The sequence below is a fragment of the Mannheimia varigena genome, assembly GCF_013377235.1.
In the GTDB taxonomy this organism is placed as follows: Bacteria; Pseudomonadota; Gammaproteobacteria; order Enterobacterales; family Pasteurellaceae; genus Mannheimia; species Mannheimia varigena.
Genome location: NZ_CP016226.1, coordinates 57,672 through 288,357, shown reverse-complemented (window position 1 = coordinate 288,357; position 230,686 = coordinate 57,672). Strand labels below are relative to the sequence as shown.

Annotated in this window: 193 protein-coding genes, 3 tRNA genes and 1 other RNA gene (2 of these 197 only partly in view); 75 read left to right on the top strand and 122 right to left on the bottom strand. The window is 39.9% G+C overall.

Annotated elements, in window-relative coordinates:
• A protein-coding gene (locus A6B40_RS01255; RefSeq protein WP_025247682.1) for a thymidine kinase crosses the window boundary here: on the top strand, positions 1-81 show its 3' end. It extends 501 nt beyond the left edge of the window; 81 of the gene's 582 nt are visible here — the last part of the coding sequence; the start codon falls outside the window, past its left edge; it ends in the stop codon at positions 79-81.
• A gap of 108 nt (positions 82-189) precedes the next feature.
• Here the strand turns inward: A6B40_RS01255 and tsaB are convergent, their stop codons facing one another.
• The 6 genes from tsaB to rnd all read right to left on the bottom strand — a co-directional run bounded on the left by tsaB (position 190) and on the right by rnd (position 7,500).
• Positions 190-882, bottom strand: a complete 693-nt coding sequence (gene tsaB, locus A6B40_RS01250; protein WP_176672299.1) for a tRNA (adenosine(37)-N6)-threonylcarbamoyltransferase complex dimerization subunit type 1 TsaB — start codon at positions 880-882, stop codon at positions 190-192.
• 69 nt (positions 883-951) lie between these two features.
• Entirely contained in the window at positions 952-2,040 is a 1,089-nt protein-coding gene (aroG, locus tag A6B40_RS01245; RefSeq protein WP_176671317.1) for a 3-deoxy-7-phosphoheptulonate synthase AroG, read from the bottom strand.
• A gap of 86 nt (positions 2,041-2,126) precedes the next feature.
• Positions 2,127-2,966: a KPN_02809 family neutral zinc metallopeptidase gene (ypfJ, locus tag A6B40_RS01240; RefSeq protein WP_112110935.1), complete on the bottom strand. Its 840-nt coding sequence runs from the start codon at positions 2,964-2,966 to the stop codon at positions 2,127-2,129.
• A 175-nt stretch (positions 2,967-3,141) separates the two neighbouring features.
• The gene (locus tag A6B40_RS01235; protein WP_176671316.1) at positions 3,142-5,832 is read right to left on the bottom strand and encodes a DNA translocase FtsK; all 2,691 of its coding nucleotides are present in this window, start codon (positions 5,830-5,832) and stop codon (positions 3,142-3,144) included.
• A gap of 10 nt (positions 5,833-5,842) precedes the next feature.
• Positions 5,843-6,325, bottom strand: a complete 483-nt coding sequence (gene lrp / locus A6B40_RS01230) for a leucine-responsive transcriptional regulator Lrp (RefSeq protein WP_025217271.1) — start codon at positions 6,323-6,325, stop codon at positions 5,843-5,845.
• Between the two features lie 50 nt (positions 6,326-6,375).
• Positions 6,376-7,500 carry a ribonuclease D gene (gene rnd / locus A6B40_RS01225; RefSeq protein ID WP_176671315.1) on the bottom strand — a complete coding sequence of 375 codons (1,125 nt, stop codon included), beginning with the start codon at positions 7,498-7,500 and terminating at the stop codon, positions 6,376-6,378.
• Positions 7,501-7,634: 134 nt separating this feature from the next.
• Here rnd and A6B40_RS01220 point away from each other — a divergent pair, with 134 nt between their 5' ends.
• Positions 7,635-8,822 carry an ROK family protein gene (locus tag A6B40_RS01220; RefSeq protein WP_025217269.1) on the top strand — a complete coding sequence of 396 codons (1,188 nt, stop codon included), beginning with the start codon at positions 7,635-7,637 and terminating at the stop codon, positions 8,820-8,822.
• Between the two features lie 60 nt (positions 8,823-8,882).
• Entirely contained in the window at positions 8,883-9,602 is a 720-nt protein-coding gene (bioD, locus tag A6B40_RS01215) for a dethiobiotin synthase (RefSeq protein WP_025247675.1), read from the top strand.
• 28 nt (positions 9,603-9,630) lie between these two features.
• Here the strand turns inward: bioD and arfA are convergent, their stop codons facing one another.
• On the bottom strand, positions 9,631-9,828 hold the full coding sequence (gene arfA, locus A6B40_RS01210) for an alternative ribosome rescue factor ArfA (RefSeq protein ID WP_176671314.1): 198 nt from the start codon (positions 9,826-9,828) through the stop codon (positions 9,631-9,633).
• 137 nt (positions 9,829-9,965) lie between these two features.
• On the opposite strand from arfA, the gene A6B40_RS01205 reads away from it, so the two are divergent.
• Genes A6B40_RS01205 through A6B40_RS01195 form a run of 3 tightly spaced genes read left to right on the top strand, consistent with a single transcriptional unit; the run spans position 9,966 to position 12,784 of the window.
• Positions 9,966-10,721 (top strand): class I SAM-dependent methyltransferase, encoded by a 756-nt coding sequence (locus A6B40_RS01205; protein WP_176672298.1) that lies wholly within the window; start codon positions 9,966-9,968, stop codon positions 10,719-10,721.
• 34 nt (positions 10,722-10,755) lie between these two features.
• Positions 10,756-11,832, top strand: coding sequence for an AI-2E family transporter (locus tag A6B40_RS01200; RefSeq protein ID WP_025217265.1), 1,077 nt, complete (start codon positions 10,756-10,758; stop codon positions 11,830-11,832).
• A 19-nt stretch (positions 11,833-11,851) separates the two neighbouring features.
• Complete coding sequence (locus A6B40_RS01195) at positions 11,852-12,784, top strand: gluconeogenesis factor YvcK family protein (protein ID WP_176671313.1); 933 nt, start codon at positions 11,852-11,854, stop codon at positions 12,782-12,784.
• A 94-nt stretch (positions 12,785-12,878) separates the two neighbouring features.
• Here A6B40_RS01195 and topA read toward each other — a convergent pair whose 3' ends face one another.
• Positions 12,879-15,485 (bottom strand): type I DNA topoisomerase, encoded by a 2,607-nt coding sequence (gene topA, locus A6B40_RS01190; protein ID WP_176671312.1) that lies wholly within the window; start codon positions 15,483-15,485, stop codon positions 12,879-12,881.
• Positions 15,486-15,614: 129 nt separating this feature from the next.
• Here topA and A6B40_RS01185 point away from each other — a divergent pair, with 129 nt between their 5' ends.
• Positions 15,615-16,505: a LysR family transcriptional regulator gene (locus tag A6B40_RS01185; protein ID WP_138316907.1), complete on the top strand. Its 891-nt coding sequence runs from the start codon at positions 15,615-15,617 to the stop codon at positions 16,503-16,505.
• A 48-nt stretch (positions 16,506-16,553) separates the two neighbouring features.
• Here the strand turns inward: A6B40_RS01185 and A6B40_RS01180 are convergent, their stop codons facing one another.
• From A6B40_RS01180 to A6B40_RS01165, 4 genes are all read right to left on the bottom strand, one after another.
• Positions 16,554-16,814, bottom strand: a complete 261-nt coding sequence (locus A6B40_RS01180) for a GlsB/YeaQ/YmgE family stress response membrane protein (RefSeq protein WP_025217261.1) — start codon at positions 16,812-16,814, stop codon at positions 16,554-16,556.
• Positions 16,815-16,935: 121 nt separating this feature from the next.
• The gene (locus A6B40_RS01175) at positions 16,936-17,895 is read right to left on the bottom strand and encodes an ABC transporter substrate-binding protein (RefSeq protein ID WP_176671311.1); all 960 of its coding nucleotides are present in this window, start codon (positions 17,893-17,895) and stop codon (positions 16,936-16,938) included.
• A gap of 189 nt (positions 17,896-18,084) precedes the next feature.
• A complete protein-coding gene (locus tag A6B40_RS01170; RefSeq protein ID WP_025217259.1) occupies positions 18,085-18,489 on the bottom strand; it encodes a ClpXP protease specificity-enhancing factor in 405 nt (134 codons plus the stop codon).
• Complete coding sequence (locus tag A6B40_RS01165) at positions 18,489-19,133, bottom strand: glutathione S-transferase N-terminal domain-containing protein (RefSeq protein ID WP_025217258.1); 645 nt, start codon at positions 19,131-19,133, stop codon at positions 18,489-18,491. Before A6B40_RS01165 ends, A6B40_RS01170 begins: the two co-directional genes overlap by 1 nt.
• A gap of 174 nt (positions 19,134-19,307) precedes the next feature.
• On the opposite strand from A6B40_RS01165, the gene purE reads away from it, so the two are divergent.
• The 6 genes from purE to hcr all read left to right on the top strand — a co-directional run bounded on the left by purE (position 19,308) and on the right by hcr (position 26,090).
• Positions 19,308-19,805 carry a 5-(carboxyamino)imidazole ribonucleotide mutase gene (purE, locus tag A6B40_RS01160; protein WP_025217257.1) on the top strand — a complete coding sequence of 166 codons (498 nt, stop codon included), beginning with the start codon at positions 19,308-19,310 and terminating at the stop codon, positions 19,803-19,805.
• 13 nt (positions 19,806-19,818) lie between these two features.
• A complete protein-coding gene (locus A6B40_RS01155) occupies positions 19,819-20,784 on the top strand; it encodes an asparaginase (protein WP_176671310.1) in 966 nt (321 codons plus the stop codon).
• Between the two features lie 15 nt (positions 20,785-20,799).
• Positions 20,800-21,888, top strand: a complete 1,089-nt coding sequence (purK, locus tag A6B40_RS01150) for a 5-(carboxyamino)imidazole ribonucleotide synthase (protein WP_176671309.1) — start codon at positions 20,800-20,802, stop codon at positions 21,886-21,888.
• A 112-nt stretch (positions 21,889-22,000) separates the two neighbouring features.
• On the top strand, positions 22,001-23,086 hold the full coding sequence (gene queA, locus A6B40_RS01145; RefSeq protein WP_176671308.1) for a tRNA preQ1(34) S-adenosylmethionine ribosyltransferase-isomerase QueA: 1,086 nt from the start codon (positions 22,001-22,003) through the stop codon (positions 23,084-23,086).
• Positions 23,087-23,343: 257 nt separating this feature from the next.
• A complete protein-coding gene (hcp, locus tag A6B40_RS01140; RefSeq protein ID WP_025217253.1) occupies positions 23,344-24,999 on the top strand; it encodes a hydroxylamine reductase in 1,656 nt (551 codons plus the stop codon).
• A gap of 71 nt (positions 25,000-25,070) precedes the next feature.
• Positions 25,071-26,090, top strand: coding sequence for an NADH oxidoreductase (hcr, locus tag A6B40_RS01135; protein WP_176671307.1), 1,020 nt, complete (start codon positions 25,071-25,073; stop codon positions 26,088-26,090).
• A 28-nt stretch (positions 26,091-26,118) separates the two neighbouring features.
• Here hcr and A6B40_RS01130 read toward each other — a convergent pair whose 3' ends face one another.
• Entirely contained in the window at positions 26,119-28,404 is a 2,286-nt protein-coding gene (locus tag A6B40_RS01130; RefSeq protein WP_176671306.1) for a DNA internalization-related competence protein ComEC/Rec2, read from the bottom strand.
• A 132-nt stretch (positions 28,405-28,536) separates the two neighbouring features.
• Positions 28,537-29,745: a serine/threonine transporter SstT gene (gene sstT / locus A6B40_RS01125; protein ID WP_025247662.1), complete on the bottom strand. Its 1,209-nt coding sequence runs from the start codon at positions 29,743-29,745 to the stop codon at positions 28,537-28,539.
• Positions 29,746-29,999: 254 nt separating this feature from the next.
• On the opposite strand from sstT, the gene A6B40_RS01120 reads away from it, so the two are divergent.
• Both A6B40_RS01120 and ushA read left to right on the top strand, forming a co-directional pair.
• Positions 30,000-30,362 (top strand): diacylglycerol kinase, encoded by a 363-nt coding sequence (locus tag A6B40_RS01120; protein ID WP_025217249.1) that lies wholly within the window; start codon positions 30,000-30,002, stop codon positions 30,360-30,362.
• A 38-nt stretch (positions 30,363-30,400) separates the two neighbouring features.
• Positions 30,401-32,044, top strand: a complete 1,644-nt coding sequence (ushA, locus tag A6B40_RS01115; protein ID WP_176671305.1) for a bifunctional UDP-sugar hydrolase/5'-nucleotidase UshA — start codon at positions 30,401-30,403, stop codon at positions 32,042-32,044.
• A 40-nt stretch (positions 32,045-32,084) separates the two neighbouring features.
• On the opposite strand, the gene yciH is transcribed toward ushA, so the two are convergent.
• The 12 genes from yciH to pheS all read right to left on the bottom strand — a co-directional run bounded on the left by yciH (position 32,085) and on the right by pheS (position 42,942).
• Positions 32,085-32,396 (bottom strand): stress response translation initiation inhibitor YciH, encoded by a 312-nt coding sequence (yciH, locus tag A6B40_RS01110; RefSeq protein WP_138316895.1) that lies wholly within the window; start codon positions 32,394-32,396, stop codon positions 32,085-32,087.
• 67 nt (positions 32,397-32,463) lie between these two features.
• Positions 32,464-33,159 carry an orotidine-5'-phosphate decarboxylase gene (gene pyrF / locus A6B40_RS01105; RefSeq protein WP_025217246.1) on the bottom strand — a complete coding sequence of 232 codons (696 nt, stop codon included), beginning with the start codon at positions 33,157-33,159 and terminating at the stop codon, positions 32,464-32,466.
• A 20-nt stretch (positions 33,160-33,179) separates the two neighbouring features.
• Positions 33,180-34,373 carry a lipopolysaccharide assembly protein LapB gene (lapB, locus tag A6B40_RS01100; RefSeq protein ID WP_025217245.1) on the bottom strand — a complete coding sequence of 398 codons (1,194 nt, stop codon included), beginning with the start codon at positions 34,371-34,373 and terminating at the stop codon, positions 33,180-33,182.
• Between the two features lie 3 nt (positions 34,374-34,376).
• A complete protein-coding gene (locus A6B40_RS01095) occupies positions 34,377-34,664 on the bottom strand; it encodes a LapA family protein (protein WP_025247657.1) in 288 nt (95 codons plus the stop codon).
• 22 nt (positions 34,665-34,686) lie between these two features.
• On the bottom strand, positions 34,687-34,968 hold the full coding sequence (locus tag A6B40_RS01090; protein WP_025217243.1) for an integration host factor subunit beta: 282 nt from the start codon (positions 34,966-34,968) through the stop codon (positions 34,687-34,689).
• 125 nt (positions 34,969-35,093) lie between these two features.
• Positions 35,094-36,761, bottom strand: a complete 1,668-nt coding sequence (rpsA, locus tag A6B40_RS01085; protein WP_025217242.1) for a 30S ribosomal protein S1 — start codon at positions 36,759-36,761, stop codon at positions 35,094-35,096.
• A gap of 93 nt (positions 36,762-36,854) precedes the next feature.
• Positions 36,855-37,529 carry a (d)CMP kinase gene (gene cmk, locus A6B40_RS01080; RefSeq protein WP_025217241.1) on the bottom strand — a complete coding sequence of 225 codons (675 nt, stop codon included), beginning with the start codon at positions 37,527-37,529 and terminating at the stop codon, positions 36,855-36,857.
• A 9-nt stretch (positions 37,530-37,538) separates the two neighbouring features.
• A complete protein-coding gene (gene degS / locus A6B40_RS01075) occupies positions 37,539-38,582 on the bottom strand; it encodes an outer membrane-stress sensor serine endopeptidase DegS (protein ID WP_138316893.1) in 1,044 nt (347 codons plus the stop codon).
• A 14-nt stretch (positions 38,583-38,596) separates the two neighbouring features.
• Positions 38,597-39,121: an NlpC/P60 family protein gene (locus tag A6B40_RS01070; RefSeq protein ID WP_025247653.1), complete on the bottom strand. Its 525-nt coding sequence runs from the start codon at positions 39,119-39,121 to the stop codon at positions 38,597-38,599.
• 26 nt (positions 39,122-39,147) lie between these two features.
• Positions 39,148-39,453, bottom strand: coding sequence for an integration host factor subunit alpha (locus tag A6B40_RS01065; RefSeq protein WP_025217238.1), 306 nt, complete (start codon positions 39,451-39,453; stop codon positions 39,148-39,150).
• Between the two features lie 58 nt (positions 39,454-39,511).
• The gene (gene pheT / locus A6B40_RS01060) at positions 39,512-41,899 is read right to left on the bottom strand and encodes a phenylalanine--tRNA ligase subunit beta (protein ID WP_176671304.1); all 2,388 of its coding nucleotides are present in this window, start codon (positions 41,897-41,899) and stop codon (positions 39,512-39,514) included.
• Between the two features lie 59 nt (positions 41,900-41,958).
• Positions 41,959-42,942 (bottom strand): phenylalanine--tRNA ligase subunit alpha, encoded by a 984-nt coding sequence (gene pheS / locus A6B40_RS01055; protein ID WP_025217236.1) that lies wholly within the window; start codon positions 42,940-42,942, stop codon positions 41,959-41,961.
• Between the two features lie 225 nt (positions 42,943-43,167).
• On the opposite strand from pheS, the gene A6B40_RS01050 reads away from it, so the two are divergent.
• Positions 43,168-43,830 (top strand): NAD(P)H-dependent oxidoreductase, encoded by a 663-nt coding sequence (locus A6B40_RS01050; protein WP_025217235.1) that lies wholly within the window; start codon positions 43,168-43,170, stop codon positions 43,828-43,830.
• Positions 43,831-43,883: 53 nt separating this feature from the next.
• Here the strand turns inward: A6B40_RS01050 and A6B40_RS01045 are convergent, their stop codons facing one another.
• The 7 genes from A6B40_RS01045 to rplM form a co-directional block, all read right to left on the bottom strand.
• The gene (locus A6B40_RS01045) at positions 43,884-45,209 is read right to left on the bottom strand and encodes an L-cystine transporter (protein ID WP_176671303.1); all 1,326 of its coding nucleotides are present in this window, start codon (positions 45,207-45,209) and stop codon (positions 43,884-43,886) included.
• A gap of 102 nt (positions 45,210-45,311) precedes the next feature.
• Entirely contained in the window at positions 45,312-46,067 is a 756-nt protein-coding gene (locus tag A6B40_RS01040) for a Zn-ribbon-containing protein (protein ID WP_112110908.1), read from the bottom strand.
• On the bottom strand, positions 46,067-46,972 hold the full coding sequence (locus A6B40_RS01035; protein ID WP_025217232.1) for a cation diffusion facilitator family transporter: 906 nt from the start codon (positions 46,970-46,972) through the stop codon (positions 46,067-46,069). The genes A6B40_RS01040 and A6B40_RS01035 overlap by 1 nt, the downstream gene beginning before the upstream one ends.
• Complete coding sequence (locus tag A6B40_RS01030) at positions 46,969-47,547, bottom strand: hypothetical protein (RefSeq protein ID WP_025247648.1); 579 nt, start codon at positions 47,545-47,547, stop codon at positions 46,969-46,971. The genes A6B40_RS01035 and A6B40_RS01030 overlap by 4 nt, the downstream gene beginning before the upstream one ends.
• Positions 47,540-48,319, bottom strand: coding sequence for a peroxide stress protein YaaA (gene yaaA / locus A6B40_RS01025; RefSeq protein ID WP_176671302.1), 780 nt, complete (start codon positions 48,317-48,319; stop codon positions 47,540-47,542). The genes A6B40_RS01030 and yaaA overlap by 8 nt, the downstream gene beginning before the upstream one ends.
• 99 nt (positions 48,320-48,418) lie before the next feature.
• On the bottom strand, positions 48,419-48,814 hold the full coding sequence (gene rpsI / locus A6B40_RS01020) for a 30S ribosomal protein S9 (protein ID WP_025217229.1): 396 nt from the start codon (positions 48,812-48,814) through the stop codon (positions 48,419-48,421).
• A gap of 15 nt (positions 48,815-48,829) precedes the next feature.
• Positions 48,830-49,258, bottom strand: a complete 429-nt coding sequence (gene rplM, locus A6B40_RS01015) for a 50S ribosomal protein L13 (RefSeq protein WP_025217228.1) — start codon at positions 49,256-49,258, stop codon at positions 48,830-48,832.
• Between the two features lie 288 nt (positions 49,259-49,546).
• Between rplM and A6B40_RS01010 the strand changes: the two genes are divergently transcribed.
• Complete coding sequence (locus tag A6B40_RS01010; RefSeq protein ID WP_025217227.1) at positions 49,547-49,942, top strand: Z-ring associated ZapG family protein; 396 nt, start codon at positions 49,547-49,549, stop codon at positions 49,940-49,942.
• A 68-nt stretch (positions 49,943-50,010) separates the two neighbouring features.
• On the opposite strand, the gene glnD is transcribed toward A6B40_RS01010, so the two are convergent.
• Positions 50,011-52,578 (bottom strand): bifunctional uridylyltransferase/uridylyl-removing protein GlnD, encoded by a 2,568-nt coding sequence (gene glnD, locus A6B40_RS01005; protein ID WP_176671301.1) that lies wholly within the window; start codon positions 52,576-52,578, stop codon positions 50,011-50,013.
• A gap of 111 nt (positions 52,579-52,689) precedes the next feature.
• Between glnD and A6B40_RS01000 the strand changes: the two genes are divergently transcribed.
• Positions 52,690-53,667, top strand: coding sequence for a calcium/sodium antiporter (locus A6B40_RS01000; RefSeq protein ID WP_025342661.1), 978 nt, complete (start codon positions 52,690-52,692; stop codon positions 53,665-53,667).
• 43 nt (positions 53,668-53,710) lie between these two features.
• Here the strand turns inward: A6B40_RS01000 and serC are convergent, their stop codons facing one another.
• A complete protein-coding gene (gene serC / locus A6B40_RS00995; RefSeq protein WP_176671300.1) occupies positions 53,711-54,793 on the bottom strand; it encodes a 3-phosphoserine/phosphohydroxythreonine transaminase in 1,083 nt (360 codons plus the stop codon).
• Positions 54,794-55,090: 297 nt separating this feature from the next.
• Between serC and A6B40_RS00990 the strand changes: the two genes are divergently transcribed.
• The 3 genes from A6B40_RS00990 (at position 55,091) to A6B40_RS00980 (ending at position 57,717) form a co-directional block, all read left to right on the top strand.
• Complete coding sequence (locus A6B40_RS00990) at positions 55,091-55,771, top strand: TIGR00153 family protein (protein WP_025217223.1); 681 nt, start codon at positions 55,091-55,093, stop codon at positions 55,769-55,771.
• An 8-nt stretch (positions 55,772-55,779) separates the two neighbouring features.
• On the top strand, positions 55,780-57,045 hold the full coding sequence (locus tag A6B40_RS00985) for an inorganic phosphate transporter (RefSeq protein ID WP_025217222.1): 1,266 nt from the start codon (positions 55,780-55,782) through the stop codon (positions 57,043-57,045).
• 63 nt (positions 57,046-57,108) lie between these two features.
• Positions 57,109-57,717 carry a TIGR04211 family SH3 domain-containing protein gene (locus tag A6B40_RS00980; RefSeq protein ID WP_025217221.1) on the top strand — a complete coding sequence of 203 codons (609 nt, stop codon included), beginning with the start codon at positions 57,109-57,111 and terminating at the stop codon, positions 57,715-57,717.
• 56 nt (positions 57,718-57,773) lie between these two features.
• On the opposite strand, the gene aroA is transcribed toward A6B40_RS00980, so the two are convergent.
• From aroA to A6B40_RS00955, 5 genes are all read right to left on the bottom strand, one after another.
• Complete coding sequence (gene aroA / locus A6B40_RS00975; RefSeq protein ID WP_176671299.1) at positions 57,774-59,072, bottom strand: 3-phosphoshikimate 1-carboxyvinyltransferase; 1,299 nt, start codon at positions 59,070-59,072, stop codon at positions 57,774-57,776.
• 43 nt (positions 59,073-59,115) lie between these two features.
• On the bottom strand, positions 59,116-60,210 hold the full coding sequence (gene hisC / locus A6B40_RS00970) for a histidinol-phosphate transaminase (RefSeq protein WP_176671298.1): 1,095 nt from the start codon (positions 60,208-60,210) through the stop codon (positions 59,116-59,118).
• Between the two features lie 199 nt (positions 60,211-60,409).
• Complete coding sequence (gene ftsH, locus A6B40_RS00965) at positions 60,410-62,353, bottom strand: ATP-dependent zinc metalloprotease FtsH (protein ID WP_038643404.1); 1,944 nt, start codon at positions 62,351-62,353, stop codon at positions 60,410-60,412.
• Positions 62,354-62,471: 118 nt separating this feature from the next.
• Positions 62,472-63,098 carry a 23S rRNA (uridine(2552)-2'-O)-methyltransferase RlmE gene (rlmE, locus tag A6B40_RS00960; protein ID WP_025217217.1) on the bottom strand — a complete coding sequence of 209 codons (627 nt, stop codon included), beginning with the start codon at positions 63,096-63,098 and terminating at the stop codon, positions 62,472-62,474.
• A 114-nt stretch (positions 63,099-63,212) separates the two neighbouring features.
• Positions 63,213-64,298: a calcium:cation antiporter gene (locus A6B40_RS00955; RefSeq protein WP_025217216.1), complete on the bottom strand. Its 1,086-nt coding sequence runs from the start codon at positions 64,296-64,298 to the stop codon at positions 63,213-63,215.
• A 215-nt stretch (positions 64,299-64,513) separates the two neighbouring features.
• Here A6B40_RS00955 and glmU point away from each other — a divergent pair, with 215 nt between their 5' ends.
• Positions 64,514-65,878: a bifunctional UDP-N-acetylglucosamine diphosphorylase/glucosamine-1-phosphate N-acetyltransferase GlmU gene (gene glmU / locus A6B40_RS00950; RefSeq protein WP_176671297.1), complete on the top strand. Its 1,365-nt coding sequence runs from the start codon at positions 64,514-64,516 to the stop codon at positions 65,876-65,878.
• A 151-nt stretch (positions 65,879-66,029) separates the two neighbouring features.
• Here glmU and guaA read toward each other — a convergent pair whose 3' ends face one another.
• The 7 genes from guaA to A6B40_RS00915 all read right to left on the bottom strand — a co-directional run bounded on the left by guaA (position 66,030) and on the right by A6B40_RS00915 (position 75,673).
• A complete protein-coding gene (gene guaA, locus A6B40_RS00945) occupies positions 66,030-67,601 on the bottom strand; it encodes a glutamine-hydrolyzing GMP synthase (protein ID WP_176671296.1) in 1,572 nt (523 codons plus the stop codon).
• 15 nt (positions 67,602-67,616) lie between these two features.
• Positions 67,617-67,931, bottom strand: coding sequence for a hypothetical protein (locus A6B40_RS00940; RefSeq protein ID WP_025247638.1), 315 nt, complete (start codon positions 67,929-67,931; stop codon positions 67,617-67,619).
• 263 nt (positions 67,932-68,194) lie between these two features.
• On the bottom strand, positions 68,195-68,869 hold the full coding sequence (locus A6B40_RS00935) for an HAD family hydrolase (protein ID WP_176671295.1): 675 nt from the start codon (positions 68,867-68,869) through the stop codon (positions 68,195-68,197).
• A gap of 96 nt (positions 68,870-68,965) precedes the next feature.
• Entirely contained in the window at positions 68,966-70,429 is a 1,464-nt protein-coding gene (gene guaB, locus A6B40_RS00930) for an IMP dehydrogenase (protein WP_176671294.1), read from the bottom strand.
• 253 nt (positions 70,430-70,682) lie between these two features.
• Positions 70,683-73,853: an efflux RND transporter permease subunit gene (locus A6B40_RS00925; RefSeq protein ID WP_176671293.1), complete on the bottom strand. Its 3,171-nt coding sequence runs from the start codon at positions 73,851-73,853 to the stop codon at positions 70,683-70,685.
• A gap of 11 nt (positions 73,854-73,864) precedes the next feature.
• Entirely contained in the window at positions 73,865-75,070 is a 1,206-nt protein-coding gene (locus A6B40_RS00920) for an efflux RND transporter periplasmic adaptor subunit (RefSeq protein WP_112110896.1), read from the bottom strand.
• A gap of 30 nt (positions 75,071-75,100) precedes the next feature.
• The gene (locus A6B40_RS00915; RefSeq protein WP_025217208.1) at positions 75,101-75,673 is read right to left on the bottom strand and encodes a TetR/AcrR family transcriptional regulator; all 573 of its coding nucleotides are present in this window, start codon (positions 75,671-75,673) and stop codon (positions 75,101-75,103) included.
• A 239-nt stretch (positions 75,674-75,912) separates the two neighbouring features.
• On the opposite strand from A6B40_RS00915, the gene A6B40_RS00910 reads away from it, so the two are divergent.
• Positions 75,913-76,134, top strand: a complete 222-nt coding sequence (locus A6B40_RS00910; protein WP_025217207.1) for a YejL family protein — start codon at positions 75,913-75,915, stop codon at positions 76,132-76,134.
• Between the two features lie 7 nt (positions 76,135-76,141).
• Complete coding sequence (locus tag A6B40_RS00905) at positions 76,142-77,878, top strand: DUF3413 domain-containing protein (RefSeq protein WP_176671292.1); 1,737 nt, start codon at positions 76,142-76,144, stop codon at positions 77,876-77,878.
• A gap of 71 nt (positions 77,879-77,949) precedes the next feature.
• On the opposite strand, the gene A6B40_RS00900 is transcribed toward A6B40_RS00905, so the two are convergent.
• The 9 genes from A6B40_RS00900 to A6B40_RS00860 form a co-directional block, all read right to left on the bottom strand.
• Positions 77,950-79,128 carry a sugar transporter gene (locus tag A6B40_RS00900; RefSeq protein ID WP_176671291.1) on the bottom strand — a complete coding sequence of 393 codons (1,179 nt, stop codon included), beginning with the start codon at positions 79,126-79,128 and terminating at the stop codon, positions 77,950-77,952.
• Positions 79,129-79,228: 100 nt separating this feature from the next.
• The gene (gene mukB / locus A6B40_RS00895; protein ID WP_176671290.1) at positions 79,229-83,686 is read right to left on the bottom strand and encodes a chromosome partition protein MukB; all 4,458 of its coding nucleotides are present in this window, start codon (positions 83,684-83,686) and stop codon (positions 79,229-79,231) included.
• 54 nt (positions 83,687-83,740) lie between these two features.
• The gene (mukE, locus tag A6B40_RS00890; protein WP_176671289.1) at positions 83,741-84,463 is read right to left on the bottom strand and encodes a chromosome partition protein MukE; all 723 of its coding nucleotides are present in this window, start codon (positions 84,461-84,463) and stop codon (positions 83,741-83,743) included.
• A gap of 51 nt (positions 84,464-84,514) precedes the next feature.
• Positions 84,515-85,858 carry a chromosome partition protein MukF gene (gene mukF / locus A6B40_RS00885; RefSeq protein ID WP_176671288.1) on the bottom strand — a complete coding sequence of 448 codons (1,344 nt, stop codon included), beginning with the start codon at positions 85,856-85,858 and terminating at the stop codon, positions 84,515-84,517.
• A 170-nt stretch (positions 85,859-86,028) separates the two neighbouring features.
• Positions 86,029-86,625, bottom strand: a complete 597-nt coding sequence (locus tag A6B40_RS00880; RefSeq protein ID WP_176671287.1) for a response regulator — start codon at positions 86,623-86,625, stop codon at positions 86,029-86,031.
• 122 nt (positions 86,626-86,747) lie between these two features.
• Complete coding sequence (locus tag A6B40_RS00875; RefSeq protein WP_236966878.1) at positions 86,748-88,403, bottom strand: sensor histidine kinase; 1,656 nt, start codon at positions 88,401-88,403, stop codon at positions 86,748-86,750.
• A gap of 68 nt (positions 88,404-88,471) precedes the next feature.
• Positions 88,472-89,077 carry a hypothetical protein gene (locus A6B40_RS00870; RefSeq protein WP_176671286.1) on the bottom strand — a complete coding sequence of 202 codons (606 nt, stop codon included), beginning with the start codon at positions 89,075-89,077 and terminating at the stop codon, positions 88,472-88,474.
• Positions 89,070-90,146, bottom strand: a complete 1,077-nt coding sequence (locus A6B40_RS00865; protein WP_176671285.1) for a DNA cytosine methyltransferase — start codon at positions 90,144-90,146, stop codon at positions 89,070-89,072. The genes A6B40_RS00870 and A6B40_RS00865 overlap by 8 nt, the downstream gene beginning before the upstream one ends.
• Before the next feature lies 1 nt (position 90,147).
• Positions 90,148-90,573 (bottom strand): very short patch repair endonuclease, encoded by a 426-nt coding sequence (locus A6B40_RS00860; RefSeq protein ID WP_176671284.1) that lies wholly within the window; start codon positions 90,571-90,573, stop codon positions 90,148-90,150.
• Between the two features lie 221 nt (positions 90,574-90,794).
• Between A6B40_RS00860 and ttrB the strand changes: the two genes are divergently transcribed.
• Genes ttrB through A6B40_RS00845 form a run of 3 tightly spaced genes read left to right on the top strand, consistent with a single transcriptional unit; the run spans position 90,795 to position 95,635 of the window.
• Complete coding sequence (ttrB, locus tag A6B40_RS00855) at positions 90,795-91,514, top strand: tetrathionate reductase subunit TtrB (RefSeq protein WP_176671283.1); 720 nt, start codon at positions 90,795-90,797, stop codon at positions 91,512-91,514.
• A 1-nt stretch (position 91,515) separates the two neighbouring features.
• Positions 91,516-92,553, top strand: coding sequence for an NrfD/PsrC family molybdoenzyme membrane anchor subunit (gene nrfD, locus A6B40_RS00850; protein ID WP_176671282.1), 1,038 nt, complete (start codon positions 91,516-91,518; stop codon positions 92,551-92,553).
• On the top strand, positions 92,543-95,635 hold the full coding sequence (locus A6B40_RS00845) for a tetrathionate reductase subunit A (RefSeq protein WP_176671281.1): 3,093 nt from the start codon (positions 92,543-92,545) through the stop codon (positions 95,633-95,635). Before nrfD ends, A6B40_RS00845 begins: the two co-directional genes overlap by 11 nt.
• A gap of 100 nt (positions 95,636-95,735) precedes the next feature.
• Here the strand turns inward: A6B40_RS00845 and parC are convergent, their stop codons facing one another.
• Positions 95,736-97,982 carry a DNA topoisomerase IV subunit A gene (gene parC / locus A6B40_RS00840; protein WP_176671280.1) on the bottom strand — a complete coding sequence of 749 codons (2,247 nt, stop codon included), beginning with the start codon at positions 97,980-97,982 and terminating at the stop codon, positions 95,736-95,738.
• Positions 97,983-98,284: 302 nt separating this feature from the next.
• Between parC and pnp the strand changes: the two genes are divergently transcribed.
• The 4 genes from pnp (at position 98,285) to tadA (ending at position 104,114) form a co-directional block, all read left to right on the top strand.
• Complete coding sequence (pnp, locus tag A6B40_RS00835; RefSeq protein ID WP_176671279.1) at positions 98,285-100,435, top strand: polyribonucleotide nucleotidyltransferase; 2,151 nt, start codon at positions 98,285-98,287, stop codon at positions 100,433-100,435.
• Between the two features lie 82 nt (positions 100,436-100,517).
• A complete protein-coding gene (gene nlpI / locus A6B40_RS00830; protein ID WP_025217193.1) occupies positions 100,518-101,441 on the top strand; it encodes a lipoprotein NlpI in 924 nt (307 codons plus the stop codon).
• Positions 101,442-101,681: 240 nt separating this feature from the next.
• On the top strand, positions 101,682-103,511 hold the full coding sequence (locus A6B40_RS00825) for a DEAD/DEAH box helicase (protein ID WP_176671278.1): 1,830 nt from the start codon (positions 101,682-101,684) through the stop codon (positions 103,509-103,511).
• 81 nt (positions 103,512-103,592) lie between these two features.
• Positions 103,593-104,114: a tRNA adenosine(34) deaminase TadA gene (tadA, locus tag A6B40_RS00820; RefSeq protein WP_176671277.1), complete on the top strand. Its 522-nt coding sequence runs from the start codon at positions 103,593-103,595 to the stop codon at positions 104,112-104,114.
• 31 nt (positions 104,115-104,145) lie between these two features.
• Here tadA and A6B40_RS00815 read toward each other — a convergent pair whose 3' ends face one another.
• From A6B40_RS00815 to A6B40_RS00705, 23 genes are all read right to left on the bottom strand, one after another.
• Positions 104,146-105,231, bottom strand: coding sequence for a lytic murein transglycosylase (locus A6B40_RS00815; RefSeq protein WP_176671276.1), 1,086 nt, complete (start codon positions 105,229-105,231; stop codon positions 104,146-104,148).
• Positions 105,232-105,233: 2 nt separating this feature from the next.
• Complete coding sequence (gene truB, locus A6B40_RS00810; RefSeq protein ID WP_176671275.1) at positions 105,234-106,157, bottom strand: tRNA pseudouridine(55) synthase TruB; 924 nt, start codon at positions 106,155-106,157, stop codon at positions 105,234-105,236.
• A gap of 2 nt (positions 106,158-106,159) precedes the next feature.
• Complete coding sequence (gene rbfA / locus A6B40_RS00805; RefSeq protein ID WP_025217188.1) at positions 106,160-106,540, bottom strand: 30S ribosome-binding factor RbfA; 381 nt, start codon at positions 106,538-106,540, stop codon at positions 106,160-106,162.
• A gap of 110 nt (positions 106,541-106,650) precedes the next feature.
• Positions 106,651-109,197: a translation initiation factor IF-2 gene (infB, locus tag A6B40_RS00800; RefSeq protein WP_176671274.1), complete on the bottom strand. Its 2,547-nt coding sequence runs from the start codon at positions 109,195-109,197 to the stop codon at positions 106,651-106,653.
• Positions 109,198-109,219: 22 nt separating this feature from the next.
• Positions 109,220-110,716, bottom strand: a complete 1,497-nt coding sequence (gene nusA / locus A6B40_RS00795) for a transcription termination factor NusA (RefSeq protein WP_025217186.1) — start codon at positions 110,714-110,716, stop codon at positions 109,220-109,222.
• A gap of 20 nt (positions 110,717-110,736) precedes the next feature.
• Positions 110,737-111,198: a ribosome maturation factor RimP gene (gene rimP / locus A6B40_RS00790; RefSeq protein ID WP_025217185.1), complete on the bottom strand. Its 462-nt coding sequence runs from the start codon at positions 111,196-111,198 to the stop codon at positions 110,737-110,739.
• Between the two features lie 228 nt (positions 111,199-111,426).
• Positions 111,427-111,503: transfer RNA gene (locus tag A6B40_RS00785), tRNA-Met, on the bottom strand.
• Between the two features lie 48 nt (positions 111,504-111,551).
• Positions 111,552-113,702: a transglycosylase SLT domain-containing protein gene (locus tag A6B40_RS00780; RefSeq protein WP_176671273.1), complete on the bottom strand. Its 2,151-nt coding sequence runs from the start codon at positions 113,700-113,702 to the stop codon at positions 111,552-111,554.
• 95 nt (positions 113,703-113,797) lie between these two features.
• Positions 113,798-113,871: transfer RNA gene (locus tag A6B40_RS00775), tRNA-Cys, on the bottom strand.
• Between the two features lie 14 nt (positions 113,872-113,885).
• Positions 113,886-113,961, bottom strand: a tRNA-Gly gene (locus A6B40_RS00770).
• A 191-nt stretch (positions 113,962-114,152) separates the two neighbouring features.
• Complete coding sequence (lpdA, locus tag A6B40_RS00765) at positions 114,153-115,577, bottom strand: dihydrolipoyl dehydrogenase (protein WP_025217121.1); 1,425 nt, start codon at positions 115,575-115,577, stop codon at positions 114,153-114,155.
• 70 nt (positions 115,578-115,647) lie between these two features.
• The gene (gene aceF, locus A6B40_RS00760) at positions 115,648-117,561 is read right to left on the bottom strand and encodes a pyruvate dehydrogenase complex dihydrolipoyllysine-residue acetyltransferase (protein ID WP_176671272.1); all 1,914 of its coding nucleotides are present in this window, start codon (positions 117,559-117,561) and stop codon (positions 115,648-115,650) included.
• 106 nt (positions 117,562-117,667) lie between these two features.
• Positions 117,668-120,325: a pyruvate dehydrogenase (acetyl-transferring), homodimeric type gene (gene aceE, locus A6B40_RS00755; RefSeq protein ID WP_176671271.1), complete on the bottom strand. Its 2,658-nt coding sequence runs from the start codon at positions 120,323-120,325 to the stop codon at positions 117,668-117,670.
• 375 nt (positions 120,326-120,700) lie between these two features.
• Complete coding sequence (gene pyrD, locus A6B40_RS00750; protein WP_176671270.1) at positions 120,701-121,714, bottom strand: quinone-dependent dihydroorotate dehydrogenase; 1,014 nt, start codon at positions 121,712-121,714, stop codon at positions 120,701-120,703.
• Positions 121,715-121,779: 65 nt separating this feature from the next.
• On the bottom strand, positions 121,780-122,730 hold the full coding sequence (locus A6B40_RS00745; protein WP_176671269.1) for a ribose-phosphate pyrophosphokinase: 951 nt from the start codon (positions 122,728-122,730) through the stop codon (positions 121,780-121,782).
• Positions 122,731-122,745: 15 nt separating this feature from the next.
• Positions 122,746-123,600: a 4-(cytidine 5'-diphospho)-2-C-methyl-D-erythritol kinase gene (gene ispE / locus A6B40_RS00740; RefSeq protein WP_176672296.1), complete on the bottom strand. Its 855-nt coding sequence runs from the start codon at positions 123,598-123,600 to the stop codon at positions 122,746-122,748.
• Positions 123,597-124,229 (bottom strand): lipoprotein insertase outer membrane protein LolB, encoded by a 633-nt coding sequence (gene lolB, locus A6B40_RS00735; RefSeq protein WP_176671268.1) that lies wholly within the window; start codon positions 124,227-124,229, stop codon positions 123,597-123,599. The genes ispE and lolB overlap by 4 nt, the downstream gene beginning before the upstream one ends.
• A gap of 93 nt (positions 124,230-124,322) precedes the next feature.
• Entirely contained in the window at positions 124,323-126,086 is a 1,764-nt protein-coding gene (gene msbA, locus A6B40_RS00730; RefSeq protein ID WP_176671267.1) for a lipid A ABC transporter ATP-binding protein/permease MsbA, read from the bottom strand.
• Positions 126,087-126,179: 93 nt separating this feature from the next.
• Complete coding sequence (locus tag A6B40_RS00725) at positions 126,180-126,866, bottom strand: LrgB family protein (RefSeq protein ID WP_025236149.1); 687 nt, start codon at positions 126,864-126,866, stop codon at positions 126,180-126,182.
• Complete coding sequence (locus A6B40_RS00720; protein WP_176671266.1) at positions 126,867-127,232, bottom strand: CidA/LrgA family protein; 366 nt, start codon at positions 127,230-127,232, stop codon at positions 126,867-126,869. It lies immediately after the preceding gene.
• 77 nt (positions 127,233-127,309) lie between these two features.
• A complete protein-coding gene (locus tag A6B40_RS00715) occupies positions 127,310-129,232 on the bottom strand; it encodes an ATP-dependent DNA helicase (protein ID WP_176671265.1) in 1,923 nt (640 codons plus the stop codon).
• Positions 129,233-129,302: 70 nt separating this feature from the next.
• On the bottom strand, positions 129,303-130,100 hold the full coding sequence (locus tag A6B40_RS00710) for an ABC transporter ATP-binding protein (RefSeq protein ID WP_176671264.1): 798 nt from the start codon (positions 130,098-130,100) through the stop codon (positions 129,303-129,305).
• A 1-nt stretch (position 130,101) separates the two neighbouring features.
• Complete coding sequence (locus A6B40_RS00705; protein WP_025217109.1) at positions 130,102-131,034, bottom strand: ABC transporter permease; 933 nt, start codon at positions 131,032-131,034, stop codon at positions 130,102-130,104.
• Positions 131,035-131,347: 313 nt separating this feature from the next.
• Here A6B40_RS00705 and dauA point away from each other — a divergent pair, with 313 nt between their 5' ends.
• Positions 131,348-133,081, top strand: coding sequence for a C4-dicarboxylic acid transporter DauA (gene dauA / locus A6B40_RS00700; protein WP_176671263.1), 1,734 nt, complete (start codon positions 131,348-131,350; stop codon positions 133,079-133,081).
• A gap of 95 nt (positions 133,082-133,176) precedes the next feature.
• On the opposite strand, the gene uvrA is transcribed toward dauA, so the two are convergent.
• The gene (gene uvrA / locus A6B40_RS00695) at positions 133,177-136,005 is read right to left on the bottom strand and encodes an excinuclease ABC subunit UvrA (RefSeq protein WP_176671262.1); all 2,829 of its coding nucleotides are present in this window, start codon (positions 136,003-136,005) and stop codon (positions 133,177-133,179) included.
• Positions 136,006-136,164: 159 nt separating this feature from the next.
• On the opposite strand from uvrA, the gene A6B40_RS00690 reads away from it, so the two are divergent.
• The gene (locus tag A6B40_RS00690) at positions 136,165-136,683 is read left to right on the top strand and encodes a single-stranded DNA-binding protein (protein WP_176671261.1); all 519 of its coding nucleotides are present in this window, start codon (positions 136,165-136,167) and stop codon (positions 136,681-136,683) included.
• Positions 136,684-137,015: 332 nt separating this feature from the next.
• Here the strand turns inward: A6B40_RS00690 and A6B40_RS00685 are convergent, their stop codons facing one another.
• From A6B40_RS00685 to A6B40_RS10115, 10 genes are all read right to left on the bottom strand, one after another.
• On the bottom strand, positions 137,016-137,324 hold the full coding sequence (locus tag A6B40_RS00685) for a barstar family protein (RefSeq protein ID WP_176671260.1): 309 nt from the start codon (positions 137,322-137,324) through the stop codon (positions 137,016-137,018).
• A gap of 173 nt (positions 137,325-137,497) precedes the next feature.
• On the bottom strand, positions 137,498-137,749 hold the full coding sequence (locus A6B40_RS00680) for a hypothetical protein (protein ID WP_176671259.1): 252 nt from the start codon (positions 137,747-137,749) through the stop codon (positions 137,498-137,500).
• Entirely contained in the window at positions 137,749-138,240 is a 492-nt protein-coding gene (locus A6B40_RS00675; protein ID WP_176671258.1) for a hypothetical protein, read from the bottom strand. Before A6B40_RS00675 ends, A6B40_RS00680 begins: the two co-directional genes overlap by 1 nt.
• Positions 138,241-138,256: 16 nt before the next feature.
• A complete protein-coding gene (locus tag A6B40_RS10120; protein ID WP_236966871.1) occupies positions 138,257-139,327 on the bottom strand; it encodes a VENN motif pre-toxin domain-containing protein in 1,071 nt (356 codons plus the stop codon).
• Complete coding sequence (locus A6B40_RS00665; protein WP_176671257.1) at positions 139,324-139,677, bottom strand: hypothetical protein; 354 nt, start codon at positions 139,675-139,677, stop codon at positions 139,324-139,326. Before A6B40_RS00665 ends, A6B40_RS10120 begins: the two co-directional genes overlap by 4 nt.
• Before the next feature lies 1 nt (position 139,678).
• On the bottom strand, positions 139,679-148,876 hold the full coding sequence (locus A6B40_RS00660) for a two-partner secretion domain-containing protein (RefSeq protein ID WP_176671256.1): 9,198 nt from the start codon (positions 148,874-148,876) through the stop codon (positions 139,679-139,681).
• Between the two features lie 79 nt (positions 148,877-148,955).
• On the bottom strand, positions 148,956-150,710 hold the full coding sequence (locus A6B40_RS00655; protein ID WP_176671255.1) for a ShlB/FhaC/HecB family hemolysin secretion/activation protein: 1,755 nt from the start codon (positions 150,708-150,710) through the stop codon (positions 148,956-148,958).
• A gap of 330 nt (positions 150,711-151,040) precedes the next feature.
• Positions 151,041-152,354, bottom strand: coding sequence for a putrescine-ornithine antiporter (gene potE, locus A6B40_RS00650; protein ID WP_176671254.1), 1,314 nt, complete (start codon positions 152,352-152,354; stop codon positions 151,041-151,043).
• A gap of 62 nt (positions 152,355-152,416) precedes the next feature.
• Positions 152,417-154,579 carry an ornithine decarboxylase SpeF gene (gene speF / locus A6B40_RS00645; protein ID WP_025247603.1) on the bottom strand — a complete coding sequence of 721 codons (2,163 nt, stop codon included), beginning with the start codon at positions 154,577-154,579 and terminating at the stop codon, positions 152,417-152,419.
• A gap of 233 nt (positions 154,580-154,812) precedes the next feature.
• Positions 154,813-154,890: a hypothetical protein gene (locus tag A6B40_RS10115; RefSeq protein ID WP_231475488.1), complete on the bottom strand. Its 78-nt coding sequence runs from the start codon at positions 154,888-154,890 to the stop codon at positions 154,813-154,815.
• A gap of 398 nt (positions 154,891-155,288) precedes the next feature.
• Between A6B40_RS10115 and paeA the strand changes: the two genes are divergently transcribed.
• Positions 155,289-156,581 carry a polyamine export protein PaeA gene (paeA, locus tag A6B40_RS00635; protein WP_025217103.1) on the top strand — a complete coding sequence of 431 codons (1,293 nt, stop codon included), beginning with the start codon at positions 155,289-155,291 and terminating at the stop codon, positions 156,579-156,581.
• Between the two features lie 76 nt (positions 156,582-156,657).
• Here paeA and bioB read toward each other — a convergent pair whose 3' ends face one another.
• On the bottom strand, positions 156,658-157,665 hold the full coding sequence (gene bioB / locus A6B40_RS00630; RefSeq protein WP_176671253.1) for a biotin synthase BioB: 1,008 nt from the start codon (positions 157,663-157,665) through the stop codon (positions 156,658-156,660).
• 94 nt (positions 157,666-157,759) lie between these two features.
• Positions 157,760-159,367: a phosphoenolpyruvate carboxykinase (ATP) gene (pckA, locus tag A6B40_RS00625; RefSeq protein ID WP_176671252.1), complete on the bottom strand. Its 1,608-nt coding sequence runs from the start codon at positions 159,365-159,367 to the stop codon at positions 157,760-157,762.
• Between the two features lie 260 nt (positions 159,368-159,627).
• Here pckA and ftsB point away from each other — a divergent pair, with 260 nt between their 5' ends.
• The 5 genes from ftsB to gloB all read left to right on the top strand — a co-directional run bounded on the left by ftsB (position 159,628) and on the right by gloB (position 162,062).
• Positions 159,628-159,906 carry a cell division protein FtsB gene (ftsB, locus tag A6B40_RS00620; RefSeq protein WP_025217100.1) on the top strand — a complete coding sequence of 93 codons (279 nt, stop codon included), beginning with the start codon at positions 159,628-159,630 and terminating at the stop codon, positions 159,904-159,906.
• 8 nt (positions 159,907-159,914) lie between these two features.
• On the top strand, positions 159,915-160,598 hold the full coding sequence (ispD, locus tag A6B40_RS00615) for a 2-C-methyl-D-erythritol 4-phosphate cytidylyltransferase (protein ID WP_176671251.1): 684 nt from the start codon (positions 159,915-159,917) through the stop codon (positions 160,596-160,598).
• A 3-nt stretch (positions 160,599-160,601) separates the two neighbouring features.
• Positions 160,602-161,078: a 2-C-methyl-D-erythritol 2,4-cyclodiphosphate synthase gene (gene ispF / locus A6B40_RS00610; protein WP_025217098.1), complete on the top strand. Its 477-nt coding sequence runs from the start codon at positions 160,602-160,604 to the stop codon at positions 161,076-161,078.
• A 139-nt stretch (positions 161,079-161,217) separates the two neighbouring features.
• An RNA gene (ffs, locus tag A6B40_RS00605) (signal recognition particle sRNA small type) lies at positions 161,218-161,315 on the top strand.
• A gap of 39 nt (positions 161,316-161,354) precedes the next feature.
• Positions 161,355-162,062 carry a hydroxyacylglutathione hydrolase gene (gloB, locus tag A6B40_RS00600; RefSeq protein ID WP_176671250.1) on the top strand — a complete coding sequence of 236 codons (708 nt, stop codon included), beginning with the start codon at positions 161,355-161,357 and terminating at the stop codon, positions 162,060-162,062.
• Between the two features lie 14 nt (positions 162,063-162,076).
• Here the strand turns inward: gloB and phoR are convergent, their stop codons facing one another.
• The 6 genes from phoR to pstS all read right to left on the bottom strand — a co-directional run bounded on the left by phoR (position 162,077) and on the right by pstS (position 167,747).
• Positions 162,077-163,333: a phosphate regulon sensor histidine kinase PhoR gene (gene phoR, locus A6B40_RS00595; RefSeq protein ID WP_176672295.1), complete on the bottom strand. Its 1,257-nt coding sequence runs from the start codon at positions 163,331-163,333 to the stop codon at positions 162,077-162,079.
• Entirely contained in the window at positions 163,333-164,025 is a 693-nt protein-coding gene (gene phoB / locus A6B40_RS00590; RefSeq protein ID WP_176671249.1) for a phosphate regulon transcriptional regulator PhoB, read from the bottom strand. The genes phoR and phoB overlap by 1 nt, the downstream gene beginning before the upstream one ends.
• 61 nt (positions 164,026-164,086) lie before the next feature.
• Positions 164,087-164,848, bottom strand: a complete 762-nt coding sequence (gene pstB, locus A6B40_RS00585; RefSeq protein ID WP_176671248.1) for a phosphate ABC transporter ATP-binding protein PstB — start codon at positions 164,846-164,848, stop codon at positions 164,087-164,089.
• Between the two features lie 14 nt (positions 164,849-164,862).
• Positions 164,863-165,714, bottom strand: a complete 852-nt coding sequence (pstA, locus tag A6B40_RS00580) for a phosphate ABC transporter permease PstA (protein ID WP_112110842.1) — start codon at positions 165,712-165,714, stop codon at positions 164,863-164,865.
• On the bottom strand, positions 165,714-166,658 hold the full coding sequence (gene pstC / locus A6B40_RS00575; protein ID WP_025247594.1) for a phosphate ABC transporter permease subunit PstC: 945 nt from the start codon (positions 166,656-166,658) through the stop codon (positions 165,714-165,716). The genes pstA and pstC overlap by 1 nt, the downstream gene beginning before the upstream one ends.
• Before the next feature lie 66 nt (positions 166,659-166,724).
• Positions 166,725-167,747 carry a phosphate ABC transporter substrate-binding protein PstS gene (gene pstS / locus A6B40_RS00570; RefSeq protein WP_138316844.1) on the bottom strand — a complete coding sequence of 341 codons (1,023 nt, stop codon included), beginning with the start codon at positions 167,745-167,747 and terminating at the stop codon, positions 166,725-166,727.
• Between the two features lie 217 nt (positions 167,748-167,964).
• Here pstS and uppS point away from each other — a divergent pair, with 217 nt between their 5' ends.
• The 8 genes from uppS to lpxA all read left to right on the top strand — a co-directional run bounded on the left by uppS (position 167,965) and on the right by lpxA (position 176,537).
• On the top strand, positions 167,965-168,657 hold the full coding sequence (gene uppS, locus A6B40_RS00565; protein ID WP_231475490.1) for a polyprenyl diphosphate synthase: 693 nt from the start codon (positions 167,965-167,967) through the stop codon (positions 168,655-168,657).
• 21 nt (positions 168,658-168,678) lie between these two features.
• Complete coding sequence (locus tag A6B40_RS00560) at positions 168,679-169,548, top strand: phosphatidate cytidylyltransferase (protein WP_112110840.1); 870 nt, start codon at positions 168,679-168,681, stop codon at positions 169,546-169,548.
• A gap of 3 nt (positions 169,549-169,551) precedes the next feature.
• Positions 169,552-170,865: an RIP metalloprotease RseP gene (rseP, locus tag A6B40_RS00555; RefSeq protein ID WP_176671247.1), complete on the top strand. Its 1,314-nt coding sequence runs from the start codon at positions 169,552-169,554 to the stop codon at positions 170,863-170,865.
• A gap of 63 nt (positions 170,866-170,928) precedes the next feature.
• Positions 170,929-173,310 (top strand): outer membrane protein assembly factor BamA, encoded by a 2,382-nt coding sequence (gene bamA / locus A6B40_RS00550; protein ID WP_025217087.1) that lies wholly within the window; start codon positions 170,929-170,931, stop codon positions 173,308-173,310.
• A gap of 79 nt (positions 173,311-173,389) precedes the next feature.
• A complete protein-coding gene (locus A6B40_RS00545) occupies positions 173,390-174,184 on the top strand; it encodes an OmpH/Skp family outer membrane protein (RefSeq protein WP_025217086.1) in 795 nt (264 codons plus the stop codon).
• On the top strand, positions 174,184-175,209 hold the full coding sequence (lpxD, locus tag A6B40_RS00540) for a UDP-3-O-(3-hydroxymyristoyl)glucosamine N-acyltransferase (protein WP_176671246.1): 1,026 nt from the start codon (positions 174,184-174,186) through the stop codon (positions 175,207-175,209). Before A6B40_RS00545 ends, lpxD begins: the two co-directional genes overlap by 1 nt.
• A gap of 89 nt (positions 175,210-175,298) precedes the next feature.
• A complete protein-coding gene (fabZ, locus tag A6B40_RS00535) occupies positions 175,299-175,709 on the top strand; it encodes a 3-hydroxyacyl-ACP dehydratase FabZ (protein WP_051410689.1) in 411 nt (136 codons plus the stop codon).
• Between the two features lie 33 nt (positions 175,710-175,742).
• Positions 175,743-176,537: an acyl-ACP--UDP-N-acetylglucosamine O-acyltransferase gene (gene lpxA, locus A6B40_RS00530; protein ID WP_025217083.1), complete on the top strand. Its 795-nt coding sequence runs from the start codon at positions 175,743-175,745 to the stop codon at positions 176,535-176,537.
• Positions 176,538-176,581: 44 nt separating this feature from the next.
• Here the strand turns inward: lpxA and mnmC are convergent, their stop codons facing one another.
• Positions 176,582-178,582, bottom strand: coding sequence for a bifunctional tRNA (5-methylaminomethyl-2-thiouridine)(34)-methyltransferase MnmC2/FAD-dependent 5-carboxymethylaminomethyl-2-thiouridine(34) oxidoreductase MnmC1 (gene mnmC, locus A6B40_RS00525; protein ID WP_176671245.1), 2,001 nt, complete (start codon positions 178,580-178,582; stop codon positions 176,582-176,584).
• A gap of 214 nt (positions 178,583-178,796) precedes the next feature.
• On the bottom strand, positions 178,797-180,215 hold the full coding sequence (gene trpCF, locus A6B40_RS00520; RefSeq protein WP_176671244.1) for a bifunctional indole-3-glycerol-phosphate synthase TrpC/phosphoribosylanthranilate isomerase TrpF: 1,419 nt from the start codon (positions 180,213-180,215) through the stop codon (positions 178,797-178,799).
• 91 nt (positions 180,216-180,306) lie between these two features.
• Between trpCF and A6B40_RS00515 the strand changes: the two genes are divergently transcribed.
• The 4 genes from A6B40_RS00515 to A6B40_RS00500 all read left to right on the top strand — a co-directional run bounded on the left by A6B40_RS00515 (position 180,307) and on the right by A6B40_RS00500 (position 182,212).
• Positions 180,307-180,618, top strand: coding sequence for a YqcC family protein (locus A6B40_RS00515; RefSeq protein WP_176671243.1), 312 nt, complete (start codon positions 180,307-180,309; stop codon positions 180,616-180,618).
• A gap of 214 nt (positions 180,619-180,832) precedes the next feature.
• Complete coding sequence (gene truC, locus A6B40_RS00510; protein WP_176672294.1) at positions 180,833-181,561, top strand: tRNA pseudouridine(65) synthase TruC; 729 nt, start codon at positions 180,833-180,835, stop codon at positions 181,559-181,561.
• A gap of 17 nt (positions 181,562-181,578) precedes the next feature.
• Entirely contained in the window at positions 181,579-181,743 is a 165-nt protein-coding gene (locus A6B40_RS00505) for a YoaH family protein (protein WP_081732153.1), read from the top strand.
• Positions 181,736-182,212, top strand: a complete 477-nt coding sequence (locus A6B40_RS00500; RefSeq protein WP_025217078.1) for a hypothetical protein — start codon at positions 181,736-181,738, stop codon at positions 182,210-182,212. Before A6B40_RS00505 ends, A6B40_RS00500 begins: the two co-directional genes overlap by 8 nt.
• Before the next feature lie 32 nt (positions 182,213-182,244).
• Here A6B40_RS00500 and A6B40_RS00495 read toward each other — a convergent pair whose 3' ends face one another.
• Positions 182,245-183,093 carry a CYTH domain-containing protein gene (locus A6B40_RS00495; protein ID WP_176671242.1) on the bottom strand — a complete coding sequence of 283 codons (849 nt, stop codon included), beginning with the start codon at positions 183,091-183,093 and terminating at the stop codon, positions 182,245-182,247.
• A gap of 60 nt (positions 183,094-183,153) precedes the next feature.
• On the opposite strand from A6B40_RS00495, the gene A6B40_RS00490 reads away from it, so the two are divergent.
• From A6B40_RS00490 to holA, 7 genes are all read left to right on the top strand, one after another.
• Positions 183,154-184,563, top strand: a complete 1,410-nt coding sequence (locus tag A6B40_RS00490) for a YcjX family GTP-binding protein (protein WP_176671241.1) — start codon at positions 183,154-183,156, stop codon at positions 184,561-184,563.
• A gap of 133 nt (positions 184,564-184,696) precedes the next feature.
• Positions 184,697-185,176 (top strand): SsrA-binding protein SmpB, encoded by a 480-nt coding sequence (smpB, locus tag A6B40_RS00485; RefSeq protein WP_176671240.1) that lies wholly within the window; start codon positions 184,697-184,699, stop codon positions 185,174-185,176.
• Positions 185,177-185,243: 67 nt separating this feature from the next.
• Positions 185,244-186,551 carry a serine--tRNA ligase gene (serS, locus tag A6B40_RS00480; RefSeq protein WP_176671239.1) on the top strand — a complete coding sequence of 436 codons (1,308 nt, stop codon included), beginning with the start codon at positions 185,244-185,246 and terminating at the stop codon, positions 186,549-186,551.
• A gap of 65 nt (positions 186,552-186,616) precedes the next feature.
• A complete protein-coding gene (locus A6B40_RS10180) occupies positions 186,617-187,147 on the top strand; it encodes an excalibur calcium-binding domain-containing protein (RefSeq protein WP_025342718.1) in 531 nt (176 codons plus the stop codon).
• A gap of 115 nt (positions 187,148-187,262) precedes the next feature.
• On the top strand, positions 187,263-189,848 hold the full coding sequence (gene leuS / locus A6B40_RS00470; RefSeq protein ID WP_176671238.1) for a leucine--tRNA ligase: 2,586 nt from the start codon (positions 187,263-187,265) through the stop codon (positions 189,846-189,848).
• A gap of 58 nt (positions 189,849-189,906) precedes the next feature.
• Positions 189,907-190,395 (top strand): LPS-assembly lipoprotein LptE, encoded by a 489-nt coding sequence (locus A6B40_RS00465; RefSeq protein WP_112110826.1) that lies wholly within the window; start codon positions 189,907-189,909, stop codon positions 190,393-190,395.
• Between the two features lie 39 nt (positions 190,396-190,434).
• A complete protein-coding gene (gene holA, locus A6B40_RS00460) occupies positions 190,435-191,457 on the top strand; it encodes a DNA polymerase III subunit delta (protein WP_176671237.1) in 1,023 nt (340 codons plus the stop codon).
• On the opposite strand, the gene yacG is transcribed toward holA, so the two are convergent.
• The 6 genes from yacG to ppdD are packed head-to-tail and all read right to left on the bottom strand — an operon-like array spanning position 191,458 to position 196,032.
• Complete coding sequence (gene yacG, locus A6B40_RS00455) at positions 191,458-191,643, bottom strand: DNA gyrase inhibitor YacG (RefSeq protein ID WP_176671236.1); 186 nt, start codon at positions 191,641-191,643, stop codon at positions 191,458-191,460.
• Positions 191,625-192,260, bottom strand: coding sequence for a dephospho-CoA kinase (gene coaE / locus A6B40_RS00450; protein ID WP_025247575.1), 636 nt, complete (start codon positions 192,258-192,260; stop codon positions 191,625-191,627). Before coaE ends, yacG begins: the two co-directional genes overlap by 19 nt.
• Positions 192,261-192,291: 31 nt before the next feature.
• Positions 192,292-192,948: a prepilin peptidase gene (locus A6B40_RS00445; RefSeq protein WP_176671235.1), complete on the bottom strand. Its 657-nt coding sequence runs from the start codon at positions 192,946-192,948 to the stop codon at positions 192,292-192,294.
• Positions 192,949-192,951: 3 nt separating this feature from the next.
• Positions 192,952-194,148 (bottom strand): type II secretion system F family protein, encoded by a 1,197-nt coding sequence (locus A6B40_RS00440; RefSeq protein ID WP_176671234.1) that lies wholly within the window; start codon positions 194,146-194,148, stop codon positions 192,952-192,954.
• Positions 194,141-195,532, bottom strand: coding sequence for a GspE/PulE family protein (locus A6B40_RS00435; RefSeq protein WP_176671233.1), 1,392 nt, complete (start codon positions 195,530-195,532; stop codon positions 194,141-194,143). Before A6B40_RS00435 ends, A6B40_RS00440 begins: the two co-directional genes overlap by 8 nt.
• A gap of 20 nt (positions 195,533-195,552) precedes the next feature.
• Complete coding sequence (ppdD, locus tag A6B40_RS00430) at positions 195,553-196,032, bottom strand: prepilin peptidase-dependent pilin (protein ID WP_025217064.1); 480 nt, start codon at positions 196,030-196,032, stop codon at positions 195,553-195,555.
• A 179-nt stretch (positions 196,033-196,211) separates the two neighbouring features.
• Between ppdD and radA the strand changes: the two genes are divergently transcribed.
• Positions 196,212-197,591: a DNA repair protein RadA gene (radA, locus tag A6B40_RS00425; protein WP_025247570.1), complete on the top strand. Its 1,380-nt coding sequence runs from the start codon at positions 196,212-196,214 to the stop codon at positions 197,589-197,591.
• Between the two features lie 53 nt (positions 197,592-197,644).
• On the opposite strand, the gene A6B40_RS00420 is transcribed toward radA, so the two are convergent.
• From A6B40_RS00420 to cuyB, 3 genes are all read right to left on the bottom strand, one after another.
• Entirely contained in the window at positions 197,645-197,878 is a 234-nt protein-coding gene (locus tag A6B40_RS00420) for a YgjV family protein (RefSeq protein ID WP_025247569.1), read from the bottom strand.
• A gap of 226 nt (positions 197,879-198,104) precedes the next feature.
• The gene (locus tag A6B40_RS00415) at positions 198,105-199,415 is read right to left on the bottom strand and encodes an anaerobic C4-dicarboxylate transporter (RefSeq protein ID WP_176671232.1); all 1,311 of its coding nucleotides are present in this window, start codon (positions 199,413-199,415) and stop codon (positions 198,105-198,107) included.
• Between the two features lie 17 nt (positions 199,416-199,432).
• The gene (gene cuyB / locus A6B40_RS00410; RefSeq protein WP_025247567.1) at positions 199,433-200,128 is read right to left on the bottom strand and encodes a cysteate racemase; all 696 of its coding nucleotides are present in this window, start codon (positions 200,126-200,128) and stop codon (positions 199,433-199,435) included.
• A gap of 214 nt (positions 200,129-200,342) precedes the next feature.
• Here cuyB and hypT point away from each other — a divergent pair, with 214 nt between their 5' ends.
• A complete protein-coding gene (hypT, locus tag A6B40_RS00405) occupies positions 200,343-201,230 on the top strand; it encodes a hypochlorite stress DNA-binding transcriptional regulator HypT (RefSeq protein ID WP_025217059.1) in 888 nt (295 codons plus the stop codon).
• 43 nt (positions 201,231-201,273) lie between these two features.
• On the opposite strand, the gene A6B40_RS00400 is transcribed toward hypT, so the two are convergent.
• Positions 201,274-201,762, bottom strand: a complete 489-nt coding sequence (locus A6B40_RS00400) for a dihydrofolate reductase (RefSeq protein WP_176671231.1) — start codon at positions 201,760-201,762, stop codon at positions 201,274-201,276.
• A 113-nt stretch (positions 201,763-201,875) separates the two neighbouring features.
• Here A6B40_RS00400 and proB point away from each other — a divergent pair, with 113 nt between their 5' ends.
• From proB to A6B40_RS00380, 4 genes are read left to right on the top strand one after another with little or no spacing between them, the layout of a single operon-like run.
• Positions 201,876-202,967 carry a glutamate 5-kinase gene (gene proB, locus A6B40_RS00395; protein ID WP_025247565.1) on the top strand — a complete coding sequence of 364 codons (1,092 nt, stop codon included), beginning with the start codon at positions 201,876-201,878 and terminating at the stop codon, positions 202,965-202,967.
• The gene (locus A6B40_RS00390) at positions 202,967-203,731 is read left to right on the top strand and encodes a TSUP family transporter (RefSeq protein WP_025217056.1); all 765 of its coding nucleotides are present in this window, start codon (positions 202,967-202,969) and stop codon (positions 203,729-203,731) included. Before proB ends, A6B40_RS00390 begins: the two co-directional genes overlap by 1 nt.
• Positions 203,732-203,733: 2 nt before the next feature.
• Positions 203,734-204,369 carry an endonuclease III gene (gene nth / locus A6B40_RS00385; protein WP_176671230.1) on the top strand — a complete coding sequence of 212 codons (636 nt, stop codon included), beginning with the start codon at positions 203,734-203,736 and terminating at the stop codon, positions 204,367-204,369.
• A gap of 28 nt (positions 204,370-204,397) precedes the next feature.
• Entirely contained in the window at positions 204,398-205,630 is a 1,233-nt protein-coding gene (locus tag A6B40_RS00380; protein WP_176671229.1) for a multifunctional CCA addition/repair protein, read from the top strand.
• A 110-nt stretch (positions 205,631-205,740) separates the two neighbouring features.
• Here the strand turns inward: A6B40_RS00380 and A6B40_RS00375 are convergent, their stop codons facing one another.
• Entirely contained in the window at positions 205,741-206,829 is a 1,089-nt protein-coding gene (locus A6B40_RS00375; protein WP_112110815.1) for an extracellular solute-binding protein, read from the bottom strand.
• A 221-nt stretch (positions 206,830-207,050) separates the two neighbouring features.
• Here A6B40_RS00375 and grpE point away from each other — a divergent pair, with 221 nt between their 5' ends.
• The 6 genes from grpE (at position 207,051) to A6B40_RS00345 (ending at position 216,488) form a co-directional block, all read left to right on the top strand.
• Positions 207,051-207,644: a nucleotide exchange factor GrpE gene (gene grpE, locus A6B40_RS00370; RefSeq protein WP_176671228.1), complete on the top strand. Its 594-nt coding sequence runs from the start codon at positions 207,051-207,053 to the stop codon at positions 207,642-207,644.
• A gap of 96 nt (positions 207,645-207,740) precedes the next feature.
• A complete protein-coding gene (locus A6B40_RS00365; RefSeq protein WP_025236270.1) occupies positions 207,741-208,031 on the top strand; it encodes a CCDC90 family protein in 291 nt (96 codons plus the stop codon).
• A gap of 58 nt (positions 208,032-208,089) precedes the next feature.
• Positions 208,090-208,542, top strand: coding sequence for a DUF441 domain-containing protein (locus A6B40_RS00360; RefSeq protein WP_025217050.1), 453 nt, complete (start codon positions 208,090-208,092; stop codon positions 208,540-208,542).
• A gap of 9 nt (positions 208,543-208,551) precedes the next feature.
• Complete coding sequence (gene hrpA / locus A6B40_RS00355) at positions 208,552-212,481, top strand: ATP-dependent RNA helicase HrpA (protein WP_176671227.1); 3,930 nt, start codon at positions 208,552-208,554, stop codon at positions 212,479-212,481.
• 236 nt (positions 212,482-212,717) lie between these two features.
• A complete protein-coding gene (locus A6B40_RS00350; RefSeq protein WP_176671226.1) occupies positions 212,718-215,516 on the top strand; it encodes a S8 family peptidase in 2,799 nt (932 codons plus the stop codon).
• A 102-nt stretch (positions 215,517-215,618) separates the two neighbouring features.
• Entirely contained in the window at positions 215,619-216,488 is an 870-nt protein-coding gene (locus A6B40_RS00345; protein ID WP_176671225.1) for a VirK/YbjX family protein, read from the top strand.
• A gap of 130 nt (positions 216,489-216,618) precedes the next feature.
• Here the strand turns inward: A6B40_RS00345 and A6B40_RS00340 are convergent, their stop codons facing one another.
• From A6B40_RS00340 to ung, 3 genes are read right to left on the bottom strand one after another with little or no spacing between them, the layout of a single operon-like run.
• On the bottom strand, positions 216,619-217,065 hold the full coding sequence (locus A6B40_RS00340) for an NfeD family protein (protein ID WP_176671224.1): 447 nt from the start codon (positions 217,063-217,065) through the stop codon (positions 216,619-216,621).
• A 24-nt stretch (positions 217,066-217,089) separates the two neighbouring features.
• Positions 217,090-218,013 (bottom strand): SPFH domain-containing protein, encoded by a 924-nt coding sequence (locus A6B40_RS00335; protein ID WP_176671223.1) that lies wholly within the window; start codon positions 218,011-218,013, stop codon positions 217,090-217,092.
• 23 nt (positions 218,014-218,036) lie between these two features.
• Positions 218,037-218,708, bottom strand: coding sequence for a uracil-DNA glycosylase (ung, locus tag A6B40_RS00330; RefSeq protein WP_176671222.1), 672 nt, complete (start codon positions 218,706-218,708; stop codon positions 218,037-218,039).
• A gap of 170 nt (positions 218,709-218,878) precedes the next feature.
• Here ung and grcA point away from each other — a divergent pair, with 170 nt between their 5' ends.
• Together grcA and A6B40_RS00320 are read left to right on the top strand one after the other, a co-directional pair.
• The gene (gene grcA / locus A6B40_RS00325) at positions 218,879-219,262 is read left to right on the top strand and encodes an autonomous glycyl radical cofactor GrcA (RefSeq protein WP_025236277.1); all 384 of its coding nucleotides are present in this window, start codon (positions 218,879-218,881) and stop codon (positions 219,260-219,262) included.
• Between the two features lie 174 nt (positions 219,263-219,436).
• On the top strand, positions 219,437-219,895 hold the full coding sequence (locus tag A6B40_RS00320; protein WP_176671221.1) for a LexA family protein: 459 nt from the start codon (positions 219,437-219,439) through the stop codon (positions 219,893-219,895).
• Between the two features lie 41 nt (positions 219,896-219,936).
• Here A6B40_RS00320 and A6B40_RS00315 read toward each other — a convergent pair whose 3' ends face one another.
• On the bottom strand, positions 219,937-220,506 hold the full coding sequence (locus tag A6B40_RS00315) for a C40 family peptidase (protein WP_176671220.1): 570 nt from the start codon (positions 220,504-220,506) through the stop codon (positions 219,937-219,939).
• 128 nt (positions 220,507-220,634) lie between these two features.
• The gene (gene nfo, locus A6B40_RS00310) at positions 220,635-221,480 is read right to left on the bottom strand and encodes a deoxyribonuclease IV (RefSeq protein ID WP_176671219.1); all 846 of its coding nucleotides are present in this window, start codon (positions 221,478-221,480) and stop codon (positions 220,635-220,637) included.
• 58 nt (positions 221,481-221,538) lie between these two features.
• On the opposite strand from nfo, the gene A6B40_RS00305 reads away from it, so the two are divergent.
• Both A6B40_RS00305 and A6B40_RS00300 read left to right on the top strand, forming a co-directional pair.
• Positions 221,539-222,108 (top strand): TorD/DmsD family molecular chaperone, encoded by a 570-nt coding sequence (locus A6B40_RS00305; protein WP_025217039.1) that lies wholly within the window; start codon positions 221,539-221,541, stop codon positions 222,106-222,108.
• 43 nt (positions 222,109-222,151) lie between these two features.
• A complete protein-coding gene (locus tag A6B40_RS00300; protein ID WP_176671218.1) occupies positions 222,152-222,535 on the top strand; it encodes a hypothetical protein in 384 nt (127 codons plus the stop codon).
• A 108-nt stretch (positions 222,536-222,643) separates the two neighbouring features.
• Here A6B40_RS00300 and pntB read toward each other — a convergent pair whose 3' ends face one another.
• Together pntB and pntA are read right to left on the bottom strand one after the other, a co-directional pair.
• Complete coding sequence (pntB, locus tag A6B40_RS00295; RefSeq protein WP_025217037.1) at positions 222,644-224,095, bottom strand: Re/Si-specific NAD(P)(+) transhydrogenase subunit beta; 1,452 nt, start codon at positions 224,093-224,095, stop codon at positions 222,644-222,646.
• Between the two features lie 11 nt (positions 224,096-224,106).
• Positions 224,107-225,645, bottom strand: a complete 1,539-nt coding sequence (gene pntA, locus A6B40_RS00290; RefSeq protein WP_025217036.1) for a Re/Si-specific NAD(P)(+) transhydrogenase subunit alpha — start codon at positions 225,643-225,645, stop codon at positions 224,107-224,109.
• Between the two features lie 210 nt (positions 225,646-225,855).
• On the opposite strand from pntA, the gene trmJ reads away from it, so the two are divergent.
• On the top strand, positions 225,856-226,572 hold the full coding sequence (gene trmJ, locus A6B40_RS00285; RefSeq protein ID WP_176671217.1) for a tRNA (cytosine(32)/uridine(32)-2'-O)-methyltransferase TrmJ: 717 nt from the start codon (positions 225,856-225,858) through the stop codon (positions 226,570-226,572).
• A 93-nt stretch (positions 226,573-226,665) separates the two neighbouring features.
• Here the strand turns inward: trmJ and A6B40_RS00280 are convergent, their stop codons facing one another.
• Both A6B40_RS00280 and glgA read right to left on the bottom strand, forming a co-directional pair.
• Positions 226,666-229,167 carry a glycogen/starch/alpha-glucan phosphorylase gene (locus A6B40_RS00280; protein WP_176671216.1) on the bottom strand — a complete coding sequence of 834 codons (2,502 nt, stop codon included), beginning with the start codon at positions 229,165-229,167 and terminating at the stop codon, positions 226,666-226,668.
• 99 nt (positions 229,168-229,266) lie between these two features.
• Positions 229,267-230,686 carry the 3' portion of a glycogen synthase GlgA gene (gene glgA / locus A6B40_RS00275; protein ID WP_176671215.1) on the bottom strand. Its footprint extends 17 nt past the window's final position, so 1,420 of the gene's 1,437 nt are visible here — the last part of the coding sequence; its start codon lies off the right edge, out of view; the stop codon is at positions 229,267-229,269.

Below are 230,686 nucleotides of genomic sequence, written 5' to 3'. Positions count from 1 at the left end.
GAACAAATCCAAATCGGAGGCAACGACAAATACCTCTCGGTTTGCCGTTATCACTATAAAGAAAAACTAGGTAAGCTATGAACTACGTAGGGGTAAATTGCAATTTGCCCCTATAAATACGAACAATGCAAGCGGTTAAATTCTTTTCAACATTTGCAAAAAGTGGAATGAATTTAACCGCTTGTTTATTTACCGCTTATTCGGCAATTTTTCCCACGTTACTTCGTTACGCAAATAAACCGGCTCAATTTCTAACGCCGATTGCGTGTTACTGTTTTGGATTTCAACTTCCGCAATAGAAAGCATATATTCCGCCGAAGGTAACGTAATCTCACTCACCACAAGCGGTAGATTTTGCTCGGAAAATTGCGAATACGCCGCCCAGCCTGTGCCGACAACTATCATATTTTCGCTGATTTGGAATTGGCTAATCGCTTTTTCTGGCGAACAGACCTGCTCTACGACCACTTCATTCCACTGTTCGCCATTTCGCTCAAATTGGGCGAAATAGACCTCGTTCATTCGGGCATCAATTAAGGCAATCACCTTTTCCGCTCCGAGTTTTTGGTAGGCTTCTTCTGCCATTGCTTTTAGATTAGAGACAGCCACTACAGGCAAGTTTGCTCCCATTGCTAAGCCTTGAGCAACACTTACGCCTACTCTAACCCCCGTAAAACTGCCCGGACCACGCCCGAATACTAAATAATTAACGTCTTTGATCTGAATATTTGCCTGCGTAAGTAATTCATCAACCATTGGCAAAATACGTTGTGTGTGGGAGCGAGGGCTAATTTCATCAAGGGTAGAAATTTTCCCATTATGCAGTAACGCAACCGAACAGGCTTCTGTCGCGGTATCTAAAGCAAGAATTGTTGTCATAATTTCTCTAAAAATAAAAGGCATACGTTTAAACGTACGCCATTATATAAAAATTAGCTGAAAATTGAAATTTTACGGACGATTTTTACGGCGTTGTTCCACCGCTTGGGCTAAAGCAAATAGGGATTTTTCGCTATCTTCCCAGCCGATACAAGCATCAGTAATACTCTGGCCGTAAACGAGAGCTTCTAAGCCTTTACCCTCGACCAAATCTTGTCTGCCCTCTACTAAGTGACTTTCAATCATTACACCTGAAATGAAATCTGAACCGCCAGCAATTTGGTTGCAAACATCAGCACACACGTCCATTTGACGTTTGAACTGTTTTTGGCTGTTGGCGTGGCTGAAATCCACCATCACGTGCGGACGATTACCTGCTTTTTCGATAGCCGCACAAGCTTCCGCAACAGATTCTGCATCATAATTAGTACCTTTATCACCACCACGCAAAATGATATGGCAATCTGGGTTGCCGGCAGTGGTTACAATTGCAGAGTGTCCAAATTTAGTAACAGATAAGAAGTGGTGAGGCGATTTCGCTGAAGAAATTGCGTCTAATGCAATTTTTACACCACCATTTGTGCCGTTTTTAAAACCAACCGCACAAGATAAACCAGAAGCAAGCTCACGATGAACTTGAGACTCTGTAGTTCTTGCACCAATCGCTCCCCAGCTCATAAAGTCCGCCATATATTGTGGCGTGATCATATCTAAGAATTCACCCGCTGTTGGTACGGTTAAATCATTGATGTCTGATAATACTTTACGAGCAATACGCAAACCATCATTTAGTGCGTAAGTTTCATTTAAGTATGGATCGTTAATTAATCCTTTCCAACCTACTGTTGTACGTGGCTTTTCAAAATATACACGCATTACTACTTCTAAATTTTGGTTAATGATAGGATTTGCACGCATTTCTTTAATTTTTTGTGCGTATTCTAATGCCGCCTTTGGGTCATGGATTGAGCAAGGTCCAATTACCACTAACAAACGATCATCAGCTCCGTGTAAAATTTTATGGATTGCTTTACGAGTTTGTTCAACAGTTTCTGCTGCTACATCGCTAGCAGGATAGCGTTCTAATAATGCAACTGGGGGTAATAATTCTTCAATATTTGTGATTCTAACATCATCATTTTTAGCATCTGTATAAGCCATTGCTTTCACTCTCTAAATAAAAAATAAGACCGTACTATTATAGTAGTACAGCAATAAAAGAATTTCAAATAATTTAATTAATTTTTTTAATTAAAAGTATTACAAACTGATGGATTACCTGCGGTTAAACCCTTTTTGAACCATTCTAAACGCTGGGCCGATGAACCGTGCGTAAAACTATCTGGCACAACATAACCTCGACTTTGCTGTTGTAATCTGTCATCACCTACCGCTTGAGCAGCATTAAAGGCATCTTCAATATCACGTTGTTCTAATCTATTTTGTTGAGCAAGTTGATGCCCCCAAACGCCAGCAAAGCAGTCTGCTTGCAATTCTACATTGACTGAGATCTGATTTGCCACCGCTTTAGACTTAGCTCTCATCTGTTCACGCTGAGTTTTACCTGTAATTCCTAATAAATTCTGAACGTGGTGTCCTACTTCGTGTGCAATCACATAAGAGAAAGCAAATTCGCCCGATGCTCTCAGTCTTTTACGCATATCGTCATAGAATGATAAATCGATATATACTTTTTGATCCACAGGGCAATAGAACGGTCCCATTGCCGATTGACCTGTGCCGCAAGCCGTTTGAGTTGCACCACGATAAAGTACTAAAGTTGGCTCTTTATAAGTTAGACCATTTTGTTTGAAGTACGCACTCCAAATATCCTCTGTGCTAGCTAATACCTTAGAGGATAAATCTTCTAAATGTGCTTCTTCAGAACTTTCTAACTTTGATGATGTTTGTTGGTAGCTTTCTTGACCGCCCATTAAACCGCTTAAGTCCACACCATAATAAGCACCGACTAGCACGATAATAAAGGTAAGAATGCCCCCTTTACCTCGTCCAACAGACACTCTTCCTGAACCACTTTCACGTCTGTCTTCCACATTTTTACTACGTCTTAACCCACCTAATCGCATAATCTTCTCCAATCCATAAACGAAAATTAAAAATTAGGTTGATTTTAGCTCAAAGGTACTCTTTATACTACGATTAATTTAGCTTAAATAAAAACAAGCGGTTAGATCTTTGTCAAAATTTACCAACGTTGTAAATTTTTGATGAAATCTAACCGCTTGTATTTCTAATTAAAGCTTATCTTGCAAGCACTTCTCGTTTTCCGCCTTTACCCGGTTCAGACACAATGCCTTGAGCTTCCATTTGATCGACAATTCTCGCAGCTCGGTTAAAGCCCAGTGAGAATCGGCGTTGAATATTACTAATAGAAACAGAACCTGTTTCAACTACATACTCAACTACTTCATCAAAGAGTGGGTCTAAATCCCCTCCCGCATTATCATTTTTAGCGTCATTATCATCTGATTTCGATTCCACAATGCTTTCCAGATAATTCGGTTTCCCTCTTGCACGCCAGTTATCTGCTACACGTTGTACTTCTTCATCTTTCATAAATGCCCCGTGCACACGAATAATATCCGGACTTCCCGCCCCAGAGTACAACATATCACCTCGTCCTAATAAGGCTTCAGCACCACCGGAGTCTAAAATCGTTCTTGAATCAATTTGGCTCGCCACCGTAAAGGCAATTCGGCTCGGAATGTTTGCTTTAATTACACCGGTAATTACATCCGTTGATGGACGTTGGGTAGCAAGAATTAAATGAATACCTACGGCCCTTGCTTTTTGTGCAATTCGCATAATGTACTCTTCCACTTCTTTGCCGGCAGACATCATCAAATCGGCAAACTCATCAACAATTAAAACAATATAGCTTAATTTTTGTAGTGGCGGAGGTAAACTGTCCATTGAATCACCCGGTCGCCACGTTGGATCAGGAATTGGCAAGTTCATTGCCGTTGCTTGATCAATTTTAGCATTGTAGCCTTCAATATTACGTACCTGTAAATGGCTCACTAAAATATAGCGACGCTCCATTTCTTCCACAGCCCAGCGTAACGCATTCGCTGCTTTTTTCATATCGGTTACTACCGGCGTTAATAAATGCGGAATATCATTATAAATGGAAAGCTCCACCACTTTCGGGTCAATCATAATAAAGCGAACTTGCTCTGGCGTTAGCTTAAACAAGAGGCTTAAAATCATTGTATTAACCCCAACCGATTTACCGCCACCTGTTTGCCCTGCAACTAATAAATGTGGCATTTTCGCCATATCCACGACAACAGGCTCACCACTAATATCTTTACCTAACGCCATTGGTAAGGTTGCCGTTGTGTTGCGGAATTCATTGCTATCTAATACATCACGCAACCACACAGTTTCACGGTGTTTGTTTGGTGTTTCAATTCCCATATAAGGTTTATTTGGAATAACTTCAGTAATACGAATAGCCTTAAACATTAACCCTCGCGCAATATCACTGGCTAAGTTTGTAATTTTTGAAGCTTTAACCCCCGCTGCAGGCTGAATTTCATAACGCGTAACTACAGGGCCAACTAACACATCTTCCACTGTGGCTTTCACACCAAAATTAGCTAATTCTGCCTCTAAACGCACAGAAGTATCACGAATTTCTTGCTCAGTAATTTGCTGTGTTTGCATTGGGGCTTTATCTAACAAGTCCAATGTTGGCAGTGGTGTTGTTGGTTTTTCAGTGGTTACTTTTCGTTGTAAAAGTGGGTGAATTAAAGTATCGCCATAACCTTTTGGGTAACTTGGTTGCTCTGTAGCCTCTTTCATTGCTTTCGGCGGTATTACCATAAACTCAGGCGTAATTTCACGCACATCATCAATTTCTTCCTCGAACGTTTCTTTATCTTCTTCCTCAATACGCTGTTCAACTTGAATATAAGGAATAATAACTTCATTCTGGACTGTATTTGTAAATGGTGTAACTGGCTCTTCTTCTAATTCATTTTCAACTACTGTTTCAACAGCTGTATTTAGCCTAATTACCGGCATTTGGACTTCATTTGTAATGTGTTGGGGGCGATAATCTGTTTGAACTATCACTTCCTCAACAATTTCATTAGCAGTTTCAACTTGAGTATTGATATTAATAGTTGGCAAGTCTAAATCTCGCTCAATATCATACATCTCACTATGACTAATTGTTTCTGCAGCAGATTGTCTTAAACCACTGATATTTGGGCGTTTAAATGCTGAAATATCTGTAAATTGTGGCTGTTCATCTTCCTTTACATCAACAATTGTTTCTTGTTCTATTGCAAGCGGTTGATTTTGCTCCGAATTTTGCAAATCGTGCGAGGCTTCGTCAGATTTACGATCTTCTGTTTTTGCCATCAACCAATCATAAAATTGAGATAAAATAGGTAATAACGATTGAGCTGAACAGAAATACAAACCTGCTACTGTAAAAATCATCGCAATAAGCAATGCACCAAATTGCCCTAAAGTTTCAGAAAGTACAGATTGCCAAATTCCACCAATAAATCCGCCAGAAAGATAATAAGCAGAGTTGGAGAAAAGTACACTAAACAAACCTGCAAGCCCAACCATCAATAATAGAAAACTGATTAAGCGTAAGAAGACAGTTTTCCATTTCATCTCTGAACTCAAGCCTATTCCTAATACATAAATTGATGAGATAATTAGTGCAAAAGGCACTAATACAGCTACTTTACCAAACATAGCGTAAAGCATATCAATGCTCCAAGCACCAAAGCTTCCCGCTTTATTTAAAGTCGTTTGGGTAAGTGTGCTGGCAGCTGTCCACACGTTGTCTAATGGACTATAACTTGCCCATGCAATCAGTAAATAAATACCAAGCAGACAGGCTAATATAAGCGCGGCCTTGATTAACGTTTCTTTACCTTTTAGATGGGGTTTGAGTTGCTCAATCACTCAATTCTCCTTACTTTAACAACAAATAGTTGGTTTGTTTCACTTCTTCCATTACCACATAAGTTCGGGTGTCATTCACACCTGGTAAACGTAATAAAGTTGTACCGAGTAATTTACGATACGCTGCCATATCTGCTACACGGGTTTTTAATAAATAATCGAAATCTCCAGACACTAAATGGCATTCTTGAATTTCCTCTAGTTGCTGAATCGCCTTATTAAATTCCTCAAATACATCAGGCTTACCACGCACAAGAGTAATTTCCACAATAACTAATAAAGGGGCATCTAACAACTCTGGGTTTAATAATGCTTTGTATCCTGTAATCACGTTATTTTTTTCAAGGCGTTTTACTCGCTCTAAACAAGGTGTTGGCGAAAGTCCTACACGTTTTGATAATTCAATATTTGAGATTTTCCCGTTACGTTGTAGCTCGTTTAAGATTTTTAGATCAATAGCATCTAGTGCTTTAGGTAGTTTTTTATGTTCCATATTCACTCCTTTTTAGGCAATTATACTGTGATAAACAGAAATAATCCTAATTAATTTTGCAATAAAACTGATAATAGCTGTTCGCCGAAGGATTTACGCCAACCCATTAACAACTCGGGCATTTTTTCTTGTGATCTGCCATCAATGAACCACTTAAATAGTTGGTTTAATTGGCGTTTACTTGCAACCAACTCTGGGGCAAGATCAAGCGGTCGAATTTCAGCTAATTTTTGCAGCATTAACTGCATATTATACTTGTAGCCTTTCTCATCGATTACACGTTTGATCAGTTTTGGATAAAACTCAGGCTGAACCGCCTTACCCTGTTCGACTAACCAGAGGATTTTTTTGCCGTGAATTCTCACTTCGTTAGGGTGCATAAATTCTAATAATTGAGACGTATGTTTTGGTTGTATTTTTGCTATTTGAAATAAATTGGCTTCTTTAACCACAAAATTTAACGCAAGATCACGTTTTTCTGCTTCATCAATCCGCCATTTAGCTAACGCTTGTAAGATAGCTAATTCTTGCTGATTTAATCGCCACGCATTTGCAATGTTTTTATAGGCTTTGGTTTTATCTTCACTTCGTTTAATTTTAGCAGATATTGTCTCACACTCTTCTTTAACTGCATTTAGCCAGTTGCTCTTTTCTAATACGCCAGATAGTTTTTCGTAAATCGGCAATAAATACCAGACATCTGCAGCAGCATATTGCAACTGCTCATTGGTTAAAGGTCGGGCAAGCCAATCAGTACGAGAAGCACCTTTATCAAGCTCAACTTCTAAATAATGAGAGACCAATTTCGCAAAGCCCATTGATATCCCAATGCCTGCAAAACCTGCCATAATTTGGGTATCAAGCATCGGTTCTGGTAATTGTTTGAATTGATGTTCAAAAGCTTCTAAGTCTTCACTACAGGCGTGTAGTACTTTCACAGTATTTTTATCTGCTAATAGTGAGACAAAAGGCGAAAAATCGGAAATTGTAGTCGGATCAATTAAGCTAACTTGTTTACCATCATATAACTGAATTAAACCTAATATCGGATAATAAGTACGAGTACGGATAAATTCCGTGTCTAGTGCTACGGCATTTGCTTTTTTAGCCTTTTCGCATACTGCTGCTAGTTGTTCGTTTGTATCGATCCAGTTATAGCAAATTAAAGATGTCATAGTCGTTTTCCGTAATTTTTTCAAAGCATAAAATAATTTGTGATCTGCTTCTCATTATAAACAAAAAAAGATTGTTATTTTTTTCAGATCAAAAAATAATTGCCGCCATCATAATGATAAAAAGGATTTTTTAAATGTTTTCTGATAACAAAGCCTTACATTTAGGTAAAATTTACCGTTTAATTGAGCAATTTGAATTAATTTCAAGAACTGATTTAGCTAAGCTATCAGACTTAGCACCAGCCTCAGTAACAAATCTAACTAAAATATTGATAGACAATCATTTTATTTTAGAAAGAGCCGTACAAAATACGCTATCACGTGGTCGCCCTTCTATTGGCTTAGCAGTTTCAAACTTCTTTTGGCAATTATTATGCGTAACAGTTTCACCACATAAGGTTGAAATTTCGCTCTGCCAATTAAATGGTAAGCAGATTCATAAGCAAGATTATACAATCTCACCGCAGCATTATGCTCAATTAGACGATAATATATTGAAATTTATTGACAATTTCCAACAAGTTTACACAATAGACAAAGAACAGTTGCTTGCGGTTTCTGTGAGTGTGGTAGGTAAAATTGATGCCGAAAAAGAGAGCATTACGCAATTGGGTAATCACACTATTCTTTGCCACATTACACCAAAACTAACACCATTATTTGATTGCCCAATTTTATTAAGCGAACATTTTCAATTGTGGTTGTTGGCAGAATCGACTGTAGGCTCTTTAATCAGCCAAAACAATGTGATCTTCATTGAATTAGACGATACAGTAAACGTGAGTGTACTACTAAGCGGAAATTTGCTTCATAAGCAGTCAAAAATGAATGTGGATAATATGCATATGCCTAAATTCAGCCAATTAAGTGATGAAACATTTCCTGAATTAGATGCCATTGATCGTTATAAATTAATTAATCAAGTTACCTTCCCTGCTATTGTGCAATTAATTGATAAATATTTACCGAATGATTTAACAACACCAGAACAAAAAATCAATTTGCTTTGCCAAAAAATAGAGGAAAATCAAACTATTGCATTAAGCATCTTAGATCATATTACTGATAATCTAGCTTATGCTTTGATGAACTTAGCCAATATTTTCTCTAGTGAGAAAATTATGTTTAACTCACCACTACTTCAGGTAAAGGAGCCACTATTTAGCCAACTTTCAGTAAAATTACAGAAAAATTTATTACAACAAGATCTAAACATTGATTTAGTAACTAGCCAATACGATTGGAATAGCCCATTAATTGCTTGTTCTGCAATAAAACAGGGAATTTATGACGGAAATTTGATCAAGGACAGTATAAATTAATCTTTTCTTAGTTAAACTACAGGGCGTGAATTTTTTGTTAAATTGTTAAAGGAATTTGTAATGCCCTCATTATTTATTACTGGCACAGATACAAATGTTGGTAAAACGGTCGTTACCCGAGCGATTATCCAAACACTTACTGAGCACAATTTCTCTGTAGTGGGTTATAAACCGATTGCGTGCGGTGGCGATGATTCCTTACCGACCGAGCCAACTCAGTATGATTATGCAACGGAAGATAACCCGGATGTATTAACTATTTTAGACAGTTGCCCAAAAGAAGTCTGTTATCGAGATATTAACAGTTACACGTTTATCCATTCCAGCACACCTATATTTGCAGCCCTAGATGCTGTTCACCATATTCAGTTAGAAAAATTGAATAGTGATTTATCTCGCTTGGAAGAACAATATCCAAATGTGGTAGTTGAAGGTACTTATGGTTGGCTTACACCTATTAATAAGGATTATAGCTTTGCTGATTGGGTAATCCAAAATAATATGCCTGTTGTGTTAGTTGTTGGTATTAAAGAGGGTTGTGTTAATCACGCACTACTCACCGCAAATGAAATTTTGCAACGTGGGGGGAGGTTGATTGGCTGGGTGGCAAACCGTGTTAATCCAGGTTTACGCCATTATCACGAATTAATTGAGTTGCTTACGCAAAAAATTAATGCACCATTATTAGGGCAAATTCCTTATATGGGGCACCCTGAGCGAAAACAGCTTTCATCTTATCTGCAAAATCCAACTCCATTATTTGACTATTTCAGCAAATAACACTCAATAAACCCCATTTAACAAGATTCTACTGAACGTTTTTAAATGGGGTCTCATTTTTGTGATAAACCGCATTTTTATGCTTTTCATGTCTACGGTAACTGCCTTTTCCTTTACGATTCTTTTCAACTTTATGCTGAAAAAGCGGATCTGTTACTAACGCTTTTACCACGATCTCTTTGATTTTACCTCGCTGATGGAGGTAACCATTATTTTGTTTATTCATACTCATTTCCTCTTCATAAAAAGTAAGCAATATTCTGTCAAATTCATCTGCCGTTATATATAAAAATTGGGTATAATTGTTAAAATTTCAATGCAAGCGGTCATATTTTCAGATTATTTTGCAAATTCAGAGGTTTTATTATGAAAAAAGAAGTTGGACATCATTTTTTAGCTCGCTTAGGTAAAACTCGTTTACGTCCAGGCGGTAAACTGGCAACAGATTGGTTAATTGGAAACGGTGATTTTTCAAAAGACAAAAAAGTATTAGAAGTTGCTTGTAATATGGGAACAACCGCTATTCAACTGGCGAAGCAGTTTAAGTGCCAAATTATTGGTATTGATTTAGATGAAGAAGCTCTTGAAAAAGCCCGTGAAAACATTAAAGAGCAAGAGGTTGAACATTTAGTTCAAGTACAAAAAGCGAATGCGGTAAAACTGCCATTTGAAGATGAAAGTTTTGATATTGTGATTAACGAAGCTATGCTAACAATGCTTCCACAAGAAGCCAAAGAAAAAGCAATTCGTGAATATCTTCGTGTGTTAAAGCCGAACGGTTTTTTACTTACGCACGATATTATGCTCAATACCGAAAATTCTGATGAGTTATTAGCAGAGCTACGTGATGCAATTAATATTACAGTATTGCCACTTACAAAGCCGGATTGGAAAGCGTTATTCCACCATTGCGGCTTTAGAAACGTGGAAACTTTTTCAGGTGAAATGTCTCTACTCTCTCCGAAAGGTTTAATTCACGATGAAGGTGTGTTAGGGGCTATGAAAGTAGTTGGTAATGCGTTAAAGCCAGAAAATCGTGAAACGTTTAATAAAATGTATAAAATTTTCAACGATCCTGATCAAAAGTTAGGCTTTGTTGCAGTTTGTAGTCAAAAATAATTTTCTAGTTAGTTAAAAAGGCAATACAAAATATATGTTTCAAATGTTGCGAGAGTGGTATCAAAGAAAATTTACCGACCCACAAATAGTTGTCCTATTTAGCATTCTATTAATTGGATTCGGCATTATTTATTTTTTCAGCGATGTATTAATGCCGCTATTAGTCGCCCTTGTATTTGCCTATTTGCTGGAATGGCCAACTCGCTTTTTAACGGTTAAATTAAGATTACCTAGAACACTAAGTGTTATTTTAATCTTAGGTAGTTTTATTGCTCTGCTCTCATTCTTAGGCGTGGTATTACTGCCAACATTATGGAATCAAGCAGTAACCTTTATCCAAGATTTGCCATCTATGTTCAACTTGCTCAATGCTTGGGTGCTAGGGCTGCCTGAACATTACCCGGAATTAGTGGATTACGCTACCGTTGATTCAATTATGAATACCGCAAAAAGTAATATTTTGAGTATGGGAGAATCGCTTCTAACGCTTTCTATTAACTCTATTATTAGTTTGGTTGGATTAGGTATTTATACATTCCTAGTACCGTTAATGGTATTTTTCTTATTGAAAGACAAATTGGTGTTAATGCGTTCATTTAGTAAAGTATTACCACAAAACCGCCGCTTGGCGACCCGAGTATGGTTTGAAATGCAACAGCAAATTGCTAACTATATTCGTGGTAAGTTTTTGGAAATTATTATTGTTGGGGTTATAACCTACATTATTTTCCTCTTTTTTGATTTACGCTATCCATTACTACTTTCTGTTGCAGTAGGGATTTCAGTATTAATTCCTTACATTGGTGCTGTATTAGTCAGCATTCCGGTAATGTTGGTTGCTTTGTTCCAATTTGGTTTATCGCCTGATTTTTATTACTTAATGCTTGCCTTTATTATCAGTCAATTACTAGATGGAAACTTACTTGTACCGTATCTATTTTCTGAGGCAGTTAATTTACACCCCCTCACTATCATTATTGCCGTACTGATTTTTGGTGGATTATGGGGCTTCTGGGGCGTATTTTTTGCTATTCCATTAGCAACCTTGGTTAAAGCCGTAGTTCAAGCCATTCCATCTAGCCATACAGACGCAATTATTTTAGAGAAATAAGTAGCTTTTATTATAAAGAATGGATACTCAAGAACTCTTGCAAAAGCCAGCTCGCCATCATCATCTTAACCAACTAAATGCCGTTGTCGCTTTAGGTGGGGGGCACGGTTTAGGGCGATTACTCTCTGCCTTACCATTTTTAAAAGAACGGCTTACAGGTATTGTTGCAACTACTGACAACGGAGGATCAACAGGGCGTATTCGCTCTCAACAAGGAGTGATTGCTTGGGGGGATTTACGCAACTGTTTGAGTCAAATCATTGTAAAACCTACAGTGGCCTCTCGCCTTTTTGAATATCGTTTCGGTGGAACTGGCGAACTAAGCGGACACAACCTCGGTAATCTTATTCTTACCGCCCTCGAAAATATGCAAATTAGACCGCTTGATGGAATTAACCTTGTACGAGATTTGCTACACGTCAGATCAAAGCTTATTCCGATGTCGGAAACACCTGTTCATTTAATTGCAGAGTTACAATGTGGCACAAAAGTTTTCGGCGAAGTGCAAATTGATGCACTGACCGAAATACCTCATCATTTAGAGCTAGATACACCTGTATCAGGTACACCAGAAGCGATTTCTGTTATTCAAGAAGCAGAGTTAATACTACTCGGTCCGGGCAGTTTTTTTACCAGTATTATGCCGAATTTGCTGGTTTCGGATATTGCTCAAGCTATTAGTCAAAGCCAAGCTAGAGTCATTTTTATTGATAACATCGGGCAAGAACACGGACCTGCCGGGAATTTATCACTTAACCAGCGAGTTGAATGGATTGAGAACTGTATCGGGCAATCTCGCATAAACGGTGTGATTACAACTGATGATGAGCAATCAGAACTTCCATCGCATATTCAAACGCTGCGTAAAAACTTATCGGCTGATGATGTTTATTATCGCCACGACCGCCATAAATTAAGCAAAACCATTGATGAACTTATTCAAAATCTATAATTAAATCCCAAAAAACAAGCGGTTAAATTTTTCTAGTTTTTTGCAATTTGCAAAATATAAAAGAAATTTAACCGCTTGTAGGTTTAATTAATGATTATTTTGAGCGCTCTACCCACTTACCATCAACGTAATCAACAATCCATTTAGTTGCCTTACCGTTTTTATCTGAGGTTACATATTGGCGTTTTTCTTTACGGCTAAAGCGAATAATCGTCTCGTTTCCTTCAGGATCTTGTTGTGGAGCATCAGCAAGATATTGTAATTTCTCCGGAAGGCGATCACGATATTTAGCTAATTCTGCCACTTTCGGGGCTCGGCTTTCACGCACTTTCGGGAAATTGTGTGCCGACATAAAGACACCGCTTGCTCCGTCACGCAATACAAAATAAGCATCGGCTTTTTCGCATTTAAGTTCAGGGAAGGCAATCGGATCTTCTTTTGGCGGAGCCACCTCACCATTTTTCAAAATTTTGCGAGTGTTATCGCAATTCGTACAGCCCATATATTTGCCGAAACGACCTAATTTTAGGTGCATATCCGCACCACATTTATCGCATTCTACAACAGGCCCATCATAACCTTTAATTTTGAATGAGCCTTGTTCCACAATATAACCATCGCAGTTTGGATTGTTTCCGCAAACGTGTAATTTACGTTCTGCGTCAATTACATAACTATCCATCGCAGAATCACATTTCGGGCAACGCTTACGAGCCATTAATGCTTTAGCTTCTGAATCAGAATCCAGTACATTTAACAACTCTGCTTCCGGAATTAAATTCATCGTAGTTTTACAGCGCTCTTTTGGTGGTAACGCATAGCCTGTACAACCTAAGAAAACCCCTGTAGAAGCGGTACGGATAGCCATTTTTCTGCCACAAGTCGGACAATCAATATCTGTCGGCACAATGCTGTTTGGCTTCATCCCTCCTTCAAGCTCATCTAATTCCGCTTGGGTTAGCTCTTCAGAAAAATGCTTAAAGAATGTATTTAATTCATCTTTCCAGTTTTTATTACCTTCTGCAATTTGGTCTAAAACTTCTTCCATATTGGCAGTAAAGTCGTAATTCATTAAATCTTTAAAAGATTCATTTAAACGATCGGTAACTACCTCACCGATTTTTTCCACATAAAAACGTTTGTTTTCAGTGCGAACATAGCCACGCTCTTGAATGGTCGAAATAATTGAAGCATAAGTTGAAGGGCGACCAATTTTACGCTCTTCAAGCTCTGTAACTAATGAAGCCTCATTAAAACGTGCAGGCGGTTTGGTAAAGTGCTGGCTTGGCACGACTTCATCAAGTTTGAGTTTTTGATGAAGTTCTACTGCCGGTAATTCTTGATCTTCAGGATTTTTCCCTTGTACCGGCAATACTTTCGTCCAACCATCAAAACGCATTACACGTCCGCTCGCTTTTAATTCATAATCTCCGGCACGAACAGTTAATGAAGTAGAATCGTAGCGTGCAGGCAACATCTGGCAAGCTAAGAAACGACGCCAAATTAAGTCATATAAACGTTCAGCGTCTTTATCCATACCTTTTAAATCAGCCATTTTTACATTCACATCAGATGGTCGAATGGCTTCGTGGGCTTCTTGTGCATTATCTTTACTGCGATACACATTGGCTTTCTCTGGCAAATAATTTGCCCCAAAGTTATCTTCAATATAACCACGAGCCATCGCCAGAGCTTCACGGCTTAAGTTTGTAGAGTCGGTACGCATATAGGTAATATAACCCGCTTCATACAAACGTTGAGCCAACATCATTGTTTTCTTTACCCCAAAGCCTAAACGTGTGCTTGCGGTACGTTGTAACGATGAAGTAATGAATGGAGCAGATGCTCGAGAACTGGTCTCTTTTGCTTCAATATTAGAAACAATAAAATCACTTTTTTCTAATGCTTGAACCGCAACATTCGCATCTTCTTCATTTTTCGCTGAGAATTTTTTACCTTTGTAAGCCGCCAATTCAAGCGGTAATTTTTTACGATTAATTTGCGTATTGGCTAAAATGGTCCAAAATTCTTCACTTTGGAAAGCTTTAATTTCACGCTCTCGCTCAACTAATAATTTCACCGCGACAGATTGCACACGCCCTGCGGATAAGCCACGAGCAACTTTTTTCCACAGTAATGGCGATACCATAAAGCCTACCACTCTGTCTAAAAAGCGGCGAGTTTGTTGAGAATTAACACGGTCAATATTTAGCGGCTGCGGATCTTCAAATGCCTTTTTAATTGCATCTTTGGTAATTTCATTAAAGACCACTCGGCTAAAGCGGCTATCATCACCCCCAATGATCTCACGCAAATGCCACGCAATCGCTTCCCCTTCTCTATCCAAGTCGGTTGCCAGATAGATATGGTCTGCTTTCTTCGCCAGTGATTTTAATTCAGATACTACTTTTTCTTTATCAGGCATAATCTGATAGTTCGCTTTCCAGCCGTTGTATGGATCGATTCCCATACGTTTCACTAAAGCTGTACGTTCTTTTTCTGCCTTTACTTTTGCTTTTTCTGTTACACTCAACCCTTTAGTTGAAATCGGCTTTGCTTTTTCCGTTTTTTCATCACTGCCGCTTTTCGGTAAATCACGGATATGCCCTACACTGGATTTCACAACATAGTCGCTACCGAGATATTGATTAATTTTTTTCGCCTTAGCTGGAGACTCCACAATAACGAGTGATTTTCCCATAGTTTATTACCTAATTTTTAATAATTATTCAGATTATCTTGAAATTATTTCTTTTTTAATTGATTTTTCAATATACTATTTTTACGATAGCAAGCCTTAACAGAAATTACAACATAAAGAAGAGAGAAAATGGACAAACTAAACGCAATCAGTCTATTTTGCAAAGTAGTTGAAACCCAAAGTTTTACTCAAGCCGCACAACAAGCCCAAATATCATTGCCAATGGCGAGTAAATTAGTTGCACAATTAGAAGAACATCTGAATGTACGTTTACTGCAACGTACTACTCGAAGAATCACCCCTACGGAAGCAGGATTGCTCTATTACCATCGTTGTTTGCCTATTTTAAACGAATTGAAAGATGCTGAAGCAAGTGTGAGTAATATTAGCTCAACCTTGCAAGGTAAAATCACAATGTCTGTACCAATGGATTTTGGTTCTCGCTTTATTGCTCCTTATTTAGGGAAATTTATGGAAAGTTATCCTAATTTGGAACTTCATATCGAATTTAGCGATAGGCGGGTTGACGTAATTGCTGAAGGCTTCGATCTAGTCTTGCGTATCGGTAGCCTAGCTGATAGCTCTATTGTGGCAAAAAAAATTGCTGATTCGCACTTAATGCTAGTTGCTTCACCTGACTATTTAACCCGAAATGGCGAGCCTAAAAGTTTAGAAGAACTCAGTAAACGAGGCTGTTTGCTTTATGAATATCACCCACAATGGCAATTCACTCAGCAAGGGCAAAAAAATAGTATTAAGCCTGAGGGAAAAATTTATAGTAATAATGGCTATGCGTTAGTACAAATGGCAAAAGCAGGGTTGGGGATTATCAATATCCCTAAGTTTTTGATAAAAGAAGAACTCAAAAATAGAGAGCTAGTGCCAATTATGCCATTCTTAAAGCAAGACTCACTACAAATCAGCCTACTCTACCCTAATCGCCGTTATCTTTCTCCTAAAATCAGAGTTTTAATTGAGTTTTTCTCGCAGCTTATGCAGGAACAAAGAGATTATATATAAAAAAACAAGCAATTATTTAAATAACTGCTTGTTTTTTATGGATTGTTTTTAATCAAAAATGTTCAGTTTTCTTAAGATAAAAATTAACAGTGCTGCACCTAATACACCAAAGAAAATACCAACTATGTTGAAATCTCCTGCTTTATATGCAGAGCCAATGCCTAACACGTCGCCAAATAACCAACGACCTAGAGATGAACCAACAATACCTACAATGATATTTTTACAAAGTCCACCTTCACTTTTCATCACTATTGATGCTAACCAACCGATAATAGCACCAACGATAATTGCTGCGATCCATCCCATAACATACTCCGTTTTATTAGTTAATGATTTTATTTATGGTATTAAGTCAGTAGGTATGACGACCTACTTTCTTAACTCTACTATATTAAATGCAGAAAAAGCAACATTTATTTAACTTAAACTAAAAAGTTTCTTTTGCTTCTTTCAATAAATTTTCTGCAACATTAATGCCTAACTCTTTTGCTGTTTTAGTATTAATAGATAATTCTAATTTGCTGACTTCTTGAGTTGGAATTGAGCCAGCTTTTTCACCTCTTAATACACGAGCTGCACTTTTACCTGTTGCAACACCAATATCATATTGATTTACCGCATAAGCAGCGATAGCGCCACGAGAAACAGTATTACAATCTGCTGCAATTACAGGGATTTTTGCTTCTAATGCTGCTTTATGCAAAGCTTCATAGGCAGACACAACACCATTGTCTTCTGAAATATAAATAGCTTGCACTTTACCATTTAAGCTGCGAGCAGCTGTACCAATATCTGCACTACGCTGAACTGCAACAGGAACAACATTAATTCCTTGTTTTTTTGCTTCTTCTTTTAATTCTTCCAATACAATTGTAGAGTTCACTTCACCCGCACTATAAACATAACCTACTGATTTTAATTCAGGTACTAACGTTTGAATTAACTTTACTTGTGGTGCAATTGGTTTATGGTCTGAAATTCCTGTTATATTTGTCTCTGTCGGCCCCCATGATTTTACTAATTTTGCGGCAATTGGATCTGTTACACCTGAGAATACAATCGGAATAGAACGCGTTGCCGCAACCACTGGTTGTGCAGAGGGCGTCGTAATCGGAATGATAATATCAGCTTTATCACCTACAAATTTACGTGCTATCTGTGCAGCAGTTGCCGTACTACCCTGTGCTGATTGATAGTTGATTTTAATATTTTTACCATCAACGAAACCTTCTCTTTCTAACTCTTCAACTACACCTTTACGAATTAAGTCTAAAGCTGGATGATCAACAATAGCTGTAATTGCAACATTCTGCACTTGATCTTGGCTAAATGCTGCAACGGATAAAGTGCTTAATAAGGTAACAAATAATGTTTTACGGAATTTCATAGGTTCTCCTTAATAAATATATTAATGTACTATCACAAGAGTACAAAGTGATAATAAGATAAGCAATTTTAGAAAAGAGTGCAAGTGGAATTTAATTCTTTTGTTTACGAAACAAACAAGCGGTCAAATTTTGACTGATATTTGCAAATTATCAGCTAAATTTAACCGCTTGTAGCTTGGAGGATAATGCTATTTAACTAGCTTTAAACTAGATGCTTTTTTCACTTTTGGCTTTGGAGATTTTTCAATATGAGTACGAACTTGATAGCTCTCCGCACTGTAATATTCTTCTTCCTGGAACATAATACCATCACCCGTTTCTTGAGCGTAAATAGCTTCCATTGCACCAAAAGGAATATGAATATTTCTTAACATTCCTTGAAAACGAGCACTAAAACCAATGTATTCATCGGTTGCCACATATTGCCCAATTGAGCGAGAAGAAATATTTAGAATAATTTTTCCTTCTTTTACAAATTCAACCGGCACATCAACATCGGGATATTCCGCATTTACCAATAAATAGGGTGTGTTATCGTTATCAATAATCCAGTTGTAATAAGCATTATAAAGATAAGGTCTTAACGGTTTCATTAATCTTTATCATCCATTAAATGTTTTGGAGCTTCACCACCAACAGATTGAATAAAACTATCACGCTGGAACACTCTCGTCATATAAGTGTTAATTGGTTTTGCTGTCGCACCCGTAAATTTCACGCCTAATAGTTGCATACGCCATAATAATGGGGCAATGTAACAATCAACAAGGCTGAAATCATCACTCATAAAATAAGGTTTAGCTGCAAAAACAGGTGCTAATGCTAAAATATCTTCTTTTAGCTGTGCTAATGCTTTTTTACCTTCTGCCGATTCAGGATCTTTATTTACTAAATCAATTTGAGCATACCAATCTTGTTCGATACGATAAATGTTCAAACGGCATTGACCACGAGAAACTGGGTAAACAGGCATTAATGGTGGATGTGGAAAACGCTCATCTAAATATTCCATAATGATACGAGGGTTAAATAATACTAACTCACGATCAACTAAAGTTGGAATATTGCCATAGGAGTTTAATTCTAATAAATCTTCAGAAATACTACCTAGCATAACGTTCTCAATTTCATAAGGAACACCCTTTTCCGCTAATACAATACGCACTTGATGGCTGTAAATATCATTTCTATCCGAAAAAAGCGTCATTACTGAACGTTTATTTATACTACTCGTCATTTATATCTCCGATGATTAGATTTAACAAAAATAAAAGTGGTTGTCGATTATATCATATTTTAACCAACAGATAACAGCCCTAAAATTTGGCTTTATTATATCAAATAGCTAAGCAAACGTTTGCTTTATATGGTATCATCACGGCGTTTTACATTATCAGAATAAGGAACTAAAATGTCGAAGAAAGCTGAAATTGCCATTGTTATGGGGTCAAAAAGTGATTGGGCAACGATGTCTGAAGCCACTCAAATACTAGACCGATTTGGTTTGAGCTATCATGTTGAGGTGGTTTCTGCTCATCGCACACCTGATAAACTTTTTTCCTTTGCAGAAAATGCACAAGCGAATGGCTACAAAGTCATTATTGCCGGTGCAGGCGGTGCAGCTCATTTACCTGGTATGATCGCAGCTAAAACCATTGTGCCTGTGCTAGGTGTACCTGTTAAGAGCTCTATGCTAAGTGGTGTTGATAGCCTTTATTCTATCGTACAGATGCCGAAAGGTATTCCTGTCGGTACACTAGCCATAGGCCCGGCGGGTGCAGCAAATGCGGGCTTATTAGCGGCACAAATTTTAGCGGCTTTCAATCCTGAAATTGCGGAAAAATTACATCACTTCCGCCAAACACAAACTCAAATGGTGTTAGATAACCCAGATCCTCGTACTGAATAATCACTTTTTACAAATGTCTAAAAAATTATTAATTATCCACACAGGTGGCACAATTTCAATGAAAGAAGGAGAAGACGGCAAAGTCTCTCCTTCTGCTGAAAATCCATTATTAAGTGCGTTAGAACGCCTAAATCACCCTGCAAAATTGGTACAAGAATCCTTGTTTAATATTCCCTCCCCGCATATCAATATTGAGCACTGGGAACAGCTAAAAACTCGTATAGGGAAAGCTGTAAACGAAGAAAATGTTGATGGCATTGTGATTACACACGGCACAGATACCTTAGAAGAAACCTCTTATTTCCTCGATTTAGCCTTAAATGTAAATGTGCCAATTGCAATTACAGGGGCTATGCGTTCAAGTAATGAATTAGGGGCTGATGGCTTAATCAATCTACAAAGTGCAATTTTAGTTGCCCTAAATGAAGAAAGCCGAGATAAAGGCGTTCTGGTTGTAATGAATGATGAAATCCATAATGCAAAATTTGTAACCAAAACTCACACGACCAATGTTGCCACTTTCCAAACGCCAACATTTGGACCTTGTGGCTTGGTCACGAAAGAATCGGTAATTTTTTTCCAAAAATTGACCGCTTACGAGCGTTTTCCTATTAATCAGCTCACTAAAACGAACGTTCAATTACTCAAAGCCTATGCAGGAATGGATAGTTTCTTACTTGAGAAACTCGCCGAGAGTCGTTGTGATGGCGTAGTGATTGAGGCACTCGGTGCAGGTAATTTGCCCCCAAGCTGTCTTGATGGTGTAGCCGCTTTAGTAAAAGCAAATATTCCTGTTGTTATTGTTTCCCGTGCTTTCAACGGCATTACTCAAGATGTGTATGATTATGTAGGCGGTGGAAAGCAGCTCAAGCAGCAAGGCATTATTTTTACCAAAGGTTTAAGCGGACAAAAAGCCCGCATTAAATTGATGGTATTACTCAATCAACAACTAGATAAACCTCTATCAGATTATTTCTAAATTCGAGAACATTATATGCAAAAAAGTGCTATCTACCCTCCTGTTTACGTATTAGGCAATGGTCAATTAGGCAGAATGTTGCGTTATGCAGGTGCACCGCTTGATATCGAAGTGAAACCACTTGCTTTTGACGCTCCTGTGTTTGATATTGAGCCAAATAGTATTATTACCGCTGAAATTGAACGTTGGGCGGATACGCCTTTAACCCAGCTTTTAGGCAATCATAAAAACTTTGTGAATTTAAATGTATTTGGGCGTTTAGCAGATCGATTCACTCAAAAATCGTTGCTTGACCAACTGAATCTTGCGACTTCACCGTGGCAGTTAGTAGAAAGTGCCGAGCAATGGCAACACATTTTCCAAAATATCGGTGAAAAAGTAGTAGTAAAACGCCGTACAGGTGGCTATGACGGACGAGGTCAATGGATTGTAACCGCTGATTCTATCAGCCAAATTACGCCTGATTTATTCGGTGAAGTGATTGCAGAAAAATTTATTCCGTTTGATGGCGAAATCTCCGTAGTCGGGGCAAGATTCCGTGACGGCTCAACCCGTTTCTACCCAATTTCACACAATTTACAGCAAAACGGTATTTTACGTTATTCGGTTTCTGACGTGAATTTACCCAACCAAGCCATTTACCAACAACAAGCCGAACAAATGCTCGGTGCGGTAATGCAAGAGTTGGATTATGTCGGCGTGATGGTAATGGAATGTTTTATTGTGGGCGATAAATTATTGATTAACGAACTCGCCCCTCGTGTTCACAACAGCGGACATTGGACGCAACTCGGATGTTCTATCAGCCAATTCGAGTTACACCTGCGAGCATTGCTTGATTTACCTACCCCTGAACTCAAACAAATCGCCCCAAGTGTGATGGTTAACTTAATCGGCATTGAACACTCAAACCAATGGCTAAACCTACCATTTAGCCAACTCCACTGGTACGGAAAGGACGTTCGAGCCGGCAGAAAAGTGGGACACATCAACCTCACTCACCCAGATAAAAAGGTGCTGATTGATTTACTCGAACAGCTAAGACCAAACTTAACGGAAGATTTCAATTCGGGGCTGGATTGGGCAATTGCGAAGCTGAAGTAAGCGGTTAAATTTCGAGAAAAATTTACAAATTCAAAAAGTACAGGTTTCTGACTTGTACTTTTTTTTATGCTATCATCTCCGCCATTTTTATAAGATAGAGAATAAAATCACCGTGTTAGTTTCAGATTTCCATTTTGATTTACCCGATGAGCTGATTGCTCGCTACCCTACCGCTGAACGCTCTGCCAGCCGCCTGCTTCACTTAAACGGCGAAACCGGCAAGTTTGCTGATCAACAATTTGTTGATTTATACGACCACATTAATGAGGGCGATCTTTTGATCTTCAATAACACCCGAGTGATCCCGGCTCGCCTTTATGGTCGTAAACCAAGTGGCGGCAAAGTGGAAGCCTTGGTGGAGCGAGTATTAGACGAACATCGCTGTTTGGCTCACGTTAAAGCCTCCAAAGCCCCCAAAGAGGGAGCAGAGCTGATTTTCGGGGAAGACAAATTGGGCGAAGGCAACGGTTTCACTGCCACAATGGTGGCTCGCCACGACACCTTATTCGAACTGGCATTTTCTGCTGAACAGCCTCTGTTCGATTTGTTACAACAAGCCGGACATATGCCATTACCGCCGTATATCGACCGCCCTGATGAAGATACAGACCAAGAGCGTTATCAAACCGTTTACAGTAAAGTATTAGGGGCTGTTGCAGCTCCAACCGCTGGTTTGCATTTTGATAATGCAATGCTTGAAAAACTCAAAGCAAAAGGTGTAGAGACTGCGTTTGTTACACTTCACGTTGGAGCCGGCACATTCCAACCTGTGCGGGTAGATACTATTGAAGAGCATAAAATGCACGCTGAATATGCGGAAGTGAGCCAAGAAGTGGTGGATAAAATCCTCGCTACCAAAGCTAATGGCAAGCGAGTGATTGCGGTAGGAACAACCTCTGTTCGCTCAGTGGAAAGTGCCGCCCAAGCTGCAGATAAAGAGGGCAAACTAATCGCTCCGTTTTTCTCGGACACCTCCATTTTCCTCTACCCGGGCAAAACATTCAAAGTGGTGGATGCGTTAGTCACCAATTTCCACCTGCCGGAATCTACGCTGATTATGTTAGTTTCCGCTTTCGCTGGTTACAAAAATACAATGAACGCCTACGCCCACGCGGTTGAAAAACAGTATCGTTTTTTCAGCTATGGTGATGCAATGTTTATCAATAAAAATCCGAATGCGATAAATGATCTCCCCTAAACTTGGGCTAAAAGGTGAGTAAAGCTCACCTTTATACCATCTCAAGTGTTATTATTAATTATTCTTAATAAAAACAAACAGTTAAATCCTACCTAAGAATAAGTAATTCTATTGAACTAAATCAAATTTTTGTGCATTTCTTTAAAATCTTACTTTTTATTCTTCACACCTAATCTTATTATTGTTCCCAGTAAAAACCCACTATTTTAGTTGGTTATTGAGAGTTATTTTTATTTAAATTTAATTTGGAGTGATGTATGTATTGCGTTCAATGTGAACAAACAATGGTTACCCCTGTGGGTAATGGCTGTAGCTTTTCTCAAGGTATGTGTGGGAAAACAGCAGAAACGTCTGACTTACAAGATTTACTTATTGCTACGTTACATAGCTTATCTGCTTGGGCACTAAAAGCACGTGAATTTAATATTATTAATCTTGAAGCTGATGCATTTGCACCCCGTGCATTTTTTGCAACATTAACGAATGTAAATTTTGATTCCGCCCGAATTGTCGGTTATGCACAGCAAGCCCTCGTTTATCGTAACGAATTAATCAAAGCAATTAATGAAATTGCACCTAATACCAATATTGATCACCCATTAGCCCACATTGAATTAAAAGGAATTTCAATTGATCAACTAGCCGAACAAGCAAAAGCATTTGCGTTAGATATCGATCGTGCTGAAATTGGCGAAGAGGCACATGGTGTACGCTTATTATGCTTATATGGTTTAAAAGGTGCAGCGGCCTATCTTGAACACGCTTATGTATTAGATAAATTTGACAGCGAAATTCATACTGAATATCACCAATTTATGTCCTGGCTAGGTACTCAACCAAGTGATTTAAATGAATTACTTGAGAAAGCATTAGCCATCGGTGCAATGAACTTTAAGGTTATGGCATTGTTAGATGCGGGTGAAACAGAACATTTTGGTAACCCTGTGCCAGCAAACGTGAATATTCGTCCGGTAAAAGGTAAATGTATTTTAATTTCAGGTCACGACTTAAAAGATCTTAAAGAACTTTTAGAACAAACTGAAGGTAAAGGTATTAATATTTATACTCACGGTGAAATGCTTCCTGCCCACGGTTATCCAGAACTAAAAAAATACAAACACTTGGTTGGGAACTATGGTTCAGGCTGGCAAAATCAGCAAAAAGAATTTGCTCGTTTCCCTGGTGCCATCATTATGACATCCAACTGCTTAATCGATCCAAATGTGGGTAATTACGCAGACCGTATTTTTACACGTAATATCGTAGGTTGGCCGGGCGTAACACACTTGGATGATCACGATTTTACTCCAGCAATTGAAAAAGCCTTAGCTTGTGATGGTTTCCCTTATTCGGAGTTAGAACATTACATTACTGTAGGTTTCGGTCGTAAAACGTTAATTGATGCGTCAGATGCGGTAATTGATTTAGTAAAAGCAGGTAAACTGAGCCATGTATTCGTTATTGGTGGTTGTGATGGCGATAAAGAAGAACGTCATTACTATACAGATTTAGCTTATGCCCTGCCAAAAGATACTGCCGTGTTAACTCTCGGTTGCGGTAAATACCGTTTCAATAAATTAGATTTTGGTACTATTGATGGTGGCTTACCTCGTCTATTAGATGCTGGTCAATGTAACGACACTTATTCAGCCATTATGCTTGCAGTAACATTGTCACAAAAACTTGGTATCGGCTTAAATGAATTACCACTTTCTATCGTGCTATCTTGGTTTGAACAAAAAGCAATTATTGTATTGCTAACATTACTTGCTTTAGGTGTTAAAAATGTGTATTCAGGCCCGAGCAAACCGGCTTTCTTAAATGATAATGTAATGGCGTTATTACACGAAAAATTCGGTTTAAGCGGTTTAACAACACCGGAACAGGATTTTGGTCATATCATCAATAAATAGTTGCAAAGACAAGCGGTCGTTTTTTGCAAAAAATTGCCAAAAATAACCGCTTGTAACGAGGAATATTAAAAATGGCAAATACAAATAAAAACCCATTATGTATCAATGAATTACAAGTTCATTCTATTGTAAAAGAAGCCCCTGGCGTAACAACTATCCATTTTATTGCCCAAGACTTCTACCCTTACCAAGCGGGGCAATATGCGTTAGTAAGTATAAAAAATACACCACATATTACTCGTGCTTATTCACTATCTTCCACACCGGGGGAAAGTCGTTTTGTCTCCATTACCGTACGTGAAATTGAAGGCGGTGTGGGCTCAACTTGGCTAAATAATGAAGTAAAAGTAGGGGATCAGGTGTGGTTTTCAAACCCAATGGGCGAATTTTCTTGCCAGCACGTCATTGCAGACCACTATTTATTAGTGGGGGCAGGCAGTGGCATTACCCCAATTATGTCAATGGCTCGCTGGTTATTAAAAAATCGTCCTGAAACAAAGGTTACTGTTATTCACAGTGTACATTCTCCTGAGGATGTCATCTTTAAACAGGAATGGGCGGAGTTGAAAGCACAATATCCTCATTTTAATCTAGTAATGAATGCATCTGTTGATGCCTCTGAAGGTTTTGAGGCAGGACGAATTAGCAAAGAAATTGTTGCCAAAGCCGTACCACATATCGCAGATTACACCGTAATGACCTGTGGTCCGCAAGCCTATATGGATGCATTGAAAGAAATTGTTTTATCACTAGGTGGTTCCGAAGAGCGTTTCTTCACCGAAGCATTCTTTGACACAGCATTAGCCAGTGCAATTAGTTCAGATGAGAAAACGACATTAACAATTAATGGTATTTCTCAAATTAAAGCAGAAGTGCCTGTTGGTATGACGCTATTAGCTGCCTTGGAAGCTCAAGAACAAGCTGTTATTTCAGGTTGTCGCACCGGGTTATGCGGATTATGCAAAACACAAGTTATCAGTGGCGAATATGAGGTCGTAAAAACAGGCGAGCTAACCCCTGAAGAAATCGCACAGGGCTATGTGTTAGCTTGTAGTTGCCGTGTAAAAGCTGATGTTTCTGTCAATATCTAATTTTAATGAGCCAGTATCTACTGGCTCTTTATTTAATAAAGCCTCGATACCAAGGTGAGTACTCTCCTCGTGCTTGTTCTATTTTAAAGTTCGCTTGTTTGAATTTTATTCTTATCATTCCGGTTTCCGCTGTATTGAATACTTTTATATTTCGACGTTCTAAACGCTCCATCACTTGTTTATTAGGCAATTGCCAAGGATTCCAACGACCGCTTGAGATGATTGCGACCTGTGGCTGTGTTGAAGATAATAAAGTTTCACTCGTACTACTTTTACTACCGTGATGCCCTACTTGCAGGAAATCAACCTTTCCAACTTCAGAGGCAAATTGCCGCTCTTGTTCTGCTCCCGAATCCCCAGTTAATAGTATTTGCAAGCGGTCATTTTTCGCTAAAATAACGCAAGAGTCCTGATTTTTCGCTTTCTCCACGATTTTTTCAGGATACATAGCCTCTAACTGCCATTGCCCCAATTGCCATTGTTGCCCTTTAATACAAGGTTCCGGTTGCCTATCTTGATAAGTCGTTCGGCTTGAACTGATAAATTTAGCATTTGGATAAGTTTTTAGCAGATCGGTAATACCGCCTGAATGATCATTATCATCGTGGCTCAGAAAAATCGCCTCAACCGAAATGCCTCGGCGAATGAAATAAGGCAATAATTCATTTTTTGCCATTGAATTGACGGAACCGTCAGCAGATTGCCAACTTGCCCCACTATCATAAATAACCGCTTTGTTGCCTTCGTAAATCAATGCTATCGCTAACCCTTGCCCGACATCAAAGGTAATCCATTCTGTTTTCGGCTGTGGCAAAAGCAGATTAAGATAAAAACTCAAATTAAACAGTAATGCTATCGCTACAGCTTGTAGCCATTTGAGATAAGGTAAAGTATAGGCTTTGCAATAAATCAGCAATAAAATCAATAAATTAACAGACAGCAATTGCCATTGTTGCCAATAACTTAGATCCCACCAAAAATCGGTGAACGGAGCGAGCAATGCTAAGCTGCCTTGACTGAGCCAATCGGCAAGTTGCCAAGTGGAAAAGAGATTATCACTCAATAAGCTAAATAAAATCAGGGGTACAAGCAGGAAGCTATAAAGCGGAACAATCAGCAAATTGGCAATTAAGGCAAAGGGCGAAACACCTTGGAAAAAATAGAGTTGGATAGGGGAAAAAATCAACCAGATACCGATTTGCAGGTGCAATAATGAAAGTAACAAGCGGTTACATTTCGCTAATTTTTTGCAAGTTTCTGAGCTGATAAAACGTGAAAGTGGGAAAAATTGATACCAAAATATCAGGCTGGCAACGGCTAGAATTGATAACCAAAAACTGTCTGAAAGTAAAGTCAGTGGGTCAAGCACAATCAATAATGTCACCACCCGCCACCAAAATTGCCAAGGAGTGTAATGGCGACGACTAAATTGACAAAGCAAAACCAAGCTGATTGCAAACAATGCTCTGACAGTCGGTACAGAAAAACCGGCTAAATAGCTGTAACCAAAAGCAAATATAAACCCGAAAATTTTGGTAAATAAATGAGAAAATCCGACCGCTTGTAAAAGTGAGATACGAGAGGCTAAGAACAACCATTGGACACCTTTGGCAAAATAAAAACCGAATGCCATTGCTAACGCAATATGTAAGCCTGAAATGGCAATTAGATGGGCTGTAGCAGTTTTTTGAAAGGTTTCCCAATGCGATGATTTCAGCCAAGCTCGCTCACCAAATGCTAAAGCGAGTATTAAACCTTGGGTGGGCAGCTCTGAGATCTGTGTTTTTACACGCTTAAGCCACTTTGTGCGAAAAGGCTTAGTTTCCGTCTCTAATTTTTCTGCTTTTTTGACAGTTGCAGTGCCTGAGATATGTTGGGCGAAATACCATTTCTGACGGTCAAAATTGCCGATATTACTGCGGGCAGATATTGGACGAAGAGTTAAATCTGCACGGTAATGTTGGTTTAAAACTAACGGTTGTTCTGCTTGCCAATTTAGGTAAATTTTATCGCCATTTTCCAATTTAGCGATGGCGTTTTGGTAATCGATTTGTTTTAAAATTTGGGTAATTTCAAATTCAACCTTCGCCTTACTAGCGGTAAGATTTTCTGCATTTTTTACTATTTGAATAATCTGAAAATAACCAATACACAGAAAAATCCCCAATAACGCCATTAATTGGGAGCGATAAAACGTAGCGACACATATCACTATACACCCAGCTAGAATGCCTGATATCAGAAATGCTTTAGGTAAAAACAGAATTGGTAAGTGAAGTAACGTCAGCAGAATACAAAAACGGTCTAAATTCATAGGCTACTCAATTTTTAGTTAAGTATGCCGTTTTATCAGTCTGTTTTCAGAAAGGATTTTTAATTTTTCGAGCAAGCTCACAAAAATAGTAAAATAAAGGCAGACCGAAGTCTGCCTTATTAATTAGTTTGCTTATTTTTGATCTTCAGAGTAGCTTACCGCAGTGGTAAATAATACGTCTGTTGATGAATTTAGAGCGGTTTCAACCGAGTCTTGAATTACCCCAATCACGAAGCCTACGCCGATAACTTGGGCTGCGATATCGTTTGGAATGTTGAATAAGCTACACGCTAATGGAATTAATAACAATGAACCACCAGCAACACCTGATGCACCACAAGCACAAATTGAAGCCACTACGCTTAATAATAATGCTGTTGTGAAATCTGGCTGAATACCTTGTGTATATGCAGCTGCAAGCGTTAATACGGTAACGGTAATTGCAGCCCCCGCCATATTAATGCTTGCACCAAGAGGGATAGCAACAGAAGCTATTTCATCACGCACACCTAAACGTTTTGCCAGGTTCATATTTACAGGAATGTTTGCAGCAGAACTACGAGTAAAGAATGCGGTGACACCGCTTTCACGTAGGCATGTAAATGTGAGAGGGTATGGATTGCGGCGAATTTTCCAAAATACTAATAATGGGTTTAATACTAATGCTACAAATAACATTGCACCTACTAATACTAGTAATAAGCGAGCATAGCCTTCAAAAGCATCTAAACCATTTACTGCAACAGTTTCTGCTACCAAGCCAAATACACCGATAGGTGCAAACGCAATCACAACTTTAACCACAAATGAAACTGCATTTGCTAAATCATTTAAGAACATCTTTGAACTTGCTGAACCGTGGCGGAATGCGATACCCAAGCCGATAGACCAAGCTAAAATACCGATAAAGTTACCGTTACTTAATGCTGTTAATGGATTATCTACCAAGTTAAAAATCACCGTTTTTAAAATTTGACCGATGCCTTCCGGTGGTGCTAAACCGTCCGGACTTGCAGTTAATTCTAATGTAGTTGGGAACATAAAACTTAATACAACTGCTGTTAATGCAGCCAAGAAAGTCCCTAATACATAAAGCACTAAAATCGGTTTTAATTTGCTGTCTGATCCCACTTCTTTATTTGCAATCGCAGATAACACTAATACAAACACTAAAATAGGAGCAATAGCACGGAGCGATTTTACAAAGAATTGACCTAGTACACCAACGTTCACCGCCCAATCTTTATTAATAAGTGCCAGTAATACCCCTAGCACCAAACCAATGGCGATGCGTAATACAAGATTACCGCCAAGAATTTTTGAAGATAATGAATTACTCATAAGAATTTCACTTCTGTAAGACAAAAAATAAAAAAGGATAAATAATATTTATCCACCTAATAATATAGGTTTGTAGATTATCTGAAAATCGGCCAATATGGAATAAACAAGCGGTCATTTTTTTAAATTTTTTTGCAAAAAATTGGATTTTCCTATTTTCAGATTAAGTTATTTTATTCATACTAGATTCCCTTAAAGATAATTTTTCTTTCAGTACAATAACGTTTAACTTATTCACTTAATCATAACAACTTATGAAACCTAAAAATAAAGCTGACTTTCAGCGTGTTATTAATGCAACAAATTATTCAATGAAAGGCTTAAAAGCTGCCTATATTAATGAAGCTGCCTTTCGCCAAGAACTGTGGTGTGCAATTATTCTATTTCCGTTAGCCTTTATTCTTGGTGAAACGAATATTGAAAAAGTACTGCTAGTCGGGACAATATTGCTGGTCTTAATTGTTGAATTACTTAATAGTGCGGTTGAAGCCGTCGTTGATCGCATTGGTTCTGACTTTCACGAGCTGTCCGGTAGAGCAAAAGATTTTGGTTCAGCTGCTGTGTTTTTATCAATGATTTTACTGGCAATTACTTGGATATTGGTTTTATTCTTCTAATGCCCTGTTATAACACTAATACTTATTGAGGTATTTCTATGAACTTTAAGAAAACATTACTTTCTCTCGCTATTCTAGGCTCAGTCTCTGCAATGGCGTATGAAACCGATAAAACTTACAGTTTTACTGTGCTACATACCAATGACCTACACGGTCATTTTTGGCAAAACGATAAAGGTGAATATGGCTTAGCGGCACAAAAAACATTAATTGATGGTATTCGCAAAGATGTAGAAGAAAAAGGCGGTTCAGTCGTAGTATTAAATGCTGGTGATGTTAATACCGGTGTGCCTGAATCGGATATGCAAAACGCTCGCCCTGATATTGAGGGTATGAATGCGGTTGGTTATGATGCAATGGTGTTAGGTAATCACGAGTTTGACTTCCCTCTCCAAGTACTTTCTATGCAAGAACAATGGGCAAAATTCCCTTTTATTTCTGCGAATGTTATTAATAAAAAAACAGATAAGCCTATAGTAAAACCTTACGTTATTCTTGAAAGAGGCGGTCTAAAAATTGCCGTTGTTGGATTAACTACAGAAGATACTGCAAAATTAGGTAATCCTGATGTAACTGAAAATGCGGTATTTAAAAACCCGATTGAAACTGCAAAAACAACACTTACAGAAATTAACAAAACTGAAAAACCGGATGTGCGTATTGCTCTAACTCATATGGGCTATTACTTTGATGGTAAACACGGCACTAATGCACCGGGCGATGTAACAATGGCTCGCACTTTAGATAAAGGAGCTTTCGATTTAATCATTGGTGGACATACTCACGATACAGTATGTATTGATGATAAAGGCCAATTCAAAGCGAAATACACACCGGGAGAAGAGTGTAAACCGGATTACCAAAACGGCACTTGGATTGTTCAAGCAGGCGAATGGGGTAAATTTGTTGGACGTGCTGATTTTGAATTTAAAAACGGCAAAACAACTTTAGTAAAATATGAATTAATCCCTGTAAACTTGAAAAAAACCATCAAAAAAGAAGATGGTACAAAAGAATACCAACTCTACCAACCTGAAATTAAAGCAGATGAAGCCACTTATCAATTACTCAAAAAATATCAAGATGAAGGCGACCAAAAACTGAACATTGAGGTCGGAAGCGTTAAAGGCTTATTAGACGGTAAACGTGAACATATTCGCTTCCATCAAACCAATCTCGGTCGCTTAATTGCTCAATCTCAAATGGAGCGTGTAAAAGCAGACATCGGTATTATGAATTCTGGCGGTATCCGCACTTCAATTGAGGAAGGAAAAGTAACCTATAAAAACCTACTGACTGTGCAACCATTCGGTAATATGATTGCAACGGTTGATTTAAAAGGCAAAGAGTTGTTAGATACCATTACGGCTATCGCATTGAAAGATGTTGATACAGGTGCATATCCACAGTTTGCAGGTATTTCAATGGTAGTTGATCGTAATGCAAAAACCATTTCTGATGTAAAAATTGGTGGTAAAGCATTTGATGAAAACAAAACCTATAAAGTTTCTTTACCTGACTACGTCGCAGCCGGTGGTGATGGTTATCCATTACTGAAGCAGCACCCTACTTATGTAAATACCGGCTTTATTGATGCGGAAATGCTGAAAAAATTCTTTGAAGAAAATAAAGTGATTGAAGCAGATAAATACGATCCGAAAAATGACATTATTTTCAAATAATTAAACGTTAATGGGGAAATCAAACGATTTCCCCATTTTTTTAGCCGCCGGACAATTTTACTTTAAAGCCTTTACTTTCTAAAATTTGCTTAATAAGTTCACGACTATCGCCCTGAATCTCAATAATACCATCTTTAAATGAACCTCCACAGCCTAATTTACGCTTCAGCTCTGAAGCAAGCGAGTTAAGTGCTTTATCATCTAAATCTAGCCCAGTAATAACACAAACTCCTTTACCTTTACGTCCACTGGTTTGGCGTTGAATGCGTACAACTCCATCACCCTTCGGGCGTTCTTCTTTCATAATTTCTGGCTTAATTCTGCCTATTTCCGTTGAATAAACTAATGTCATTTGCAAATTTTTCCTTAAATACGATCGCTTGTATCATTTAAAAAGGCGGAAATTTCCGCCTTATTTATTAACCATTAATAGATTGATTTATTGATTTGAGTACCGCTAATGGATCTGCCGCTTGGGTAATTGGACGACCGATTACTAAGAAATCCGAACCTGTTTCTATTGCCTGTTTTGGCGTCATCACTCGACGTTGGTCACCGAAATCAGTACCCTCAGGACGAATACCTGGAGTGATTAATTTGAAGTCTTTACCACAGTGTGTGCGTAATACCTCTACTTCTTGCGGGGAACAGACTACACCATCTAACCCTGCACGCTGTGCTAAATGAGCTAAACGAATTACTTGCTCCATTGGTGAGGCATTAATACCGATTTGTAATAAATCTAGATCTTCCATACTGGTTAAAACCGTCACAGCAATCAATAATGGAGCATCTTTACCATACGGTTCTAAGATTTTTTTCGCATCTTCCATCATTTTTAAACCACCTGAAGCGTGTAAGTCCACCATCCATACGCCTAAATCAGCAGCTGAACGTACTGCTCGGGCAACTGTGTTTGGAATATCGTGATATTTTAAATCAAGGAATACATCGAATTTACGGTCGTGCAGTTGTTTTAAAAAATTCGTACCCAATGTTGTAAACATCTCTTTGCCCACTTTTAAGCGACAAAGTGATGGTTCAACTAGGTCAACAAATTCCAATGCCTCACGTTCCGTTTCATAATCTAAAGCAACAATGACTTTATTGTTCATACTGAACTCCTTAATTTTTATCAGATAAGACCATCGATACTTTGTATCGGTTTAATTTTTTCCCATTGATTACAAGATGGGCAATGCCACATTAAACGATAACTTTGGTAACCACAATTTAAGCAACGATATTGGAAACTACGTTTAATCTGATTACCTACCATATTATGTAGTAATACCAAACTCTCTTTACCACTTCCTTCTTCGGCAAAATCTGCTTGATAACGAATAAAACGATGGAAGGTGATTAAATTAGGATGGTTACTTAATTGTTGGTATAGTTTTGAATGTGCCGCATTTATCCCATCTTTTTCTTCAATAAATTCTGTTAATGCAATATCAACACTTCCATTATGCTTTACTTGATTCGCTCTAATAAGAAATAATTCATAGCTATGCATATCATTTAGAGCGAGGTATGCCCGTTTAACCCTGGTTAAAACTTCGCTGATATAATCAGGATCTTGCTGCAAAATTTGCTCAAAATAAATTAACGCCTTAGGATACTCTTCCTGTTCTAAATAAAAATCGCCTAACATCATTGAAGCTCGAGTCGATTGAGGATAGTATTCTAATGCTTTGTTTAAGGCTTCAATAAATGCATTTTTATCGTCAAATTTAACCGCTTGAGCATATTCACAATAGAAATGAGAAAGTGGAATTTTATCTGTTTCAGGGGCAATTTTTAATAATTTTTCAGAAACATTAATCGCATTCTTCCACTCACGGGTTTTTTGATAAATAATTGTTAGTTGAGCTAAAGAGTGCGTTGCAAACTCTGGCTCGTCTATTAACGCAATATAATAATTCTCTGCTCGATCATAAAAACCCGCAACCATAAAATCTTTCGCAAGTTGTTGCTTTGCCAGCAATTTTTGCTCGAAAGAATAATCCGGGCTATTCACTAATGCTTGGTGAATGCGTAAAGCTCTATCTACTTCGCCTCGAGAGCGAAAGAGATTACCTAATGTTAATTCTGCTTCAAATTGGGATTCTGTTGAAATCTGGTTTTCAGACTCTTGCTTTTGTAGCATAGAAAGGAAAAGATCAACCGCTTTTTCCTGTTGATTGGATAAAAGAAAGTTTAATCCCGTGACATATTCACGGGAAAATTTATTATTGACAGTTTCTTGATCCTTTTTTGCACTACGCTGCCCCATATACCAACCGTATAATGCAGCAATAGGCAACAAAAGGAACAATAGTTCAAGCATTGATTATTCAACCTTTGGGATAGTTAATTCAGTAATCTGCTGGGTCTGACGTTTTACACGGCGATTTAATGCAATATTTTGAAGTTTAACTTTTAAATAGAAAATACCTGTCACTAACCAGCCTAAAATTAACCCTAAGCCAAATAAAATAGCAACTAATGTGGATAGACGCAATTCACTTTGGGCAACAATATAGTTAAATGTAATAAGCTGGTCATTATTTGCTCCAATCGTAATAGTAACAATCACGACAGAAACAACAATTAAAAGACCTAAAATATACTTAATCATATAATCTCCTTCAGATAACTATTTAAAGTAGATCTACCCTCTCTTTTAACTCTTTACCCGCTTTAAAGTGAGGCACATATTTTGCTGTTAGTAATACACTCTCACCTGTTTTAGGATTACGACCTAAACGTGGTTGACGATAGTGTAAAGAGAAACTACCAAATCCTCTTATTTCTACTCTTTCCGCTTTTTCTAAAGTTGCGGTTAAATGCTCTAAAATTTCTTTTACAGCACCCTCTACCGTTTTTAACGGTAAGTTTGGATTTTTAGATGCTAAACTCTCAATTAATTCAGATTTAGTCATTATTCTTCCTGCTAGAATCAATTCAACTTTAAATACCTACTTATTAAATAAGTATTGAAAATTGTCATCTTAAGTTTAAATGGGTATGTATTAAACATACCCATTTGAGATTAGTTAAGTACTAATTATTCACCTTTAGCCGCTTTGAAAGCTTCAGCAAATGCATTTGGTACAGCAATCTCTTCTTTGTTCACTTGTGCGATTGCTGCTGATTCTTCAGCTTCATTTTTCGCACGAACAGACAAGTTAACTACACGAGCTTTACGGTCAACACCTGTGTATTTTGCTTCAATTGAATCACCAACAGAAATAACTGTAGTGATGTCTTCTACACGCTCAGCTGTTGCTTCGTTTGCGCGGATGAATGCTTCAACGCCACCGTCTAATTCAACTTTAACGCCTTTTGCATCAACTTCAACAACTTTACCTTCTAAGATTGCGCCTTTTTTCGTGCTATCTAGGAAATTTGTGAACGGATCAGATTCTAACTGTTTGATACCTAAAGAGATACGCTCTTTTACTGCATCAACTTGTAAAACAACCGCTTCTACTTCGTCACCTTTTTTGTAGTTACGAACTGCTTCTTCACCTGAAACATTCCAAGAAATGTCAGATAAGTGAACTAAACCGTCAATACCACCTTCTAAACCGATGAAGATACCGAAATCAGTGATTGATTTGATTTTACCTGATACTTTATCGTTTTTGTTGTGAGTTGCTGCGAATTGTTCCCAAGGGTTTGCTTTGCATTGTTTTAAACCTAATGAGATACGACGACGCTCTTCATCAACTTCAAGCACCATTACTTCAACAACATCACCTACGTTAACCACTTTAGATGGGTGGATGTTTTTGTTAGTCCAATCCATTTCTGAAACGTGAACTAAACCTTCAACACCGTCTAAAATTTCAACAAAGCAACCATAGTCAGTTAAGTTAGTTACTTTACCTGTTAATTTGCTGTTTACTGGGTGGTTTTCAGCAATCACAGCCCATGGATCTTGACCTAATTGTTTTAAGCCTAATGATACACGAGTTTTCTCTTTATCGAATTTTAATACTTTAACAGTAACTTCATCACCTACGTTAACCACTTCGCTTGGGTGTTTAACACGTTTCCATGCCATATCAGTAATATGTAATAAACCGTCAACACCGCCTAAATCAACGAATGCACCGTAGTCAGTTAAGTTTTTAACAGTACCTTTAACTTCAGAACCTTCAACTAAGTTCGCTAATACTGCATCACGATCTTGGTTGCTTTCTGTTTCGATAACAGCACGACGAGAAACTACCACGTTGTTACGTTTTTGGTCTAATTTGATTACTTTGAACTCGTACTCTTTACCTTCTAGGTTTAAAGAATCACGAACCGGACGAGTATCAACTAATGAACCTGGTAAGAACGCACGCACACCGTTTAATTCAACAGTGAAACCGCCTTTTACTTTACCATTTACGAAACCGATAACGGTAGCTTGTTCTTCGAATGCTTTCTCTAAAGCAATCCAAGCTTCGTTACGTTTTGCATCACCACGAGAAACTACTGTTGCACCGAAGCCATCTTCTACAGCTTTAAGAACAACATCTACTTCATCGCCAACTTGAACTTCTAATTCGCCTTGTGCGTTTGTAAATTCTGAAGCGTCAATTGCAGATTCAGATTTGAAACCTGTATCAACAATCACTAAACCTTTTTGGATAGCAACAACAGTACCTTTAACAACATCACCTAAACGTGGTGTAGCTGCAAATGATTCTTCAAGTAGTTGAGCAAACGATAATTCTGACATAATAAATCTTCTATATAATAAACATCCATTTAACATCCTGCTAAACGGGGTTGGTAATAAAAGCCAAACAAATCCTATGTAAGACCGAAAAAATTAAATTTTAATATATTGAGCGATGTGGTCTAACGCTTGTTTAATCACATCATCAATAGATAAATGCGTGGAATCTAACAACAACGCATCTTTAGCCGGAACAAGGGGGGCAACCGCACGATTTCTGTCCCGAAAGTCACGTTCTTTTATCTCGGCTAAAATCTCGTCAAAGTTAGCATTAAATCCCTTTTCTTGCAACTGTTTTACACGTCTTTTTGTGCGTTCTTCCGCACTTGCGTCTAAAAAGAGCTTAATTTGAGCATTTGGAAAGACTACCGTCCCCATATCTCTGCCGTCTGCAATTAAGCCTTTTTCGCTACTAAAAGCTCGTTGACGCTCTAATAATGCTTCTCGCACTAACGGAAAAGCGGCAACTTTTGACGCATTTTGACCCGCCTGTGCAGTGCGGATTTGATCGCCAACATTTTCACCGTCTAAAATCACTTTGATTTCGCCGTTTTCAGGTAAAAATTGAATATCCAAGTTACGTCCGATTTCGGCTAGTTTTGCTTCATCATCAAGAGCCACACCTTTTTTTACCGCGCTCAATGCTGTAATGCGATACAACGCCCCGGAATCTAAGAAATTAAAGCCTAACTTTTCTGCGAGAGCATGACACAATGTTCCCTTCCCCGCACCACTAGGGCCATCTACTGTAATTACAATATTTTCCATTTTTTACCTTTATTGTGCTTCTAATTCAGTAATAGTTACATCAAAATCAAGCAATTGCTCTCCTCTCTGCACTACTACTTTTACTGTAGTATAAGGCCTCATTTCAGCCAACTCTTCCATCATTTGAGAAGGCGATAGCGCCTCAACATCTCCTACTTTCAATACTAAATCCCCAGCTTGAATACCAGCTTGAGCCGCAGGACCATTTTTATCTACATTAGCAATAATTACCCCTTTCTCATAGCCTTGCATTTTCGCAGTATCAAGGAGATCTGTACTCACACCAAAATAGGCTCGAATAACTCTACCATCACGAATAATTTTATTCATAATCTGGTTTGCAAGCGTAATTGGAATTGCGAAATTTAATCCTTCAGATAATTCATTGGTATTTTTACCAAATCGTAATGTATTAATACCAATCAATTCGCCCGCAGTATTAATCAATGCTCCACCTGAATTGCCTTGATTAATAGAAACATCTGTTTGAATAAAATTCTGTCTACCACTTTCTGTTAAAGTTTTACGCCCAATTGCACTAACAATACCTTGAGTAGTACTCTGACCTAAATTTAATGGATTACCAATAGCTAAAACAACATCACCGATCCCTAATGCTCTCTCCGGGTTTTGCGGAATAGTCGGTAAATTTTCTGCATCAATTTTCAATACTGCTACATCAGTTAATGAATCATCACCAACTAACCGAGCATTAGTTGAAATTAAACCGTTTTGCAACGCAATAACAATTTGATCAGCCCCCTCGATAACGTGTTTATTTGTGAGAATATAACCATCACTACTCATGATGACACCAGAGCCTAGATTTTTTACCTCGAATCCTTCATTATCATCACTTAGATTTCGACTATACACATTCACAACTGCAGGAGACGCTATTTTAACTGCCTCACTATAACTCACTATATCTGGTTGTTTGAATGCCGTTAATGGGAATGTATTCCCTTTACCTTGGAAAAGGGGAGCCACAAACAAAATTAAAATTGCACAAAAAAGTCCAAAAACGACCGCTTGTCCGATTTTTTTCAGCATTTTATTGCCCTATATTATAAACGGCGAGCCTGCCAGAATACTTTTGACCAATAAGGTGATTCTAAATCTGAATAAATTACCCCACCTTTAGTTGAAGCATGTAGGAATTGCCCTTTTTTAACATAAACACCTACATGCTTGCCATTCGGGCCTCTTCCTGTATTAAAAAATACTAAATCACCTGTTCGTAAATCTTTTTTAGAGATACGTTGGCCTTCTTTAGCTTGATCTTTCGTTGTTCTTGGCAAGCTAATCCCAAATAGATCTCTAAATGTCACTTGCATAAATCCCGAACAATCAATACCTGATTTATTATTACCACCTAAGCGATAACGAGTACCTTTCCACTCGTGTTGATGCTCACTTAAACGGCTAATTGCCATAATAGGATCAGCAAGATCTGTATGATATGCCGAGTGGTAAATTTTACTTCTTGCCTGTGCTTTAGAAGCCGAAGTGTCTGAACTAGAACATCCAGATAATACAATTACACTAGCTAAAATAAATCCTAAAGATAACCATTTTTTAGTTAATTTCATTGAATACTCCATTTGAGCATTTAGACTTAATTTGTTTCTGATTCAGGGTTTGCTTGCTCAACACGATCACGTAATTTTTGCCCGGCCTTAAACACGACAACCCTACGAGCCGATACAGCAACATCTTCACCTGTTTTCGGATTTCGGCCCGGGCGAGCATTTTTCTCTCGAAGTGAAAAATTACCAAAGCCAGATAATTTCACTTCCTCTCCATTTTCAAGAGAACTACGAATTTCTTCAAAAAATAGTTCAATTAATTGCTTTGCAACACGCTTTTCTAAACCTAATTTTTCTACCAGATTTTCTGCAATTTCAATCTTGGTAAGTGCCATAATTGATCCTTATTTATTTTTATGGCTGATATAACATCAGCCATATTTTATTTGATAATTAATCACGAAGTACCGCATTGAAACGTGTCGCCAATTCAGCTAATACTGCTTGAATAACAGCATTGATTTCACTTTCTTCTAAGGTTTTTTCTTTATCCTGAACGGTTAAACTAATCGCTAAACTTTTCTTACCTTCAGCTAAATTTGCACCTCGATAAACATCGAATAAGTTTAATGCCACTAATTTACTACCAGCTGCTTGGCTGCAAACTTCTAGCACTTCACCAGCTGGAACCGTTTCATCAACCACTACCGCAATATCACGGTTATTTGCAGGGAAACGAGAAATTTCACCCGCTTGTGCAACAGGACGCTCTGCAATTGCAGAAGCTAAAATTTCACATACGATTGGTTTGCCTTTAATGCCGAGTTTTTGCACGATAGATGGGTGAACCGTACCGATAAAACCGATCTCTTTACCATCTAACATAATCGCTGCAGATTGCCCCGGGTGTAATGCCGGGAATTGTTTCGCCACAAATTGGAGATCATTGCGAACTGCGGTTAATGAAAGCACTCGTTCAATATCGCCTTTCAAATCGAAGAAATCAGCTGCTTCTGATTTATTTTCCCAATGAACCGGCCGTTTATCACCAACAATTGCCGCACCAAAGACTAACTCTTGGCGAACACCTGATTCCGCATTGTTATCTGGGATAAAACGTAAACCAGACTCAAAAATACGTACACGATTTTGCTGACGGCTTTGGTTGTAAACAATGGTATCCAATAAACCGGTTAATAGCGAAAGACGCATTGCTGACATTTCGCTTGAAATCGGATTTGGTAAAATTAATGCCTCTTGTTGAGGGTGCAATAGCTGTTGCGTTTTTGGATCAACGAAGCTATAAGTCACCACTTCTTGATAATCGCTATCCACCAACGCCATACGAATGCGGTTAGCTTCCAACAATTTTTCAGGCGTGCCTTTCATCGTTAAATGAGCAAGTGGCGAATTATTTGGAATGCTGTTATAGCCGTAGATACGAGCCACTTCTTCGATTAAATCTTCTTCAATTTCAATATCGAAACGCCAGCTTGGGGCAACCGCCGTCCAAGTATCATTTGCAAAAGTCACTTTTAAACCTAAGCGAGTTAAAATGTCTGTCACCGTAGCATCTTCAATGTGATGACCGATAACAGAATCTAATTTGCTACGGCGTAGCGTGACAGTATTGCGTTTTGGTAAATTTACTTCGCTCACCGCTTCCACAATTTCACCTGCCTCACCACCACAAATCTCAATTAATAGTGCGGTTGCACGTTCCATTGCTTGACGGGTTAATTCAGGATCAACACCACGTTCGAAACGGTGTGAGGCATCGGTGTGTAAGCCGTATTGACGGGCTCTGCCTGTAATCGCAAGCGGTGCAAAAAATGCAGCTTCTAACACCACATCTTTGGTGTTTTCACTCACGCCACTTGCTTCACCGCCGAAGATCCCAGCCATTGCCAATGCACCTTTGCTATCAGCAATTACCAGCGTATTTGACTGCAATTTCGCTGTAGTGCCATCTAATAACACCAACTCTTCGCCCTCTTTTGCCATACGCACTTGAATACCGCCTTCAATTTTTGCTGCATCAAAAGCGTGCATTGGCTGACCAAGTTCTAATAAACTGAGGTTGGTAATATCGACAATCGGGTCAATTGAGCGAATACCACAACGGCGTAATTTTTCTTGTAACCATAATGGCGAAGCCGCTTTCACATTCACGTTTTTCACTACACGAGCTAAATAACGTGGGCAAGCCTCTGGAGCTTTCAGCTCAACCGCCACTTTGTCTGAAATCGTAGCAGAAACAGGGGTAATTGTTGGAGCTTTAACATCTGCTTGGTTAATCACGCCCACTTCACGAGCAATACCGGCAATGCTTAAACAGTCTGCACGGTTTGGGGTGAGGCTGATTTCAATCGCCACATCGTTTAAATTCAAATAGTCACGGAAATCTTGACCGATTGGAGCGTCCGCAGGCAATTCAATAATGCCGCTATGATCTTCTTTAATACCTAATTCTGAATAAGAACAAAGCATTCCCTCTGACGGCTGACCGCGCAATTTGGTTTTCTTGATTTTGAAATCGCCCGGTAAAACTGCACCGTCCACCGCACAAGCGACTTTCAATCCTTGACGACAGTTTGGTGCACCGCACACGATGTCTAATAAACGATCACCGCCTACATTTACTTTAGTTACACGCAATTTATCCGCATCAGGGTGTTGAGCACATTCCATCACTTCACCCACGACTACGCCAGAGAAAGCTCCGGCAACCGGTTCTACATCATCGACTTCTAAACCTAACATTGTGATTTGGTTGCAAAGCTGTTCAGTACTAATCGCCGGGTTTACCCATTCACGCAACCAAGATTCATTGAATTTCATTATATTTATCCTTTAATTTGCAAATTTTTTCTTATTTTTCACCGCTTGTATCGGCTCAATTATTTAAATTGTTTTAAGAAACGTAAGTCATTTTCGAAGAATGAACGCAAATCCGTTACATTGTAGCGTAACATTGTTAAACGCTCGACTCCCATACCAACCGCAAAGCCGCTGTACTCTTCAGGATCGATGCCCACGTTACGCAACACATTCGGGTGAACCATTCCGCAGCCTAACACTTCTAACCATTTGCCGTTTTGACGCATTACATCCACTTCCGCCGAAGGCTCGGTGAATGGGAAGAATGATGGACGGAAACGCACTTGTAAGTCTTCTTCAAAGAACGCTTTTAAGAAATCGTGGATCAACCCTTTTAACTCAGTAAAGTTTGCTTTTTTATCCACATAAAGCAGTTCGATTTGGTGGAACATTGGTGTATGGGTTTGGTCGTAATCATTACGATATACACGCCCCGGAGCCACAATGCGGATTGGTGGTTTAACATTTTCCATCGTACGGATTTGTACGCCGGAAGTTTGGGTTCTCAACAAACGTTTTGCATCAAACCAGAAGGTGTCGTGATCGGCACGAGCTGGGTGATGGGCAGGAATATTTAACGCATCAAAGTTGTAGTAATCGGTCTCGATTTCCGGGCCGTTTGCCACCGTAAAACCTAACTCAGAGAAGAATTTCACCACACGCTCAATGGTGATAGAAACCGGGTGCAAACCACCTAATTCGGTTTTACGCCCCGGCAATGAAACGTCAATGCTTTCATTCGCTAATTTGGCATTTAATTCTGCCGCTTCTAAGGTCTCTTTTTTCGCATTTAATGCTTCTTGGGCAATCTGTTTGGCATCATTAATTTTCTGACCCACTGCCGGACGCTCTTCTGCCGGCACATCACGCAAACCTTGCATTAAGGCAGTGAAATGTCCTTTTTTGCCGAAATATTCTACTTTTAACGCTTCTAATGCGGCGACATCGTTTGCTGCATTTACTGCTTCAACGGCTTGTGCAACCAAACTCTCTAAGTTCTGCATTCTATCCTCTAAAATTTTTACTGATGAAAATTACCGAAATAATAATACTTTAGCAAACAAAAGTAAATGAAAGGCTGTGCTAAATTGTTGATTTTTAAGGTAAAGAAAGCGGTTAAATTTCGCAGAAAAATTGAAAAACAGACCGTTTGTGAACGAAATTAGCATTCTCTGAAAAATAAGGGTATGATTACGCCAAATATTCACCTCAATCTAAAAGGAAACGCTATGTTTAACATTACGAAACAACAAGTTTTAGACGCTTTTAATTTCCGCTCGGCGTGCCGCCATTACGACACCAGCAAACAAATCAGCAAAGAAGATATGGATTACATTTTGGAATTGGGGCGTCTTTCACCAAGTTCCGTTGGTTCTGAGCCGTGGAAGTTTTTGGTGCTTCAAAACCCTGAAATTCGTAGCAAAATCGCTCCTTTTACGTGGGGAATTAAACACCCAATGGAAGAAATGAGCCATTTAGTCATTATTCTAACTCGTAAAAACGTGCGTTACGATTCTGCCTATATGCGTGAAAACTTGGTGAAACGTGGTTTAACGGACGAACAAATTGAGGCCGCAATCGCTCGCTACAAATCGTTCCAAGAAGACGATATGAAATTGCTCGAAAATGAGCGTACCTTATTTGACTGGAGCACCAAACAAACCTATATCGCGTTAGGCAATATGATGACAGGGGCGGCTTTAATCGGTATTGACTCTTGTCCGATTGAAGGGTTCCATTATGATAAAGTCAATCAAATTTTAGCAGATGAAGGCTTATTTGATCTTAATGAATATGGTATTTCGTGTATGGTAACCTTTGGTTATCGTAACAAAGATATTAAGAAAAAATCACGCAAATCAACCGAAGAAGTGATTGAGTGGATTGAATAATTTATACTGAAATCCATAAAAAAGGGCGATAGAATCGCCCTTTTTTATCTATTTTATTCAGGTTTTACCCATTTATTGGTAATTGTGCCTGCCACCATTGCACCGTTTACATTTAATGCGGTACGTCCCATATCAATAAGAGGTTCAACAGAAATTAATAATCCCACTAATTCAATTGGTAAGTTTAAGGTTGATAATACTACAATCGCGGCAAATGTTGCTCCGCCACCAACACCAGCAATCCCAAATGAAGAAATCGCTACCACTAAAATCAGCGTTAAAATGTAATTTAAACTAAAGGGATCAACGCCGACTGTTGGTGCAATCATTACCGCTAACATCGCAGGATAAATTCCCGCACAGCCATTTTGCCCAATAGTTGCACCAAAAGTGGCCGCAAAGTTTGCAATTACACTGTGATTGCCTAGTTTGTTCGTTTGCGTTTCAATATTCAGCGGGATCGTTGCCGCACTTGAACGAGAAGTAAAGGCAAAACTGAGGGTTGGTAATACTTTTTTGTAATAATCTAAAGGATTTACTTTAGCTACGAACAGCAAAATACCGTGTACTACAAACATTAATGCCATTGCGATGTAAGAAGCAACAATAAAACTGCCTAAATTTACGATATCGCTCCATTGCGAAGTTGCTGCCATTTTGATCATTAATGCAAACACACCGTAAGGCGTTAGACGAATAACAAAACGAACTAAACGCATCACTAATTTATTTAGGGTCTCTACACCTAGAGCAATACGCTCACCTAAATCTCTATCTTCTTTCCCTAAACTTAATGCAGCAAAACCTAATAAGGCAGAAAAAATAACCACGCTAATGATTGATGTTGGATTTGCTCCCGTTAATTCTAAGAACGGATTTCTTGGAATAAAAGAAAGTAACATTGCCGGTACAGATAAGTTACTCACTTGCTCTGCTCGTCCAACGACTTTTTCTTGTGCGGCAATTTCACGTGTGCCGGCTACTAACCCTTCTGCTGAAAGATCGAATAGATAAACCAAAGCAATGCCGATAACTGCAGAAATTGCTGTAGTAACTAATAATACTGACAACACACCAAAACTGATTTTGCCTAATGCTCCCGCCTCTTTTAAGCGAGTAATTGCAGATAGAATTGAAACAAAGACAAGCGGCATTACGATCATTTGTAATAAACGTACATAGCCATTACCGACTAAGTTAATCCAATCTAAAGTTGAATCAATAATCGGCTTTTCGTAAAAAGTTTGTAAAATCACACCGCTTGCAAGACCTAAAACTAACCCGATAAATACGGTTTGTCCTAGTTTTTGCGTAGATTTATAAATTCTTGCTAATAAAAATAAAATAGCGACAAAAACCGCTAAATTTAAAATAAGCACAGAGCCTCCTAAAAATAAGTCTGTATAATAAAAAAATACCGCAAGCCTATTATGTTTGCAGCATTTTTAAAAGATCATTTATTACTTTAATATAATAAAAAGTTATAACAACTCCCAGCTAAGGTTAGAAATTAAACGGCAATGATCGCATTTAAAATGAAAAATATCGTGTAATGGAGATGCCAACTTCCACTCGCCATTACAAGATGGACATTTCCTATTGTGTTCTTCCATTTCATCGGTACCTAAGCGATAGAGATAATAAAAAGTTGGAATCTGCGTTTTTTCTTCCACTTGTTTGCATAAATCTAAGCCGGATATTGCCAATTCACTTCTATTATCCGAGATCTGCATTAACGCACTTTCTTCTAAAATAGCTCCTTTCATTTGCAAGAGATCACACGCTTGCCAATTCTGCTGCCAATCTAATAATGCTTCACTCAACACTTGATCTTTCAAACGATAAAGCGGAATAGGGGCAAATTGCTCGCCATCATAAAGTGGTGAACAGGTATCTAGATGCGTTGTGTATAGAATTTGGAATTTAGGTTGTTTACTATGGCTCGTTTCCTCGCCTTGATAATCACGACCAACAATTTCAAAACTAGTAAAAGTTACACCATTTTCGACCGCTTGTAATAGTGCTTCATTTACTTCATCACTGCTATTAGCTGGCAATAAACTATCTTGCTCTGGTGTGCAAACTCTGGCTTGAAATTCTGTTTGATGAAAGGTTATCGGCATTTCTCTGCCGATAACTTGCCCATTATATAGCCACTGATTTAAAACCTGCCCAATTAACGTGACAGGGTCTTGTTCAAAATGTTGATAACTAAAATGAACGATAACTTGATACATTAAATATTCTCTGCCATATCTTGAAATTCTTGCTTAACCACTGTGGTCGGTTCTTGATGAATAATCACTTTTGACATTGGAAAAGCTTCTAACAATTTCTGCTCAAGGCTATCGGTAATATCGTGAGCCACCAATAGTGTTAAATGATCATCTAACTCCAAATGCAGTTGGATAAAACGTACTGCCCCTGCTCGGCGAGTTTGAATATCGTGAATACCTAAAATATTTGGGTGATGAGAGGCAATTTCTTTAATTTGCTCAATCTCTTCATCGGGTAATGATTTATCGAGTAAGGTTTGTACCGCTTCCCAAAACATTTTTACCGCATTGAAGGCGATATAAAGAGCAATACCGATAGCAAAAATCGCATCTGCATAAATAAAACCTGCTCCGTTAAGTAACATTGCTACCAAAATCGCCGCATTCATAAATAAATCGGTTTGGTAGTGCAGAGAATCAGCCTCAATGGCAGGACTTTGAGTAATTTCTACCACATAACGTTGGTATAACACTAAAATCGCCGTCGCCATAATGGAGACAATACTCACAATTACCCCGATATGGGACTGATTAATTAATCCTGGATTTGTTAGTTTATGGAAGCCTTGTAATAGCAAGAACGCCGCCGAACCAGAAATAAAGGCACTTTGAGCCAGTGCAGCTAAAGATTCAGCTTTACCGTGTCCGAAGGCGTGATTATCATCGGCAGGTTGCAATGCAAAACGTAGCACTAAAATATTAGTAAGAGAGGCGAACAGATCTACAACCGAATCCGTCATTGCTGCTAAAATGGAAATCGAGCCTGTTTGCCACCAGGCAAAGGCTTTAATAAGGATAAGTGAAACCGCAACAATAATCGCAAAATTGGCGGCTCGTTTCACTAATTTGTTATAATTTTCTGTCATTTTCTACATTCAACTAACCAAGCAAGTTGATTAAATTCAAAAGCAAGTTGTGCTATTGCTTGGTTGTAAGCGGTCAAATTTTTCGATTTTTTTGCAAGTTCTGTTTTATTTAACGATCTTTTATCTGAAAATTGGATCTGCCCATACCCACAATCCAAATTACGCCCACGCGTTACTTCTAGCATTACATTATTAAAACGTTCTGTTGGTGGATAGATTACGCTACTTTGGAGTTCATTTTGTTTAATTTTAAAATTCGCAATCACATCTTGTTGTTTAGCAAAACTGGATTGACGAAAAACGGCTCTCTGCTCTAACGTTTGGTTTTTGCTGTTTTTATCTAAGAAAAATAGAATGCCTTTATCCCAATTTTCAGGATTTTTCGTTCCGATTTCTGGCAAATAAAGTAAATGCTGCATTTCATCAAGCTGATTGGCTGTTACTTTAGTATAGATTTGCCCTTGAAAATCCACTTTTTCTGGCACCGCAAATTGCGAGCTTTGGCTAGCACAACCTACCATAATCAAAATAGTAGGGGCGAATAACATTCTCCCGCTAAATAAACGCTTAATCATTTTGTTCTTCTCGCTTGAATACCAACTCTGTTGCGGTTGAACTTTCCTCATCAAACCAATAACCACCGTAGTTAAACTGTTTGAGTTGCTCCATTTTAGTTGGTTGAGTCTCTAACATAAAGCGAACCATCATTCCCCTTGCTTTTTTCGCATAGAAGCTGATCACTTTATATTTACCGTTTTTCTCATCTAAAAAAACCGGCTTGATGATTGTTGCATTTAGATTTTGAGACTTAACTGCTCCATAATATTCATCAGAAGCAAGATTAACTAAAATATCATCGCCTTGTTCGTCAATCGCTTTTTGTAAGTTTTCAGTAATAGTATTTCCCCAAAATGCGTACAGATCTTTGCCTTTTGAATTAGCTAATTTTGTTCCCATTTCTAAGCGGTACGGCTGCATTAAATCTAACGGTTTTAATAAACCGTATAAGCCTGAGAGCATACGCAAATGATTTTGGGCGTATTCAATTTGTTCTTTATTTAGCGTTTCTGCATCTAGCCCTGTATAAACATCACCTTTAAAGGCAAAAATTGCCGCTTTTGCATTTTGTTCGTTATGTTCAAGTTGCCATTCGGCAAAACGTACCACGTTAAGAGCTGCCAGTTTATCGCTAATCGACATTAGACTCCCTACTTCCGCAGGCGAAAGTTGTTTGCAAACATCAATTAGCTCTTGGCTGTAAGCGGTCAAATTTGGCTGAGAAAATGCAAATCCGTCAATTTTGCCTTCAAAATCAAGGGTTTTGGCTGGGGAAATAATGGCTAACATAATGATCTCTGTTTGAAATGAAATGATGGCTATTTTAGCATACAGGTAAAAACAGAAAAGGCAGGAAACCCTGCCTTTTTCTTGAAAACGAAAATAAAATTAACGTTTTGAGTATTGCGGACGACGACGTGCTTTGTGTAAACCCACTTTTTTACGTTCAACGCGACGTGCGTCACGAGTAACGAAGCCTGCAGCACGTAATGCTGGGCGTAGAGTTTCATCGTATTCCATTAATGCACGCGTGATACCGTGACGGATCGCACCTGCTTGACCAGAAATACCACCACCAGTTACAGTGATGTATAGGTCTAATTTATCTGTTAACTCAACTAATTCTAATGGTTGACGTACGATCATACGTGAAGTTTCACGACCGAAGTAAACCTCTAAAGAACGTTGGTTGATGGTAATGTTACCACTGCCCGGTTTGATAAATACACGAGCTGAAGAGCTTTTGCGGCGACCTGTGCCGTAGTTTTGATTTGCTGCTGTCATTTTTCTGCTCCGTGATTAGATGTCTAAAACTTGTGGTTGTTGTGCAGCGTGGTTATGTTCGTTACCTGCGTAAACTTTTAATTTACGGAACATTTCACGACCTAAAGGACCTTTAGGTAACATACCTTTAACTGCGATCTCGATCACTGCTTCTGGACGACGTGCAATCATTTCTTTGAAGGTTGCATCTTTGATACCACCTACGTAGCCAGTGTGCCAGTAGTAGATTTTATCAGTTTCTTTTTTGCCAGTTACTGCTACTTTCTCTGCATTGATAACGATGATGTAATCACCTGTATCAACGTGCGGAGTATATTCAGCTTTATGTTTACCGCGTAAACGGCGTGCTAATTCAGTAGCTAAACGACCTAAAGTTTTACCTGTCGCATCTACTACATACCAGTCACGTTGTACTGTTTCTGGTTTTGCTACAAAAGTTTTCATTAATTAAATACCAAAATTTAAAGTTTATAACCCAATTCCTAAACAGGAATTACCTATGACGGTAGAATCTAACCCCTTCGAGTCAATTCTGACCAAACTGCTTGGCGGGAAAACCAAGCAAAACAGGGTGGCAAAATTATACAGACTTTTTAGTCAAAAATCTAATATTTTTTAGACTTATTCTTTAAAATTGAACCTACATCACATTTTAATCATTTGGAGCTTTTCAAATAAAGTCTGAAATGTTAAAAATATCACATAAATTCACGCAAGACAAAGGAGTTTATGATGGAACAATGGACAAGTGATGTTTGGGCAGCCATTGCTGCTGCCTTTATTGTAGGTACAATTGTAGGTTGTACTTTAGTAAGAGTTTTCCATAGCAATGTCAGAAAGCAGCACGAATTGGAACGAGAGCTGAAACAGGCTAAAACACAAGTTGACGAACAAAAACAACAGCTTGAACAGCATTTTGAACAATCAGCTCAGTTACTCTCTACCTTAGCGACAGATTATAAGAAACTGTACGCTCATTTAGCTCAAAGTTCTGAAAAATTGTTACCAGAAAATGCTAAAAATATCGAGTTTTTCCAACAAGCTAAATTACCTGTGCAACCAGAAAAAACAGAAGAAGGTCAGCCAAGAGATTATTCCGAAGGTTCATCAGGCTTACTAAAATCGTAAAATTTTATGAAAAAATAACCGCTTGTAATGATGAATTACAAGCGGTTTTTGCTATTTGCTCTCTAGAGCTATTCACTATCTAGCTCTCTCATTATTGTTTCTTGAAGCTGAAGCTGCTCTTGCTTCGAAAGTGCTTTTCCTTCAGCATTACTTACTACAAAGAAATCCTCTACTCTCTCGCCAATAGTCGTAATTTTCGCATTCAGCAAATTCAAGTTTAATCGATTAAAAATATAACCAATTTGAGCCAATAATCCTTCTCTATCTAGCGTAAACAACTCAAATTCAGTTTGCTGCTTTGGCGATTGAGGGAGAAAACGTACCCTTGTTTTACGTTTAAATGAAGCATGTTTAACAGGCTTTTTAATAAATTTAGCTTGATTATTCGGCATTTCTAACATTTTTATTAAAGATTGCTGAATTTGCCGGCTTCTTTCATCGGTTAAATCTTCCCCATTACGTTCAGTTACGATAAAACTGTCTAGCACCAAGCCATTTTCCGTGGTAATAATTTGAGCATCGTGAATACTGATTTTCTTTTGACTAAGCAAATGTGCAATGCGAGCAAACAGTTGCGGCTGATCTTGGCAGCAAATGAAAATTTCTGTGCCACCTCGTGCGTATTCATTGCTTACCAAAACCATCGGCAATTTTTGATTTTTAATATAACTTAATGCATGCCATACCAGTTGCGTTGGTTTATGGCGTAAAAAATAGCCCTGTGGACAAGGTTGCCAAAAAGCCACTAATCGTTTTCTTTCATCAGCAGAAAGTACAAACTTCATTAGTTCCAATGCTTGTAGGCGATTCTCTTTTGCTACCATTTCATAGTCTAAATTTTCAGCTAATTGCTGTAATGTAAACTGGTAGAGCTGAGTAAATAGAGAGGCTTTCCAATCGTTCCACAAACTTTCACTAGTTGCACAAATATCAGCAACTGTTAAACAAAGTAGTGAAGATAAAGCGGTCGGATTTCTCACTTTTTTTGCAAATGCACGCACAACTTCAGGGTCGTGAATATCACGCCGTTGAGCAGTTATCGACATCGTCAAATGTTCTTCTACCAACCACGCCATATAATCAGTTTGCTCTTGATTGAAACCGTGTAATTTAGCAAACTCACGCATATCTTCCGCCCCAACTTTGGCGTGTTCGCCTTCTCTGCCCTTTGCAATATCGTGAAAAAGTGCAGCAAGATAAATCAAGGCATGATTATCGGATAATTGCGAAAATAAGCTATAACAGAGAGGGAAAAGAGGCTGCTGAGCCTTTTCAGTAAAGTTTTCCAAATTTAACATCACACGGATAGTATGTTCATCTACCGTATAAATATGGAACAGATCAAACTGCATTAAGCCTTCAACCCCTTTCCATTGCGGTAAATAGGCGTTTAAAAAGCCCAGTTGGTGCATTGGTAAAATCGCTCTAGAAACAACTTTAGGTTGAAAAAAAAGCTGAATAAATTTTTCTCGCATTTCCTTGTTGTCGCAAAGTGGCTGCTCTTGTTGCTGGAGAGATAAACGTAGTTGCCTTAACGTATCCGCACTCGCATTCAGTTGCGGAAAGTGAGTAAGATGAAAGAATAAATCTAACACTGCCGTTGGCTGATATTTGAAAATACGACGTTCTTCAATAAATATCATCTGATTTTGCTGATAAAAATGCAGATCAAGCGGTTGTTTTTCACCCATTTTTTGCAAATTCAACAAATGCGCTTGCTCGAAGCTACTAAGCAGTAATTGGCTTAGTTGAGAAATAGATTTTGTAGCTTGAAAGTAATCTCGCATCATCATTTCAACTGCTTGATTGCCTTCGCCTTTATAACCTAAAAATTCGCTTAATTGTAGCTGTCTATCAAATCTCAAGCGGTTATCGTAACGTTTAAGTTGCAAATGAAGTGCAAAACGCATACGAAAAAGTACCGCTTGTGCTGCCGTTAATTCTTTGTACTCTTCGAAATAGAGTAAGCCTTTATTCAATAAGTCTAAGAATGAATGCACACCGTATTGGCGTAGCATAATCCAAGAGATCAAATTCAGATCTCGCAACCCACCAGGGCTATGTTTAAGATCAGGCTCAAGGTTGTAACTCGTATTGTGATAGCGTGCGTAACGGGCGTTTTTTTCGTCTATTTTTGCATTGAAAAACGCCTTAATTTCCCAGAAATCTGGCTGATATATTGCCTCTTTTAACCTAATCCAGAGCTGATGATTGCCGAATAAAAAACGCCCCTCCAGCATATTGGTAGCAACTGAAATTTCGGCTTTACCGATAGCAATACATTCATCAAGCGTTCGAACACTTGTTCCTAGTTGTAATTTGCTATCCCATAGCAAATTAAATAATGTATTCAGCACTTGTTGCGTTGGTTCGTCTAACGGCTTTTCAGATAGCACTAAAATATCCAGATCGGAAAGCGGAAACATTTCCTCTCGCCCATAACCACCAACAGCTAATAAAGCCATATCTTCTCGATTTTCTAGCCCAAATGCTTGCCAAAGAGTATGCAGAATATCGTCATAAAAATGGCTACGCTCAGCGAGCAATTCAAGCACATCAGTAGTTGAAAACGCGGCTTTCTGCTTTTCCGTGAATTTAGCTAAAAGCGTTTTTAATTCGTTACTATTATTCATCATTCATTCATCCAAAATTTTCAAAATAATAGGCGATTTATTTTGCTTTGCCTATATTTATTTTTAGGCAACAAGCTATAATGCAATCTCATTTTTTAATAAGAAGGATAATTTATGACTCTTGCTCTTGCCGCTATTATCGGCGGTTTAATAGTGTTAGTTTGGAGTGCAGACCGTTTTGTTGAAGGTGCAGCCTCTACGGCTAAACATTTTGGTATGACACCACTTTTAATTGGGATTGTGGTAATTGGCTTTGGTACGTCAGCACCTGAGATGATTGTTTCCGCCTCGTCTGCATTAAGTGGCTCACCCGGCATTGCACTCGGTAATGCGTATGGCTCAAACATTACCAATATCGCTCTTATTTTAGGTTTAACCGCAATCATTAAACCGTTAATGGTAAATTCTGATGTGTTGAAAAAAGAGTTACCGATTTTAATGGCAGTAACCTTACTTTCTGCTTATTTAGTGTATGATGCTAATGTAACTCAACTTGATGCAATCATTTTACTTGCCGTATTTGCAGCTTATATGACCTGGACAGTGGTTACGGCAATGAGAAGTAAAAATGATGCGCTAGCTATTGATGTTGATGCAGAATTAGCCGAGAGTTCAGAAATGAGCTTAGGTAAATCCATTTTATGGTTGATTATTGGCTTAGTGCTATTAGTGGTTAGCTCACAATTCTTAGTTTGGGGTGCGGTTGAAGTAGCGAAATTCTTTGGTGTGAGTGATTTGGTGATTGGTTTAACCATCGTAGCAGTGGGCACATCGTTACCTGAATTAGCTTCATCTATTGCTGCTGCTCGTAAAGGCGAGGTTGATTTAGCCTTAGGCAATATCATCGGTTCTAACTTATTTAATACTCTTGCAGTAGTAGGTATTGCAGGTGCTATTAAGCCAATGCAAGTAACAGCTGAAGTATTCTCTCGTGATATTGTTATTATGTCTGTTCTAACCTTCTTAATTTTTGTGTTTGGCTTGAATATATATCGCCGACCGGAAGGTGGAAGAATTAATCGCTTAGAAGGATTTATCCTTTTTGCAGCTTATGTGGGTTATAACTTCTATCTGTTTAAAACTGCTATCTGATATAAACTAAAAGAGCCACAAATGTGGCTCTTAATCTTTCTATTTAAGCATTACGTTGTTCAAATTCTTTCATAAATTCAATTAATGCTTTAACCCCTTCAATTGGCATTGCGTTATAAATTGAAGCACGCATTCCACCTAACACTTTATGTCCTTTCAAGGCTTGTAAGCCACAAGCAGTCGCTTCACTTACAAATTTTGCATTTAATTCATCATTACCCGTGGTAAAGGTTACATTCATCAATGAGCGGTTTTCTTTTGCAACTGTATTGTAATAGAATTTTGAGCTATCTAAATAATCATATAACAATGCTGCTTTTGCTAAGTTATGCTCTTCTGTAGCTTTTAATCCACCTTCTGCCAGTAAGTGTTTGAATACTAATGAACACAAATACCAAGCAAAAGTAGGTGGCGTATTAATCATTGAATCCGCATCACGCTGAACCGCATAATTCCAAATAGAAGGCGTATCTTTACGAGCGTTACCAATTAAGTCATCACGAATAATCACGATAGTAATTCCTGCCGGGCCTAAATTTTTCTGAGCCCCTGCATAAATCACACCAAATTTGCTGATATCAATGCCACGAGACAAAATATTTGATGACATATCTGCAACTAATGGCGTGTTACCTACATTCGGAATATCAACAATTTCAACACCGCTAATAGTTTCGTTTGTGCAATAATGTACATAATCATATTGCTCAGCAATATCGCTAAAATCTAAGCGCTTTACTTTTAATTGTGGGTCAGTCTCTAAAATATTAATTTCATCAATTTCAGTGAAATTACGGGCTTCTTTCGCAGCAGTTGCCGACCAATGCCCTGAATTTAAATAAAGAGCTTTGCCTTTTTGGCCCATCAAATTCATTGGAATCGCAGCAAATTGCCCTCTTGCTCCACCTTGCAAAAAGAGAATGCGGTAATTTTCTGGCACGTTATAAAGTTTACGTAAATCCGCTTCAGACTGAGCCGCCAGCTCCATAAATAATTTGCCACGATGGCTCACTTCCATTACCGAAGTGCCTTGATCTAACCAATTTAATAATTCTTGCTGTGCTTTCTCTAACACTTTTTTCGGCATCATTGCCGGACCTGCACTGAAGTTATAAACCTCTCCCATTTTTCACCTCTTGTATTAAAAATAATGGTTATATTCTATCCGAAAAATTGTTCAATACTAGAGTAAAACTGAAAAATTTATTTTCCTAAAACAAAATTAATATAATCGGAGAAATATTCACTGTAACAATATATTACAAGCGGTTAATTTTCTATTCTTTTTGTAAAAAATTATATAAATCAAACCGCTTGTCTAAAAAATGCACTTTACATCGTGATCTTTCTGGATACATCAAGTAAAATACGCACGACTTCAAATTAGAAGTTATCCTAAATATTATCAATATGGAGATATTTTATGGCATTGAATAACATTTTAGGTTTATTCGCCCAATCCCCACTTAAGCCGTTACAAAAGCACTCAAACAAAGTGACTGAATGTAGCGAATTATTAGAATCTTTCTTTGATGCAACTTTTGAACATAACTGGGAAAAAGCTGCTGAAGTTCGTGGTAAAATCGTTGATTTAGAACGTCGTGCCGACTCATTAAAACGTGAAATCCGTCTAAAACTTCCTCGAGGCTTATTTATGCCTGTTGAAAGAACAGATTTATTAGAATTGGTAACTCAGTTAGATAAATTAGCAAACTATTCAAGAGATATTTCAGGCCGCATTATTGGTCGTAAATTGGTTATTCCAGCTGAAATGCAACCTCTTTTCAAAAAATTCCTTTCTCGTAGTATCGATGCTTGTCGTCAAGTTCGCAAAGTATTAGATGAGATGGATCAATTATTAGAAACAGGCTTTAGAGGCAGAGAGCTTGACTTTGTCAATAAAATGATCCTTGAACTCGACCAAATCGAAGATGATACCGATCAATACCAAATTACCTTACGCCATACATTACTTGGGTTAGAAAATACGCTTAACCCGATTGATGTAATGTTTTTATATAAATGTATCGAACGTATCAGCATTTTAGCTGACCAAGCTCAACGTATCGGTTCTCGTATTGAATTGATGTTAGCGAAGTCATAGGAGATCAAATGGAACTGATTAATAACTACGGCTTTATTATTATTGTTATTACTGCCATATTTGGCTTTATTATGGCATTCGGTATCGGTGCTAATGACGTAGCTAATGCAATGGGAACTTCTGTAGGTTCAGGCACTATTACTGCTAAACAAGCAGTTTATATTGCGTTAGTGTTCGAATTTTTTGGCGCTTACCTTGCAGGTGGTGAAGTAGCAGAAACAATCAAAAGCGGTATTATTGCAACAGAAAACTTTACAAGTCGCCCTGAAGTTCTTGTAATTGGTATGATGTCTGCTCTATTTGCTGCAGGTATTTGGTTAGTTGTCGCATCTCAAAAAGGCTGGCCTGTTTCAACTACTCACTCAATTATCGGTGCTATTGTAGGTTTTGCTATCGTATCTGTAGGTATGGAAGCAGTACAATGGGGACAATTTGGTGGTATTGTTGGTAGCTGGTTCATTACACCTTTCATTGCTGGTGTGGTAGCTTATTTTATTTTCACTTCTACACAGAAAATTATTTTTGATACCGATGCACCAATGAAAAATGCAGCAAAATATGCACCTTACTATACTGCATTAACGGTATTCATTATCTGTATCGTAACTCTAGAAAAAGGTTTAAAACACGTTGGTTTAGATCTAAGTGGTCTGCAAACTACCATCCTTTCTGCAATCATTTCTTTAATCTGTGCCATTATCTGTATCTTCTATCTTCGTAGTAATGCTTTCAAAGCTAGCCTAAAGGACCAATCTGCATTCAGTGGTGTTGAGAAAGTATTTAGTATCTTAATGCTAATTACTGCTTGTGCAATGGCGTTCGCTCACGGTTCAAATGATGTAGCCAATGCAATCGGGCCTTTAGCTGCCGTAGTATCTATTGTTGACCACGGTGGCGTTATTGAGGGTAAAACCGTTATGGCGCCTTGGGTATTGCCTTTAGGTGCAATAGGTATTGCGGTTGGCCTTGCCGTGATGGGGCATAAAGTTATGGGAACTATTGGTACCGGTATTACAGATTTAACCCCAAGCCGTGGTTTTGCTGCTCAATTTGCTTGTTCAATCACCGTTGTAATTGCATCAGGTACTGGTCTTCCAATTTCAACAACACAAACTCTAGTTGGCGCAGTAATAGGTGTTGCATTTGCGCGTGGTATAGCAGCACTTAACCTTGGTGTAATCCGTAATATTATTGCATCTTGGATTATTACTCTTCCTGCAGGTGCAATACTTGCAATTATCATTTACTACATTTTGAGTGCGATTTTTAATTAATCCACTTACTCTTATGGGGGTAACTCTGCTTACCCCTTTCTATTTTAGATTGTAAGGAGTTTTATGAAAAAAATCGTTTATTTGCTTACAGGCTTAATTCTTGGAACTTCACTTTCCACACAAGCTCAAACCCAATATATCAGCGAAAATCTAAACACTTATATGCGTAAAGGTGCTGGAGATAACTTTAAAATTTCTGGCGCCATCCAAGCAGGAGAAAAAGTAACGATATTAGATAAAAGGGAACGATATAGTCTGATTAAAGATAGCCGAAACCGTGAAGGTTGGGTATTAAATTCTGACTTAAGCGATACTGCAAGTCCTAAAGAGCTTATTCCTCAATTAAATCAACAGGTTCAAGACTTAACCAATCGCCTAAGCAAAATTGATACTGAATGGCAGCAACGCACTGCAGAAATGCAGCGTAGAACACAAGATGCCGTTCAAAAAAGCAGTGATTTAGTAGAAGAAAATGCGCAATTAAAACGTGAGCTTGAAATCTTAAAAAATAAGAACCGTGATTTAGAAACGATGCACGATTCTGAAAAACGTGAAATTGTGATTCAATGGTTTATCTACGGTGGTGCTGTTTTAGGGGCTGGTTTACTACTAGGCTTACTTGTTCCATTCTTAATCCCTCGCCGAAAACGTAATAGTGGTGGCTGGGCTTAGTAAAACTAGAATATAAAAAAAAGGATTTAGCCTAAAACTAAATCCTTTTTTCATTTCTATCTTACCGATAATTTATCTAACTCAGTAAAATAGGTCGGGAAGGTTTTTGCTGTACAGTTCGGATCTAAAATTGTGACTGGTGTATTAGACAACGCAATCAATGAAAAACACATTGCCATTCGGTGATCGTTATAGGTTTCAATTTCTGCGTGTTGGAATTTGTCTAATGCAAGCGGTTGAATGCGGATAAAATCTTCCCCTTCTTCAACAGTTACTCCAATTTTACGCAACTCTGTTGCCATTGCCGTCAAACGGTCAGTTTCTTTAACTCGCCAGTTGTAGATATTACGAATAACCGTTTCACCTTCTGCAAAAAGAGCCGTTGTTGCAATCGTCATTGCCGCATCAGGAATATGGTTCATATCCATATCCACACCTTTTAACGGTGCTTGCTCTGCTTGAATAAAATCTTCACCCCAAGTAATTTTTGCCCCCATTGCCTCTAATACATCAGCAAACAAGCGGTCACCTTGTATTGATTTTTTACCAATACCCGTTACTTTCACATTACCTTTAATCGCACCTGCAGCTAAGAAATAAGAAGCAGAGGATGCATCACCTTCCACTAGATAATTATCTTGTGGTGCGATATAGGTTTGATTGCCTTTTACTGAAAATATGTGGTAATCACGGTTTTCAACGGTTACCCCAAAATCCTTCATCATTGATAGCGTAATATCAATATAAGGTTTTGATACCAGATCACCAATAATTTCAATTTCCATATCATTTTCAGCTAACGGTGCAGACATCAATAATGCGGTTAAGAACTGGCTGGAAATCGAGCCATCAATTTTCACTTTACCACCGGTTAAACCACTATTTGTAATAGCAAGCGGCGGATAGCCCTCATTTCCTAAATATTCTACTTCTGCTCCAACTTGGCGTAACGCATCAACTAAATGCTTGATCGGGCGTTCTTTCATTCGAGGCTCGCCTGTCAAAATAATTTGAGCCTTGTTCTTGCCTTTTAAACACAATGCCGCGGCTAATGGTCGCATTGCCGTACCTGCATTCCCTAAAAAGAGCGATAAACCATTTTGAGCTTGAAAAGCCCCACCAATACCTTGTACTTCACAAACAGTTTTATCTTCTGAAAGCTTATAATTCACACCTAGGGATTTTAACGCATTAAGCATGTGACGAATATCATTGCTATCTAATAAATTGGTAACCCGTGTTGTGCCTTTAGCTAATGCTGCCAGTAATAATGCACGGTTAGAGAGGCTTTTTGAACCAGGTAAGTTAATTTCCCCTTCTACTCGGGAAATTGGGTTTAATGTTAATTTTTCCATTTGTTTCTATTTTTGTAAAAATTTGATAAAAAGAGACCGCTTGTTAAACCAATACTTTCAATAATGCGGTAAAGAATCTGTCATTTTCTTCGGGCAGACCAATACTCACACGCAAGTGATTTGGCATTCCGTAACCTGCAATGGGGCGAACAATTACACCTTCACGCAATAATGCTTCATAAATGGGAGCAGCAGGGCGTTTAAAATCGATAGTGATGAAATTGCCCTTAGACGGAATATAGTCTAATCCGTTTGCTTGGCAAAATGCCTCATATCGAGCCATCTCCAGGCAGTTATTTTTTGCGACTTTCTGAACAAAATCATCATCATTCATTACAGCAATCGCAGAAGCTAATGCAAGGCTGTTGCAGTTGAACGGTTGGCGAACACGATTTAATAAGTCCGCAATTTCAGGATTTGACACTGCATAACCAATACGAAGCCCAGCTAGACCATAGGCTTTAGAAAGTGAGCGCGAAACAATTAAATTCGGGTATTTTGCTAGTAAGCCGAAAGAATCAATTCTTTCCTCTGCAGCCGTAAATTCGGTATAAGCCTCATCTAGCACCACAATAACATTACTTGGCACTTTTGCTAAGAAGGCTTCAATTTCAGCTTGCGACAAGAAATTACCTGTTGGGTTATTTGGATTTGCAATAAAAATTAGCTTGGTTTTTTCGTTGATTGCTGCTAAAAAGCCTTCTAGATCGTGCCCCCAATTTTTAGCGGGAATTTCACAAGCAACGGCATTAATTGCTTTTGTAACCAGCGGGTAAACAATAAACGCATATTGAGAATAGATAATTTCATCTTTATCGCAGGCAAAAGTATGAGCAAATAGCTCTAATAAATCATTTGAACCATTACCTAAAGTAATTTGATTTGACTGCAGGTTGAATTTCTTAGCGATCGTTGATTTTAGTTCAAAACCGTTTGAATCAGGGTAACGCGTTAAATCATCAAGTTGGTTAATAATAGCTTGTTTAGCACTTTCAGGAAAACCAAACGGGTTTTCATTTGAAGCCAATTTGATGATATTTTGGATACCCAATTCACGTTCTAATTCTTCGATAGGCTTGCCTGCTTGATAAGGAGAAAGCGATTTCACCCCTTCATTGACGATGTTGAAAAATTGCATAATAACCTCTGTTTTTCTTATTAAAATATCTCGTGATTTTAGTAGAGAAAGGATTGTTTTGCCAGTAAAAATTTTGTTACAACTGGAAAGAAATGAGTACAGATTAATTCTTTGCCTTATTGGTAAAAAATTAATGAAAAACGATCGCTTGTAAACAAAAAACCGAGAACAAGTTGCTCTCGGTTTTTTAACTTATTTATTAGTGTTCCGCTTTCGTATCAGCGAGGGAATCGCCAATATTGTTATCCTTAGTCGGCTTATCATCTACGATAGAAGTAGTATCTGCTGCTTGTTCACCGCTTGGTGGCGTAGCATTGTCGTCTTTAGTTGGTGTGTCTGTCCAACCTGATGGTTCTCCTACCGGACGACGAGCCATTAAGTCATCAATTTGTTTGCTATCTAAAGTTTCGTATTTCAATAAGGCATCTTTCATAGCGTGCAAGATATCCATATTCTCTTCTAGCGTTTGCTTAGCACGTTGATAGTTACGGTCGATGATTTTACGCATTTCGGTATCAATCAGTTTCTGTGACTCTTCCGATACGCCTTTAATCGCTCCCATTCCATCTTCATTTTGATAGAAGATCGGACCGAGCTCCTTCGAGAACCCCCACTGTGTTACCATTGCTCGAGCAATTTGTGTTGCACGGTGGATATCAGACGATGCTCCAGTAGTGATTTTATCTTCCCCGAAGATCAAACCTTCAGCAATACGACCTGCGAATAAAGTTGAAAGTTGGCTTTCTAATTTGGTAAATGTTTCACTCACACGGTCTCCCTCCGGTAAGAATTGGGCGAAACCGAGTGCTTGACCACGAGGTACAATAGTAACTTTATTCAATGGATCGTGTTCCGGCATTAAATAGCCGACAATCACATGCCCCGCTTCGTGATAAGCAGTATTGATAATTTCTTTTTCCGTCATTGTATTTGAACGACGTTCCGGACCCATATTAATTTTATCACGAGCCTCTTCAAAGTCTTCCATTGTTACTACACGTTTATTTTTACGTGCTGCGAACAATGCAGCTTCATTCACTAAGTTCGCTAATTGTGCACCTGAATAACCTGGTGTACCACGGGCAATTTGCATTGGATCAACACCTTCTGCAAGTGGTACTTTTTTCAAGTGAACTTTCAAGATCTGCTCACGACCTTTTACATTCGGTAAATCCACAGTTACCTGGCGGTCAAAACGCCCTGGACGCGTTAAAGCATCATCAAGCACATCGGCACGGTTAGTTGCGGCGATAATAATCACACCTTCTGAACCTTCAAAACCGTCCATTTCCACTAGCATTTGGTTAAGGGTTTGTTCACGTTCATCGTGTCCGCCACTAAAACCTGCTCCGCCACGTTTACGACCTACTGCGTCAATCTCATCAATAAAGATAATACACGGCGCATTTTTCTTGGCTTGGTCGAATAAATCACGTACACGGGAGGCTCCAACACCGACAAACATTTCTACGAAGTCTGAACCAGCCATTGTGAAGAACGGAACTCTTGCTTCGCCGGCAATTGCTTTTGCTAATAAAGTTTTACCTGTTCCCGGAGGACCTACCATTAATATCCCTTTTGGAATACGTCCGCCAAGTTTTTGGAATTTTCCTGGATCACGCAAAAACTCAACTACTTCACCAACTTCTTCTTTCGCTTCATCACAACCAGCAACATCAGAGAAACGGGTTTTAACTTCATCGGCGGTCAGCATTTTCGCTTTGCTTTTACCAAAGCCCATTGCTCCACGTCCGCCACCGCCTTGCATTTGTCTCATATAGAAAATGTAGAAGCCAATTAACAATAACATTGGAAACCAAGAGATTAAAATTTGGGACAATAACCCTCGACGCTCTGCTGGTTGCCCTGTGATTACCGCATTGGTTTTTGCTAAATCTGCCATTAAGTATTCATCATACATCGGCATTACGGTTTGATAAGTTGCACCATCGTTCTTGGTAACCACAATAGTATCGTCATTCTGTTTGAAATCGACCCCTTTTAAGCGATTTTCTTTAATATCACTCAAAAAAGTCGAATATGGCACAGTGTTTGAAGCTCCACCGAAATTAGAGTTGAAGCCCTCGTAGGCAGTCATCATTACAATGGCAACCACTACCCAAAGCAAAATATTTTTAACCATATCGTTCAAGGTTAATCCCCTATCTTCTTAATAAAACTGTTTAAGGTTACTATAAAAGCGGTTAAATTTCTTAACTTTTTTGCAAAATTTTAGTAAAAAGCAACCGCTTGTGTGCTTTCTAGCCTTTATAGCCTGTTGCAACTATATAAACTTCTCGAGAACGATCCCGAGAAGCTTCTGGCTTTCTCACTTTTACCACACTAAATAGCGAGCGAATTTCTCTAAGATATTCATCAAAACCCTCGCCTTGGAATACTTTGACCACAAAACTACCTTTTGGTGCAAGAACTTGACGACACATATCTAATGCGAGTTCAACAAGATACATAGCACGAGGAATATCAACAGAAGGCATACCGCTGAAATTAGGTGCCATATCTGACATTACTACATCGACCATATCATCACCCACACGTTCTAATAAGGCATTCAGTACTGATTCTTCCCTAAAATCGCCTTGTAAGAAATCAACTCCTACAATCGGGTTCATATCTAAAATATCGCAGGCAATCACTCTACCTTTACTACCAATTTGTGTCACCACATATTGCGACCAGCCACCTGGTGCTGCACCGAGATCAACAACAGTCATCCCAGGTTTAAATAGTCTGTCTGTTTGCTGAATTTCATCTAATTTGAAATATGCACGAGAACGCAATTTTTGTTTATGTGCTTTTTGCACGAATTGATCTTTAAAGTGCTCTGCAAGCCAACGTGAAGAACTTGCACTTCGTTTTCTACCCATTTTTCTTTCTTTGATTTAGTTAATAAGCCATTAATAAGGGCTAAATAAAATAATTCAAGAGATAGTAAATGCTATTTACTATCTCTTTTTACGAGTTCAATTATTAAGTGCTATTTAAGGCACAATAACAGTAAATACATAGGTTGCTAAAATCACTAACAACACAATACCATAAAGCATATTGGTTTGTCCGTGGTTAAGCGAAAGCATTGCCACAAAAGAAGATAATGATAGCAATACCATAGATTTCCAATCTAAACCAAGCACCATATTAATGTCAAACATCAAACATACTATCACTACAGCAGGAATGGTCAAACCAATACTTGCTAACGCAGAACCTAATGCTAGATTGATACTGGTTTGTAAGCGATTGCGATGTGCCGCAGTCAGTGCTGCCACTCCCTCAGGTAGAAGAACTACTGCCGCAATAATCACCCCGACTAGCGCGACAGGTGCACCTGCACCAACAACCATAGCTTCGACAGCTGGTGAAAGAGCTTTAGCCAACAAAACCACAATACCTAAACAAATAATTAAGAACAACAAGCTAGTCATTGCCACCTTTGTTGATGGTGGGGCCGCATGATGTGCTGGATTATTATCATCAGCTAAAAAGTAATCACGATGGCGAACAGTTTGCATCAAAATGAATGAGGCGTACAATACAATAGAAGCAATCGCGACAAAAATCAGCTGAGATGAGCTATAGGTTGCTCCTGACGTTGTCGTTGTAAAATTCGGTAGTACTAAAGTAATCACTAAAATCACAACAAGCGTTACTAATGCTGTTGTTGCTGATTTTTTACTGAAGAATTGCTCGTGATGCTTTAATCCGCCAATTAGCAAGCATCCACCTAATATACCATTTAAAATAAGCATTATTGCAGCAAAGACTGTATCTCGAGCAAGGTAAGCGGTATTATCCCCACCTGCAACCATTAATGACACAATAAGTGCCACTTCAATTACCGTAATCGCTAATGCAAGGATAATAGTACCAAAAGGTTCGCCAACCTTATGTGCTACAACCTCTGCATGATGAACCGCAGAAAGCACGCTACCAATAAGCAAAGCCCCGCCAATTAATTGTAAAATAGTGTTTTCTTTTACTCCAACAAAATAAATAACCCAAGCGGCTATGGGTAGTAAAAGAGACCAAATTGGTAAAGGTTGATGTCCTTTCTGAACTGTTGGCATTCAATTCTCCTTTTTTAGTAATCCTTATCACATTCTAACAAAATATATTCTATTGTAATACCTATTTATCTGATTTAATTTTAAACATCCTATTGAAATATAAGATAAAAATCCTTCTCTTTTACAAAATTATCATTGCAAACAATGAAATTCATTATTAAAAAGAGTAAAATATCACAAATTTTATGACTCAACCTATTCATTTAAGGATCATTATGACTCAACTAAGTGTTGTGATTTTAGCTGCCGGCAAAGGAACTCGTATGTATTCAGATTTACCGAAAGTACTACACCCGGTTGCAGGCAAACCGATGGTAAAGCACGTTATTGATACTGCAAAACAGTTAGAAGCCAAACAAATTCATTTAATTTACGGACACGGTGCGGATTTATTAAAATCACGTTTAAGTGATGAGCCTGTAAATTGGGTATTCCAAGCCGAGCAATTAGGTACCGGGCACGCAATGCAACAAGCGGCTCCATTTTTTGCGGATGATGAAAATATCGTGATGCTTTATGGTGATGCCCCATTGATTACCAAAAGCACATTAGAGCGTTTAATTGCTGCTAAGCCTGAAAATGGTATTGCTCTATTAACTGTTGAATTGGAAAATCCGACAGGTTACGGTCGTATTATTCGTGAAAATGGTTCTGTAGTTGCTATTGTTGAACAAAAAGATGCAAGCGAAGAACAACTTAAAGTGAAAGAAGTAAACACTGGTGTGATGGTTGCAAGCGGTGCAAGTTTCAGAAAATGGTTGAAAAACCTCAATAATAACAACGCACAAGGCGAATACTACATTACCGATGTGATCGCAATGGCAAATCAAGACGGCTTCAAAGTGCAAGCAGTTCAAGCCACTGAATTTATGGAAGTGGAAGGTGCGAATAACCGCCTGCAACTTGCTGCCTTAGAACGTTTCTACCAAAAACGTGAAGCAGAAAAATTATTGCTTGCCGGTGTGACGATTATCGATCCAACTCGCTTCGATATTCGTGGTACTGTAACCCACGGTAAAGATGTGAGCATTGATGTCAACGTAATTTTAGAGGGCGAAATAAAACTCGGCAACAACGTAAAAATTGGGGCAGGTTGCGTGTTGAAAAACTGCGAAATTGGCGACAATGTAGAAATCAAACCTTACTCCGTGATTGAAGATTCAATTGTGGGGGCAAAATCAGCCATCGGCCCATTCTCTCGCCTACGCCCAGGTGCAGAATTAGCGGAAGAAACCCATATCGGCAACTTTGTAGAAATCAAAAAAGCAACTATTGGCAAAGGTTCTAAAGTCAATCACTTAACTTATGTGGGCGATGCGGAAGTGGGCAAAGATTGTAATATCGGAGCTGGCGTAATCACCTGTAACTACGATGGTGCGAACAAATTCAAAACTATTATCGGCGATAATGTATTTGTCGGCTCAGACAGCCAATTAGTCGCCCCTGTTACCATTGCAAGCGGCTCAACCATCGGAGCTGGTGCAACAGTTACTAAAGATGTGGCTGAAAACGAGCTAGTGATTAGCCGTGTGCCACAACGCCATATTCAAGGTTGGCAACGCCCAACCAAAAAGAAATAACAAGCGGTCAAATTCTGCTGATTTTTTGCAAAAGCCTCTACGAAAGTAGAGGCTTTATTTGGGGTTATAGGGCAACTTAATTCAAAAAACAGAAGAAAAACTTAATAGAATGAAAAAATAAAGCCTTGCAGTGCAAGGCTTTAATTCTATTTTATTCCCACTCAATCGTTGCCGGTGGTTTACCCGAAACATCATATACTACACGGGAAATGCCGTTTACTTCGTTGATGATGCGGTTAGAAATTTTACCTAATAAATCGTAAGGTAAATGAGCCCAATGTGCAGTCATAAAGTCAATAGTTTCAACCGCTCGCAAGCTCACAACCCAGTCATATTTACGTCCATCACCCATTACCCCAACGGATTTTACCGGTAGGAATACAGTAAAGGCTTGGCTCACTTTGTAATACCAGCCCGAGTTGTATAACTCCTCGATGAAAATTGCATCGGCTTTACGCAGTAAATCGCAGTATTCTTTCTTAATTTCACCTAACACACGCACGCCTAAGCCTGGGCCTGGGAATGGGTGGCGATTAAGCATTTCAGCTGGTAAGCCTAACGCCAAGCCAATTTTACGTACTTCGTCTTTAAATAATTCTCGCAATGGTTCAACTAAGCCGAGTTTCATATAATCCGGCAAACCACCCACGTTGTGGTGTGATTTAATCACATGTGCTTTACCAGTTTTGCTTGCGGCAGATTCGATCACATCAGGGTAGATTGTGCCTTGAGCTAACCATTTTACTGAAGTTAGTTTTTTCGATTCATCATCAAAAACATCCACGAACACTTTACCGATAGTTTTGCGTTTTGCCTCTGGCTCATCAATGCTTTTTAAAGCATCTAAGAAACGATCTTCGGCATTAACACGGATAATATTTAAACCAAATTTATCGCCAAACATTTCCATCACTTGATCGCCTTCGTTTAAACGGAGCAAGCCATTATCTACGAATACACAATGCAAGTTTTTGCCAATGGCACGGTGTAATAATAATGCTGTTACAGAAGAATCTACCCCACCTGATAAGCCTAAAATGACTTCATCATCGCCTACTTGCTCTTTAATGCGAGCAACGGCATCTTCGATGATGTTTTCCGGTGTCCAGTTACGCTCACAGCCACAAATGCCTACTACAAAGTTGGTTAGAAGTTCTAAACCACTTTTTGTGTGGGTTACTTCTGGGTGGAACTGCACGCCATAAAAACGGCGGCTTTCGTCCGACATCGCCGCAATCGGGCAAGTTGGTGTTACACCAGTTACTTGGAAACCTGCAGGTAAACGCGTTACTTTATCACCGTGGCTCATCCAAACGTCCAGTTTCGGCTCACAAGCGGTCAAATCGTCGTTTAATTTTGCAAACAGGCTGTCGCTGGCTTTCAACTCTACGGACGCATAGCCAAACTCACGATGGTCGGAGGTTTCGGTTAAACCGCCCAACTGCATCGCCATTGTCTGCATTCCGTAACAAATTCCCAATACTGGCACGCCTGTATTAAAGACATACTCTGGAGCACGTGGGCTGTTCGCCTCGGTGGTACTTTCCGGTCCGCCGGAAAGAATGATCCCCGTTGGGTTAAATTCACGGATCTGCTCTTCCGTTACGTCCCAAGCCCAAAGCTCACAATACACCCCAATTTCACGCACACGGCGGGCGATCAGTTGGGTATATTGCGAACCGAAGTCCAAAATTAAAATTTTATGGTGGTGGATATTTGTCATTTTGTTTCCTAAGTTTTATTTGTATTTTTTAGATGTTTGGATGTAAGTACCGCCACGACCGTCGCTAATATATTTCACATTAAAAACGTCTGTTGTATTACAGCCTGTTACAGTCCAAGTTTCATTTGCATTACCTTTGCTCGGTATTGAATTGATTTCCGTATGGATTTTTTCTATTCCACAATTGTTTATAGCACGAAAAAAGAGCCCAATGCTGCGTTCTGTATCTAATTTTAATAAAGGACTTGCTGTTGTTTCTCCTGAATATGATGGACCGAGAATCCCACAGCCAGACAATATTAGTATAGAAATCAAACTTAATTTTTTCATTTTATGCTCCTTAATCTAAGTACAAGCGGTTAAATTCCTTCAAAACTTTGTAAAAAACTACTCTTTCCCTAGGGCTTACACCCTAGGTTACTTAAGTCGAGCAACTCCGTCGCTCATATTGTTTGTAACTTTACACTCCAGAGGAACGGTCATACCCCTGTACAGCTCATACAGGACTACGAAAAGCAGTCAAGAAAAAATTGTGAAATTTGGATTAAGCCAGCAGTTTCGCCATTTGCAAATTTTCCTTGAAATCAGCCCGCTTATTTGGCGTGATTATAGCGTGCTTGGATAAGCTCCAAAATTTCCACCATATCTTTCCCCATATAATCCGCTAAACTTTGATCAATCAGCATTCGTTTTTCTTCATAGCCGATAACCGTTAAGCCTGCGGTTTTGGCAGACTGCATTCCGTAGTAAGAGTCTTCAATCGCCACGGCATTTTCAGGGTTCACACCTAATTTTTCGCAGGTGTAGCGGTAAATGGTTGGGTCAGGTTTGCTGTGTTCAAACTGCTCGCCGCTGACGATAAAATCAAATTCATCTTTAATGCCACAGACAGTTAAAATATTGTCGATATGCGATTTTGCCGATGAGGACGCAACCGCCAATTTGATATTATTTTGCTTGGCAAAGCGGATAATCTGTTGAATATCGGCTCGGAAAATCGCGCGGAAATCTACCGTACTAAATAAGTTTTGGAAAAAGGCATAGTAGCGACTGCGGATTTCTTCAATCGGCAAGCTGGATTCACTTAATTTTTGCACAATCACCGGAATTTCTTTTAAACATTTCCCTACCACTTCGGACTGTTGTTCCAAGGTGATCGGGCGGTTATGTTCTTTAATATCCTCAATAAACTGCTTTTGCAATGAAAATTCAAGATATTCGGTATCAACAATTACACCGTCCATATCAAAAATAATGGCTTGGAGCATATTTTATCCTTAGTACCTGTTTGCAAGCGGTTAAATTTCAGCAAAAATTTGCAATAACAATATCATTTGGGGCGAATATAATTCGCCCCTACAACATTAGCCCATACGGTAGTTTGGTGCTTCTTTGGTAATAGTCACATCATGAACGTGTGATTCTTTAATTCCGGCACCACTAATACGTACGAATTGGGCTTTGGTGCGTAATTCTTCAATCGTCGCACAACCGGTTAAGCCCATACAAGAACGTAAGCCACCCATTTGTTGGTGGATAATTTCTTTTAACAAGCCTTTGTATGGAATACGCCCTTCAATACCTTCCGGCACTAATTTATCAGCCGCATTATCTGATTGGAAATAACGGTCTGACGAGCCTTTGCTCATTGCCCCTAGTGATCCCATTCCTCGGTAAGATTTAAATGCTCTGCCTTGGTAAAGTTCGATTTCGCCCGGTGCTTCTTCCGTACCGGCAAACATTGAGCCGACCATTACGCAGTTTGCCCCTGCTGCAATCGCTTTAGAAATATCGCCTGAGTAGCGGATACCGCCGTCGGCAATTACTGGAATGCCACGATCTTTTAAGGCTTCTGCTGCTTCAGCAATCGCAGTGATTTGCGGCACGCCCACGCCTGTTACGATACGAGTGGTACAAATCGAACCCGGCCCGATCCCCACTTTCACCGCACTTGCTCCAGCATCTGCCAAAGCAATCGCCCCTTCGGCGGTGGCAATGTTACCTGCCACAATCGGTAAATTCGGGTATTTCGCACGGGTTTCACGCACACGTTGCAATACACCTTCAGAATGGCCATGAGAACTATCAATCAATAACACATCTACACCAGCTTTCACCAACGCATCGATACGCTCTTCATTGCCCGGACCAGCACCCACTGCCGCCCCAACGCGTAAACGACCAAACTCATCTTTACACGCATTCGGTTTGCTTTCGGCTTTTTGGTAGTCTTTGAGCGTGATCATTCCTTTTAGTTTGAAATCATCGCTCACAACTAATACTTTTTCTACACGGTGTTCGTGCATTAAGTGGAAAATTTCCTCACGGGAGGCATTTTCTTTAACCGTGACTAAACGCTCTTTTGGCGTCATAAATTCACGTACAGTTTTGCTTAAATCGCTAACGAAACGAGTATCACGACCAGTAATAATGCCCACTAAATTTTGGCGTTCATCCACCACCGGATAGCCCGCAAAACCGTTTTGTTTCACGATATCCGCTAATTGTGCCAAAGTAATATCGGGTGAAACCGTTACTGGTTCAGACACAATACCGCTTTCAAATTTTTTCACTTTACGCACACGATCAGCTTGGCGTTCAATTGACATATTTTTATGGATAAAACCGATACCACCCTCTTGAGCAAGTGAGATCGCTAATTTGGTTTCAGTTACCGTATCCATCGCCGCAGATAACATTGGGATGTTCAAACGAATAGTTTTAGTTAATTGAGTTGAAAGATCGGCTGTGTTTGGAAGCACTGTTGAATGTGCAGGGACTAGAAGAACATCATCAAAAGTGAGAGCTTCTTGTTTGATACGTAACATTGCAATAATTCCTTAAAAATGATTAAAGTTAAAAAACTGTATTGGAAAATTGCGTGCGGATTATACAGATAAAATGGCTGTTTGTAAATCCATTACGTAAACGTTTTCGTCATTTGCAAACAAAATAAACAAGCGGTTATAAAATGAAGATTTTTTGCAAATCACCATTCGTAAAGAATTAGGCTTTTTTGACCGCTTGTCACCAAGAACACAAAATAAAAAAGGACGTATTATTACGTCCTTTTGAAATTTATTAAGCTTCTTTTGTCACCGTTGGGAAATATTTTTCCTCGTCAAATTCACGTAACGGTTTATGTTCTTGACCTAAGAAAGTGTAAATTACAGGCAGTACGAATAAGGTAAATAGGGTACCAATCGCAAGACCTGAAACAATCACCATTCCCATACTGAAACGGGCAATTGCACCTGCACCTACTGCAAATAATAGCGGAATTAAGCCTGCAATCATCGCTGCGGTTGTCATCATAATTGGGCGTAAACGAATCGTTGCCGCATAAACAATCGCATCATAGCGAGATTTACCGTGGTTTAACTGCTCTTCTTTCGCCACTTCACACATTAAAATACCGTGCTTGGTGATTAAGCCGACAAGTGTAATCAACCCCACTTGCGAGTAGATATTTAAAGTGTAACCTGCTGTCCAAATACTATTGGCAAATGTCATCATATCTTTAGAGCCTGTGCCTGCCGCAATGCCCATAAATAACCCTTTCATTGCTGATGGAATGTTCATCACCAACAAAGCACCACTTACCGCAAGTGGTACAGAAACTAAGATTACCAAAGGATCACGCCAAGATTCAAACTGAATTGCCAGTACAATATAGATAATCACAACCGCAAGTGCAAATGTCATTGCCATTGCATTACCTTCTTGAATAAATTGGCGAGACTCGCCTCTAAAATCGTACTGATAACCAGTAGGCAAAGTGCGATCCAATTCTGCTTTTGCCCAATTTACGGCATCACCGATAGAACCTGATACTACCCCACCAATAGTTGCAGAGTTTAACTGACTCATACGAGGCAATGAAGATGGCGAAGTAGTTAATTCCATTGTTACAAATGAACCTAACGGAATAGACTCACCACTTGCCGTCGTAACATAGTATTTCATTAAATCTTCAGGATTTAAACGATCATTACGTACCGCTTGCGACACAATTGGGTAAGCACGAGAGTCAATATCAACACGGGTAATAATTGCACCAGATAAGAATGCTCCTAATGTGCCACTAACCTGTTGCATCGTTACACCATAAGCACCCATTTTTTCACGATCGAATTTCATATTCATCGTTGCTGTGTCAAATTTGAGGTCTAAGTTTGCAAAGAAGAATTGGCCTGATGCTTGTGCTTTTTTCAAGAACTCTGAGGCAACTACGGCTAATTTCTCATAGCTGTCTGCGGTTGTAATTACAAGTGAAAACGGTAAACCATTTTCGCCTGTTGAGATCTCAGGGAAAGAAATTGCATTAACATCCATTGCAACCACTTTTTTACCTAGTGCAGCAATTTCGTTTGATATTTCCGCACGCTCACGAGTACGATCATTCCAATCTTTTAATGCGATAATCGATAATGCACTATTACTACCATTGAACCCTGAGATCGTCATAACCGATGAAACTTCAGAGACGTTAGATACTTCCTCAGTAAACGGAGCTAAGGCTGCTTCTGTATAATCTAAGTTGGTGTTAGATGGGCCTTTTGAGATCCCCACTACAAAGCCACGATCTTCTGTTGGGGCAACTTCACTTGAAAGTGAGGTAAATAAGAACGGTAGGCTTGCAAAGATCAATACCGCAAAGAACAGCATAAAGCCACGAACTGCCATTACCGCACTTAGCATATTGGTGTAACAGCTGGTCATCTTGTCTAATGAACGATGAACAAAGCGAGCAAAGCGAGACTCTTCACCTTCTTTATGCTCTTTCAACACTCGGCTAGACATCATCGGCGAAAGTGTAAGAGCCGCAATCCCTGAAATAAATACCGCACCGGCAAGAGTTAAAGCAAACTCTTTGAAAAGGGTGCCAGTTACCCCTGTCATTAATGCCATTGGGGAATATACTGCAGCAAGCGTAATCGTCATTGAAATTACTGGTAAGGCAATTTCTCGTGTACCAATAATGGCTGCATCAAATGGCGTTTTGCCCTCTTTAACGTGGCGTTCTACGTTTTCAAGTACAACGATCGCATCATCAACCACTAAGCCAATCGCTAATACTAACGCAAGTAAAGTTAGAAGATTAATTGAGAAACCGAACATTTGAAGCAAGAATAATGCCCCGATAAGTGAAATCGGAATAGTAATAACCGGCACAATCATTGCACGAAGTGAGCCTAAGAATAGAATAATCACCACCAATACAATAACGGTTGCTTCTAAAATAGTACGAATAACCTCATTGATTGAGCTATCAATCGCAATCGTTTTATCGTAAACGATATCCCCTTGGATACTATCCGGTAAGTTTCTCACTACCTGTTCAAACATTGGGTAAATATCTTTTGCAACAGTAAGTGAGTTTGCCGTAGCTGCAACTGAAACCGCTAAAACCACCGCTTCTTTACCACTTACCGTTGCTCGAGCCATATCGTTCGATTTATCTAGTTCTACGGTAGCAATATCTTTCAGTTTAATCGTTCTACCATCCGGTGTCGTTGAAACGGTGACTTGTTCTAGCTCCTGAACAGAAGGCGTAGTGGATAAAACTTTGTTTTTATACACCGTATAATAGCCGTTAGCATTACCGGCTGCAGTTTGTAAATTATTAGCACTTAATGCCGATAAAACCGCTGAGCCTGATAGCTTATTGCTCGCCATTTTGTCTGGGTCTAACCAAATACGTAAACCGAATGTTGAGCCATATACATCAACACTTGATACCCCATTTACGGTAAAGAACTGCGGTTTAACCACACGATTTAGATAATCGGTTACTTGTGCCGTATTTAATTCATCAGACACAAATCGAATATACATTAACGCATCATTCGAACCGGTCGAAACACTGATAGAAGGGTCATCAATGCCTCTCGGCAAATTAGAACGTACCGCATTCACTTTTGCAGAAATATCAGAAAGTGCTGCATTCGGATCGGTATTTAACTTCATTTTCGCCGTAACTGTTGTCGTACTTGGCGAGCTTGATGAAGTCATATAGTCGATATTATCCGCTTGAGCAACCGCTTCTTCTAACTGTGAGGTAACAAGGGCTTGCATTAAACCGGCATCCGCACCTGAATAGTTTACACTCACCGTTACAATAGAAACAGTCATCTCCGGATATTCACGCACCTGCAATTTTTCAATCGCTTGTAAGCCTAAAATCGTAATAAGTAAGCTAATACAAACGGCCAAAACAGGGCGTTTAATAAAGATGTCAGTAAATTTCACTTACTACTCCATTAAAGTTTGCTGTTTTTTGCTGGTGTGGTAATACCAACGGCTTCAATATCAGACACTTTTACCAACGAGTTATTACTCAAGCGTTGTAATCCACCCGTTACAATTAAATCACCTGCCTTTACACCTTTAACTAATTGCGAATAATTACCTCTGCGGTCAGCGGTTTTTACTTCTGCTTGTTTTGCACGGTACATTTTGTTTACATCTAAACTTGGGTTTTGAGCAGCCATTTTATTTACTTTCTCTTTATCTTCTTCAGATAATGGCTGTAGCACATAAACCGTTTCACCATACATTGTATAAGCCACCGCAATTTGTGGTACAACAATCTGCCCCGTTTGAGTTGGTAACGCTACATTTAAGCGTGCAAACATACCTGAAAGCAATTTGTCTTGTCCTTCCTCAATAACCGCTTCAATATTCATTAAACCTGTTAAACGATCAACCGCAGGATCAATCGCAATAATGCGAGCAGGGAAAGTTTGTGCTGGTAATGCATCAATTTCTGCTGTTACTTTTTGGCCAACTGAAACTTGTTCAACATTAGTTTGAGGAAGAGTAAAACGTACTTTCATTGAAGACTGATCTTCAACACGCACAATTTCAGTTCCCATTGTGATATATTGACCTACATTAACATTCACAATACCCGCTACACCACTAAATGGAGCATAAATTTGACGGCGTTTGATAATAGAACGTAACGATTCAATATTCGCAAGTAGTTGATTGTATGTTGATTGTGCATTATCAAACTCAGCTTTTGAGGCACTGTTTGATGCAATCAAATTACGGTAACGCTCAAAATTCGCCTTAGCTGTTGAAAGTTGGGCTTCTGATGCCTTCAAATTAGCTAATTCAACACTGCTGTCAAATTCAACTAAAAGATCGCCTTTTTTCACACGCTGACCTGATGTAACCAATACACGGCTTACCACGCCTGAAGTTTCAGCACTTAACATTGCCCCTTGATTTGGGCGGATATAACCTACCGCTGAAATAGCGGGAGTCCACTCTTGTGTAGTAACTTGCATTGCGGTTACTTCACTAACAGATTCAGGCATGTTAGCGGCAGCTTCTGCTTTTTTCATTGCCCCAATTTTTTGTAATCCTACGATTGCAGCAAATACAACCAATACAATTAACAATGTGAGCACAATTAAAAACTTTCTGCCTTTGCCCGGCTTCTGTGTTTCAGTTGTCATACATTCTCCATAAATAACTAAAAAATAAACTTAAAAAGTAATTGCTTTCCAAGTACGTGATGTAATTTCATCAAGATAATCTTCAAAATTCATTTCTTGATTGAGTTTTTGTAGATACTTAATATCTACTAATGTACCAATACTTAACGAATAAAGTAGCTCATTAGGCAAATTCGCAATAATTTTCTGCTTTTTACCTTCAAAAATTAATTTATTCCAAAACGACTCATTATCTGCAATAGTTTCTCGAATAAGCTCATCAATACCGATGAACGCTTGAAACTGTTTTACCAGCTCTAAACGCTCGTTTAAAAACAACCATTTCTTTTTAACTAATAATCGATACTGCTGAAATAATTCTATGTCTGAACTAAACTCAAATGACAAATAATTGTGATAGCATTCTAATAGTTTAGTGGCTAAACAATGCAATAAATCTTCCTTGGTTTTAAAGTAAAGATACAATGTGCCTGAAGCCATACCGGCTTCTTTAGCGATATTACGCATCGAAAGGTTTTGCAATCCCTCTTGTACGATAAGTTTTTCTGTTGCCAAAATGATACGATTCACCATATCTTCTTTTGGCTCAATACGCCTAGACATTTAATCTCCCGCTCTAAATGAACAAGTGTTCATTCTAGCTCTTTTTATGAAAAAAGAAAGAAGAAAAATAACGAAATGAGTGAATAAAATAGTTGCTAAATGGCTAATTCCCTGTACAAGCGGTCAATTTTTCTAAAAAGTTAGCAAAAATCGTAAAACAACTATCGCTAAACGCTACCTTCCACACATTTTTATGCTACTATTCACTCTCAATTACCCTATTTATTTTTTATTTAAAGATGGCAACAAAATCTAAATACCACACAAAACAATTTGATAGCCTATTGGCAGATTTAATTACCACAATCGAAAAGCATAAAGCACCTGTTGATTTATCTCTTATGGCGTTAGGCAATATGGTGACGAATATTTTAAACGAAAATATTCAAAACCCTATACAAAGAGAAGCTTTAGCTAATGCCTTTGCAGATGCATTAAAACAATCATTAAAATCAAAATAATTCTATTATGATTAAACGCCTACACGCTTTTTTGCCGACTAACTCTCGCCAGTATAGAGAAGAAACCTCACAACGTATTACGTGGGGACATTGGTTTGCACTATTTAATATCGTGTTGGCGTTATTGATCTCATCTCGCTACGCTTTTAATACAGATTGGCCAAATACATTTATTGGAAAGTTCTATTTTTTCATTAGCCTATTTGGGCATTTCAGTTTTGTTGTTTTTGCTGCCTTTTTATTAATTCTTTTTCCACTGAGCTTCTTAATTAAAAATGAGAGAACTTATCGTGGGTTATCCGTTATTCTTGCAACTATTGGTCAAACTGTTTTATTGGTAGATACAGAAGTCTTTAAGCAATTTTCTCTGCATTTATCACCGCTTGTATGGGATCTTTTAGTCAATCCTGAAGAAGGCGAACTCACACGGAAATGGCAATTATTGTTTGTACCAATGCCACTTATTTTATTAGCTGAAATGCTGTACTCCCGTTGGTGTTGGCAAAAACTCCGCAGTTTTAGCCGCCAAAAATGGGGGAAATATGTTGCCTTATTTTTTGTCATAAGTTTTACTGCTACACATCTCATCTACGCTTGGGCTGATATGAGTGCTTACCGGCCAATCACAGCTCAACGAGCTAATTACCCTCTTTCTCATCCGATGACAGCAAGAAACTTCTTAGAAAAACACGGTTTTATTGACCGAGCTGAATTAAATCAAGAAATTGAAGAGAGCGGACGATTAGACACCTTTTTCCTGAATTACCCAAAATCAAATTTAGTAGCAACGAAACAAGCTGCTACAAATATATTATTGATCAATCTTTCTGGCTTATCTAAACAGGCAATTAATGCTAATAATATGCCGAGATTGTCAGAAATTAATCAACTTTCTTATCGTTTTATGAATCATTATAGTAGTGGTGATTCAAAATCAGCAGGTGCATTAAGCTTATTTTATAGCTTAAGCGGAAAATACTTAGATTCTGTTCTAGCAGATAAAACAGCTTCGCCACTTATTCAAATTGCACGAAGAAATAATTATCAGCTTGGCCTCTTCTCCCACAATGGATTTGCAGATCCCATTTACCATCAAGCTATATTTTCAGGTATTTTATTGCCAACAGCACACAGTAATATCGGTGCAATTACTCAGTGGAAAAATTGGGTAAGTAGCCGTTCTTTAGAAAATGCTTTCTTCAGCTATTTAGATTTAGGGATGCCCTCGGCAAACACAGTGCAAGAGCAGGAAAAATTATTAGATCTTCAAGTAGATGAAATTTGGCAGCATTTAACCCAGAATGCCTTACTTGAAAATACTTTAATTATTATCACAGCTGATATTACTACTAATAGCAATGCTGATGAAAATAGCTTTGCTAAAGCGCATATTCAAGTACCAATGATGTTCTACTGGCAAGGTGAAAGCAAAGAATATCATTTCCTTTCTAGCCATTTAGATATTATGCCAACATTGCTAAGACAATTCTTTGGCGTACAAAACCCACTTAGTGACTATGCACAAGGCATAGATTTGAGTACACAAAGCCAACGACTCTGGGTACCAAGCTCGAATCATAAATGGAATGTAGCGATTATGCCGAATGGAGAACAATATCAAATAGATAGAAATGGTACATTCAAACATTTTAATGCTGAAGGTAAACACGAGAAGGACTCTCGGCCACCATTGCCATTATTCCTACAAATGATTCAACAAAGTAATCAATTTATCGCAAAATAATAGAAACAAGCGGTCATATTTAGCCAAAATTTTGCAAATTTCTCATAAAATATGACCGCTTGTATTTTAACTTACTTGTTTTTCTTATACTTTAAATGAATAAACACAAAGAACAAAACAGCAATAAGTGATAATACACCACCAGAAAAGCCCACATTAGCTAATCCTAATTGGTTTATCGCAACCCCTCCTAATAATGCCCCTGCCCCAATACCTAAATTATAAGTACCTGAGAAAATCGCAGTGGCAACATCGGTTGCATCAGGAGCAAGTTCAAGCACTTTCATTTGTAGTGCAATACTCATTCCAATTACGCCGAATCCCCACATAAAAACAAAAATAAACATAGCAATAGAAGAATTACTCAATGGTAATAGGCTCATTTGAACCAGCATAATGGTAGCCAAACTAGCTAAGATAAATTTATTTGGGGCTTTGCCATACAACTTACCGAATAAGAAACTAGCGATGATTCCTGCTAATCCAAACACCAATAAAATAAGGGTAGTCAGCTGTGGTGTAATCACACTAATCTGCACCATAAACGGCTCAACATAACTGTAAGACGTAAAATGCCCCGTTACAATAAGAGCAAGGAGCAAATAGATACCAACTAACAAAGGGCGTTTGAATAAAATTGGTAAACTTTTGATTGAACCTGCATTTTTACTTGGTAGATAAGGCAAAAATCGCCATACCATTACTAGCACTATAGAAGCAATCACAGCAATAATAATAAAAGTCGCTCGCCAACCTAACGTTTGCCCTATCATTCTACCCAATGGCAATCCTAAAATCATTGCAAGTGAGCTCCCTAAAGCAAGTAAAGCCAATGCTTGTTTCTTCTTATCTTTAGGTGCGACACGAATCACTAAAGATGCAGTAATAGACCAGAAAATTGCATGCGTAACTGCAATCATCACTCTAGATATCAATAAGATCCAGAAATTCCAAGCAACAATAGAAAGAATATGACTAGTTACAAATATTGTAAAAAGAATTATCAGTAAACGCTTTCGCTCAATCTTAGCCGTCAGTAACATTAAGGGAAGTGCCAATAAAAATACCACCCAAGCATATACTGTAATCATAATGCCAGTTGTGGAAGGCTCCATCTGGAAACTCGCTGCAATATCCGAAAGTATCGCAATAGGAATAAATTCCGTGGTGTTGACAATAAACGCCGCAAAGGCGAGGGTAAATACCCTCAAAAACGACAGCCGACGCTGGGCTTTTCGAGCTTTTTTCATATCAATAATAATTCCGAGAAAAACAAAAAACGAACACCCAAAAGCGAAATTCGCCTTTGGGTGCGATAAATAAAATGGTATTAACCGCTTTTAAAGGCTATTAACCAAATCCTTTCAGCCCTACAACGTGCACATACTCTTGGTTATTGGCGATCTTACGCACCAATTTATAGGTTGTGCCACGTTCAGGACTGATATTTTCAGGGGCGGCGATCAATAATTGCATATCTAAACGTTCGCAAAGTTCAAATAGCGTATTAATGGAGGTTGCATCTAAACGAGCCGCTTCATCTAAGAAGAGCAAACGAGCCGGCAGAATGTCTTTCGCACGCATACGGCGAGCTTCTTCTTCCCAGCTTTGCACCACCATTAAGAGAATTGACATACCTGTACCGATAGCTTCCCCTGTTGATAACACACTACTTTCCGCACGCATCCAGCCGTCTGCTCCACGGAAGGTTTCCACTTCTAAATCGAGATAGTTGCGGTAATCCAACAACTCTTCACCAATTGTTTGCGGCGTGCGTTGCCCCATTTCGATATGTGGGTTTACTCGTTTATAAAGCATCGCTAAAGCTTCCGAGAAGCTGAGTTTTTGGCTATCGAATAAATCTTTATGCTCTTCACGGTTATTTGATAACGCATTGAGCAAAATGGCGTGCGTATCACGAATATTCACCACCAAACGCACCCCTTTCACCTGACCAAAGGCAATATTTTGCAATCCTTGGTTAAGCTGGAGAATACGCTGTTGTTCACGCTGAATGGTTTTGCGTAAGATGTTTGCCACACTTTCCGCACTGATCGCTAGTTTTTTCTCACGACCAGTTAGCTCGTTCGTTAGGCGAGATAGCTCGATTTCCATCTGCTCAATCGCATCAATCGGGTCATCAGTTTTGATGATGTCTTGGCGAATACGTTCACGCAGGTGCTGGTAAACCGCAATAAAGAACGCCACTTTGTTTTCCGGCTTACGGCTATCTTCCGAAGCACGTAGGCTATCACGCAAGTATTCGTTATCTGCCACCGCTGTACGCAATGCACCAAGGGCTTTATCCGAAATCGAACGCAACTCTTCAGCTGATTGGTACGCTAACTCACGGCGGTTGAGGCGTTTTTCCACATCGCTGTTGCGAGATAAACGCTGAACAATACACCAACTGGCTTTCGCTTGAACCACCAACTCACGTTGGGCGTGGTAATCACGCTCCGCTTTACGTAACGTGCGGTTAAGGTTATCCATTTCTGCCTCAATCACGGCAATTTGTTTGTCCAAATAACCTTTGCGAGAGCGTTGTTGGCTCAAGCGTTGTTGCAATTCATCACGGCGGAATCTTGCACGCTCTTCCGCCCCAATATCGCCACGCACGCCTAAATCGTCAATTTCACGAATCAGCTCTTGCAACATCTGGTTTTTCGCATCGTAAGAGCTACGCAGACCAGTGAGAACTTGGTTGTATTGCGAAAGTTGGGCTTGTGCTTGGCGAAGCTGATCTCGAGCCTGTTCACGCTCACGTTGTGCATTTTCTAAACGCTGGCGTAATTGCTCGGTTAAGGCAGAACCTTCCGTGCCCACACTCTCTTCATAGCTAAAGTGCAGACGGCGGTTCATTACATCAGCCAAGCTAAACACTTTTTGTTGTAACACTTTCTGCTCGGCAATCGAACGGCTGTAATCCGCTTCGAGCTGCTCAAATAGTGCTGGATCGCTCTTCAACGCTGCCGCAATCGGCTCTAATTGGCTTAAAGTTGAACCAAATTGACGGATAAACATTTCGTCTTCTTCCGCCACTTCTAACTGCTCACGGCACTCTTCTGCGCGTTCAGATAAGGTTTCATCTGCGAGTAAGTTTGCAAGCGGTAGAATTTTGTTCAACATTTGCAACTGGGCTTTTACGCTCTCTAATTGGTGACGTAATTGTTGCTCGTTGCCGCTGGATTGAGCCAATTCACGCTCAATCTCCGCACGTTTTGCTGCAATTTCTTGCATTAGCTCTTCAGGGTTGTCTTGGAACGCCAAATTCAAATGCGTGCCGACAAATTGGCTCAAGTGCTGATGCAAACGTTGGCATTTCTGCACGTCAAAAGCTCGTTCAGCGTGTTTTTCTGCAGTGTCATCACGCTCAGCTTTTAAGGTTTCTAAATGTTTTTCACGAGCGGCACGCCCAAACAACGGCACTTCAGGGAATTTTGAGTAACGCCATTGGCGGTCAGACACCTTCACCACCACACCATCGCCTAGCTCTTCGGTGCTGAATACCGCATCGTCAAAGGCAGAGGGATCACCCTCGATCAAATAGAGATCGCTTGGACAATCGTCTAATTTTTCTAGCTGAGCTTTCACCGCTTCTAAATCACGCACCACAATGGCGTGGCGAGCTTCGCCGTATAAGGCTGAGAAATACGGAGCATCTTCAATCGACACATCGTCATAAAGCTCAGAAAGTAACACACCGCCAAAGCGTTCTGCCAAGTGATTTAAACGAGCATCTTCCGAGCCGTCAGGCTGATTTAAGCGGTTGATTTGTTCGTCAAGCAGCTGCTCTTTGCGAGCCAATTCATCACGAGCCAAAGTCGCTTCACGCTCTTTGCTCAACATATTTTGCATAAACTGCATTACCGCTTGGCTGGCTTCAAATTTCTCACCGCACTGCTCTTCCAAACGAACTAATGCCGATTGAGCAGTGTGCCACGCCGGAGCATTTTTCGCTAACTGCTGATATTGCTGATTTAGCTGCTCACGTTGCTGACGCTGGGTTGAACGCTGTTCTACAAAATCAGAAAGCTCGGTTTCTAAATCTTCCAATCGAGCTTGCTGCTCATCAAAATAGCCCTCTAACTCCTCAGGAGAATGGAGCTGTTGTTGTGCTTTTTGGTTAAATTCCGCCAGCAAACGTTGAGCATTTTGCTGTTGCTGTAAACGTTGCTCTAAATCGTTCAATTTTTGGCGTAATGCCACCGCTTGTTGAGCCTGCATTTTTTGCTCAGGGAACGCAGAAAGCAACGAGCGAGCTTCTTCCCACGCTTGCAAGCGGTCAATTTCGCCCGAAATTTTGCAAACTAACTCAAAGGCTTTTTCAAACTGGGTTTTCGCCATATCCGACACACTCAAACGCTGTTCAAGCTCGAACACTTTGTCGGTTAAATCTTCCGCTTGAGCGGCAAATTCGGCGTGATAATCTTCAATATTGTTGAGATCTAAATTCGCTAATCCGGTAAGCTGTTTCGCTTTTTCTAACGCATTCACCGCTTGTTGATATTGCAACGCTCGAGTTTGTTGGGCATCTAACGCCTGCTGGTAATCCGCCATTTGCGAACGAAGCTCTTCAACGTGATCGTCCGCTTCATCGGCTCGAACCTGAGCGTTTTCAGCGATTTCTGCTACTTCTTCTAACGCTTCTTGCTGCTCTTCGAGCTTGATATTCAGCTCTTCTACTTCATCTTGGTAGCGTTCGATTTTTTCTTGGTGGCGTAACGCATTCATCACTAAATTAAGATGATCGTTCGCACTATTGTATTCTGCTTCCAACGCATTTTCGGCTTCGGCAATATCCGCACTTTCACGGCTAAATTCCACAAAACGTTGCTGTTCAAGCACAATTTTGGATTTCGCTGCATACCACTCTTTACGCTGTTCCAACGCAGCTTCCACATTGCCACGTCGTTCGTTCGCATTACGCATATAATCTGCCGACACATAGTTGGTCGATTCTGTGATCAAGCGTTTGAACATATCACGATCTGATTGCGTTACCTTAATCGCTTCAAGCGTCATACGATTTTCACGCAACGCCGATTCCATATCTTGGAACGCTTGGCGAACGCCGGTATTTTCCGGCAACAAGTAATCACGCAACGATTTGGTAATCACGCTCGAAATACCACCGTATAACGAGGCTTCAATCAGTTTGTAGAATTTGCTGCGATCCGCCGCTGAACGTAGGCGTTTCGGAATCACGCCCAAATCAAACATAAAACTATGGTAATCGGTGATCGAATGATATTGCTTAAATTGAACCTCGCTGCCCTCGAATTTCTCTTTCAGATCATTTAATGGCAGCACACGAGCCTTATCACCCACTTGTTCGGTTAAAAGGCTGATAATGGTTTGATCGACAGGAATATTTTGCACCGAGAACGAGCGAATATCGACTTTCTTGTCACGCCCCACAATTTGTTGCAAACGCACGCCGGTAATAATTCGCTGGCCACGAGAGTTCACCGATTCCAACACTGCATAACAAACACCTGCTTTCAATTTACCGTATAAGCCTTTGTCTCGAGAGCCTGCGGTTGAACCGGCTTCGGTAGTATTACGGAAGTTCAACAAGGTCAGATCCGGAATTAACGCCGTCACAAAACCTGCCATTGTGGTCGATTTACCCGCTCCGTTACCGCCCGAAAGCGTGGTCACAAGCTCATCTAAATCAAAGGTACGAGCAAAAAAACCGTTCCAGTTGATTAGCGTTAAAGATTGGAATTTACCACGCTGCACCTCATGTTGGCGTGCAAGCGGTGCAATTTGAGGAGTATTTTGCAATTCTTGTTCAATCATCATTATTTCTCGCTGATTAGCCTAGCTCAGCGTAGCCACACTAGGCTCATTAATTATCTATTCTTCGTCTGACACTTGCTCTTCGGCTTCATCATCTGCAAAATTTTCGTCCATTTCAACCGCTTGTTGAGCCAGCAATTCCGGCGTGGTGGCTTCACCCTCACGAATTAAGCGTAATTGAGCTTCTCGTGGATCATCACCTGTACGTACATCGGCACCGAAGCGGAAGACCGACTCAGAAATCACAAATTTTTTGCTGTTTTGCTCGCCCACTCGGGTAATAATGCCGATACGAGCCAAGCGGCGTAATGCTCCGCCCACTTTTTCTGCTAATTTAGCGCGGTCTAAATCTGAACCGGTTGAACGTGGATTAACCGCTTTCAATAATTTACTTTCGTCCGCTAAACTTAATAGCTCTTCGTAAACGTCATCTTGGCTGAAAATACCTTGTTGAGCCAAGCGTTCCGGACTTAAATAAAGATAGCACAATACTTTGCCGACTAACATTTCCATTTCCGACATCGCCGAACGGGCAATCAGCGTCGAGGCTTTCGGGCGAAGATAGAAAAATCCTTCCGGCGCACGGATTAATTCAACGTGGTAACGGCGGTAAAAGCTCTCTAACTCTGCTTGGAAATCCATTAAAAAAGCGTGTTGGTCAAGCTGTTCGGTGTTGATATGACGACCGGCACGCAGTTGGCTGTCCAGCTCAGGGAAAATCGGATTAGCAATCGCCAGGGCTAATTTTGGCGAAATCACATTTTGGATATTGTCTGTCATCTTCTATTCTCTTTTTAAATTTGTAAAATTTTACGCAAAAACGACCGCTTGTTACTTGTTGTATTGGTCGATTACATTCGCCTGCACTTCCGCACCACGGTCGTTAATTGCCTGCCAGTGTGGGTAAACGGCTTGGTTGTCTTGGCTTGCCATACCGAGTTTGACGGCTTGATCCACAATAATGCGAGCTACATCGAAATGACGACTTTCCGGGAACATCGCTAACTGCTCTCGCAAAATCGCCCCTAAATCAATCGGTTTGCCTTCGGCACGGAACGGAGCTAAGTGAGCTTGCATTGTAGCGATAATTTGATCTTGAACATCAGAGAGCGATTCATATTCCAATTCGCTAGGCAATTCACCCACGGACTCTGCCTCGTTCAGTATCGCTTCATCGTCACGCAAATCAAGCAAGGAATCCGCTTTAGCGGTGTAAAGCAGCCACGGATTGTTGTAATAATCTTGGATAGATTGACGCAAACGTTGCCCAAACACTCGATTTTTGTCCATATCAATAGCAGTTCGGATAAATTTATGCACGTGGCGGTCGTAGCCGATCCAAAGATCGATCGCTTGCTGCCCCCAGCTAATAATGCGGTCTAATTTATTCTGTAAATTGACAATCAGCTGGTCGATAAAATCCAAATCATCACGACCAATTAAGCAACCTTGAATACGTAAAAGTTGGGCTTGTAATTTGTCGCCGGCAGCATTGAGCGTATCTTGCAACTCACGCAAATTGCCCGAGGTTTCGTCAAGCAATCTCTCGCAACTCATAATCGCATCATGCCAGTTTTGGCTTAACAACTCGGCAATTCGCTCACGAATTTGTTGCTGGTTTTCGTCCATAATACGCTGCGAAAGATCGATGCTGTCAAAAATTTCCGCCACCGAATATTTCAATGGAGCAAACACATTATTCCGCCAGAAACGCTCATCTTTCGCCTCCGCTGTTCCCTCTTCTGCCGCCACCGAGGCACGCTGAATTTCGTCCGCCACAATAGAGAGCTGAATCGAAAGGCGAAGCGTGGAAAATTCACGCTGACGAACGTAGTAATCGGAAATACCAACACCCAAAGGCGTAACACGATAAATCGCTAACCCTTCAGTAAATTCGCTACTGAAGCGGTTTAATAATTTCTGCTTGACGAGATCATTAATTGCATTATTGGCACGCTGCGTAAAGGTAGCATCAGAATGCTCAAACGCCGTTGAAACATAGCGGAAAAGATCCACAAGATCGCTTTCAAGCAATTCGCCATCCGTCTGCTCTTGATTATAAATAGAGATAGCAAGCAAGAAAGCTAAGCGGTCTGAGGAAAGGGAAAGAGAAAACTCACGATCTTTCGTCCACGAAATGAGTTCTGGAATAGTTTGTGCCAATTCGTTCTGCATACGGCGTAATCTTTGATTTAATATAAAGTAGAAAAATAGTTCACATTGTAACTGAATGGAAGACAAATGGGAATGGAAGGATAAAATGCAAACCTTAATTTTTACAAACTACCCTAACTATTTATAATACTTTCTCAACAATTTCACACTATCTTCAAATATACAAGCGGTTATATTTTCTCAATTTTTTGCAAATCGCTAATTTTCTGCACCAAGCCCGCCAAACTTTCCGCCTGCATTTTTTCCATCACACTGGCACGATGCACTTCCACTGTTCTAACGGAAATCGCCAATTTATCGGCAATTTGTTTGTTAATATAGCCCTGCATAATATACGGCACTAAATTCCGCTCTTTTTCCGTCAATTTCGCGTAATTTTGCGAAATTACCCGAATTTTAACCGCTTGTTCGCTCACTTTTCCTGCTGCTGACAACACTTGTTTTAACTGCTCAAACCCGACAGGTTTTTGCAGAAAATCTACCGCCCCGTTTTTCAGCTCACGCACCGCCATTGGTACATCACCGTGGGCGGTTATAATCACCACCGCCAGCGTGGATTCGGCTTCCCGTAGTTTTTGATGTACCTGCTGACCATCTAACAACGGCATACGAATATCCAGTAACACCGCACCGAGTTGGTGCAAGTCCGCCTGCTCGATAAATTCCACGCTGTTTTGCCAAGTTTTGATCGGCAGGTTGAGAGGAGCGAGTAGAAATGCCAAGGCATCTAAAATCGTTTCGTCATCATCAAGAATGTGAATTTGCATTTTGTTTTTCCATTATTTTTCCCTGCACGAGTCGTGCAGAGTTATTACATCTGAGCTACTCCGTAGCTCTCTATCATTTAGTCGCGGAGCGACTAGGATTATTTAGCCTAGTACGGCTCGTACTAGGTCGGATTACGAGGTATTGATAGTGTGACCCTTGCCCCTTTCTCGCCATTACTCAACACAATATCACCACCAATCGACTGCATCAGCCGTTGGCATAGCACCAAGCCTAAGCCCAGCCCGTGCGGTTTGTCGGTACGGAAGGGGGCGAAGGGGAAGGCGAGTTGGGCGTCGGAGAAACCGCCGCCGTTGTCTTCAATTTCAATCGCCAAGCCGTTTTCTTGCGGTCGCAGGCGGACGGCAATTTCGCTCGCTCCCGTTTGCAGGGCGTTGAGCAGGCAGTTGGTCAGCACCTGTTCGAGCAAGGTGGCGTGAATTTCAAGGCGGTAGAGGCGGTCGGCGTGGAGCTGAATATGGGCATTTTGCCGATTTTCCACCGCCACAAATTCGATCACTTTTGCAATTAATTCGTTTAAAACCACCGCTTGCGGGGCGGTTTGCGGGCGGTTTTGCACCCAGTTGCGGATCGTCTGCATCGTATTCACGCAACGATCTACCTGCACGATAATTTTCGCCAAAATCTGGCGGGCGTAGCCGTCTTCGCTCTGATTTTTCAAGCCTTCGGCGTACATTCGGATTGCCGAAAGCGGTTGTTTCAGCTCGTGGGCGAAGCCGGAGGTCATCTCGCCAAGCAGACTGAGACGGTCGGCTCGGGCAAGTTCCTGTTGATACTGTTGCATCTCTCGGTGTGCCGCCTGCAACGCCTTGCTTTTGCGATAGACCTGATAGCGTAGCCCCGCCAAGTTGAGTAGGATAAAACCGGCGACTGCCAACAGCCCGAATTTGTTGAGCAAAATCCAGTCCTGCACCGTTGCCCACAGGCTTTTTTGTTGCGGGTGGCGATACAGCTCACGCAAAATCAGGTCTGCTTGAAACGAAGAAAACGGCGGTGTCCAACGGGGCAAATCGGGCGACTGGCTCGCCAAAAGTGCGGTCGAAATTTGGGCAGCAAGGGCGTTCGGCACATTCGGCATCGCCCCTAGCGACCAGTTCGGCAGTAACTCGGTGCTTGCCTCACAACCCTGTGCCTGCGGATTTTGCAAAATTAAGCGGAAATCCGACCGCTTGATCTTGCCCTCTTTCGCCAATTCTTCCATTAAACAGACCGGGGCTATCGCCGCCTCAACCTGATTTTCTGCCAATAAAAACAAGGTGTTATCCACCGGAAAGCCGGAAAACCGCACATCAAAATCCCGGCTCTGTCGCATTCCTTGCCGATGAAATTCGTAGTAGCCGAGCAGAAAACCGCCGAACGCATCGTTATCCACCGCACTCAGGGTTTTGCCTTTCAAATCGGTCAGGCGTTGATAAGGGCTGTCGGCACGCACCCAAATGCTACTACCGACCGCCCCACCGTCCGCCGAATGAGGGCTGTTGAGCGTCGCCAACCAGCGGACATTCTGCCGACTTAAATAGAAAAACTGGGCTTGGTTGGTCAGCAAAAAATCCAACCCCGCCCGACTGTTCGCCTCACCCAAGCCCAACGGCACAAGCTCAAACCGCTCATTTGGAAACTGCCCGTTCAACCAATCCACCCAAGGTTGCCAGTGAGTGCGGGTATAGGCTTCCCCACGCTGGGCTAGAATGCCGATTTGGTAGGTATAAGCAAGGGCAGTTTGACAAAAGAAAAATAGAGCGAGAAATATGTATTTTATTTTCACAATACTAAATAAACCTATGATAAAAAATAAGGTCAAAACTTTGCAAATTTTGACCTTATTTTTTATAAATTTAATCCATAGAATTCTTGCACAGTTTCTTTCTTATACAAATTTTTATCTGTTGTAATAATGTTAATTTTTTCGCTCTCTGAAATTTTGATTTTTTTCAGTTCTTCAATCAAATCATCGTATTCAGAAGTATGAGCAAGAATAAATTTATCTATGCCCATATAACTATTTTCTGCTTTACGCCTTGCCGAAACTTCTTGCTCGGACATTGTCAAAACATAACATTTAGCTTCTCTATGAACATACTTAGTTGCCATTGCTTCAAGATCAGCTTGTTTCCAACGCTCTCTTAAACTTGTTTTTGCACTAATTGTAATAGGTGTCTTACGATTATAAAGTACAATATCTAAAATGACATTTGGGACAAATGCAAGTTTCGCCTGAACATAAATAGGTTCTATATTTTCCCTAAGCAAAGATATAACTAAAAGTTCCTCAAAAATTGCCCCGTTCATATTATTATTTGAAGGAAACTTTTGATTGTATTTATTCCAATAGTGGCTAATAAACTCACTAGGTTTCCAGCTTGGATTTATTGGTTCATCTTCTATAAGTTTTCTAACTATTTCTACCTTTTGCAATTCATCTTTTTTAGCCATTTAAAGCTCCTTTTAATAAATTAATTATATTATATGCTACAGCCTTCACTGCTGGAACTGCCACTGAATTTCCAAATTGTTTATATGCGGAAGCATCGGCAACCGGAATGATATAACTGTCCGGAAAACCCTGCAATCTCGCCCATTCTCTCGGTGTCATTTTTCGGATACCTTCACGATTTACTTCTCCTTTTATATTTGTTGTCGGAGTAAAATCTGTGATGCGATGATCAATTACTAAGTTTCTTTCACGCCCCATTCCTCCGACAACAATAGCATTTGCTATACCGTTATCCGGAATAATTTCATAACCAAAGCCGTTGCCCTTACTTTCGTGACGTGCCTTATGTTTTCTCAATGTATCAACATATTGGGTAGAAAGATAATATTTTGTAGGTACAGTTTCTTTCTCTCGAATATCAATAAAAGATGTTTTTATTCCTGTTGGTTTCGGATATTCAAACTCTGTTATCATTGTATTTTTATGGAAGCCTACAATAAAAATTCTTTCACGGTTTTGCGGTACACCAAAATCCTTTGCATTGATAATTTTAGGTTCAGGAACAAAATAACCTAAATCTTCACGCAATACATTTAAAATAGTTTTTAATGTTCTTCCTTTATCGTGATTTGTCAGCCCTTTCACATTTTCAAGAAAAAAGGCTTTCGGCTGATGTCGGCGAATAATTTCCGCCACATCAAAAAATAATGTTCCACGAGTATCTTCAAATCCACCACGCTTACCTGCAATCGAAAAAGCCTGGCAAGGGAAACCCGCACAAAGTACATCAAATTTAGCAGGAATATAGCTTTTGGTTTCTTCGCTGGTTATATCTCCGTAAGGCGTCTCTCCGAAATTTGCTTTATAGGTTTGTTGTGCCTTCTCATCCCATTCACTTGAAAACACACATTCTCCGCCTAAATTTTGCATAGCGATACGAAAACCACCGATTCCGGCAAACAGATCAATAAAAGTAAATTTTTTCTCTTTATTAGGAGGAAATGCAGTATGATCTAGAAAAAGATCATATTGTCCTGCCGGTTCTTCTACTTTCAATGCTTCTGGCATTTTATTTTTCTTGCTTGATTTCATCTATAACTCTCTTAACTTCCAATGCTTTAGCCAAAGGCTCTTTTACAACCTCTTTTCCCCAAAAACGGAGGATTTTCCAACTACTCTTTAATAGTATTTCAGTAACTTCCCGATCTCTTTCCATATTTCGTTCAATTTTGGTAATCCAAAATTCTTGATTGCTCTTTATATCGTTTTTACGAATTTCCCAATCTTTTCCGTGCCAAAATTCACCATCAACAAATACGGCAACTTTATATTTTTTGAAACTGAAATCAGGTTTCCCAAAGATATTTTTATCATTTTTCCGATAACGTAATCCCAAGCTCCACAAAGCTTTTCCCAATAACACTTCGGGTTTTGTACCCTTATTTTTACTTGCCTGCATACATTTTCGGCGTTGTTCGGGGGTTAATTTATCCATACAATCAAATTTGAACGTTTAGGAATGCTGTAAATTCTACCATATAGAAAAACGATAAAGAACGATAGAATAGAGAATTGTAAATTTTTGTACAAAAGCAACCGCTTCCCTCCCCTTGACCCAAATCAAACTTCCCCCCGATATGTGGAAAACCACAATACCCACCCAATCTGCCCGTTTCTACAATACCCTCGTTGATTTTTTTATGATTGTGGGGACGTATGGATATTACGAAACGATTATTTTTGAAGTCCGCCTTAACCGTGGGGGCGGCGGCGATGCCGTTGGCTCAGGCGAAGGCGTTTATGCCTGACCGTCGTGACGGTGACGGGGCGAAACGCTACGGAATGTTGATCGATTTACGCAAATGTATCGGCTGTCAGGCTTGCACGGTGAGCTGTTCGGTAGAAAACGCCACGCCGTTACACAGCTTCCGCACCACAGTGCGTCAGTATGAAATCACCAACGGTCAGCAGGTGGCGAATAATGTGGTGTTACCTCGCCTGTGTAACCACTGCGACCAACCGCCGTGCGTGCCGGTCTGTCCGGTACAGGCGACCTTCCAACGCAAAGATGGGATTGTGGTGATCAATAATGAGCAGTGTATCGGCTGTGGCTACTGCGTGCAGGCGTGTCCGTACGATGCCCGTTTTATCAATGAAGAGACCAAAACCGCCGATAAATGCACCTTCTGCTCGCACCGTTTAGAGGCAGGTTTACTCCCTGCGTGTGTGGAAAGTTGCGTGGGTGGAGCAAGGGTGATTGGCGATTTGAACGATCCGAAAAGCCAAATTTCTCAACTTTATCAACAACATAAAGACGAGTTGAAAGTGCTAAAACCGGAATCCGGCACGATTCCGCACGTCTTTTATTTGGGGCTGGACGAGGCGTTTGTGAGCAAAGTCGATGGCCAACCGATGCTTTGGACGGGGGAGGCGTAAAATGATTCGTGAAGTATTAGTCGAACCGCAACATATTGTTTGGTTGCCGTGGATTGTCAATTATTTCTTCTTTGTCGGCGTGGCGGCAACGGCGGTATTCACGGCGGTGCTGTTTGCAAAAAAAGCCCAGAAACCGACCGCTTTCGAACAATCGGCGGTGTTGATCGCCTTTATCGGCTCAATTATCGCTCCGGTGGCTCTGACTGCTGACCTGCACCAGCCAAGCCGAATTCTGCATTTCTACACCGATTTTGCGTGGTGGTCGCCGATGGCGTGGGGGGCGATTATTCTGCCTCTGTTTAGCGTGGCAGTTGCCGGCTATTTCGTGCTGACCTTGGCACACAACGCCCGCCCGAACCTGCCAAAATGGCTGGCGTGGCTCAATCTGCCATTCTTACGCAGTCAAGGCTTGCTCTGGGCATTCCGCCTGTTTTCGGTACTCACCGCCGTTGGCATTATCGGCTACACCGTGCTTGAAACCTACCAAACCGGCACCAGAGCCTTGTGGCACAGTGCGTGGCTGTTGCCGATTATGCTGTTCTCAGCGTGGGCGGTGGCGTTGGGATTGACTCGCTTTATTACACGTAGGGACGCAATGCTTGCGTCCACGGACACACGCAGTGTGTCCCTACAAATCTTGTTAATTTTAACCGCACTTTCTGTTGTTGGCCTTGCATTCAGCAGTGAAACTGCCCAACGTGATTTCGCCCTGCTTTTCAACGGCTCCATCACTGCCTATCTCACCGGTCTCTGCTGGCTGATAGCCTTGATTTGCAGTTTTCTCGGCAAAAACCACCGCTTGCAATGGCTCGGCGTGGTCGCTCTCTTCGGCTTCGGCTGGTGGCTACGTTGGGTATTGGTGATCCAAACCCAAACTATTGCCAAAACCAATGCCTTACAAAATCCATATCATTTTGATTGGTTCGCCGTTGATGGCGGATTAGGGATTGTGTCGATTTTTGGATTGGCGGTTTTAGTCAGCGTGGTTGTATGGCAACTGAATGTGATGATTTGTGGGGAAAAGAAAAATGAACAATAAACGTAGAAATTTATTAAAAGGCGGCCTAGCCCTTGGTGGGGCGGCAGCGTTTGGGGCGGGGTATGCGCCGAAGGTGTCGGAGATTGCCAAAGGGGTGATGCACGGCACTTCGGGCGAGAAAACCCGTGATCCGATTCACGGCAATTCGCTTGTGCCGGAATATCAGGTGATTGAAGGCAAGCTGTTGAGCAATCCTGATCAAATCGTGTGCAACACGCAGTGTATGGGCTGTTGGACGCAGTGTGGCGTGCGGGCGAGGGTCGATTTGAAAACCAATCAAGTTATCCGCATTTCGGGCAATCCGTACCACCCGTTATCGAGCGATAAAACCCTGCCGTTCGGTATGCCGATTGCCAAGGCGGAAGTGTTGCTGGCGGGCGAAAGCGGGATTGAAAACCGTTCGACCGCTTGCGCGCGTGGGGCGGCATTTTTGGACAGCATCAATAGTCCGTATCGCATTACTCAGCCGTTGAAACGTGTCGGCAAACGGGGTGAGGGCAAGTGGCAGACGATTAGCTTTGAGCAGTTAGTGGAAGAAGTGGTGAATGGCGGTAATCTGTTCGGCGAGGGCGAAGTGGAGGGCTTGAAAGCCATTCGCAACCTGCAAGAGCCGATCAACCCGAAACAGCCCGATTTAGGCGTGAAAGCCAACCAACTGCTAGTCACCTTTGCCGGCCCGGAAGGTCGTCAGCCGTTGTTGCAACGCTTTGCCCAACGCAGTTTCGGCACAATCAACTTCTCCCAACACGGAGCGTATTGTGGGGCTTCCTACCGTAACGGTTCGGGGGCGTTTATGAAAGATTTCGAGAACAATCAGCACGCCAAACCGGACTGGGATCACGCCGAATTTATCCTGTTTATCGGCACATCGCCGGCACAGTCGGGCAACCCGTTCAAACGTCAAGCCCGTCAGCTTGCCAAACGCCGTCCGGACGACAATTTCAGCTATGTAGTAGTCGCTCCACGCTTGGAGATGACTTCTACCCTCGCCACCCAAAACAACAACTGGGTGCCAATTAAGCCCGAAGGCGATTTAGCCTTGGTGATGGGGATGTTGCGTTGGATTATCGAAAACGACCGTTTCAACGCCGACTATCTCTCTCGCCCAAGCCTGTCGGCGATGAGCCAAGCCAACCACGCCAGCTACTGCAACGCTTCGCATTTGATTGTGGCGGACGAAAAACACCCGAAATTCGGGCAGGCGTTACGCATTACCGATCTGCAAGCAGTGCAACTCGACCCCGAAGATAAAGTGGAAGAGAATGCGATGGTGGTGAAAGATCAGGCAACCGGCGAGCTGGTGGCAGCGAAAGATTGCTTACAAGCGGTCATTTTTGTTGATGAAATGGCAAAATTGTTGGACGGCACGGAAGTACGGGTCAAATCCTCAATGCAGTTGCTGAAAGAGTCCGCCCAACAAAAAACCTTAGCGGAATACAGCGAGATCTGTGGCGTGCCGGTGCAAGTGATTCAAAACTTGGCGAAAAAATTCACCTCGCACGGTCACAAAGCCAACGCCATTACCCACGGCGGCACAATGCATAGCACCGGTTTCTATACCAGTTGGGCGATTTTGTTGCTGAATGCGATGGTCGGCAATATGAACAAAAAAGGCGGAATGTCGGTCTGGGCGGGTAAATTCAAAGATTTCGGCGATGGCCCACGCTACGATTTGGCGAACTTCCCGAACCAAGTGAAACCGAAAGGCACGAACCTTGCCCGCAGTAAAAAAGCCTACGAAAATTCAAGCGAATACAAGCAGAAAGTGGCGAAGGGCGAAAATCCGTATCCGGCAAAAGGGGCGTGGTATCCGTTCACCGGCGGGCAAACTACCGAAATGTTCACTTCAATGGTGCAGGGCTATCCATATTCGGCGAAGGCGTGGATCAGCCATATGACCAATCCGGTTTATGGCTTGGGGGCGATGAATGCCTTGGCGGTGGAGCAGTTAAAAGATCCGAAAATCCTACCGCTCTTTGTGGCGATTGATGCCTTTATGAACGAAACCACCGCACTGGCGGACTACATCGTGCCGGATACGCACAACTTCGAGAGCTGGGGCTTTTCAACGCCGTGGGGCGGTGTGCCGACCCGAGCCAGCACCGCTCGCCACCCGATTGTACCGTCTAAAAATGCCAAAACCGCTGAGGGCGACACGGTCTGTATGGAAGCCTTTGTGATTGCAGTGGCGAAGAAAATGGGCTTGCCGGGCTTTGGCGAGAATGCGATTGCCGACCTTGACGGCAACACCTATCCGCTCAACCGTTCGGAAGATTATTTTCTGCGTGCGGCGGCGAACGTTGCGTTTGTCGGCGAAAAACCGGCGCCCGATGCCAGCGAGCAAGATCTGCTTTTAACCGGCGTACAACGCTTGATGCCGACCTTGCAACAGACGCTGAAAGCCGAAGAAGTGCTGAAAGTGGCGAATGTCTATTGCAAAGGCGGTCGTTTTGCCCCGCACGAGTCCGCGTGGAAAGAGGATAATATGGGCTTCCAATGGAAAAACTGCTTGCAGATTTGGAACGAAACCGTCTCAAAAGCCCGCCACCACAGCAACGGCGAGCGTTATCTCGGCTGCCCAAGCTATATGCCACCACGTTTTGCGGACGGCTCGACCCTCGAACAGCACTATCCGCAATCGGAATGGGGCTTCAAGCTGATTTCGTTTAAATCGAACATTATGAGTAGCGTCATTCCGCAGTTGCGACTGTTTTCGATCAAGCCCGAAGGCATTGTGGCAATGCACAGCGAAGATGCCAAAGAGCGAGGCATTAAGCACGGCGATTTAGTCAAACTCAGCACTCCTGCTGCCAGCCTGAACGTACAAATTATGGTACTGGACGGCCTTGCCCGAGGCACGATTGCGATTGAGCACGGCTACGGCCATAAGCAACACGGGGCAACTGCCTACTCGATTAACGGCGTGGAAGTGCCGGCTCACCCGATGATTCAAAAAGGGATTAACTTGAATGATTTAGCGATTGTGGATCATACCAGAACCGTGAAATCCCCAATGCTCGATTGGGTATGTGGCTCTGCTGTGCGGAATGGAATTCCTGCGAAAGTAGAAAAAATTGCCTAATTAAAACGTACAAGCGGTCGGTTTTGCAGAATTTCTTGCAAAACCGACCGCTTGTATTTTAAATATAAACGATTAGAGGATTTTTTTAGCTTCGTAGAAGCTACTCTACAATCTCCACCGTAGAATTAGTACTTAATCCCCTCACTAATTGTGATCCTTTTCTTGCACGTTCGCCGCGGTAGTTGTCGATATCGCTTGGTTTGAGCGTAATTTTGCGTTTTCCGGACACAAACACGAGAGATTGTGCCGGTTTAATCACCAATAAACGAGCAAGGTACTCATCCCCCAATTTTGCCGCTACTGCGGAAATATTGATGATTTTATTGCCTTTACCTTTCGATAATTCAGGTAATTCGCTCACAGGGAACACCAACATTCTGCCGACATTACTCATCGCCACTAGCGATAAATTTTCATCGTTTTCCAATAATTGCGGCGGCAGCACTTTTGCATTTTCTGTTAAAGAAATGACCGCTTTCCCTGCTTTGTTGCGAGAAACCAGATCTTCAAAGGTACAAATAAAGCCGTAACCTGAATCTGATGCCATCAGCACTTTAGTGTCTGAATTTGCCATTAGCACTTGCTGAATGGTTGCCCCTTCAGGTAAGGTGATTTTGCCTGTCAGTGGTTCACCCTGTGAACGTGCCGATGGTAATGAAGTCGGATCTAACGCATAAGCTCGCCCTGTGCTGTCTAAAAAGACTACTGGTTGATTACTTCTGCCTCGTGCGTGGGCGAGATAGCCATCACCGGCACGGTAGCTTAAGCCTTCGACCTCAATATCGTGTCCTTTGGCACAACGTACCCAGCCTTTTTCCGAGAGGATCACTGTTACATCTTCAGTTGGGGTTAAATCACTTTCGGCAATCGCTTTCGATTCAGCACGCTCCACTAATGGCGAACGACGAGGGCTGGCGAAGGTTTTCGCATCTGCCTGAATCTCTTTTTTGATTAAGCTGTTTAAACGGCGTTCCGAGCCTAAAATCAGTTGCAGTTCATCACGCTCTTTTTCAAGCTCTGATTTTTCCGCTTGTAATTGGTGTTCTTCCAATTTTGCCAAGTGGCGTAAGCGGAGGTTTAAAATCGCTTCAGCTTGAATATCGGTCAAATTAAAGCGTGCCATTAATTCTGCTTTCGGCTCATCTTCGTTGCGGATAATCTCAATCACTTCATCAATATTCAAAAAGGCGATCATCAAGCCGTCTAAAATATGCAAACGGCTTAAAATTTTATCCAAACGATAATTTAAGCGGCGAGTGACTGTTGTGCGGCGGAATGTGAGCCATTCTGTTAAAATCGTCAGTAAATTTTTTACTGCCGGCTTGCCGTCTAAGCCAATCATATTCATATTGACTCGATAACTTTTTTCCAGATCGGTCGTGGCAAAAAGATGATCCATTAAGGCTTCAAAATCAATGCGATTTGAGCGTGGCACAATCACAATACGAATCGGGTTTTCGTGGTCAGATTCATCACGAATATCATCCACCATCGGTAATTTTTTATTCCGCATTTGAGTGGCAATTTGCTCGATAATTTTGGATGGCGAGGCTTGGTGCGGTAAAGCGGAAATCACAATTTCGCCCTCTTCTTTTTTCCACACCGCACGCATTTTAATCGAACCACGACCTTGCTCATACATTTTTGCAATTTCTGCTTTTGGCGTGATAATTTCTGCCTCAGTTGGGTAATCCGGCCCTTGTACAACTGTCAAAATATCGTCTAAGGTGGCGTTTGGGTTATCCAATAACATCACGCTCGCATCAGCAAGTTCATTGATATTATGCGGCGGAATATCCGTTGCCATTCCCACCGCAATCCCCATCGTACCGTTAAGCAAAATATGTGGCAAACGAGCTGGTAAATATTTAGGCTCTTCCAACGAACCATCAAAATTCGGCTGATAATCAACTGTTCCTTGCCCCAATTCGCCTAACAATACTTCTGCGATTTTAGAGAGTTTGGATTCGGTATAACGCATTGCGGCGAAGGATTTCGGATCGTCCGGTGCACCCCAGTTCCCCTGTCCATCAACCAATGGATAGCGATAAGAGAACGGCTGAGCCATTAACACCATTGCCTCATAACAGGCACTGTCGCCGTGTGGGTGGAATTTACCTAACACATCCCCCACCGTTCTAGCGGATTTTTTATATTTTGCCGAGGCGTTTAAGCCTAATTCCGACATTGCATAGATGATACGGCGTTGCACAGGTTTTAAGCCATCACCGATAAACGGCAATGCCCTGTCCATAATTACATACATTGAATAATTGAGGTAAGCGTCTTCGGTAAAACGCTTAATCGGCATCTGTTCAATGCCTTCATAATTGATTTCAGTCGTCATTTCTAATTTATTCTTATTGGAAAAATGAGCGTTATTTTCTACGATTTAACGATTTTAGTCTAGCTTGAAACGCAAGCGGTCATTTTTGTTTATCATTTTGCAAAAAATCATCAAAAAATAACCGCTTGCATAAGCAAAAAATAGGCGATTTTTTATGAAAACTTCTGTACAATAGACAAGTTTTATTTTTTACATTGAGAGGCGGCTATCAAAAATTCTTTTAGTGTTTGAGAGTTTTTTTGCTAGTCGCAATTTAGAAAAATAAAACGAAAATAATAGTAAATTCTTAAAAGGAAAACAGAATGACTCCAATTGTTAAACAATTTAAATACGGTCAGCATACCGTAACATTAGAAACAGGTGCTATCGCACGCCAAGCAACGGCGGCAGTAATGGCAAGTATGGACGATACAACCGTATTTGTTACCGTTGTGGCAAAAAAAGATGTGAAAGAAGGTCAAGATTTCTTCCCATTAACAGTAGATTACCAAGAGCGTACTTACGCGGCAGGTCGCATCCCGGGTGGTTTCTTCAAACGTGAAGGTCGTCCATCTGAAGGCGAAACTTTAGTGGCACGACTTATCGACCGCCCTGTTCGCCCATTATTCCCAGAAGGTTTCTTTAATGAAATTCAAGTAATTGCAACCGTCGTATCGGTAAACCCACAAATCAGCCCAGACTTAGTGGCAATGATTGGTGCTTCAGCAGCATTATCATTATCAGGCGTGCCATTTAACGGCCCAATCGGTGCAGCTCGTGTTGGTTTCATTAACGATCAATTCGTATTAAACCCAACCACTTCAGAACAAAAAATCAGTCGTTTAGATTTAGTGGTTGCAGGTACTGATAAAGCCGTATTAATGGTGGAATCTGAGGCGGATATTTTAACTGAAGAGCAAATGCTTTCTGCGGTAGTGTTCGGTCATCAGCAACAACAAGTGGTAATTGAGAACATTAAAGAGTTCGTAAAAGAAGCGGGCAAACCACGTTGGGATTGGACTGCACCGGCTCCAAATACTGATTTGATCAACAAAGTGAAAGCCTTAGCTGAAGCTCGTATCGGTGATGCTTACCGCATTACTGAAAAACAAGCTCGTTATGAGCAAATTGATGCGATTAAAGCAGAAGTGATCGCAACCCTAACAGCAGAAGATGAAACCGTATCTGAGGGTGCAATCGTTGATATTATTACTTCGCTAGAAAGCTCAATCGTTCGTAGCCGTATCATCGCAGGTGAACCTCGTATTGACGGTCGTACTGTGGATACTGTTCGTGCGTTAGATATTTGCACTGGTGTATTACCTCGTACTCACGGTTCTGCAATCTTCACTCGTGGCGAAACTCAAGCGTTAGCGGTGGCCACTTTAGGTACAGAGCGTGATGCTCAAATCATTGATGAATTAACGGGCGAAAAATCAGACCGTTTCTTATTCCACTACAATTTCCCTCCATATTCTGTGGGAGAAACCGGCCGTATCGGCTCGCCAAAACGCCGTGAAATCGGTCACGGTCGTTTAGCAAAACGTGGTGTGTTAGCGGTAATGCCAACGGCGGAAGAGTTCCCGTATGTAGTACGTGTAGTTTCAGAAATTACTGAATCAAACGGTTCATCTTCAATGGCATCTGTTTGTGGTGCATCACTGGCGTTAATGGACGCAGGCGTGCCAATTAAAGCAGCTGTTGCAGGTATCGCAATGGGCTTAGTGAAAGAAGATGATAAATTCGTGGTTCTTTCAGATATCTTAGGTGATGAAGACCACTTAGGCGATATGGACTTCAAAGTAGCCGGTACTCGCAATGGTGTTACGGCACTACAAATGGATATTAAAATTGAAGGTATCACGCCTGAAATTATGCAAATTGCGTTAAACCAAGCAAAAGGTGCTCGTATGCACATTTTAAGCGTAATGGAACAAGCAATTCCTGCTCCACGTTCAGATATTTCTGACTACGCTCCACGTATTCACACGATGAAGATCGATCCGAAGAAAATCAAAGATGTGATTGGTAAAGGTGGTGCAACTATCCGTGCATTAACCGAAGAAACCAATACTTCAATTGATATTGATGATGACGGTACAGTGAAAATTGCCGCAACTGACGGCAACGCAGCGAAAGCAGTAATGGCTCGTATCGAAGAAATTGTAGCAGAAGTGGAAGTAAACCAAATCTACAACGGTAAAGTAACCCGTGTTGTTGATTTCGGTGCATTTGTGTCAATCCTAGGCGGTAAAGAGGGCTTAGTTCACATTTCACAAATTACTAACGAGCGTGTAGAGCGTGTAGCGGATTACCTACAAGTTGGTCAAGAGGTACAAGTGAAGGTGGTAGAAATCGACCGTCAAGGTCGCATCCGCTTAACAATGAAAGATCTTAACAACACAAATTCAGAAGTGAATGCAGAAGAAACTGTATCTGAAGAGGTTGTAGCAACAGAACAAGAGAATATTTAGTTCTGAATTATAAAGGTGAATAACGGACTTTATATTGTCCGTTATTCAGTTTTTTAGTGTTCCTTAATAAGGATATTCAGTGATGGCACAACTGTTTAAGTTGTTTCGAATCCGTTTCTTTTTACTTAATTTAATTTCTGTTTTAGTGCTAACAGGATGTACAGGTCGTTATTCTGATTTAGTCTCTATAAAGAACTTAGCATTAGCAGAACTTAATCCTCAACTTCGTTTTGAACAAGAAGCGATGATGGTAAGGCTTAGTCAAGTATTGGAAGAAGCTCCATTAACGCCAACTGAACAAGCCGATCTCTATTTTGAGAGAGGGGTTATTTACGATAGTTTAGGATTATGGTCTTTAGCTCGTTATGACTTTGCCCAAGCGATTTCGATTAACCAACGAATGGCAGCAGCTTATAACTATATGGGATTATATCTTCTGCTAGAAGGCGATTATGATAGTTCCATTGATGCCTTTAATGCTGTGTTAGAGCTAGATAATGAATATAGCTATACCTATCTAAACCGTGGATTGGCATTCTACTATAGTGGTCGCTACTCCGAATCTCAGCGTGATTTATTACGTTTTTACGAAGAAGATAAAAAAGACCCTTATCGCGTGTTATGGCTCTATTTTAATGAGCTGGAACTTACGCCAACAGAGGCTAAAAATAATTTACAAAAAAGAGCTAATGCCCTTTCTCCTGATTATTGGGGAACAAATATTGTAAATTATTTTTTAGGCAAGCTAAATTTAGCTCAACTTCGTGCTATAATGGATAGTGAAGCTAAAGAAAATAGCTCACAATATGCAGAAATACTGACAGAAACGTATTTCTATTTAGCAAAACAACAACTCAAATTAGATCATAAAGATGAGGCAATCAGCCTTTTCCGCCTTGCTTTAGCAAATCAAGTGTTTAACTTCGTTGAGTATCGTTTTGCCCTGTTTGAACTATCACAAATTCGTGGTATGACTCAAACATCTCCCATTGTTGATAAAGAATAGGGAACATTAGGACAATACAAGCGGTTGAAATTGCAAAAAAATTTGCAAAATTGACCGCTTATACTCAGGGGCTTAGAGTTATACCTCTAAAGTAGTTAAGCGTTGATTTCGCTTTATTTCATATCTCTTCCTAAATTTCTTTTTCTTCCTATACACTAGGCAACAATATATTTTTCATTAGAAACCAACGGAAAATAACCCTATTTTCTGCGTTTGGTTTTCTCAATTTAATGGTTTTTTATGACAACTGAATCTTTAACTTTCGCCGACTTAGGTCTTCCTCAATCAATCCTTGATGCTGTAACTGATATGGGCTTTGTGAACCCATCGCCTATTCAACAAGAGTGTATTCCGCATTTATTAGCCGGTCGTGATGTGTTAGGTATGGCACAAACCGGTAGCGGAAAAACAGCCGCTTTCTCTTTGCCGTTACTCGCTCAAATCGACCCGGCTCAACGCCACCCGCAAATGTTGGTAATGGCTCCAACCCGTGAATTAGCCATCCAAGTGGCAGACGCTTGCGAACAATTCGCCAAAAATATGAAAGGCATTCGTGTGGTTACTGTTTACGGTGGTCAGCGTTACGACATCCAACTTCGTGCCTTAAAACAAGGCTCGCAAGTAGTTGTGGGTACACCAGGCCGTATTCTTGACCACATTCGTCGTGGCACTTTAGATTTATCCGAGCTTAAATGTATCGTATTAGACGAAGCTGATGAAATGTTGCGTATGGGCTTTATTGATGATGTGGAAACCGTAATGGCAGAATTGCCGGAAGATCACCAAACGGCTCTCTTCTCTGCGACAATGCCGGAGCCGATTCGCCGCATTACCCGCCGCTTTATGAAAGATCCGCAAGAGGTGAAAATCAAGGCTACTGAACGCTCTGCCCCAGATATCGAACAAAGCTACTGGTTAGTAAACGGCTTCCGTAAAAATGACGCGTTATTACGTTTCTTAGAAGTGGAAGAGTTCGATGCGGCTATCATCTTTACCCGCACCAAAACCGGCACCATTGATATTACCGAATTGTGCGAACGTAATGGCTACCGCACGGCAGCCCTCAACGGCGATATGACCCAACAAGCTCGTGAGCAAACTTTAGAAAAATTACGCTCAGGTCGTTTAGATATTTTAGTGGCAACAGACGTAGCTGCTCGTGGTATCGACATCGAACGTATCAGCCTAGTAATTAACTATGACATTCCGCTTGAAGAAGAATCTTACGTTCACCGTATCGGTCGTACCGGTCGTGCCGGTCGTTCAGGTCGTGCATTATTATTCGTTGAGCCTCGTGAACGCCGCTTACTGCGTAATATTGAAAACCTCATCAAAAAACCGATTGTTGAAGTTTCAATTCCAAACCATGAAGTGTTAATGGAAAAACGCCGTGAGAAATTCAAAGCTCGTATTTCTAAACAGTTAGAGCATCACGATTTAGAGAAATACCGTGAGTTGTTGGAAGATTTATTCACTGCAGACCAAGATCACGAAGAGTTAGCGGCAGCAATGATGATGTTATTGCAAGAGAAACAAAAATTGATTCTTCCACCAGATCCGGTTGTGCGTGCGGCTCGTTCAGAGCGTGGTCGTGATCGCAATGACAGAAACGGTGACAGAAATGACCGTCGCAATGGTCGTGAGCATCGTGATAACAACGGTGTGGCGATGGATTTATACCGTATCGAACTTGGTCGTGAAGATGGTGTGGAAGTGCGTCATATCGTGGGAGCCATCGCTAACGAAGGCGACATCAGCAGCCGCTATATCGGGCATATCAAATTGCACGATACTTACTCTACCATCGAATTACCACAAGGTATGCCGAATCACTTAGTGCAACACTTCGCTCAAAAAGCCCGTGTGTTGAATAAACAGATGCAAATGTCGTTGTTAGGGCCGGTAAATGGCGGAAACGACCAACCGTTTGAATCTCGTGGTCGCCGTAGTGCTGAACGCCGTAATGACAGAAACGACCGTGGCGGACGCCGTGATGGCGGTTTCGGTAAAGATCGCAAAGGCGGTTTTAAAGAAAAACGCTTTGGTGAAAAACGTGGTCGCCGTGACTAATTAAATAAATGCCCCATTGATGGGGCATTTTTAGATCATAACCTCTTACAAGCGGTCTTTTTTCTATACTTTTTTGCAACTATGTTTATCAAACCTAACCAAATTTCCTGCTCCACCGAAATTTCCGAACAAGATATTGCCTTTATACAATATGCATTAGACCTTGCCGATCTGGCTGAAGCAAAAGGGGAAATCCCTGTCGGTGCCGTGCTGGTGGATAAAGATCTCAACATTATCGGTAAAGGCTGGAATCAAACCATTGAGCTTTCCGACCCTACCGCCCACGCTGAAATGCAAGCCATTCGCCAAGCAGGGCAACGGCTAGGTAATTATCGCCTGCTTGATTGCACTCTTTATGTCACACTTGAGCCTTGCCCAATGTGTGCTGGGGCGATTTTACATAGCCGAATTGGAAGATTAGTTTTCGGAGCAAGCGATTACAAAACCGGAGCAGTCGGATCTCGCTATCACCTGTTTGAAGATTATAAAATGAATCACTTTTTAGAAATTCAAGGCAATGTGCTGGGCAAAGAGTGCAGCCAAAAAATCAGCGATTTTTTCAAACGCCGCCGCCAGCAAAAAGCAGAAATGAAAAAAGCATAGGATTTCCTATGCTTTACTCTTTTTATATCGACTATTGACCGACCGCGGATGAAATTCTATCGGTGAATTTACCAATACTAATGCCGAAGTTATTTGATCTGTTCCAGTCCATTAAGGTGCGGAAATTATTGGATACTAAGAATGCTCTGCCCGCCTCTTTATCCGGACGGATTAGCCATACTTTCTGACCGTTTAACTGAGCCAGTTTGGTAGTTTCCTGTCCGTTCGGGTAGGCTAAATAAACACCTAGAGCTTGCCATTGGGCTACGGTTTTAGCTTTGTTTAGCTCAATACCGGCAAAGCTTAAATCCATTGGTGAATCCAATTTTACTTCCACGCCCCAAGGTAAATTTTTATCCCAACCTACGGTAGAAAGATAGTTAGCGATAGAAGCAAAAGCGTCCGCTTCGTTATTCCAAATATCTTTTTTGCCGTCTGAATCGCCGTCAGCCGCATAGGTTAAGTAAGACGTTGGCATAAATTGGGTTTGCCCCATTGCGCCCGCCCAAGAGCCGAGCAACTCATAGCGTTTGATTGTACCGTCATCCAGCATTTTCATTGCATTAACAAACTCTTTGGTAAAGAGCTTTTCACGGCGTCCGTCAAAGGCGAGTGTAGCTAATACAGAAAGCACATCAAAATCGCCTTGATTACGCCCAAAGCTGCTTTCCATTCCCCACAGTGCCAAAATATACTCTTTTTGCACACCGTATTTGTGGCTGGCTCGGGTTAGCTCTGCACTATATTCATACCAACGTTCTGCGGCTTGATCCACTTTTGCTTGGGTAAGCACTTTGTTTAAGTAGTTCGTCACACCGTTTGGATTTGGCGGTGGCGACGGTAAGTTCGGATCACGCTTACGAGCAGCTTGTTGCTGATCTAACTGCACTGCTCTGGCATTGTAATTAATGAATTTCTGTTCATTTAAGGTTTTCGCCGAAACGCCTGCCCCTGCCGCTTTTTGCTTCAGAAAATTCACATAATCATTGAAATGGCCGATTGAGCGAGATTTTGTATATTTTGCCTCCAAATCTAGCTTGGAATAACTCCCTTGCTCATTTGCACAACTTGCCAAAAAAATGACCGCTAGTGAAAGCACAACTTTTTTCAATTTCATTTTTATTCCGTTAAATTTACCATTCGATTCGGGCGAATCACATTATCTTCCGTGATCTCAGCCACACCGAGGAATTGATCACTATCGGAAAATAGACGCACCAAACCGTAAACCTGATTTTCGTTGTCAAACTTCACTCTTTGACCAAAGCCAACCGCTTTGGTTTGCTCGGCAGTCAAGTTTATTTTTGCTAAATTTGACACTGCGGTATCCATTGGCAGTAACAGGCGTTCTAAGGCTTTAGTTGGGAAACTTTCCGCTAAAAGCTGTAAATCTTCAATCGACATCATCTCGTCTGTTGGGTAGCTCGACATCGCTGTTCTACGGAGCATTATGACGTGAGCCCCACAGCCAAGAGCTTCGCCTAAATCATCAACGAGCGTGCGGATATAAGTCCCTTTGGAACAATGCACTTCGAGTGTCAAAAATGGAGCTTGGTATTCAATGAACTTCAGATCAAAAATAGTGATTGGGCGAGCTTCTCTCTCCACGGCAATCCCAGCTCGGGCATATTCATACAAAGGTTTGCCATTATGTTTTAACGCTGAAAACATTGTCGGCACTTGCAAAATATCGCCACGGAACAGATCTAAACGAGCCAGAATATCGCTTTCTGTCACATTCACCGCTCGAGTTTCCACTACTTGCCCTTCGGCATCAGAGGTGTCTGTTCTTTCGCCTAACTTTGCTGTCACCAAATAGCGTTTGTCAGAATCCAGCAAAAATTGCGAGAATTTTGTCGCTTCACCCAAGCAGATCGGTAACATTCCGGTAGCAAGCGGATCTAATGCCCCGGTATGCCCAGCTTTATTCGCTTGGAATAGGCGTTTGACTTTTTGCATAATGTCGTTGGACGACACGCCCTCAGGCTTGTCTAATAAGAAAACGCCGTGAATATCACGGCCACGCTTACGAGGTCTCGACACAATTAGTCCTCTTTGTGTTTTGCTTCGTCGTTTTTAATCACATTAGACACAAGGTTTGACATACGCATCCCTTCGACTAAGGATTCATCATAAATAAAACGCAATTCCGGCACGATACGCAAACGCATTGCTTTGCCGACTAAAGAGCGAATATAAGGGCTTGCTTTTTCTAAGCCTTTCATTCCCAATTCGATAGCTTCAGGATCGTTATCAAACAAGAAAGTCACGAAGATTTTGGCGTAAGCTAAATCTCTTGACACTTCCACATCAGACACCGTTACCATCCCGATACGAGGATCTTTCACCTCTCGCTGTAAAATCACCGCAACCTCTTTTTGTAGCTCTTGAGCCACACGATCGCTACGTTTAAATTCTCTGGACATTTTCTATTTCCTATAATAGCGGAAAGGCACCCGTGCAAACACGTGTGCCGTTATTATGCAAGCGGTCAATTTTTACAAATATTTTGCAAAATCAGACCGCTTGTTGATGATTAGATCGAACGCTTAATTTCAACAATTTCAAAGACTTCGATTTGGTCACCGACTTTTACATCGTTGTAGTTTTTCACGCCGATACCACATTCCATACCATTACGCACTTCGCTTACGTCATCTTTGAAGCGGCGGAGAGATTCCAACTCGCCTTCAAAGATTACCACGTTATCACGTAAAACACGGATTGGGTTGTTACGCTTCACCACCCCTTCCGTGACCATACAACCTGCGATCGCACCAAATTTCGGGTGACGGAACACATCACGCACTTCTGCCAAGCCGATGATTTCTTGTTTGAACTCAGGCTGTAACATACCGCTCATTGCCGCTTTCACGTCATTTAATAGTTCGTAAATGATTGAGTAGTAGCGTAAGTCGATGTTTTCTGACTCAATCACACGGCGAGCTGATGCATCCGCACGCACGTTAAAGCCGACCATAATCGCATTAGACGCTGCAGCTAAGGTTGCATCTGTTTCGGTGATACCACCCACGCCAGAACCGACAATTTTCACTTTCACTTCGTCGGTTGAAAGTTCCATTAACGATTGACTGATCGCCTCGACAGAACCTTGTACGTCTGCTTTCACGATAATGTTCAACTCTGCCACATCACCTGCCGCCATATTGCTGAACATATTTTCTAATTTCGCTTTTTGCTGACGAGCCAGTTTCACTTCACGGAATTTACCTTGACGGTATAACGCGACTTCACGGGCTTTCTTCTCATCACGCACCACGGTTGCTTCATCACCGGCAGCCGGCACGCCTGAAAGACCTAATACCTCAACCGGAATTGATGGACCGGCAGACTCAATTTCTTTACCGTTTTCGTCACGCATTGCACGCACACGACCGTACTCAAAACCACAAAGCACGATGTCGCCTTTATTTAACGTACCTGATTGAACAAGAATGGTTGCTACCGGGCCACGACCTTTATCTAAGTAAGATTCGATCACCACACCACTTGCCATACCTTCTTTCACTGCTGTTAATTCAAGCACTTCAGATTGTAGGATAATCGCTTCTAATAAATCATCGATACCCATCCCTTTTTTCGCAGAAACCGGTACGAATTGCACATCACCACCAAATTTCTCTGAAATCACCTCATGTTGCAATAATTCTTGCTCCACACGATCTGGGTTAGCTTCCGGTTTATCAATTTTGTTCACTGCAACTACTAACGGAGCTCCTGCCGCTTTCGCGTGCTGGATAGCCTCGATAGTTTGTGGCATTACGCCATCGTCTGCAGCAACTACAAGTACTACGATATCCGTTGCTTTCGCACCACGAGCACGCATTGAGGTAAATGCGGCGTGCCCTGGAGTATCCAAGAAGGTAATCATCTTACCGTCATCGGTTTCAACGTGGTATGCACCGATGTGCTGAGTAATACCACCCGCCTCGCCTGCAGCTACCTTCGCTTTACGAATGTAGTCAAGTAATGAAGTTTTACCGTGGTCAACGTGTCCCATAATGGTCACAACCGGTGCACGAGTTACTTTTTCAGCGTGGATATCACGGTCTTCTAATACCGCTTCTTCCAATTCATTTTCTTTACGCAGAATCACTTTGTGACCTAACTCTTCTGCCACTAATTGTGCGGTTTCTTGGTCGATTACTTGGTTGATCGTCACCATTTCGCCCATTTTCATCATCATTTTGATGATTTCGGTTGCTTTCACAGCCATTTTGTTAGCAAGTTCTGCAACGGTAATGGTTTCACCAATCACAACATCCGCTTTCACGACTTGAACCGGTTTTGTAAAGGCTTGTTGTAATGCGCCGCCTTTCTTACCATGCTTACCTTTGCCTTTCACTTCTTTTTGGTTGCGGCGATCTGCACTGCGTTCGTTTTTATCATCTTCACGACCGCCTTTCTTCGCTTTCGCTACATTGCTCTTACCGCTACGACCACGACCACCCTCGCTACGACGATCGTTATCACGATCCGCTTCACGAGCATAGCTTGAAGTAAAACGCTCATCTTCAAAATCTTCGTTGCCGTTTTCGTTCGTTTCTTCACGTTCAATTTCGGCTAAACGGCGAGCATTTTCAGCGGCACGCTTGGCTTCCATTTCTGCTTTTTGTTGAGCTAACTCTTCTTGCTTACGGCGTAATTCCGCTTCTTCTTTGCGTTTTGCCTCTTTTTCAGGATCTAACGCTTTTTCCTGTTTTGGTTGAGCTGGAGCCTGCGCTTTCGTCTCTTTCGCTTTAGCATTTGGCATTACAGGCACTGTTGGAACTTTACTAGCGGTCGATTCTGCGGCTTTTTTTGCAGCTTCTTCTTTTGCTGCTTTCTCTTTCGCTTCAGCTTCCGCTTTTTCTTTTGCTAATTTTTCTGCAGCTTCTTTTTCTGCTTTCACTTTTGCTGCAGCAGCTTCTTTAGCAGCCTTTTCTTGCAACGCTTTTGCATCAATTTTTGGTTTTTTCTCGATCACTTCCACCGCTTTTACTTTGCCGCTAGTGGTTGTCGTATTCACTTTACTCGCTTTGCGAGCACCGCCAAGCGAAAGTGTTTTTTTCTCTTCAGTCATTTTTTTATCCTCTTTGCTTAGCTTAGTTGAACCAACAAATTTGACGTGCAGCCATAATTAACTCACCCGCTTTTTCTTCTGATAGCTCTTCAATATCAGCCAAATCATCAACGCCTTGTTCTGCAAGTTCTTCAAGAGTTGTAATCTGTTTTTCCGCTAATTTGAATGCGATATGACGATCTATCCCTTCAAGCATTAATAATCTCTCTTCAATATGAGCCGATTTTAATGCCTCTTCTTCCTCTAAGGCTTTTTTAGTGATCGCATTTTTTGCACGAGATTGTAGCTCTTCAACTAAGTCTTCATCTTCTAAGCCATCAATTGCCGTTAAAGCATCAACTGGTACATAAGCAATCGCCTCTAATGAAGTGAAGCCTTCTTCAATCAATACTTGAGCAAATTCTTCATCAATTTCCAACGCAGAGGTTAATAAATTGATTACTTTACCGTCTTCTTCCGCATTTTTCTGCGTTAATTCTTCATTAGTCATCACATTTAATGCCCAACCAGTTAGTTGAGTCGCTAAACGCACGTTTTGACCGTTACGGCCAATCGCTTGGGCCAAGTTTTTGCTCTCAACAGCGATGTCCATTGAGTGAGCCTCATCGTTGATCACAATTGAGCTGACATCTGCAGGAGCCATTGCGTTGATCACAAATTGTGCTGGGTTTTCGTCCCAAAGTACGATATCGACACGCTCGCCACCAAGCTCATTACTAATTGCTTGAACTCGAGCTCCGCGCATACCCACGCAAGCACCTACTGGGTCAATACGCTTGTCGTGTGTTTTCACTGCAATTTTCGCACGAGAACCTGCATCACGAGCAGAGCCTTTGATCTCAATCACCCCTTCGCCAATTTCAGGCACTTCAAGTTTAAATAACTCTTCAAGCATCACTGGTTTTGCACGGGTAACAAACAGTTGAGGACCTTTTGATTCAGGTTTGATCTCATATAACACACCACGTACACGGTCGCCTGGGCGGAAGTTTTCACGCGGAATCATATCTTCGCGCACGATCACCGCTTCACCTTTGATATCTTCGGTTTTGCCCGCTAATTCAAGGAAAATATTATCACGAGTTACTTTCTTAACAGTAGCCATAATAATTTTGCCTAAATCTGAACGAAATTCATCAATAATTTTGGTTTTTTCCGCTTCGCGGATTTTGGTTTTCACAACCTGACCGAAAGTTTGAATTGCTACACGGCCAAATTCAATAGATTCAACTTCATCTTCAATAAAATCACCCAATTGTACATTTGGATCTTCAAACTGAGCAGCTTCTAAGCTGATTTCACGCGTCATATTATTTACGCTTTCAACTACTGCCCAGCGGCGAAATGTTTGGAAATCACCTGTTTTGCGATCTACAACAACACGCACGTCAATGTCTAAATCACGGCTTTTTTTAGTTGCAATGGTTAGCGCAGTTTCCAATGCTTCAAAAATCGCTTCTTTTGGTAATTGCTTTTCGTTTGATACTGCTTCTGCAGCTAATAAAATCTCTTTACTCATTTTGTCAGTTTGCCTTCATCTTAAAAATTAAAAACGGGAACTAAATTTGCTTTTTGAATGTTGCCAAATGCGAATTGACGGTCTTCGTTATCTACGGTTAGGGTAATAAAATCGCCTTCAACTGCTTTGATTTGACCTTGCCATTTACGGCGGTCGAACATTGGAATACGCAAATGAATAACTACATCACGCCCAATGAAACGTTCATAATGAGCAATCGTGAATAGCGGTCTATCTAAACCCGGTGAAGAAACTTCTAGGTTATATTTATCTGTAATCGGGTCTTCAACATCAAAAATCGCACTGACTTGACGGCTCACATCGCTGCAATCATCAATGGTTACACCGCCTTCTTTATCAATATATAAGCGAACCGTTAAAAAACGTCCCGCTCGTTGACATTCAATGCCAACTAATTCAAAGCCTAATGCTTCAATAGAATCCAGCACTAAGTCTTCTAATTTTTGTTCTAAGGTTGCCAAATCAATCTCCAAATATAAAAAAAGCCGGATAAACCAGCTTTGATACGTTAATTACTGTACCAATTTCCGTAAAAAAACCCCAGACGGGAAACCGTGGGGCTTTAAGCGGTTTGTTTTTATGATGTAGCAACCAAATGGCTATTTTTTACTCATTTTTTTGCAAAATTAATTTTAAAACATCATATAAAACAAAACTCACAACTTTAACCAAAGCTGTGAGCTTAAAACTGGTTGCGGGGGCTGGATTTGAACCAACGACCTTCGGGTTATGAGCCCGACGAGCTACCAAGCTGCTCCACCCCGCGTCTGATGTAGTGCATTATAGACTTCTAAGCTAAAAATGCAAGCGTTTTTTAATATTTTCTCTCTAATTCCTCTTGATAGAACATTTTTAACCCATTTTTAGATGTCCTATCACCATAAAGGATTTGATAGTAATAGTCATACGCTAACACATTCTGCACATAGCCCCTGGTTTCATAAAATGGAATACTTGCAATAAACTCGTCCATTTCTAATGTTCCTTTGCTACGATTCAGCCACTGCTCTACACGCCCAACACCTGCATTATACGCTGATGATATCAAAATGCGGTTGTTTGGATATTTTTCATTTAGCTCCATTAAATGTGTTGTACCCAGCATAATATTATTGAACGGTCTGAATAGATCCCGTTCGCCCTTGAAAGATAAATTATTATCTTTAGCTGTTTTTTCTGCTGTTGCCGGCAACATCTGCATTAACCCTCTCGCATTCGCGTGTGATTGAGCTTGTGGATTCCAAGCACTTTCTTGGCGTGCAATGGCTTGAGCAAAAGATTTACTGATTTTCTTATCTTGCAAATTCAACTCAAACCAATCGGAATACGCATTCGGCAAACGTAAGTCAATATTATCAAAGGCTTTTATCTGGATTGTCCCCTCCACTGCTAAATCATACCAATTTTGCTCTTTTGCATATTTAATAATAGCAAGCTGCGTTTTGAGAGACGAACTCTCCCCCTTTTCAGGTTTTACATTATTGATTAAATTAATCCAAACTCGCTTAGCTTGATCGATTAACCCAAGTTCACGCAATTCTTGAATACGCTCAAATTGCTTTTCATACAATTCACGTTGAGCCTGAGTCAAATCTGCCACTTCAATAATAGGGAATCGATAAGCAGCCCCTAATTGTTGAGCAGCCAACATTGGGTAGAACCCTCGTTCTTTGGCTAACTCCTCAAATATTGCTTTACGCTTAGCTTCATTTTTTTCGATTTTAGCCGTCCAGTAACGCCATTCTACTTTCCCTTTAGCCTCTTGAGAGAGTGATTGCAGCCATTCATTTAAATCTGTTTTTTGCCAAATTGCCATACGCAATCTGCGTTCTAATAAATTATCAACGCCTAAGGCTTTAATCTGTTCATCACGCCAGAGTTGGAATGTTGGCTCTTCATTATCAAAATGCCGGCTGATAAAATTGGATTTTAATACTTTAAGTTCATCTTCATTGAATTGATATTTCTCAGCCCATAATTGATATTGCTCAAAGGTTGGATTATCTAGTTTCTCTGGCTGGGTGCGGATATATTTTGGCAATAATTCCACAATAATTGCTTTATTTTCTGCGTTAAACGATGAATCAAGCGGTTGATTTTCAATAAAATTTTGCAATTCTTTCGGATTACTCACTACTTTTTCAACTGAACTGAGCCACGCTTTCAAATTTTCATCCGTTGCATTAATTGCTAAATTTGTAATCTCCGCATTTGCATTTTGTTTAACTAATTCGACCGCTTTCAGACGCACTTTCTCATCTGTCTTGAAACCCTGATCCCGCCAATAACTTTCTAAATTCGCACAATCAGAGGTTAATTTAGAATTAGCAAGCCAAAAAACATCAAACTCTTTCAGTAGTGCCGATAAGTCTGCATTTTCCACTTTTTGTTCTACCGCAGGATTAATCTGAGCTTTAGTTGCGGCTATTTCATAACGTGCTGAAAACAGACGGCATTGATCCGCTAACTGTGTTGGCTTCACAACTATTGCATACTCTACTAATTCTTCAAATTTTTGCTCACGATAGAGCTGTTCAAACATAAAGTTCTGCAACTGTTTTTGATACAAAGAATCCGGATATTTTGAAATAAATGCTTTAACTTCGCTTACTGTGGCTTGTTTCAAAATCATTTTAGCATTTAACAACTTCCATTCTGCGTCCATTTCTAACGGATAGCCCGATAAAGTTGCTAATAAACGCTGAATAACCTGTACTGTTGCGACTGATAAATGCTTCTGGCTGACTGCCACATCGACCAAATAATTAATTTGCTGGAAATTTTCTCTCTGCTTTAAACGTAAATTTTCTGCGTGCTGCAACTCTTTCTGATAAATATTCAACCAATCATTTTTTAATTTTTTTAATTCTGTTTCAGTATAGCTTTTTGATAGCTCTTTCCCTGTTCCTGCAGCAAATGTATATTGGCTTGCTAAAAATACAGTAAGCAATGTTTTCTTCCACATAAATTTCTCCTTAATCATGGGTTTTAGGCAGAAAAAGGCAAATAAAGTTCAATATGAGTATTTCAAGAAAATATTGAGTAAAATAGAAGACTTAATGGAGGCGTGTCCCGGAGTCGAACCGAGCTACATGGATTTGCAATCCAGTGCATAACCGCTTTGCTAACACGCCGTTTGAAGAGAAATTGGAGCGGGAAACGAGGCTCGAACTCGCGACCCCGACCTTGGCAAGGTCGTGCTCTACCAACTGAGCTATTCCCGCATTTGAGTATTCCGTAAGGAACAATGTGCATTTTACGGATTTATCGTTTTATGTCAATGACAAATTTAACACTCTCTCATCAAGTGCTGAAAAAAAAATCATAACGCATTGTTTTAGATTTAAAAATAGACAAGCGGTTGATTTTTGTAAGATTTTTACAAATTTCAACCGCTTGTATCACTCAGCGCATATTAACGTTTTTTCGCTTTTGGGTTTGGTAAGTCAGTAATCGAACCTTCAAACACTTCCGCCGCTAAACCAACTGATTCGTGTAGCGTTGGGTGAGCGTGAATAGTTAATGCGATATCTTCTGCATCACAACCCATTTCGATTGCCAAGCCGATTTCGCCTAATAATTCACCACCGTTGCTACCTACAATCGCACCACCTAACACACGGTGAGTGTCTTTGTCAAAGATTAACTTGGTCATACCTTCTGAACATTCAGATGCAATCGCACGACCTGAAGCTGCCCAAGGGAATTTCGCTACTTCGTAGTTTAAGCCTTCTTGCTTACACTCTTTCTCAGTTTTACCGACCCAAGCCACTTCCGGCTCAGTGTAAGCGATTGATGGGATGACTTTCGGATCGAAGTAGTGTTTTTGTCCTGCGATCACTTCTGCCGCAACGTGACCTTCGTGAACACCTTTGTGTGCTAACATTGGCTGACCAACGATGTCACCGATAGCAAAGATGTGTGGTACGTTAGTGCGAAGTTGTTTATCAACAGGGATGAAACCACGCTCATCAACGTGTACGCCTGCTTTACCTGCATCGATCAATTTACCGTTTGGTACACGACCGATTGCCACTAATACGGCATCGTAACGTTTAGTGTCGTTACACGCTTTGCCTTCCATTGAAACGTAGATACCGTCATCTTTCGCTTCAACTTTAGTCACTTTGGTTTCAAGCATTAACTTGAATTTTTTCTCGATCTGTTTGGTGTAAATCGCCACAATGTCTTTGTCCGCAGCCGGAATCACTTGGTCGAACATTTCCACCACTTCCACTTCTGAACCTAACGCATTGTAAACCGTACCCATCTCTAAACCGATGATACCACCGCCCATAATTAACAATTTTTTCGGAACTTCTTTTAATTTAAGGGCATCTGTTGAATCCCAAACACGTGGATCTTCGTGTGGAATAAATGGTAATTGAATTGGGCGTGAACCTGCTGCAATAATGGCGTTATCGAAAGTCACGGTAGTTGGGTTGCCATCACGATCACGAGCGACTAAAGTGTTCGGGCCAGTGAATGTTGCTTCACCTTCAACCACTTGCACTTTACGTGCTTTCGCCATGCCTGCTAAACCACCAGTTAATTTTGAAACCACAGCTTCTTTACCTGCACGCACTTGGTCTAAATCGATAGTCGGCTCGCCAAAGGTAACACCGTTATGCACGGCGTGTTTAGCTTCTTCGATCACTTTTGCCACGTGTAATAACGCTTTAGATGGAATACAACCTACATTTAAGCAGACACCACCTAAGGTTGAATAACGCTCAACGATAACAGTTTCTAAGCCTAAGTCTGCACAACGGAATGCCGCAGAATAACCTGCCGGACCTGCACCAAGTACCACGACTTGGGTTTTGATTTCTTTGCTCATATTTGCCTCAATTTGTTATACAAGCGGTCGATTTTGCAAAATTTTTTACAAAAACAACCGCTTGTTAAAATTACATTACTAAACGGCGAATGTCCGCTAATACACCATTGATGTAAGATAAGAATCTTGCACCGTCCGCACCGTCAATTACTCGGTGGTCGAAGGATAATGACAATGGAAGCATTAAGCGTGGAGTAAACTCTTTGCCGTTCCAAATCGGTTGCATTTCAGATTTAGATACGCCTAAAATCGCCACTTCCGGTGCATTCACGATTGGGGTGAAGTGCGTTGTACCGATACCGCCAAGGCTTGAAATCGTGAAGCAGCCACCTTGCATATCTGCAGCGGTTAATTTACCTTCACGCGCTTTTTTCGATACTTCCATCAATTCACGAGAAAGCTCGATAATGCCTTTCTTGTTCACGTTTTTGAATACTGGAACCACTAAGCCATTTGGTGTATCTACAGCCACGCCGATGTTCACGTATTTCTTCAATGTCAGTTTTTGACCATCTTCAGAAATTGAGCTATTGAAACGTGGGAAGGCTTCTAATGCACTTGCCACCGCTTTCATAATAAATACTACTGGCGTGATCTTCACGTCTAATTTACGTTTTTCCGCTTCTTTGTTTTGATCTTTACGGAAGTTTTCTAACTCGGTAATGTCGGTACGGTCGAAGTGAGTAACGTGTGGAATCATCACCCAGTTGCGGTGTAAGTTCGCACCAGAAATCTTATTGATACGGCTCAATTCAACTTCTTCCACTTCACCAAATTTGCTGAAGTCAACTTTCGGCCATGGTAATAAGCCTAAGCCTGCCCCGTTCGCCACGCCATTGCTTGCAGCTGATGCTCCGCCTTGTTTTTCAAAGACTTGAACTGCTGTTTTCACATAGGCTTGGATATCTTCTTTAACGATACGACCTTTGCGACCAGAACCTTTCACTTTGTCTAAGTTTACGCCAAATTCACGAGCTAAACGGCGGATCACCGGGGTTGCGTGTGCGTAACCTGCCGCTGAAACCACTTGTTCTTGGCTTAAGCCTGATTGGTTTTGACCTGCTGGTGCCGCAGCTGGAGCTGGAGCTGGTGCAGCCGCTTGCGGAGCTGGAGCAGATTGAGCAGGAGCTGCTGCAACCGGAGCCGGTGCTGCACCTGCAACTTCAAATTTCATAATTAATGAACCGGTTGATACTTTATCACCAGATTTCACTAAAATTTCTTTCACTACACCTGCAAACGGAGCCGGCACTTCCATTGAAGCCTTGTCGCCCTCAACGGTGATTAACGATTGCTCTTCAGCAACGGTGTCGCCCACTTTCACCATAATTTCGGTTACGTTTACTTCATCGCCGCCGATGTCTGGTACGTTAACCTCTTTGATTGCCGGAGCCGCTGCTTGAGCTGGAGCTGAAGCTACTTCTGCAGCTGGTGCAGATTGTGCCGGTGCTGCTGAAGCCGTTTCAAATTTCATAATCAATTTACCGGTTGATACTTTATCACCCACATTGATTAAGATCTCTTTAACCACGCCTGCAACCGGAGCCGGTACTTCCATTGAAGCTTTGTCGCCTTCTACGTTGATGATAGATTGATCCACTTCAACAGAATCGCCCACTTTCACCATAATTTCCGTCACATTCACTTCATCGCCGCCGATATCTGGCACGTTCACTTCAACGATAGCTGAAGCTGTTACAGCAGGTGCTGGAGCTGAAACCGGAGCTGCCGCTTGTGGAGCTGGAGCTGAGTCTGCACTTTCTAATTCTAACATTGGTGTGCCAGTGGTCACTTTATCGCCCACTTTCACTAATACCGCTTTTACCACACCCGCCTCTGGAGCTGGAACTTCCATAGAAGCTTTATCGCCCTCTACGTTGATAACAGATTGATCTGCACTTACGGTATCGCCTACTTTAACCATTACTTCTGTTACGGTAACTTCATCGCCACCGATATCAGGGATATTAATTTGTTTTGCCATTTTTATTCCTTCTTTTTCCTAATTTGCAAAAAATTTGCGATTTTTAACCGCTTGTAATGGACGCCAAACGTAGCGTCCCTACTTAATTTTGCGTGGAAATGTTTGATTATGCGTAAAGAGGATTGATACGATCCACATTCAAGCCGAATTTCTTAATTGCATCCGCAACCACTGACATTTCAATCGTGCCGGCTTTCGCTAATTGCGTTAAGGCTGCAACTACAACATAACGCTCATCCACTTCGAAGTGTTCACGTAAGTTTGCACGGCTGTCTGAACGACCGAAACCATCTGTACCTAACACGTGGTAGTGTTTGCTTGGTACATAAGCACGGATTTGCTCTGCGTAAAGTTTCATATAGTCGGTTGATGCAACGGTTGGTAAATCTTTCAACACTTGTGCAACATAAGGAACACGTTGTTCTTCTGTTGGGTGTAATAAGTTCCAACGAGCAGCATCTGCACCGTCACGGCCTAATTCGTTGAATGATGGCGCTGAGAATACATCAGCGGTCACACCATAGTCGTTTGCAAGGATTTGAGCCGCTAAACGAACGTGACGCATAATTGCACCTGAGCTTAATAATTGAACGTGACCTTTACCTTTACCCTCAACGGTTTCAAATTTATATAAACCTTTGCGAATACCTTCTTCAGCACCTGCAGGCATTGCCGGTTGGTCTGTAATTTCGTTTAATGTTGTGATGTAGTAGAAGACATCTTCTTGAGCTTCACCATACATACGGCGGATACCATCTTGAACGATTACTGCTACTTCAAATGCAAATGCCGGGTCATAAGTTACACAGTTCGGAATTACACCTGCTTGGATATGGCTATGACCATCTTCGTGCTGTAAACCTTCACCATTTAAGGTTGTACGACCTGATGTACCACCGATCATAAAACCACGAGCTAATTGGTCACCTGCTAACCACATCATATCACCCACACGTTGGAAGCCAAACATTGAGTAATAGATGAAGAATGGGATCATCGGCAGGTTGCTTACCGAGTAAGAAGTCGCTGCAGCTACCCAAGATGCGGTTGCACCTAATTCGTTGATACCTTCTTGTAATACTTGTCCGTCTTTCGCTTCACGATAGTAAGCAACTAAATCACGGTCTGATGGTACATAGTTTTGACCGAATGGATTGTAAATACCGATTTGACGGAATAAACCTTCCATACCGAAGGTACGCGCTTCGTCCGCAATGATTGGCACAATTTGCTTACCGATATTTTTGTCTTTTAATAAAGTATTTAATACACGAGAGAATGCCATCGTAGTTGAAATACCACGTGGTTGCTCATCTAATAACGCTTGGAATTCAGATAACTCAGGTACTTTGAACTCAACCGTAAATTTCGGTTTACGCACTGGTACATAACCGTTTAAATCTTTACGTTTAGCGTGTAAGTAGTTGTATTCTTCTGAACCTTCCGCAAATTTGATGTATTCTAAGTTTTCAACTTGTTCGTCTGTTAATGGTAATTCGAAGTAGTCACGGAAGCCTTTTAAGCTCTCTAATGACATTTTTTTCGATTGGTGAGCAGTGTTTTTACTTTCCGCTTCAGGAATACGGTAGCCTTTAACTTGTTGAGCTAAGATCACAACCGGCTTGTCTGATTTTTGCGCTTTCGCATAAGCAGCGTAAAGTTTTTCAGAGTCATGCGCACCACGGCGTAATGCCCAGATTTCATCATCTGTCATATCTGCCACTAATGCAGCTGTTTCAGGGTAACGACCGAAAAAGTGTTCACGAACGTAAGCACCGTTTTTCGATTTGAAGGTTAAGTAGTCACCATCAAGTACTTCCATCATTAATTGTGCTAATTTACCTGAAGTATCTTTCGCGAATAATTTATCCCACTCGCTGCCCCATAATACTTTGATAACTTCCCAACCGGCACCGGTAAATACGCCTTCTAATTCTTGAACGATTTTACCGTTACCGTTTACCGGGCCGTCTAAGCGTTGTAGGTTACAGCTAACGGTGAAGATTAAGTTATTTAATTTCTCGCGACCGGCAAAGGCTAATGCACCTTTAGATTCGATTTCATCCATCTCGCCATCGCCTAAGAAAGCATACACTTTTTGATCAGCAGTATCTTTTAAACCACGATGCTCTAAATATTTTAAGAAACGAGCTTGGTAAATAGCATTAACCGGACCTAAACCCATAGATACGGTTGAGAACTGCCAAAATTCAGGCATTAATTTCGGGTGTGGGTAAGAAGATAAACCATCAACGAATGCTTCTTGACGGAAGTTATCCATTTGCTCTTCGGTAATACGACCTTCTAAGAAAGCACGACCATACATACCCGGCGCAGCATGACCTTGGAAGAAAACTAAATCACCGCCATTTTTTTCAGTTGGTGCTTTAAAGAAGTGGTTGAAGCACACTTCATACATGGTTGCTGCAGATTGGAATGTGGAAATATGACCACCTAAGTCAAGATCTTTTTTCTGGCTACGTAAAACAGATGCAATAGCATTCCAACGTACCGCAGAACGAATACGACGTTCGATTTTATGATCACCCGGATAAGCTGGCTGTTCTGAAACAGGGATAGTATTCACATAATCAGTGGTCACACCTGTTGGCAATGCAACACCACCGGCACGAGCTTGGCTAATTACTTGCTCAACAATAAATTGAGCACGTTCTAAACCTTCTTCACGAATTAACGAATCGAGTGATGCTAGCCAATCTTGAGTTTCGATTGGATCTACGTCATTTCTCAAGTTCTCTGACATAGTATTCTTCCTTATTAAATTAATGATTGAAGTAATAAATTACAAAATTTTAACAAACTTTGCTTGATTGATGATTTTTAGACCATTTTTATCGAAAAAATTCCATTTAAACCAATAATTCCGACATCTTTCCCTAGTAAAAGAAAGACTAAAAATCATAATAAAAAACTCATTATCTACTTGATTTTAAACGAATTTTAAAAATTTTTATAAAATTTGTTTAAATTTTGTAGATAAAATTGCAATGCAAGATATCAAAAATAGTCGATTTTGTCTATTTTTGGTAAACACATAAATAGCCACTTATTATGTATAGCTAAATAAGACAAAAATGCTTCTTTTATAATTAAATACAGCAAAAAATTTGCCTTCCTATTAAAACCTTTTCAATTTTATATGCTGAGCTAACGTTTGAATAAGTGAAGGGCCTTGATAAATCAAAGCCGAATATACTTGCAACAAGCTTGCACCAGCATCAATTTTTTCTTGCCCACTTTCGAGTGAATGAATACCACCACTACCAATAATAGGTACTCGCTCATTTAATTCTTTCGCCAAGGTATAAATTAATCTTGTACTTAAATGATGTAAGGGTTTACCACTTAAACCTCCTTGCTGTTCCGCATAAGGCAATCCTACAATACTCTCTCTTGATAAAGTTGTATTCCCCGCAATTACTCCATCTATACTATGACGAATTAAGCTATCTGCCACTGAAGCAATTTCTTCTTCCATAAGATCAGGAGCAATTTTCAGCACAAGCGGTCGATATTTTCCAAATTTTTGCGAAAGTTGTGCTTGCTCATTTTTTAGATTCATCAGCAAATCATCTAAAGCTTCACCATATTGCAAAGAACGAAGATTTTTTGTATTTGGAGATGAAATATTCACCGTTATATAATCCGCATATTCATACACTTTGCGTAAACAAATTAAGTAGTCATCTAAGCTATTCTCAATGGGTGTCATTGCATTTTTACCGATATTGATGCCTAAAATACCAGCATATTTTGACTTTTTAACGTTTTCGACTAATACATCCACACCGTGGTTGTTAAAGCCATTTCGGTTAATAATTCCCTCTGCTTCTAATACTCTGAATTGACGAGGCCTAGAATTTCCATCTTGGGCAACTGGTGTCACAGTTCCAACCTCAATAAAACCAAATCCTAACTTACCAAAGCCGTCTATTGCCTCACCATTTTTATCTGCACCAGCAGCTAATCCTATCGGATTTTTAAATTTTAGCCCCATAACTTCAGTTGGATTATTTGGGATAGATAGCAGTGGAAAAGGCAACTTACCAATAATTGATAAACTTTGGATAGAAAATTGATGTGCTTTTTCAGCATCAAGAGAAAAGAGAAATTTACGGATTAAGGAATACATAGACATTATCTTATAAATACAAATGCAAAAAACCCAATCTTTCGATTGGGTTTTTATATTAAATATTATGCATCAAACATAGCTGAAATAGATTCTTCATTGCTGATACGGCGAATAGCTTCTGCCAACATTCCCGATAATGTTAAAACACGTACTTTATTAAGTGCTTTGATTTCATTTGTTAATGGAATGGTATCTGTTACTACAATTTCATCTAATGCCGGATTTGCTAAGTTTTGAGCCGCAGAACCAGAGAATACTGCATGCGTTGCATAAGCAAATACACAACGAGCTCCACGTTCTTTTAAGGCCTCAGCTGCTTTAGCTAATGTGCCACCAGTATCGATCATATCATCCACTAAGATACAATCACGCTCAGCTACATCACCAATAATGTGCATAACTTGAGATACGTTTGCTTTCGGACGACGTTTGTCAATAATAGCCATATCCGTATCATTCAACAATTTTGCAACCGCTCTTGCACGCACCACTCCGCCGATATCTGGCGATACCACGATTGGATTAACTAAATCTGATTTTTTCAAAATATCTTCAATCAACACTGGTGAGCCGAATACATTGTCTACCGGTACATCAAAGAAACCTTGAATTTGTTCTGCGTGTAAATCACAAGTTAATACTCTATCAACCCCCACGCTTGAAAGGAAATCAGCAACTACTTTAGCAGTAATAGGTACACGAGCTGAACGTACACGTCTATCTTGGCGAGCATAGCCAAAGTATGGGATAACGGCTGTAATACGACCAGCGGAAGCACGACGTAAAGCATCCACCATAACAATCAATTCCATAAGATTATCATTGGTTGGTGCACAAGTTGATTGCACAATGAAAATATCGCCTCCACGCACATTTTCATTGATTTGCACTTGAATTTCACCATCACTAAAACGACCAACAGTTGCATTACCTAATGAGGTATAAAGATGTTTTGCAATACGATTAGCAAGTTCCGGCGTTGCGTTGCCCGCAAACAGTTTAATATCTGTCATGGAGTGATCCTTTGGTTATTGGTGGTTAGTTGGGAATAATTCTTGATGTAATGGCGAAATGTTTTGCCCTTTCGCCACAAAGCCAAATGTCTCTTTTGGCTTATGTGCAAAAACCTGCTCGGCCTCTGCTTTTGTATCAAATTCGGCAAAAATACAAGCACCTGTGCCTGTTAGCCTAAACGGTGCATATTGTAACAATTCTTGCATAAGATCTTCAACCGCAGAATACCTTTCTCGCACAACTTTTTCGCAATCGTTTGCCCACTTTGAAGATAATAATTCTGATAAAGTACGTTTTGGCGTGTTTCTAGGTAAGTTTGGATCGTTAAAAACCACTGCTGTTGAAATTGAAACTTCAGGCTTTAATACCACATACCATTTTTCTTCTGGCTCACAAGGCGTTAAAACTTCCCCAACCCCTTCGGCAAAAGCGGCAATACCTCTGACAAAGATCGGCACATCCGCCCCTAAGCTTAACCCTAATTCGGCTAATACTTCCAATGAAAGATCCGTTTGCCACAAATGATTTAAACCCACCAGCACCGTTGCCGCATTGGAAGAACCACCACCTACACCGCCGCCCATCGGCAAATTTTTAGTAACGCCAATTTTCGCCCCTTTGCTGCAAGCGGTCGTTTTTTGCAAAAGTTTTGCCGCTCGATAAATTAAGTTATCTTCAACCGCCACACTCTCAACTTGATTTATTAGCTCAATTTCAGGGCTATCGGTAATTTCAATCTCAATTTCATCGCCAAAATCCAAAAATTGAAATAGCGTTTGCAACTCGTGATAGCCATCTGCCCGTTTATTGGTGATATACAAAAACAGGTTCAATTTCGCCGGACTGGGTAAAATCACTTTTTCCATCAATAAGTCCATCTTTCAATACGGATTTTTAATGTCTGCGTGCCGTTTTCAAGCACAATTAATTTCGGCAAATTCGGCACACGATCTTCGTGGTATTCTACATAGCTCGCTTTCCACACCGTGCCATTCAACGGATAACTAAACTGCGAAAGCTGGCGTTTTTCATTCACAATGTAATTGCCCTCTTTTTCAGGCTGACCTTTTACCCAATAAGCAAATTGGTCTATAGGGAATGACACACCGATAATCTCTTGCATTAACGCATCAATATCACGATCTGAACGGGTATTTCCTTCACTATCTGAAACCGTTAAGCCTCTCTTATTACGCTCTAATTTGAGAGATTTCGTCGAAAGGTTAGAAGAAAGCTCTAAACCAAAATGTGTTGGCGTATTATATTGCCAGTTAAAATGAGAAGAAAAACGCTCTTCCGGTGAAATATAGCCAAATTGACCTGTCGCTTTATAGCCCTGAATTTTGGCTAATTGAGCTAAATGTTGCTGCCATTGCGGATCGTTATGTGGAATTTCCACCGTTGGTTTTTGCACCTCGGTAGGTGCATTTAATACTGAGTTACAGCCAGTTAAAACTAGCAAGGCAGTAAGGGATAAAAGTGTTGTCAGTTTTTTCATAATATTCTCTATATGCTATAGGGCGAAAAATGTTTCGCTCCACAAATACTATTGGAATGATTTTGCAAATCTTTAGTCAAAATCAACCGCTTGTTATGCCCCAAATTGTAGGCTATGAAGCTGCTTATAAGCCCCATTTTGGGCAAGTAGTTCTATATGATTTCCTCGCTCAATGATATTTCCGTGATCGACCACCAAAATTTCATCAGCTTTTTCAATGGTTGATAAGCGATGAGCAATGACAAGCACGGTACGCTCTTTTTGCAATACTTCTAGTGCCGACTGAATGGCTCTTTCGGATTCAGTATCAAGAGCAGACGTAGCCTCATCAAGTACAAGTACAGGCGAATTTCTAAGTAAAGCACGAGCAATTGCTAAGCGTTGACGTTGTCCACCCGATAGGCTTGCTCCGTTTTCACCGATTACGGTGTCTAAACCATTATCCAGTTTCTCAATAAATTCCATTGCGTGAGCCGCTTTTGCCGCAGCAATGATTTCTTCTCTGCAGTATTTATCGGTTGCTGCATAAGCAATATTATTGGCAATCGTATCATTAAATAAGTGAACTTGCTGTGAAACTACAGAGCATTGTTCACGCAGGTTTTTCAAGGTGTAATCTTGAATATTAATGCCATCTAACAAAATTTCTCCGTCATCAATATCATAAAAACGGGTGAGCAAATTGGCGATGGTTGATTTACCCGAACCAGAACGCCCCACCAATGCTACAGTTTTGCCTTTAGGAATCTCAAACGAAATGTTGTTTAATGCTTTTTCATCTTTACCCACATAAGTAAAACTAACATTTTTAAATTCAACATTACCTTCCGCTTTTTCCACTCGAACAGAGCCGTTATCTTTCTCAGTTTTTAAATCTAAAAACTCAAATAATGTTTGGCAAGCAGCCATACCACGTTGGAATTGCGAGTTCACGTTAGTTAAAGATTTAAGCGGACGAAGCATCGCCATCATTGACGAAAATACTACGGTAAACGAACCCGCAGTAAGATTTTCACTCATTACCTCAGGGAAAGTCGCTACATAAAGTACGGCAGATAATGCAAAAGACGCAATAAGCTGTACCACACCATCAGAAATACCATCAGCAGAAACCACTTTCATTCCCTTACGACGCATATCATTACTCACACGTTCAAAGCGATCTTTCTCTACTTTATGCCCACCAAAGGAAAGTACCTCTTTATGCCCTTTTAACATTTGTTCGGTGGTGATTGTCAGCTCGCCCATTGAGTTTTGAATGTTACGGCTTAATTTACGGAAATATTTGGAAACAAAACCAATTAGCACACCGATAATCGGAGCCATAATAAATAGCACAATTGAGAGTTGCCAACTGGTATAGATCATCACTACAAATAGAGAGATCAAGTACGCCCCTTCACGCACAATGGTAACTAACGAATGAGAAGCTGAACTTGCCACCATTTCGGTATCGTACGTTACACGTGAAAGCAAACGTCCGGTCGGATTATTATCAAAATAACTCACGGGCATATACATTAGATGTTGGAAAATTTGACGGCGTAAGTTCATTACCACTTTACCCGAAACCCACGCTAAACAGTAACTGGCAATATAATTGGTAATTCCCCGAACTAAAATAAATACCACAACAAGGATTGCCATTAATTTAAGAAAACCGTGATTTGCCTGCCCAAAACCTTCATCTAAAAGTGGTTTAAGCAAATAAATTAACCCCGAGTCTACTAAGGCATTTAGCACTAAAGCAATAGCACCTGCGATCAAGCCTGCTCTAAAAGGGCTAATTGTCGGCCATAAACGTTTAAAGGTTTTAAACGTGGAAAGATCTTTTTCTAAATTAACTTGTTCTTGCATAATTCTTTCTTTTTATTGAAAAATCGGGCTATTGTACCTTGATTTCAGAGACTAACCAAATTAAACGCTATTCTGCCTAATATATAATCTATCTTAGTAGAAAAACATTACCGCCATTTTAAATACTAGAGGGGCTAAAATAGAAGATAGTACCCCACAAGCAACTAATGCGATAGAACTATAACTCCCTGCTTTCATACTATGTTCTAAGCACCGACCTGTGCCTAATGCGTGTGAGGCTGCCCCCATACTTAATCCTATTGCCATAATATTTCGTACTTTGATAAAACGTAACAACATAAAACCTAAAATAGAACCCACTAAGCCTGCGATCATCACCCCAACCGCAGCAATACCCACATTACCATCAATTTCATTAGTGATGATGATCGCCATTGGCATTGAAACTGATTTAGGTAACACCGCAGCCAAAATATCTTGACTCGCACCAAACAGAAGGGCAAATCCAACACCGGTCAGCATCGTAACAAGCGTACTAAACAGTAGAACAACCATAATTTGCCGCCATTTTTTACGGATCTGAGGTAACTGTTCATAAAACGGGCAAGCAAGTGCAACTACTGAAACACCCAGTAAATTATTCAAAGGGGCATTGCCTTTGTAATAGTCGTGATAAGGAATATTAAAAATGACAATAACGCCAATAATTAATGTCAGGGCAATTAAGAATGGATTGAGCAGATTGATAGCAAGTTTTTGACTGATTTTTATCCCAACGATAAAAATCACCAATGTCAAAATAGAATAGAGATAAATCATTTAGTTTCTACCTCGATGAAACAGCCATTGAGCAAATAATCCGATAATCACAATAGAAACTAAGGTACTTAATGCAGTAGATAAGACAAAAGTGTTAAAATTTTCACTAAACAAATCCAAATGTTCAATTAATTCAGCACAAATCGGCAAGAAAAATAAAGTCATATAGCGAGTTAGTGGTCTAGCACTTAGCATAACCCATTCTACCTTAACAATCCCTATTACCAAACAACCAAATAAAATTAGCATACCTAAAATACTGTCCGGAATGCCTATGGGGAAAAGAAAGGCAATGAGCTTGCCTAAATATAGCATTACAAATAGCAATGCTAACGATGCTAAAATCTTAAACACTTTTGATAACATATAACCTCCGAACAAGCGGTACTTTTTTATCCATAATTTGCAAAATTTTGTAAGAATTCGACCGCTTGCACATTATATTACGCTTTTAAAAATTGGATAACCGAGTTTAAATCTCTTGTTCGCTTAGAAGGAGGTAAACTTTTCAAGAAGGTTTGCCCGTAATTACGCATCACAAGACGAGAATCACAGATGATTATCACCCCTCTATCTGTAACATCACGAATTAAACGCCCCACACCTTGTTTGAGTGTAATCACCGCCTCTGGAATTTGGATATCATTGAAAGGATCGCCCCCTTGTAATTTACAATCTTCCATTCGGGCTTTGAGTAAAGGCTCATCAGGCGAAGTGAACGGCAATTTATCAATAATCACAAGGGAAAGATCATCACCTCTCACGTCAATACCCTCCCAGAAACTTTGGGTTGCCACCAGCACGGCATTATCTTCTTTTACAAACTTTTCTAATAAACGGCTTTTGCTGGTTTCGCCTTGCAGTAGCACATTCAGCGAACTATGTTCTCGCAAGAAATCCGCCAAGCCACGCATCATATAATAAGAAGTGCAGAGTAAGAAACAACGTCCTTTGTTGGCTTCAATCACAGGTTTTAATAGCTGCCCCAACGCCGTGAGGGTGTGGGATTTATTGGTATCCGGTAAATAGCGAGGCACGCAAAGCAGCGATTGATTGTGGTAATCAAATGGACTTTGCAACACTAACTGTTCTGCATTTTCGATGCCTAATCGTTGGCAGAAATGCTCAAATGTGCCGCCTACTTCGAGGGTTGCTGAAGTAAACACCCAACCAATTTGCTGATTTTTCAATTGCTCGCCAAACTTATCCGCTACCGTCAATGGCGTGATGTGTAAACCAAAAGATCGCCCATTTGCTTCATACCAATAGCAATAGCCTGTTACTGTTGTGTCCATCAATTTTTTAAGACGAACTTTCACTTCCGCCAATCGCTCAAAAATTTTGTCTAAGGTTTCCGAACGACCGAGTGATTTTTTCACCACCTCACTTAAAAAATCAATGTTTTCAGCTACTTTTACCAAGCCATCAACCACTTTTTTATCCCGAAACAGATCACGCAAATTCCCTCGAATTTGCCCTTCTCCGCCCATTAATAAACGGAAATCTTGCACCACTTTGGTGAGATGATCCGCCGCTTTACCGAGTTGTGCGGCATCTTTTAATTCCGTGCGATAAACAATGTTGGTGTCTTTACAAATATCAAAAAGCTGGCGAGAAGAGAGCGATTGCCCGAAATATTGGCTGGCAATGTCCGGCAGTTGGTGGGCTTCATCGAAGATCACCAATTCTGCTTCGGGGATCAGCTCGCCAAAACCGGTTTCTTTCACCGCCATATCAGCACAAAAGAGGTGATGATTAACCACAACCACATCCGCTTCCATCGCTTTGCGGCGAGCCTGCACAACATAACAATCTTTAAAATGCGGACAATCTGAACCCAGACAACTTTCGGTGGTACTCACTAGCTGCGGCAGAATTGGGCTATCTTCAGCAATGGTAATACATTCGCTTAAATCACCTGTTTTGGTGGAATTTTGCCATTTACTGACTTTTTTCAAATCCGCCAACACAGATTTATCGCCCAATACGCCCATTGCGGTAACTTGATCTAATCTCTCTAAGCAGAGATAGTTTGCTCTGCCTTTAAGTAAAGCAATCTTGCCTTTGTATTTAAGAGCTTTTTGAATGGTGGGAAGATCTCGGTTAAACAGCTGATCTTGGAGATTTTTTGAGCCAGTAGAAACAATGGTTTTCTTACCTGAAAGCAGTGCAGGCACTAAATAAGCAAAGGTTTTGCCCGTTCCTGTTCCCGCTTCTACTACCACAGGTGTTGCAAATTTTACCGCTTTTCCGACCGCTTGTGCCATTTCAAGCTGAGCTTTGCGTGGGCGAAAGCCATTAATATTCTGGCTAAGCAAACCATCATCGCTAAAGGCGTGGAGAATTTTATCGTCGTATTTTGTCATTGAAAATAAGTAAGCGGTTGAATTTGCAAAATATTTTACAAAAACAACCGCTTGTAGAATAGTAATTTATTTAATTTCCTAACAATAGCCCATCATCGCTAAGTTGTTCGTGGCGATTTTTTTGGAACAGTCGTAGCAAATCTGACACGTCCATTTGCTTACGCTGTTCTCCCGAAACATCAAAAGCCACTTGCCCTTGATGAAGCATTACAGTTCTATCGCCGTAATCTAACGCTTGTCGCATTGAGTGCGTTACCATTAGCGTAGTTAATTTTTGCTCTCGAACAATTTTATTCGTTAGTTCCATCACAAAATCAGTGGTTTTAGGGTCAAGAGCTGCAGTGTGTTCATCGAGTAATAAAATATTAGAAGGCTGAAGCGATGCCATTAAAAGGCTAACCGCTTGGCGTTGTCCGCCTGATAATCTTCCCATTTGGTCGGTGAGACGATTTTCCAAACCTAAACCAAGCAGCGAAAGTTTGTCTCTGAATATCTCTCTCATTTGGCGTTTAATCGCAAAACCTAAACCACGCTTACCACCACGCTGATACGCCAATGCCATATTTTCTTCAATGGTTAAACTTTCACAAGTGCCCGCCATTGGATCTTGGAATACTCGAGCAACTTGATTTGCTCTCTGCCACGTTGTGGTGTTATTGACTTTGTTACCCTGGATAATAATCTCGCCACTATCAACGAAACAATCACCACTAATCGCATTAAGCATTGTCGATTTGCCTGCACCGTTACTGCCAATCACAGACACAAATTCGCCTTGTTCTACTTTAAGCGATAAGCCTCTTAATACTGGGTTTTCAATAGCCGTGCCTTTATTGAAGGTAATGAATAAGTTATTTAATTCGATCATCTTAACCTCTCTTCCCTGCCAATTTTTGCTTAATTCTTGGTACAGCCAACACAATCACAACTAATAATGCCGTAATTAAGTTAAGATCTTGCGGACCAAAGCCAATGCCGTTTAAAGTATCGTTATTTAACGCAAGAGCGATAAAGAAACGGTAAAGTACCGAACCAATAATCACGGCAAAAGTGAGCCAAATAATCCGTTTTACCGAAAAAATAGCCTCACCTATAATCACGGCAGCCAAGCCGATCACAATTGTTCCCACGCCGATAGAAATATCCACACCGCCGTTGCTTTGCACATATAACGCACCGCCCAACGCAATTAATGCATTAGAAATCGCCATACCTAAAATCGTCATTTTATTAACCGCAATGCCTTGAGCTTTCGCCATTCGGCTGTTTGTGCCTGTTGCTCGAATAGCTAACCCTGTTTCGGTTGCAAAAAACAGGTCAAATAAGCATTTCACGATCACGACTACCAGCAATGCCATCACCAGTCTAACTAAAGCTAATTGCAGATCGCTTTCAATTGGCATTACATCATAAATAGTTGTTTCGCCTAGAATCGCAATATTCGGCATTCCCATAATACGTAAATTAATGGAATAGAGAGCGATCATCATCAAGATGCTGGCAAGCAATTTCTCGATTTTAAAACCGATATGCAAGCTTGCCGTAATCATACCAGCTACCGCTCCCGCTAAAGTGCCGTATAGCGTTGCTAACCAAGGATCAACTTGATTTAAAATGCTAATCACACAAACTGCTCCACCAAGTGGAAAACTGCCGTCTGCGGTTAAATCAGGGAAATCTAAAATTTTGTAGGAAATTAATACACCTAGTGCGACAAGAGCGTAGATTAAACCGAGTTCTAACGCACCAATCCAAGTAATATTCGTTAAAAAGGCACTTAAAAAATGAATAATAGCGTCCATCTGTACTGTTATTATGATTAGTTGATTGAGAAATGCACTACTATAGTAGTACAAAATTAAGGGGCATTTTACGCTATTTTTGAAATAAAATCAGCTAATTATTTGCTTTTGCAAATTTTCAATGAAAATTATTCACAATCCTCGTAAGGATTGTTCACTGCTTCGCAGCCGTTGGCAAAGCCAACGTTCAAAACGCAATGCTTTTTGTGAACGCTTGTTATGCTCAGAATCCTCACTTTTATTGAGTTATCTCAAAATTCATTTATGGGAGAGGTGTAAAATATGCAGAAAATTTTGTTGTATCAGGTGAACTATGTTAAACAAATGGTTTTTAGCAAAAAATACCTTTCTCGCGGTCAAACCTTTTAGTGCGTTAAAAGATGCTTTCAAGGCAGGTTATACCCAAAAACATCTCATAAGAGATATTATCTCCGGCTTAACCGTCGGTGTCATTGCTATTCCACTTTCAATGGCATTAGCTATTGCTAGTGGAGTGCCTCCTCAACACGGTTTGTATACAGCAATTGTAGCGGGTATTGTGATCGCTTTAGCAGGTGGTTCTCGCTTTAATATTTCAGGGCCGACAGCGGCTTTTGTGGTTATTTTATACCCCGTAACGCAACAATTTGGATTGAGTGGTTTACTAATAGCAACAATGCTTTCGGGCATTATTTTAGTCTTAATGGCGTTACTACGACTAGGTCGTTTAATTGAATATATTCCATTGCCCGTAACGCTTGGTTTTACCTGTGGGATCGGTATTGTGATCGCCACACTGCAAATTAAGGATTTCTTAGGCTTAACCATTGAGAAAATGCCAGAGCATTATCTCGCTAAGGTTGAAACCATTTTCTCTGCTTTACCTACTATCAGTTGGGCTGATACTTTAGTTGGCTGTGCTACACTTTTAATCTTAACCCGTTGGCATAAATTACGCTTACCTATTCCAGGGCATCTACCTGCTGTATTCATCGGCACATTACTGTCGCTACTGCTTATCCATCTCGGGCAAAACGTGGCTACTATTGGCTCTGCATTCCAATATACGCTACCAGACGGTACCACAGGCTATGGTATTCCAAGCGTTTTACCGGAATTTATCCTACCTTGGAATATTCCTAACTCTGAAGGTAATCTTATTAATTGGAACTTAACTACTATTCAAGCTCTACTTCCGGCTGCTTTTTCTATGGCTATGCTTGGAGCGATAGAGTCGCTATTATGTGCAGTTGTTTGCGATAATATGACAGATACCAAACACCATTCCAACAATGAGTTATTAGCACAAGGGTTAGGTAACATTGCCTCGCCATTTTTAGGAGGAATTACAGCAACTGCGGCAATTGCCCGCTCAGCAGCCAATGTGCGTTCTGGTGCCGTATCACCTATCTCTAGCGTAATTCACGCCTTACTCGTGCTTTTTGCCTTGCTCTTTTTCGCTAAAGCCCTCTCTTATTTACCCCTTTCCTCAATGGCAGCATTATTGCTTATTGTGGCTTGGAATATGGCGGATCTACCACAAATCATTCAATTAAGTCGCCGTTCAGGTAAAAATGAAATTGCGGTATTACTCACTTGCATTACCTTAACCGTACTCTTTGATATGGTAATTGCGATCACTGTGGGCGTATTACTGGCAAGTCTGCTCTTTATTCGTACCATTGCGGAAATGACAAAATCTTTTGAAATAGCTCACCCAAGTGATTTAGAAGATGTGTTAGTTTACCGCATTAGTGGTCCACTCTTTTTTGCTGCAGCAGATAATCTCTTTGCGGATTTGCACGACAAAACAGTCCACACGGATCGTGAAATCGAACATATTATTTTACAATGCGATGCGGTAACTGTGCTTGATACAGGGGGAATTCATGCTTTAACCCGTTTTGTTCAACATATGTTGCCGCATCAAAATCTGCACCTCTGTAATGTGCAGTTTCAACCGATGAGAATGCTAGTTCGTTCTCAAAAAACGGTAAGTGAAATTCAACAGATTCATTTTAGTAGTGATTTAGAAATGGCTTTTGAGAAAATCCGAACTGGATTATGATAAGACTGAATAGCAAAACAAGCGGCCATATTTCTTCCGAATATTGCAAATGCAAAAAATTCTAAAAATATGACCGCTTGTAGTCTGTATATGTGTTAGTCTTTTGATAAGATCTCTTTTAGGAACCTTGCAGTATGGGAGCGTTTGTCTTTAGCTACTTGTTCCGGTGTGCCTGTGGCAATAATCTCGCCACCGCCGCTACCGCCTTCAGGACCTAGATCAACAATCCAGTCTGCGGTTTTGATAACATCTAAATTATGTTCGATCACCACAATCGTATTGCCTTGATCACGCAAACGATGTAACACGCCAAGCAGCTGTTTGATATCGGCAAAATGTAACCCTGTGGTTGGTTCGTCTAAAATATAAAGGGTTTTGCCTGTATCACGTTTTGAAAGCTCAGTGGCAAGTTTCACACGTTGTGCTTCTCCACCTGAAAGGGTAGTAGAAGATTGACCTAAACGGATATAAGATAACCCAACGTCCATCAAGGTTTGTAGTTTACGAGCAATCATCGGTACCGGTGCGAAAAACTCTCTCGCCTCTTCCACCGTCATTTCTAACACTTGGTGAATGGTTTTACCTTTATAGCGAATTTCAAGGGTTTCACGGTTATAGCGTTTGCCTTTACAATGATCGCAAGGTACATAAACATCTGGTAAGAAGTGCATTTCAACCTTGATTACACCATCACCTTGACAGGCTTCACAGCGACCACCACGCACATTGAAACTAAAACGCCCTACGTTATAGCCTCTTGCCCGTGCCTCTTGCGTACCTGCAAACAATTCACGAATTGGGGTAAATAGCCCCGTGTAAGTAGCTGGATTTGAGCGAGGGGTTCGTCCGATCGGACTTTGATCGATGTCGATCACTTTATCAAAATGAGCTAAACCATCAATAGATTCATAAGGGGCAACATCGCTATTTTCTGCACGGTTTAACGCATTTTGAGCGAGTGGGAATAAAGTATCATTGATTAGGGTTGATTTACCCGAACCAGACACCCCCGTGATACAAGTAAATAGACCCACTGGAATTTCCAACTTCACTTTCTTCAAGTTATTGCCGCTTGCTCCTGAAAGAGTTAAGACTTTGGCTGAGTCGTAAGCCACACGTTGGGCTGGAATTTCAATTTTCTGTTTGCCTGAAAGAAATTGTCCTGTTATTGACTCTTCAATCTGCATAATTTCTTTAGCCGTTCCTTGTGCGATCACTTGCCCACCGTGCACCCCTGCACCCGGTCCGATATCCACAATATGATCAGCGGCTCGAATAGCATCTTCATCGTGTTCAACCACAATCACGGTGTTACCTAAGTTACGCAAATGAATAAGCGTATTTAGCAAACGTTCGTTATCACGTTGGTGCAAACCAATGGAAGGTTCATCTAACACATACATCACGCCCACTAAACCAGCCCCAATTTGACTGGCAAGACGGATACGTTGTGCCTCGCCACCTGAAAGGGTTTCCGCCGAACGAGAAAGCGAAAGATAATTCAAGCCCACATTTACCAAGAACTGTAAACGCTCACGGATCTCTTTTAGAATTTTTTCCGCAATTTTCTCTCTTTGCCCTGATAACTTAATCTCCTCAAAGAAAGCCAACGCCTCGCCAATACTTTTTTCAGATACCATCGGTAGGTTAGTTTTATCAAGGAAAACATAGCGAGCTTCACGGCGTAAACGAGATCCTTCACACTCTACGCAAGGGCGAGTGTTAATATATTTTGCTAATTCATCTCGCACTGAGTTAGATTCGGTTTCTTTATAGCGGCGAGCCATATTCTTCAACACACCTTCAAAAGTGTGTTTGCGTTTAACTTTATCGCCCCTGTCATTAACGTAAACAAACTCAATCTCTTCTTTTGTGCCATTTAGAATAAGATTTTGATGCTTTTTCGATAACTGTCCGAATGGTGTTTCTAAATCAAAACCGTAGTGTTCAGCAACGGCTTTAAGTAGCCCGAAATAATAAAAACTACGGCGATCCCAGCCTTTAATTGCTCCTGCAGCTAATGAAACATCGTAATTTTGTACCACTTTCTTTTCATCAAAAAACTGCTCTACGCCTAAGCCATCACAACTCGGGCAAGCTCCAGCAGGGTTATTGAATGAAAATAAACGTGGTTCTAATTCTTGTAATGAATAGCCACAATGCGGGCAAGCAAAGCTCGATGAAAAGACAATTTCGTCCGCATTTGGATCATCCATATCCGCAATAATCGCAGTTGAGCCTGATAAATCTAATGCAGTTTCAAATGATTCGGCTAAACGTGTTGCAAGATCATCTCTTACTTTAAAGCGATCTACCACTACTTCAATGGTGTGTTTTTTCTGAAGTTCTAATGCTGGTGGGTCTGATAAATCACAAATTTCGCCGTCAATTCTGGCACGCAGATAGCCACTAGCGGTCAAATTTTCCAATAATTTTACGTGTTCGCCTTTACGATCTTTTACTACTGGGGCAAGCAACATTAACCTTTTACCTTCAGGCTCTTCTAGCACCCTATCCACCATTTGCGAAATAGTTTGCGCAGCTAACGGCACATCGTGATCAGGGCAACGTGGTTCGCCCACACGAGCAAACAATAAACGCAGATAGTCGTGGATTTCCGTAACCGTTCCCACCGTTGAGCGAGGGTTGTGAGAAGTAGATTTCTGCTCAATCGAAATCGCAGGCGAAAGCCCTTCAATATGATCGACATCAGGCTTTTCCATTAAAGAAAGGAACTGGCGAGCATAGGCAGAAAGGGATTCTACATAACGGCGTTGCCCCTCTGCATAAAGAGTATCAAAGGCTAGGGAAGATTTACCTGAGCCGGAAAGCCCTGTGATGACAATAAATTTATCTCTCGGTAAGATTAAATTGATGTTTTTTAAGTTGTGGGTTCTTGCTCCACGAATATCAATATGTTGCATATTTCCTATATCCAATTATGTCTAGCTCTATTTTCTAAATTTTCGAGCATTATCGCATATTTTGATAAAACTGTACAAAATATCAGTTTTTCTGTGTTCAATAAGCCAATTTTCGGGTAGAATACTCCCGATTTTTGAAATAAAAACACAGAGGATTTTATGGCTGGTATCAATAAAGTAATTATCGTGGGTAACTTAGGTAACGACCCAGAAATGCGTACAATGCCAAATGGCGAAGCGGTTGCAAACATTAGTGTTGCAACATCAGAAAGTTGGACAGATAAAAACACAGGCGAACGTCGTGAAGTAACAGAATGGCATAGAATTGTATTTTATCGCCGCCAAGCAGAGGTTTGCGGTCAATACTTACGTAAAGGCTCACAAGTTTATGTGGAAGGTCGTTTAAAAACCCGTAAATGGCAAGACCAAAACGGACAAGATCGCTACACTACCGAAATTCAAGGCGATGTATTACAAATGTTAGGTAGCCGTCAAGGTAACGATATGGGCGGTCAGCAAGGCGGTTGGGGTAATTCAGCACCTGCGGGCAATAGTTATAATCAAGGCAATAGCAATTATGGCTATAACCAAACGTCAAGCTCAGCACCGCAGCAATCTAAACCTACTCCACAAGCTGAGCCTGCAATGAATAACTTTGATGATGATATTCCGTTCTAATCATTAATCAATTTAAACGCAAATCCGATCTGCACGCCAAAAGTTGGAGTAAACCAACTGATTAAGGTGCAGATTTTTATTTTATCTAAAATCTATTATAAATTTATTTGAAGCAATTTTAATTTTGGTTGTGCTTATTATCACTGATGGTGCGAGCATTCTCGCTCATACCAAACAAGCGGTCGATTTACTGCTAAAATTTGCAAAACATTTAACATAATTAACCGCTTGTAACTAAATATTAAATAGCACTAGCGTGGACAATAGCACTATCAGGGTTAGAAAAGCCTAAACCAACAAGTATTTATTCTTTACGTTGGGTTTTCGCAAGCTCAACCCAACCTACGTGTATCGTGTGAATAAATGTTTAAATGAATAAATTCTCTTGATCTTAATCTAAGCTTAATCTTTTCCAAATTATATTCATTTATCATGGATACAATATTTATAATAAACTCATAAATATCATCATCTAGCAAAGAAAAATTAATAAACAATATTTTTTTCTTCCAACAAGTCAATATATCCCAAAAAGCATCTAAATTACGACCAAAGAAAGCTCCAAAATCAACTTGCTGGGTTAATTGTTCATAAAAATCATGGGGTGATTTTATTTTTTGTAAATCTATCACTACTTCCATTTACCAAGCCCTCCGATAGTGCAAGCGTCCTCGCTCGTACCAAAACAAGCTGTCGATTTGCCGATAAAATTTGCAAAATATTCAACATAATTGACCACTTGTAACTAAATATTAAATAGCACTAGCGTGGACGTTAGTGGTATAGGAGTTAGCAAACTTAACTGAACAAGTATTTACTCATTATTATTTCTCTCCTTTTCTTTCATTTTCTTCAGTTTAATGAATGAATATATTTTTGCTCTTATAAGTACCGCAACAAAGGCAATAGCACTTATCTTGAAAGTCTCTATAAATGCATCATCAAACCAATACCATCCTCCATACTTAAAATATCCATAAACTGACAAGCCAATAAACTTCAGCAAAAAAACTAAATATATTAAAATAAACATCAATATCCAATGAAGAGCCCCATTTTTTTTCATTATTGACTCTCCATTAGATTATTAATTCTTTCTAGTGAATTCTTAATTTCTTTACTTCTACTCTCTAAATCTCCTACATATTCACCAGCATATCCGCTCAGTACTTGACCAACATTACTATTAAGTGAACTAAATGGCTTATTGACTACAAGTGAAGCAACTGCTCCAAAATAATCTTTTCCTAAACTATTTCCACTAGGATCTTTTGATAAACTCGTTACTGTAGCAATCCCAAGATTTATTCGTATTTGGTTGCTTAAAGATTGATTTCTCGTTAATACACCACCTCCAAATGCTCCTATTGCCTCATAAGGATTGATCTCTTGCCCTCCTATAGAAACTTTATAACCAGAATGAACGCCTAATGCTATCGTTCCATCTGTAACCATTCCTGTTGTATTTGGATATTTAGCTGCAAATTCGCCTATTTTATTAGCAGTCTTCTGTGCAGCAGAGGAAACACCTTTAGCTGCATTGCTAGCATATTGCACGCCTTTTATAACTAAACTATTCCCCCCCTGTTCCTACCACAGAAACACCTGTTGCCAAAGATTCACTTAAACGCCCCTGAACACTTCCTGAATAGTTATACACTTTCTGTGCTTGAAGTTTTAAATCAGAATAATCTGGCTTCATTTCTGATGAATTAGCTGGTGCATTCAATAATTGTATTTGTTGAGGAATATTTCCATATTCTTTTACCCATTTTAAAAGTAAATCTTTTCCTCCTTCTGATAATGTTTCTGGCTGAGTTTTATAAATATGTAACAGTCTGTATGAAACTTTATCTTTCTCTAATAAATATTGCACCCTAATTGATTCATCTTGCGTCAGAACTTTTTTCTTCATTAATCGTTCAAGCTCTGCATATTCAGCTTGAGATAAGAAATTATGATCCACCGCATTCTTCCCTACCTCTTGCCCAGTTTTCATCGCTTGAGCCGTTGATAGGGAATTTCCTCTACTTGCTGATAACCCACCAGCCAATCCAGCCGCAACTTGGCTGAGTTCCGATACTGTCCGTTTCTCCGCTTCCGTTAGGTTTTCAGATGTTTTGCCGAAAAGACTTTGAGAGATGATGTTAGCCCCTACTTCGCCCGTTACCGCTGCCGCCGCACCTGCTCCAGCTTTACCGCCTTGTGTGTAAGCCTCCACCGCTCCCCAAAGGGCGTGGGCAATCAGATTAGCGGCTTCGTTGCCTTCGGTTTCCTGTTTGATTTGTGTGTTGATATAAGGCGAAGCTGCTCCAGCAATAACGCCTGCTGTTGGGCTGCCACCTAAAGCTAAACCAACCGCATTGGTTACGGCATCGACACCTTGTCGGTAAGCTCCGCCCGTTTCCCATTCCTCCGCTTCTTGTTCTAGCTCTCGGGCTTTGGTTGTGTTACCTGCTGCTTTCGCCTGTTCAGCTTCTGCCCGTTTGCTTTCAGCGTGGCTCGCCACTTTTTCATTAATGGTTGCCATTGTGATAGTTTGGAACTCGCTTAGGGCTTTTACTTGATAATCTAACTCGCTTTGGAGTTTGGTTTTATCAAAATTATTTATTGATAAAATAATTATCAATAATATTTTAATCACAAGTTACATACTCCTTTGTCCCATTTAGGATTTTGATAGCCACATTCAGCAGGAGTTAAATGAACATACCCTTTTTTAATCATACAATGATAAAAAAGGTCTGACTTTTCAACAGTAGTTATACTTTTTTCATCATAATCACCATGTTTACCACCACAAGTAACAACATCTTTCCAACGTTGTTCTGAATTTGTTTTTCCTAAACTGTATGGCTTTTGATATCTGGATATTGAGGGAAATATATCTCCTTTATCTATAAAGCAATTAACCATCTGTGGTGTATAAAGACACCCATTAGAATAGAAACAGCCATTTAACAAAAATAAAAGACTCAAGTATAATTTTTTCATATTATTTCCCTCCCAATTTAAATAGAACTTCCATAAAATCTGAAGAAATCGCATCACTAACAGCAAAAGGAGCTGCAACAGGAATAGCCACAACAGTCGTTACAGTAGAACCTATTTGCTGTGCTATATTTTTATTTTGCAGAGTATTACCTTTATCATCATACCAACCCCAGATCTGTCCACCTAACATATCGTGAGTTCCTGCAAAAGATTCTACGGTATGATCGGATAAAGAGCTTATAGAATATGGAAAGCGTTTAAAATACAGATTCCATTCCCCTTCAACTGACTGAAATCCTCCTGTTTCACCATATAGACTAGATGCTCTTTCGTTTTGTTTTGGATCAATAGCATCACTTAATGTTTTACCTCCTTTTCCAATAAAACTAATAGTTCCATCATCATTATGAGTACAATTTCCCATACCACTATTGCAGATTACATCCAAATCAATCCTTACACCCCCAAGCTTCACACCATCAAAATAACCACTATCGTAGCTGTCATTTCTGAGAACCTGCCCTGTTTTCTCGTCTTTAATTCCACCGAATAAACGAGAATTTTTTAGCGTTTCTTCACGCATTTTTGTTGCTGCAAGTTGTAGTGTCCCTTGTGTAATGGCTACATCAGGTGTTCCCGCAATAATCCCTACTGTTGTTTCTAACAAACGCTTCTGATACTGTAATTTATAAATTTCTTTATAAAGTTCATCTTTCTCAGCTTCTGTTTTAGCAAGTTTTACTTTCTCTCGCAATTCAGCTTGTTTTGGTAAAACATACTCATCTATAGTAGAAAACGCATTTTTCCTAAAATCTTCGGTTACCTTAACTTGGATATTTAACTCTTTAAGTACTTTTTCCTTGTCAAAGCGATTTTCTAATTTACCCGAACGGCTTTCTGCTGTTTCGGTAGTAATATCTGTCTTAATCTCTTCCTTAATTTGCTCAATATTTTTACCTGTTTTCTCTAATTGCCCTTGTTCATCTCGAATAATCAGATTTTGTGTGTTAATTCCAGATATTGTTCGGCTTGATTGACCATTTTTATCTGAGCCAAATCCAATTGAAATATCTCCTGTCAATGAATCCCAGCCATGAGCTAAAATTGGTTTATTAGCTTTATCTCCTAATTTAGCCTCTGTTATCTGATTACCATTGGCTGTCTGATAAAGTTTCTCACCATTTTCATTCACCGCCTGCTTATTGCTCTGAGCAATTCCTTTATCACCAAACGGCGTATCAAAATTCGCTGCCGCACTCGCACTTACGCCGACAGCACCGCCTTTATGGCTGGATTGGTTTTCAATATGGCTATAGCTCAACGTACCTGTACTAAATTGGTTTTTGCCCTCGTTTTCAGCTTGTGTCGTTGAAGTTACCAATCCACCTTTCAAGTCTGAGTGATTGGCAATATCAATGTCATAACCCTCATCCCCTGCAAATATCCCTGCCTGTTGCTTCACGCTTGCATAATTCGCGTTCATTTTCGAGTTGCTATAACCCACACTGCCCGAAGCTCCGTAGCCGACGGTGAGTTGCCCTTGTACGCTCTCTTGTTTTCCCTTATAGCTCATTGTGTCTTGCAGACTTTGAATGTTGAGGTCTTTTGCCTTCACTTCAACCCGTTTGCCCTGTACCTGTGAGCCGATAATGTTCGCAGTATTACCGCTGTCAATCTCGGTTTTACTCAATTGACTACCCACTCGGCTACCTACCCACGCTTGGCTTTCACCATTGCCATAACCTTTTGAGGTGTTTCCTCCTGCCGTTACCCCTAGCGTTGGACTACCTGCTCCACCAAACTGAACAGCAACACCTGCATTAAAGCCACCGGATTTGTTTTCACTTCGCTCTAAGTGGTTTTCATCTATCGCAAGTATATTTACATCACCTTGTGAAGACAGTTTTGTCCCACCTTTGCCTCCTACATCTGAGCCGATAACATTAAGTACAGAATCTTTTCCTGCACCCTCTGTTCTAATACTCACTTTTCCACCTGCATTCACTTGGCTTTTCTCAACATTATGACCTTGTGTGTGTTCACTCTGCGTGCTTGTTTGACTACCGTAACTAACGGATAAGCCTATATCTTGACTCATCGCTTGCATCGGGTTTTCGCTTATCGCTTCCGCTAGTTTACCCACCTGCTCCGCCGTTCTCCACCCCTCAACACCAGCATTCACCGCTACTAACGCATTAATACGGTCGTTTTTACTGCTACCCACCGATTTTGCAGAATTTACGCTTTTTTCGACCGCTTGTATCGCATTCGTTACCGGTGAACTCACCGCAAACGTGAACCCTTTCTGTTGTACCGTCCGTTTATAGTTGCTTTCATAATCGGAACGAGCAGCCGTTACCGTCGCTGTTTTAGCCAAAATATCAACATCGCCATCTCTCGAAGCTACCACACTGCCCGTTTGTTGGTAATGGTTGCCTGCATAAATCGCTGTATCGCCACTTAAACTCCCTACCTGGCTACGTGCCGCACTTTGTTGCCTGCGGTCTTGCTCTATCTGCTCTTTCTTAGACCCTATCGTAAAACCAAAACCGCTACCCAGTAAGCCCGATTTTTTACTCATACTCAGTTCGTCTTGGTAATGCGTATTCACATCAGACACAATAGACACATTATTCTTGCCATAAATAGCCAACGCTTCATCGCCCACCACCGAGGAGCTCTTAACCACAACATCGCCTGATGACGAAACTACTTTTACCGTTCGTCCGTCTATATTACTGCCTACCGCTTCACTGATATCGTGTTCGTAACGGTGGACTGACGTCGTTTTACTGAGCAGCCCTCGACCGGTTGATTTTCGACCCGTTTCTAATGTTTCTTCCGCTCTGCCGGCCTCAATTCGCACATCGCCTTTGCGTGAGCCTAATAACACTTCCCCTGATTCACTGCTGATATCCGATTGACGAACTGTGAGGTTGTTGCCACTCACTGCTCTAATCCCCCCTTTCGCAGAAATAACATTCCCCACTTCAGCACTTTGGTCTAAGCGGTAGTAGTTATCAGCATCACCATTGTAATGCTCTCGATTTTGGGTTTTGAGCGTGGTAATCTTAAGCGAATTCTCCGTATCAATATCCATCGTACCTGCACTATTAAGCGAAGCCGCTTTTATGGTGATATCACCTCCGCTAATGCTTAACCTGCCGTTATCGCTTGTTAATTTCACACTTGCAAGCCGGTCTAACTGGGTGCGAACAAAAGTGCCCTCTTTATTCTCTGAATGGCTTAGGGTGCTGGCAATCTCTACCCCCTTTCCTCCATAAAGCGAAAGGGAATCCACCGCCTCAATCTTACCGCCTAAGTTAATTAAGGTCTGTTGTGCCGATAAATCCACATTCTTACCTAACACAACACCTCTGTTTTCAAGCTGGTTGCTGTGTAAACGGGTTAAATCTAAACCTGCAATCACACCGCTGTTTTCCACCTTATCTAAACTACCGATAATTTGATTAGCAGAAATAACCGACCCTCGAGAGGTAATATCACTATTCCTCGCTACTAAATAAACCTGTGGCACAAGGGCAGTAACTTTTCGACCATCGGCAAGGGTGATTTCTTTATTCACCAACCAAACCATATCCGTTGTAAGTTCTGACATCTGTTTCGCGGTTAAACCTACACCAATAGCGAGGTTAAATTGTTGAGCGTATTTCACCCCACTATTCATTAACGCTTTGTATTGCTCTAAATCATCGTTGTAGCCGGCAATAAAACGTCTGCCTGTTAATTGGTTGATTTGTTCGTTAATCAAGGTTCGCTCATAAAACCCATCGCCCAAGCGTTTATGCACGTTATCGTGGTTGTGACGGAGCTGTTCAAACATATAATCTGAACTTAACCATTTTCGACGGTCTGTAAATTTAGGGTCAGTTTCAACAATATAGCCATTCGTTGCATCAGGGTTGATTTTGTATAAACTTGCCTGCGGCAAATTCACATCTGCTAAATGGGTTTTGATGGTTGGCATTTCTAACTCGCCTAGTTTATTCGCATCAAAATTATCAGCAGTTGTATCTAATTTGCCGACAACTTGCCCTGAATCAACGATAGTATTTTTATCTTGATCGTTAATAGTTGGTGTAAGTTTAATATTTACCGTGCCGCTGTTTGGGTTGGTATCAGATCCTGTAATGTTTACTGTGTCTAAGAATACATTTTTGGCTTTGGTTTGTTCATCAACTGTAGCATTAGATGAAATTGGGGTGCCGATGGTGTTTAGCACTAAATCAAACTTAATCGTCTTTGGTGGTTCCTGATCAATATCCTTTTTAATCTTTTCATCAAAGAAAAAACGTTTAGTTTTCCATTTTTTCGGTCTATATCTATCCTGATAATAACGATAAAAATAACCGTCATTATGGATATTCATAGTCGCTTCCAGATCTTGATTAATCAAAATCCCTTGATTTGAATTAATTTTTTCATTTGATTCAGTAATTTCTTTGTTATTGAAAAATAGCTTTCCTCCAATCATAAGTTGGCTATAGAGGTTTAAGGTATTTCCACTATTCAAATTCAAATTTCCACCTACCAAAAATTTAGCAGGAGCTTGATTTTGAATTTCTGGAATATATTTAGTTTGAGTATATTGTTTCCTTTGCCAATATTCGCCTCTTGAAGCTACTTCATTAGCTCTAGTTTTATCATAAAACTCAAATACTGCTCGTTTACGGCGTTGTCCACTATTGTGTTCCATTTTTCCATCAACACCATTTCTATACCATTCATTAACTATATGAGTAGTACTATTTTCTCTGCCGTATAGATCAAACTCTTCTTTTTCTTCACGTATTGTAGTGCTAATATGAATATCTCGATTTTCAATTTTCTGAGCATTAACTGTAGAATTACCTAAAAATTCAATTGTTGCACTTTCATTTTGAATTAAATTTGCATTACCAATAACGTTCCCATTTTCATCAAAACTATTTCCTATATCAGCTTGACCTAATGATAAAATATATGATCCATCACGATTGATTAGAGTATCTATTCCAAGAGCTAATCTTTCCCTTGCCGCAATAGTGGCAGAGCTGGTTTTTCCATCAATCGTTTCGGCAAGGTTATCTACATTTTTTGCTTTAAGTGAGAGATGATCGCCATAGATCCGCCCTGTGCCAATATTGGTAATTTTATTGGTATTTAGTAATGTTTTCTCGCCATCAATCAAACCTCTATTGGTAATCTCTTTCGCATTTAATTTGCTATTTTTTGAGGAAATTTCACCGCTTGCAGTATTAATAATTTGATTGGCAGAAAGGGTTGCACTATTACCAATCAATAAAGCAACATTATTGGTAAAATCGCCTTGCGTACTAAAATCAAGATCATTTCCCACTTCAAAGGCTTTATTTAAAGTAAAGCTATCTTTTAAACGAACAGTTAAATCCCCTTGCGTTTTAATTGAGCCTTCCTGTTCCAACGTTTTTGCCGTTAAGTTAAGGCGATTTTTCGCTTGAATTAAGCCATCTTGGTTGTTAAGGCTTAAATTGCCATTATCTTTGATGGTAAGTATATTGTCTGAAAGCACTTCGCCCTGTAAATTATTCAAGGTTTGATTAACCGTTACCGTTGCCACATCAGCCACATAAACACCACCTTGCTGATTAGAGAACGTATTGCTGTTTAGTGTTAGTTGCCCTGCTTGAATTCCTTGTGTTGGGGCTTTATCTATGGTTTTTCTTTTCGTGTTTTGGTTATCTAGCTGCTCTGCATTTAACGCAAGCTGAGTTGTGCCTAAAATCAATGAGCCTTTATCACTCACAGCAATATTATCAATCGCTTTCGCATTCACTTCTGCCGTTTTTGCGGTAATTGAGCCAGCTTTATTGTCAATTTGTGCTGCATTGAGGGTTAAATTGCCCTCACTATTTAAAATACCTTGTTGGTTATGAATATTAGTATTTACCGAAGCTTCTAATTGTTGATTAGAGTGAATAAATCCTTGTTCGTTATTCAGCGATGAGAGGTTATTTAGAGAGAGTTTATCTACGCCGATAATTCCTTTATTTTCAGCTTGTGTATTACTGTTATCAATTTGGTGTTGCTGCGTATTAATTTCCGTTTGTTTGGCAGAAATTAGCCCTGCTTGATTATCTAACTTACCGCTCTGAATGTTTAAGGCTTGATTAGCAAACAATGTACCATTGGCATTATCCAGCGTTGATTGGTAGGTATTAATAGCAAGAGAAGCTGTTTTGCTGGCAATAATCCCATTCTGGTTAGTAATGCCCTGTTTGGCTTCTAGTGTGAATGATTTTTCTGCTTGTAAACGGCTATTTTGATTAATGACTTTATCTGTAGTGAGAGTAATTTCATTTGCACTAATTTCACTATTTTGGCTTGAATTAAGCTCCGATAAAGCAAGCGTTGCTTTACCTGCGGTAATCAATCCATTTTGTTGTGATAAATTTTTCGATTGAATATCAAGATCACCGCTAATACGAATTTGCCCGCTATTATTAATTATTTCGCTTGTATTGATTTGAGCATTATTAAAACCGATGATATTACCCATCCGGTTATCTAGCATTTTTGTATTTAATACTAAATTCTGCTGAGCGATAATACCTTTATCTTTTTGGCTAGTCAGCGTATTTTGATTATTTAATGTGCTATTATTCGTATCTAGGCTAATATTATTCGCCGTAATAAGACCTTGCTCATTAGATAATGAACCACTTCGTACATTCAATTGTTGAGCCGCAACAATTTTACCCGCTGTATTATTTAGCTGATGGTTATGCGTATTTAACTGTAAATCCGCAGTTTGGCTAGCAATAACCCCACCAATATTAATTACATTACTACCTGTTGTTATATAAGCCTCTTTTTTCGCAATAATACGGCTATCTTGATTATTCAATTCGCCTTTAGTAGTAAGATTAAGTTGTTCTGCAAAAATAAGGCTATTTTCTGTTGAAGAAAGCGTGTTTGAATTTAATTGTAGATTTTGAGCTTCAATAGTTCCTTTTTGCTGGCTAATTTCACTCACAGTTAAATGAGCGTTCTGATCTGAAGAAACTATGCCTTTGTGGTTTAACAGGGTATCTGCATTAATAGCTACACTATGTTCGGCACGAATAGCTCCTTCTTCATTATTGATTTGAGAAGTGGTTAAACGAATATTTTCACTGGCTATTTGCCCTTTTGTATTATCAATTTCCTGACTGTCTAATAACAATTCCTTGCCTGCAATAATGCCTTTATAGGCTGAGTTCGTATTTTTGTTACTTACTAAGCCATTTTTAACTTCTATGTCTATTTTTTGTTTAGCATAAATTAAACCGCCATCATTGTTTAAATGTTGGCTATTCAGTGTGAGATTTTCGCCTGCAAATATTTTCCCATCAGCTGAATTCAAATGTTCTTTTAAATCCAAAGAAAGGGATTTTCCACTACTGAGCGTGCCTTGTCGATTTTCTAGTTGCTTAGCATTAATAAAAAAATTACCTTGTGTGCTAAACTCGCCCCCTTGTGTATTAACACTCTCCCCCCTTAAATGGAAATCTTGCTCGCCTGCTTGTTTCCATACTGCATTTTGAGCATTTAAGGCTTTTTGTGAGGTATTTATCACATCTGCGGTTAAAAAACTGCCTTGTGTAGAAAGTACGCTTGGCGTAGTTAAATGAATTTGTTCTGCCGTTAAACGGGCGTTATTTACCTGAATATCGCCCGATTTGGCTCTATATTCAATCGAATGTGCGTTATTTTGGCTGAGGTTAGCGTCAATTTCTGAGGCAGCGATCGTGATGTTGCCAGAAGCAACATTTTTCCCCTGAGCAGTTGTTTTGCCTGAACTGTTAAGTTGAACGTTTTTTCCGTTTGCAGATTTATCTTCTAGTTTGCGGGTTTCGCCTTGTTCGGTATCTTTTACCTCAACACCTGCCGCAATTAATGAATCTTTGGTGGTGTGAATAGTCGCTGCCGTGTAGGTAATATTACCCTTCGCTACCGCTTCACCACTTTGCTGAATTTGAGCTTTGGCATTTTTCTGAATATTACCTTTGCGTGCCACAATTGAGCCGTTGTTTTGAATATCTGCCTGAGAGTTAAGTTGAATATTGCCCTGCTTGTTTTCAATCTTACCTTTGTTATCAATGCCTTTGCTTGCATTTAAACTAACAGGGGCTGCGGCATTTAATGTGCCTGTATTGACAATTCTCCCTTGAGAGTCAATTTGTAGCGTATCTGCGCTCGCTCCAATATGCCCTGCGTTTCGTACGCCCACGCCTTGTTCTGTACCGATTAAGTGAATTTTGCCTGCATACATTCCTCCCAGTTTGCCAACATCAATCGCAAATTGTGGCTTAGTCTCCTCTGCAAGCGGTTGTTTTGTGCTGATAATTTGCAATTTTTTATCAGAATCTGACCGCTTGACGGTGTTTTTCCCTGTAATAACAGTGGTTTCTTTCTTAGACCAAATCCCTGCATTAGCTTGGGTTTCTCGGGCAATGATGTCGGTGTAGTCCACTCGACTGTTATCCATCCCTTTGCCCGATACTTTTACTTTTCCTTTTTCCACCACAAAGCTGTCCAGATTGCCGTGCTGAATTTGTGGTTTACCGGTGGTAAATGTCGCTCGATCTGAATTGATAATGCCACAGCCTTCGCAATGTAAGCCCGAAGGATTGGCAATAATCACATCAGCTTTTTTACCTGCTACTTCTACATAGCCTTTCATCACACTTGGTTTGTTAGAATTGACCTCATTTAAAATCACTTTTGCCTCGCCTCGTGCAAGGTAAGGGTTGCCTGTAACTTGCCCTGCCAGCTGAGTTTGAGTGTTAGTGCGGCTGTTGTTGAGAATCGCTCCTTTCTCCGCCACATCAAATTGCGAGTATTTATTGTGGGAAAGCCCTTTGTCATTCGGGGTTTGGATATTGATTTGCGGCAATCCGTTTGCGGTGGAAAGAATAATCGGCTGCTGACTTTTCTGAGCAGAGTTATCAGCTTGAATAATCAAGGTTTCCGCTAATGCATTTTCTACAAACGACACAAAGCCTAAAGCACAAAACAGGCTAAATACAAGCTGTCGTAAATTACAAATTTTATGCAAAATCTTACCGCTTGCTAAGCCCTCACGTTCGGCTTTCCCTTCACTTTTTGCTAATTCTGAAACAACCACTAAGCGTTGCAGTGTTTTACTGAAAATCACACGGAAACATTGTTTGTTCATTTTGTTTTCCTCAAAAATTTGCATTTAGGGTGGACATATCTGCCACTTCTACAAAATATCTTACTTACTTCTACGCAAACTAAAATTGATAACCGACATTAAAACCCGCTACGCCATCAGAAGTTCTAAATCCTTCCGGTTTTCTTATCGGTTTGCCGAGAAACAGATCATAATGAAAACCTTTTATACCGCCTCTAAGCCCAATAGCAGTCCCCATTAAGTGATGTCCTAACTGTAGACTTTCATCTGACCAGCCAGAAACTCTTCCGCCATCAACCGCCCAATAGAATGAATGGTTTGGCGTAAACGCCCACACCAATTCATTTCGCCAGTTCCAACCACGCTGACCTGAAAGGGTTAATTCACCATCAAAACCTCTTACCGTATAACGGCTGCCAATCGAAAAGCGATCTTGTGGAATAAGTGGCGTTTTATTCCACTGTCCGTTCCAGCCGGAATTAAATTGCCAAGACTGATTACCCCACATAAAGGGTTGATTGTAAGAAAGAAAGGCAGTAATAATTTGTGGTCTCGACGTGCCCTCTCCCCACAATTCTTCCGAGGCTTGCAGCTGCCCTCTTGCCCCTGTGCCTCTCTTATAATTTGCTGATAGCTCTAAAGTGCCATTACCTAAATATTCTTTGTGAGAAAAACCGGCTTCCCAGCCTGCCATTCGGCGTTTTTGGACACCAATTTCTGCTCCATCAACATAGTTATGTGATTGACGCGACCAAAGCGATGCTGAAAGTGTAGTTTTCCGAGTGCTATCTCGATAAAGTAGATAAGAAAGTGTGAGTTTATCTGTATCACTCTTACCTGCATAAAGATAACTTTTCGCAAAAGCCCCAAAAACCTCTTGATGATAGCGATTTTGATTATGCGAAAACGCCAAATTCCAATAGCCAAAAGGAATGGAATAATACAATGTTAGATTTTTGCTGGCACGGCTACCTTTATCATCGCCTTTTTGTTTAATTGAGTGGGTAAAAGAAGTATAGAAAAGGTCGTTTGCGGAGAAAATATTGTCGATAGAAAGTGTACCGTTTGCCTGTACTTTCCCTGTCGATTTTGAGCCTGCATCATCAAGCCCTAAACTCAGCCTAAACGGAAAGGCTTGGCTATAAGTAATTTTTAAATCACTATCGCCTACTTCAGCTTTTCCACTTTCGCTCGGGAGAATTTCAATATTTGCCTCAACGGTAGGCACACGTTTTAAATTTTCCAGAGATTGTTCAATATCTCGAATATTCAATATATCACCTGAAGCAAAGGTTAATCCGGTGAAAGCGTGTAATGGGGTAAAACGTGGAATATTGCCATTATCAACCACTATCGTATTACGCACTTTACCTGGTATCACCGTTAGCACTAATTTACCACTGCGTAAATCTTGCTCTTCAATAACTACTCGAGTAGTTACATAACCACGACCGATAATTTCATTTTGCACTTGCTTCATCAAAATGCCTAATCCTTCTCCTCCAAAACAGTGGGGCAATGTCAAATGGAGTGATTTTGCGGCTTTATTAAATGCCCATTGGAATTCGCTAGAGGTGAGAGAAGCATCAGAGGAATAGTCAATAAATGAAATTTGGTGAATCGGATAACAAGGCAATTCGTGATTTGAAAGAGTAAGAGGTTCAGAGTAGGATGTATTAAGACGAATATCAGGTTGATTTTTTAATTGTTTGGCTTGTGCCTGTTGATACTGTTGCTGGCGTTGTTGTTGGACAGCATCTATTTGCTGCTGAATAGGGTCTAAACGCTCAGTATCTGCAAAAGCAGGAGGGCTCAGTAATACGCAACTAAAAATAATAGGTTGATAATTTTTCATAGGATCAATAATAGCAACTGTATACTCGATACTATGGAGTGTATAAAATTCCTCACATTTTTGCAAATTTAAGCATAAAATAACAGTATAGAAGGCTATTCTATCCAATTGGCAATATGAATATTATATACAACCAATTGATTTTAAATCAATTTTTTATTTACACTTCATAAATATATGTAAACAACCGTTCTGAAATACGTGTATATCTAAATTGTCAAAATAAATTCATAAATCTATTAAGAAGTATTATGCCTTAGAAAGAATTATTGATCGGACTGTTCTAACTATAAAATTAAAACAGTCCTTGATTCTACTATAAAGCGTATCTTAGTAAGTAGGTTTCATATCGAATTTATAAGATATGAAACCGTATAATGTCCATCCAATAAAGGTAACAATAGAGCCATATAGCATTGGTTGTTCTCCTGCTGCATAAAGTGCATATAAGCTATATAATGAACCAACAAATGCAATAAAAGTTGTTATTCTTGCTTTATTTTCAGGTACTTTCTCTACTTTTTGTAAAACCATTAATGCTGCCATTGATAATAAATATGGAATGACATTTGTTACTACAGCTAGATCTACTAAAATATTAAATTGCTTATTTAAGGAAGGGCTAATAGTCATAAGGGTTAAACCACTTTGAATCGCTGTAATTATTACCATCCCTATAACAGGTGCGTCTTTAGTTGTAACCTTTTTAAATACTGATGGGAAATACCCCTCTTCTGCAGAACTTTTAAATACTTGCGCTATCGTAAATTGCCAACCTAATAAAGAGCCAAAACAAGACATTACCATTAGCCCCATTACTACTTTACCAGCCGTCTCATTAAACATATGAGCAAATGCTAAGCCAAATGGAGCTGTAGAGTTTGCTAAATCTAAATTAGGAACAATACCAGCAATCACATTGGTTGAAATAATATAAATAACTGCAGCACCTAATGTTCCCCCTAAAACAGCAATCGGCACATTTTTCTCTGGATTTTCGACAACATCCGTATTCGCACACGCAGATTCTAAGCCTAAGAAAGCCCATAAAGTCATAGAGATAGAGACACCAATAGCTTCAAAAGTTGGTACATTATGAGGATTCCAAGAACTGAGATAAAGATCTGGTTCAAACCATTTCCAACCGATAATGCAAAGTCCAACAACAGGAATAATAACTCCCCAGATAGTAAATGAACTAATATTTCCAGTAATTCTTGCACCACCAAAATTTAATACAGTAGCTAACCATAGCGTGATACCTGTCCATATCGCAATAGAAATAGGAGATAGAGACGTTTCGAATAATTCTGAACCATAGCCAACAGCAGAAATAGCAATTGCCGTATTAGCTATTAATAATGATACACCATAAGAATAGTTAGCTAAGAAGTTTCCTGCTTTACCAAAGGAGTATTCCGCATAGCCTCCCATCCCTCCTGATTTTTTGCTAAACATACCACATTGTGCAAAAGCATATGCTAACGCGGTTGAGCCTACTGCAGTAACTAGCCAAGAAACAATGGAAATTGTCCCTATTTCGGCTAATTTAGTCGGTAGCATAATGATACCTGACCCCATCATATTCACCATAGTAATAATAGTGAGTTGAATAACTCCTATTTTATTTATATTTGTACTCATAAGTAGTTTCTCCATCATTTATAAAAGTGCAATATAGATTTACTGCACTTTTAACAACAATATTATTGTTCAATTAATACATAACCATAAGCTCGTGTGCGCCCATCAGGATCTTTCTGTAAATAAACTCCCTGAATTTCTGGTGCAAAACCGGGTAACACGTTAATACCCTCTTCCAATGCTAAAAAGTATTTTTGGGCAGTTTCATTCCATTTTTCACCTGGAACAACACAAATGACACCTGGAGGGTAAGGTAATGCACCTTCTGCGGCGACACGACCTACAATGTCGGTAAGTGGAACAAGTTCTACATTATTTCGTACCAATTCAATGTTAGCATCTTTAGGATTCATCACATATGGTGGCAATGTCGCTTTCCTAAATAGATTACGTTGTAATGTTTTCACATCACGAGCAACATACAGGCCGTGCATTTCTTGGCAAAGTTGACGGATGGTGTAGCCGTTATAGCGCTCAGCATTATTGGCATAAACGCTTGGTAACACTTCTTTCAACAATGAATTTTGTTTAATGTGTTTTTCAAATGAGGTAATTTGTGCTACAAGTGTTTGCATCTTTGTAAGGGTTTCTGCAGGGGTAAGTAAGAATAATATAGAGTTCAAATCACATTTTTCTGGAATAATACCGTTTTCACGTAGATAGTTAGCCAAAATAGTGGCTGGAATACCAAATTCTTCATATTCACCAGTTTGAATATCAATTCCTGGTGTTGTTAACATAAATTTGCATGGGTCAACAAAATATTGATTTTCGGTATAGCCTTCAAATTTGTGCCAAGAATCACCGGCATGGAATTTAAAGAACTCAAGATCTTGTGCAATTTCATCAGTAGAATAATCTTGCCATTTCTTACCATTTACATATGGTGGAATAAATGGCTTAATTAATTGACAAGAATTAAGTACTAACTTGCGGGCTTCAATACCATTTTTAACACAATCTAGCCATAATCGACGTCCTGCTGAGCTACCTTGGATTTTGGCATTTACATCTAATGTTGCAAATAACGGATAGAATGGGCTAGTTGAGGCATGTAGCATAAAAGCATTATTAAAACGCTTGTGGTTACAATAGCGAGACTGGCCTTTAATATGCTTATCTTTTTTATGAATTTGTGATGCTTGAGAAAAACCGGCCTGTTGTTTATGTACGGATTGAGTAACAATAATACCAGGATCATCCTCATTTAATTCTAATAATAAAGGAGAGCACTCTTTCATCATCGGAATAAATTGTTCATATCCCACCCAAGCTGAATCAAATAAGATATAATCACAAAGATGACCAATTTTATCGACAACTTGACGTGCGTTATAGATAGTTCCATCATATGTCCCAAGCTGAATAACTGCTAAACGAAATGGGCGTTGTTGATTTAATTTCTCAGGAGCGATTTCTTTGACTAAAGATTTCAGATAGTCATCATCAAAACAATGACTATCAATTCCCCCAATAAAACCAAATGGATTACGGGCAGTTTCAAGATAAATTGGTGTTGCACCAGCTTGAATTAATGCACCATGGTGAATAGATTTATGATTATTACGGTCAAATAAAACGAGATCACCAGGAGAAAGTAATGCATTAGTAACAACTTTATTAGCAGAAGAGGTTCCATTTAAAACAAAGTAGGTTTTATCAGCATTAAACATCTGTGCAGCGTATTTTTGTGCATCGCAAGCAGCACCTTCATGAATTAATAAATCACCAAGTTTTACATCAGCATTACAGATGTCGGAACGGAAAATATTTTCACCATAGAAATCATAGAGAAATCGACCTGCTGGATGCTTACGGAAATATTGTCCACCTTGATGCCCTGGGCAATCAAAAGCAGTATTTCCCATTTCAACATACTCACTTAACATTTTGAAGAACGGTGGTAACATTTTGTCTTCATAAAGATGTACTGCTGTTTCAATTTGGCGACTATATAAATTGATATCGTAATTATTAAGATCTTGTATATGATAAACCTGATCAAAATATTGAGGAGCTAAGATTTTCCCTGACTCCACCACAATAAATACTGGAATATTGAATTCTTTTTCCAAAATTCTATCAATATATTGATGAACATCATCCGTACTTAATACTATAGCACCAACATCTGTAAAATCAGTTTTATCAATAGCAACTAACTCTCTTGTTGTATGGAAATAAGGTTGAACTAATGAACTATATGCGATTTTTAAATGTAACATAATTAACTCCATTATTTAGCATATGAAAAACCTCTCATTATTTTTTATTAACAATGAGATATACTTTACCGATACTATTCTGACAAACATTCAATATACGAAATATAAAACACTTACAAAATAATATTGATATAGAATTGGGTTTTTAAATAAATAGATATCCTTCCTTTAAAAAAGGAATAAACTAAGATTTATTTAAAATAGGAATGAATAACCGTCTTTTGATAGACAGATTAATCCTGTTTGATTGGACTCGTTGAATTAAGAGATTGGAAATAAGAGAAATGAAAGCAAGAACGACAAGCTGGCATCATAATGTGTCTAGTTCTTCTAATATGAGCCATAAGACTTTTACCTTTATCCGGGAAGTATTCTATATGGTATTTGTGTAACATAATACACCTCTTAAATACATCTTTATTTAAATAACTTCATCATAATTGATGAAACCTAGCTTATTAGCTAAGATAAAATTTACAACTATGCATAAAATAAATCAATGTAAAAAATCTTAAAAAACAGATATAGATCAAAAAAAACACTAATTAAATTAAAATATATATCCTATTTATCATTACATAGTCCCGTACAATAAAAAACACTCTCAGCATTTAGCTGACCAGTTATAGTAAAAGTGGTAAAATTTATAAACTTATTTGTAGTACATTATCTTTATCTATACATTATTCACATTTAAAAGAGTTATATTATGAACCTATTTGAAGCAATTTTAATTTTAATTGCACTTATTATCATTAGTGCAATCATTTCTTCTGCCGAGATTTCATTGGCAGGTGCAAGAAAACTGAAACTTCAGCAACTAGCAAATGAAGGAAACTTAAAAGCATCTCAGGTGCTAAAACTTCAAGAACACCCAGGACGCTTTATTACTGTTGTGCAAATCGGCTTAAATATGGTGGCAATTTTAGGTGGGGTAATTGGCGAGAGTATTGTGAACCCTTTTGTCTATTCTCTGCTTTCTCAATATAGCCAAGCAGAATGGGTTGAAAGTGCGAGCTCTTGGCTTGCTTTTATTTTTGTAACGGTTGCTTTTATTCTATTTGCCGATCTTATTCCTAAACGACTAGCAATGGCAAATCCAGAAAAAATTGCCTTGCGAACAATAGGGATAATGATCTTTTCAATCATTATATTTAAACCATTAGTTTGGTTGTTTGACACTATTGCAAATGCGATTTTCAAACTGTTTAGAGTACCAACTATTCGAGAGGATAATATGACTTCAGAGGATATTTTTGCAATAGTTAATGCTGGAGCTCAAGCCGGAATTGTAAAAGAACAAGAGCAATACTTAATTGAAAATATTTTTGAAATGCAGCAACGTACTGTTACCTCAACAATGACAACACGTGAAAATATTGTTTTCTTGGAGCATACTTTCAATAGAGAACAAGTACTTGAAACCGTAAAAGCAAATCCTCACTCTAAGTTATTAATTTGTGATAAATCTATCGATAAAATTTTAGGCTATGTTGAAACCCATAATATTTTAACGCTTTATCTACAAGAAAAGCAGGTAAAATTAACCGACTCAACTGTATTGCGTAAATCGCTTTTTATTCCAGATACGCTCTCTTTATACGAAGTTTTAGAACTATTTAAATCAACTGGCGAGGATTTTGCCGTTATTGTGAATGAATATGCATTAGTAGTTGGCATTGTTACCCTAAATGATGTAATGAGCATTGTAATGGGTGAGCTGGTTTCTCACGAAGAAGAGCAAATTGTTCAGCGTAATGAACATTCTTGGTTAATTGATGGAGCAACACCACTAGAAGATGTAATGCGTGCTTTAGATATTGCCGAGTTTCCGAATGCAGAGAACTATGAAACTATTGCAGGTTTTATGATGTATATTTTACGTAAAATTCCAAAGAAAACCGATTTTGTATTGTGGGATAAATATAAATTTGAAATTATTGATACCGATAACTTCAAAATCGACCAAGTGATGGTTTCGATCCAAAATGATGTGATATAGCGAATTAATGGGCGGGTACAAGAACTCGCCCTATAAATTTGCAAATTTTTAATAGAATTCAACCGCTTGTAATTCCTCAATTCCTTTCTTCATACTGTAATGGATACAAATTCAGTTTATCCATTAATTTGCGGTCATAATCTTCTTCCGGATTTTCTGTGGTGAGCAATTTATCGCCATAAAAAATAGAGTTCGCTCCAGCCATAAAGCAAAGGGCTTGCATTGCTTCCGGCATTGCGGTTCTTCCTGCAGAAAGCCGAACAAAGCTGTTTGGCATTGTAATTCTTGCCACCGCAATGGTGCGGACGAACTCCGTCCAATCCAAATCTTCGGCATTGGCAAGTGGTGTGCCTTCTACTTTAATCAGTTGGTTAATCGGCACGCTTTCAGGTTGTGGATCGAGGTTAGCAAGGCTTGCTATTAAACCAGCTCGATCCGGGCGAGTTTCGTTCATTCCGACAATACCACCGCAACAGACTTTTAGCCCTGCATTGCGAACTTTGCCTAGCGTGTCCATTCTGTCATCGTGGCTGCGAGTATGAATGATTTTGTTGTAGCGTTCAGGGTCGGTGTCTAAATTGTGGTTGTAATAATCCAACCCAGCCTCTTTTAGCTCTTCCGCCATTCCCTCTTCCAACATTCCAAATGTGCCGCAGGTTTCTAAACCTAAGGCTTTGACTTCATTGATAATTTTAGAGACCACTTCAATATCTTTCGTCTTCGGGCCTCGCCACGCCGCCCCCATACAAAAACGGCTCGCCCCTCGTGATTTGGCGATTTTGGCTTTTTCTACAATGGTGCCGATGTCTAGCATTGCCTGTTTTTCCACGCCGGTGTCATAGCGGGCAGATTGTGGGCAATATTCGCAATCTTCAGCACAGCCACCGGTTTTAATCGAAAGCAGTGTAGAAAGCTGAATGGCGTTAGCATCAAAATGCTCACGATGAATTTGAGCAGCTTTGAAGACTAAATCCATAAACGGCATATCGAAAAGTTCTTCCACTTGGCATTTTCGCCAATATTGTGCCGTGGGGTGAGGTGTGAGTTCGTCTTTGGCTTTCAATCTCAGTTGAAATGTGGTCATATTGTGTTTTCTCCTTTATACAAAAGGACTAAACCCCTTGAGGTTTAGTCCTTAATTTCTAATTTTGATTTATATTATAACGAAGAATTGCAAATTATAACTTCGGACCAGCTGCGATTAACGCTTTGCCTTCGTCATTGGTTGCATATTTTTCAAAGTTTTTCACAAATCTGCCCGCAAGATCTTCTGCTTTAGTTTGCCATTGTGCTTTATCTGCGTAGGTATTACGAGGGTCTAAAATGCCTGTATCTACGCCCGGTAATGCGGTTGGGATTGCTAAATCGAAGATTGGCAGTTTGTTCATTTCTGCTTTATCGATTGAGCCATCTAAAATCGCATCGATGATACCACGAGTATCTTTAATTGAGATACGTTTGCCGGTTCCGTTCCAACCTGTATTCACTAAGTAAGCTTCTGCACCAGCCGCTTCCATACGTTTCACTAACACTTCTGCGTATTGTGTTGGGTGTAGAGATAAGAATGCTGCACCGAAACAGGCTGAGAATGTTGGGGTTGGCTCGGTAATGCCACGCTCTGTACCGGCTAATTTCGCAGTAAAGCCTGATAAGAAGTAGTATTTTGTTTGCTCTGGTGTAAGTTTAGATACCGGAGGCAATACACCGAACGCATCAGCAGTTAAGAAAATCACTTTTTTCGCGTGACCGGCTTTTGACGGTACAGCAATGTTATCAATGTGGTAAATCGGGTAACTTACACGAGTATTCTCTGTTTTTGATTTATCATCGAAATCGATTGTGCCATCTTCACGCACGACCACATTTTCTAATAACGCATCACGGCGGATTGCACGGTAGATGTCCGGCTCGTTTTCGATAGAAAGGTTGATGGTTTTCGCATAGCAACCGCCTTCGTAGTTGAATACGCCGTTTTCGTCCCAACCGTGTTCATCATCACCGATTAATTTACGTTTTGGATCAGTTGATAATGTGGTTTTACCCGTGCCTGATAAACCAAAGAATACTGCCACATCGCCTTCTTCACCCACATTTGCAGAACAGTGCATTGAAGCCACGCCTTTAAGTGGTAAGAAGTAGTTCATCATTGAGAATAAACCTTTCTTCATCTCACCGCCGTACCAAGTACCACCGATGATTTGTACACCTTCGGTGATATTAAATGCGACAAAGTTTTCAGAATTTAAACCTTGCTCTTTCCAGTTCGAATTAGTTACTTGAGAACCATTCATTACTACGAAATCAGGTTTGAAATCTTTCAACTCTTCTTCTGTTGGGCGAATGAACATATTTTTCACAAAGTGAGCTTGCCACGCCACTTGCGTAACAATACGCACATTAATGCGGTGTTCTGGGCTTGCTCCACAGAAGGCATCAATGATAAACAAACGTTTGTTAGAAAGCTCTTCCGTCACTAAACCTTTTAGGCTTTGCCATGTAGCTTGATTCATCGGCTTGTTATCATTTTTAGCCGCATCAGATGTCCACCAAACAGTATCTTTTGTTTTTTCATCTAACACGATGTATTTGTCTTTCGGTGAACGACCAGTGAAAATGCCGGTATCAACCGCCACAGCCCCTAGGTTCGTTAACACACCTTTTTCATAACCTTGAAGATTTGGGTTCATCTCCTCTTCAAACAGTTGCTCATAGCTAGGATTACGTACGATTTCTTTTACATTTGTAATGCCTAAGTCTGCAAGTTCTTGTTCAATACGATTTAACATAGTGGTTACCTCATAATAGTTATAAAATTAAACTGTGCTTATTATACTGAAATGAAATAAAAAAAATGTTACATACTTCAAATTTTTGAAAATTTGTTGAAAAAAATTTCAAAAAGATGGACGGATATTGTTTTATATCAAAACTTACACTTGACTTAAACCTATGTGCAGAACTCCTTTGTTTGGATTTTTTGCAAATTCAAGGTAAAATCCGACCTCCGACCGCTTGTGTCGATTCATTTTAATAAAGAGAAAAATAAATGCGTCTATTAATTATATTTTTTGCCTTATTATTCTGTATTTTTCAGTACAGCTTCTGGTTTGGCAAAAACGGTTGGACTGATTACCAAGAAGTCCAAGAAGAAGTGGCAATGTTAAAAGAAGAAAATGCCAAACTAGTTGCTCGAAATAAGCTGATTGAAGCAGAAATTCACGACTTAAAAAATGGGGTAGATGCTCTTGAAGAACGTGCCAGACTTGAACGTGAAATGGTAAAAGAGAATGAAATGTTCTACCGTATTGTACCGAAAAATAAATAAAAGCCTTTATGACGAGAAAAATTTTTGTAGTTATTCCTGCCTCAGGTATTGGTAGCCGAATGCAGGCAGACAAACCAAAACAATATTTAAAATTAAAAGGGAAAACTATTTTAGAGCATACAGTTTCCCTTTTTCTTGATCACCCTAAAATAACCAAAGTAGTTGTGGCAGTCGCAAAAGATGATCCTTTCTATACCGAAATTGCTCTACTGAAAAGTGATAAAGTGCAAATCGTCTTTGGCGGTGAAACCCGAGCGGACTCCGTATTCAATGCATTAAACGTAATCGAAGATGAAAATGCTTGGGCGTTAGTTCACGATGCTGCTCGCCCTTGTCTCAAGCGGTCAGATTTAGACAAACTTTTGCAAATTAAAGATGATCAAGGGGGAATTTTAGCCACCCCGGCTATTGATACAATGAAGCGAGCCAACGGCACACAAATTTTGCATACAGAAGATCGCTCAACCTTATGGCACGCTTTAACGCCACAATTTTTTCCTGCTAAGAGGCTAAAAACTGCGTTAGAAACAGCCTTTAATAAAGGGCAAATTGTAACCGATGAAGCCTCTGCTATGGAGCTAAGTGGTTACCAACCACAACTTATTGCCGGCAGAAGCGATAATATCAAAATTACCCGCCCAGAAGATTTAGCCTTAGCAGAGTTTTACCTCTCTCATCATTTGGAGAAATAATATATGATTCGTATTGGACACGGTTTTGACGTTCACGCCTTTGGCGAAGACCGACCGCTTATTATTGCAGGCGTTGAGGTACCTTACCACACAGGTTTTATTGCTCATAGTGATGGCGATGTTGCCCTTCACGCTCTAACTGATGCGTTACTCGGTGCAGTTGCATTAGGCGATATTGGCAAACTTTTCCCGGATACCGATATGCAATATAAAAATGCTGATAGTCGAGGTTTATTAATTGAAGCCTATCGCCAAGTGCAAGAACAAGGATATAAAGTTGGTAATGTTGATGTAACCATTATCGCTCAAGCTCCCAAAATGCGTCCGCATATCGATAAAATGCGTCAAACCATTGCTGATGATTTGAAATGCGATATTTCCCAAGTAAATGTGAAAGCCACAACAACGGAAAAGTTAGGCTTTACTGGGCGTGGAGAAGGCATTGCTTGTGAAGCGGTGGCATTATTATTAAAAGTATAAAAGTTACAAGCGGTCGAATTTTCATAGAAATTTGCAAATTTCTATCAGAAAATAACCGCTTGTAAAATTCTGCCTTGTCTTATTTTTAAATTTATCTATAATAGAAAGCCTTACGCAATGAGCGTAATTCAATGGGGCGTTATTGGTTCCTCGCAACGGTGTTCAGCTTACTTGATCAGGTTCGGAAGAAAGCAGTCTGGGTTGAAATTTCTGTGTGCCGAGGGTCGCTGGTAACGCCCCACCCTTTTATCTAACCTATATCATCAGGAGAATCCTATGCTCCAGATCATTCCCATTCCGGCATTAAGCGATAACTATATTTGGGTAATTCGTAAAGAACAAGATGTGATTATTGTTGATCCGTCAGAACATCAGCCTGTATTAGACTTTATTACAAAAAATGCATTAAATTTGACCGCTATCTTGCTCACTCATAATCATCACGACCACACAGATGGAGTGACTAGCATTATGGAAAACTATCCGAATCTTCCAGTTTATGGCCCGCAAGAAGTGGCTGAATTTGCCAATGTGATTGTGTCGCCAGAACAACATATTAAACTGTTTGATTACGATGTAAAAATTATTGAAAGTGCAGGACATACCGCAGGGCATATTAGTTATTTGTTTGGTTATGATTATCTATTTTGCGGCGATGCGTTATTTTCAGGCGGTTGCGGACGTGTTTTCACAGGTGATTACCGAGCGCAATTTGAAGCATTGCAACGTTTTAAAAAATTGCCTAATTCGGTTAAAGTCTACCCTGCTCACGAATACACTAAGAGCAATCTAAAATTTGCCGAGGCTGTATTGCCCGTAAATTGCACTCTCGCAGAATATCAAGAACAGGTTGATATTTTACGCTCGCAAAATAAACCAACATTACCGACCACCATTGGGCTTGAAATGCAAGTAAATCCGTTTATGCAAGCGATCGATTTAGACGAATTTATTGCACTTCGCAAAAAGAAAGATAATTTCTAACAATGATGGGAGCATCAGGCTGATTTCAGTACAAAAGAGAAACTGCTCCCCTCACCTTCTTTACTGGTAATGTTAAGTGTTGAGCCGTGTTGCTCTAATGCGTGCTTCACAATTGCCAGCCCTAAACCACTGCCCCCTGTTTTCTTACTTCGAGATTCATCAACTCGATAAAAACGTTCGGTTAAATGTGGTAAGTGGATTTCAGGAATGCCGATGCCATCATCTTTTACCTCAAATTTCATTCCTTGTTCGCACGGTTTCCAACTAATCTCAATATGACATTCCTGCCCCGAATGCTTAATTGAGTTATAAATTAAGTTAGATACTACACTATGCAGCTGATGTTCATTGCCGAATATTTCTATATTTGGTTGAATATCAAAAGTAATTTTATGCGAGTAAGTATTTAAAATTTCTATGTCTTTTTTCAATGAAAGAATCATTATAGACATATTAAACAGTTGATGTTCTTTATTTGATGAAGTTTCTATTTTCGCTAACATATTCAGTTGCTGTAATAAATTCGTCATTCTCAAGCTCTGCTCTTGCATTGCCTTTATAGCTTTTTCTTGCAGTAAACTTTGCACCGGCTGATCAGCTAAAATTTCCAAATAACCTTGTAGAACAGTAAGCGGCGTTCTTAATTCATGGTTGATATTACTTAAAAATGTTTGCCTGGAACGCAACAGTTTTATCATTTCTGTAATATCACGTCCAATAATCAGCAAGGTTTCAGGATCATATTGATGAATATGAATTTCGATATAACGTTCGTTATAAGTTAGTAATACCAGAGGTCGGCTTTTTCTAGGCTGAACAAAATAGTGCTTAAATTGTTTGTAAAAAATTACATTGAGAATATTTTTTTGCGTTTTTTTGTGCCAATAAAAATCAAACATTTTTTGTGCCATTTGATTACACCAGAGAATATCTCCATTATCTTGGCAAATAATTGTCGCATCAGGTAAATACTGAATATTCTTATTTAACTTGGAGAGTAGGCGTAAATTCTCAAATTTCTCTTTTTTATTTTTCTGGCGATAATCCGCCATTGTTTGTGAAAAATTTTCTAAATTAAGTAATTCAATCTCTTTCTTATTTTGCGGCTTTAAGCGCTGTAGTAATCGATATTCTATGATGTGATGCCAAACAATTACTCCAATAGCAATAACTGCCAACCAACTCATAAAATCAAGTGCAAATAGGCTAAACGTAAAAGCTAATGTAATTGATAAAATCAATTCTGCTAAAAAGTTAAGTAATTTTTTCATCATTCACCTTGAATATGCAGTGAAAAACGATAGCCACTTCCTCTTACCGTTTGCAAATAACTATCACATTGGTAAGGTTCAAGGCTGCGGCGTAAGCGGCGGATATAGCTATCTACCGTTCTGTCTTCTACTTCTAAGTCATCACCCCAAATTCGATTTAATAATTGCTCTCGAGAGTAAACTTTTTCCGGGTGTGTCATAAAAAAGTGGAGTAATTTAAATTCGGTATGACTTAGTTGGATTTGTTCAGACTGATAAAACACTCGTTTTGCATTTTCATCTAAGATCAAATCATTAAATTGAATAATTTGTGAGGTTTGCTCGTAAATTCTTCGCCAAACGGCTTCAATACGGGCGATTAAGACTTTTGGAGAAAATGGCTTGATAACATAATCATCTGCCCCTGCATTTAAGCAGGTAATACAATCTTCTTCTGCACTACGAGCAGTGAGCATAATCACCGGAATTTGGGCAGTTTCTTCATGCTTTTTCATATATTCAATGAGTTGCACGCCTGAACGCCCGGGTAGCATCCAATCTAATAAAACCAATTGTGGCTTTTCAGCAAGTTTTTTCACTGCACTTTGGTAATCTTCTGCTTCAATAATATCGTATTGATGCTGCATTAGAAAAAGGCTAATCATCTCACGAATGCCACGTTCATCTTCTACCACTAAAATGCGTCTGTTCATACTCGTCCTCCAATAGAAGAAATGCAGTGAAAAGCTATTAACACTGCATTAATTGAATTAACTAACCCATTTTGCCCTGAATATAATCTGCCGTACGTGGAATTTTCGGTTGGCTAAAAATTTGTGCCGTTTCACCAAATTCAACTAGCTCACCCAAGTACATAAATGCGGTGTAATCAGAACAACGTGCGGCTTGTTGCATATTATGCGTTACCATAGCCACAGTATAATCTTGCTTGAGTTCGGTAATCAAGGCTTCAATTTTCATTGTAGAAATTGGGTCTAATGCCGAGCAAGGCTCGTCTAACAATAAGACATCAGGTTTGATGGCAATGGCTCTGGCAATACATAAACGTTGCTGTTGTCCGCCTGATAAACTATCGCCACTTTGGTGTAATTTATTTTTTACTTCATTCCATAATGCCGCTTTGGTTAAAGCCCACTCTACACGCTCATTCATCTCTTGTTTAGATAGCTTCTCAAATAAGCGGATACCAAAGGCGATGTTGTCATAAATTGACATTGGAAACGGTGTCGGTTTTTGGAATACCATACCCACTTTTGCACGAATAATGGAAATATCCGTATCGGTAGTTAATAGATTTTCACTGTCTAAATTGATCTCCCCTTCTGCTCTTTGGTTCGGGTAAAGCTCAAACATACGATTGAATGTTCTCAATAACGTGGATTTACCACAGCCGGAAGGTCCGATAAATGCAGTTACTTTATTTTTTGCAATATTTAAGTTGATATTCTTTAAAGCGTGGAAATCGCCATAATAAAAATTAAGATTTTGTACTGAAATTTTTGGTTCTACGTTCATTTCTAAACACCTTATTATTTCTGTTTTGGTTGTAAGAAAACACGGGTTAAAACATTGATACATAACACGAATAGCGTAATTAAAATCGCACCTGCCCAAGCAAGATTATTCCAATCTGTAAACGGACTTGCCGCATATTGGTAAATCACAACAGGTAAGTTCGCCATTGGTGCGTTCATATCCCAAGACATAAATTGGTTCGACAATGCGGTAAACAGTAATGGAGCTGTTTCACCTGCAATACGGGCAACGGCTAGTAATACACCTGTTAAGATCCCTGATTTTGCGGCACGGTAACAGATCATCACAATCACTCGCCATTGTGGGCAACCTAATGCAATTGCAGCTTCACGCAAGTTATTTGGAATAAGGTTAAGCATACTATCTGTGGTTCTCACCACAATTGGAATCACCAATAATGCTAAGGCTAAAGAACCAGCCCAACCTGAAAAATGCCCTACTTTTGAGACATAAAGCGTGTACACAAATAAGCCAATAATAATTGACGGAGCAGAGAGCAAAATATCATTTAAGAAACGAGTTACTTTTGCAAAACGGCTATAGTTGCCATATTCAGCTAAATACGTGCCTGCTAAAATCCCAATTGGGGTGCCGATAAGCGTGCCTGTTCCCACAATAAGTAGCGAACCTAAAATCGCATTGCTTAAACCGCCCTGTTCATTTGGTGCTGGGGTAATTTGTGTGAAAAGTTCTAGCGAAAGACCTGGAATTCCTCGACTAACTAATGAATATAAAATCCAACAAAGCCAAAACAATCCGAAAGCAACTGCCACATAGGCTAAACTTAGCATTATGCTGTTACAACATTTACGTCTGTAAAAACGAGCGTTCTGTAAATTCTTCATTATTTTCCTTCCTTACGCTGCATTCTTAAAATCATTAAGCGAGAAATAGACAGTACAATGGTTGTAATTAAGAAAAGGACTAAACCTAACTCAATTAATGCTGATTTTTGTAAGCCAGATGCTTCGTTAAATTCATTCGCAATGGCTGACGCAATAGAAACCGAAGGAGAGAATAATGAATTTGGTATTTGGAAAGCATTACCGATAACGAAAGTAACTGCCATTGTTTCGCCTAATGCACGCCCAAAACCTAACATAATGCTGCCGATAAGCCCTGTTTTGGTATAAGGTAGCACTACTTTCCATAGCACTTCCCAACGGGTTGAACCTAATCCGTAGGCACTTTCTTTTAACATTGGTGGCACAATGGCAAATACATCACGCATCATTGAGGCAATGAACGGAATAATCATAATGGCAAGCACTAAACCAGCGGTAAATAAACCAATCCCAAAGGGTGCACCTGAAAATAAGTATTCAAGTATTGGCAGATCGCCAAACCATTCGATCATCGTTGGTTGAATATGTTCTTGGAATAAAGGCACGAACACAAATAAGCCCCACATACCATAAATGATAGAAGGAATAGCGGCTAACATTTCAACTGCTGTTCCAATTGGGCGTTTTAGCCATTGTGGCGAGAGTTCGTTAATAAACACCGCAATACCAAATGAGATCGGTACGGCAATGATTAAAGCTAAACAGGAAGTAATTAATGTCCCCACAATAGGCATTAATGCTCCGTATTGATTCTGCACAGGATCCCATTCGCTATCCCATAAAAAGCTCACGCCAAATTTTTTGATACTTGGCCAACTTTCTACAAATAACGAAATCATCATTCCAGCAAGTAACAGAAATACTAACCACGCAAAACAAGCGGTCATATTTCTAAAAAATATTTCAAATCGATTTTGATTTAAAAATGGGTTCATTTTAGACATAATTATTTTTCGATATAAAAGCTGTCAAAAATAGGCGACCACTCCAACAAGCGGTCGCTTTTTTCATTATTTTTGTAATTCAGTATTCCATTTATGTTGAATGCTTTTTACAACATCTTCAGGAATTGGCACATAGTCCAACTCTGCAGCGGCATCTTGTCCTTTTGCAAACGCCCAATCAAAGAATTTCACCACATTTTGCGTTGCTTCAGGTTTGCCATCTTTTTTGTGAATTAAGATGAAGCTTGCTGCCGTAATCGGCCAAGATTTTTCGCCTGCTTCATTAGTAAGAATCACACCCATACCTTCTGCTTCATTCCATTTTGCATTACTTGCTGCTGCCATAAAACTTTCCTTGTTTGGCTGAACAAATTCGCCTGATTGGCTTTGTAATGCCGTCCACGTTAGTTGGTTTTGTTTTGCATAAGCATATTCCACGTAACCAATTGAATATTTCATCTGGCGAACATAGGCTGCAATACCTTCGTTACCTTTACCACCATGTCCCTTCGGCCATTTCACCGCTTTTCCTTCGCCAACGGTTGATTTCCATTCACTTGAAACTTTAGAGAGATAATTAGTAAAGCCGAAGGTTGTACCAGAGCCGTCTGAACGATGGATAACAAGAATATCTTTATCGGGTAGATTTAAATTTGGATTTAATTTTTGAATAGCGGCGTCATTCCATTTAGCGACTTTACCAAGATAGATTTGAGCCAGTAAGTCGCCGGAAAGTTTTAATTCGCCCTCTTTAATGCCAGGTAAATTCACGACTAACACCGTACCGCCAATAATTGCCGGGAATTGTAATAACTGATGTTGTTGTAATAAATCTGCTTTCATGGGGTCATCAGATGCCCCGAAATCAACTGTTTTTGCGATAATTTGTTGCTGGCCACCGCCTGAGCCGATTGATTGATAATTTACTTTATTGCCTGTTTCTTTTTCATATAATGCTGCCCATTTCGCATAAATCGGATAAGGGAAAGATGCCCCTGCCCCTGTGATAGTGTGAGCGTGAGAAACCGCCGCCACTGATGCAAAAAGAGTACCTAATAACATTACTTTTTTAGTCTTACGCATTAGCATAGTAATTCTCCTTACGTTAAATTGCTGTTGCGTGACTAAGTGTAGAAAAGAATTATGACAGTTTGATGACAATGCTTAATTTTTTCATTTTTTTAGAAAAACCTGTGCAAATATCGCTTGTCAATTCCACTCTCGCCTATCCTATGATATAGTTACTGCCATTTTTATCTTATTTATTATTTCAGTGAGTAAACCTGTGAACTTTGATCCTCAAAATATGCCCAAACATGTTGCTATTATTATGGACGGCAATGGCCGTTGGGCTAAGCAGAAAGGAAAATTGCGCATTTTCGGGCATCAAAACGGCGTGAAAGCGGTTCGTTCTGCGGTAAGTTTTGCAGCTAAAAATCAAATTAAAGTATTAACACTTTATGCTTTTAGTAGTGAGAATTGGAGCAGACCGGAAACTGAAGTATCCGCTTTAATGACACTTTTTATGAAAGCCTTAGACTCTGAAGTCAAAAAACTACATAAAAATAATATCCGCTTGAATATTATTGGCGATAAATCTGCCTTTAGTGAAAGCTTACAAAAACGTATTGCAGAATCAGTAAAATTAACGGAGAACAATACAGGACTAATTTTAAATATTGCGGCAAATTACGGTGGCTATTGGGATATTGTGCAAGCCACTCAAAAATTAGCATTACAAGTAAAAGAAAATCAGCTTGACATTGCACAAATTACCCCTGAGTTATTTCAGCAATATTTAGTCACAGAAACACAACCGCAGGTGGATTTACTCATTAGAACAAGTGGCGAGCAGAGAATTAGCAACTTTTTATTATGGCAAATTGCCTATGCAGAGCTTTTTTTCAGCCCTGTGTTATGGCCGGATTTCAACGATAAAGCTTTCAGCGAAGCGATCGTAGCCTACCAACAGCGTGAACGCCGATTTGGTGGCTGTTAATACAATTTATAAGGATAGACAATGCTTAAAGAACGTATACTTTCAGCAATTATTATGATTATTGCCGTATTGGCAGCTATTTTCTGGCTTTCGCCATTACCATTAACCATCGCATTATCAGCAATTATTGTCGCAGCAATGTGGGAATGGGCTCAATTTGCAGGCTTTAAACGCCCTGTACCTCGTGCGATTGTGGCAATGGTCACTATCTGTTTATTGCTTTTTGCAATCGTTGCCAATACCGATTATATTCGTGCAACACGTTTCATTACTGATGAAACCACGCCTATTCTCTTTATTGGCTGCATTTGGTGGCTGATTGCTCTTGTATTAGTAGTTACTTATCCAAATTCTGCCAAACTATGGGAAAAATCAGTTGTAGCTAAATTCTTATTTGGTTTTGCAACCTTAATTCCATTTTTAATTGGTGTATTAGCGTTACGTTTCCATAATTATCATATTGACCCGTATCAAGGTACTTATTTATTCCTCTATGTTTGCTTATTAGTTTGGGGGGCAGACTCAGGTGCCTATTTCTTTGGCAGAGCCTTTGGTAAAAGAAAACTTGCACCAAAAGTTTCTCCGGGTAAATCATGGGAAGGTGTTTTTGGTGGGTTATTAACGTCCGGAGTAATTGCTTTTGCCTTCTTACAACTTACGCCAACAAATGTATTCGGCAGAGAATTAGACACTACACCATTTATTGTGGTTTCTATTGCAACGGTAGCGATTTCAGTACTAGGCGATTTAGTTGAAAGTATGTTCAAACGCCAAGCTGGTATTAAAGATAGCAGTAATCTTATTCCAGGGCACGGCGGTATTTTAGATCGTATTGATAGCTTAACAGCGGCGATTCCGTTTTTCGCAACCTTCTTCTTTTTTGTACTATAAGCTATGACTTCAACTATTGCCTTTTTTGTTCTAATCTGCGTACTGGTATTCGTACACGAATACGGGCATTTCTGGGCTGCACGCAAGTGTGGTGTAAAAGTAACTCGTTTTTCTATTGGTTTTGGTAAAGTGTTATTTAGAAAAACTGATAAGCACGGCACAGAATTTGCTTTCTCATTAATTCCACTCGGTGGCTATGTACAAATGTGGAATGGCGAGCAAGGCGTTGATGCCAGACCAGAACAATCATTAGCGACGAAGTCTGTTTTACAGCGTGCTTTTATTATTTTTGCAGGTCCTGCCGCAAACTTTATTTTTGCAATATTGGCTTACTGGGCGGTATTTGTTTCAGGAATTCCAACCATTAAACCTGTGATTGGTGAGGTATTACCTAACACAATTGCAGCACAAGCTCAATTACCTACTGAATTAGAAATTACAAAAATTCGTAATCAAAATATTCAAGATTGGGAAAGTGCATCTTTAGCGTTAGTGGGGGCAATTGGGAATAAAAATGTTCAAGTAGAAGGTCGATTAATTGATAGCCAAATCATCCAACGTTATGAGCTAGATCTTTCTGACTGGAATATTGATAGCACTAAAGAAAATCCATTAACGGTATTAGGTATTCGTCCTAAGAGTACGAAAGTAATGCCTGAAATCAAACAAATTGTTGAAAATTCACCTGCTGAAAAAGTGGGATTAACTTCAGGCGATAGAATTCTCAAGGTTAATCAACAGCCTTTTGATTGGGCTACCCTTGTGGAAAGTGTTCAAACAGGCAATTTAATTGAACTTCAAATTGAACAAAAAGGACAAATTAAGACACTAAGCATTCAGCCTGAGAAGCAAAACAATCGCTATATTATCGGCATTGTGCCGACATACGAAAGACTTGCAGAGAAATATCGCACCGAATTAAAATATGATATTCTTACTGCATTTTATAAAAGTATTGAAAAAGTATGGTCTTTAATTCAGACCATACTACAATTTATTGGTAATCTCATTACCGGTGATTTATCAATTAAAAATTTAGGTGGTCCCATATCAATGGCAAAAGGAGCTGGGGCAACGGCTGAAATTGGCTTGATTTATTACTTGAGTTTTATGGCATTAATTAGTGTCAATTTGGGGGTAATGAACCTGTTCCCAATTTTACCATTAGATGGCGGACAACTGATTTTATTAGCAACTGAAGCCATTCGAGGCAAAGCATTATCCGAAAAAATACAAATTATATTCCAACAAGTTGGTATTGCATTTGTATTAGGTTTAATGGTTTTTGCCTTTATTAATGACATTATTCATTTTTAACAAGCGGTTTATTTTTTAAATAATTTCGCAAATCATCTTGCAAAACATTCATAGGTAATTTCAATGAAAAAATTATTACTTTCTTCTCTTTTAATTGCAAATGGTGTGGTTGCAGCACCTTTCGTTGTTAAAGATATTCGTGTTGAAGGCGTACAACCAACAACAGGGGCTGCTATTATCTCATCTATTCCTGTCAGAGTAGGTCAAACCGCAACAGATACTGATGTTTCCAATGTAGTACGTCATTTATTCAGTCAGCAACGTTTTGCAGATGTGCGTGCAACACGAGAAGGCAATACCCTTGTTATTAAAGTCGCAGAAAAACCGATCATCGGTAAATTAGAAATTGAAGGCAATAAAGCAATCCCCAAAGATGCTTTAGAACAAAATTTAAAAGCAAACTTAATTAATCAAGGTGAAATTTTCAACGCAGAAAAATTAGAGGCTTTCAAAGAGAGTCTTATTGAACATTATCACTCTACCGGCCGCTATTTAGCTAAAATAGATACTATTGTAACGAATAATGCCGAAGGTGGCGTGAATGTTAAATTAGTGATTGATGAAGGCGATGTAGCAAAAGCAAAAGCCATTAAATTTGAAGGTAATAACGCATTTTCTGATAAAAAATTATTAGAAAATTTAGATATTCAGCCAGATGTTTCTTGGTGGAATATTTTTGAAAGTAGCAAATTTGAACAAACAACTTACCAAAAAGATTTAGAAACATTAAGAGATTTTTATTTAAATCGTGGTTATGCCAAGTTTGCGATTGAAGATACCGATGTACAGTTTAATGATGATAAAACTGAAGTAAATCTTACTTACAAATTAAATGAAGGCTCGCAGTATAATATTAGTGAAATGCGTATCATCGGTAATACTGCAAATATGGACGATAAATTAAATCCACTATTAAAGGATTTTAAAGCGGGTCAGACCTTCCGTAAATCAGATCTCACACAAATTGAAGAAGAAATTAAAAATATCTTAGGCGATGCTGGTTATGGCTCTGCTAAAGTAGATATTTATCCTCAATTTAACGATGCAGATAATAGCGTAAAAATCAGCTTTGTTGTTGATGCAGGTCGTCGCATTTATGTGCGTAAAATTCGCTTCGAAGGCAATGATGTTACCGCAGACTCCACTCTACGCCGTGAAATGCGCCAGCAAGAAGGTGCGTGGTTATCAACCAATAAGGCATCACTAGGTAAAGCTCGTTTAGAAAGAACCGGTTTCTATGAAAGCGTTGATATGTCAATGCAAAACGTAGAAAATACAACAGATCAAGTTGATGTCGTTTATAAAATTAGAGAACGAAATACAGGTAGCATTAACTTTGGTATCGGTTACGGTACGGAAAGTGGTATTAGTTACCAAGCAGGTATTAAACAAGACAACTTCTTGGGTATGGGATCAACTATCAGTTTAAACGGTACTCGTAATGACTATGGTACAAGCATTAACTTAGGTTATACCGAGCCATACTTTACCAAAGATGGAGTCAGTTTAGGTGGCAACGTATTCTACGAAGATTACGATAACTCGAAAAATGATAACGTCGCATCATACAAACGTCAAACTTACGGTATTAACGGCACACTTGGTTTCCCAGTGAATGAAAATAACTCATACTACTTAGGTTTGGGATATACACACGATAAAATTAAAAATGCATCTCGTGAATATACTCGTGAAAAATATGTGAAATCAATGAACTTTGAGTTTGATCCGAACTCGAGTTACTATGACAAAATCAAAGCAGATGATTTCGATTTCTCTCTTGGTTGGAACTATAACAGCTTAAATAGAGGCTATTTCCCAACAGAAGGAACTACTGCAAATATTGGTGGTAAAATTACTATTCCGGGTTCTGATAATAAATATTATCGTGTAAGTGCCGATTTTAGAAACTACTTCCCATTAAACCGTGAACATAAATGGGTCATCTCAACTAAAGCGAGCGTGGCTTATACCAACGGTTTTGGTGGAAAAGAAGTTCCGTTCTATCAACTTTACACCGCTGGTGGTATTGGTACATTAAGAGGCTTCTCTTACGGTGCAATCGGGCCTCAAGCCATTTACTATAATACTAAATCTGGCAAATTTGATAATGTAAATAATGACATTATTGGTGGTAATGCTTTAGCCGCTGCAAGTTTAGAACTAATTACGCCAACACCATTTGTGAGCGAAAAATACCAACACAATGTAAGAACCTCTATCTTTGTTGATGCCGCAACAGCTTGGAATACGAAATGGAAACAAGCGGAATACCCAACATTACCTAATCACGGTGATTTCAAACGTTTCCGTGCTTCGGCAGGTGTTGCATTCCAATGGATGTCACCAATTGGGCCATTGTCATTCTCTTATGCAAAACCAATTCGTAAGTATGATAAGGATGAAATTGAGCAATTCCAATTTAATATCGGCAGCTCATTCTAATTCACTACAAGCGGTCAAAAATGACATGAATTTTGCAAACTGACCGCTTAATTCAACCGTTTCTTTAAAAGGGAAAAACATGAAAAAACTATTTAAAATGACAGGTTTAACTATTGCTTTAGCAACTACAACAGGTATGGTAACAGCAGCAGATACTATCGGTTTTGTTGATCCGACTTATGTGTTACAAAACCACCCTGTTTTATTAGATGCAACAGCAAAATTTGATAAGTTCGTAAAAGAAAGCCAAGAAAGATTTGCAGCTGAAGAAAAAAAATTATCAGATGATAACAAAGCACTCACTGCAGAAAGAGATAAAATCAACGCTGATGCTCAAAAGTTACAAAATGAACAAAAAACAGTAGAGGCGTCTATCAAGAAAAAAGTGGCTGCATTAGAGAAAGAAGCTCCACGCTTACGTTCAAAAGATATTCAAGCTCGACAAAATGCAATTCAAAAAGAAGCCGATGCTTTCCAAAAGAAAGTAGAAGCCATTCAAAAACGTGAGGCGGATTTTGCTAAAAAAGCAGAAGCATTCCAAAAACGTGCTGATGAATTCCAGAAAAAAATTGAGCAAGCCAATAAAGAAAATGGCGGTATTAATCCTCAAGAAGCTCAAAAACAAGCAGTAGATGAGGTTAATGCAACTATTAAAGAAATTGCAAAATCAAAGGGTTATACTTTAGTTCTTCAACCTCAAGTTGCACTTTATGCGGAAGATGAAAGCAAAGATATCACTGAAGTAGTACTTGAAGCTATTGTGAAAAAACACCCTGATATCAAAATAGAAAAGCCAGCAGAAGCTCAACCTGCCGTAGAAAAAGCACCAGAAACTAAAGCTGAAGAAGCTAAACAAGAAGAAGCGAAAAAATAATGGCAAATTTCCGTTTAATTGATTTGGCGGAGCATATCGGCGGTACTCTTAGGGGTAACGCCGATTTGGCTATTCAAAGCATAGCTGCTTTAGATAAAGCCAATAGCTCGCAAATTACCTTTATCTCAAATGCAAAATATCGAGAAAATTTAGCCGCTTGTAATGCGGGGGCAATTATCGTCAGCCCTGCTGATGTGGAATTTTGCCGTGAAGATCAAAACTTAGTGATTGTGGCAAATCCTTATGTTGCCTACGCCTTGCTCGCGCAATATATGGATACCACCCCAAAAGCTGCCACAGGCATTCACCCGAATGCGGTAATTTCCCCTGAGGCAAAATTAGGTCATAATGTATCCGTTGGTGCAAACGCAGTGATTGAAAGTGGCGTTGAGCTAGGTGACGATGCCATAATCGGTGCTGGCTGCTTTGTCGGTAAAAATAGCAAAATCGGGGCAAGAACCCAACTTTGGGCAAATGTATCGGTTTACCACAACGTTCAAATCGGCTCTGATTGCTTAATTCAATCTTCCGCTGTGATTGGTAGCGATGGTTTTGGTTATGCCAACGACAAAGGTCAATGGATCAAAATACCGCAAACCGGTGGTGTGATTATCGGCAACCGTGTTGAAATCGGCTCTTGCACCTGTATCGACCGTGGGGCGTTAGATCCTACCGTGATCGAAGATAATGTAATTATCGACAACCTCTGCCAAATTGCTCATAATGTCCACATTGGCTTCGGCACAGCGGTAGCCGGCGGTGTAATTATGGCTGGTAGCTTAAAAGTCGGTCGATTCTGCCAAATTGGCGGGGCGAGTGTGATCAACGGTCATATGGAAATTTGTGACGGTGCAATCATTACCGGAATGGGAATGGTGATGCGACCTATCACGGAAAAAGGTATTTACTCATCAGGCATTCCGCTACAAACCAACAAAGAGTGGCGTAAAACAGCTGCATTAGTAATGAATATTGATGAAATGAACAAACGTTTAAAATCGTTAGAAAAGCGTTTTAACGATTAATTTTACTTAGAGTTTTTATTTAGAGGTCTAAAGTGACAAAAATTACAACTGAAAATCGTGAGCCAAAAATTATTGAAGTAACGGAAATTATGGATATGTTGCCTCACCGTTACCCATTTTTATTAGTCGATCGTGTAACCGATTACGAAGAAGGCAAATGGTTGAAAGCAATTAAAAATGTAACGTTTAATGAGCCTTGCTTTACAGGTCATTTCCCAAATTCGCCTATTTTCCCAGGTGTACTCATTCTTGAAGCAATGGCTCAAGCTACCGGTGTGTTAGCAGTTGCAACCTATGGCAAATTAAGTGAAGATGAACTTTACTACTTCGCTGCTATTGATAATGCTCGTTTCAAACGTCCTGTTGTGCCGGGCGATCGTCTTGAATTAGAAGTTGAATTCTTAAAAGAGGTGCGTGGCATCACTAAGTTTACAGGCAAAGCATACGTTGACGGTAAACTAGTTTGCGAAGCAGACCTAATGTGCGCACGCCGTAAATAATCAATTTTAATCCTAAAATAAAGGGAGCTTACTATGCGTCTAATTGACTCAACGGCTAAAATCAGCCCGCTTGCTATTATTGAAGATGGCGCACAAATTGGTGCACACGTTGAAATTGGTCCATACTCTGTGATCGGTAAAGACGTAAAAATTGGGGCAAGAACCAAAATTCATTCACACGTAGTCATCAACGGTCTAACTGAAATTGGCGAAGATAACCATATTTTTCAATTTGCCAGCATTGGTGAAATCAACCAAGACTTGAAATATCAAGGCGAGCCGACCAAAGTGGTGATCGGTAATCGTAACCGTATTCGTGAAAGCGTGACCATTCACCGTGGCACCGTGCAAGGTGGCGGGGTAACAAAAATTGGTGATGATAACCTATTTATGATCAACACTCACATTGCCCACGATTGCTCTATTGGCAACCGCTGTATTATCGCCAATAATGGGACGCTTGCCGGACACGTAACGCTTGATGATTTCGTGATCGTAGGCGGAATGTCAGCTATCCACCAATTCGTGGTAGTCGGCTCACACGTTATGCTCGGCGGCGGCTCAATGGTAAGCCAAGACGTGCCACCTTATGTAATGGCACAAGGCAACCACGCACGTCCGTTTGGTATCAACCTTGAAGGTTTAAAACGTCGTGGTTTTGATAAAGCGGCATTACACGCAATCCGCAAAGCTTATAAGCTGATTTATTCTAGCGGTAAAACTTTGGAAGAGTGCTTAGTAGAAATAGAACAAGTTGCAGCTACCGAACCTGCTGTTGCGATTTTCCTGCAATTCTTCAAACGTTCAACTCGTGGTATTATCCGCTAGGACCAAAAAACAAAACCCCGAACGATGTTCGGGGTTATCTTTTTTTACTCGACTGCTGAGCCTTTTAGCAACTTTCTCATCCAAGTACGATTTGGGCTTAGGTTATGCCAAATCTCTTCGCTTATCGGCACAGGTTCATTGCAAATCAAACTAGCCAGCATCTCTCCCAGTAATGGGGCGGTAGTAAGCCCTCGAGAAGCTAGCCCGTTCACCATATATAAATTTGCAAAAATTTCCGCATTTTCGACCGCTTGTTTGCGTCTTAGCTGGTTATACAAATTGGCATATTGCTCTTTCTGTTTTTCAAAATGATGCACTGCCCCCACCATTGGCACACGATCTCGAAATGCAGCTCGAATGCCGACTTTCGCTAAGTTTTGTGAATAATCAATGCCTTTCGTCCATTCACAAGCGGTGAGATTTTGCTGAAGTTTTGCAATATTCTCTAAATGTTCAGTTTCGCTAAACTGCGTATCCGCATTATCTCGAAGATGGCTTGCTCCCACGCAATGCGTGCCGGCTTGGGAAATAGGGGTAAGATAGCCGTCATAACAAACCACACATTTGAGTTTTTGCAGCTCCAGCGTACTAGGAATTTGGCTAACCTGCCCTCGCACAGGATAAAGAGGAATACCATTCGCTTGACTAAATGCGTTGAGCGTGTGCCCATTTGCCAGTACCACTGCTTGATGGCTGAAGGTTTTGCCATCTGTTTGCCACTGCCATTTGCCATCTGTCCACGTTAAATTTTCTACCTTATGATTTAGCACGATTTTTAATCCTTGGCGTTCCAACCACACAAAGCCATTTCGCACAAACTGCACTGGTGAAAGCCAGCCGCCTTGCGGAATAAAAGCTCCGCCATTTGGTACGCTTAGCCCTAACTTTTCGCTTAAGTCCTCCGCTGTGCAGAGCTGAAATAAGGTTTCATCATCGGTTTGCTCGGCAATTTTATTGAGCTTTTTCTCGGTTTTTTCATTGTAGGCATATAACGCCACACCGCTTAAATTATGCTCAAACTCAATCACTTTTTCCAACTGGCTCAAGCGTTGCAAAGCGTAATCAAAACTATGGATATAAAACCGTACATTGCGTTCATCATCATCGCTCAGTTGCGGATAAATTGCTCCTTGTAAATTGCCTGAAGCGTTCATTGCCAAAGCTTCATCTTTGCAATATAGCGTGACTTGCTTGCCTTTCTCTAGTAACGACAACGCCAAAAACAGGCTCGCCACACCGCCGCCGATAATCGCAACATCTTCTACGGTTTCATTTTTAGCAAAAAAATAAGGGTAACGAGGTGGCTGATTTTCGCTATCTAACGGCTTTTCACCCCACAACATTTCTCGTTTTTTGCCAAAGCCTTTACGTTTATACACTGCAAAGCCCACAGCTTGTAAGCCTCGGCGAACATTGCTTGAAGCAGTAAAAGTCGCAAAAGTGCCGCCATTGCGACTTAAGCGAAACATCTGCTGATACAAATTTTCGTTCCACATTTCCGGATTTTTGTCTGGTGAAAAACCATCTAAAAACCACGCATCAATGGTGTTGGTGTAAAGATCGCCCAGCTGCGGTAAGTTTTCCGCAATGTCACCAAACCATAAGTCCAGATAAATATCGCCAAAATGATAACGCTGACAACCGTTTTGGCGAGGCTGCCAACAAGCGGTTAAATTTTGCGAAAAGGTTGCAAATTGTGGATAATTTTGGTGAATTTCTGCTAATTGTGCCGAAGTTAACGGAAATTTTTCAAAAGAGATAAAGTAAAGCCGTTTTAGTTTACTTTCCGGAAATGCAGCTCGAAATTGCTTGAATTTCTCCGCCACCGCAAAAAAATTCAATCCTGTGCCAAAGCCGGTTTCCGCAATCACGAACGCCTCTCGGCTATGCGAGAGCCATTTTTCCCAGAGTTGATTCCCCTCTTGGAACACATAATGGCTTTCCGCCAAACCATCTTGGGTAGAAAAATAAATATCATCGAATTGGTCGGAAACAGGAGTGTTCGAAGAATTAAAGGAGAGCGCAGCAAAAGTAAGTTTGGACATATGATTTCCTAAAACAAAACACGGAAAACCAAACGATTTTCCGTGTCTTATGGTGAATAAATATTAGAAAATATTGTAGGCTAAAAATACGATCATACTCAGTGCGCCAACTACTGTCATCATTGAATAACCAAAAGTACCCATAATTTAATCCTCATGAATTATTGTTTAAAATCGTTGCTATTCTAGCACAACTTAATCTAACTTTAAAAAACTATGCACGAATAATTTTTTCAAAACAAGCTGTCAGTTTTGACAAATCTTTTATACCCTTGGCACTTTCAACCCCTGAGTTTAAATCTACGCCTAAACAACCTTGAGCCAAAGCAGCTTTAATATTCTCCACGTTAATACCGCCTGCTAATAATGCATTCTGTTTTAAGGTATCAGGAATTAATGCCCAATCAAAGGTTTTGCCTGTGCCGCCTTGTTGTGAACCAATTTTACTATCCAGCACATAACGAGCAACTTGCGGATTGTCTTGAAATTCAAGGCTTTCCGCTTCAATATCCACCGACAACGCTTTCCAAATTTGGGTTTTTCCACCCAATTTTTCGGTAAGTTCGGCAATATAACCGTCATCTTCCGAACCGTGTAGTTGCACAGCAAACAACTCCAACTGTTTTGCAATTTTCTCCACAAATTCGACCGCTTGATTTTGGAAAACGCCCACATAACGAAGCGGAGCGTTTACCACCAATTCTTGAGCTTGGCGAAGGGAAAGCTGGCGTGGCGAGCCTTCGGCGAAAATTAAACCGCCGTACAACGCCCCTAGTTCATACACCGCTTTGACATCTTGCACTCGAGTCAAACCGCACACTTTATTTTCACCGAAAACCACCGCACGCACAGCATTATTCAGATCCGCATTGCCCATCAAGCTACTGCCGATCAAAAAAGCGTGAACATAAGGCTTAATGCATTTAACTTGATTGTGATCGTTAATGCCCGATTCGGAAATCAAACAGACATCAGACGGAATTTGCTCTCGATATTTCTCCACCAAATCCACAATACGGTTCATATCAATGGTAAGCGTGTGTAAATCACGGTTATTCACGCCAATTACTTTCGCCCCCAACTCCAACGCACGCTCAAATTCTGCATCGTTACTGGTTTCGGTAAGCACCCCCATTCCGAGCGAATGAGCTAAATCCGCCAGTTCACGGTAAGCGGCATCATCCACCACCGAAAGCATCAGCAAAATCGCATCGGCATTGTAGAAGCGAGCGAGGTAAACCTGATACGCCGAAATCATAAAATCTTTGCACAAAATCGGCTGGCTGGTTTGCTGTTTGACTTGGTCGATATAGCGAAAATCGCCTTGGAAATATTGCTCGTCCGTTAGCACCGAGATGGCGGTAGCGTAATTTTTATAGACTTGAGCAATCGCATCTAAATCAAATTCCGCCCGAATTAAGCCTTTTGACGGAGAGGCTTTTTTACATTCCAAAATATAGGCGGGCTCTTGGTGAGTGCCTTTGGCGAGAGCGGCATAAAAATCCCGATCACTTTTGACGATCTTGTGCTGAAATTCGCTTAACGGAAAGGTTTTTTGCTTCTGTTCGACCCAAACTGCTTTATCTTGCACGATTTTTTGCAGAATTGTCGGTTGGTTGTTGTGAGGTTGCATATAAATTCCTAGAGAGAAATCAGATTGAGTGCTAAAATTCTTACCTATTTTTACCCGAAAAAGCTCAATTTAACAAGCCGAAACTCAACAAATGAAAGCAGAAGTTAAACAACATTTATCCGATTTACAAATTGCAATGCGTTTGCACAACCTTTGGGAAGCCACACCGCCGAGCCTTGAGGCAATGGCAAATCCGCAGCCGTTTTGTGTCGAAACTCTCTCGCCAACGCAGTGGCTACAATGGATTTTTATCCCGAGAATGCAGGCGATTTTAGACGCCGGTGCCGATCTGCCCCGCAATTTTGCTATTACTCCTTATTTGGAAGAGTCACTGAAAACCGCAGACTATCTAAAAGCAATTTACGAGCCGTTGTTGAAGTTGGAAAAGTTGTTGAAGGATTAATTTGATTATCTCTCACTTTGCCCTTGACTCTGACAAATCTCCCCTCTCCTCTTTTCTAAAGAGGAGGAATCGTGCGGAGCATTCTTGATATTCATCGGACTATTTACGACTTAAGTCAACGAAAGATGAATAAAATATTTATGGAGATCTGTTCCCCTCTTTAGAAAAGAGGGATTAGGGGAGATTTGATAAATTAGCTCATACACAAAATATGATGACCTTAGAAATCTTATACCGCGATGACGATCTTATCGCCATCAACAAACCGGCCGGAATGTTAGTTCACCGTTCTTGGCTAGACAAGCACGAAACCCAATTTGCGATGCAGACCTTGCGGGATCAAATCGGACAGCACGTTTTTCCGATTCATCGGCTTGACCGCCCAACTTCGGGCGTGTTGCTGTTTGCATTAAACAGCAACATGGCTCGTTTAATGAGCGAGCAGTTTGAACAACATTTAGTGCAAAAAAGCTATTTGGCGGTGGTGCGAGGCTACTTGCAAGGCGAGGCTCGAATTGATTATCCGCTTAAAGTGATTTTAGATAAAATTGCCGATAAATTTTCGCAGGAAAAAGAGGCTCAAGAAGCAGTTACCGATTACCAAGGTTTAGCCACGGTGGAAATGCCCTATCCTGCCGGCAAACACACTACCGCTCGTTATAGTTTGGTGGAGTTAAAACCGCAAACCGGGCGGAAACACCAGCTCCGCCGTCATATGAAGCATCTGTTCCACCCGATTATGGGGGATTCCAAATATGGCGACCTGCACCAAAATCGGGCGTTGACAGAAAAATCAAACGTGAGCCGTTTAATGTTGCATGCCTATAAGTTGCAATTTCATCATCCCAAAAATTTGCAAAAAATAGAGATAATTGCACCGCTTGATGAACAATGGCGACAACTCTTTACATTTCTTGACTGGAACTTTACCCAATTTCGTTAGACTAACAGGACAATTATATGGATAATTCACTTTTATCGCTCACCCACGAACAGCAACAAGCTGCAGTAGAAGAAATTCAAAAACTGATGGCAAAAGGCATAAGTGCTGGAGAGGCCATTCAAATTATTGCTACTCAATTAAGAGAAAAGCACCAAAAATCGGAGAAAATGAAAAATGAATAAATTATTAACAATCTTTGCATTAGTTGTTACCTCACAATACAGCTTTGCAGCAGCAGAAAAAACGATTACTCCAAAAACTCCTGTTGAAGGTAAACCCGCTGTTGTATTGCAAGTGTTAGACGTGAGTGGCAAAGCCGCTAAACCGATTAAGGGAAATAAGCTTTCTATCAGCAAAAAACAAACTCAACTTTGTTGGTATAGTATTAATGTTCCAACACAGAATAAAGTGATGATAGCTGAAGCATTCTATGCACCAGCTGAAATGAAATTAGCTTCACCGGGTTCTCGAGTTGACTCATCTGAAGATGGCAAAAATCATACAATCACTACAGAAGTCAACCTTGTTAATAATCAGCCGCTGAGCCGCTGTTGGGGTTTTGACAAAACCGATCCCGTCGGAAAATACAAAATGGAAGTTCAAATCAACAACCAAATATTTAAAGGCTTAGAATTTGAAATTGTGAAATAAACAAAAACCACAGAGTAATCTGTGGTTTTTTACTATATGCTTTTCAAGATTGCTAAATTCGCCATTAAATAATCTTGGCTTTTCACAAACGCTTTCGAGTCTTTCCAGGTTTCTAACTTCTGATTTACGCATTGATTAAATCGTTCCAACACAGCTTTATTTTCATTTCCTACACGAATAAAATCAGCTAGTTTTTGCTCAAGTTGATAACTATTTTCTTGACGCATTGCTTTTGCAATATCTTGTTCAAATTTGACCGCTTGTCCAACCAAATAGCCACGTTGAGCTTTACTTAAACCACTTAGCCACATTCCGTCTACTTTTGGCATTGCTTCAACTAAGTTAAATAAATCGCTTAAATTACCTTGTTTTATTTCAAATTCCAACTCAGAAATAGCCTCTTCGCCATATCGGTTTTTAATTAAGCCTTGATCTAATGCTACTTCAATTTTAGACGTTCCAACCTTAAATAACCAAATTTGTCGAATAAAATCCGTGCTAAAAATAGTTTGCAGACTATTAGCAATTTGCTCTGCATTCTCAAACGGCAAATGATATTTTTCAACTAATGCGAGAAAATCAGGCTGATTAGTTGGAAGAGATAAATTATATTCCGGGCGAATATGTAAGCCACCAACAATTTCTCCTTTGGTTTTAAGCGTAATCTCAAATTGATGGTTTTGCGAGCGAACTCGTAGCCCCATCTTCTGTGAAGCAAAAAATTGTTCTGGAGTGTCATAATAGCTATTGCCTAACATTTGGGATTTCTGCTCAAGCAATTCAAATGCTTTAACACTATTTAACCAATTTTCAATTAACGAAATGTTATGCGATTCGAGCATTATTTTCAGCTCAATTTCTGCCTGATTTTTGTTTTCCATTTCACACTACTCTGCAACGTTGTATAATCAAGCGGTTATTTTATCAATAAATTTTGCAAAATGTTTTCTAAAATTCAGCATAAACTCAATAACTTTGTCCAGCGTGGGCTAGATAACCATTTACGCCTTGCCGTTACAGGTTTGAGCCGAAGTGGAAAAACCGCTTTTATCACCAGCTTCGTTGATCAACTTTTACATATCAACAAGGCTGACAATCCGCATTTGAACCTGTTCGCTCCTGCTCGCAACGGACAGATTTTGTCGGTGAAACGGGTAGAACAGGGCGATCTGACTATTCCTCGTTTTGAATATGACAAAAACCGCCAATGTTTTGAGGCAACCCCACCTCACTGGCCAAATTCCACCACAGGAATTAGCGAAATTCGCCTTGCTATTCGCTATCAACGCCAACACTCGTTACTTCGCCATATTAAAGAGACGAGTACGCTGTATCTGGATATTTTTGACTACCCAGGCGAATGGCTGTTGGATTTACCACTTCTCTCACTTTCTTATAAAGAGTGGTCGCAAACACAACAAACTGTACATAAAGATGAGCGAGCAGAACTGGCTCAAGATTGGTTACAAGCGGTCAAAAAACTAGATCTTTTTGCAAAAACCGATGAAAACGTATTAGCAGATTTAAGTCAGCAATACACCGATTATCTTTTGGCGTGCAAGGCTCAAGGAATGCAATATATCCAGCCTGGACGTTTTGTGCTGCCTACCGAAAATGCTAAAGGTGCACCGGTTTTTCAATTCTTCCCGCTATTAGATTTAAGTGAATCAGATTGGGAAAAGTTGGAGCAAAGCGATAAAAATAGCTTTTTCCATACACTAAAAAAACGCTACGAACATTACCAGAAAAAAATTGTAAAGCCGTTTTATGAGGATTATTTCTCCCAATTTGACCGCCAAGTGATCTTGGCTGATTGCCTCACCCCATTAAACTATGGCTACAATGAATTTATGGAAATGAAATTAGGGCTGCAGCAGCTTTTCAAACATTTCCATTACGGTAATCGTTCACTGTTTAGCCGCTTATTTTCCTCGAATATCGACAAATTATTGTTTATTGCGACAAAGGCAGACCATATCACCGGTGATCAAGTACCAAATTTAGAAAGCCTGATGCGGCAACTTGTACAAGAAGGTGGCAGACACGCCGAATTTGACGGCATCGAGACCGGCTATTTGGCAATTTCCGCCATTCAAGCAACCGACTCAGTAAAAGTAACTCAAAACGATAAAACAATCAGAGCCATTCGGGGTATTCGCTCAAGCGATAAAAAACAAGTTACACTCTACCCCGGCACCGTGCCGAACCGCTTGCCGGATAAGAATTATTGGCAATTTAACCGTTTTGAGTTCGACCAATTCGAGCCGAAACAGATTGATTATGACCAACCAATCCCTCATTTAAGAATGGATTCCGTATTGCAGTTTTTACTAGCGGATAGGTTTGAGTAATAACAAGCGGTACTTTTTTCTCAGTTTCTTGCAAATTTTTCCGCAAATTTGACCGCTTGCAAAGGTTTTCTCTGTTCACTGTTTAGCTCGTTTAGGGTAGAATTTAAAGAATTTTTATAACACTTTTAAAATTATGGCAAAAAAACCAAAAGCAGCATCAAATACGATTGCGTTAAATAAACGAGCTCGCCACGAATATTTTATTGAAGAAGAAATCGAGGCAGGGCTTGAACTACAAGGCTGGGAAGTGAAGGCACTTCGAGCCGGAAAGGGCAATATCAGCGACAGTTATGTGATTTTCCGCAACGGCGAGGCCTTTTTATTCGGAGCGATGATTACGCCTCTGAATATGGCGTCCACCCATATTGTGAGTGATCCAACTCGAACCCGTAAATTGCTCTTGAATAAACGTGAGCTGGATTCGCTATTCGGCAAAGTAAACCGTGAAGGTTTTACCATTGTAGCAACCGCAATGTACTGGAAAAGTGCGTGGGTAAAAGTCAAAATCGGCTTGGCAAAAGGTAAAAAACTGCACGATAAGCGTGAAGATATTAAAGATCGTGAATGGCAGGTCGCGAAACAACGCATTATGAAAAATGCAAATCGTGGCTAACCGATACAAAATTCAAAAAATAAACGGAGCACACAGTGCGTCCCTACAAACAAAATAGGAAATTAATATGATCGACCAAAATCTACTTCGTACCAATCTTGATGAAATCGCACAAGCACTTAAAATTAAACGTAATTTCATTTTAGATGTAGAACGTGTAAAAACCCTTGAAGAACAACGCAAAACCTTGCAAGTAAAAACCGAAACTTTGCAAGCAGAACGCAACACTCGCTCGAAAAATATCGGAGCAGCAAAAGCTCGTGGTGAAGATATTTCTGCATTATTAGCCGAAGTGGATTCAATGGGCAATGAGCTAGATAACGCTAAAGTGGAACTAGATAAAGTACAAAACGAAATTCGTGATTTACTTTTATCTGTGCCAAACTTACCGGCAGAAGAAGTGCCATTAGGTAAAGACGACAGTGAAAATTTGGAAGTTTCTCGTTGGGGCGAACCTCGTCAATTTGATTTTGAAGTGAAAGATCACGTTGCTTTAGGTGAAAACTTAGGCGGATTAGACTTTGAATCCGGCGTAAAATTGGCTGCAAGCCGTTTTGTAGTAATGAAAGGCAAATTAGCCCGTTTACACCGTGCATTATCGCAATTTATGTTAGACCTACACACCGAACAACATGGCTATGTAGAAACTAACGTACCGTTTTTAGTGAACCACGACACTCTTTACGGTACAGGTCAGCTACCAAAATTCGGTGAAGATTTATTCCACACCCAGCCATTGACCGGACAAGATCCAAATGAAGTTCAGCGTTCTTATAGCTTAATTCCAACGGCTGAAGTACCGGTAACTAACTTAGTGCGTGATGTAATTATTGATGAAGAGACACTTCCATTACGTTATACCGCACATACTCCGTGCTTCCGTTCTGAAGCCGGTTCTTATGGTCGTGACACCCGTGGTTTAATCCGTATGCACCAATTCGAGAAAGTGGAAATGGTGCAAATTGTTGCCCCTGAAAAATCAATGGAGGCATTGGAAGAATTAACCGGACACGCAGAAAAAGTATTACAACTTTTAGGTTTACCATACCGCAAAGTGCTACTCTGCACCGGCGATATGGGATTCGGTTCAGCGAAAACTTACGACTTAGAAGTATGGCTACCAGCTCAAAACACTTACCGTGAAATCTCATCTTGCTCAAATATGTGGGATTTCCAAGCTCGCCGTATGTCTGCCCGCTGCAAAGCGAAAGGCGACAAAAAAACTCGCCTAGTACATACGTTAAACGGTTCGGGTTTAGCGGTTGGACGTACGCTTGTAGCCGTACTTGAAAACTACCAAAATGCCGATGGCTCAATTACTGTGCCGGAAGTGTTAAGACCTTATATGGGTGGCGTGGAAGTGATTACGGCTTAATAATTCTTTGAATTAGATAAAACCAATCTCAGAAATGAGGTTGGTTTTTGTTTATGGAGATAAAAATGGCAAAACGTAGAAAAACAAAAGGCTCTAACAATATAGGTGGCTTCATATTCTTCATGTTCATTGCTGCTGGACTCTCAAAATGTATGGGAGAAGATACAAAAGACTTATCAAAAGAAGTACCAAGTCAAACTCAGGCGTTAATTCAAACACCAGATATTTCTAAACCACCTATACCAATTGAAGCTACTTCTGTTATTCAGAAAAAAGAAAATACTCAGACTGTTCTTGATAAAACTTCTATTCAGAATAGCAGGAAAGAAAATACGTCTAAAGCAACGAAATTATCTGAACCTGTAATAAAATCCTCTTCTTCTCAGAAGCAGGCGAATACATCAGAAAAAGCAAAAAAACCAAAAGAAACTAAAAAGAAAAATATAGAAAAATCAAACTCATTCCAATGTGGTGGAAAACGCTACTGTTCACAAATGAATAACTGTACTGAAGCAAAATTTTATCTAAGACAATGCGGTGTAAAAAGTTTAGATAGAGATCGTGATGGTGTCCCTTGTGAATCCATCTGTGGTTAAAAGTAAGAAAATTTGCAAAAAACTAGGCAAATCCCACCGCTTGCCATTCAAAAAAAGGCGTTTTTGCGGTATGATCTCAACAATTTTTTCGTTTAAATTTTAAAGGTTAGATTTTATGCAACAGCAGTACAATCCAAGTGAGATTGAACCGAAAGTTCAGCACTATTGGGCAGAAAATAAAGTTTTCAAAGCAGTTAAAGACGTTACCAAAGAGAAATATTATTGCCTTTCAATGTTGCCTTATCCGTCAGGTAAATTGCATATGGGGCACGTTCGTAACTACACCATTGGCGATGTAGTTTCTCGCTATCAACGTATGATCGGCAAAAACGTGCTTCAACCGATGGGTTGGGACGCTTTCGGCTTGCCAGCGGAAGGAGCGGCGGTGAAAAACAACACTGCTCCGGCTAAATGGACATATGAAAATATCGAATATATGAAAGGTCAGCTAAAAATGCTGGGCTTCTCTTATGACTGGGATCGTGAAGTGACCACCTGTCGCCCTGAATATTACAAATGGGAGCAATGGTTCTTTACTGAGCTGTATAAAAAAGGTTTGGTTTATAAAAAAACCTCAACGGTAAACTGGTGTCCGAACGATGAAACCGTGCTTGCGAATGAGCAAGTTCACGAGGGTTGTTGCTGGCGTTGTGATACCCCTGTTGAACAGCGTGAAATTCCGCAATGGTTTATCAAAATCACCGATTATGCCGAAGAGTTATTAACCCAGTTAGATAATCTTCCGCAATGGCCAGACCAAGTCAAAACCATGCAACGTAACTGGATTGGTCGTTCTGAGGGTGTGGAAATCACCTTCAAAATTGCCGGTTCTAACGCAACCTTGCCTGTTTACACCACTCGCCCGGATACCTTCTTCGGCGTGAGCTATGTGGCAGTTGCAGCAGCTCACCCATTAGCAGAGTTAGCAGCAGAAAATAATCCTGAATTAGCCGAATTTATCCGTGAGGCAAAAAACACTAAAGTCGCAGAGGCTGAACTTGCCACAATGGAGAAAAAAGGGATGGCGACAGGCTTGTTCGCTATCCACCCATTAACAGGCAAAGAAGTGCCGGTTTGGGTGGCAAATTTCGTATTAATGCACTATGGAACCGGTGCTGTAATGGCTGTACCGGCTCACGATGAACGTGACTTTGAGTTCGCTCAAAAATATGATTTGCAAATTAATCAAGTAATTCAACCGCTTGATGGCTCAGAATGGGACTTCTCAAAAGCGGCTTATACCGAACACGGCAAATTAATTAACTCTGCTGAATTTGATGGCTTAGAATTTGAAGCATCATTTAATGCAATTGCGGATAAATTAGAAGCAATGAGCGTAGGTAAACGTCAAGTGAATTTCCGTCTGCGTGACTGGGGCGTTTCTCGCCAACGTTATTGGGGTGCTCCAATTCCAATGATGACAACAGAAGAAGGCGAAGTCGTCACAGTTCCGCTTCAAGATTTACCAGTGATTCTGCCTGAAGATGTGGTAATGGACGGCGTAAAAAGCCCGATCAAAGCGGATCCTGAATGGGCAAAAACCACTTACAACGGCAAACCGGCATTGCGTGAAACCGACACCTTCGACACCTTTATGGAGTCTTCTTGGTACTACGCTCGCTACACTTGCCCGCAATATCACGAGGGGATGTTAGATTCTGACGAAGCAAATTACTGGTTACCGGTGGATCAATATATCGGCGGTATCGAGCACGCTACAATGCACTTGCTCTACTTCCGTTTCTTCCACAAATTACTGCGTGATGCGGGTATTTTAAATTCAGACGAACCAGCAACGAAACTACTCTGCCAAGGTATGGTGCTTGCGGATGCGTTCTACTACACCAGCCCAACCAACGAGCGTATCTGGGTAAGTCCAACGCAAGTGACGCTTGAACGTGACGAGAAAGGTCGCATCATTAAGGCAAGCGATCCTGAAGGTCGTGAGTTAGTCCATAGCGGTATGACGAAGATGTCGAAATCGAAAAACAACGGTATCGACCCACAAGAAATGGTGGAAAAATACGGTGCGGATACGGTTCGCTTGTTTATGATGTTCGCCTCCCCTGCGGAAATGACCCTTGAATGGCAAGAGTCAGGCGTGGAAGGGGCAAAACGCTTCTTAGGTCGTGTGTGGAATTTGGTGTACGCTTACACTCAAAACCCGGCAACAGTGGCGTTAGATGTTAAAGCTCTCGACAAAGCTCAAAAAGAACTCCGCCGTGATGTACACAAAACGATTGCAAAAGTGAGCGATGATATCGGTCGTCGCCAAACCTTCAATACCGCGATTGCAGCAGTAATGGAGTTAATGAACAAGCTCACCAAAGCACCGCTTGAAAGCGAGCAAGACCGAGCAGTAATGGCGGAAGCCTTAAGTGCGGTGGTGCGTATGCTCTACCCAATCACGCCACATATCTGTTTTGAATTATGGCAAGCCTTAGGCAATGAACAGACCATCGACTTCACTCCTTGGGTGCAAGCAGATGAAACCGCAATGGTGGAAGATGAAAAACTCGTTGTGGTGCAAGTAAACGGCAAAGTGCGTGGTAAAATTACCGTACCTGCAACCGCAACTGAAGATGAAGTCAAAGTTATCGCCAAAGCCGATGCGAATGTAGAAAAATTCTTAGATGGTCAAGAAATCATTAAAGAAATCTATATTCCATTTAAAATGTTGAGTTTTGTGGTGAAAGGATAATATCCATATAAACCGATGGCACAAGCGTAGATGCTTGTGCCATCTCAGAGGAAAAGCTATGTTAAAAAAACTCTCCCTCGTTGCAATTTTTGCCCTCACCGCTTGCGGTTGGCATTTCAAAAACAACGAAGTATTGCCTGAATCGCTCAGAACATTAACCTTTGAAAGTGCCGATCAGCACAGCGAAATGTCACGCATTTTACGCACGCAGTTGCAATTAAATGATGTGAAATTAGTGCCAAATACAGCAAATGTGGCGAAACTTCGTTTAGTTTCAACTTCTACCGACAGCAAAGTGGTCTCGGTCTTCAAACAGGCTCGTGAAGCGGAAAAAATCTTAACCCTAAATGTGGATGCGATTGCTGATATTCCAAACAAAGGGCAATATCCGCTAGAAGTTTCGGTTCACCGTACTTTCTTTGATGACTCTCGTGCTGCTCTTGCAAAATCGGCTGAAAAAGAGATGATCATGAAAGATATGTATGAACAAGCCTCTCGCCAATTAATTATTAAAATGGCGGCGTTGAAAAAAGAACTTTCAAAATAATCATTATAGGGGCGAAATTATTCGCCCATTGTTATTTCTATGCAAAAAATCTTCCCAGAAACACTTCAATTATCTTTAAACAAAGGATTACAACCCTTTTATTTATTAACAGGGAATGATTTACTCTTGGTTAATGAATCCAAAGACTTGATTATTCAATCTGCTCGCTCAAACGGCTTTGATGAAAAAAAAGAGATTGACGTAAAAAATGACACAAACTGGGAAGCTCTTTTTGAAGCAACGCAAGAAATGGGGTTATTTTTTACACGCCAAATTCTTATTCTCAATTTTCCTGAATCACCAATAGCTACGCAGTTTAAAAAGCTCGCCGAACTCTGTGCTTTAGTGCATTCCGATCTGCTCTTTATTCTCCATTTACCAAAATTTTTAAAAACAATGGAAAAGCAGGCTTGGTTTACTCAAATTGAGCCTCAATTAGTGCAAGTTAATTGCCAAACACCTGAAATTAGTAAACTACCGCAATGGTTAAGCAATAGAGCAAAAGAGATGAATTTACAAATTGAGTTTGAGGCAAACCAACTGCTCTGCTATAGCTATGAGGGAAATCTACTTGCTCTAAAACAAGCCCTACAGATATTACAACTTCAATGTAACGATGGCAAAATTACACTTAACCGAGCAAAAGAAGTAGTAGAAAATTCTGCTCAATTTACTCCATTCCAATGGATTGATGCTCTGTTTGAGGGGAAAATCGGACGGGCTCAACGTATTTTACATCACTTACAAAATGAAGAAATGCAAGCAGTTGTTTTATTGCGTATTGTGCAAAAAGAGCTAATGATTTTGCTTGAAATTACCCGTTCTCCAATGCCGATATTGAGCGAACAAGTTCTCTTTAATGGTAATTTACGAACAGAATTTGACCGCTTGAAGATCTGGCAAAACCGCAGACCGTTCTATAGCCAGGTAGTACAACGTTTAACTTATAAAAAACTTTACATCCTAATCCAACAACTTTCTGAATTAGAGCGTAAAGTAAAACAAGAATTTAGCGATGATATTTGGCAAGAATTAGAGCGTTTTTCCGCTCAATTTACCTAATTAATACTTCTCTAAATCTTCACTAAATAGATCCGCCTCTTCACTGGCGATAGCGTGCTTTTCTGAAGCCCAATCGCCTAAATCAATAATTTGGCAACGCTCACTACAAAACGGACGGTATTTGCTCTCTTTACTCCACACCACTTCTTTTTCACAGGTTGGGCAATTTACGATAGTTTCTGACATTCTTTTTCCTTTTTTGCTAATATTGAATATTTATGATGTAATGCTTTAACGTGTTCTTTAATTAAAGGCAATCCCAGCTCAAACGGTAGATTATTTTCAATCACATCATCGGCATAACTTAATCTTTCGTCACGGCTAACTTGAGCTGCCATTATATTTTTAATGGTTTCTTCTTTGCTTTTATCTCGCTTTGTTGCTCGTTCTAGCTGAATTTCAGGGAGCACATCAACCACTAAAACACGATCACAAAACTCTGTTAATTTATTTTCAATTAACAGAGGCACAACCCAAATCACATAACAAGCGGTCGATTCTTGCAATTTTTTTACCATTGCTTCTCGAATTGCCGGATGAACTAAATTATTGAGCCACGTTTTTTCTGCTCCATCATTAAATACAATTTGGCGAAGCGCCGTGCGGTCTAACTCTTTCTCAGCAGTTAAAATCTGCTGTCCAAAATGCTCAACAATTTTTTCTAATAATGGTGAACCTTTTTCCACCACTTTGCGGGCGACGATATCCGCATCAATAATTTCTACACCAAGCTCGGCAAATAAATCCGAAATGGTAGTTTTTCCACTGCCAATTCCGCCTGTTAAGCCAACAACGTAAGTCATAAAAGTTCCTCAAAATTAAAGCTCCTCAATTCTAGTAATTAATCCCCCGGCTTTCAAGCGTTACAACAACGCCCATCGCTAAACTAATAAACGGAATAAATGCCAATTTTTCTAATTTCTGCTTTTTTATCCACCAGTAAGCTAGGTAATAAAAAATGCCCAACAAACAGGCGATTAATATCAACAGTAGCATTTTTTCTATATCGAATAAGGGAGAAAGAGCTATCAATAGCAACATATCGCCAGTACCAAATGTTTCTTTTTTGAAGACCAAGGAGGAAAAAAGAGCAATAAATAGACAAAATAAGGAGATAAAGAGTAACGTTTCATTGTGGAAATAATGCAGGCTTTCCCACAATACAAGCAGAAAAATAAGTCCAATATAGCGAGTGTCTGTTAGGTAATAGCAAATATCTAACAGGGAAAGAAAACAGAGTAGGATAAAAATTCCACCAATAATCGGATTTTCAGAACTATACATAATCAGTGGAAAAAGCAGAAAAAAGAGGTTCGCCCATTTTGTTTGCTGGGGTTTTAAAGTAGAGCTTGCTATAAATTGTTGTTCGGTTAAATCAAGCCGATTAATTGAACTCGCCTCTTGATAAATTTGCTGATTGATGCGTATCGCAAATTTCGGAATTTCCGCTTTAAACCAAAATGCGAACAAAAAGGAAAGTAAAAGCAACATAAACTACTCCACCAATGAGCCCATATCGAAAATAGGCAAGTACAGCCCAACAATAATAGTGCCGACAATTACGCCCATTAATAGCATCAGCATTGGCTCTAATAATTGGGAGAGAATATCAATTTGATAATCCAGTTTTTGTTGATACATCTCGCTAATATGCGAACACATTTTAGCAACATTACCGCTCTGTTCGCCTATCTCAATCATCTGAAGCATATCTAAGCCAAACACATTTGAGTTGATACCTTGCGAAAACTTATAGCCTTGTTGTAAGAGATTGAGCATAAACTCAACTTCTTTTTGTAATATAGGGTCATCACTTTTTTCAGATAAAAAGGATTTTAATGCGACATCTAATGGAATATGAGCATTCAACATCAACGCAATATTTTGGCTAAAAAAGACAATGCGAGCTTGCTCTATAATTTGTCTAAAAACAGGGAGCTTAGACAATACGCTGATTTTCAATTTCGCTGCCCAATTCCCTCTTTTTGCAAAAAATAAGAAAAAAATAACCGCTAGTAAAAATAAACTGAATAAAAGATTCTTCTGTTCAATCAAACATTGAGAAAGAGAAAATAAAATCTCAGTAATCAGCGGTAAGGCTTGTTCTTTTGTGCCGTAAAGTTCGGCAAATTGTGGCACGATGAATACCAAAAGTCCGATAGAAAGAGAGAATGAGATAAACAGTACAATTGCTGGATAAAACAGGATTTTCTTGACTTTTTTAGCCAGTTTATCCGATTTAAGTCTGCTCTCCGCCAAGTTGGTTAAAATCAAACCGAGTTTTCCGCTCTGCTCGCCCATTTTAATTAGTTGAATTTCTTGGTTAGCGATAAATTTATTGAGCCGTTCTAATGATTGTGAAAAAGCATAACCACTTTCAATGAGTTGAATAAGCTCGCTTAGCCATAGATGAAGCTCAATATTTCGACAGTTTTGTAAAATCATTACTAAGGCTTGTTTTAACGGCACAGCAGAATTAACCAACAAAGCAAGCTGAGCGAGAAATTGACTAATTTCTTCTCTTTTAGGGTTTTGTGAAAACACAAAGTTTCGGCTAATGCGAATTTGCTGATAACCTTTAGTAAGTAATCTATTTTCAAGCTCTTCTCTGTTTGAAGATAATAATCTGCCCTTACGTTTTTGTTGAAAACGATCTACCGCCTTCCAATGAAACTCATAGATTTTAACCATTACCTAATACCCTTAAAATTTCAGCCTGATCGGTTTTTCCTTCCGCTAATTTTTCTTTTGCACTTTCCGATAAGGTTGCAAAATCTAAACAAGCGGTCGTTTTTTCAAAATTTTTTGCAGTTCGGCTAAAAAGTTGATACACCCCAATTCGCCCTTTGTAGCCTTGATAGCAATGCTCACAACCAGCCCCTCTGCATTTTGTACAAATCCTTCTTAACAAGCGTTGAGCTACTACTAACAATAACGCATTTTGTAACTCATATTCTTTAATTCCGAGTTGCAATAATCGTTCTATGGCAGAAGGAGCATCGTTTGTGTGCAAAGTAGAAAGCACTAAATGCCCTGTTTGAGATGCTCTTAGGGCAATTTCAGCACTCTCTTCATCACGAATTTCACCAAGCATAACGATGTCGGGATCTTGGCGGAGAAAGGTTCTCAACAGTTGGCTGAAATCAAGATTAATGCCCCTGTTTACTTGGGTTTGAATAATACCTTCTATCTCAATTTCAATCGGATCTTCAGCGGTTAATATATGCTTTTCGCTAGTATTGAGATGGCTTAATGCACTATATAAAGTGATACTTTTTCCGCTACCTGTTGGACCTGTTACCAGAATTAATCCTTGAGGTTGGTTGAGTGCATTGAGTAATGTTTCTTTTTGGTTTTGGTTAAAACCTAACTCCAAAAAATCCAAATTAGTCGGTTTATTCTTTTGAAGCCGAAGGACGACCTTTTCGCCAAAATGAGTAGGCAAAGTAGAAACTCGGAAATCTAAAGTTTCCGCTAACATCGTTTTGAAATGAAATTGCCCATCTTGTGGCAAACGGATTTCGCTAATATCTAATTTAGCTAACAGCTTAATGCGAGAAATCAACCTGCTAGATAAACTTTGCGGAAGTGTTTTATAAATATGTAATACACCGTCAATTCTTAACCGAATAAGCAACTTCTCTTTTTGCGGTTCAAGATGAATATCTGATGCGTTATTTTTTAAACAGAATTTAAACAGATTATCTAAAATTTGGATAATCGGATCGTTTCTGTCTATTTGCTCCGAATGTGCTAATGAATACGCTACATTATCCTCATAAATTTCACTCTGCAAGCTACTCTGCTCTGGTGAAAGCGCATTGAGCAGAAACTTCAACTCATCGGAGGAAATCAAAACAGGTTCAATTTGCTTATGGTAGATAAAGGCAAAAATCTCACAAGCACTGATATTTTGCATATCATCCACCGCCAACCATAATTGAGATTGTGTTTCTTGCAACGGAACGGCTAAATATCGCAATAAAATCTGCTTTTCATTACAATTCTTTGCCCATTGCTTACCAGAAATTTCAATCATTTCTTGGCTAGTTAAATCTGTAACTGTATACTCCATTTTGATTTCCTCAAGATTCATTAGCCATTTGGTGTAGCCGTAGCACTACAGAAACCCGCTGGGAATAAGCTTGTATCACTCCCTTTGCAATTTACTGACCAACTAATTGTATTATTGGAAAAAGTTGGTGTCAGTGTATAACTATAGCCATCAAGCGAACCTTTGCCTGTTACGGTAATCACGCCTTTAGTTACGGTAATCGAATTGAGATATTTAGTTTCATTGCCACTCGTTTTATTGGCTTGAATACCATTCGTGCCACCAGAGCAATTATCCAGCCTATTACTATTATAAATACACAACTCAACATCTGATTTATAGGAAGCCGAAGCCCGCAACAACTCCGATAACGCAGCTTTTTGCGTGTAAGAGTTGTAGGAGGGAATGGCAATAGTTGCAAGAATGGCAATGATCGCAATCACGATCATCAACTCAATTAATGTAAACGCCTTGTTTAATTGACGAATGTAAAGCGGTCGAAAATGTACAATTTTTTGCATATAAATTCCTTATAACGAAAGCCAAAACAGTTTAGCAATGAAAGTGTGCAAATTTTTTTAAAATCTTGCGATAAGCAAATTTCAATTTTTCGATGCAGATCGAAAAAATAAATTTACATCTGTTTATCCATACAGTTTTTTGTTAGAATTTCACAAATTTGATGAGTGAGGGGTAAAAAATGGCAAAAGCACCAAAAACCGCCTACGTTTGTAATGATTGCGGTGCAGAATATTCCCGTTGGATGGGGCAATGCAAAGAATGTAAGGCTTGGAATACGATTAGCGAAATTCGCCTGATTTCTAGTAAAGAATCGGCAAAATCTGACCGTTTTAGCGGCTACGCAGGTGAAACCTCCGGCAAAGTGCAAACGCTGTCGGACATCAGTTTGCAGGAAGTGCCACGTTTTAGCAGCGGCTTTAATGAGCTGGATCGTGTGCTAGGTGGTGGTGTTGTGCCGGGTTCAGCTATTCTGATTGGCGGACACCCCGGTGCTGGGAAAAGTACATTATTGCTACAAGTAATGTGCGGATTGGCTCAACACCTGCCTACCCTTTATGTGACGGGGGAAGAATCGCTTCAACAAGTGGCGATGCGGGCAAACCGTTTAGGCTTGCCAACCGATAATTTGAAAATGCTTTCTGAAACTTCTGTGGAGCATATTTGCAATATTGCAGACCAAGAAAAGCCGAAAATTATGGTGATTGACTCCATTCAGGTAATGCATTTAAGCGATATTCAATCCTCCCCCGGAAGCGTATCACAAGTGCGTGAATGTGCCTCATTCCTTACACGCTATGCCAAAACTCGCCAAGTGGCGATTATTATGGTTGGGCACGTCACCAAAGACGGTACACTGGCAGGCCCGAAAGTGTTGGAACACGCCATTGATGCCTCGCTTCTGCTTGAGGGCGAATCGGACTCACGCTTCCGCACTCTCCGCAGCCAGAAAAACCGTTTCGGGGCGGTGAACGAACTTGGCGTATTTGCAATGACTGAACTCGGCTTGAAAGAGGTAAAAAACCCCTCGGCAATTTTCCTAAGCCGCAGCGAAGAGCAAACGCCGGGCAGCTCGGTAATGGTACTTTGGGAAGGGACACGTCCGTTATTGGTGGAAATTCAAGCGTTGGTGGATCACTCAATGCTAGCGACCCCTCGCCGTGTGGCGGTGGGGTTAGATCATAACCGCTTATCGCTACTGCTTGCGGTTTTACACCGCCACGGAGGGTTGCAAATGTCGGATCAAGATGTGTTCGTGAATGTAGTCGGTGGCGTGAAAGTAACGGAAACCAGTGCCGATCTTGCCCTGATTTTAGCCTTGATTTCGAGCTTTCGTAATCGCCCATTGCCTCAAGATTTGGTGGTGTTTGGCGAGGTTGGATTAGCAGGTGAAATCCGCCCTGTCACCAGCGGACAAGAACGTATCAGCGAAGCCGCTAAACACGGCTTTAGGCGAGCGATTATTCCACACGGAAACGCTCCCAAAAAAGCGATTAAAGATATGGAAGTATTTACCGTGAAAAAACTCAGCGATGCGTTGGATATTCTTGGCAATCTATAAAATAACAATACCGCTTAAAGCTGAGCTATAAGCGGTCTTTTTTCACTAAAATTTTACGCCTGTGCAACTCCGGATTTATTACCTTTAAAAATATAATATAAATTAATACAAACCACCAAAGCATTCAAACCTGTTACCGGAATTGAACCTATCATCAAGCCATATGCTACAAAGCAGGCACAGCCGATAGAATTAACCACACGTAGCTTGATCACATCTTTTAATAAAAAAGAACTCGCTACCAAAACCATTGCGACATAACCTAAAATTTCAACATAATTACCCATTGGGTTCTCCTAAAAATAAATATAAAAAAATAAACTAAGATTATTTTAAATATTCTTTTTAAATTTGTATCTAGCCCTAAAAAATAGCAAAGGTTTGCGTTCACATTTTGGAATTTGATTGCCTAATAGTTAAACAAAATAATCCACTTAAATAGAAAAATACCGCCTGAATTTATCAATACAAGCGGTATGTTTTCACTAAAAATTTGCAAATCTGATTAAACAGTTAAGGCATTATCATTGGAGCCCATGCAAATCCAAATGCAAGCCCTACAAGCACACCAATTAATGCAGGGAGCATAAATGGGTGGTCAATAACATATTTTCCTGCACGGGTTGAGCCAGTTGTGTCCAATTCCATTGCAGCTAATGAGGTTGGATAGGTAGGTAAAAGAAAGATCCCGGTAATCGCAATAAACGAGGCTAAAATCGCCCAATTTGGAATACCAAGGCTAACTGCAAGTGGAATGATTAACGCTGAGGTAGAGCCTTGTGAATACAGTAATGCGCAAGTAAAGAACAGCACTACCGAAAGCAACATTGGATATTCGGTTAAAATATCTCCAATTGATCCTTTAATCTCTGCTAAATGTGCATCAACAAAAGTCATTCCAAGGGTAACAATACCAATAATTACCGCAATAGAAGTCATTCCAGAGCGGAAAATAGAGCTACTGACAATTGCATCAGGCTTAATTTTTCCTGCTAACATCATTAAGCACGAAGAGGCTAACATCATTACAATAATAATATCTCGTGTACTCATTGATTTACCGCTTTCATAAACCGGTTTCAAACCCGGTACCGCAGCAAATAATACAACTAATACAGTTGCTGCTAAGAAAATACCGATAGATAATTTAGCTCCTTTGCTTTCTACAAATTGAGTATTTGAGCTTTGTGATGAGCTGACCAACCCTGCTTTTAAACGCTCCAAATAAATTTCATCATCTTGTAATTCACAACCTTGCTTAGATGCAACAAATGCCGCCACCATTGATGCAATAAAAGAAGCAGGCAAACAAACCGCAATAACTTGGAAAAATGTCACGCTATTATTTTCCATCACTGCAATCATTGCTGCCATTGCTGCACTTAGTGGGGATCCCGCAATTGCCAATTGGGAAGAAACCACTGCACCGGAGAGAGCTCTGGAAGGGCGAATACCACTTTCTTTTGCAACTTCTGCTATCACTGGCAAAGTAGAGAATACGATAAATCCTGTACCAGCCATAATTGTCATTAGCCACGTGATCATTGGCGCAATAAAGTTGATATATCTTGGATTTTTACGCATCAACACTTCCGCATAACGCACAAGTAAATCCATACCGCCAACCGCTTGTAGCACCGCAGCCGCAATAACCACCGTCATAATAATCAACATTACATCAACCGGAATAGATCCCATTGGTAAACCAAAGCCTAACGTTAAAATGGCTAACCCTAAGCCGCCATATAAGCCAATACCTAAACCGCCGGAACGAAGTCCTAAATAAATGGCAACAAGCACCACAAAAATTTCTGCATAAATCATCTTAATCTCCTTAAAAATCAGTGGGTTTGATACCAATCAATTGCTGAGCGAACCAGCGTTAAAGTGGAATCAACATAGCGTTCAGACTCTTGCTCAATCTCTCTTGCCAAAATAATCGGCACTTCGGTACAGCCTAAAATAATGACTTCAGCACCGAGCTGAATTAACTCATCACGCTGTTTTATCATCAATTCCGTAGCCTTATCTGTTTCGCCAGATTTCAACAAATAGATGCTTTCCATCACCTCTTTTTGCCCTAATTCTGTTGGGCGAATAAAAGTTAGGCCCTGAGCTTCAATCCGTTTTTGATAAAGTCCTGTCGCTAAAGTCGCATCAGTTGCCAATAGCCCAACTCTCTGTTTGCCTCTTTTAACCACTTCGTCAATAGTGCTATCAATCATACTGAGCATTTCTACCCGACTTTTTTGTTTCAGATGATCAAACCAGTAATGGGCGGTATTACAAGCAATAATGATGCAAGTTGCCCCTGCGTTTTCTAGCCCTTTAACATACTTTTCCATCACAATTGCCGGATCTTCACCATTTGCCAGTATGCAACGGGTTCTATCAGGAATATCAGGAATTGAGGAAATCAATAAAGGGATATGAGCTTGGTCACAATCTGCCGGCGTTAATCGGATAAATTTTTGAAACATATCCGCTGTTGCTGCCGGCCCCATTCCGCCTAAAATGCCAATCACATTTTTTGCCATAGACTTCTCCTTATAAGATTTAATTAACTACAATGACTTATACAAACAAGCTATGCAAAAAAGAAATGCAATAAATCGAAATTGTATGCAAAAAATGCAACAAATCATTTTATAAATGGAAAAAGCACTTTAAAATCAATAAAATAAAGTTATTCTAAAGATGAACTTAATGCATTTAATGAAAATTAAATGCAAAATTTGCATTAGGTGAGATATGAAAAATATAGAAACAAAGTGGTTGGAAGATTTTTTAACCTTAGAGGAATGTCGCCATTTTTCACAAGCGGCAGCAAAACGGAATTTATCACAATCTGCCTTTAGCAGACGAATCTTAGCATTAGAAGAAGTCGTAGGCGTGAAGTTGTTTGATCGCACCGCTATTCCGCTACAACTTACTGAGCAAGGAAAATTATTTCATTCCCAAACCCGCAATTTATTACAACAATTACGAGATAACCTTGATGAATTATTGGGGCACAATTGCAATTTGCCGAATATTAAATTTGCCGCTGCACACTCGCTCTCTCTTTCAATTATGCCGAAATTAATTAAACAGCTCTCACAAACAAATGAAAACTTTATCTATTCTGTCGAGGCAATTGATGTCGATCAAACTGTTAATACGCTTATTGAAGGGAAAAGTGATTTTATTTTTTCATTTTATGATGAAAAATTAATGCAACCACCTTTTATGTCGCTTGAAATTATGCAGTCTAAACTTTATCCGATTTCCCCTACAGATATTACTGGAGAAGCCCTGTTTAACTTAAAAGATCAACATATTCCGTTACTAAACTACACGCCAAATTCCTATATGGGACGTTTAGTTAATCGAAAGTTAGCTAAAACTATTGAATTAAGCACCAAAACAAAATTTATTTCCTCAATGTCTGAATTACTGAAAAATATGCTACTGAATCAGCAAGGCATCGCTTGGTTACCAGAATATGCGATTAGCGAAGAATTACAAAATAAAAAAGTAGTGATATTAGACAATGATGAATTGGTCATTCCGATTAAAGGCTATATTTATCGAATGAATACTCGCTTAAATAATGCTGCAGAAAGGTTTTGGGATAATTTACAGCATATTCACTTATAGCTAGTAATAGCAAAGGGGCTTGAAACTAGACAGCCCCTAAATACTACCTTCGTCTAAGCACCATAAAACGGCAGCGGTATGGGTTGTTTTCATCAATCTCCGACCATTTTTGTTCCGCTAATTGCCAATTTTCTTCGTTAAATTCAAAGAAGGTGTCGCCCTCGATTTCTGCTTGGATTTCAGTTAAATAGAGCGTATCCGCTTGTGGTAAGGCTTGCTTGAACAGCTCGCCGCCGCCGATAATCATAATTTCATCGCTATTTGCAAAAATTTTGGCTAATTCGACCGCTTGTTCAAGCGATTCGGCGGAATAAGCCCCTTCCACCTCAAAACCTGAACGAGAAAGAATAATGTTCGGGCGTTTTGGTAGTAGTCTGCCGATGGATTCATAGGTTTTTCGCCCCATAATCACTGGTTTTCCTACTGTATTTTGACGAAACCACGCCAAATCTACAGGTAAATGCCACGGCATTTGGTTATCTTTGCCAATGACTTTATTTTTAGTGCGGGCAACAATTACGCTTATTTTCATTTTTGCTTTCCTTTTATAGCTTTTGGTTTGATTTTATATCAAATTAAACGTGATTTTACACCTTAAAAGTGATAATTTTATTCGTATAATTTTTAATATAAAGTGAATCAGTTATGTCAAAAACTATCGTCATTAAATTTGGAACAAGTACCCTCACTCACGGCACAAAAAGTTTAAGCCGCCCTTATATGCTGGAATTAGTGAAGCAAATTGCCGAACTTCATAAAAGTCATCGGGTTATTGTTGTAACGTCTGGTGCAGCTGCAGCAGGGCGTGATTACTTAGGACACCCTGAATTACCAAAAACCTTAGCCTCAAAGCAAATGTTAGCGGCAGTCGGACAAAGCCAGCTGATTCGAGTGTGGGAAAATCTTTTTGATATTTATAATATTCACATCGGGCAAATGCTATTAACTCGAGCTGATTTAGACGACCGTGAGCGTTTTTTAAATGCCCGTGATACGCTTGATGCCTTACTCGCTCAAAAAATTATCCCTGTCATCAATGAAAACGATGCGGTCGCTACCGAAGAATTTAAAGTAGGCGATAACGACAATCTCTCGGCTCTTGTAGCGATTCTCGCACAAGCGGATCAGCTCTATTTATTGACCGACCAAGAAGGCTTATTCAGTGCCGATCCTCGTTCAAACCCTGATGCAAAATTGCTCTCGATAGTTGAAAAAATCACGTCTGAAATCCGCCAAATTGCTGGGGGAAGTTCAACCGGCTTAGGTACAGGTGGAATGAGTACCAAAATTACCGCTGCCGATATTGCCACTCGTTCAGGTGTGGAAACCATTATCGCCTCCGGCTCTCGTCCAAATGTGTTGGTGGATTTAGCCAATGGTGAAAACATCGGTAGCAAATTTTTAGTGCAATCTGACCGCTTGGAAGGCAGAAAACGTTGGCTATTTGCCGCCCCACAAGTAGGGGAAATTGTGGTGGATCTCGGGGCAGAACAAGCATTGCTCGCTCATAAATCACTGCTGCCTGTGGGCGTTTCTGAAATCAAAGGCGAATTTACTCGAGGTGAGGTGATCAAAATCTTCAACCAAGACGGGAAAGCAATTGCTCTCGGCATCGCTCGTTATAGCAGTGAGGCACTACTTCGGATTAAAGGCAAAAAATCGAAAGAGATTGAATCGCTACTGGGCTATGAATTTGGCTCGGTTGCCGTTCACAGTGATGAAATGGTGGTGTATTAATGGAACTTGGAATTGATATTTTAGCTATTTTATTTGGTGTTGCTATACTTGCCGGCTTTATTGATGCAATTGCCGGCGGCGGTGGTTTACTCACTATTCCGGCATTGATGGCGGCAGGGCTGCCACCGGCAATGGCTTTAGGCACAAATAAATTACAAGCCTGTGGTGGATCATTTTCTGCCTCATTTTATTTTATCCGCAAAAAAGCCGTCAATTTAAAGCAAATTTGGCTACTGATTTTATGTACATTTATCGGCTCAGCCTCTGGCACTATTTTTGTACAGCATATTGATGTAGAGTACTTAAAAAAATTATTACCATTTTTAATTTTAATTATTGGTATCTATTTTTTATTTAGCCCAAGTATTGGTGACGAAGATCGTAAACAACGAGTGAGCTTGACTACTTTCTCGTTTACCGCTGCTGTTATATTCGGCTTTTATGATGGTATGTTTGGACCAGCTGCTGGTTCTTTTATGACTCTTGGCTGTATCCTATTACTCGGCTTTAACTTATCAAAATCAGTCGCACACGCTAAAATTATGAACTTTACCTCTAACTTTGCTTCACTTATTTTCTTTACAATCGGTGGAGCTGTTATCTGGAAAGTTGGATTAATTATGATGGTAGGGCAATTTATTGGTGGTACACTCGGTGCTAAAATGGTAATGACAAAAGGCAAAAAATTAATCCGTCCAATGTTGGTAACCATGTCTTTTATTATGGTTGCCAAAATGCTTTACGAACAAGGAATTTTTAATTAACAATGAATAAAGCAAAACGTGTTGAAATTTTAACTCGATTACGAAACGAAAATCCACACCCAACAACGGAGCTAAATTACAGCAATCCGTTTGAATTATTGATTGCGGTTATTCTTTCTGCACAAGCCACCGACAAAGGTGTGAACAAGGCAACGGATAAATTATTTCCGGTTGCGAACACTCCGCAAGCCATTCTCAATTTAGGCGTGGATGGGCTGAAAGAGTACATCAAAACCATCGGCTTGTTTAACAGCAAAGCGGAAAATATCATCAAAACCTGCCGGGATCTGATTGAAAAACATAACGGTGAAGTGCCGGAAGATCGTGATGCTCTCGAAGCTCTTGCCGGTGTGGGTAGAAAAACCGCCAATGTAGTGATGAATACCGCTTTCGGACACCCCACCATTGCAGTAGATACGCATATTTTCCGTGTATCTAATCGTACCAATTTTGCTCCCGGTAAAAATGTGGTACAGGTTGAAGAAAAGCTACTTAAAGTTGTGCCCGATGAATTTAAAGTAGATGTTCACCATTGGTTGATTTTACACGGTCGTTACACTTGTGTTGCCAGTAAACCTCGTTGTGGCTCGTGCATTATTGAAGATTTATGCGAGTTTAAAGAAAAAACGGATATGTAAGCGGTCATATTTTTAGAGAGTTTTGCAAATGGATATCTATTTAGTTGGCGGTGCGGTGCGAGATCAGCTTCTCGGCTTACCTGTGAAAGACCGAGATTTTTTAGTGGTGGGAGCAACTTCAGAGCAATTATTAGCACAAGGCTTTCAACAAGTGGGGGCTGATTTTCCTGTTTTCCTCCACCCTGAAACTAAAGAAGAGTATGCTTTAGCCCGCCAAGAACGCAAGCAAGGCAAAGGTTACAATGGTTTCATCTGTGATTTCTCACCCACGGTTACCCTTGAACAAGACTTAATACGCCGAGATTTAACCATTAATGCCATTGCACAAGATAAAACAGGAAAGATTTTCGATCCTTATGGTGGTGTTCAAGACTTAGAGAACAGAATTTTACGCCATATCTCCCCTGCTTTTAGTGAAGATCCTCTGCGTGTATTACGTGTTGCTCGCTTTGCTGCTCGTTTCTACACTTTTGGCTTTACCATTGCGGATGAAACCTTAGCTCTAATGCAAGAGCTCTCTGGTAGCGGTGAGCTAGAAAACCTTACCGCTGAGCGGATATGGCTTGAGACAGAGAAAGCCTTTACAGAATCAAGTCCCCAAGTTTATTTCAACGTTCTACGCCAAGTTGGGGCGTTAAAAGTGCTTTTCCCAGAAGTCGATAAACTCTTTGGCGTACCGCAACCACCTCAACATCATCCAGAAATTGATTCTGGCATACATACGTTAATGGTATTAGAACAGGCTAAGCAACTTGCAAAAAATGCGGAAAATCCGACCGCTTTACTCTTCTCTGCCCTGTGCCACGACTTAGGAAAAGGACTAACCTCTTCAGATATTCTCCCGCATCATTACGGACACGAGGTAAAAGGCATTCAACCCACTCGAAATTTAGCTAATCGACTCAAAATTCCAACAGAGGTTAAAGATTTTGCTCTTTTAGTAACCGAATATCATACCCATTGCCACAAAATGGCAGAACTCCGTCCTGAAACCGTTATTAAACTCTTTAATGCTTTAGATGTTTGGCGAAAACCAAAACGATTTTTTGATTTTCTGCTCGCTTGCGAAGCTGATGCAAAAGGGCGATTAGGCTTTGAAAACCGAGATTACTCACAAGCCGAGCTAGCAAAAAGTTATTATTACGCAGCAATGGAAGTAGATGTTCAACAAGTAATTCAAGACGGCTTTGAAAAACAAGCTATTCGAGAAGAGTTGAATAAACGCCGTATTTATACTATAAAAAGAATAAAGCAGTTTTAGTACTCTAGGCATAGTAGACAATAAAGTGATAACTGCCTTCATGAAAGGAGGTTTTAGTTAATAATTAAAAACCTCCAAAATTACTTTTGGAGGTCTATTTTAATCAGCTATTACTTAGCAGCTTTTAACTCTTGGTAGTATTTTTCGTAAAGTTCAATAGCATCACCTACGTCATCTTGCCATTGAGATTTTTGTAACACTTCAGCTGATGGATAAATTGCTGGATCTTCTGTAATCTCTTTTGGTAACGTTTTTAATGCCTCAACGTTTGAAGTTGGATAACCAATCGCTAATGTTAATTTCTCAGCTACTTTTGCACTTAATAAGTAGTTAATTAATTTATGTGCATTTTCTTTATTTTTTGCACTTGCTGGAATTGCTAAAGTATCTACCCAAAGTACCGGTCCTTCTTGTGGGAATACCATATCAACAGGTGCATTTTCTTTCTTCGCAATACGAACAGAACCATTCCATAATTGACCTACAGAAACCTCACCTGAAATAAATGAGTTAGCCGGATTATCTGAAGTAAATGAAAGTACGTTTGGACGTAATTTTTTCAACTCTTCATAAGCTGCTTTGATCTCTTCTGGATCTGTAGTATTCGGATTTTTACCTAATTTTAATAATGCGATATTAAACACTTCACGAGCATCATCTAATAATTGTACTTTATTAGCAAACTCAGGTTTCCATAAATCGCCCCAAGAGGTGAAAGCATCGCCTTTATAATCAGCAGTGTTAAACGCGATACCCGGTGCTCCTAATAATTGCGGTAATGAGTATTTATTACCTTGGTCATAAGGTTTATTTAACCAATCTGGGTTTAATTCTTTAATAACCGGTAGTTGAGCGTGATCTAATTCCGCTAACATCCCTTCTTTTGCCATTTTAGACACAAAGTAGTTTGATGGAGCAATAACATCGTAACCACCATCTTTACCTTGTAATTTTAATTTAGCGTACATCGTTTCGTTAGATTCAAGACTTGAAACTTCTACTTTAATGCCCGTTTCTTTAGTAAATTCATCTAACAAGCCTTCAGGAACATATTCAGTCCAAGTGTAAAGGTGAACTGTCTGATTCGTTGCTTGAGGTTTTGCTTCAGCTGCTTTGGGTTCTGCAGCTTTCTCTTCATTACATGCTGTTAATGCAACTGTTGCTAAACCTGCTGCAAATAAACCCGCTAATTTTTTCATTTAAGTTTCTCCGTTAAAAGAAAGTGAGTAAAAAATATAGCCTTGCCTAAGGGCGTTAAAGACTAGCGAATTTTAAGCCACCCCCTAGATTTTGCAAGCCTTTTCTTATTAAAAATGTAATTTTTGGCAAAAAACTTTATGATGAGCTTGAAATCCCTTAATTTATCGCTATATTAAGGAAGATTTATAATTTCCAAATTAGGCTTTTAAGAGGATTAAAGATGACCACTCAAAATGAAAACTTACAAGACGAAGTAAAACAAGAAGAAATTCAACCTGAAGTTGTAAATGAAGAAGCTCAGCAAGAAGAAAATGCACCCCAAGAAGATCCTTTAGCTCTTGCTCAAGCTCGAGTTACTGAATTAGAAACTTATATTGCAGAAGCCGATAAACGTGAACAGGATATTCAACTTCGTGCACAAGCAGAAATTCAAAATATTCGTCGCCGTACCGAACAAGATGTGGAAAAAGCTCACAAATTTGCGTTAGAAAAATTTTCTAAAGAGCTATTAAATGTAGTTGATAACCTAGAACGTGGTTTAGATGCATTAGATAAAACAGTTACCGATGAAACAACTCAAGCATTAGTGGACGGTGTTGAAATGACCCATAAAGAGTTTATCAATACATTGGCGAAATTCGGCGTAGTGGCAATGGGCGAAGTGGGTGAAGCCTTTAATCCAGAACTCCACGAAGCCATTTCTATACAACCGGCAGAAGGCATTGAAACAAACCATATCAGCACAGTATTGCAAAAAGGCTACACCTTACACGGTCGTGTAATCCGCCCTGCAATGGTAATGGTTGCCGCTTAGTTCCAATTTTTCGACACAGATCGCAAAATTAGCCAAAATTTCCTTTTGTAACTGTGCTAAATTTAGCCTGTCATTCAATAACAAAAGGAGCTAAAAGTGGAAACAACGATGAGCCTACGATTTGACAAATTACGCTTTGTGAAAAAGCTACAAGAAGCGAACCAATCTCCGGAAATTGCAGAAGCTTTTGCCGATGCTCTCGATGATGCATTGGAACAAAGTCAATCGGCATTAGCTACCAAGCAAGATCTTAAAGAGCTAAAAGCAGAAATTCGAACTGAAATTTCTCAGCTTGAAGTAAGATTAACATCATCAATGTATAAAATGGCAGGTTTTATTTTGGCTGGCGTCGGCGTTCTTATGGGGCTGATGAAATTCATCAACTAACCAACCCTAATTCTCCCTTATCTCTCTGAGATAAGGGATTTTACATTTTTAGATAACTATGACATTACAATTTAACTCTGTTGCCCTACTGTTAGTTGTACTAATTGTACTGGGCTTAGTCAGCCAAAACAATGCCGTTACAATTTCCGCCGCAGTATTGCTGATTATGCAACAAACGCTACTCTCTAAATATATTCCTTTTATCGATCAATATGGTTTAAAAATCGGGATCATTATTTTAACTATTGGTGTACTTAGCCCTCTGGTTTCAGGGCGAATTATGCTCCCTGAACTCAATCAGTTATTGAACTGGAAAATGCTGGTGTCTATTATTGCCGGTGTACTGGTGGCGTGGCTCGGAGGACGTGGCGTGGGCTTGATGGGCAATCAACCTGTTTTAGTAACAGGCTTACTCATCGGCACGATTATTGGCGTTGCATTATTTAAGGGAGTCCCCGTTGGTCCACTCATCGCGGCAGGCATTTTATCGTTGATTATTGGGAAAGTATAGCAGGAAGTGATGAAAAAGAATTTGCGAAAAAATGAACAAAATCAACCGCTTGTAAAACTGGAAAATATCACAACGAGCGATTTTCGTCGCCTACTCGGCAGATTAAAAGGAGCAGAAAATATTAAAAATGAAGCAAACAAGCGGTCAGTTTTAGACCAAATTTTGCAAGATCTAACTGATTGCCAAGCTCGTTTTTTTGCCCGCCAAACTCACGCTCAAAATCTCAAAATCGACTATCCAGATCTGCCGGTTTCCGCACGCCGTGACGAAATTTTAAAACTGATTTCGGAAAATCAAGTGGTGGTGATTGCCGGGGAAACCGGTTCGGGCAAAACGACCCAGCTGCCGAAAATGTGCTTAGAACTCGGTCGTGGCGTAAAAGGCTTGATTGGGCATACTCAACCTCGACGAATTGCTGCTCGCTCGGTGGCAAGCCGTATTGCCGAAGAGTTGCAATGCGAAATCGGCTCGACTGTGGGTTACAAAGTCCGTTTTAACGACCAAATCAATGAAAACAGCTTGGTGAAATTGATGACAGACGGGATTTTGCTAGCCGAAATCCAAAACGACCGCTATCTCAATCAATATGACACCTTGATTATTGACGAAGCCCACGAACGCTCGCTCAATAACGATTTTATTTTGGGCTATTTGAAGCAAATTCTGCACAAACGCCCTGATCTCAAAGTGATCATCACCTCCGCCACCATTGATGTAGAACGCTTCTCCAAGCATTTCAATAATGCACCGATTATTGAGGTGTCGGGGCGAACTTTCCCCGTTGAAGTACGTTACCGCCCCATCGTGGAAGAAGAGGATCAAGACCAGCTACAAGGCATTCTGAATGCGGTTGATGAACTGCAAGCCGAAGGGCGTGGCGATATTCTGATTTTTATGAACGGCGAGCGAGAAATTCGTGACACCGCTGATGCTTTGCAGAAACAAGAGCTGCGTTTTACCGAGATTCTGCCGCTCTACGCACGTTTATCTGCCGAAGAACAGCAGCGGATTTTCAAACCAAGTGGGTTGAACCGTATTATTTTAGCCACCAACGTGGCGGAAACCTCGCTCACGATCCCCAATATCAAATATGTGATCGACACAGGCACGGCTCGCATTTCTCGCTACAGCTACCGCACCAAAGTACAACGTTTGCCGATTGAGCCGATCTCCCAAGCCTCCGCTAATCAGCGAAAAGGGCGTTGCGGACGTGTGTCGGAAGGGATCTGTATCCGTCTCTACTCGGAGGAAGATTTCAACAGCCGTCCGCCATTTACCGATCCGGAAATTTTGCGAACCAACCTTGCTTCGGTCATTCTACAAATGACCTCGCTAGGGCTAAGCGACATCGCCTCGTTTCCGTTTGTGGACGCCCCAGACAGCAGACAAATTCAAGACGGGATACGCTTATTGGAAGAATTGCAGGCGATTAAATTACGCTCGCATAATGATGGTACGAGTGTGAACGCTCGCACCAGCAGGAAATGGACTTTAACCCCCATCGGCAAACAACTTGCCCTGCTGCCTATCGACCCACGTTTAGGGCGTATGGTGATTGAAGCAGCGAAAAACGGCTCATTACACGAAGTGATGATGATTGTGTCTGCTCTCTCTATTCAAGATCCTCGTGAACGACCGCAGGAAAAACAGCAGTCGGCGGACGACAAACATCGCCGTTTTGCCGATCAAAATTCTGATTTCTTGGCATTCGTGAATTTGTGGAAATTTATTCAAGAGCAGCAAAAAGAGCTCACTAAAAATCAGTTCCGCAAGCTCTGTCAGAAAGATTATTTGAACTATCTGCGGGTGCGTGAGTGGCAGGATATTTATCATCAACTTCGCCTTTCTGTACGAGAAATGGGCTTGCCGATCAATAGCTTAGATGCAAATTATCAGCAAATTCATACCGCTTTACTCACCGGTTTGCTCTCACATATCGGCTTGAAAGATAACGAAAAAATGCACTATTTGGGGGCAAGAAACGCTCAGTTTTTCATTTTCCCGAACTCAATGCTTTTCAAAAAACAACCGAAATGGATTATCGCCTCAGAGTTGGTAGAAACCACCAAACTTTGGGCGAGAACGGTAGCGAAAATTGAGCCTGAATGGATTGAGCCGCTCGCTCAACATTTGGTGAAAAGCAGTTACAGCGAGCCGCATTGGTCTAAATCAAAAGGGGCGGTAATGGCGTATGAAAAAGTGTCGCTGTACGGCTTGCCGATTGTGATGAGCCGTCCGATCAATTATGGTTCAATCGATCCGGAAACCTGCCGTGAGATTTTTATCCGCTCCGCAATGGTAGAGGGCGATTGGCACAATAATTACAAATTTTTCCAAGAAAATAACCGTTTGATCAAGGAAGTGGAAGACTTGGAGCACAAATCTCGCCGCCGTGATATTTTGGTGGACGAGCAAGTGCTGTTTGATTTTTACGACCAGCGTGTCGGCACTGAAGTGGTTTCCAGCAAGCATTTCGACACTTGGTGGAAGCAAGCCAGCAAAAAAGAGCCTGAATTGCTCAATTTTGAAAAATCGTTTTTGATTAATGAAGATGCCAACAAGGTGAGCGAACTCGACTTCCCAAATTTCTGGCATCAAGGGCAGCTCAAGTTCAAACTGAGTTATCAATTTGAGATCGGGCAAGATCACGATGGCGTAACGGTGCATATTCCATTGCCGCTGCTCAACCAAGTTGAACCGGAGGGCTTTGACTGGCAAATTCCAGGGCTACGCCACGAACTCGTGGTGTCCTTGATTAAATCGTTGCCGAAAGCCACTCGCCGCAATTTTGTGCCGGCTCCAAACTATGCCGATGCGTTCCTAGCCAAAGCTGAGCCATTGGCAAAACCGTTGCTGGAAAGTTTAACTTATGAATTAAGACGAATGACAGGTGTAACTGTAGAAGCTGAACTTTGGGATTTAAGCCAACTGCCAGCTCATTTAAGAATGACTTTCCGAGTAATTGATGAAAAAGGCAAAAAAATCGCCGAAAGCGAAAACCTAGACGAGCTGAAATTTGCATTGAAAGATCAAGTGCAAACCACTCTGTCTAACATTGCCGATGACGGCATTGAACAAAGTGGCGTACACGTTTGGAGTTTCGCTGAACTACCCCAATTCTACGAGCAGAAGAAGCAGCATTTCAGCGTAAAAGCCTACCCTGCGATTGTGGATGAAAAAGAATCCGTCGGTATCAAATTGTTCGAAACCGAATTTGAACAGGCTCGTGCGATGCAAGCCGGACTTCGCCGTTTGTTGCTGTTAAATGTGCCTTCGCCGATCAAATATTTACACGAAAAGCTGCCGAATAAAGCGAAATTAGGCTTATATTTCGCCCCATTTGGCAAGGTGATGGACTTAATTGATGACTGCATTGCGTGTGCCGTGGATAAATTAGTGGAAGAATTTGGCGGTTTTGTATGGAATGAGGAAAAATTCCAAGCGTTACACGAATTTGTGCGGGCAAACCTCAATGACACAACAGCTGGCATTGCGTTGCAGGTTGAAAAATGTTTAACCCTTGCCTTTGAAATCAACAAACGAATGAAGGGTAAAATGGATTTCACGATGGCATTTGCAATGTCGGACATCAAAGCTCAAATTGAGGGACTGATCTACCCTGAATTTGTCACCAAAACCGGCCATCACCGCTTGGCAGATTTGTATCGCTACCTCAGTGCGATTGACAAACGTTTGGACAAACTCGGTACAGACACCAATACCGACCGAGCCAAAATGTTGCGTGTGGAACAGGTGCAAAACGCTTACAAACAACTGCTCGCCAAATTGCCGAAATCGAAAGCGATCCCCGATAATATTTTGGAAATCCGCTATATGATCGAGGAACTGCGAGTCAGTCTGTTTGCTCAACAGTTGGGGACAAAATACCCGACTTCAGATAAGAGGATTCTAAACACAATTATTGCTCTAAAAAAATAACTATCACCCTTACTATCTGCTACAAGGAGGAATTTGCAAGTTGCATATTCCTCCTTTTTATGTTCTAAAAAAATAGCAAATTTGCTACATTTAATTCTATATTTCTAATAAAAATAAAAAATACGCTAAATAATTACCACAAGAACTTTGATCTTCATCAATAACATATGATAATTATTTGCAATAATATTTTATGGTCTTAAAATACCCTTCCTAAAATTAAGGAGGTATCAAAAATGCTTAAAACAAAACCCTATTTTCATAAAAGTTTAATTGCTATCAGTCTATCCAGTTTTTTATCAGTCGCTTATACACAACAAATAGATGTGCCTCACCCTATTATTAATCTATCCGAACAAATAAGTACAAAATATAGTGGGAAAAACGTCAAGTTAGGGGTATTAGACGGTGGATTTATAGTTAAACACCCATTTTCCGGTAAAAGAATTACTCCATTAAAATTCCAATTAACCACACCAGAAGGCGAATTACGCACCTATGATCCAACTTACCCTCAGCTTGAAGTTACTAAAACGGAAAAAGAGGGGCAACCAGCACTACAAATAGGGTACGAAGTGCACGGTGCAAGTGTTACCGGCGTGATATCAGCAAAATCAGATGAAAAACTTGGATTTAAAGGAGGTATTGCTAAAGATGCAGATGTTTACATTTCTACCAATACACGTAAACGAAGTCTAGAAGAACTTTTGGCAGAAGCTAAAAAAGAGCAAGAAGGTGAAGAACAGGATGAAAAAGAACCTAGTTTAAGTGAATTAGCCGAATCTGACTTATTAATTGGTACCGATAAAGATATGGTATTTGAACGTTCAGAATGGGCAACTGCATTAAATAAACTTATTGATAAAAAACTTTTTGCTATTAACAACAGTTGGAATATTGATCCTGTTAGTGATGATATCAAGGTAATTGATAAATTTTATCAATCCGTAAAGAAATCTACAGATCACCCTCTAATTCAAGCATTAATGAATGCAAAAGAGAAAGATGCACTGCTTGTGTTCGCAACAGGTAATGAAAAGAAAAAACAACCTGGTGTAATGGCGATGATGCCACGCTATTTCCCAGAATTAGAACGTATATATCTTGCAGTTGCTGCTGTTGATAATAAGAAAAAAATTACTGGATATTCTAATCACTGTGGTGTGAGTAAAAACTGGTGTTTGACTGCACCGGGAGATTTGCACGTCCTAAATGCAACACCTGATGAAAATAAAAAACCAATATATAGCCTTCTAGCATCTAACGGTACATCTATTGCTGCTCCCGTTGTTACAGGAGCGTTAGCAATAGCGAAGGAAAGATTTGATTATCTGACGCCTTCACAAATTCGTGATACTGTACTCACTACAGCAACCGACTTAGGTGAAAAAGGTGTTGATAGTGTATATGGTTGGGGACTTCTAAATGTAGAAAAAGCACTTAGTGGACCTATGCAATTTTTAAGTGATGAAGTAGTTAATGTTTCCCGAGATGATCGTTGGACAAATAATTTCTCTAGCCGATTTAAATTTACTAAAACAGGAAATAAATCCTTAAGTCTTGATGGTAATAATACCTTTACAGATCTTTCTGTTGAAAAAGGTGAGCTAGATTTAAATGGTAAAACAACCGCGAATAAAATCACTAATAATGCAACTTTAGGTGTAAATCATACCACTATCAAACAAAGTTATACTTCATCTAATGATAGCCAATTAACTGTTTTAGGAAAGATTGGGGTAGTTGCTCAAGGGCAAACAACGGTTCAATTAGCAGGTTCTCTTAAAATTGATGATCGGTTAACAGAAATAGCAAAGGCGCGAGACATTTCTGCTAATGTACTACAACTAAAAGACAACTCTTCTTATCAAGGAGGTTTTGATCATCTGTCTGAAAACACGAATTTAACTGCTCGCGGTTTAAGACAGGATCTTTATTTTAATAACAAAGGCATTGTTGCAAAAGTAAACAGCAATAAGCCAATTACAGATAAATATGCCGATGCAAACGGGCAGACAGGATTACATTTGCTAAATAATTTAAGAAATAGCCCGCTTGCTTATCGTCGCGGTTTTTATAATGATTGGCTTCAAGGTGCATTAGAACATAATAAGTTAGATGATCTTCATTATGCTGTATCTAACCATATTTACGCTGAAAGCATTGAGCTACTGCGTAGCCAAAATGCAAAAGGTTTAGAACAAGCTCAACATAATCTTTTTATAGCGTATCATTCTCCGCTAAAAACCAATATATGGACAGGACATCTACATCAAAAACAGTCATCTAATGATAAGAATAATACGGAGATCAAGCAACATCAGTCCCTATTAGGTGTAAGCCATAAATTAAATGATAAAGCATTATTAACCGTACAGTTCTCCCAACAAAAAGATAAGCTAAATAAACTATATGCAGAAGCAGAATTGAAGCAAACTACACTAAATCTTGGCTTACGTTATGATTTAGCAGATCGTTGGTTCAGTGAAACAGCAATACAATTTGGACGTCAAAAATATCGACAAACTCGCCAATTTAAAAATGAGCAGTTAGGAAAAGCAGATAATAGAGGTTCAAGTGTTGGTGGAGAAATTCGACTTGGTTATCAATTTATACCAAATCAATGGATTATTGAACCAAGCCTTGGGTTACAATTGACACAAACTAAAATGAACAACTTGAATGAAACTGGTGTATTAGCCTCTCGTACAAAATCTATTCGCTACAATGACGTGAATGTTGTACCAAGTGTAAAATTACAACGCAAATTCCAATTTGGTGATGGGAGTATTTCTCCATATATTGGCTTAAGTTATCTCCACAGATTAAATGGGAAAACCACCAATATTAATAGCCAAATTGCGGACTATACTCTTCATAGTCAAGCGAAGATTAAACGTTCAAACTACTTAAATAGTGAAATTGGAGCGAAATTACAATATAAAAATTGGTTTGCCTCCGCTAATTTGAGCTATGATCGTTTTAAATCTACTCACAATTTAGGCTGGAAAGCATACATCGGATTAAATTTCTAAATCTCACTTAAAATATTTGGCATATCACAGTATATGCCAAATATTTCTTCCTGAATTTATCTAAAACTCTAGAAAATAATAACACTTAATTGTCAATATTATATGGAAAGCACTTTTAACACCCCAACATTTATTGAATTATTTCCAAACGAGAAAAGATTTACAAAGCTATTAAGAGAATATTTACGTTATCATCTGCATAAGATATGGTGTTCTTCTCAATGCTATGAGTTAAATAATTACCTTACTAATAATCCTTTATGGGCGGAATTATTCAAACAAAATTTATATCGCTTTAATACGTTACTCGAAACCTATTGTGATAAGAAATTCAATAAGAAAGAACGATTAAATGCAATTATCACTCACTTTAATTGTGCAGAAAAACTATTTGGAGCTGCTTATTGTAATCAGTTAGTAAAAGATAGAGAAATATGTTTAATTAAACTAAGTGATGAATTAAGCCTCTACCTTAGTATTAACCAAATAGATCCACAAGAAGGTTTTTTCTCACTCAATATTCAAAACAACGAAAAAGAACATATTTATGATGCATCTTTTACTCTTTTAAGTAAAAATCAGTTATTGATTTCATCTATTCAAGGACCGAATACTGAATTCTCTCAATTATTAATTAAATCTGCAACTAAACAATTATATGGTGTTCGTCCAATGTTTCTGTTAGTAAATATATTTAAGCTAATAGCTCAATATTTTAATTTAGAACTTTTAGGCATTCATCATAAAAACCAAGCAAAATATCGCTGGAATGACCACTCTAAATTATTATTTAATTACAATCTATTTTGGCAAGAAAATGGAGGGACATTAAATTCTAATAATTATTGGCGATTACCTACCATACTTGAGAAAAAAGAACTAAGCACAATTCCGAGTAAAAAACGCTCTATGTATAAAAAACGCTATGAACTATTTGAAAAGATAGAACAAGAACTGAAAGAGCGATGGTAAGCAAATAAAATATTACATAATTTTCAATAAAATTATCCTACTTATTTTTATAAGAATAAAACCTTGAATAAATTCAAGGTTTTATTTTAAAAGAGCAAAAATAATATAAAAAATAACCGCTTGTATTAAATTATTCTACCATTTTAGTTACATACAACGTAATCCCATCAACACGTTGAACCTGTACTTTATCACCTAAATTAAGTCCTGTTCCCATCACTCGCCAAGTGGTATCGCCAAACTTGCCTCTAGCAACGCCATTTTCCAGTATTTCAACAATTATACCTTGCATACCAATCATTGATTGCTCTCTTGAATTGAGCGATGTAGATTTATCATCTTGTTTATCTTTAGTATGTTGATATTTCCACCAAATCAAGCTAAAGACAATGGCTAGAATCGCGAAGCCACTAATTTGAATACTCACAGATAAATCAGGCAATAGCCAAACCAGTATTGCCAGCAAAATGGCAGAAAATCCCCACCACATAATCAATACGCCTGGAATAATTAATTCTAAAGCAAGCAATACAAAGCTTAAAATTAACCAACTACTCCAGTTAAATAGCCAATCCATATTTTCTCCTTGCTAAAAGTAGAACTACTTACTGCTATTCTTAGTGCCTTTTAATAATTCAGCAATACCTGCAACAGAACCGATTAAATTGCCCGCTTCAAGAGGCATTAACACCACTTTACTGTTTTCTGCCGAACCAATATCTTTTAATGCTTCAGTGTATTTTTGAGCGATGAAATAATTAATTGCGGTGGTATCACCTTTTGCAATAGCCTCAGATACCATTTGAGTTGCTTTTGCCTCCGCTTCTGCTGCACGTTCACGAGCTTCTGCCTGCAAGAATGCTTCTTGGCGCTCCCCTTCGGCTTTTAAGATGCGAGATTGTTTTTCACCTTCTGCACGTAGAATTTCAGCTTGTCGGATACCTTCTGCTTCTAAAATATCTGCACGTTTATTGCGTTCAGCTTTCATTTGAGCATTCATCGCAGCTACTAATTCTTTTGGTGGGCGAACATCACGAATTTCAATTCTAGTTACTTTTACCCCCCAAATATTGGTTGCTTCATCAACAATCGAGAGCAAGCGGCTATTAATGACATCACGTTGTGAAAGCATATCATCTAAATCCATCGAACCTAACACAGTACGCATATTTGTCATTGTTAAATTTACAATCGCCTGTTCTAAATTATTCACTTCATAAGCTGCCCGGCGAGCGTCAATGGTTTGAACAAAGCAGACTGCATCAATAGACACACTGGCATTATCACGAGAAATAACTTCTTGCGATGGAATATCTAATACCTGTTCCATCATATTGATTTTTCGTCCAACTCTATCAATAAAAGGTAAAACAATATTTAGTCCCGGTGTGAGGGTTTTGGTATAACGCCCGAAACGTTCGATTGTCCAATGATAACCTTGTGGCACAATTTTGATGGTTGAACTTAATGCTACCAGCACCAATATTGCAAATGCAGCACCTAAAATCGGTAAATCAAATTCCATCTTTTTCTCCTTTAAATGAACAATTAAATTTCGATAGGTAGTTGCCAATTAATTGGGGATATTTCTTTTGAAATCAAGTAATTATTTGCTTTTGAGAAATGTTTACAGCCAAAAAATCCACGATAAGCCGACAATGGCGATGGGTGCGGAGAAGCTAACACACAATGTCGATTACGATCGATAAACTGCCCTTTTCTCTGAGCGTGGCTACCCCAAAGTAAAAACACCAAATTCTCTCGATGTTCATTTAATTGTGCGATAACTTTATCGGTAAAAATCTCCCAGCCAATTTGTGAATGTGAGCCTGCTCTACCTTGCTCAACAGTTAAACTCGTGTTTAACATAAAAACGCCTTGTTTTGCCCAATCAATTAAATAGCCGTGATTTGGAATTTGAAATCCCTTAATATCTTCGGACAATTCCTTATACATATTCAACAAAGATGGGGGCGGAGCAACAGGAGGCTTAACGGAAAAGGCTAATCCGTGAGCTTGATTTGGTCCGTGATAAGGATCTTGTCCTAAAATGACTACCTTTACCTCGCTAAATTCCGTTAAAGCAAACGCACTGAATACTTCATTCTGCGGAGGATATATTACTTTACCTGCTAATCGTTCATTGTGAACATATTTCAAAATTTGTTGAAAATAATCTTTTTGCTTTTCTTTACCTAAGGCTTCAGTCCAAGTTTTCATAAAAAACGCTCAATTATGGTTAAATTTCATACAAACAGAATATTTTAAGCTAAAAATGGTTAAATTTTTATCGCTTTTTATCTAAAAAGGGGTACAATGGTTTCAAATAAATTTGAATATTTAAACTTTTTTCGTAATTTTCAATTTCACTCTTTATAGGAGAACTTAAAATGATTAAAGGTGTACAAATCACTGAGTCAGCAAACAGCAACTTATTAAACTCTTTTTGGTTATTAGATGAAGCTAAAAATGAAGCTCGTTGCTTAGCAGCTAAAGCGGGTTACCAAGAAGATCAAATCGTTGCAATCAGTGAATTGGGCGACATTGCATACCGCGAAGTACCAGTAAATGTTGCTCCAACTATCAAAGTGGAAGGTGGTCAGCACTTAAACGTGAATGTTTTACGCCGTGAAACATTAGAAGATGCAATCAAAAACCCGGAGAAATATCCACAATTAACCATTCGTGTTTCAGGTTATGCAGTGCGTTTCAACTCATTAACCCCTGAACAACAACGTGATGTTATTACTCGTACTTTTACTGAAAGTCTATAATAACAGTTTTTAATGCGAAGAAGCACCCATATTGGGTGCTTTTTTATTACTTACTAGCGAATAACAAGCGGTCAAAATACTGTTTAAATTCACAAAAAATTTAAATAAAGTATTGACACTGTTTTTTTACACAGTAAAATAAACTGTATAAAAAGACAGATAGAGGATCTCACAATGGCTTCATTAAAACAAATTTCAACACAAACGGTATCTCATCAACCGATTCCGCTTTATCGGGATTTTAACAGTAGCCGTTCTGTAAAACTTGATCTTAATTCACTTTGCATTAAACGCCCAACGGATACGTTTTTCATTCACGTTAAAAACCCTAACTTAATTGCGTGGGGAATTGAACTTGATGATCTGCTGATTGTAGAAAATACCGACCACTATTTAGTGAATGATTTATTGGTGCTAGAAAAGAATGGTGAATACAAATTCTATCAATTCTTTAGTGAACTCAAAAATGCACAAGGAATAAATCAAAAAATTCTGTTTTCATTAGATGTAAGCGAACCCAATTTGAGAATTACTGATTGGAATGAAGTCAAAATTTCCGGCGTGATTACAAACGTAGTACATCAAATGCGTACTCGTGGAGCATTTACACAAAGTAAGCAACGAGTAGCATAATAGAAATAAAAAATAAGGGCACTAGTCCCCTTATTCATTCTTTAAATTACTCGGCGAGATTGAGTGTAAGTTCTTGACCAGTAGCTTTCTGATAATGAACTGGTAGTTACACCACGACTTGAACTCGCATGCACAAATTTACCGTTACCGATATAAACCCCGACGTGGTTATTTTTACGGAAGAAAACTAAATCGCCCGGGCGTAAATCTGATTTTGAAATAGAGCGACCAATATGACGTTGTTCTGCGGTTGAACGAGGCATATCTCGATTAAATGCTTTACCCATTACTTCACGCACAAAAGCAGAGCAATCAATACCTGCTTTAGTTGTGCCACCCATACGGTAACGTGTGCCAACCCAGTTGCGATAAACACTATTAATACGATTACTGCTACTTGCAGTTTGTTCTGCACGAGAGGAGTGTTGAGGGCGATTTGTTGAGATAGAAGATTTAGATAATCTTTCTGCTTTACTTGCAACAATTTGATTTGGCGTTGCTGGTTTTGTACTTAAACTCGCAACAGCAATAGAAGAATAACTACCAAAAACAGCTAAAATGGAAGTGATGAATAACGGTTTTAGGGTTACTGCAAAAAGATTTTTTTTCATAATTAATATCTCGTCTCGCCAGAACAATTACAGCGGTTTATTCCTTAATTAGGATCTTTAAAAGATCAGAACAATATACAAAACAAAAGTCTGGATTGCTCCAGACCGACATCTAAGACCAGTATAACCTATTTTAGTTCCAATGTGCGAAGAAATTTTATTTCATCTGCCCAAATTTCAGACAAAATTGTTTCTAAAATAAGTGGAATGCGGTCAAAATTTGGATTTTGCATAATAAATGCAAAAACTTCTGTGCCAATTGTGCCTTCTCTTAGCGTATGGTGTCTATCTACACGGCTACCTAGTGGTGTTTTTGAACCATTTAAGTGCATCCCTTTTAAATAATGAAAACCAACCGTTTGATTAAAGTCATTAAATACTGCCTCGCTTTTTTCATAGGAGCTAATATCGTAACCAGCCGAGAATAAATGACAAGTATCCAAACATACACCAACTCGATTTTTATCTTCTACTTGCTCAATAATTTTTGCTAAATGGTCAAAATGCCAACCTAAATTAGAGCCTTGTCCTGCCGTATTTTCAATAACTGCAATCACATTTGGCACCACTTCAACTGCCATATTGATAGATTCTGCAATTCGAGACAAACAATCTTGCTCAGAAATTTTCTTTAAATGCGAGCCAGGGTGAAAATTGAGTAATTTCAAGCCAAGCTGATTCGCCCTACTCATTTCATCAATAAATGCCGTACGAGATTTTTTCAATGCTTCTGCTTCCGGATTACCTAAATTAATTAAATAACTATCGTGTGGCAAAATTTGCTCTGCTGAAAAATGATGTGCTGCACAAAATCTCTTAAATTTTCCAATCGTATCGGCTTTTAGTGGCGGAGCTTGCCACTGACGTTGATTTTTAGTAAACAACGCAAAAGCATTCGCTCCAATTTCTACCGAACGCAGAACCGCATTTTCCACACCACCTGAAGCACTCACGTGAGCCCCAATATATTTCATTCTGTCCTCTCTGATGTTCTGTTATACTAATACGACTTTTATTTACTTATTTAATATTATGAGCGAAACAACCATCAACGATTTTTCACTGCTTTGCCGTCTATTTGGCAATTTATTTTACCGCAACCCAACAGATCCGATTCTAGCCGGTACATTTAATTGGCTTGCACAAGGCGGATTACAACAACATTGGGCATTAAGTACCGATGCCCAAAGCGAGAACGCATTGAATATTTTGCAAAAGAGTGCTAACCCTACGCAATTAGAAGCAAGCTATCAAGCACTTTTTGCAGAAAATGGGGCTATTGCTACAACAATTTCTACCTATGGTTTATCTGTTGAGGATTTTGTAACATTCCGCCAAGAGCGAGCAATGCCCGCATTAGAGAATGCAGATCACGTTGCATTATTACTTTTAACCGCCTCGTGGATTGAAGACAATCTTGACTCTACGCTTGCACAAAAAATACTATTTGAGCGTTTTTTACTCCCATGTGCTAGTAAATTCTTAGGTAAAGTTGAAGCCGTTGATAGTGGTTTCTATAAAGCTCTCGCTCAATTAACTCGTGATGCCTTAAGTGCTATGGCTGATGAGCTTGAAGAAGATGAGCAAGAAGCAGTAGAATAACTAACCAATTCAACTAAGAGAATTTGGATATAAGGATTTGGATATGAAAATAGCAAAATTAGGTTTAACGCTTTCGCTTTCATTCATTTTAACCGCCTGTACCTTAACGCCTGGACAACAAGCGGAACGCCGAGCGAAACAAGTAAGAGCGGAACAAGATTTGCAAGTACAACTGGCAAAACAATGCGATGTTGAGGCCGCAGAATTAATGCACCAACAATTTAATCCGCCGCTTAGTCAAACTAAGAAAGAAGAAGCTGTATTTAAAAAGCGTTATGCCGAAAAAGTTAATGATCCAATGTTCCAAGCCTGCTATAAAATGGCGTGGCAAAATTATAAATCACAATTAGAGATAGAGGAAATACGTTGGAATTACGAGAGAGATCATAGATATAGGGGTTGGCATTATTGCTATTACTGTTGGTAATTTAAATAAATACAAGCGGTATATTTTCTAAAAAATTTTGCAAACTTTCAAATGAAATCCACCGCTTGTAGTATTAAAAAAGCGAGCAATATGCTCGCTTTTTTACTATTAATTATTCAACGCCCTTAGAATATCATCAACTCTTTCTTTCGCATCACCAAATAGCATTTGAGTGTTTTCTTTAAAGAATAGAGGATTTTGAACGCCTGCATAACCTACCGCCATTGAACGTTTAAATACGATAACGTTTTGTGCTTTCCATACTTCAAGCACTGGCATACCTGCAATTGGGCTTGATGGGTCGTCTAATGCCGCTGGGTTTACGGTGTCGTTTGCACCGATAACTAATACCACATCAGTATCTTCAAAATCATCATTGATTTCGTCCATTTCCAGCACCACATCGTAAGGTACTTTCGCTTCAGCAAGTAATACGTTCATATGACCCGGTAAACGGCCAGCTACAGGGTGAATACCAAAACGCACGTTCACACCTTTTTCGCGTAATTTAGCCGTGATTTCCGCTACCGGATATTGAGCTTGTGCTACCGCCATACCGTAGCCCGGAGTGATGATAACAGAGCTTGCATTTTTCAGCATTTCTGCCACTTCTTCTGCGTTAGTTTCACGGTGTTCACCGTATTCTTCATCATCTTTGCTAGACTGCACATCATTACCAAAGCCACCTGCAATAACGCTGATGAATGAGCGGTTCATCGCTTTACACATAATGTAAGAAAGAATTGCACCTGAAGAACCCACTAATGCACCTGTTACGATTAACAAGTCGTTACTTAGCATAAAGCCTGCCGCTGCCGCTGCCCAACCTGAATAAGAGTTGAGCATTGAGACTACCACCGGCATATCCGCGCCACCGATAGAAGCAACTAAGTGCCAACCGAACACTAAAGCGATTGCAGTCATAATCAACACAGGGAAAATATTTTCCGGGTGATTTAAGAAAACAATCATTAGGAAGATTGAAACAACAATCGCTGCCAAATTCCATTTATGTTTGTGAGGAATATTTAATGCCGCAGAAGACACTTTACGACCAAATAATTTACCGCTTAATTTCCCAAATGCCACTAATGAGCCAGAGAAAGTAACTGCCCCAATGAATATCCCTAAGAACACTTCAACATTGTGAATGTTAGCAAGTGTTGCTTGTTCTGCTAAGAATGCTGCTTTTTCCGCCTCACTAACTAAATAAGCTGGCATTGGTGCTTCAATATGTAAACCATAGCTATTAAAGCCAACTAATACTGCTGCTAAACCTACAAAACTGTGTAGAATTGCTACAAGTTCCGGCATTTCCGTCATTTCAACTTTAATCGCTTTTTTAACGCCGATGAATCCACCGATTGCCATAGCAATTAAAATCCAAATGGTGCCGTGAGATTGCGGGCCAAAAATGGTTGCGACTAAGGCAATGCCCATACCCACAATACCATACCAGCAACCGGCTTTTGCGGTTTCGTGTTTAGAAAGACCGGCTAAACTCATAATAAAGAGAAGTGCTGCAATAATATAGGCAGCGGTAACAAATCCAAAAGACATCTTCGTTCTCCTTAACCTTTTCTAAACATTGCCAGCATTCGTTGCGTTACTTTAAAGCCACCAAAAATATTAATGCTGGCAACTAAAATCGCAATAAAGGCTAAAATATCAATAAAGAAATTACCAACAGGTTGTGCAATTTGTAATACCGCACCTACGATGATAATACCTGAAATCGCATTGGTTACAGCCATAAGTGGCGTGTGTAATGCATGGCTTACATTCCAGACCACGTAGTAACCCACCACGCAAGCTAACACAAACACGGTAAAGTGCGATAAAAACGCCGCTGGTGCAACAGAAGCAATCCATAAGAATAATGCTCCTACGCCTGCCATTACTCCATATTTCACTTTTGGATTTGCAGGTTTTTCTTCTTTTTTGACCGCTTGTGGAGCCACCGCTTGTTTTTGCGGTTGAGCGGAAACCTGAATTGGTGGAGCAGGCCAAGTTAATTCGCCATCACGCACTACCGTTACGCCACGCAATACCACATCGTCAAAATTAATATCAATTTGACCATCTTTATTCGGTGCTAACAGTTTTAATAAATTGACTAAGTTAGTGCCGTAAAGTTGGGAAGATTGGGTTGGTAAGCGAGCCGGGAAATCGGTGTAACCGATGACTTTCACTTGATTGTCCGTCACCACCACCTCGCCTGCTTTGGTGTATTCGCAGTTACCACCTGTAGCCGCTGCTAAATCCACAATCACAGAACCCGGTTTCATTGAATCCACCATTTCTTTAGTGATTAAGCGTGGAGCCGGTTTACCTGGAATTGCAGCGGTGGTGATGATAATATCTACCTCTTTCGCTTGAGCGGCATAAAGTTCCATCGCACGGCGGTTGAACTCTTCCGACATCACTTTCGCATAGCCATCGCCTGAGCCACCTTCTTCTTCAAAATCAATTTCTAAGAAGTCAGCACCCATTGATTTCACTTGCTCTTTTACTTCTGGGCGAGAGTCAAAGGCTCGCACAATTGCCCCTAAGCTGTTTGCCGCACCAATTGCCGCTAAACCAGCTACACCTGCACCAATCACAAGCACTTTTGCTGGTGGCACTTTACCTGCTGCGGTAATTTGGCCAGTGAAGAAGCTGCCGAATGAATTTGCCGCCTCGATCACCGCACGGTAGCCCGAAATATTCGCCATTGAGCTCAACGCATCTAAAGCTTGAGCACGAGAGATACGCGGCACAGCATCCATTGCTAACACATTGATTTTTTTCGACTGCAATTTTTCCATTAATTCTGGATTTTGTGCAGGCCAAATAAAGCTCACTAAGGTTGCACCTTCTTTGATTAAAGCAATTTCAGCTTCAGTTGGGGCATTCACTTTAAAAATAATGTCTGCATTCCAAACTTCTTGTTGCGTGCCGATATTCGCACCTGCATTTAAAAATGCATTGTCTTCAAAACTAGCTTTAAAACCGGCCTCACTTTCAATAAGGACATCAAAGCCAAGTTTTTTAATCTGCTCAACGGTTTTAGGCGTTGCCGCCACACGAGTTTCACCGTCTAGCAGCTCTCTTGGTACACCAATAAGCATAAAGACTCCTGTATGGTTGTTATTATTCAAGGCTAAATAATTAGCCTCACTCAAGTTAAAAAACTGTCTAAATGTACCATTAAATAAACTAAAATTGTAAAAAAATCTGACTATTTTTAGGGATTATTTCATATTTTTTCAAATTTTAAGCTATCAAAAATTTTGCTACACTATTAAGTCTGCAAATTTAACAAAAACGAAACAAATTCAATGTCAATTTTAGACCAAATTCAGATTATTCTAGTGGAAACGTCTCTTCCAGCTAACATAGGTTCAGCCGCTCGTGCAATGAAAACAATGGGCTTAACCCATTTGCGTTTAGTAGCTCCTAAACAACTTATTGATGAACAAGCTGAAGCTCTTTCGGCTGGGGCAAAAGATGTACTAGATAACGCCCAAATCTACCCTACTTTTGATGAAGCCATTGCCGACTGCCAGCTAGTGATTGGCACAAGTGCTAGACTTCGCCATCTACAAAATAGTTTAATTGAACCAAGAGATTGTGGGGAGTTAGTCATAAAACGTGCAAATCTTGGCAAAGTCGCAATTGTGTTTGGTCGTGAACGTATAGGGCTAACCAATGAAGAGCTACTTAAATGCCACTATCATCTCAATTTCCCAACCAATCCCGATTATGGCTCGCTCAATTTAGCGATGGCGGTGCAACTGGCATGCTATGAAATCCGTATGGCATATTTGCAAAAAACAGCAGAAAAACAACCGCTTGTAGAGGCAAAAGAGTATCCAACCGCAGAAGCCCTAGAACATTTTTTCGCTCACACCGAACGTTTATACAAAGAGTTGGGCTTTATCCGCAATGATGCCGTAATGTTGAAGCTCCGCCGACTTTACCAACGGGCAGAACTTGAAACCAATGAGTTGAATTTGTTGAGAGGAATGCTGACAGCGGTTGAGAAATCAAATTAACAAGCGGTTCATTTTAGGCAGAAATTTGCAAATCCCTTATACTTATAATAGTAAAAAACGGTAAGATTTCTCTTACCGTTTTCTTCTAAACCATTACTTTAAATTCAATAATTTATTTGAACTTTCGATAATGCTATCTATCGTCGAATCGCCCTTTAACTGCTCTTCACTCATTGGTTCGATTTTCCAAATATTATTCGCATAATCCATTACCGAACGGTCTGATGAGAAGTAGCCCATATTAGCGATGTTGATGATTGCCGAACGTGTCCACGCTTTTTTGTTGCGGTAGGCTTGAGCCACACGTTCTTGGGCTTCCACATAACTACGGTAGTCGGCACACGCTTGGTAATAGTCACCTGAATTTAAGATCAAATCTTGATAACGGTACGGATCTTCCGGTGAGAATTTACCGTTTAGAATTTGTGAAATTGCCTCATTTAGTTCGCTGTCTTTTTCGTAATAGTGATAAGGTGAATAACCGTTACTGCGAAGTTCTTCCACTTGTTCTACTTCATTACCGAAAATAAAGATGTTCTCTTTGCCTACACGATCTAAAATTTCTACGTTCGCACCGTCTAGCGTACCAATAGTTAAAGCACCATTGAGGGCGAATTTCATATTTGACGTGCCCGAAGCCTCGGTCCCTGCCAAAGAAATCTGCTCTGAAACGTCCGCTGCAGGAATAATCATTTGAGCTAGCGACACGCCGTAGTTCGGAATGAACACGACTTTGATTAAATCATTAATGCGAGAGTCATTATTTACTACACTTGCCACATCATTAATTAAACGAATCACTTTCTTCGCTGCGTAATAAGCACTCGCCGCTTTACCTGCAAAGATGAACACACGAGGTGTCCAATCCGCAGCTGGGTTTCTTAAAATACGGTTATAAAGCGTAATGATGTGAAGTACATTCATTTGCTGACGTTTATATTTGTGGATACGCTTGATTTGTACGTCAAAAATCGCTTCCGGATTGAGTATAATGCCTTGTGTTTCTTCAATATAGTTTGCTAAACGGCGTTTATTCTCAAATTTCACTGCAGCAACTTGAGATTGCGCATCCGCATCATCAGCAAAATCATTGAATTTTTCTAACTCGCTTAAATCGGTTAACCATTTATCGCCAATATATTTATCTAAAATATTCGCAAGCCCCGGGTTAGCAATTTTGATCCAACGGCGAGGCGTTACGCCATTTGTTACATTGGTAAAACGATTTGGGAAAATGCGAGCGAAATCGGCAAAAATGGATTCTACCATTAAATCAGAGTGGATTTTCGCTACACCATTTACTTTCGTAGAAGCTACTACTGCAAGCCACGCCATACGCACACGGCGATCACCTTGCTCATCAATTAATGAAACTCGAGAAATCAGTTCGTTATCGTTCGGGAATTGGCTACGCACTTCTTCTAAGAAATGTTCATTAATATCAAAAATAATTTCTAAATGACGTGGTAACACTCGGGCTAACATTTCTACCGGCCAGGTTTCTAACGCTTCACTCATTAAGGTATGGTTAGTATAGAAGAATGTTTTGCTGGTAGTTGCCCACGCTTGTTCCCAAGAATAACCTTTTTCGTCAATTAAAATTCGCATTAATTCAGGTACGGCAAGGGTTGGGTGGGTGTCGTTTAAGTGAATGGCAACTTTGTCTGCCAAGTTCAAGCAAGAGCCAAACTCTGCTTCGTGGCGGCGGATAATATCCTGCACCGATGCCGAGCAGAGGAAATACTCTTGGCGTAAACGTAACTCACGCCCGTTGTAGGTGGAATCATCCGGATAAAGTACTCGGGAAACATCTTCCGAGCGGTTTTGTTTTACTATTGCGGCAAAATAATCACCACGATTAAACTCTGACAATGCAAAACCTTTGCCTGAAGCGTGGGCAGACCATAAACGTAAACTATTGGTTGATGTGGTTTCGAAGCCCGGAATCAGCTGATCGTGAGCTTGAGCAGTGATCTCTTCTTCTGGTTGCCACACCACTTTTTTACCTTCACACCACGTTTTTCCACCAAAACGAACAGGGAAACGCTTGCTTGAGCGTAAATATGGCCACACAAATTCATTTTCTAACCATTCATCAGGTTGTTCTACTTGTTCGCCATTACAGATTTCTTGGCGGAACATTCCGTATTCGTATTGAATACCGTAACCGATAGCGGGGATTTTCATTGTCGCAAGGCTATCTAAATAGCAAGCCGCTAATCGACCTAAACCACCGTTACCTAAACCTGGATCACCTTCTTCGTTAATAATATCTTCAAGATCTTGTCCTAACTCTTTTAACGCAGCACCAATCAGCTCATAGACACCTTCAGAGATCATCGCATTACTGAAAGTACGCCCCATCAAAAATTCCATTGAAAGGTAATACACACGGCGGCTACCGTTCGCTACTTGGCTGCGGCGGGTTAGTAACCACTCTTCGGTCGATAAATCACGCACCACACGCAAGGTGGCATTTAGCCAGTTACGTTTGCTGGCATCACGAGGTTCAACACCTAATGCGAACACCATTTTATGTAAAATTGCGTCTTTTACGCTTTTAATCATTTCGGGGCTTAATGACTGCCTGCTCATTGAGTAAGTTCTCCTAATTTCTATGAACATTACAAGCGGTTGAATTTACAAATTTTTTTGCAAACTGAACCGCTTGTAATTGTATTTTAAATATATAAATTAAATAATTTCGTGATATAAATTTTGATACTGCTCTGCCACTTTCGCCCAGCCGAAATCTTGAGCGAGAGCATTTTGGCGTATGCTTGACCATAATTTCTGTTTTTGCCACAAATTCACTGCTCGCATTGCCGCATCTAAAAATGCCGTAGCGTCTGGGTAATCAAACACAAAACCGGTTGCAGTGCGGTTTTCGATGCTCTCTTTGTGGCTGTCGAAAACGGTGTCGGCTAATCCGCCCGTGCGGCGAACCAGCGGCAGCGTGCCATATTTCAAGCCGTAAAGTTGGGTTAAACCACAAGGCTCGAAACGGCTTGGTACTAAAATCACGTCACCACCGGCGATGATTTGGTGAGAAAGGGCTTCATCATAGCCAATTTTCACGCCGATTTGATTCGGATATTTGTGTTGGAAATAGCGTAATGCGTTTTCCAAATCCGGCGAGCCGCTCCCCAGCACCACAATTTGCACATTGTGCTGCATTAAGCTGTCGATATTGGCTAACAGGAAATCTGCTCCTTTTTGCTCGGTTAGGCGAGTGACCATCACCATTAACAAGGCATCTTTATCTTCAGACAAGCTGAAAATTCGTTGCAATTCCGCTTTGTTTTTCGCCTTACCGTGCATATAGTTCGGGCGATAATTCGCCACGATATTCGAGTCGGTTTCTGGATTCCACACGTCCCCATCAACGCCGTTTAAAATTCCTCTTAATCTGCCTTGCGATTGGCGAACTGCCAATAAACCGTGCAAACCAGCCCCTGCAATTTCTTCGGTTATTTCTCGGGCGTAAGTTGGACTAACGGTGGTAATACGGTCAGCAAAATATAAACCTGCTTTTAGGTAGGAAATTTCACCGTAGAACTCCAGCCCTTCAGCACTGAAAAATTCCCACGGCAAGCCAAGTTCCTCCAAATGGAAGGCGTTAAAACGCCCGATGTAGGCAATATTGTGAATCGTAAATACGCTTTTGACCGCACTACCCCAACTTTTGAGGTAAGCACAAGCCAAACCGGCTTGCCAGTCGTGGGCGTGAAGCACTTGAGCGGTTCCCCACCAGTGATCTAATCCTTGGGCAAGTTGAGCTCCCACATAGCCGAGCAATGCAAAACGTTTGTAGTTGTCGATATAGTCTTGATAGTTGGCATCGTGATAAGGGTTGCCGTCACGCATAAAAAGATGTGGGGCATCAATTACATAAACGCCCAAGCCGTTGAAATAGGCAAAACGCACCGTCACAAGCCCTGCGAAGGTGCCGATCGTTGCCACTTCCACCGTTTCGCCTAAGTTTTGAGCCACTTTCGGGTAGTAAGGAATCAGCACTCGGACATCATTACCAGCCTGCTGTTGAGCAAAGGGCAACGCCCCCATTACATCAGCCAGTCCACCAGTTTTAATCAGCGGATACATTTCCGAGCAT

Coding starts and splice junctions, on each gene's coding strand:
- A6B40_RS00500 (WP_025217078.1), top strand. CDS start 181,736: ATGAATAAATTATTAACAATCTTTGCATTAGTTGTTACCTCACAATAC.
- A6B40_RS00910 (WP_025217207.1), top strand. CDS start 75,913: ATGGCAACAAAATCTAAATACCACACAAAACAATTTGATAGCCTATTG.
- A6B40_RS01030 (WP_025247648.1), bottom strand. CDS start 47,547: ATGATTAAGCGTTTATTTAGCGGGAGAATGTTATTCGCCCCTACTATT.
- leuS (WP_176671238.1), top strand. CDS start 187,263: ATGCAACAGCAGTACAATCCAAGTGAGATTGAACCGAAAGTTCAGCAC.
- trmJ (WP_176671217.1), top strand. CDS start 225,856: ATGTCAATTTTAGACCAAATTCAGATTATTCTAGTGGAAACGTCTCTT.
- ispF (WP_025217098.1), top strand. CDS start 160,602: ATGATTCGTATTGGACACGGTTTTGACGTTCACGCCTTTGGCGAAGAC.
- rnd (WP_176671315.1), bottom strand. CDS start 7,500: ATGACATCTTTAATTTGCTATAACTGGATCGATACAAACGAACAACTA.
- pntB (WP_025217037.1), bottom strand. CDS start 224,095: ATGTCTTTTGGATTTGTTACCGCTGCCTATATTATTGCAGCACTTCTC.
- A6B40_RS01220 (WP_025217269.1), top strand. CDS start 7,635: ATGTTTTCTGATAACAAAGCCTTACATTTAGGTAAAATTTACCGTTTA.
- A6B40_RS01095 (WP_025247657.1), bottom strand. CDS start 34,664: ATGATTAAGTATATTTTAGGTCTTTTAATTGTTGTTTCTGTCGTGATT.
- A6B40_RS00390 (WP_025217056.1), top strand. CDS start 202,967: ATGGAACTTGGAATTGATATTTTAGCTATTTTATTTGGTGTTGCTATA.
- A6B40_RS00825 (WP_176671278.1), top strand. CDS start 101,682: ATGACAACTGAATCTTTAACTTTCGCCGACTTAGGTCTTCCTCAATCA.
- cmk (WP_025217241.1), bottom strand. CDS start 37,529: ATGGAAAATATTGTAATTACAGTAGATGGCCCTAGTGGTGCGGGGAAG.
- A6B40_RS00745 (WP_176671269.1), bottom strand. CDS start 122,730: ATGACAGATATTAAACTGTTTGCGGGCAACGCAACGCCGGAACTTGCT.
- parC (WP_176671280.1), bottom strand. CDS start 97,982: ATGACGACTGAAATCAATTATGAAGGCATTGAACAGATGCCGATTAAG.
- serS (WP_176671239.1), top strand. CDS start 185,244: ATGATCGACCAAAATCTACTTCGTACCAATCTTGATGAAATCGCACAA.
- A6B40_RS00435 (WP_176671233.1), bottom strand. CDS start 195,532: ATGGAGTATACAGTTACAGATTTAACTAGCCAAGAAATGATTGAAATT.
- mukE (WP_176671289.1), bottom strand. CDS start 84,463: ATGACAGACAATATCCAAAATGTGATTTCGCCAAAATTAGCCCTGGCG.
- proB (WP_025247565.1), top strand. CDS start 201,876: ATGTCAAAAACTATCGTCATTAAATTTGGAACAAGTACCCTCACTCAC.
- ftsB (WP_025217100.1), top strand. CDS start 159,628: ATGCGTCTATTAATTATATTTTTTGCCTTATTATTCTGTATTTTTCAG.
- A6B40_RS00335 (WP_176671223.1), bottom strand. CDS start 218,013: ATGGAATTTGATTTACCGATTTTAGGTGCTGCATTTGCAATATTGGTG.
- aceE (WP_176671271.1), bottom strand. CDS start 120,325: ATGTCAGAGAACTTGAGAAATGACGTAGATCCAATCGAAACTCAAGAT.
- A6B40_RS00350 (WP_176671226.1), top strand. CDS start 212,718: ATGCTTAAAACAAAACCCTATTTTCATAAAAGTTTAATTGCTATCAGT.
- yciH (WP_138316895.1), bottom strand. CDS start 32,396: ATGACATTAGTTTATTCAACGGAAATAGGCAGAATTAAGCCAGAAATT.
- uvrA (WP_176671262.1), bottom strand. CDS start 136,005: ATGCAACATATTGATATTCGTGGAGCAAGAACCCACAACTTAAAAAAC.
- fabZ (WP_051410689.1), top strand. CDS start 175,299: ATGGATATGTTGCCTCACCGTTACCCATTTTTATTAGTCGATCGTGTA.
- A6B40_RS00720 (WP_176671266.1), bottom strand. CDS start 127,232: ATGTTATCAAAAGTGTTTAAGATTTTAGCATCGTTAGCATTGCTATTT.
- hcp (WP_025217253.1), top strand. CDS start 23,344: ATGTATTGCGTTCAATGTGAACAAACAATGGTTACCCCTGTGGGTAAT.
- ypfJ (WP_112110935.1), bottom strand. CDS start 2,966: ATGCGATTAGGTGGGTTAAGACGTAGTAAAAATGTGGAAGACAGACGT.
- pyrF (WP_025217246.1), bottom strand. CDS start 33,159: ATGAACAATAAAGTCATTGTTGCTTTAGATTATGAAACGGAACGTGAG.
- A6B40_RS10180 (WP_025342718.1), top strand. CDS start 186,617: ATGGCAAAACGTAGAAAAACAAAAGGCTCTAACAATATAGGTGGCTTC.
- ftsH (WP_038643404.1), bottom strand. CDS start 62,353: ATGGTTAAAAATATTTTGCTTTGGGTAGTGGTTGCCATTGTAATGATG.
- pntA (WP_025217036.1), bottom strand. CDS start 225,645: ATGCTTATTGGTGTACCAAGAGAGCTGCTAGACGGTGAAACTCGTGTG.
- A6B40_RS01035 (WP_025217232.1), bottom strand. CDS start 46,972: ATGACAGAAAATTATAACAAATTAGTGAAACGAGCCGCCAATTTTGCG.
- rbfA (WP_025217188.1), bottom strand. CDS start 106,540: ATGTCCAGAGAATTTAAACGTAGCGATCGTGTGGCTCAAGAGCTACAA.
- sstT (WP_025247662.1), bottom strand. CDS start 29,745: ATGAGTAATTCATTATCTTCAAAAATTCTTGGCGGTAATCTTGTATTA.
- A6B40_RS00320 (WP_176671221.1), top strand. CDS start 219,437: ATGGCTTCATTAAAACAAATTTCAACACAAACGGTATCTCATCAACCG.
- bioD (WP_025247675.1), top strand. CDS start 8,883: ATGCCCTCATTATTTATTACTGGCACAGATACAAATGTTGGTAAAACG.
- A6B40_RS00780 (WP_176671273.1), bottom strand. CDS start 113,702: ATGTGGAAGAAAACATTGCTTACTGTATTTTTAGCAAGCCAATATACA.
- A6B40_RS00375 (WP_112110815.1), bottom strand. CDS start 206,829: ATGAAAAAATTAGCGGGTTTATTTGCAGCAGGTTTAGCAACAGTTGCA.
- A6B40_RS00560 (WP_112110840.1), top strand. CDS start 168,679: ATGCTTAAAGAACGTATACTTTCAGCAATTATTATGATTATTGCCGTA.
- A6B40_RS00905 (WP_176671292.1), top strand. CDS start 76,142: ATGATTAAACGCCTACACGCTTTTTTGCCGACTAACTCTCGCCAGTAT.
- A6B40_RS01155 (WP_176671310.1), top strand. CDS start 19,819: ATGTCTAAAAAATTATTAATTATCCACACAGGTGGCACAATTTCAATG.
- mukB (WP_176671290.1), bottom strand. CDS start 83,686: ATGATGATTGAACAAGAATTGCAAAATACTCCTCAAATTGCACCGCTT.
- A6B40_RS00845 (WP_176671281.1), top strand. CDS start 92,543: ATGAACAATAAACGTAGAAATTTATTAAAAGGCGGCCTAGCCCTTGGT.
- infB (WP_176671274.1), bottom strand. CDS start 109,197: ATGACTGAAGAGAAAAAAACACTTTCGCTTGGCGGTGCTCGCAAAGCG.
- trpCF (WP_176671244.1), bottom strand. CDS start 180,215: ATGCAACCTCACAACAACCAACCGACAATTCTGCAAAAAATCGTGCAA.
- phoB (WP_176671249.1), bottom strand. CDS start 164,025: ATGAACAGACGCATTTTAGTGGTAGAAGATGAACGTGGCATTCGTGAG.
- msbA (WP_176671267.1), bottom strand. CDS start 126,086: ATGCAAGAACAAGTTAATTTAGAAAAAGATCTTTCCACGTTTAAAACC.
- nlpI (WP_025217193.1), top strand. CDS start 100,518: ATGGCACAACTGTTTAAGTTGTTTCGAATCCGTTTCTTTTTACTTAAT.
- A6B40_RS01090 (WP_025217243.1), bottom strand. CDS start 34,968: ATGACTAAATCTGAATTAATTGAGAGTTTAGCATCTAAAAATCCAAAC.
- A6B40_RS00400 (WP_176671231.1), bottom strand. CDS start 201,762: ATGAAAATAAGCGTAATTGTTGCCCGCACTAAAAATAAAGTCATTGGC.
- pstB (WP_176671248.1), bottom strand. CDS start 164,848: ATGAACGTAGAACCAAAAATTTCAGTACAAAATCTTAATTTTTATTAT.
- A6B40_RS00665 (WP_176671257.1), bottom strand. CDS start 139,677: ATGAAAAAATTATACTTGAGTCTTTTATTTTTGTTAAATGGCTGTTTC.
- hypT (WP_025217059.1), top strand. CDS start 200,343: ATGAAAAATATAGAAACAAAGTGGTTGGAAGATTTTTTAACCTTAGAG.
- A6B40_RS00990 (WP_025217223.1), top strand. CDS start 55,091: ATGGCATTGAATAACATTTTAGGTTTATTCGCCCAATCCCCACTTAAG.
- A6B40_RS00345 (WP_176671225.1), top strand. CDS start 215,619: ATGGAAAGCACTTTTAACACCCCAACATTTATTGAATTATTTCCAAAC.
- A6B40_RS00985 (WP_025217222.1), top strand. CDS start 55,780: ATGGAACTGATTAATAACTACGGCTTTATTATTATTGTTATTACTGCC.
- pckA (WP_176671252.1), bottom strand. CDS start 159,367: ATGTTAAATCGTATTGAACAAGAACTTGCAGACTTAGGCATTACAAAT.
- glnD (WP_176671301.1), bottom strand. CDS start 52,578: ATGATGAATAATAGTAACGAATTAAAAACGCTTTTAGCTAAATTCACG.
- A6B40_RS10115 (WP_231475488.1), bottom strand. CDS start 154,890: ATGCCAGCTTGTCGTTCTTGCTTTCATTTCTCTTATTTCCAATCTCTT.
- A6B40_RS00380 (WP_176671229.1), top strand. CDS start 204,398: ATGGATATCTATTTAGTTGGCGGTGCGGTGCGAGATCAGCTTCTCGGC.
- bamA (WP_025217087.1), top strand. CDS start 170,929: ATGAAAAAATTATTACTTTCTTCTCTTTTAATTGCAAATGGTGTGGTT.
- A6B40_RS01065 (WP_025217238.1), bottom strand. CDS start 39,453: ATGGCACTTACCAAGATTGAAATTGCAGAAAATCTGGTAGAAAAATTA.
- phoR (WP_176672295.1), bottom strand. CDS start 163,333: ATGAAAAAATTACTTAACTTTTTAGCAGAATTGATTTTATCAATTACA.
- lpdA (WP_025217121.1), bottom strand. CDS start 115,577: ATGAGCAAAGAAATCAAAACCCAAGTCGTGGTACTTGGTGCAGGTCCG.
- ung (WP_176671222.1), bottom strand. CDS start 218,708: ATGAAAACTTGGACTGAAGCCTTAGGTAAAGAAAAGCAAAAAGATTAT.
- yacG (WP_176671236.1), bottom strand. CDS start 191,643: ATGTCAGAAACTATCGTAAATTGCCCAACCTGTGAAAAAGAAGTGGTG.
- A6B40_RS00725 (WP_025236149.1), bottom strand. CDS start 126,866: ATGATTTATCTCTATTCTATTTTGACATTGGTGATTTTTATCGTTGGG.
- A6B40_RS00815 (WP_176671276.1), bottom strand. CDS start 105,231: ATGAAATTGAAAAAAGTTGTGCTTTCACTAGCGGTCATTTTTTTGGCA.
- A6B40_RS00685 (WP_176671260.1), bottom strand. CDS start 137,324: ATGGAAGTAGTGATAGATTTACAAAAAATAAAATCACCCCATGATTTT.
- hcr (WP_176671307.1), top strand. CDS start 25,071: ATGGCAAATACAAATAAAAACCCATTATGTATCAATGAATTACAAGTT.
- A6B40_RS01195 (WP_176671313.1), top strand. CDS start 11,852: ATGGATACTCAAGAACTCTTGCAAAAGCCAGCTCGCCATCATCATCTT.
- lolB (WP_176671268.1), bottom strand. CDS start 124,229: ATGAAAAAACTGACAACACTTTTATCCCTTACTGCCTTGCTAGTTTTA.
- serC (WP_176671300.1), bottom strand. CDS start 54,793: ATGGGAGAGGTTTATAACTTCAGTGCAGGTCCGGCAATGATGCCGAAA.
- A6B40_RS00490 (WP_176671241.1), top strand. CDS start 183,154: ATGTTTTCTAAAATTCAGCATAAACTCAATAACTTTGTCCAGCGTGGG.
- paeA (WP_025217103.1), top strand. CDS start 155,289: ATGAACCTATTTGAAGCAATTTTAATTTTAATTGCACTTATTATCATT.
- A6B40_RS00955 (WP_025217216.1), bottom strand. CDS start 64,298: ATGCCAACAGTTCAGAAAGGACATCAACCTTTACCAATTTGGTCTCTT.
- A6B40_RS01200 (WP_025217265.1), top strand. CDS start 10,756: ATGTTTCAAATGTTGCGAGAGTGGTATCAAAGAAAATTTACCGACCCA.
- bioB (WP_176671253.1), bottom strand. CDS start 157,665: ATGACCACATTTCAACTGAGATTGAAAGCCAAAGACGAACTCACACCT.
- A6B40_RS01010 (WP_025217227.1), top strand. CDS start 49,547: ATGGAACAATGGACAAGTGATGTTTGGGCAGCCATTGCTGCTGCCTTT.
- A6B40_RS01070 (WP_025247653.1), bottom strand. CDS start 39,121: ATGAAATTAACTAAAAAATGGTTATCTTTAGGATTTATTTTAGCTAGT.
- A6B40_RS00545 (WP_025217086.1), top strand. CDS start 173,390: ATGAAAAAACTATTTAAAATGACAGGTTTAACTATTGCTTTAGCAACT.
- A6B40_RS00495 (WP_176671242.1), bottom strand. CDS start 183,093: ATGGAAAACAAAAATCAGGCAGAAATTGAGCTGAAAATAATGCTCGAA.
- holA (WP_176671237.1), top strand. CDS start 190,435: ATGCAAAAAATCTTCCCAGAAACACTTCAATTATCTTTAAACAAAGGA.
- A6B40_RS01185 (WP_138316907.1), top strand. CDS start 15,615: ATGGACAAACTAAACGCAATCAGTCTATTTTGCAAAGTAGTTGAAACC.
- A6B40_RS00900 (WP_176671291.1), bottom strand. CDS start 79,128: ATGAAAAAAGCTCGAAAAGCCCAGCGTCGGCTGTCGTTTTTGAGGGTA.
- A6B40_RS00660 (WP_176671256.1), bottom strand. CDS start 148,876: ATGAACAAACAATGTTTCCGTGTGATTTTCAGTAAAACACTGCAACGC.
- degS (WP_138316893.1), bottom strand. CDS start 38,582: ATGCTGAAAAAAATCGGACAAGCGGTCGTTTTTGGACTTTTTTGTGCA.
- aceF (WP_176671272.1), bottom strand. CDS start 117,561: ATGGCAAAACAAATTAATATCCCTGATATCGGTGGCGATGAAGTTACC.
- A6B40_RS00690 (WP_176671261.1), top strand. CDS start 136,165: ATGGCTGGTATCAATAAAGTAATTATCGTGGGTAACTTAGGTAACGAC.
- pyrD (WP_176671270.1), bottom strand. CDS start 121,714: ATGTATTCCTTAATCCGTAAATTTCTCTTTTCTCTTGATGCTGAAAAA.
- A6B40_RS00300 (WP_176671218.1), top strand. CDS start 222,152: ATGAAAATAGCAAAATTAGGTTTAACGCTTTCGCTTTCATTCATTTTA.
- nfo (WP_176671219.1), bottom strand. CDS start 221,480: ATGAAATATATTGGGGCTCACGTGAGTGCTTCAGGTGGTGTGGAAAAT.
- A6B40_RS01040 (WP_112110908.1), bottom strand. CDS start 46,067: ATGTATCAAGTTATCGTTCATTTTAGTTATCAACATTTTGAACAAGAC.
- A6B40_RS00680 (WP_176671259.1), bottom strand. CDS start 137,749: ATGAAAAAAAATGGGGCTCTTCATTGGATATTGATGTTTATTTTAATA.
- A6B40_RS00360 (WP_025217050.1), top strand. CDS start 208,090: ATGACATTACAATTTAACTCTGTTGCCCTACTGTTAGTTGTACTAATT.
- ttrB (WP_176671283.1), top strand. CDS start 90,795: ATGGATATTACGAAACGATTATTTTTGAAGTCCGCCTTAACCGTGGGG.
- A6B40_RS00940 (WP_025247638.1), bottom strand. CDS start 67,931: ATGAAAAAATTAAGTTTGATTTCTATACTAATATTGTCTGGCTGTGGG.
- pstS (WP_138316844.1), bottom strand. CDS start 167,747: ATGCTAATGCGTAAGACTAAAAAAGTAATGTTATTAGGTACTCTTTTT.
- purE (WP_025217257.1), top strand. CDS start 19,308: ATGTCGAAGAAAGCTGAAATTGCCATTGTTATGGGGTCAAAAAGTGAT.
- dauA (WP_176671263.1), top strand. CDS start 131,348: ATGTTAAACAAATGGTTTTTAGCAAAAAATACCTTTCTCGCGGTCAAA.
- A6B40_RS01165 (WP_025217258.1), bottom strand. CDS start 19,133: ATGACGAGTAGTATAAATAAACGTTCAGTAATGACGCTTTTTTCGGAT.
- grcA (WP_025236277.1), top strand. CDS start 218,879: ATGATTAAAGGTGTACAAATCACTGAGTCAGCAAACAGCAACTTATTA.
- aroG (WP_176671317.1), bottom strand. CDS start 2,040: ATGGCTTATACAGATGCTAAAAATGATGATGTTAGAATCACAAATATT.
- A6B40_RS00980 (WP_025217221.1), top strand. CDS start 57,109: ATGAAAAAAATCGTTTATTTGCTTACAGGCTTAATTCTTGGAACTTCA.
- A6B40_RS00340 (WP_176671224.1), bottom strand. CDS start 217,065: ATGGATTGGCTATTTAACTGGAGTAGTTGGTTAATTTTAAGCTTTGTA.
- topA (WP_176671312.1), bottom strand. CDS start 15,485: ATGGGAAAATCACTCGTTATTGTGGAGTCTCCAGCTAAGGCGAAAAAA.
- speF (WP_025247603.1), bottom strand. CDS start 154,579: ATGTTACATTTAAAAATCGCATATAGTTCATTAGTTCAACCTTATTTC.
- yaaA (WP_176671302.1), bottom strand. CDS start 48,319: ATGTTAGCCATTATTTCCCCAGCCAAAACCCTTGATTTTGAAGGCAAA.
- truC (WP_176672294.1), top strand. CDS start 180,833: ATGACCTTAGAAATCTTATACCGCGATGACGATCTTATCGCCATCAAC.
- A6B40_RS01180 (WP_025217261.1), bottom strand. CDS start 16,814: ATGGGATGGATCGCAGCAATTATCGTTGGTGCTATTATCGGTTGGTTA.
- pstC (WP_025247594.1), bottom strand. CDS start 166,658: ATGTCTAAAATGAACCCATTTTTAAATCAAAATCGATTTGAAATATTT.
- A6B40_RS00420 (WP_025247569.1), bottom strand. CDS start 197,878: ATGGGTAATTATGTTGAAATTTTAGGTTATGTCGCAATGGTTTTGGTA.
- smpB (WP_176671240.1), top strand. CDS start 184,697: ATGGCAAAAAAACCAAAAGCAGCATCAAATACGATTGCGTTAAATAAA.
- lpxA (WP_025217083.1), top strand. CDS start 175,743: ATGCGTCTAATTGACTCAACGGCTAAAATCAGCCCGCTTGCTATTATT.
- A6B40_RS00445 (WP_176671235.1), bottom strand. CDS start 192,948: ATGTTGCTTTTACTTTCCTTTTTGTTCGCATTTTGGTTTAAAGCGGAA.
- A6B40_RS00870 (WP_176671286.1), bottom strand. CDS start 89,077: ATGGCTAAAAAAGATGAATTGCAAAAGGTAGAAATAGTTAGAAAACTT.
- A6B40_RS00505 (WP_081732153.1), top strand. CDS start 181,579: ATGGATAATTCACTTTTATCGCTCACCCACGAACAGCAACAAGCTGCA.
- grpE (WP_176671228.1), top strand. CDS start 207,051: ATGACCACTCAAAATGAAAACTTACAAGACGAAGTAAAACAAGAAGAA.
- rpsA (WP_025217242.1), bottom strand. CDS start 36,761: ATGTCAGAATTATCGTTTGCTCAACTACTTGAAGAATCATTTGCAGCT.
- hrpA (WP_176671227.1), top strand. CDS start 208,552: ATGAAAAAGAATTTGCGAAAAAATGAACAAAATCAACCGCTTGTAAAA.
- A6B40_RS01175 (WP_176671311.1), bottom strand. CDS start 17,895: ATGAAATTCCGTAAAACATTATTTGTTACCTTATTAAGCACTTTATCC.
- A6B40_RS01170 (WP_025217259.1), bottom strand. CDS start 18,489: ATGAAACCGTTAAGACCTTATCTTTATAATGCTTATTACAACTGGATT.
- A6B40_RS00305 (WP_025217039.1), top strand. CDS start 221,539: ATGAGCGAAACAACCATCAACGATTTTTCACTGCTTTGCCGTCTATTT.
- ushA (WP_176671305.1), top strand. CDS start 30,401: ATGAACTTTAAGAAAACATTACTTTCTCTCGCTATTCTAGGCTCAGTC.
- ispD (WP_176671251.1), top strand. CDS start 159,915: ATGACGAGAAAAATTTTTGTAGTTATTCCTGCCTCAGGTATTGGTAGC.
- pheT (WP_176671304.1), bottom strand. CDS start 41,899: ATGAAATTCAATGAATCTTGGTTGCGTGAATGGGTAAACCCGGCGATT.
- A6B40_RS00860 (WP_176671284.1), bottom strand. CDS start 90,573: ATGGATAAATTAACCCCCGAACAACGCCGAAAATGTATGCAGGCAAGT.
- lrp (WP_025217271.1), bottom strand. CDS start 6,325: ATGGAACATAAAAAACTACCTAAAGCACTAGATGCTATTGATCTAAAA.
- guaB (WP_176671294.1), bottom strand. CDS start 70,429: ATGTTACGTATCAAACAAGAAGCTCTCACTTTTGATGATGTTCTTCTA.
- A6B40_RS00515 (WP_176671243.1), top strand. CDS start 180,307: ATGAAAGCAGAAGTTAAACAACATTTATCCGATTTACAAATTGCAATG.
- cuyB (WP_025247567.1), bottom strand. CDS start 200,128: ATGGCAAAAAATGTGATTGGCATTTTAGGCGGAATGGGGCCGGCAGCA.
- rplM (WP_025217228.1), bottom strand. CDS start 49,258: ATGAAAACTTTTGTAGCAAAACCAGAAACAGTACAACGTGACTGGTAT.
- rseP (WP_176671247.1), top strand. CDS start 169,552: ATGACTTCAACTATTGCCTTTTTTGTTCTAATCTGCGTACTGGTATTC.
- A6B40_RS00415 (WP_176671232.1), bottom strand. CDS start 199,415: ATGATTTATGCAGAAATTTTTGTGGTGCTTGTTGCCATTTATTTAGGA.
- aroA (WP_176671299.1), bottom strand. CDS start 59,072: ATGGAAAAATTAACATTAAACCCAATTTCCCGAGTAGAAGGGGAAATT.
- A6B40_RS00315 (WP_176671220.1), bottom strand. CDS start 220,506: ATGAAAAAAAATCTTTTTGCAGTAACCCTAAAACCGTTATTCATCACT.
- A6B40_RS01050 (WP_025217235.1), top strand. CDS start 43,168: ATGTTTAACATTACGAAACAACAAGTTTTAGACGCTTTTAATTTCCGC.
- pnp (WP_176671279.1), top strand. CDS start 98,285: ATGACTCCAATTGTTAAACAATTTAAATACGGTCAGCATACCGTAACA.
- pheS (WP_025217236.1), bottom strand. CDS start 42,942: ATGCAGAACTTAGAGAGTTTGGTTGCACAAGCCGTTGAAGCAGTAAAT.
- purK (WP_176671309.1), top strand. CDS start 20,800: ATGCAAAAAAGTGCTATCTACCCTCCTGTTTACGTATTAGGCAATGGT.
- A6B40_RS01130 (WP_176671306.1), bottom strand. CDS start 28,404: ATGAATTTAGACCGTTTTTGTATTCTGCTGACGTTACTTCACTTACCA.
- A6B40_RS00880 (WP_176671287.1), bottom strand. CDS start 86,625: ATGCAAATTCACATTCTTGATGATGACGAAACGATTTTAGATGCCTTG.
- arfA (WP_176671314.1), bottom strand. CDS start 9,828: ATGAATAAACAAAATAATGGTTACCTCCATCAGCGAGGTAAAATCAAA.
- tadA (WP_176671277.1), top strand. CDS start 103,593: ATGTTTATCAAACCTAACCAAATTTCCTGCTCCACCGAAATTTCCGAA.
- A6B40_RS00710 (WP_176671264.1), bottom strand. CDS start 130,100: ATGATCGAATTAAATAACTTATTCATTACCTTCAATAAAGGCACGGCT.
- hisC (WP_176671298.1), bottom strand. CDS start 60,210: ATGCAATTTTTCAACATCGTCAATGAAGGGGTGAAATCGCTTTCTCCT.
- rpsI (WP_025217229.1), bottom strand. CDS start 48,814: ATGACAGCAGCAAATCAAAACTACGGCACAGGTCGCCGCAAAAGCTCT.
- A6B40_RS00440 (WP_176671234.1), bottom strand. CDS start 194,148: ATGGTTAAAATCTATGAGTTTCATTGGAAGGCGGTAGATCGTTTTCAA.
- nusA (WP_025217186.1), bottom strand. CDS start 110,716: ATGAGTAAAGAGATTTTATTAGCTGCAGAAGCAGTATCAAACGAAAAG.
- A6B40_RS00935 (WP_176671295.1), bottom strand. CDS start 68,869: ATGCTCCAAGCCATTATTTTTGATATGGACGGTGTAATTGTTGATACC.
- A6B40_RS00280 (WP_176671216.1), bottom strand. CDS start 229,167: ATGAGCAGGCAGTCATTAAGCCCCGAAATGATTAAAAGCGTAAAAGAC.
- potE (WP_176671254.1), bottom strand. CDS start 152,354: ATGAGTACAAATATAAATAAAATAGGAGTTATTCAACTCACTATTATT.
- A6B40_RS00715 (WP_176671265.1), bottom strand. CDS start 129,232: ATGACAAAATACGACGATAAAATTCTCCACGCCTTTAGCGATGATGGT.
- nth (WP_176671230.1), top strand. CDS start 203,734: ATGAATAAAGCAAAACGTGTTGAAATTTTAACTCGATTACGAAACGAA.
- ppdD (WP_025217064.1), bottom strand. CDS start 196,032: ATGCAAAAAATTGTACATTTTCGACCGCTTTACATTCGTCAATTAAAC.
- A6B40_RS00915 (WP_025217208.1), bottom strand. CDS start 75,673: ATGTCTAGGCGTATTGAGCCAAAAGAAGATATGGTGAATCGTATCATT.
- gloB (WP_176671250.1), top strand. CDS start 161,355: ATGCTCCAGATCATTCCCATTCCGGCATTAAGCGATAACTATATTTGG.
- lapB (WP_025217245.1), bottom strand. CDS start 34,373: ATGCTTGAACTATTGTTCCTTTTGTTGCCTATTGCTGCATTATACGGT.
- rlmE (WP_025217217.1), bottom strand. CDS start 63,098: ATGGGTAGAAAACGAAGTGCAAGTTCTTCACGTTGGCTTGCAGAGCAC.
- radA (WP_025247570.1), top strand. CDS start 196,212: ATGGCAAAAGCACCAAAAACCGCCTACGTTTGTAATGATTGCGGTGCA.
- A6B40_RS00705 (WP_025217109.1), bottom strand. CDS start 131,034: ATGGACGCTATTATTCATTTTTTAAGTGCCTTTTTAACGAATATTACT.
- guaA (WP_176671296.1), bottom strand. CDS start 67,601: ATGACAAATATCCACCACCATAAAATTTTAATTTTGGACTTCGGTTCG.
- mnmC (WP_176671245.1), bottom strand. CDS start 178,582: ATGTCCAAACTTACTTTTGCTGCGCTCTCCTTTAATTCTTCGAACACT.
- A6B40_RS00655 (WP_176671255.1), bottom strand. CDS start 150,710: ATGAAAAATTATCAACCTATTATTTTTAGTTGCGTATTACTGAGCCCT.
- pstA (WP_112110842.1), bottom strand. CDS start 165,714: ATGAAGAATTTACAGAACGCTCGTTTTTACAGACGTAAATGTTGTAAC.
- A6B40_RS00465 (WP_112110826.1), top strand. CDS start 189,907: ATGTTAAAAAAACTCTCCCTCGTTGCAATTTTTGCCCTCACCGCTTGC.
- uppS (WP_231475490.1), top strand. CDS start 167,965: ATGCCCAAACATGTTGCTATTATTATGGACGGCAATGGCCGTTGGGCT.
- A6B40_RS00920 (WP_112110896.1), bottom strand. CDS start 75,070: ATGACAACTGAAACACAGAAGCCGGGCAAAGGCAGAAAGTTTTTAATT.
- A6B40_RS01000 (WP_025342661.1), top strand. CDS start 52,690: ATGACTCTTGCTCTTGCCGCTATTATCGGCGGTTTAATAGTGTTAGTT.
- glmU (WP_176671297.1), top strand. CDS start 64,514: ATGACTCAACTAAGTGTTGTGATTTTAGCTGCCGGCAAAGGAACTCGT.
- coaE (WP_025247575.1), bottom strand. CDS start 192,260: ATGACTTACGTTGTTGGCTTAACAGGCGGAATTGGCAGTGGAAAAACT.
- lpxD (WP_176671246.1), top strand. CDS start 174,184: ATGGCAAATTTCCGTTTAATTGATTTGGCGGAGCATATCGGCGGTACT.
- A6B40_RS00865 (WP_176671285.1), bottom strand. CDS start 90,146: ATGCCAGAAGCATTGAAAGTAGAAGAACCGGCAGGACAATATGATCTT.
- A6B40_RS01120 (WP_025217249.1), top strand. CDS start 30,000: ATGAAACCTAAAAATAAAGCTGACTTTCAGCGTGTTATTAATGCAACA.
- mukF (WP_176671288.1), bottom strand. CDS start 85,858: ATGCAGAACGAATTGGCACAAACTATTCCAGAACTCATTTCGTGGACG.
- nrfD (WP_176671282.1), top strand. CDS start 91,516: ATGATTCGTGAAGTATTAGTCGAACCGCAACATATTGTTTGGTTGCCG.